The 230,686-nt window shown below is 48.3% G+C and carries 203 protein-coding genes and 2 tRNA genes (1 of these 205 running past the window's edge); 114 read left to right on the top strand and 91 right to left on the bottom strand.

The window, feature by feature from the left end; translation table 11 throughout:
* Nucleotides 1–8 precede the first annotated feature (8 nt).
* From ACY2RR_RS10710 to ACY2RR_RS10690, 5 genes are all read left to right on the top strand, one after another.
* Nucleotides 9–82 (top strand) — tRNA-Cys (locus tag ACY2RR_RS10710).
* A gap of 148 nt (nt 83–230) precedes the next feature.
* Nucleotides 231–1,598: a YjiH family protein gene (locus ACY2RR_RS10705; RefSeq protein WP_490108135.1), complete on the top strand. Its 1,368-nt coding sequence runs from the start codon at nt 231–233 to the stop codon at nt 1,596–1,598.
* 64 nt (nt 1,599–1,662) lie between these two features.
* Nucleotides 1,663–2,598 (top strand): glycerophosphodiester phosphodiesterase, encoded by a 936-nt coding sequence (locus tag ACY2RR_RS10700; RefSeq protein WP_490108134.1) that lies wholly within the window; start codon nt 1,663–1,665, stop codon nt 2,596–2,598.
* 99 nt (nt 2,599–2,697) lie between these two features.
* Nucleotides 2,698–4,848 carry a hypothetical protein gene (locus ACY2RR_RS10695; protein WP_490108133.1) on the top strand — a complete coding sequence of 717 codons (2,151 nt, stop codon included), beginning with the start codon at nt 2,698–2,700 and terminating at the stop codon, nt 4,846–4,848.
* A gap of 69 nt (nt 4,849–4,917) precedes the next feature.
* A complete protein-coding gene (locus ACY2RR_RS10690; protein ID WP_490108396.1) occupies nt 4,918–5,889 on the top strand; it encodes a LysR family transcriptional regulator in 972 nt (323 codons plus the stop codon).
* On the opposite strand, the gene ACY2RR_RS10685 is transcribed toward ACY2RR_RS10690, so the two are convergent.
* From ACY2RR_RS10685 to ACY2RR_RS10675, 3 genes are all read right to left on the bottom strand, one after another.
* Nucleotides 5,870–7,363 carry a M14 family zinc carboxypeptidase gene (locus tag ACY2RR_RS10685; protein ID WP_490108132.1) on the bottom strand — a complete coding sequence of 498 codons (1,494 nt, stop codon included), beginning with the start codon at nt 7,361–7,363 and terminating at the stop codon, nt 5,870–5,872. The two genes, ACY2RR_RS10690 and ACY2RR_RS10685, sit on opposite strands and share 20 nt — an antisense overlap.
* Before the next feature lie 93 nt (nt 7,364–7,456).
* The gene (locus tag ACY2RR_RS10680) at nt 7,457–8,017 is read right to left on the bottom strand and encodes a hypothetical protein (RefSeq protein ID WP_490108131.1); all 561 of its coding nucleotides are present in this window, start codon (nt 8,015–8,017) and stop codon (nt 7,457–7,459) included.
* Nucleotides 8,018–8,200: 183 nt separating this feature from the next.
* Nucleotides 8,201–9,796 (bottom strand): isocitrate lyase, encoded by a 1,596-nt coding sequence (locus tag ACY2RR_RS10675; protein WP_490108130.1) that lies wholly within the window; start codon nt 9,794–9,796, stop codon nt 8,201–8,203.
* Nucleotides 9,797–10,250: 454 nt separating this feature from the next.
* Between ACY2RR_RS10675 and ACY2RR_RS10670 the strand changes: the two genes are divergently transcribed.
* Nucleotides 10,251–12,425, top strand: a complete 2,175-nt coding sequence (locus ACY2RR_RS10670) for a malate synthase G (protein WP_490108129.1) — start codon at nt 10,251–10,253, stop codon at nt 12,423–12,425.
* A gap of 82 nt (nt 12,426–12,507) precedes the next feature.
* Here ACY2RR_RS10670 and ACY2RR_RS10665 read toward each other — a convergent pair whose 3' ends face one another.
* Nucleotides 12,508–14,337, bottom strand: a complete 1,830-nt coding sequence (locus ACY2RR_RS10665; protein ID WP_490108128.1) for a protein-tyrosine phosphatase family protein — start codon at nt 14,335–14,337, stop codon at nt 12,508–12,510.
* A gap of 244 nt (nt 14,338–14,581) precedes the next feature.
* Here ACY2RR_RS10665 and ACY2RR_RS10660 point away from each other — a divergent pair, with 244 nt between their 5' ends.
* Both ACY2RR_RS10660 and cysG read left to right on the top strand, forming a co-directional pair.
* Entirely contained in the window at nt 14,582–16,546 is a 1,965-nt protein-coding gene (locus ACY2RR_RS10660; RefSeq protein ID WP_490108127.1) for a ubiquitin fusion degradation UFD1 family protein, read from the top strand.
* Between the two features lie 50 nt (nt 16,547–16,596).
* On the top strand, nt 16,597–18,003 hold the full coding sequence (cysG, locus tag ACY2RR_RS10655; protein ID WP_490108126.1) for a siroheme synthase CysG: 1,407 nt from the start codon (nt 16,597–16,599) through the stop codon (nt 18,001–18,003).
* Here cysG and ACY2RR_RS10650 read toward each other — a convergent pair.
* The 7 genes from ACY2RR_RS10650 to ACY2RR_RS10620 form a co-directional block, all read right to left on the bottom strand.
* The gene (locus ACY2RR_RS10650; protein ID WP_490108125.1) at nt 18,000–18,650 is read right to left on the bottom strand and encodes a deoxynucleoside kinase; all 651 of its coding nucleotides are present in this window, start codon (nt 18,648–18,650) and stop codon (nt 18,000–18,002) included. The genes cysG and ACY2RR_RS10650 overlap by 4 nt on opposite strands.
* Nucleotides 18,647–19,189, bottom strand: a complete 543-nt coding sequence (locus tag ACY2RR_RS10645; RefSeq protein ID WP_490108124.1) for a thymidine kinase — start codon at nt 19,187–19,189, stop codon at nt 18,647–18,649. The genes ACY2RR_RS10650 and ACY2RR_RS10645 overlap by 4 nt, the downstream gene beginning before the upstream one ends.
* Before the next feature lie 164 nt (nt 19,190–19,353).
* Nucleotides 19,354–19,689, bottom strand: coding sequence for a TusE/DsrC/DsvC family sulfur relay protein (locus ACY2RR_RS10640; protein WP_490108123.1), 336 nt, complete (start codon nt 19,687–19,689; stop codon nt 19,354–19,356).
* 9 nt (nt 19,690–19,698) lie between these two features.
* The gene (gene tusB / locus ACY2RR_RS10635) at nt 19,699–20,001 is read right to left on the bottom strand and encodes a sulfurtransferase complex subunit TusB (RefSeq protein ID WP_490108122.1); all 303 of its coding nucleotides are present in this window, start codon (nt 19,999–20,001) and stop codon (nt 19,699–19,701) included.
* A complete protein-coding gene (gene tusC, locus ACY2RR_RS10630) occupies nt 20,001–20,357 on the bottom strand; it encodes a sulfurtransferase complex subunit TusC (RefSeq protein ID WP_490108121.1) in 357 nt (118 codons plus the stop codon). Before tusC ends, tusB begins: the two co-directional genes overlap by 1 nt.
* 19 nt (nt 20,358–20,376) lie before the next feature.
* Complete coding sequence (gene tusD / locus ACY2RR_RS10625; protein ID WP_490108120.1) at nt 20,377–20,769, bottom strand: sulfurtransferase complex subunit TusD; 393 nt, start codon at nt 20,767–20,769, stop codon at nt 20,377–20,379.
* Between the two features lie 102 nt (nt 20,770–20,871).
* Entirely contained in the window at nt 20,872–21,552 is a 681-nt protein-coding gene (locus ACY2RR_RS10620; protein WP_490108119.1) for a Bax inhibitor-1/YccA family protein, read from the bottom strand.
* 158 nt (nt 21,553–21,710) lie between these two features.
* On the opposite strand from ACY2RR_RS10620, the gene ACY2RR_RS10615 reads away from it, so the two are divergent.
* The 4 genes from ACY2RR_RS10615 to ACY2RR_RS10600 all read left to right on the top strand — a co-directional run bounded on the left by ACY2RR_RS10615 (nt 21,711) and on the right by ACY2RR_RS10600 (nt 23,732).
* A tRNA-Ser gene (locus tag ACY2RR_RS10615) sits at nt 21,711–21,801 on the top strand.
* 342 nt (nt 21,802–22,143) lie between these two features.
* Entirely contained in the window at nt 22,144–22,350 is a 207-nt protein-coding gene (locus tag ACY2RR_RS10610; RefSeq protein ID WP_281648624.1) for a cold-shock protein, read from the top strand.
* A 492-nt stretch (nt 22,351–22,842) separates the two neighbouring features.
* Nucleotides 22,843–23,049, top strand: a complete 207-nt coding sequence (locus ACY2RR_RS10605; RefSeq protein ID WP_490108118.1) for a cold-shock protein — start codon at nt 22,843–22,845, stop codon at nt 23,047–23,049.
* 476 nt (nt 23,050–23,525) lie between these two features.
* Nucleotides 23,526–23,732: a cold-shock protein gene (locus tag ACY2RR_RS10600; protein WP_281648625.1), complete on the top strand. Its 207-nt coding sequence runs from the start codon at nt 23,526–23,528 to the stop codon at nt 23,730–23,732.
* 115 nt (nt 23,733–23,847) lie between these two features.
* On the opposite strand, the gene ACY2RR_RS10595 is transcribed toward ACY2RR_RS10600, so the two are convergent.
* The 6 genes from ACY2RR_RS10595 to ACY2RR_RS10570 all read right to left on the bottom strand — a co-directional run bounded on the left by ACY2RR_RS10595 (nt 23,848) and on the right by ACY2RR_RS10570 (nt 36,712).
* On the bottom strand, nt 23,848–25,236 hold the full coding sequence (locus tag ACY2RR_RS10595; RefSeq protein WP_490108117.1) for a protein kinase domain-containing protein: 1,389 nt from the start codon (nt 25,234–25,236) through the stop codon (nt 23,848–23,850).
* Nucleotides 25,237–25,344: 108 nt separating this feature from the next.
* Nucleotides 25,345–27,195 (bottom strand): exodeoxyribonuclease V subunit alpha, encoded by a 1,851-nt coding sequence (gene recD / locus ACY2RR_RS10590; protein WP_490108116.1) that lies wholly within the window; start codon nt 27,193–27,195, stop codon nt 25,345–25,347.
* Nucleotides 27,189–30,812: an exodeoxyribonuclease V subunit beta gene (gene recB / locus ACY2RR_RS10585; protein WP_490108115.1), complete on the bottom strand. Its 3,624-nt coding sequence runs from the start codon at nt 30,810–30,812 to the stop codon at nt 27,189–27,191. Before recB ends, recD begins: the two co-directional genes overlap by 7 nt.
* Entirely contained in the window at nt 30,809–34,123 is a 3,315-nt protein-coding gene (gene recC, locus ACY2RR_RS10580) for an exodeoxyribonuclease V subunit gamma (RefSeq protein WP_490108114.1), read from the bottom strand. The genes recB and recC overlap by 4 nt, the downstream gene beginning before the upstream one ends.
* 88 nt (nt 34,124–34,211) lie before the next feature.
* Entirely contained in the window at nt 34,212–34,892 is a 681-nt protein-coding gene (locus ACY2RR_RS10575; protein WP_490108113.1) for a hypothetical protein, read from the bottom strand.
* A 302-nt stretch (nt 34,893–35,194) separates the two neighbouring features.
* Nucleotides 35,195–36,712, bottom strand: coding sequence for an FMN-binding glutamate synthase family protein (locus ACY2RR_RS10570; protein ID WP_490108395.1), 1,518 nt, complete (start codon nt 36,710–36,712; stop codon nt 35,195–35,197).
* A 181-nt stretch (nt 36,713–36,893) separates the two neighbouring features.
* On the opposite strand from ACY2RR_RS10570, the gene ACY2RR_RS10565 reads away from it, so the two are divergent.
* A complete protein-coding gene (locus ACY2RR_RS10565; RefSeq protein WP_490108112.1) occupies nt 36,894–39,143 on the top strand; it encodes a hypothetical protein in 2,250 nt (749 codons plus the stop codon).
* Nucleotides 39,144–39,159: 16 nt separating this feature from the next.
* Here the strand turns inward: ACY2RR_RS10565 and queE are convergent, their stop codons facing one another.
* Complete coding sequence (gene queE, locus ACY2RR_RS10560; protein WP_490108111.1) at nt 39,160–39,825, bottom strand: 7-carboxy-7-deazaguanine synthase; 666 nt, start codon at nt 39,823–39,825, stop codon at nt 39,160–39,162.
* Nucleotides 39,825–40,526, bottom strand: a complete 702-nt coding sequence (gene queC / locus ACY2RR_RS10555) for a 7-cyano-7-deazaguanine synthase QueC (protein WP_490108110.1) — start codon at nt 40,524–40,526, stop codon at nt 39,825–39,827. The genes queE and queC overlap by 1 nt, the downstream gene beginning before the upstream one ends.
* Nucleotides 40,527–40,691: 165 nt before the next feature.
* Here queC and ACY2RR_RS10550 point away from each other — a divergent pair, with 165 nt between their 5' ends.
* Nucleotides 40,692–41,375, top strand: coding sequence for a TetR/AcrR family transcriptional regulator (locus ACY2RR_RS10550; RefSeq protein WP_490108109.1), 684 nt, complete (start codon nt 40,692–40,694; stop codon nt 41,373–41,375).
* On the opposite strand, the gene ACY2RR_RS10545 is transcribed toward ACY2RR_RS10550, so the two are convergent.
* The gene (locus ACY2RR_RS10545; RefSeq protein WP_490108108.1) at nt 41,372–41,977 is read right to left on the bottom strand and encodes a nuclear transport factor 2 family protein; all 606 of its coding nucleotides are present in this window, start codon (nt 41,975–41,977) and stop codon (nt 41,372–41,374) included. The genes ACY2RR_RS10550 and ACY2RR_RS10545 overlap by 4 nt on opposite strands.
* A gap of 151 nt (nt 41,978–42,128) precedes the next feature.
* On the opposite strand from ACY2RR_RS10545, the gene ACY2RR_RS10540 reads away from it, so the two are divergent.
* Nucleotides 42,129–44,411 (top strand): ATP-dependent helicase, encoded by a 2,283-nt coding sequence (locus ACY2RR_RS10540; RefSeq protein ID WP_490108107.1) that lies wholly within the window; start codon nt 42,129–42,131, stop codon nt 44,409–44,411.
* A gap of 17 nt (nt 44,412–44,428) precedes the next feature.
* Here the strand turns inward: ACY2RR_RS10540 and ACY2RR_RS10535 are convergent, their stop codons facing one another.
* Genes ACY2RR_RS10535 through ACY2RR_RS10525 form a run of 3 tightly spaced genes read right to left on the bottom strand, consistent with a single transcriptional unit; the run spans nt 44,429 to nt 46,754 of the window.
* Complete coding sequence (locus tag ACY2RR_RS10535) at nt 44,429–44,920, bottom strand: DUF2147 domain-containing protein (protein ID WP_490108106.1); 492 nt, start codon at nt 44,918–44,920, stop codon at nt 44,429–44,431.
* Nucleotides 44,921–44,936: 16 nt separating this feature from the next.
* A complete protein-coding gene (locus tag ACY2RR_RS10530; protein ID WP_490108105.1) occupies nt 44,937–45,740 on the bottom strand; it encodes a hypothetical protein in 804 nt (267 codons plus the stop codon).
* 33 nt (nt 45,741–45,773) lie between these two features.
* Entirely contained in the window at nt 45,774–46,754 is a 981-nt protein-coding gene (locus ACY2RR_RS10525; protein ID WP_490108104.1) for a GlxA family transcriptional regulator, read from the bottom strand.
* Nucleotides 46,755–46,957: 203 nt separating this feature from the next.
* Between ACY2RR_RS10525 and ACY2RR_RS10520 the strand changes: the two genes are divergently transcribed.
* Complete coding sequence (locus ACY2RR_RS10520; RefSeq protein WP_490108103.1) at nt 46,958–48,808, top strand: beta-ketoacyl synthase; 1,851 nt, start codon at nt 46,958–46,960, stop codon at nt 48,806–48,808.
* A gap of 46 nt (nt 48,809–48,854) precedes the next feature.
* Here the strand turns inward: ACY2RR_RS10520 and ACY2RR_RS10515 are convergent, their stop codons facing one another.
* Nucleotides 48,855–49,139 carry a hypothetical protein gene (locus ACY2RR_RS10515; RefSeq protein ID WP_490108102.1) on the bottom strand — a complete coding sequence of 95 codons (285 nt, stop codon included), beginning with the start codon at nt 49,137–49,139 and terminating at the stop codon, nt 48,855–48,857.
* A 182-nt stretch (nt 49,140–49,321) separates the two neighbouring features.
* Here ACY2RR_RS10515 and thrH point away from each other — a divergent pair, with 182 nt between their 5' ends.
* Nucleotides 49,322–49,939 carry a bifunctional phosphoserine phosphatase/homoserine phosphotransferase ThrH gene (gene thrH, locus ACY2RR_RS10510; RefSeq protein ID WP_490108101.1) on the top strand — a complete coding sequence of 206 codons (618 nt, stop codon included), beginning with the start codon at nt 49,322–49,324 and terminating at the stop codon, nt 49,937–49,939.
* A gap of 53 nt (nt 49,940–49,992) precedes the next feature.
* Here thrH and pabB read toward each other — a convergent pair whose 3' ends face one another.
* Complete coding sequence (pabB, locus tag ACY2RR_RS10505; protein ID WP_490108100.1) at nt 49,993–51,405, bottom strand: aminodeoxychorismate synthase component I; 1,413 nt, start codon at nt 51,403–51,405, stop codon at nt 49,993–49,995.
* A 307-nt stretch (nt 51,406–51,712) separates the two neighbouring features.
* On the opposite strand from pabB, the gene ACY2RR_RS10500 reads away from it, so the two are divergent.
* The 13 genes from ACY2RR_RS10500 to prpF all read left to right on the top strand — a co-directional run bounded on the left by ACY2RR_RS10500 (nt 51,713) and on the right by prpF (nt 68,440).
* A complete protein-coding gene (locus ACY2RR_RS10500) occupies nt 51,713–51,850 on the top strand; it encodes a hypothetical protein (RefSeq protein ID WP_490108099.1) in 138 nt (45 codons plus the stop codon).
* 168 nt (nt 51,851–52,018) lie between these two features.
* Nucleotides 52,019–53,215, top strand: a complete 1,197-nt coding sequence (locus tag ACY2RR_RS10495) for a DUF6160 family protein (RefSeq protein WP_490108098.1) — start codon at nt 52,019–52,021, stop codon at nt 53,213–53,215.
* 178 nt (nt 53,216–53,393) lie between these two features.
* Entirely contained in the window at nt 53,394–54,812 is a 1,419-nt protein-coding gene (locus ACY2RR_RS10490; RefSeq protein ID WP_490108097.1) for a DUF6160 family protein, read from the top strand.
* A gap of 62 nt (nt 54,813–54,874) precedes the next feature.
* Nucleotides 54,875–56,353 carry a DUF6160 family protein gene (locus ACY2RR_RS10485; protein ID WP_490108096.1) on the top strand — a complete coding sequence of 493 codons (1,479 nt, stop codon included), beginning with the start codon at nt 54,875–54,877 and terminating at the stop codon, nt 56,351–56,353.
* 74 nt (nt 56,354–56,427) lie between these two features.
* Nucleotides 56,428–57,228, top strand: a complete 801-nt coding sequence (locus ACY2RR_RS10480) for a C39 family peptidase (RefSeq protein WP_490108095.1) — start codon at nt 56,428–56,430, stop codon at nt 57,226–57,228.
* 173 nt (nt 57,229–57,401) lie between these two features.
* On the top strand, nt 57,402–58,475 hold the full coding sequence (locus ACY2RR_RS10475) for a transporter family protein (RefSeq protein WP_490108094.1): 1,074 nt from the start codon (nt 57,402–57,404) through the stop codon (nt 58,473–58,475).
* A gap of 162 nt (nt 58,476–58,637) precedes the next feature.
* Nucleotides 58,638–60,224 (top strand): outer membrane protein transport protein, encoded by a 1,587-nt coding sequence (locus tag ACY2RR_RS10470; RefSeq protein WP_490108093.1) that lies wholly within the window; start codon nt 58,638–58,640, stop codon nt 60,222–60,224.
* Between the two features lie 103 nt (nt 60,225–60,327).
* Nucleotides 60,328–61,569, top strand: coding sequence for a MalM family protein (locus tag ACY2RR_RS10465; protein ID WP_490108092.1), 1,242 nt, complete (start codon nt 60,328–60,330; stop codon nt 61,567–61,569).
* Between the two features lie 97 nt (nt 61,570–61,666).
* Complete coding sequence (locus ACY2RR_RS10460; RefSeq protein WP_490108091.1) at nt 61,667–62,398, top strand: GntR family transcriptional regulator; 732 nt, start codon at nt 61,667–61,669, stop codon at nt 62,396–62,398.
* Entirely contained in the window at nt 62,395–63,282 is an 888-nt protein-coding gene (gene prpB, locus ACY2RR_RS10455; protein WP_490108090.1) for a methylisocitrate lyase, read from the top strand. The genes ACY2RR_RS10460 and prpB overlap by 4 nt, the downstream gene beginning before the upstream one ends.
* 96 nt (nt 63,283–63,378) lie before the next feature.
* Entirely contained in the window at nt 63,379–64,506 is a 1,128-nt protein-coding gene (gene prpC / locus ACY2RR_RS10450; protein WP_490108089.1) for a bifunctional 2-methylcitrate synthase/citrate synthase, read from the top strand.
* Between the two features lie 137 nt (nt 64,507–64,643).
* Nucleotides 64,644–67,265 carry a Fe/S-dependent 2-methylisocitrate dehydratase AcnD gene (gene acnD, locus ACY2RR_RS10445; RefSeq protein ID WP_490108088.1) on the top strand — a complete coding sequence of 874 codons (2,622 nt, stop codon included), beginning with the start codon at nt 64,644–64,646 and terminating at the stop codon, nt 67,263–67,265.
* Nucleotides 67,262–68,440 carry a 2-methylaconitate cis-trans isomerase PrpF gene (gene prpF / locus ACY2RR_RS10440; protein ID WP_490108087.1) on the top strand — a complete coding sequence of 393 codons (1,179 nt, stop codon included), beginning with the start codon at nt 67,262–67,264 and terminating at the stop codon, nt 68,438–68,440. The genes acnD and prpF overlap by 4 nt, the downstream gene beginning before the upstream one ends.
* A 189-nt stretch (nt 68,441–68,629) precedes the next feature.
* Here the strand turns inward: prpF and ACY2RR_RS10435 are convergent, their stop codons facing one another.
* The gene (locus tag ACY2RR_RS10435) at nt 68,630–69,184 is read right to left on the bottom strand and encodes a hypothetical protein (protein ID WP_490108086.1); all 555 of its coding nucleotides are present in this window, start codon (nt 69,182–69,184) and stop codon (nt 68,630–68,632) included.
* 194 nt (nt 69,185–69,378) lie between these two features.
* On the opposite strand from ACY2RR_RS10435, the gene ACY2RR_RS10430 reads away from it, so the two are divergent.
* Nucleotides 69,379–70,875: a CoA-acylating methylmalonate-semialdehyde dehydrogenase gene (locus tag ACY2RR_RS10430; protein WP_490108085.1), complete on the top strand. Its 1,497-nt coding sequence runs from the start codon at nt 69,379–69,381 to the stop codon at nt 70,873–70,875.
* Nucleotides 70,876–70,898: 23 nt separating this feature from the next.
* Complete coding sequence (gene mmsB, locus ACY2RR_RS10425; RefSeq protein WP_490108084.1) at nt 70,899–71,795, top strand: 3-hydroxyisobutyrate dehydrogenase; 897 nt, start codon at nt 70,899–70,901, stop codon at nt 71,793–71,795.
* On the opposite strand, the gene dsdA is transcribed toward mmsB, so the two are convergent.
* The gene (gene dsdA / locus ACY2RR_RS10420) at nt 71,784–73,109 is read right to left on the bottom strand and encodes a D-serine ammonia-lyase (RefSeq protein ID WP_490108083.1); all 1,326 of its coding nucleotides are present in this window, start codon (nt 73,107–73,109) and stop codon (nt 71,784–71,786) included. The two genes, mmsB and dsdA, sit on opposite strands and share 12 nt — an antisense overlap.
* Before the next feature lie 119 nt (nt 73,110–73,228).
* The gene (locus ACY2RR_RS10415) at nt 73,229–73,837 is read right to left on the bottom strand and encodes a hypothetical protein (RefSeq protein ID WP_490108082.1); all 609 of its coding nucleotides are present in this window, start codon (nt 73,835–73,837) and stop codon (nt 73,229–73,231) included.
* An 80-nt stretch (nt 73,838–73,917) separates the two neighbouring features.
* Between ACY2RR_RS10415 and rraA the strand changes: the two genes are divergently transcribed.
* The 3 genes from rraA to ACY2RR_RS10400 all read left to right on the top strand — a co-directional run bounded on the left by rraA (nt 73,918) and on the right by ACY2RR_RS10400 (nt 75,729).
* On the top strand, nt 73,918–74,406 hold the full coding sequence (rraA, locus tag ACY2RR_RS10410) for a ribonuclease E activity regulator RraA (RefSeq protein ID WP_490108081.1): 489 nt from the start codon (nt 73,918–73,920) through the stop codon (nt 74,404–74,406).
* A 169-nt stretch (nt 74,407–74,575) separates the two neighbouring features.
* Entirely contained in the window at nt 74,576–75,163 is a 588-nt protein-coding gene (locus ACY2RR_RS10405) for a hypothetical protein (RefSeq protein WP_490108080.1), read from the top strand.
* An 11-nt stretch (nt 75,164–75,174) separates the two neighbouring features.
* The gene (locus tag ACY2RR_RS10400) at nt 75,175–75,729 is read left to right on the top strand and encodes a hypothetical protein (RefSeq protein ID WP_490108079.1); all 555 of its coding nucleotides are present in this window, start codon (nt 75,175–75,177) and stop codon (nt 75,727–75,729) included.
* 82 nt (nt 75,730–75,811) lie between these two features.
* Here ACY2RR_RS10400 and urtE read toward each other — a convergent pair whose 3' ends face one another.
* From urtE to urtA, 6 genes are all read right to left on the bottom strand, one after another.
* Complete coding sequence (gene urtE / locus ACY2RR_RS10395) at nt 75,812–76,507, bottom strand: urea ABC transporter ATP-binding subunit UrtE (protein WP_490108078.1); 696 nt, start codon at nt 76,505–76,507, stop codon at nt 75,812–75,814.
* A 21-nt stretch (nt 76,508–76,528) separates the two neighbouring features.
* Nucleotides 76,529–76,993, bottom strand: a complete 465-nt coding sequence (locus ACY2RR_RS10390; protein WP_490108077.1) for a GNAT family N-acetyltransferase — start codon at nt 76,991–76,993, stop codon at nt 76,529–76,531.
* Nucleotides 76,993–77,769, bottom strand: a complete 777-nt coding sequence (gene urtD, locus ACY2RR_RS10385) for an urea ABC transporter ATP-binding protein UrtD (RefSeq protein WP_490108076.1) — start codon at nt 77,767–77,769, stop codon at nt 76,993–76,995. Before urtD ends, ACY2RR_RS10390 begins: the two co-directional genes overlap by 1 nt.
* Nucleotides 77,762–78,925: an urea ABC transporter permease subunit UrtC gene (gene urtC, locus ACY2RR_RS10380; protein ID WP_490108075.1), complete on the bottom strand. Its 1,164-nt coding sequence runs from the start codon at nt 78,923–78,925 to the stop codon at nt 77,762–77,764. The genes urtD and urtC overlap by 8 nt, the downstream gene beginning before the upstream one ends.
* 28 nt (nt 78,926–78,953) lie before the next feature.
* Entirely contained in the window at nt 78,954–80,558 is a 1,605-nt protein-coding gene (gene urtB / locus ACY2RR_RS10375; RefSeq protein ID WP_490108074.1) for an urea ABC transporter permease subunit UrtB, read from the bottom strand.
* A 98-nt stretch (nt 80,559–80,656) separates the two neighbouring features.
* Complete coding sequence (gene urtA / locus ACY2RR_RS10370) at nt 80,657–81,970, bottom strand: urea ABC transporter substrate-binding protein (RefSeq protein WP_490108073.1); 1,314 nt, start codon at nt 81,968–81,970, stop codon at nt 80,657–80,659.
* A 400-nt stretch (nt 81,971–82,370) separates the two neighbouring features.
* Here urtA and ACY2RR_RS10365 point away from each other — a divergent pair, with 400 nt between their 5' ends.
* From ACY2RR_RS10365 to ACY2RR_RS10330, 8 genes are all read left to right on the top strand, one after another.
* Nucleotides 82,371–83,234: an urease accessory protein UreD gene (locus tag ACY2RR_RS10365; RefSeq protein ID WP_490108072.1), complete on the top strand. Its 864-nt coding sequence runs from the start codon at nt 82,371–82,373 to the stop codon at nt 83,232–83,234.
* A 298-nt stretch (nt 83,235–83,532) separates the two neighbouring features.
* On the top strand, nt 83,533–83,835 hold the full coding sequence (locus tag ACY2RR_RS10360) for an urease subunit gamma (protein ID WP_490108071.1): 303 nt from the start codon (nt 83,533–83,535) through the stop codon (nt 83,833–83,835).
* Between the two features lie 40 nt (nt 83,836–83,875).
* A complete protein-coding gene (locus ACY2RR_RS10355; RefSeq protein ID WP_490108070.1) occupies nt 83,876–84,223 on the top strand; it encodes an urease subunit beta in 348 nt (115 codons plus the stop codon).
* 3 nt (nt 84,224–84,226) lie between these two features.
* Nucleotides 84,227–85,939 carry an urease subunit alpha gene (gene ureC / locus ACY2RR_RS10350; protein WP_490108069.1) on the top strand — a complete coding sequence of 571 codons (1,713 nt, stop codon included), beginning with the start codon at nt 84,227–84,229 and terminating at the stop codon, nt 85,937–85,939.
* Between the two features lie 23 nt (nt 85,940–85,962).
* The gene (gene ureE / locus ACY2RR_RS10345; RefSeq protein WP_490108068.1) at nt 85,963–86,439 is read left to right on the top strand and encodes an urease accessory protein UreE; all 477 of its coding nucleotides are present in this window, start codon (nt 85,963–85,965) and stop codon (nt 86,437–86,439) included.
* A gap of 3 nt (nt 86,440–86,442) precedes the next feature.
* A complete protein-coding gene (locus ACY2RR_RS10340; protein ID WP_490108067.1) occupies nt 86,443–87,108 on the top strand; it encodes an urease accessory protein UreF in 666 nt (221 codons plus the stop codon).
* 77 nt (nt 87,109–87,185) lie between these two features.
* Nucleotides 87,186–87,914: an urease accessory protein UreG gene (ureG, locus tag ACY2RR_RS10335; protein WP_490108066.1), complete on the top strand. Its 729-nt coding sequence runs from the start codon at nt 87,186–87,188 to the stop codon at nt 87,912–87,914.
* Nucleotides 87,911–88,111 (top strand): hypothetical protein, encoded by a 201-nt coding sequence (locus tag ACY2RR_RS10330; protein ID WP_490108065.1) that lies wholly within the window; start codon nt 87,911–87,913, stop codon nt 88,109–88,111. Before ureG ends, ACY2RR_RS10330 begins: the two co-directional genes overlap by 4 nt.
* A gap of 21 nt (nt 88,112–88,132) precedes the next feature.
* Here the strand turns inward: ACY2RR_RS10330 and ACY2RR_RS10325 are convergent, their stop codons facing one another.
* Entirely contained in the window at nt 88,133–88,939 is an 807-nt protein-coding gene (locus ACY2RR_RS10325; RefSeq protein ID WP_490108064.1) for an RING finger domain-containing protein, read from the bottom strand.
* Between the two features lie 280 nt (nt 88,940–89,219).
* On the opposite strand from ACY2RR_RS10325, the gene ACY2RR_RS10320 reads away from it, so the two are divergent.
* Entirely contained in the window at nt 89,220–89,654 is a 435-nt protein-coding gene (locus ACY2RR_RS10320; RefSeq protein ID WP_490108063.1) for a hypothetical protein, read from the top strand.
* 12 nt (nt 89,655–89,666) lie between these two features.
* On the opposite strand, the gene ACY2RR_RS10315 is transcribed toward ACY2RR_RS10320, so the two are convergent.
* Together ACY2RR_RS10315 and ACY2RR_RS10310 are read right to left on the bottom strand one after the other, a co-directional pair.
* Nucleotides 89,667–89,858 carry a type II toxin-antitoxin system RelB/DinJ family antitoxin gene (locus ACY2RR_RS10315; RefSeq protein WP_281646303.1) on the bottom strand — a complete coding sequence of 64 codons (192 nt, stop codon included), beginning with the start codon at nt 89,856–89,858 and terminating at the stop codon, nt 89,667–89,669.
* Between the two features lie 119 nt (nt 89,859–89,977).
* Nucleotides 89,978–90,307, bottom strand: a complete 330-nt coding sequence (locus ACY2RR_RS10310; protein ID WP_281646304.1) for a MarR family winged helix-turn-helix transcriptional regulator — start codon at nt 90,305–90,307, stop codon at nt 89,978–89,980.
* A 225-nt stretch (nt 90,308–90,532) separates the two neighbouring features.
* Here ACY2RR_RS10310 and ACY2RR_RS10305 point away from each other — a divergent pair, with 225 nt between their 5' ends.
* Both ACY2RR_RS10305 and ACY2RR_RS10300 read left to right on the top strand, forming a co-directional pair.
* Nucleotides 90,533–91,411, top strand: a complete 879-nt coding sequence (locus tag ACY2RR_RS10305; protein ID WP_490108062.1) for a c-type cytochrome — start codon at nt 90,533–90,535, stop codon at nt 91,409–91,411.
* 215 nt (nt 91,412–91,626) lie between these two features.
* The gene (locus tag ACY2RR_RS10300; RefSeq protein ID WP_490108061.1) at nt 91,627–92,274 is read left to right on the top strand and encodes a hypothetical protein; all 648 of its coding nucleotides are present in this window, start codon (nt 91,627–91,629) and stop codon (nt 92,272–92,274) included.
* 2 nt (nt 92,275–92,276) lie between these two features.
* Here ACY2RR_RS10300 and ACY2RR_RS10295 read toward each other — a convergent pair whose 3' ends face one another.
* Complete coding sequence (locus ACY2RR_RS10295; RefSeq protein ID WP_490108060.1) at nt 92,277–92,924, bottom strand: N-acetyltransferase; 648 nt, start codon at nt 92,922–92,924, stop codon at nt 92,277–92,279.
* A gap of 163 nt (nt 92,925–93,087) precedes the next feature.
* On the opposite strand from ACY2RR_RS10295, the gene xthA reads away from it, so the two are divergent.
* From xthA to infA, 11 genes are all read left to right on the top strand, one after another.
* Nucleotides 93,088–93,894, top strand: coding sequence for an exodeoxyribonuclease III (gene xthA, locus ACY2RR_RS10290; protein WP_490108059.1), 807 nt, complete (start codon nt 93,088–93,090; stop codon nt 93,892–93,894).
* Between the two features lie 162 nt (nt 93,895–94,056).
* The gene (locus tag ACY2RR_RS10285) at nt 94,057–94,503 is read left to right on the top strand and encodes a MerR family transcriptional regulator (RefSeq protein ID WP_490108058.1); all 447 of its coding nucleotides are present in this window, start codon (nt 94,057–94,059) and stop codon (nt 94,501–94,503) included.
* A 4-nt stretch (nt 94,504–94,507) separates the two neighbouring features.
* A complete protein-coding gene (locus ACY2RR_RS10280; RefSeq protein WP_490108057.1) occupies nt 94,508–95,671 on the top strand; it encodes an isovaleryl-CoA dehydrogenase in 1,164 nt (387 codons plus the stop codon).
* Between the two features lie 42 nt (nt 95,672–95,713).
* A complete protein-coding gene (locus ACY2RR_RS10275; protein WP_490108056.1) occupies nt 95,714–97,321 on the top strand; it encodes a carboxyl transferase domain-containing protein in 1,608 nt (535 codons plus the stop codon).
* A 16-nt stretch (nt 97,322–97,337) separates the two neighbouring features.
* Complete coding sequence (locus ACY2RR_RS10270) at nt 97,338–98,147, top strand: enoyl-CoA hydratase-related protein (protein WP_490108055.1); 810 nt, start codon at nt 97,338–97,340, stop codon at nt 98,145–98,147.
* On the top strand, nt 98,147–100,153 hold the full coding sequence (locus tag ACY2RR_RS10265; protein WP_490108054.1) for an ATP-binding protein: 2,007 nt from the start codon (nt 98,147–98,149) through the stop codon (nt 100,151–100,153). The genes ACY2RR_RS10270 and ACY2RR_RS10265 overlap by 1 nt, the downstream gene beginning before the upstream one ends.
* Entirely contained in the window at nt 100,150–101,088 is a 939-nt protein-coding gene (locus tag ACY2RR_RS10260; RefSeq protein WP_490108053.1) for a hydroxymethylglutaryl-CoA lyase, read from the top strand. Before ACY2RR_RS10265 ends, ACY2RR_RS10260 begins: the two co-directional genes overlap by 4 nt.
* A gap of 74 nt (nt 101,089–101,162) precedes the next feature.
* Complete coding sequence (locus ACY2RR_RS10255) at nt 101,163–103,112, top strand: acetoacetate--CoA ligase (RefSeq protein ID WP_490108052.1); 1,950 nt, start codon at nt 101,163–101,165, stop codon at nt 103,110–103,112.
* 71 nt (nt 103,113–103,183) lie between these two features.
* Nucleotides 103,184–103,885: a leucyl/phenylalanyl-tRNA--protein transferase gene (aat, locus tag ACY2RR_RS10250; protein WP_490108051.1), complete on the top strand. Its 702-nt coding sequence runs from the start codon at nt 103,184–103,186 to the stop codon at nt 103,883–103,885.
* Nucleotides 103,875–104,585 carry an arginyltransferase gene (locus ACY2RR_RS10245; RefSeq protein WP_490108050.1) on the top strand — a complete coding sequence of 237 codons (711 nt, stop codon included), beginning with the start codon at nt 103,875–103,877 and terminating at the stop codon, nt 104,583–104,585. Before aat ends, ACY2RR_RS10245 begins: the two co-directional genes overlap by 11 nt.
* Before the next feature lie 137 nt (nt 104,586–104,722).
* Nucleotides 104,723–104,941: a translation initiation factor IF-1 gene (gene infA / locus ACY2RR_RS10240; protein WP_281646318.1), complete on the top strand. Its 219-nt coding sequence runs from the start codon at nt 104,723–104,725 to the stop codon at nt 104,939–104,941.
* 118 nt (nt 104,942–105,059) lie between these two features.
* Here infA and clpA read toward each other — a convergent pair whose 3' ends face one another.
* Nucleotides 105,060–107,345 (bottom strand): ATP-dependent Clp protease ATP-binding subunit ClpA, encoded by a 2,286-nt coding sequence (clpA, locus tag ACY2RR_RS10235; RefSeq protein WP_490108049.1) that lies wholly within the window; start codon nt 107,343–107,345, stop codon nt 105,060–105,062.
* A 19-nt stretch (nt 107,346–107,364) separates the two neighbouring features.
* Nucleotides 107,365–107,727 carry an ATP-dependent Clp protease adapter ClpS gene (gene clpS, locus ACY2RR_RS10230; RefSeq protein ID WP_490108048.1) on the bottom strand — a complete coding sequence of 121 codons (363 nt, stop codon included), beginning with the start codon at nt 107,725–107,727 and terminating at the stop codon, nt 107,365–107,367.
* A gap of 186 nt (nt 107,728–107,913) precedes the next feature.
* Here clpS and ACY2RR_RS10225 point away from each other — a divergent pair, with 186 nt between their 5' ends.
* Nucleotides 107,914–108,195 carry a cold-shock protein gene (locus ACY2RR_RS10225; protein WP_490108047.1) on the top strand — a complete coding sequence of 94 codons (282 nt, stop codon included), beginning with the start codon at nt 107,914–107,916 and terminating at the stop codon, nt 108,193–108,195.
* Nucleotides 108,196–108,311: 116 nt separating this feature from the next.
* Here ACY2RR_RS10225 and icd read toward each other — a convergent pair whose 3' ends face one another.
* A complete protein-coding gene (gene icd, locus ACY2RR_RS10220) occupies nt 108,312–109,568 on the bottom strand; it encodes an NADP-dependent isocitrate dehydrogenase (RefSeq protein ID WP_490108046.1) in 1,257 nt (418 codons plus the stop codon).
* 329 nt (nt 109,569–109,897) lie between these two features.
* Between icd and mnmA the strand changes: the two genes are divergently transcribed.
* The 4 genes from mnmA to ACY2RR_RS10200 all read left to right on the top strand — a co-directional run bounded on the left by mnmA (nt 109,898) and on the right by ACY2RR_RS10200 (nt 114,337).
* Nucleotides 109,898–111,004 (top strand): tRNA 2-thiouridine(34) synthase MnmA, encoded by a 1,107-nt coding sequence (mnmA, locus tag ACY2RR_RS10215; protein WP_490108045.1) that lies wholly within the window; start codon nt 109,898–109,900, stop codon nt 111,002–111,004.
* Between the two features lie 85 nt (nt 111,005–111,089).
* Nucleotides 111,090–111,716, top strand: a complete 627-nt coding sequence (hflD, locus tag ACY2RR_RS10210; protein WP_490108044.1) for a high frequency lysogenization protein HflD — start codon at nt 111,090–111,092, stop codon at nt 111,714–111,716.
* Nucleotides 111,717–111,790: 74 nt separating this feature from the next.
* Nucleotides 111,791–113,155 carry an adenylosuccinate lyase gene (gene purB / locus ACY2RR_RS10205; protein WP_490108043.1) on the top strand — a complete coding sequence of 455 codons (1,365 nt, stop codon included), beginning with the start codon at nt 111,791–111,793 and terminating at the stop codon, nt 113,153–113,155.
* 66 nt (nt 113,156–113,221) lie between these two features.
* Nucleotides 113,222–114,337 (top strand): JmjC domain-containing protein, encoded by a 1,116-nt coding sequence (locus tag ACY2RR_RS10200; RefSeq protein ID WP_490108042.1) that lies wholly within the window; start codon nt 113,222–113,224, stop codon nt 114,335–114,337.
* A gap of 13 nt (nt 114,338–114,350) precedes the next feature.
* Here the strand turns inward: ACY2RR_RS10200 and ACY2RR_RS10195 are convergent, their stop codons facing one another.
* Complete coding sequence (locus ACY2RR_RS10195; RefSeq protein WP_490108041.1) at nt 114,351–114,827, bottom strand: pilin; 477 nt, start codon at nt 114,825–114,827, stop codon at nt 114,351–114,353.
* Nucleotides 114,828–114,959: 132 nt separating this feature from the next.
* Here ACY2RR_RS10195 and ACY2RR_RS10190 point away from each other — a divergent pair, with 132 nt between their 5' ends.
* Nucleotides 114,960–115,400 carry a GFA family protein gene (locus ACY2RR_RS10190; RefSeq protein ID WP_490108040.1) on the top strand — a complete coding sequence of 147 codons (441 nt, stop codon included), beginning with the start codon at nt 114,960–114,962 and terminating at the stop codon, nt 115,398–115,400.
* Between the two features lie 119 nt (nt 115,401–115,519).
* On the opposite strand, the gene ACY2RR_RS10185 is transcribed toward ACY2RR_RS10190, so the two are convergent.
* Together ACY2RR_RS10185 and nfuA are read right to left on the bottom strand one after the other, a co-directional pair.
* A complete protein-coding gene (locus ACY2RR_RS10185) occupies nt 115,520–116,701 on the bottom strand; it encodes a hypothetical protein (protein WP_490108039.1) in 1,182 nt (393 codons plus the stop codon).
* Between the two features lie 228 nt (nt 116,702–116,929).
* Nucleotides 116,930–117,529 carry a Fe-S biogenesis protein NfuA gene (nfuA, locus tag ACY2RR_RS10180; RefSeq protein WP_490108038.1) on the bottom strand — a complete coding sequence of 200 codons (600 nt, stop codon included), beginning with the start codon at nt 117,527–117,529 and terminating at the stop codon, nt 116,930–116,932.
* Between the two features lie 228 nt (nt 117,530–117,757).
* Between nfuA and ACY2RR_RS10175 the strand changes: the two genes are divergently transcribed.
* From ACY2RR_RS10175 to ACY2RR_RS10155, 5 genes are all read left to right on the top strand, one after another.
* Nucleotides 117,758–118,111, top strand: a complete 354-nt coding sequence (locus ACY2RR_RS10175) for a hypothetical protein (protein ID WP_490108037.1) — start codon at nt 117,758–117,760, stop codon at nt 118,109–118,111.
* Between the two features lie 146 nt (nt 118,112–118,257).
* Nucleotides 118,258–121,944 carry a methionine synthase gene (gene metH, locus ACY2RR_RS10170; RefSeq protein ID WP_490108036.1) on the top strand — a complete coding sequence of 1,229 codons (3,687 nt, stop codon included), beginning with the start codon at nt 118,258–118,260 and terminating at the stop codon, nt 121,942–121,944.
* Between the two features lie 79 nt (nt 121,945–122,023).
* Nucleotides 122,024–123,382, top strand: a complete 1,359-nt coding sequence (locus tag ACY2RR_RS10165; protein WP_490108035.1) for an MATE family efflux transporter — start codon at nt 122,024–122,026, stop codon at nt 123,380–123,382.
* Nucleotides 123,383–123,483: 101 nt separating this feature from the next.
* Nucleotides 123,484–125,571: an ankyrin repeat domain-containing protein gene (locus tag ACY2RR_RS10160; RefSeq protein WP_490108034.1), complete on the top strand. Its 2,088-nt coding sequence runs from the start codon at nt 123,484–123,486 to the stop codon at nt 125,569–125,571.
* A 205-nt stretch (nt 125,572–125,776) separates the two neighbouring features.
* The gene (locus ACY2RR_RS10155) at nt 125,777–127,828 is read left to right on the top strand and encodes an ankyrin repeat domain-containing protein (RefSeq protein ID WP_490108033.1); all 2,052 of its coding nucleotides are present in this window, start codon (nt 125,777–125,779) and stop codon (nt 127,826–127,828) included.
* Here the strand turns inward: ACY2RR_RS10155 and ACY2RR_RS10150 are convergent.
* The 11 genes from ACY2RR_RS10150 to ACY2RR_RS10100 all read right to left on the bottom strand — a co-directional run bounded on the left by ACY2RR_RS10150 (nt 127,825) and on the right by ACY2RR_RS10100 (nt 139,151).
* A complete protein-coding gene (locus tag ACY2RR_RS10150) occupies nt 127,825–129,171 on the bottom strand; it encodes a sodium-dependent transporter (RefSeq protein WP_490108032.1) in 1,347 nt (448 codons plus the stop codon). The two genes, ACY2RR_RS10155 and ACY2RR_RS10150, sit on opposite strands and share 4 nt — an antisense overlap.
* 117 nt (nt 129,172–129,288) lie before the next feature.
* A complete protein-coding gene (gene sthA, locus ACY2RR_RS10145) occupies nt 129,289–130,683 on the bottom strand; it encodes a Si-specific NAD(P)(+) transhydrogenase (protein ID WP_490108031.1) in 1,395 nt (464 codons plus the stop codon).
* Between the two features lie 72 nt (nt 130,684–130,755).
* On the bottom strand, nt 130,756–130,998 hold the full coding sequence (gene nqrM / locus ACY2RR_RS10140; RefSeq protein ID WP_490108030.1) for a (Na+)-NQR maturation NqrM: 243 nt from the start codon (nt 130,996–130,998) through the stop codon (nt 130,756–130,758).
* Nucleotides 130,999–131,016: 18 nt separating this feature from the next.
* Nucleotides 131,017–132,111 (bottom strand): FAD:protein FMN transferase, encoded by a 1,095-nt coding sequence (locus ACY2RR_RS10135; RefSeq protein WP_490108029.1) that lies wholly within the window; start codon nt 132,109–132,111, stop codon nt 131,017–131,019.
* 136 nt (nt 132,112–132,247) lie between these two features.
* Nucleotides 132,248–133,213 (bottom strand): hypothetical protein, encoded by a 966-nt coding sequence (locus ACY2RR_RS10130; protein ID WP_490108028.1) that lies wholly within the window; start codon nt 133,211–133,213, stop codon nt 132,248–132,250.
* 107 nt (nt 133,214–133,320) lie between these two features.
* Nucleotides 133,321–134,553, bottom strand: a complete 1,233-nt coding sequence (nqrF, locus tag ACY2RR_RS10125) for an NADH:ubiquinone reductase (Na(+)-transporting) subunit F (RefSeq protein WP_490108027.1) — start codon at nt 134,551–134,553, stop codon at nt 133,321–133,323.
* 15 nt (nt 134,554–134,568) lie between these two features.
* The gene (gene nqrE / locus ACY2RR_RS10120) at nt 134,569–135,165 is read right to left on the bottom strand and encodes an NADH:ubiquinone reductase (Na(+)-transporting) subunit E (RefSeq protein ID WP_490108026.1); all 597 of its coding nucleotides are present in this window, start codon (nt 135,163–135,165) and stop codon (nt 134,569–134,571) included.
* Between the two features lies 1 nt (nt 135,166).
* Nucleotides 135,167–135,835: an NADH:ubiquinone reductase (Na(+)-transporting) subunit D gene (locus ACY2RR_RS10115; protein WP_490108025.1), complete on the bottom strand. Its 669-nt coding sequence runs from the start codon at nt 135,833–135,835 to the stop codon at nt 135,167–135,169.
* A 1-nt stretch (nt 135,836) separates the two neighbouring features.
* Nucleotides 135,837–136,628 (bottom strand): Na(+)-translocating NADH-quinone reductase subunit C, encoded by a 792-nt coding sequence (locus tag ACY2RR_RS10110; RefSeq protein WP_490108024.1) that lies wholly within the window; start codon nt 136,626–136,628, stop codon nt 135,837–135,839.
* Nucleotides 136,621–137,814, bottom strand: a complete 1,194-nt coding sequence (locus ACY2RR_RS10105) for an NADH:ubiquinone reductase (Na(+)-transporting) subunit B (RefSeq protein WP_490108023.1) — start codon at nt 137,812–137,814, stop codon at nt 136,621–136,623. The genes ACY2RR_RS10110 and ACY2RR_RS10105 overlap by 8 nt, the downstream gene beginning before the upstream one ends.
* A gap of 5 nt (nt 137,815–137,819) precedes the next feature.
* Complete coding sequence (locus ACY2RR_RS10100; RefSeq protein ID WP_490108022.1) at nt 137,820–139,151, bottom strand: Na(+)-translocating NADH-quinone reductase subunit A; 1,332 nt, start codon at nt 139,149–139,151, stop codon at nt 137,820–137,822.
* 298 nt (nt 139,152–139,449) lie between these two features.
* Between ACY2RR_RS10100 and ACY2RR_RS10095 the strand changes: the two genes are divergently transcribed.
* Nucleotides 139,450–141,312 (top strand): hypothetical protein, encoded by a 1,863-nt coding sequence (locus ACY2RR_RS10095; protein ID WP_490108021.1) that lies wholly within the window; start codon nt 139,450–139,452, stop codon nt 141,310–141,312.
* Here ACY2RR_RS10095 and ACY2RR_RS10090 read toward each other — a convergent pair.
* On the bottom strand, nt 141,289–142,740 hold the full coding sequence (locus ACY2RR_RS10090; protein WP_490108020.1) for a glyceraldehyde-3-phosphate dehydrogenase: 1,452 nt from the start codon (nt 142,738–142,740) through the stop codon (nt 141,289–141,291). The genes ACY2RR_RS10095 and ACY2RR_RS10090 overlap by 24 nt on opposite strands.
* Nucleotides 142,741–143,046: 306 nt before the next feature.
* Between ACY2RR_RS10090 and mfd the strand changes: the two genes are divergently transcribed.
* Both mfd and ACY2RR_RS10080 read left to right on the top strand, forming a co-directional pair.
* Nucleotides 143,047–146,496 (top strand): transcription-repair coupling factor, encoded by a 3,450-nt coding sequence (mfd, locus tag ACY2RR_RS10085; RefSeq protein ID WP_490108019.1) that lies wholly within the window; start codon nt 143,047–143,049, stop codon nt 146,494–146,496.
* Nucleotides 146,497–146,513: 17 nt separating this feature from the next.
* Entirely contained in the window at nt 146,514–147,593 is a 1,080-nt protein-coding gene (locus ACY2RR_RS10080) for a CsiV family protein (RefSeq protein ID WP_490108018.1), read from the top strand.
* On the opposite strand, the gene ACY2RR_RS10075 is transcribed toward ACY2RR_RS10080, so the two are convergent.
* The 7 genes from ACY2RR_RS10075 to ACY2RR_RS10045 all read right to left on the bottom strand — a co-directional run bounded on the left by ACY2RR_RS10075 (nt 147,586) and on the right by ACY2RR_RS10045 (nt 153,200).
* Nucleotides 147,586–148,071 (bottom strand): ATP-binding protein, encoded by a 486-nt coding sequence (locus tag ACY2RR_RS10075; protein WP_490108017.1) that lies wholly within the window; start codon nt 148,069–148,071, stop codon nt 147,586–147,588. The genes ACY2RR_RS10080 and ACY2RR_RS10075 overlap by 8 nt on opposite strands.
* Nucleotides 148,072–148,085: 14 nt before the next feature.
* The gene (locus ACY2RR_RS10070) at nt 148,086–148,427 is read right to left on the bottom strand and encodes an STAS domain-containing protein (protein ID WP_490108016.1); all 342 of its coding nucleotides are present in this window, start codon (nt 148,425–148,427) and stop codon (nt 148,086–148,088) included.
* A gap of 4 nt (nt 148,428–148,431) precedes the next feature.
* On the bottom strand, nt 148,432–149,628 hold the full coding sequence (locus ACY2RR_RS10065) for a PP2C family protein-serine/threonine phosphatase (RefSeq protein ID WP_490108015.1): 1,197 nt from the start codon (nt 149,626–149,628) through the stop codon (nt 148,432–148,434).
* 173 nt (nt 149,629–149,801) lie between these two features.
* The gene (locus ACY2RR_RS10060) at nt 149,802–150,926 is read right to left on the bottom strand and encodes a mechanosensitive ion channel family protein (protein ID WP_490108014.1); all 1,125 of its coding nucleotides are present in this window, start codon (nt 150,924–150,926) and stop codon (nt 149,802–149,804) included.
* 60 nt (nt 150,927–150,986) lie between these two features.
* Nucleotides 150,987–152,030 (bottom strand): beta-N-acetylhexosaminidase, encoded by a 1,044-nt coding sequence (gene nagZ / locus ACY2RR_RS10055; protein WP_490108013.1) that lies wholly within the window; start codon nt 152,028–152,030, stop codon nt 150,987–150,989.
* A 48-nt stretch (nt 152,031–152,078) separates the two neighbouring features.
* Nucleotides 152,079–152,552, bottom strand: a complete 474-nt coding sequence (locus ACY2RR_RS10050; protein WP_490108012.1) for a L,D-transpeptidase family protein — start codon at nt 152,550–152,552, stop codon at nt 152,079–152,081.
* Nucleotides 152,553–153,200 (bottom strand): TetR/AcrR family transcriptional regulator, encoded by a 648-nt coding sequence (locus tag ACY2RR_RS10045; RefSeq protein WP_490108011.1) that lies wholly within the window; start codon nt 153,198–153,200, stop codon nt 152,553–152,555.
* Between the two features lie 175 nt (nt 153,201–153,375).
* On the opposite strand from ACY2RR_RS10045, the gene lexA reads away from it, so the two are divergent.
* Complete coding sequence (gene lexA / locus ACY2RR_RS10040) at nt 153,376–153,999, top strand: transcriptional repressor LexA (RefSeq protein ID WP_490108010.1); 624 nt, start codon at nt 153,376–153,378, stop codon at nt 153,997–153,999.
* A gap of 28 nt (nt 154,000–154,027) precedes the next feature.
* Entirely contained in the window at nt 154,028–154,468 is a 441-nt protein-coding gene (locus tag ACY2RR_RS10035) for a SulA-like leucine-rich domain-containing protein (RefSeq protein ID WP_490108009.1), read from the top strand.
* 14 nt (nt 154,469–154,482) lie between these two features.
* Here ACY2RR_RS10035 and ACY2RR_RS10030 read toward each other — a convergent pair whose 3' ends face one another.
* The 6 genes from ACY2RR_RS10030 to ACY2RR_RS10005 form a co-directional block, all read right to left on the bottom strand.
* A complete protein-coding gene (locus ACY2RR_RS10030) occupies nt 154,483–154,947 on the bottom strand; it encodes a hypothetical protein (protein ID WP_490108008.1) in 465 nt (154 codons plus the stop codon).
* 125 nt (nt 154,948–155,072) lie between these two features.
* Nucleotides 155,073–157,709 carry a type I DNA topoisomerase gene (gene topA, locus ACY2RR_RS10025; RefSeq protein ID WP_490108007.1) on the bottom strand — a complete coding sequence of 879 codons (2,637 nt, stop codon included), beginning with the start codon at nt 157,707–157,709 and terminating at the stop codon, nt 155,073–155,075.
* Nucleotides 157,710–157,978: 269 nt separating this feature from the next.
* Nucleotides 157,979–158,770 carry a hypothetical protein gene (locus tag ACY2RR_RS10020; protein ID WP_490108006.1) on the bottom strand — a complete coding sequence of 264 codons (792 nt, stop codon included), beginning with the start codon at nt 158,768–158,770 and terminating at the stop codon, nt 157,979–157,981.
* A gap of 149 nt (nt 158,771–158,919) precedes the next feature.
* A complete protein-coding gene (fadA, locus tag ACY2RR_RS10015; RefSeq protein ID WP_490108005.1) occupies nt 158,920–160,095 on the bottom strand; it encodes an acetyl-CoA C-acyltransferase FadA in 1,176 nt (391 codons plus the stop codon).
* Nucleotides 160,096–160,124: 29 nt separating this feature from the next.
* Nucleotides 160,125–162,269 (bottom strand): fatty acid oxidation complex subunit alpha FadB, encoded by a 2,145-nt coding sequence (gene fadB, locus ACY2RR_RS10010; protein ID WP_490108004.1) that lies wholly within the window; start codon nt 162,267–162,269, stop codon nt 160,125–160,127.
* A gap of 337 nt (nt 162,270–162,606) precedes the next feature.
* The gene (locus ACY2RR_RS10005) at nt 162,607–163,011 is read right to left on the bottom strand and encodes a hypothetical protein (protein WP_490108003.1); all 405 of its coding nucleotides are present in this window, start codon (nt 163,009–163,011) and stop codon (nt 162,607–162,609) included.
* Nucleotides 163,012–163,220: 209 nt separating this feature from the next.
* Between ACY2RR_RS10005 and ACY2RR_RS10000 the strand changes: the two genes are divergently transcribed.
* The 3 genes from ACY2RR_RS10000 to ACY2RR_RS09990 all read left to right on the top strand — a co-directional run bounded on the left by ACY2RR_RS10000 (nt 163,221) and on the right by ACY2RR_RS09990 (nt 165,625).
* The gene (locus ACY2RR_RS10000) at nt 163,221–163,661 is read left to right on the top strand and encodes a universal stress protein (RefSeq protein ID WP_490108002.1); all 441 of its coding nucleotides are present in this window, start codon (nt 163,221–163,223) and stop codon (nt 163,659–163,661) included.
* A gap of 306 nt (nt 163,662–163,967) precedes the next feature.
* On the top strand, nt 163,968–164,753 hold the full coding sequence (locus ACY2RR_RS09995) for a substrate-binding periplasmic protein (protein WP_490108001.1): 786 nt from the start codon (nt 163,968–163,970) through the stop codon (nt 164,751–164,753).
* A 188-nt stretch (nt 164,754–164,941) separates the two neighbouring features.
* On the top strand, nt 164,942–165,625 hold the full coding sequence (locus tag ACY2RR_RS09990; protein ID WP_490108000.1) for a metal-dependent hydrolase: 684 nt from the start codon (nt 164,942–164,944) through the stop codon (nt 165,623–165,625).
* 10 nt (nt 165,626–165,635) lie between these two features.
* Here ACY2RR_RS09990 and uup read toward each other — a convergent pair whose 3' ends face one another.
* Nucleotides 165,636–167,552 (bottom strand): ATP-binding cassette ATPase Uup, encoded by a 1,917-nt coding sequence (uup, locus tag ACY2RR_RS09985; RefSeq protein ID WP_490107999.1) that lies wholly within the window; start codon nt 167,550–167,552, stop codon nt 165,636–165,638.
* A 150-nt stretch (nt 167,553–167,702) separates the two neighbouring features.
* On the opposite strand from uup, the gene ACY2RR_RS09980 reads away from it, so the two are divergent.
* From ACY2RR_RS09980 to ACY2RR_RS09930, 11 genes are all read left to right on the top strand, one after another.
* Nucleotides 167,703–169,004, top strand: coding sequence for an efflux RND transporter periplasmic adaptor subunit (locus ACY2RR_RS09980; protein ID WP_490107998.1), 1,302 nt, complete (start codon nt 167,703–167,705; stop codon nt 169,002–169,004).
* Complete coding sequence (locus ACY2RR_RS09975) at nt 169,004–172,186, top strand: efflux RND transporter permease subunit (protein WP_490107997.1); 3,183 nt, start codon at nt 169,004–169,006, stop codon at nt 172,184–172,186. The genes ACY2RR_RS09980 and ACY2RR_RS09975 overlap by 1 nt, the downstream gene beginning before the upstream one ends.
* Nucleotides 172,186–172,794 carry a TetR family transcriptional regulator gene (locus tag ACY2RR_RS09970; protein WP_490107996.1) on the top strand — a complete coding sequence of 203 codons (609 nt, stop codon included), beginning with the start codon at nt 172,186–172,188 and terminating at the stop codon, nt 172,792–172,794. Before ACY2RR_RS09975 ends, ACY2RR_RS09970 begins: the two co-directional genes overlap by 1 nt.
* A gap of 187 nt (nt 172,795–172,981) precedes the next feature.
* The gene (locus ACY2RR_RS09965; protein WP_490107995.1) at nt 172,982–173,764 is read left to right on the top strand and encodes a hypothetical protein; all 783 of its coding nucleotides are present in this window, start codon (nt 172,982–172,984) and stop codon (nt 173,762–173,764) included.
* Nucleotides 173,765–173,879: 115 nt separating this feature from the next.
* Nucleotides 173,880–175,013 carry a protein kinase family protein gene (locus ACY2RR_RS09960; RefSeq protein ID WP_490107994.1) on the top strand — a complete coding sequence of 378 codons (1,134 nt, stop codon included), beginning with the start codon at nt 173,880–173,882 and terminating at the stop codon, nt 175,011–175,013.
* A 109-nt stretch (nt 175,014–175,122) separates the two neighbouring features.
* Nucleotides 175,123–175,620 carry a peptidylprolyl isomerase gene (locus ACY2RR_RS09955; protein ID WP_490107993.1) on the top strand — a complete coding sequence of 166 codons (498 nt, stop codon included), beginning with the start codon at nt 175,123–175,125 and terminating at the stop codon, nt 175,618–175,620.
* Nucleotides 175,621–175,627: 7 nt separating this feature from the next.
* On the top strand, nt 175,628–176,344 hold the full coding sequence (locus tag ACY2RR_RS09950; RefSeq protein WP_490107992.1) for a UDP-2,3-diacylglucosamine diphosphatase: 717 nt from the start codon (nt 175,628–175,630) through the stop codon (nt 176,342–176,344).
* 69 nt (nt 176,345–176,413) lie between these two features.
* Nucleotides 176,414–177,304 carry a M23 family metallopeptidase gene (locus ACY2RR_RS09945; RefSeq protein ID WP_490107991.1) on the top strand — a complete coding sequence of 297 codons (891 nt, stop codon included), beginning with the start codon at nt 176,414–176,416 and terminating at the stop codon, nt 177,302–177,304.
* A gap of 147 nt (nt 177,305–177,451) precedes the next feature.
* Nucleotides 177,452–177,556, top strand: coding sequence for a hypothetical protein (locus tag ACY2RR_RS09940; protein ID WP_490108394.1), 105 nt, complete (start codon nt 177,452–177,454; stop codon nt 177,554–177,556).
* A gap of 112 nt (nt 177,557–177,668) precedes the next feature.
* The gene (locus tag ACY2RR_RS09935) at nt 177,669–178,997 is read left to right on the top strand and encodes a short-chain fatty acid transporter (protein ID WP_490107990.1); all 1,329 of its coding nucleotides are present in this window, start codon (nt 177,669–177,671) and stop codon (nt 178,995–178,997) included.
* A 27-nt stretch (nt 178,998–179,024) separates the two neighbouring features.
* Nucleotides 179,025–179,468, top strand: coding sequence for a nucleoside deaminase (locus ACY2RR_RS09930; RefSeq protein WP_490107989.1), 444 nt, complete (start codon nt 179,025–179,027; stop codon nt 179,466–179,468).
* Here the strand turns inward: ACY2RR_RS09930 and ACY2RR_RS09925 are convergent, their stop codons facing one another.
* Entirely contained in the window at nt 179,469–180,086 is a 618-nt protein-coding gene (locus ACY2RR_RS09925; protein ID WP_490107988.1) for a MiaE family protein, read from the bottom strand.
* A 281-nt stretch (nt 180,087–180,367) separates the two neighbouring features.
* On the opposite strand from ACY2RR_RS09925, the gene ACY2RR_RS09920 reads away from it, so the two are divergent.
* The 5 genes from ACY2RR_RS09920 (at nt 180,368) to ACY2RR_RS09900 (ending at nt 187,572) form a co-directional block, all read left to right on the top strand.
* The gene (locus ACY2RR_RS09920) at nt 180,368–181,219 is read left to right on the top strand and encodes a universal stress protein (RefSeq protein WP_490107987.1); all 852 of its coding nucleotides are present in this window, start codon (nt 180,368–180,370) and stop codon (nt 181,217–181,219) included.
* Between the two features lie 231 nt (nt 181,220–181,450).
* Complete coding sequence (locus tag ACY2RR_RS09915) at nt 181,451–182,791, top strand: hypothetical protein (protein ID WP_490107986.1); 1,341 nt, start codon at nt 181,451–181,453, stop codon at nt 182,789–182,791.
* Between the two features lie 326 nt (nt 182,792–183,117).
* Entirely contained in the window at nt 183,118–185,709 is a 2,592-nt protein-coding gene (locus ACY2RR_RS09910; RefSeq protein WP_490107985.1) for a bifunctional aconitate hydratase 2/2-methylisocitrate dehydratase, read from the top strand.
* A gap of 279 nt (nt 185,710–185,988) precedes the next feature.
* Complete coding sequence (locus tag ACY2RR_RS09905) at nt 185,989–186,711, top strand: hypothetical protein (protein WP_490107984.1); 723 nt, start codon at nt 185,989–185,991, stop codon at nt 186,709–186,711.
* A 180-nt stretch (nt 186,712–186,891) separates the two neighbouring features.
* Nucleotides 186,892–187,572 (top strand): hypothetical protein, encoded by a 681-nt coding sequence (locus tag ACY2RR_RS09900; RefSeq protein WP_490107983.1) that lies wholly within the window; start codon nt 186,892–186,894, stop codon nt 187,570–187,572.
* 54 nt (nt 187,573–187,626) lie between these two features.
* On the opposite strand, the gene ACY2RR_RS09895 is transcribed toward ACY2RR_RS09900, so the two are convergent.
* Nucleotides 187,627–188,535, bottom strand: coding sequence for an alpha/beta hydrolase (locus tag ACY2RR_RS09895; RefSeq protein ID WP_490107982.1), 909 nt, complete (start codon nt 188,533–188,535; stop codon nt 187,627–187,629).
* Between the two features lie 126 nt (nt 188,536–188,661).
* A complete protein-coding gene (locus ACY2RR_RS09890) occupies nt 188,662–189,747 on the bottom strand; it encodes a lipin/Ned1/Smp2 family protein (protein ID WP_490107981.1) in 1,086 nt (361 codons plus the stop codon).
* Nucleotides 189,748–189,990: 243 nt separating this feature from the next.
* On the opposite strand from ACY2RR_RS09890, the gene ACY2RR_RS09885 reads away from it, so the two are divergent.
* Complete coding sequence (locus tag ACY2RR_RS09885; protein ID WP_490107980.1) at nt 189,991–190,983, top strand: hypothetical protein; 993 nt, start codon at nt 189,991–189,993, stop codon at nt 190,981–190,983.
* Here ACY2RR_RS09885 and ACY2RR_RS09880 read toward each other — a convergent pair.
* Both ACY2RR_RS09880 and ACY2RR_RS09875 read right to left on the bottom strand, forming a co-directional pair.
* Nucleotides 190,977–192,875, bottom strand: a complete 1,899-nt coding sequence (locus ACY2RR_RS09880) for a M48 family metallopeptidase (protein WP_490107979.1) — start codon at nt 192,873–192,875, stop codon at nt 190,977–190,979. The two genes, ACY2RR_RS09885 and ACY2RR_RS09880, sit on opposite strands and share 7 nt — an antisense overlap.
* 14 nt (nt 192,876–192,889) lie before the next feature.
* Nucleotides 192,890–193,477, bottom strand: a complete 588-nt coding sequence (locus tag ACY2RR_RS09875; protein ID WP_490107978.1) for a LemA family protein — start codon at nt 193,475–193,477, stop codon at nt 192,890–192,892.
* A 364-nt stretch (nt 193,478–193,841) separates the two neighbouring features.
* Here ACY2RR_RS09875 and ACY2RR_RS09870 point away from each other — a divergent pair, with 364 nt between their 5' ends.
* From ACY2RR_RS09870 to ACY2RR_RS09860, 3 genes are all read left to right on the top strand, one after another.
* Nucleotides 193,842–194,621 (top strand): outer membrane protein OmpK, encoded by a 780-nt coding sequence (locus ACY2RR_RS09870; RefSeq protein WP_490107977.1) that lies wholly within the window; start codon nt 193,842–193,844, stop codon nt 194,619–194,621.
* A gap of 257 nt (nt 194,622–194,878) precedes the next feature.
* Nucleotides 194,879–196,042, top strand: a complete 1,164-nt coding sequence (locus ACY2RR_RS09865; protein ID WP_490107976.1) for a Na/Pi symporter — start codon at nt 194,879–194,881, stop codon at nt 196,040–196,042.
* A 32-nt stretch (nt 196,043–196,074) separates the two neighbouring features.
* The gene (locus ACY2RR_RS09860; RefSeq protein WP_490107975.1) at nt 196,075–196,296 is read left to right on the top strand and encodes a hypothetical protein; all 222 of its coding nucleotides are present in this window, start codon (nt 196,075–196,077) and stop codon (nt 196,294–196,296) included.
* 66 nt (nt 196,297–196,362) lie between these two features.
* On the opposite strand, the gene ACY2RR_RS09855 is transcribed toward ACY2RR_RS09860, so the two are convergent.
* On the bottom strand, nt 196,363–197,001 hold the full coding sequence (locus tag ACY2RR_RS09855) for a hypothetical protein (protein ID WP_490107974.1): 639 nt from the start codon (nt 196,999–197,001) through the stop codon (nt 196,363–196,365).
* Nucleotides 197,002–197,482: 481 nt separating this feature from the next.
* Here ACY2RR_RS09855 and ACY2RR_RS09850 point away from each other — a divergent pair, with 481 nt between their 5' ends.
* The 4 genes from ACY2RR_RS09850 to ACY2RR_RS09835 are packed head-to-tail and all read left to right on the top strand — an operon-like array spanning nt 197,483 to nt 202,281.
* The gene (locus tag ACY2RR_RS09850; protein WP_490107973.1) at nt 197,483–199,081 is read left to right on the top strand and encodes an ABC transporter ATP-binding protein; all 1,599 of its coding nucleotides are present in this window, start codon (nt 197,483–197,485) and stop codon (nt 199,079–199,081) included.
* Complete coding sequence (locus ACY2RR_RS09845; protein ID WP_490107972.1) at nt 199,078–200,202, top strand: ABC transporter permease; 1,125 nt, start codon at nt 199,078–199,080, stop codon at nt 200,200–200,202. Before ACY2RR_RS09850 ends, ACY2RR_RS09845 begins: the two co-directional genes overlap by 4 nt.
* A 6-nt stretch (nt 200,203–200,208) precedes the next feature.
* Nucleotides 200,209–201,135: an ABC transporter permease gene (locus ACY2RR_RS09840; protein WP_490107971.1), complete on the top strand. Its 927-nt coding sequence runs from the start codon at nt 200,209–200,211 to the stop codon at nt 201,133–201,135.
* 60 nt (nt 201,136–201,195) lie between these two features.
* The gene (locus ACY2RR_RS09835) at nt 201,196–202,281 is read left to right on the top strand and encodes a BMP family ABC transporter substrate-binding protein (protein WP_490107970.1); all 1,086 of its coding nucleotides are present in this window, start codon (nt 201,196–201,198) and stop codon (nt 202,279–202,281) included.
* Between the two features lie 38 nt (nt 202,282–202,319).
* Here the strand turns inward: ACY2RR_RS09835 and ACY2RR_RS09830 are convergent, their stop codons facing one another.
* Entirely contained in the window at nt 202,320–202,880 is a 561-nt protein-coding gene (locus ACY2RR_RS09830; RefSeq protein WP_490107969.1) for a DUF2780 domain-containing protein, read from the bottom strand.
* A 140-nt stretch (nt 202,881–203,020) separates the two neighbouring features.
* Between ACY2RR_RS09830 and ACY2RR_RS09825 the strand changes: the two genes are divergently transcribed.
* Nucleotides 203,021–203,518 carry a GNAT family N-acetyltransferase gene (locus ACY2RR_RS09825; RefSeq protein ID WP_490107968.1) on the top strand — a complete coding sequence of 166 codons (498 nt, stop codon included), beginning with the start codon at nt 203,021–203,023 and terminating at the stop codon, nt 203,516–203,518.
* Nucleotides 203,519–203,531: 13 nt separating this feature from the next.
* Here the strand turns inward: ACY2RR_RS09825 and ACY2RR_RS09820 are convergent, their stop codons facing one another.
* The 3 genes from ACY2RR_RS09820 to cobT form a co-directional block, all read right to left on the bottom strand.
* A complete protein-coding gene (locus tag ACY2RR_RS09820; protein WP_490107967.1) occupies nt 203,532–204,401 on the bottom strand; it encodes a cation diffusion facilitator family transporter in 870 nt (289 codons plus the stop codon).
* A gap of 102 nt (nt 204,402–204,503) precedes the next feature.
* Nucleotides 204,504–205,343: a cobalamin-binding protein gene (locus tag ACY2RR_RS09815; protein ID WP_490107966.1), complete on the bottom strand. Its 840-nt coding sequence runs from the start codon at nt 205,341–205,343 to the stop codon at nt 204,504–204,506.
* An 82-nt stretch (nt 205,344–205,425) separates the two neighbouring features.
* Complete coding sequence (gene cobT, locus ACY2RR_RS09810) at nt 205,426–206,730, bottom strand: nicotinate-nucleotide--dimethylbenzimidazole phosphoribosyltransferase (protein ID WP_490107965.1); 1,305 nt, start codon at nt 206,728–206,730, stop codon at nt 205,426–205,428.
* 234 nt (nt 206,731–206,964) lie between these two features.
* Between cobT and ACY2RR_RS09805 the strand changes: the two genes are divergently transcribed.
* The 3 genes from ACY2RR_RS09805 to ACY2RR_RS09795 all read left to right on the top strand — a co-directional run bounded on the left by ACY2RR_RS09805 (nt 206,965) and on the right by ACY2RR_RS09795 (nt 210,951).
* On the top strand, nt 206,965–208,941 hold the full coding sequence (locus ACY2RR_RS09805) for a cation:proton antiporter domain-containing protein (protein ID WP_490107964.1): 1,977 nt from the start codon (nt 206,965–206,967) through the stop codon (nt 208,939–208,941).
* A gap of 134 nt (nt 208,942–209,075) precedes the next feature.
* Complete coding sequence (locus ACY2RR_RS09800) at nt 209,076–210,674, top strand: hypothetical protein (RefSeq protein WP_490107963.1); 1,599 nt, start codon at nt 209,076–209,078, stop codon at nt 210,672–210,674.
* Nucleotides 210,675–210,753: 79 nt separating this feature from the next.
* Complete coding sequence (locus ACY2RR_RS09795; protein WP_490107962.1) at nt 210,754–210,951, top strand: DUF2970 domain-containing protein; 198 nt, start codon at nt 210,754–210,756, stop codon at nt 210,949–210,951.
* A gap of 72 nt (nt 210,952–211,023) precedes the next feature.
* On the opposite strand, the gene ACY2RR_RS09790 is transcribed toward ACY2RR_RS09795, so the two are convergent.
* Nucleotides 211,024–211,176, bottom strand: coding sequence for a hypothetical protein (locus tag ACY2RR_RS09790; RefSeq protein WP_490107961.1), 153 nt, complete (start codon nt 211,174–211,176; stop codon nt 211,024–211,026).
* 265 nt (nt 211,177–211,441) lie between these two features.
* On the opposite strand from ACY2RR_RS09790, the gene ACY2RR_RS09785 reads away from it, so the two are divergent.
* The 3 genes from ACY2RR_RS09785 to ACY2RR_RS09775 all read left to right on the top strand — a co-directional run bounded on the left by ACY2RR_RS09785 (nt 211,442) and on the right by ACY2RR_RS09775 (nt 214,749).
* The gene (locus ACY2RR_RS09785; protein WP_490107960.1) at nt 211,442–213,106 is read left to right on the top strand and encodes a nitrite/sulfite reductase; all 1,665 of its coding nucleotides are present in this window, start codon (nt 211,442–211,444) and stop codon (nt 213,104–213,106) included.
* Nucleotides 213,087–213,470, top strand: coding sequence for a DUF934 domain-containing protein (locus tag ACY2RR_RS09780; protein ID WP_490107959.1), 384 nt, complete (start codon nt 213,087–213,089; stop codon nt 213,468–213,470). Before ACY2RR_RS09785 ends, ACY2RR_RS09780 begins: the two co-directional genes overlap by 20 nt.
* 109 nt (nt 213,471–213,579) lie before the next feature.
* A complete protein-coding gene (locus ACY2RR_RS09775; protein ID WP_490107958.1) occupies nt 213,580–214,749 on the top strand; it encodes a cation:proton antiporter domain-containing protein in 1,170 nt (389 codons plus the stop codon).
* Nucleotides 214,750–214,817: 68 nt separating this feature from the next.
* On the opposite strand, the gene sohB is transcribed toward ACY2RR_RS09775, so the two are convergent.
* Nucleotides 214,818–215,864 carry a protease SohB gene (sohB, locus tag ACY2RR_RS09770; protein ID WP_490107957.1) on the bottom strand — a complete coding sequence of 349 codons (1,047 nt, stop codon included), beginning with the start codon at nt 215,862–215,864 and terminating at the stop codon, nt 214,818–214,820.
* A gap of 254 nt (nt 215,865–216,118) precedes the next feature.
* Here sohB and ACY2RR_RS09765 point away from each other — a divergent pair, with 254 nt between their 5' ends.
* On the top strand, nt 216,119–216,433 hold the full coding sequence (locus ACY2RR_RS09765) for an SCP2 sterol-binding domain-containing protein (RefSeq protein ID WP_281647204.1): 315 nt from the start codon (nt 216,119–216,121) through the stop codon (nt 216,431–216,433).
* Nucleotides 216,434–216,488: 55 nt separating this feature from the next.
* Here ACY2RR_RS09765 and ACY2RR_RS09760 read toward each other — a convergent pair whose 3' ends face one another.
* The 6 genes from ACY2RR_RS09760 to ACY2RR_RS09735 all read right to left on the bottom strand — a co-directional run bounded on the left by ACY2RR_RS09760 (nt 216,489) and on the right by ACY2RR_RS09735 (nt 221,841).
* Complete coding sequence (locus tag ACY2RR_RS09760; RefSeq protein ID WP_490107956.1) at nt 216,489–217,130, bottom strand: hypothetical protein; 642 nt, start codon at nt 217,128–217,130, stop codon at nt 216,489–216,491.
* A gap of 48 nt (nt 217,131–217,178) precedes the next feature.
* Entirely contained in the window at nt 217,179–218,006 is an 828-nt protein-coding gene (gene nudC / locus ACY2RR_RS09755; RefSeq protein ID WP_490107955.1) for an NAD(+) diphosphatase, read from the bottom strand.
* Entirely contained in the window at nt 217,975–219,666 is a 1,692-nt protein-coding gene (locus ACY2RR_RS09750; protein ID WP_490107954.1) for a FimL-related protein, read from the bottom strand. Before ACY2RR_RS09750 ends, nudC begins: the two co-directional genes overlap by 32 nt.
* Before the next feature lie 203 nt (nt 219,667–219,869).
* Complete coding sequence (gene dnaQ / locus ACY2RR_RS09745) at nt 219,870–220,595, bottom strand: DNA polymerase III subunit epsilon (RefSeq protein ID WP_490107953.1); 726 nt, start codon at nt 220,593–220,595, stop codon at nt 219,870–219,872.
* Nucleotides 220,596–220,618: 23 nt separating this feature from the next.
* The gene (gene rnhA / locus ACY2RR_RS09740) at nt 220,619–221,062 is read right to left on the bottom strand and encodes a ribonuclease HI (RefSeq protein WP_490107952.1); all 444 of its coding nucleotides are present in this window, start codon (nt 221,060–221,062) and stop codon (nt 220,619–220,621) included.
* Entirely contained in the window at nt 221,059–221,841 is a 783-nt protein-coding gene (locus ACY2RR_RS09735; protein WP_490107951.1) for a class I SAM-dependent methyltransferase, read from the bottom strand. The genes rnhA and ACY2RR_RS09735 overlap by 4 nt, the downstream gene beginning before the upstream one ends.
* A 94-nt stretch (nt 221,842–221,935) precedes the next feature.
* Here ACY2RR_RS09735 and gloB point away from each other — a divergent pair, with 94 nt between their 5' ends.
* Nucleotides 221,936–222,745 carry a hydroxyacylglutathione hydrolase gene (gloB, locus tag ACY2RR_RS09730; protein ID WP_490107950.1) on the top strand — a complete coding sequence of 270 codons (810 nt, stop codon included), beginning with the start codon at nt 221,936–221,938 and terminating at the stop codon, nt 222,743–222,745.
* A 39-nt stretch (nt 222,746–222,784) separates the two neighbouring features.
* Nucleotides 222,785–224,422 (top strand): LysM peptidoglycan-binding domain-containing protein, encoded by a 1,638-nt coding sequence (locus ACY2RR_RS09725; RefSeq protein ID WP_490107949.1) that lies wholly within the window; start codon nt 222,785–222,787, stop codon nt 224,420–224,422.
* A 63-nt stretch (nt 224,423–224,485) separates the two neighbouring features.
* Here the strand turns inward: ACY2RR_RS09725 and ACY2RR_RS09720 are convergent, their stop codons facing one another.
* Nucleotides 224,486–225,598 carry an alkane 1-monooxygenase gene (locus ACY2RR_RS09720; RefSeq protein WP_490107948.1) on the bottom strand — a complete coding sequence of 371 codons (1,113 nt, stop codon included), beginning with the start codon at nt 225,596–225,598 and terminating at the stop codon, nt 224,486–224,488.
* Nucleotides 225,599–225,745: 147 nt separating this feature from the next.
* On the opposite strand from ACY2RR_RS09720, the gene ACY2RR_RS09715 reads away from it, so the two are divergent.
* Nucleotides 225,746–226,423: a GntR family transcriptional regulator gene (locus ACY2RR_RS09715; RefSeq protein ID WP_490107947.1), complete on the top strand. Its 678-nt coding sequence runs from the start codon at nt 225,746–225,748 to the stop codon at nt 226,421–226,423.
* A gap of 112 nt (nt 226,424–226,535) precedes the next feature.
* Here ACY2RR_RS09715 and serS read toward each other — a convergent pair whose 3' ends face one another.
* The gene (gene serS / locus ACY2RR_RS09710) at nt 226,536–227,828 is read right to left on the bottom strand and encodes a serine--tRNA ligase (RefSeq protein ID WP_490107946.1); all 1,293 of its coding nucleotides are present in this window, start codon (nt 227,826–227,828) and stop codon (nt 226,536–226,538) included.
* Nucleotides 227,829–228,107: 279 nt separating this feature from the next.
* On the opposite strand from serS, the gene crcB reads away from it, so the two are divergent.
* From crcB to ACY2RR_RS09695, 3 genes are read left to right on the top strand one after another with little or no spacing between them, the layout of a single operon-like run.
* Nucleotides 228,108–228,500 carry a fluoride efflux transporter CrcB gene (gene crcB, locus ACY2RR_RS09705; RefSeq protein WP_490107945.1) on the top strand — a complete coding sequence of 131 codons (393 nt, stop codon included), beginning with the start codon at nt 228,108–228,110 and terminating at the stop codon, nt 228,498–228,500.
* 48 nt (nt 228,501–228,548) lie between these two features.
* A complete protein-coding gene (locus ACY2RR_RS09700) occupies nt 228,549–228,887 on the top strand; it encodes a DUF190 domain-containing protein (protein ID WP_490107944.1) in 339 nt (112 codons plus the stop codon).
* A 17-nt stretch (nt 228,888–228,904) separates the two neighbouring features.
* Nucleotides 228,905–229,471, top strand: a complete 567-nt coding sequence (locus ACY2RR_RS09695) for a pyridoxamine 5'-phosphate oxidase family protein (protein ID WP_490107943.1) — start codon at nt 228,905–228,907, stop codon at nt 229,469–229,471.
* A 116-nt stretch (nt 229,472–229,587) separates the two neighbouring features.
* Here ACY2RR_RS09695 and ACY2RR_RS09690 read toward each other — a convergent pair whose 3' ends face one another.
* Nucleotides 229,588–230,686, bottom strand: partial view of an ExeM/NucH family extracellular endonuclease gene (locus tag ACY2RR_RS09690; protein ID WP_490107942.1) — the end only. The gene runs 1,532 nt beyond the window's last position; the window shows 1,099 of its 2,631 coding nt (coding positions 1,533–2,631); its start codon lies off the right edge, out of view; the stop codon is at nt 229,588–229,590.

The raw sequence follows: 230,686 nt of genomic DNA, 5'->3' as shown, positions 1-230,686 counted from the left end.
GCGTTCTCGGCGAGTTAGCAAAGCGGTTATGCAGTGGACTGCAACTCCATTTAGACCGGTTCGATTCCGGTACTCGCCTCCAAATTTAAAAAGCCAGCCTAAGTGCTGGCTTTTTTTATGCCCAAAGAAACAGAAAAACACCTAATGGTCCATTAGATAGAAGAAATTGCCAGTCTAGACTCTTTAGCTAGACTGAACAGGCATAACCAACTACTCAAAATGGATGTCCTTTGTCGAATACACCAGCGTCCACTTTCCTGGATCAGTATGGGAAGTTTATGAGGTTTCTTGTGCCGTCGGCACTGGGTGTTTGTCTGTTCCTTATCCCTTTTAACAGTGGAAGGGGGCCAACAGTTCTTATTGGCATTATTGGTTATTCCATACTGGACATTATCAGCCAATGGCTTCCTTTTCTGGTTGTATTTGTGCTCACTGTTTCCGCTGCTGGCTCTTTAATTTCCCGCTATTTTGAGCCTGGTTTTATCCATAACAATAAATTACTGCGGTCTCTCCTCGATACTTCTCTTTTCTGGATGCTTGTGCGTGTTGTCTCTGCCGCTCTGGGAATTATGACATTAGGGCAAATAGGGCCTGAATGGTTATGGGGGATGGAGACGGGCGGCCTGGTATTATTTCAACTATTAAGCGTACTCTTTATATTTTTCCTGCTGGCTGGGCTGTTTCTTCCTTTCTTACTGGATTATGGATTAGTAGAACTTATTGGTGCTTTTCTCCATAAAATCCTCAAGCCGGTTTACCGAATTCCTGGAAGTAGTGGGGTGGACATCATTGCTTCTCTGCTAGGGGATGGAACAGTTGGAACGTTGATTACGGCCAGGCAGTACGAGAATGGTTACTACACCGCCCGTGAAGCTGCGGTGATTGCATCAACTTTTTCCATTGTCTCTATTTCATTTTGCGTTGTGGTGGTGAACTTTGTTGGTTTGTCCCATATGTTTCCCTACTTCTATCTGACAGTAATCTGTACATGCCTGATTATTGCCCTGATCCTCCCCAGGATATGGCCTCTGACCTCTATTCCGGACAGTTATCACCCACAGTCACAGCGTTCAAAAAATACAGAGAAGCATGAATCCTTTCCTGGTGTATCCGGCGCCATCAGGCTTGCTGTTGAAAAAGCCCATGTTGCCCCTGATATGAAAACTCTGCTGAAGAAAGGGCTTAACAATGCGCTGGATATTTGGTTTGTGTTCATGCCCATCATTATGGCCATTGCCACTCTGGGCTTGATCATTGGTCAGGAAACCAGTGTTTTCAGCTGGCTGGGAGCGCCCATGGTGCCGGTGCTGGAGTGGATGGGCATTCCTGAAGCTCAAAAGGCAGCCCCGGCTGTTTTCCTTGGTTTTGCGGATATGTTTTTACCGGCAGCGGTCTGCGCCCAGATTGACAGTGAAATGACTCGCTTTGTGATTACTGCGCTTTCCATTGCTCAGCTTATTTATATGTCTGAAGTGGGTGTATTGATTATGCGCTCATCCATTCCTTTGAACTTCTTCCAGCTATTGTGTCTTTTCCTTATCAGAACGGCGCTGGCTCTGCCTATTATTGTGCTTTTTGCCCGCTATTATTTTCTATGATCTTACATTCTTAACTCGGGTATGATGGGTCTTCGCTCACAATAATTAGAACAGTGTGAAGATCATGAACGGATTCTTTAAAGACAAAACCCGCCCGCTTGTTTTGGGGCACAGAGGTGTTCCTCTTGCTCACCAGGAAAATACCATGGCTGGCTTTCGCAAAGCAGTAGAGCTGGGTTGCGATGGTGTTGAGCTGGACGTGTTTGCCACACGGGATGACAAGGTTGTGGTGTTTCACGATGAAGACCCCGAGCGCCTGACTGGAGCCAGTGGCTCTATCACTGACATGACCTGGGATGAAATCTCTCAACTACGGGTCAAGCGTAGAATTGCACAAGACGAAACCGGGGATGTTTTTCGGACCTATCCTGGAGAAGAGCGCATCCCTCTGCTTGAAGAGGTTCTCGAAGAGTTCTCAGATAAGTTATTGATTAATGTTGAGATGAAAGCCTACAGGCCCATGTGGAGCCGTCGAAGAACCGGCAGACTTGTGGCTGATGTTATACAGAAAACAGAGAGCTCAGACAGAGTTATTTCTACTTCGTTTGATTTCTTTATGTTGCGAGATCTGGAAAAACGCATGCCTGCTATCCATAGCGGTTTTGCCTATGATGATGCCATTGTTGATGCTTTAAAAAAGTGGACATCAAGATTGCCTGAATTTGATAGTGAAATTGCTGATGCTGCTGGCAATCAAAACCATCTTTCTTTTCTGAATATGTTGCTTGAGTTAAATGCTGTAGGCCGGTTTGTTGGATCATCTCTAGTGGGTGCTGAGCATAACTTAATTGACTCTGATACTGTTCAGAAGTTCCATGAGCGTGAGATGTTGGTTGGAGCTTATACCCTCTATCCCCTTGATACGCGTACAGTTTCCGATCCATCTCTGGATCAGGATGAAGAAGCCAGAAGGCTGGCAAATTGTGGTGTTGACTGGATTGAAACCGATGATCCTGAACGGTTGGCTGAATTACTGAACAGTTCTTTGGAAGGGAATTAACGAATAGGGCTGTAACATTTTCTAACGAATCAAAAGTGGAACTTTAATCCTTTCTTTTTACTCATAGGTGGCACTATCAATCCTGGTGAGGTGCTGTCTGTGACTCCTTTCGCGATCATTCGCCTTTGGTTTTGCTGTGTGCTTTCGCTGGTATGTCTGGGTATTGGCCATGCCCGTGCTGATGTTATGTGGAAGGACTGTATCGTCCCTGAAAATATGTATGTCACTAAGAGTGACAGCAAGGCCAATTACGCGAAGATGAAGGGAAGTATGGAGGAGTTGGATCGCCAGATAGAAGAAATGGATATGGATCTTAGCTTCTATGGTGAGGATGCATGGTATTCGGGGCCTGATGCATGGGATTTTGCCAAGCAAAGATTTCTGTACAACCACCCAACGCCACGCATTTCATTCTTTGCTCTTATTGTGGACCCTCATAGCAAGAATATCTCTCTGATGGTGACCAGTGAACACCAGACAAAGGATTATGATTGGGTCACTGATAACCAGGTTTTCGTTGATGGTAAAAATAATCAGTACGCCGACTTTCGATGTAGCGGCTCAGTTATACAGCTTACCTGGAATGGCCGGGACTATGATGGCAGAGATGTTAATCAGAATAGTTTTCTTAACGAATTCTTTGACTCTGCCCAGGGACAACTGACGGCAAAGCTTGAAAGCTATATTAACGGCGAAACAGGGCAAGAGTTTTATCTTCTTCGGGTTGCCCAACTGAAAAATTCTTACCCTTATTCTGGGTATTATGGATCGATGTCCAGATACAACAAAAGAAATCGACAGGGAGTATCACCTTATATTCATAGGTTTAAGTACAAGTACAAACCAGAAGAACCCTCCTGCGATTTTGGTTCGCCCAGTTGCCTGATGCCCATGCTAAAGCCTGGCTACGACCCAATCGACAGAACCAGAACCAGCCATGATGCAGCCAAACTTGATTATGACGAGTATGAAACCTCATCTCAGAACAACCTGAAAGATCATTTGCCTGTCGCCATTCATACTGTCAGAGCGCATTTGAGCAAAATCAGAACAGAGTTGAGATCACTGTCATTAAAGTTTTCCCGGAATGCGTTTCAGGGAAAGGCTCCCCATGAACGAATCAACGAATTAGACCGGGCCCAGCGCATTGTTAATGAAGCCGATATGTCTGTGGCAAGCGGTTTGCGGGAAAAAGGCAGCGACAGGGATGTGCACTTCAAAGCGGCTGGTGATCAGTTGATCGAACTTGAAGCGTTAATTGGCAGCAATGAAGATATTGCTGTTAACACGTCCGGTGGTATTGGTGAGGTCGTTGGGGAGGCGTATGAAGCCAAGGTGAAGATTGCCATTATCAAACGAATGGTAACTACTTTGGAGACGGCCCGTATCAATGCAGTCATGAAGCGACAGCCCGTTAATGAAGCAGAAATAAGAAAATCGAAGATTGATTCCCGGGTTATTGATATCCGCGAGCTAAATACTCTGATGGGCCATAAAGATGAAGAGGGAGAGCAGAAAGAAGAATACGACAATTCGGGGGATCTTCCGTTGGAAGATGATCTGATATTGGAATATGCCCAGCAGGGAGATGATGAACAAGGCTGCCTTATGACCGGCAATCAGATTGCCCAATATGCAGCTAAGAGATCAGATAACCGTTTTGGATTTTACACGGGCGTGGAGGTGCGGGTATCAAATGCTTCCTCCAAACCCATGGTCTTTCTCCAGTCCACAAATACTCCCTGGACCTGGTTCTGGCAGCAGGCGGGTAGGGATTACCAGATTCCTGAATCGGACGTCTGGTGCAGGGGAGCCCTTTTTGGTGTTGATCATGTCAGTCGAGGTCTGGATTCTGGAATTTTAAGAATTACAGTTCGAGGTGTGTACGATAATGTGCGTAAGGAAATTTATGTAGGTAGCATGTGGAGTGTCTGGAATGCAAGCTGGTCAATGGCGTATTTTCAGAGTGCTCTGAGTTTTATTACGCCAATTGGTACTATGGCAGCCAGCGGACTTCTGGCAGCCAGCCTGGGCAGCCCATTGCTGGGGGTGACTCTTGCGGCGGCGAATGTCTTTCTTGCGGGAATGGCACCCTATGCACCTCCTGAGGTCAAGTTCGCTCAGGGACAGGCCGTTGATCATTTCATATCGAAATATATGTTTATGGGAGACCGCTATTACAACGGAAACATGAACATGACCTACTACAGCTCGTTTGGCACACTGGAGTCGAAGGGAAATATTCACTGATAACTGTTTTTTGCTAAAGGGTATGGGATAATTTCTCAGGCTTATGGCGGATACCTGAGAATAATAATGGTGAATGTATCACGGGTTGACCTGAATTTGCTGGTGTATCTTGATGCGCTGCTGCGTGAACGGAATGTGACTCGGGCAGCGGATCAACTGGGCATTACTCAGCCAGCGATGAGTAATGGCCTGCGCCGCCTGCGGGATCTTTTTAATGATCCTCTTCTGGTGCGCACCAGTGATGGCATGACGCCCACTGCTCGCGCCTTAGAACTCCAGCCCCTTATCCGCCATGTTCTTACCGATGTTGAACAGGCTATCCGACCGCAAACGGATTTTGATGCGCTTTCCAGTCGTCGTGTGTTCCGCATTATGGTCAGTGATTATGCTGAATCAACATTGATTCCACTGCTGCTGCGACACCTACGCAAAGATGCCCCCAATATCACTCTTGATATGCTGACTCCCAGCGATGTGGACTTTCACGATGTGGAGCAGGGCAGAGTTGATATGGCTATCAACCGCTTTGATGAAATGCCCCAATCCTTTCATCAAAGTACAGTATGGGAAGATGGTTTTTCCTGCCTGATGAGTAAAAAAAATCTGATTCGCCGGAAGTTTACTCTGGAAAATTATTTGCAGGCCCGTCATATCTGGGTCAGCAAAACCGGTATGGGCGTTGGGGTTGGGGTTAATCCGGAGGATGTTCAGCGACTGGGTTGGGTAGATGATGCTCTGAATCGTCTTGGGCAAAAAAGGCAGATTGCGATTTTTACCCGCCATTATCATGTGGCCATGCAGCTCTCCCGCCAAAATGACCTGATTGCCACTCTGCCAACCCGGGCGGCAAAGCTTATGGCTGATGATGCTGAACTGGTGATCTTGCCACCACCATTCCTTATTCCGCCTATTGAGTTGAAACTGGCCTGGAGCCCACTGCTGCAGCAGGATGCTGGTCATCGCTGGTTGCGACGATTGATTGTTGAGCTGGCCCGTAGGCCAGAGCTTGATCCTCGTAGCACTAGGGCTGAGCTGAGTTAAATGGCCAGGATATAATTTTTAGCGCGCCATCCCCTGTATCGTTATAGGGTTGTAAGTAAAATATATGGGCAGAGTTTTTATTAAAGCTGAGCTCGTCGATATCCAGAAAAAACAGCCGTTGGCCATTTTTCTTCTCTTTCATAAGTGTGAGTTCTAAATCCGGTACGTTTCCAGATTGGGGGGGCGCGTCCACAAAAAGCCTGATACCTTCAACCGTGCTCGCTGAAGGTTTAGGCACTGTTGTTTTATCAATAGGTAGAGCCGCGGGAGTTGTCTGGATGACTACCTCATTCTCATCAACGAATATATCTGCGATATTCCCGACATAAGCAGTCTCAAAAGGCTTTTTGGCTACCTGTACTGCATACTCCAACAGATCCAGCATGTTTGAGTGAGCTTCGCGCTGCAGCTCCTGGCATGTTCGGCCTGTAGCATTCACCAGTGCCATAACCGCGGGAGTATTATTGATGCCAAGCACATACCTGTGAGCACTACCGTAGGATCGCTGGACATGCTGCTGAACAAATTCACTGTAATTTCTGTGGCCTAGACGAGCACCAATTTGTGCAAGCTTTTCGGCAAGTTCATCCCCTTCATGTTCCCTTTCAATTATGGGGAAGAGAATGAAATCTTTTGTTGAATCTGTCAGATGAATAAAAAAGTTAGTAGCTTGTGAAGAGGGGCTGGCATCAGCTTCACCTCTGCCAAACACCTTATCAAAATAGGATTGCAAGGCTTGGGTTTCAGGCTCAGACGCTTCTTTGTTCCCGCCATAACTGCTCATGCAGGGTTGGCTGGGCATTTTTTGATCTTTGTAATAGTACCACCTGAAAAAATACCCGGTTTTCCAGTAAGGCAGCCATTTATAAGAAAAGTTATGGTTTAAGTCGACGCCATGGTGATATTGGATCCTCGATGCAATATGTTCGTTTTCTCCTTCCATATTGCAGTAAGCGAGTCTGTTATCATTCTTATGCCATAGCGGGGATTTTCCTGCTTTGATAAGTTGATCGGTTTTATAGCGGCCGTCGGGATTAGCAAGAAAAATAATATGTATGCGATGATTATCCAGAAGGTAGACCGCTTCCGGATCAGTCTTGTAACGTGTTAGCAGCTCTTCAGCAAACGAAAGTGCCGCAAATGGGGTGTAAAGATCTCTACCGCTCAACCCTGCCATCAAAACCAAATTGGGAATTTCATTATCAGAAGAGGTATCTCCAATCACCAGAGCCTTAATATTAAAGCCGCCTTTGAGAAGTACGCTGGTTTTACGCCAGGATTTTCCAATATTAATCAGCTCGGTTTTAGTGGGAAATTTTTGAGTTAATTCCTGAGCTTGCAGGTAAAGGGATTTAACAGAAGGGCGGCAGACTTCGTTGCTGAGAGAGTCAGGTGATACCGGAGCTCCAACCGCGGTCAATGAAAATAACAACGAGCTTAATAGTACAACGCGAAATGTGAGGAAAGCAGGCACGGTAGAGCTTCTCTGTATAGGAAAGTCTATTCCCTGTATCGGCCTGAGAAAACACAGGAATAGCCCCAGCCTGACGCTGAGGCAAAGCAGAGTTTACTGGGTAACGCTCACAAACTCAGGAGCAATATCACTGTTGCAATAGGCCATACCAAGCTTATTCAGGTATTCCATACGGTCGGCTTTCATTAAATCTATAGCCGGAGCCTGTAAGTTAGCCTTGTCATAGAGTCCGGCAATAAAGGCTAGGTAGCTTTCGCCTTCTTTGACCATTAATAGGCTGGCAGCACCCACATCAGGTTTTACTTTTCTGGCTTCTTCATCAGGCAGTTTTACTGCTAGAACAACGGGTTGTTCCTGGCCTTCAAAGCGTACACTGCGCTGGCGAACAGCCTGCTCAGCCCAATAGCAGGCAATTTCTTTGCTCTGGGTTAGAAATACTGGTTCGAGTGTTTCCACATAACTGTTCCCAATAGTTGCCATTGTCTGTTTGGCAGCCTGGTTCATGGCCTGATCACCTGAGCGCTTGAGCCCATGTTCAAGAATGGAGGGCAGCAGGGCAGAAGAGGTGCCGTGGTACCAGACTTCGCCAGTGGCAAAGCCATCTTCACTTAACAAATCTTTAGAATCTTGCAGGTGGGCTGGAACAGTGCTCATGGTTATCGTTATCTCGCTCTGTACTGTCTGAGGGATCTTTTATAAAAGGCACTTTACCAAATAGGCGAAGAGCAAATAAGGTATTGCCATTCAGTACAAACAAAAAAGGCGACCAACAATGGCCGCCTTTCCGAACTCTAGCTAGCGCTTAAGCTCTTCGTTATTGCACAGGCCATAAGCCTATTAGCTGAACTGGTTAGAAGTGTTCTTCGCACCGCCAGCTTTCAGGGCATTCTCACCAGCAAAGTATTCTTTGTGGTCGTCACCCATGTCGGAACCAGCCATGTTCTGGTGCTTAACGCAGGCGATACCCTGACGGATTTCCTTACGCTGAACGCCTTCAACATAACCCAGCATTGCCTTGTCACCGAAGTACTCTTTCGCCAGGTTGTCTACAGACAGGGCGGTAGTGTGGTAAGTCGGCAGAGTGATCAGGTGATGGAATACGTTCGCTTCACGGGCAGTGTCAGCCTGGAAAGTGTTGATACGGGCGTCGGCAGCAGCGGACAGCTCGGAATCATCGTATTCCGCAGACATCAGGTTAGCGCGATCGTAAGCGGAAACGTCCTTGCCTTCAGCAGCCCATGCATCGTAAGTCTGCTGACGGAAGTTCAGAGTCCAGTTGAAAGATGGGCTGTTGTTGTAAACCAGCTTCGCATCAGGGTGAACCTTGCGAACGTCATCCATCATGCCCTTGATTTCATGGACAGTAGGAACGGCAGTTTCGATCCACAGCAGGTCGGCACCCGCATTGATGGCTTCGATGCAGTCAAATACGCAACGCTCATGACCAGTACCCTGACGGAACTGATACAGACCGGAAGGCAGACGCTTAGGACGAACCAGCTTGCCATCACGGTTAAAGACAACGTCGCCCTGTGCCATGTCGGACACGTCAACTTCTTCAACGTCGAGATAGGAGTTGTAAACGTCACCCTGATCGCCTGGCTCTTTAACTACGGCGATTTCCTTAGTCAGGCCAGCACCTTCAGAGTCAGTACGGGCAACGATAACACCGTCATCCACACCCAGTTCCAGGAAAGCATAACGCAGAGCGCGCAGCTTGTTGTGGAAGTCAGCGTGAGGAACGGTCACTTTACCGTCCTGGTGGCCACACTGCTTCTCATCAGCAACCTGGTTTTCGATCTGCAGGGCACAAGCACCAGCTTCGATCATTTGCTTAGCCATCAGGTAGGTAGCTTCAGCGTTACCAAAACCAGCGTCGATGTCAGCTACGATGGGCACAACGTGAGTTTCGTGGTTGTCGATCTGAGACTGAATCTCTTTCTCTTTCGCAGCATCACCAGCTTCACGAGCGGCATCCAGAGCACGGAACAGGCCACCCAGTTCACGGGCGTCAGCCTGACGCAGGAAGGTGTAGAGTTCTTCTACCAGGCTGGCAACAGCAGTCTTTTCGTGCATGGACTGATCAGGCAGAGGGCCGAAGTCAGAACGCAGGGCGGCAACCATCCAGCCGGATAGGTATAGGTACTTACGTTCGGTAGTGCCAAAGTGCTTCTTGATAGAGATCAGCTTCTGCTGACCAACAAAACCATGCCAGCAGCCCAGAGACTGGGTGTACTTGGTCTTGTCCTTGTCAAACTCGGCCATGTCGCGACGCATGATGCCAGCAGTGTACTTGGCAATGTCCAGACCAGTCTTGAACTTGTTCTGAGCACGCATGCGGGCAACGGATTCAGGATTGATGGCGTCCCAGGGAGACCCTTGGGTTGCTTTCAGGGAAGCAACGGCGTCAATGTCTTGCAGATAGTCTGACATGATCGATCCTTTGGTTTGTTAGTAGCGACCGCTGCACCCTTGGAATTCGTATTATTCGGCAGTGTCTGCACGGTCATCTACGCTGCTGTAATGCACAACTTTAGGTGCGAACGTCCGAATCATTTCGGTTCGGTAGGCGCATTCTAAGTAAATGCCGCAACTCATTACAATCTCCCTTTTTTATATCAGGTATTTATTTTGTGAATATTGGTCGTTAAACCATAAAAAAACCTTCTAATGCTGCTATTTAGGGGCTTTTCTAGGCATTTTGCCGATCATTTTTTCCTGTGGGTGCCTTTTCAGCTCTTGGCTTTACAGTTTTTTTCAGGCATTTTCTGCGGCGTATACTTATGCTCCCAGGGATTGGGTGATAACAAGGAATAACAAAGAACAGCGACAACGGTCGTTTAAAGGCCAGTTAAAGCGGTTCAGGTATCACAAACGGGGTAAGACCATGACAGAGCGTACACAGTTCGGGTCACTGCAAATTGCCAGTGTGCTTTATGATCTGGTAGAGAAAGAGATCGCACCGGGAACAGGTGTAGAACCAAAGGCTTTCTGGACAGCATTCGAAGCGATCGTAAATGATCTTGCGCCCGTGAACCGTCAGTTGCTGGCCAAGCGTGATGACCTGCAGGCCAAGATTGATAGCTGGCACCAGAGCAACCAGCCTCACGATCCTGTTGCTTACAAGAGCTTCCTTCAGGAAATTGGTTACCTGCTGCCAGAAGCCGAAGATTTCACCATTTCTACTGAGAATGTTGATGCTGAAGTAGCCACCATTGCTGGCCCGCAGCTGGTTGTACCGGTAATGAACGCTCGTTACGCATTGAATGCCGCCAATGCGCGCTGGGGCAGCCTGTATGATGCGTTATATGGTACTGACGTTATTGATGAAAACGACGGTGCTGAAAAAGGAAAGGGCTATAACCCTAAGCGTGGTGCCAAAGTTATTGCTTATGCCCGTGGTGTATTGAATGAAGCCGCGCCTTTAGCGGGTGGTGATCATGCGGATGCCGTTTCCTATACAGTTAAAGAAAACCAGCTGGCGGTGAAACTGGCGGACGGTAAAGAAGTTGGTTTAACCCAGCCAGAGAGATTTGCTGGATATCGCGGCGATGCAGAAAATCCTGATGCTATTTTGTTGAAAAACAATGGCTTGCATATCGAAATTCAAATTGATCCTAATACACCAGTTGGTAAAGATGATCCTGCCGGCATTAAAGATCTGCTGACCGAGTCAGCTCTCACCGCAATCATGGACTGCGAAGATTCTATCGCCGCCGTAGACGCAGAAGATAAGACTGTTGTTTACCGCAACTGGCTCGGCCTGATGAAAGGCGATCTGCAGGAAAAAGTAGAGAAGGGCGGCAAGAGTTTTGTTCGTACCCTGAACCCAGATCGCATTTACACCTCTGCCGATGGTTCTGAACTGACCCTGGCTGGTCGTAGCTTGCTGTTCGTCCGTAATGTTGGCCACCTGATGACCAACGAAGCCATTCTTGATGGTGAAGGTCGTGAAGTTCCTGAAGGCATTATGGATGGTATGATCACCTCTCTGATTGCTATTCATGACCTGAACCGCAAGGGCGTGAACAGCAACTCCCGTCAGGGCAGCGTTTATATTGTTAAGCCAAAGATGCACGGTCCGGAAGAAGTTGCTTTTGCCAACACCCTTTTTAACAGTGTAGAAGACGCACTGGGTCTGGCTCGTAATACCCTGAAGATGGGCATTATGGATGAAGAGCGTCGCACGACCGTAAATCTGAAAGCCTGTATCGCTGCAGCTCAGGAACGGGTGGTATTTATTAATACTGGTTTCCTGGATCGTACCGGTGATGAAATCCACACCTCTATGGAGGCCGGCGCGGTGGTTCGTAAAGGACCAATGAAGCAGGCTGCGTGGATTAAGGCTTACGAGGACTGGAACGTAGACACAGGCCTTGCTGCCGGCCTGAAAGGCAAAGCCCAGATTGGTAAAGGCATGTGGCCTGTACCGGACAATATGGCCGATATGATGGAAGCCAAAGTTGGCCATCCGATGGCTGGAGCTAACACTGCATGGGTTCCTTCTCCAACTGCGGCAACTCTGCATGCTCTCCATTACCACAAGATCAGCGTATCCGCCCGTCAGGATGAGCTGGCTTCCCGTGAGCGTGCCAGTCTTGATGACATTCTGACTCTGCCACTGTTGGAAGATGCTTCCACGCTGACAGTGGAAGATATTCAGAATGAACTGGATAACAACGCACAGGGTATTCTCGGTTATGTTGTTCGCTGGGTTGACCAGGGCGTAGGCTGCTCCAAGGTGCCTGACATCAATGATGTTGGCCTGATGGAAGACCGCGCTACACTGCGTATATCCAGCCAACATATTGCTAACTGGTTGCGTCATGGTATCTGTTCAGAAGAACAGGTGGTCGAGACTTTGCAGCGTATGGCTGGTGTTGTAGACCGCCAGAATGCCAATGACCCGCTGTATCGCAATATGGCACCTAACTTTGATGACAGCGTGGCCTTCCAGGCAGCCTGTGATCTGGTGCTGAAGGGTACAGAGCAGCCTAATGGTTATACCGAGCCGGTACTGCATGCCCGTCGCCGTGAGGCGAAAGCCAAGTATGGTGCTTAAGTGCTGGGTTTGTGCTTATTGAGGAGGGGGCAAAATGCCCCCTCTGATTTGTAAGTGCTCTTAATGGAGCTGTAATCGATCATTATCTTTTAACGGTTGAGTAGATGGCAGTTGCTCGCTGATGTTCCTTCAGAGCCAGAGCAAGTGTTTGATACGCCAATTCATACTGCTCCGGTTCCTGAATCCAGGCTGTTCTGATTTCACGGTTGGCAGAAACAGATTCCTGAAGAAATGTTTCTATATCGGCATTTGTCTTGATTGCACCTTTCTCAATAAGGTCATAGCCCTCGTAAGCCGAGTTAAAAACACCTGTTCGCCCCATGCCCGCATTGCAATGGGTTACCATGCTAACAGGGTTTGAGTTTCGAGTGGATCTCACTAAACTCAACAAGTTTTCCTTACTTATCAGCCCGTGATCAGGCCAGCTTTTTTCGTTTTTAACGCTAACAGTCTTTCGTAGCTGTGGAGTTGATACATCCAAGATAGCTCTTGTCCCTTTCATTTTGACCAGAGTAACTGTTGCATTACCTACCTTAATGGAATCTCCTACATTCTGGGGAATGTAAGACATAAGTTTGGTTTCACGGCTCGGGTCAGTAAGGTTGACAACCATATCAACACCTTCCTGTACAAGCAGACCTATAAACTTGGTTGCATCAGCCTCAGTGCGTGGTGCCTGAGTAGCAATCATATTAGTGGCTCCGGCTTGCATATAACTGGCATTGATTTTTCCCAGCCCGGGTAGTTGGACTGCGTATTTAGAGGAGACTGTTGTGCCTTGAACGGTTTTATCTTTGGGAAGTGCTTTGTCTCCCTGTGCCAGATCTTTTGGCAGGTTAATAAACTGCAATACTCTTCTAAATTCGGCGGAGGCCTCTGGCTTCTTTTCTGCTCCCGCAGCATGTAAGGCAGCATCTTTGGCCAATGGCTGGAGATAATCATACATACCTGACTGGCTACCCAGCTGTGAGTGGGATAACGCTCCCGCTTCAAGGGCTTTGCCCATGTGCTGGTAATATGTAGCTTTAAAGATCGGATTATCTTCTAACTCTGGTTTGCCATAGGTGGCCATTTCGAAATCGTTATCCAGATCGCTGGTTTCAGATTTATCGATAATAGCGGTAAGAACCTTGGCAATCTGCTCCTGCGGTATAGAAGACTTTGGTGCATTAGGGCCTGGGTACCTGAAACCTTTCAGTCGATTCTCGGCAGAAGAGAGAAGCTCTGTCAGTGAACCATCAGGGTTTGCACTGATAACGCTATCTGCTCTAGCGTTGGCCCAAAGCTCAACAATGGCTTCTTTAGCTTCCGGAAAGGCATCCAGTTTGTGGCTGTGCCGACCAACCGCCAAGTCTCTTAAAGCATCAGCATTGATTTTATTGGAGAGATCGATTGTTCCTAGGTGTTCAGTAAGCTGCTGTACACCAAATTCTCCCTGTTGCAGATATTGGTTAAGGTTGTTGGCGACTTGAGGACCGGTACTATGTGGAAGATTTCTGACTGCATCCTTGGCCTGTCCCTGGGCGTAAAGCTGTTTTGCCATTTGTGTGGCCAGACCCGCTGCTACTTGAACATGTCTGCTGGTCAGTTTTGTTTTTATCTCTGCTGTTTTGACTTTTAGCTGGTCGGCGTCGATTGTGGCACCGGAGGTACCTTGTTCTGCATACAGCTGAAGCAGGAGAAGGCCTGCTGCGAGGTTATCTGCCTGTTTTTCTTTTACCTGGCCGGAACGTATAAGCCGGCTTCCCCAGTTGCCCTGAGCTCCCTTATCCGCATGAAACTCATATTTTCCGCCACTGCTTTTAACCCGGAAGACGGTATTGTCTGCAGATTTCTCCAGAGTCTTACCAATCTCGGATACCGTCTGTGATGTCAGGGTTAACCCTCCACCGCCACCGCTGACCTGTCCCATAAATACATCCCTGCCTTAAATTGGATTCCTGCCTTTAGCTTAGGTTGTACAGCCTGAGGCGAGAACTTCTTAAGCGGTTGTTTGCGATTTTTTGGTTGATAAGGCAAAGGGGCTCGTTGTTCTCTGCAAAGTGCCAGTGAACCGGCATTTTTAGCAGCGTCAGATTTATGACCTAAACTCTCTTTCCTTATATTGACTGAGAATATTAATTCCCCGTTTTATGGGGTTGGGAAGGGGCTTGTTGGTGAAAAAAAGAGGATGTCTGCTAGTCGCCCTGACTCTCTTTCTTATTGCGTTTTACCGTCCGGGCTGGGGGGAAACTCCAATTTATGACAATACCCCGGAAGGTACCTGGCTCAGAGTGGGAGAACACTCTCTGTTTCTTCAGGGATTCTCACCCTATCCCTTTATTTTCAATATGGCGCTTCTGGGTGGAATCAGGTATCTCAGTGGAATTCCACGGGAAATCTTTAGTGTACTCCCGGGTGGGCGATGGGCGGCTCTGTTTGCTCCGGAATGTCTGGATTGGGCTGGTAAAGCCGCTGGTTTTGGTCTGGGCGTCTGGTATATGTCCACCGTTATTGAACAGCAGGAGTGGTTAGCAGGGCAGGCCAGAACCCGTGTCGCTGAGATTCTTCTTCCTGGAGTTACCCCCCGGTTGGTGCTTATGGTCAGTCATGGTCGGGGGGATACAGTTGTTTCTCTTGTTCGTAACCCTCTTATTGAACCGGTGCCCCTGTCTTTCGCAACGGATGCTGTCAGTCGTGGTTTACTGTCTATTCATAAAGAAATGCATAGCCGCTCAGTAGGGCGCCTTGAGCTTATTCCCTATCAAGACAAGCGAGGGGCGGGGCTGCGAGTTGGCTGGCGGGAAGCCAGCCATGACTGGCGCTGGTTGAACCTCAGTACACGTTTTACCGCAGGTCCAGAATCACGGTGGCTTGAATTAACCCGTGAAAGCCATTTTGAAGTGCCAATAATCAGCATATTCCAATCTGAAGTGCTTGATATTGTTCTTAGGGTATTGAAAACAGGCCGGAGTACTGCGTTATCCAGAGATGTATCACTGGCAGAGCTTATTGTTGACCATGCGGATAATGGTTTCTGGTCTGCCACCATCAATCAAGATGAAGAGCTGGTTGTTCTTGAGGGAGTAGGCAGAAGCGGTTATATCGAAAGACTGAAATTGTTCCGTGCGGGGTATCAGGATGATAACCCAGAAGGGCTTTATCGGGTTTCGCGTAGCTGGACAGCATTTGCCCAGGTGCTGATGAATGTATCCTGGCTGCTCATGAATAACAGGCCTGACCTGGGCATTGAGCGCAGACTATGGTGGGAAAAAGTTGAGGGGCGGTTTGCGGCGCTGAAGTCTGGGAAATTTTGGGGGGCTGGCATGGCAGCTGCTGTCTCAAGGGAAATTAAAGGGAAGACGCGCCCTGATCTTAAGGTGGTACGTGAAACACGTCTTTCAAACCAGAACCGTATAGATGTGTCTAAAAAACTCTATGAAGACTTGAATAATACTGTTGATACGCCATGGGTATTTGAGCTCACAGGCGATGAGGGCAGAACAGCTTATGTCGCTAATTCAGTAGAAGGTTGGCAGGATACGCAGCATGGGGACAATGCTATTTATATGTCTGATCATGTTATGAACCGCCTGCAGGTAGAAGAGGGCGATAAAATCCCACTTCTACCTGTAGCGCTGCAAAAAGTTAAGAAAATTACTCTGGAAGTCTTGGACGGCGAATACCGAAACTTCCACCAACTAAAAGGAATTATGGAAGACGCTATTGATGCTCGCTACCCAACTCTTCACCAGGGTGAAATCATCAGGCTTTCACATAAAAACGACAACTTTTCGTTCAGGGTGAAAGAGCTATCTCCCCCGGGGGCTGTTTATACTGTCTTTACCAAGCCAGATTTTCACGTTGATTACCCGAAAATATGGCCAGCCCATTTGAACTGGGACTCTTTCTTATTTACCGATCAGACTATTAATCTTCATCGAGGCCAGCGTCTGGATGGGCAGAAGAGTAAACCTGTCAGTAAGGCTGATCTGGAAGCAGGTAAAAAGAAACTGGCTGATGTAGAGAAAACTGCAAAACCGGCTGAGAAACTTAAAACCAGAGCGAAAGTTTTTCCAGGGAAGGGAAATGTACTTGGGGGAGCCAAAAAAGATAGTGGGCAAGGTATTCTGGTCAAGTGAAGAGCGCACGGGTAGAGTAGGCGCAATCTTGTTCTCCGGTAGTAAAGAAAATGGATTATTTACCACTGTTTCTTGATTTAAAAGGACAAAATGTACTTGTAGTTGGGGGGCATGATGTTGCCCTGCGTAAAGTCCGGCTGCTGGTTTCGGCTGGAGCAAATGTTCGGGTTGTGGCGCTGGATATTTGTGAAGACCTTATCGATTTCCTGCAGGGTGATTCTCACCAGCTGATTCGCCGGGCTTATACCTCCAGTGACATGGATGACGTTAAACTTGTTATTGCAGCAACGGATCTTGCAGATGTGAATGGCGCTGTCGCCAGTGATGCCAAAGCTCGAAACCTGTTTGTTAACGTTGTTGATGGTGCCGATCAGGGCAATGCCATCATGCCCGCTATTATTGACCGTTCTCCTATTGTTGTTGCTCTTTCCAGTGGTGGTAAAGCTCCGGTTCTTGCTCGCCTGCTACGCACTCGACTGGAAGGTATGGTGCCCCATGGATATGGGCGTCTTGCTGAATTGTCAGGGAAATTCCGGGATAAGGTTAAAGCTCAGTTCAAGAATGTTAACGATCGTCGCTATTTCTGGGAAAAGGTGTTGTCTGGGCCAGCTGCAGAAGCTGCGCTTGGTGGCGACCTTGTCAAAGCAGAACAGTTAATGGCTGAAGAGCTGGATAACCACCAGGAACAAACTCTTGGTGAAGTGTATCTGGTGGGTGGTGGCCCGGGCGATCCGGATTTGCTGACATTTAAGGCTTTACGTCTGATGCAACAGGCTGATGTTGTATTGTACGACCGTTTGGTTTCCCCTGATGTTCTTGCTCTATGCCGTCGCGATGCGGATATGATTTATGTGGGCAAACGCCGTAATCGTCATGCTTTGCCTCAGGTTGATATCAACCAGCTACTGGCTAAGCTGGCAAAAGAAGGGCGTCGTGTACTTCGATTGAAAGGTGGTGATCCCTTTATTTTTGGCCGGGGTGGAGAAGAGATTGAAACCCTTGCCGCCGAACAGATTCCTTTCCAGGTTGTTCCCGGTATTACCGCAGCGTCTGGCTGCGCCAGTTATGCCGGTATTCCATTAACCCATCGTGACCATGCGCAATCTGTCCGCTTTGTCACCGGGCACTTGAAAGATGGTTCCATTGATTTGCACTGGCAGGATATGGCCAGTGGTAACCAGACTCTGGTGTTCTATATGGGCTTGTTAGGGCTGCCAACCATTTGCCAGAAGTTGATTGATCATGGCCGCTTGCCGGATACTCCAGTAGCACTGGTACAGAAAGGAACCACACAAAAGCAGAAGGTTTGGAGTGGAACGCTTGAGACGATCGTAGATGTGATCAAAAACGAAGACGTGAAGCCACCAACATTGATTATTGTTGGCAGTGTAGTTTCTTTGAGAGAGAAGCTGAACTGGTTCCAGCCGCAGCCAGAACCAGTTATTGAGCAATCTTAAGCGGCGTTCCGCTCTTCCTGCTCTGCAATAATATTCAGAATCATCTGGGCAACTTCTGTTTTACAACCGAAGTTGTCCCACTCCAGATTCAGCAGAGGGGTGTTCATTTCGCGACAGATCTGCGGCAGGCAGGCTTCGTGGAAGTTATGAAGATCCTTGATGTAAGCCAGTGGCGTACCATCTTCTGCATCACGTCCCCGTGAAATCAAACGACCATAAGCAACTTCCGGAGTTGTGCGAAGGTACACAACAGCACTAATACGAGGGTAGTCGTGCAGGCGACGCTTGATGTCGTAGTAGTAGTCCATGTACATAGCGTTAGGCTGTTCCATGGACAGGAAATTGGCCTGAGAGAAGATTAGGTCAGAGTACAGGGAGCGTTCAATCAGGTAATTCTTGCTGGTGTCCAGATTTTTGACCAGGTTTGCACGACGCTCGGTAATGTACTTTTGAAAGCAAATACGGCGGTTGGCATCGTGGGGATGCTTGGTGAAATCTTCCAGTAGTTCCGTGAAGCGAGGATCGTCAACCGGCTCTTTCAGGGATTCCCAGCCAAGTTCTTTGGCTAGTTGTGGTAACAGGGTAGATTTGCCTGCCGCAATATTCGCTTCAACCGCTACAAAGTGGTTAGTTTGGTCGTTGATCATTGTTGAGCCTCCAAAAAGCACTCAGTGCAGACAGGGAAATAATGTTCATCGTGGCCAACAATTATAGTTCGGCCATTGCTTTCACCCGTAAACCGAGTGAACTGCGCCGGATTTCCGCAGGTGCAGCGGGCGAAAATCTGATCAAGTTGTTGCGCATAGCGAGTGATGATCTGGGATGCTGAGAAGATAGCGCCCCGATAATCAGTCATCAGTCCATAAAAACGTACACGAACGCCGGTGAGAGAAAGGCGTACCAGTCGCATAATCGTTTCTTCTGACAGGAAGTGAGCCTCATCGACCAGAACATACTCGGGCTTTTTCTCGCTGACGTAATCAGCCATAGCGTCAGCAGAGTCAAAGACAAAGCAGGGGAGTTCCTGACCATTACGACTTTTCACTTTGTCGTCGGGAGACCGGGTATCGATAGCTGATCGAACCACCACTACGGGATGGTCTTCTGACAGTGCATAGAAATCACCGATCAGACGCGCTGTCTTACCGGATTTCATCGGGCCATATATAAAGGTAACTGGGCTCATGAAATAATTTTTGTTCCTGCCGGGGGATGTCTGTTCGCGAAGGCGCGCACTATAGGGGGCTATAGTAAGTCCGGCAATAGGTAGATGAAACGCTTGCAAACTTCTATATAGTGGTTAACGACACATGTCGCCCCTATATACAGTGTTTGAAGCTTGATTTATTTTTAAAAACAGTTGGTTGGTCTGGGTAAGCCTGCGATTCTGGAAATTATTTTCGCAGGGCTTCCAGGAAATAATTTCATAAGGTACATGCTGTTGCCTTTGTCCTGCCCAAGATTTTCTTTCACATACTTCACCAGAGGGCGCTGGCTGGGAGCTAAGTCATAGGTTTTGTAAAACTGGCGAATCAAGTGGATGACTTCCCAATGATCATCATTGAGCTCGATATTTTCAGTGCGAGCAAGTGCTGAGGCTGTATCAGTGTTCCAGTCATTCAGGTTCACCAGATAACCATCGTTATCTAAAGGTATTTCAGTGTCGTTAACTTGCAGGGTGTTCATCTGTCGTAATTAAAACCAGCTCAGTGTTTTGTCATGCTGCTCGGTTAACGCAACAAATTCATCAAAGGATACCGGGGTTACCCATGAAGGCAGGCGGTTGCTGAGTCCCCGTGCATCAGTATCAGTTTTCAAACAATAAATAGAATGGTGTTGTGCAACAGTGGCAAGGTGTTTGGCGCTGAGGCTGCCATCTATCAGGCTGTTCACACCATCTTCTATAAACAGCAGTGCGTCACCTTGGCCTAAAGCAACTTCTGCCAGAGAGCCTGCTGGGTGGCTGGAGCTTTTGTTGACTGTATGAAGTAATGTCATCAGAAATTCAGAATGCGATCCTGCTTCTGGAGCAGTTGTGGAATTTGAGTGCGTTGGATGAGTTTTGGGGAAAGTAACAGATCATCTTCTGTTAGTCCTCTCTCCTCCAGGTCTTCATGGCAGACGTACACCGACTCAATGCCATAGATTTCCAGAGCCTGAAGCATGGCTCCGGTATTCTTCTGGGGCAATGTCTCAGGAGTCTGGTGCTCCAGTAGTTGGAGTACGCCATCTCCCATAGCCAGCAGAGAGGCGTCCATATCATAAGAAGCTGCTATAAGCAGGGTGTCGATACCATCTTTTACCGATGGGCTGCTGTAGGGAGCATGACTGCTGATAATGCAGACTTTGGTCACTGTTTTGCCTCCATCACCATCAGGCGCCAAATGTTATTGTGCGGTCAGCGGAAACTGTACCATCAACAAGCTGTCCTAAACCCGACACTGTAAAGGGGGCCTCTGTGTTATGAGTTTCCTTGTTGTAGCGCTCAGCTTCAGACTCATCCAGAAGGCCCCGCTTCAGCGCTGCAGAGATGCAAATTACTATATCGATATTGTACTGCTGTCCCAGTGCTTTCCATTCTTTGTGCAGATCCGCTTCCCCCTGAGGGGCAACAGTCAGGCTTGAACCTGTGTGAACGGCATCACGCAGGAAAAAGGCTCTGGAAATTGTATGCCCCCGGTTAATAGCTGCCCGGGCGAAGCTTAAGGCTGTCTGGCAGGCCTGGCTGGAAGCCGGCGCACCATGAATCACCAGTGTGTAGTTCATAAGTATGCAGTGTTGAGTGAAGCTGGCATTCTAACACAAGGAATAACCCCATAAAAAAACCTCGCCGGAGCGAGGTTTTTTAGAGTTGCGGCCTACTGCTTATTAGTCGTCACCGCCCAAGGCAGTCAGGAGGTTCAGCAGATGAATAAACAGCATGTAGATGTCGAGGTACAGGCTAACGGTTGCCATGATGTAGTTGGTTTCACCACCGCGGATGATGCGGCTGGTGTCAAACAGGATCAGGGCAGAAGCCAGCAGTACCGCGCCAGCAGAAATCGCCAGGCTCAGACCGGAGATATCTACGAAGAAGCCAAGAATGGACGCGCCGACCAGAACCAGCAGGCCAACGAAGACAAAGCCCCGCAGGAAAGAGAAGTCTTTCTTGGAGACGAAGACATAAGCCGACAATCCCATAAAAATGAAAGCCGTGTAAGCCAGAGCGGACATCAATATGGAAGACAAAGCAGGATTGGAAAGGTAAACACTTAAAACCGGCCCCAGCGTGTAGCCGAAGAAGCCTGTGAAGGTGAAAACCAGCGGCAGTGCCCAGATGCTGTTACGGGCAGCATTCAGTGCGAACAGCAGACCTATGCTGATCACCAGAGAAAGAATGGGGTTAACAAAACCGGCGCCAATGCTCATGGAGAACCAGGCTGTACCAGCACTGAAGAGCAGGGTCATGCTTAGCAGCATATAAGTGTTCTTAATAACTTTGTTAACACTTATACCCAAACTAGGCTGTGCGGCCTGCTCGCGCACATAAGGTGAGGGTGATTGAGCCATTTTATTCTCCCTGTAGGTGTTTTCCGAAGATGGTATGGATATGTCTAAGCATACTGTCCTAAAACTGCAAATCAAGCACAGACCGTTGACTCGTAAGAAAATTTCAGTAATATGCACCTCGTCCTCGGCGCAGCGGCAAACGCTTTTACCGAGAGATAGGTGGGATGACTGAGTGGTTGAAAGTACCGGTCTTGAAAACCGGCGTAGGTTAATAGCCTACCCAGGGTTCGAATCCCTGTCCCACCGCCATATTTTTAAAGCCCCGAAACTTAACAGTTTCGGGGCTTTTTCGTATGTGCATTACATCGCGACGATTAAGACTCACAACCTTCTTTCAAGTTCCCACTTTACCCGCAAGATTTTATAGATCCCTGTAGAGTAATTTTTAGAAAATAGGGGTAGAATATTGATGACCTGAGAGGGTTGATACTATATAGTGGCGGCACGTTAAAAGTGTGTTTGATGTTTATGCAAAGATTTTGTGTTTCGGGTGTAGTAGCTCGTCCAGTTCTTCATAAATAATAGCGTCTCTTTTTGCTAAACCGCCTTGCCTGCAAGGCTCAATTATTTTTGATAGATAAGGATGACATTATGTCTACTACTACCGGTACTGTTAAGTGGTTCAACGACGAGAAAGGTTTTGGCTTCATCGCTCAGGACAACGGTCCTGACGTGTTTGCTCACTTCCGTCAAATCAAGGGTGATGGTTTCAAATCTCTGGCAGAAGGCCAGCAGGTTCGCTTCACCGTGACTCAGGGTCAGAAAGGCCCTCAGGCTGAAGATATCGAAGTTATCTAAAGTCTACTCAGACTTTACAAACTTCCCTCACCTTTGGGTGAGACAAAAGGCAGTACATTTATATGTACTGTCTTTTTTTGTGCTTGAAAAATCTTTTCTGGGTGCAGATTGTCAGACTCCTACCTCTTAGGTGGGTATGATTCCCCAAATTTAAAGAGTTATAGGTTCCAGGCGGTAGTCAATACACGTAAAAGCAATGAAAATTTATGTGTTAATGGCGGTAAAAGAACCTTTACAGAATTTTTTACTCTTCTTCGAGAGCAATTTGCGAAACATACAGGTAAAATACGTCGTCGACCAGCCAAGGTCGATGATTTAAAGTGGCGGCACGTTAAAAGTATGTTTGATGTTTATGCAAAGATTTTGTGTTTCGGGTGTAGTAGCTCGTCCAGTTCTTCATAAATAACAGCGCCTCTCTTTTTGAGAGGATGCTTCTAGCTCAACCGTCTTGCCTGCAAGGCACAACACTATTTTTGAAAGAAGGATGACATTATGTCTACTACTACCGGTACAGTTAAGTGGTTCAACGACGAGAAAGGTTTCGGTTTCATTCAGCAAGAATCCGGCCCTGACGTTTTCGCTCACTTCCGTCAAATCAAGGGTGATGGATTCCGTTCCCTGGCAGAAGGCCAGCAGGTTCGTTTCACCGTGACTCAGGGCCAGAAAGGTCCTCAGGCTGAAGATATCGAAGTTATCTAAAGCCTCAGGCTTTAAGTAACTGTCTCACCTTCGGGTGAGAGCAAAAGGCAGCACCTACAGGTGTTGCCTTTTTTTATGGGAAAACAAAACGAGATAACATCAAGAAAAATGAAGGCGAGGCTGTAACAAAAAGTTTCAGTGGTTGCTGAACCAAGAGTGATTGATACCGGTTACTCATGAAAATCAGTGGCTTGTGACAAAGAAAGTGCATTTCCCGAACAATTTTAATGACATGTAACGGGACTTTCATAAAAATTCAGTTAATATACCCATGATCTGAAAAGATCGATCCTATATAGTGGCGGCACGTTAAAAGTGTGTTTGATGTTTATGCAAAGATTTTGTGTTTCGGGTGTAGTAGCTCGTCCAGTTCTTCATAAATAACAGCTCCTCTTTAGAAATAGAGGGGAAAGCTTCTAGCTCAACCGTCTTGCCTGCAAGGCACAACATTATTTTTGAAAGATAAGGGTGACATTATGTCTACTACTACCGGTACAGTTAAGTGGTTCAACGACGAGAAAGGTTTTGGCTTCATCGCTCAGGACAACGGTCCTGACGTGTTTGCTCATTTCCGTCAAATCAAGGGTGACGGTTTCAAATCTCTGGCTGAAGGCCAGCAGGTTCGCTTCACCGTGACTCAGGGCCAGAAAGGTCCTCAGGCTGAAGAAATCGAAGTTATCTAATCTCTTTTCAGAGATCATAACTTTACCATCTGCCTTTTCGGGGTAGATCAAAGGGCGAAACTTTCGAGTTTCGCCCTTTTTGTTTCCACGGTTCTATCTTCTCTTCCTGAGTGTCTTAGTGCGTGTGAAAGCACCCTAGTAACCGGAGCACATCATTTGGGTGAGCTCTATTTTCTGACTTAGACTGAGCCATTCCAACAAGCGCGGTTTGAAGAAGGAAATCACGATCACTCGCTGTGTCTGGATCATAAACTTTTATTTTGTATCCTCCGTCAGGTGCATTCCAGGTACCATGTCGGTTAGGGGAATCTACCGTTAAAATCATGGCTTTGTAACCTAGGTGTGCTATTGAAATTCCTGCGCTCCACCAGTCTGATCGGGTGGTAGCCGGTTGACCTTGACGAACTTCTGGAGCCATAAAATAGGGCGTTCCTGCCAAGTCGGTTGCGGCTTCTTCATTTAGATTTCTGGCTTCCCCAAAATCAAATAACTTTACCTGGTCGCCATACACGCCAATATTTGCGGGTTTAATATCACGGTGCACAATAGACTTGTTGTGTAGATATTGAAGTGCTTCACACATCTGGGCTGTGTAGCTTATCAGTGTCTCCCTGAATTCATCAGGGTAGGCCGACAGGTGAGCCACTGTCTGCAACGTTGTATGGCTAGCGGCTTCCGTAAATAAAGTCATGACTGTTGCATTTGGGCCAACCAAGTATGCGCAACCATAGCAGGCGGCAATACAGGGATGTTTGAGTGACATATGAATATCAAGTTCTCTGGCAAAATCTACCACTCTGTGAATTTTCTGGGCTGGAGAGCCGCCTATCCCAACGCGATAGCGCTTTACCCATGCGGGAATTGGGGCATCGTCAGAGCAACTGCTGCTTCTCACTACAATTGTGGTAATTAACTCTTCACCATTTTGATGTATCTCATCTTCCTCGTCGGGGTTGTGTTTGTAGAGCAGAGAATCTCCAATAGGGTCGTGCTCAGGCTCTTTGAAAAAGTAATCTCCCAGCATCATATTGAGGTCTTCAAGTGTGACAGGAGGTTGAACATATTTTTGAGGCTTCCTGGATTTTTGCGTTACAGATATATACTCCTGTGGGAGCGTTCGGTCCTTATCCGCAGGGTCTTCAACAAATTTAACGATTTCATCTTCGCCGTTGGCTTCTTGTTCTTTTTTTCCTTTAAGTGAGGTGTCACTGTTATCTGTCCCGTAACCAGAAGACGCCATCCGCAATGTTTGAGGGGGTATAACTTTCAGGCATCGTTTTGAACTGTTTGTGCTTGAACTGGAAACTGAGCTCGCAGATCTGGTGGAATGGGAACTACTGGAATGAGAACTTCCCCAGCTGACATCATCGGGTTCTTCGCAGCTACTCTTCGTAATCGACGGCTGGTTGGTATATTCGGTATCAAAACTATTGTCAGCAAAGGGATCTACTGACATTGAAGAGAACATTAATTCACTGGCATGCTTTCCAAAGAGCGCATTCATAATTGTCCCTTCCCATCCTGGAAGTGATTAAAAAAGGACAATAGAAAAGTCTGGTTTTGGCGTCACTGACACAGAGGTCAGTAGGGCTGACCTTTGTGTCACGACTATTTAAACTAATCTATCAGCTAACCCGGTAATACGCTCTATTGGGCGATCAACCGCAGATACCAGAATATCCGGGCGGGAAAACAGAGATAGTGTGTTCTTGGCTCGGGTTATGCCGGTATACAATAATTCACGGGTGAGCACTGGTGAAGGGGATTCTGGTAAGACCAGCGCAACCTGATCAAACTCTGAGCCCTGGCTTTTATGAACAGTCATGGCAAATACGGTTTCATGTTCCGGCAAACGACTTGGCAGCAGAAAACGAACAGAACCATCAGGTTTGGGAAAGGCAACCCGGTAACGTCCATCCTCACGTTTGAAGGTGATACCAATATCCCCGTTATAAAGCTCCAGCGCCGGATCGTTGCGGGTAATTAATACCGGGCGACCGTGATACCAGACACCTTCGCCGGGAATCAGTTTTGCCTTAGCCAGTGCTGTGCGAATATTGTCATTTAAACCGGTAACACCCCATTTGCCATCCCGCAGGGCACAGAGAATCTGGAATTGATCAAAGGCTTCAATCACCGTCTCGGCCGATGCGTCTTCATGAATCGCTTCCAGATAAGGGCGATAACCATCAACAGCGGATTTCATTAACTGGCTTTGAATATCTCCGGCATGAATTAGCTGCAGGTCATCTAACGTTTCCTGGCAAACAGACTGCACTTCCAGGCGATTACCATTGTTAACAGCTTTAGCCAGACGACCGATGCCGGAGTGGGCATCGAAACGATAACTTTTACGCAGCAGGCACAAGCTATCGCGGATTGATGGACCATGACCTGATACAAACTCCATCAGTTCATAACCGGTTAGCGCCTTTAGTTCTTTGATCTGGTCATGGGAGTAGCCTTTATCAATACTGCTGCAGATATCCCCCAACACACTGCCAGCTTCAACGGAAGCCAGTTGGTCTCTGTCTCCCAGCAGTATCAGTCGTGCCTCTTTGGGAAGTGCTTCTAGCAGGCGAGCCATCAAAGACGCATCAATCATGGAGGCTTCATCAACCACCAGAACATCAAGGTGTAAAGGATTTTCGGCGTTGTGGCGAAACTCTGCCCGCCCCGGAATTACGCCCAGTAAACGGTGCAGGGTGGTGGCCTGATCATTAATGGCGTAACGCACTTCTTTACTGCAGTTGAGCTTCCAACGAGCGGAACCAATGGACTCTGTAAGACGTGCAGCAGCTTTACCGGTTGGCGCGGCAAGATGAATAGCCGGCGGTCGGTCTGGATTTTCGGCCAGCGCCAGTTCAACCAAAAGTGCCAACAGGCGAGTAACCGTTGTTGTTTTTCCTGTGCCTGGACCACCGCTGATAACTGACAATGAATGACTGGCTGCAACAGTTGCAGCGACTTTCTGCCAGTTAATCTGGGCAGAGTATATTTCGCTCTCATTTTGTTCTGGGAACAGGCGATCAAGAATCTGTCGAATCTGTTCATGGCTTAAGGTGCCGCTCAGGGGGATGTGCCTGCTGCTATTAAAACGTTTGGCAATAGCATTCTCGTATTGCCAGTAGCGCATCAGATACAGGCGACCATTATCCAGAACCAGTGGTGTTGATTGCTCACCATTGCCGATAGCAGGTTCATCTTTTAAATATTCCTGCCACTGTTCCAGCGGTGGGCAGGCTTTAATGGTGTCAGCGTAGCGGGCTGCTCCCAATAGTTGGAAAAGGTCCGTTTTATTGAGGTTCAGGCAGGTATGACCGTTACCCAGCTCTCTACTGGTTAAAGCCGCAGCTAGCAGCAGCACAGGGCTTTGGCTGTGCTCTGCCAACAGGCGGGCAAAGTGGTAGTCCAGTGGCCGGATAACGCCGTTATCTGCCAGTTGCCGGAGAGTACTTAGCATGGGCAAAACTCTCCCTGGAAAAGACGATCCATATCTTCAATCAGTTTCTTTTCTGGCCGGTGGTGATAAATACCAGTGTCTGAATTTTCTGCATTAGCACCCTGAATTCCCCGGAGAAAAACATAAATAGCTCCGCCTATATGGGTTTCGTAGTCATAATCGGGAATACGGCTTTTCAAAAGCCGATGCAGGGCCAGAGTGTAGATCAGGTATTGCAGGTCATAACGATGATCAATCATCGCATCGGCCATTGCTTCTCTGGTGTAAGCACTGGTGGAATCACCGAGCCAGTTGGACTTCCAGTCCAGCACATACCATTGACCATTATGTTGGAAGGTTAAATCGATAAACCCTTTCAACAACCCCTGAACTTTTTGGAATGTCAGGTTTCCAGCTTTAGGCGCCAGAGGATCGTTGGATGCTTGCAGTAATTGATTTAACTGGTCAGCCTGAAGCACTCCTAAGGAGAGGTTGAACTCCAATTCGGCTTTATAGCTACCGGTATCTAATTCATTCAACTGAAAGCTTTGGCAGTGGTTATTTATTGGGACACTAAGCGTGTTATTGACCATATCCTGCAATACGGGTAGCCACTCTTCTTCCAGACCATTGACCAGCAGCTGTTCACGAATCATAGCTTCGATAGCTTCTGACTCAGGGTTATCAAAAGCAATTCGCTCAAAGATTTCATGGAGGAAGGTGCCGGGGCGGGCTCCTCGGGGGAAATCAAACAATGATGAAAACGGCGGGCGTTCCCTCAGGTTGCTATCAGCTTGTTGTCCCTGTACTTCCAGATCAAGCCCCGGCTGTTCGTGAGTAGCATCCGGGGTATCGGATGCAGTGTTGTGACGATGTTCCGCGTTGCGGGAAAGAGCCGAGTAACTGGTCATCCACCAGTCATTGGCTATCGAACCGTGAAATGTTTGTGCTGATAGTTCCGGTACTGGCTGTTCTGGCGGAGTGTAAGGTTCACCACAGGGCTCTGTCAGAGGTGAAATGGTGATGGACGGACAGTTGTCTTCCAGTGTTTTCAGTGACTCTGTTAATGCCGCCGGAGAAATGGCCAGCCCATTAAACAACAGGTGCCCAAGCGCAGTTAAATTAAGATCAGTAGTTTCCGTATCTTTTCTGGCCCGCAGTTTTACCGGTGCAACACCCAGATAGCAGGCATGAACCGAACGGGTGAGGGCAACATAAAGAAGACGAAGATCTTCGGCCAGTCGTTCTTTATCAGCTTTTTCAATGGTTTCTGGCCGGGCGCTAAGGTCGGCAATCACTTTCTGATTGTCATCGTGGTAAATACCCTGTTCCTGAGGTCGCCATGTGCAGGCAAAGGGAAGAAATACGACGCCGTATTCCAGACCTTTAGATTTGTGGATAGTTACTACACGTACTAAGTGCTGCTCACTTTCCAGATGCAGCTGCTGGTCTTTGGCATTTTGGTTTGGGCTGATGATCTGTTCCTGCAACCAGTGCAACAGTGCGTGGGGGGTATCTTTCTCCCGTGCCGCAGCAGCCAACAGCTCGCCAAGATGAAGTACATCTGTAAGTCGTCGCTCACCATTTACTTCAGTCAACAGGTTTTCAGCCAGATTCCGTTTAGCAATGAGTGTGCGCAGCATGGGCAAAACACCACGACGCAGCCATTGTTCATGATAACCGGTGAACTCATCGACAGCCGACTCCCAGTGAAGCTCATTATTATTCAGTTCATCAAGTGTTGTGGCCTGAAGGGCAAGCAATGGTGTGGCCATCGCTGCCCGAAGGTTACGCTCATTGGCCGGTTCCAGACAGGCGGCAAGAATACGGGTTAAATCACGGGCCACGGGAGCATCAAATACTGAGCTGCGATCACTGAGATAAACACTGGCAATATTTTGTTCTGCCAATGCCTGGCGGATTTTCTCTGCCTGAGTTCCTGTGCGCACCAGAATGGCAATATCACCTGGCACTAGATGTTTCTTCCCCTTACTGCTACCGGTATGACATCGCCCTTCTTTAGCAAGAGTCAGCAGACGGTTAATTTCGTTAGCTGTTGACTGGGTCATAGCCTCTTCATAATCACCCTTGCCGACGGCATAAGCGCCATTATCCAGATGCCAGAGCTGCATGGCGGATTGAGGATGGCTATCAACAAACAGCCCTCGGCTGCCAGCATCAGGTGAAGCATCGACAGGAAGGAATGGAATATCGCTGTCGTAAATAAACGGAGAGTCCGCCTGCTCAAACAGATGGTTGGTGGCGTTGATCATGGATGCTGAAGAACGCCAGTTCCGGGGCAGGGTGTAGCGCTGGCTGATCTGTCTGCGAGCCTGAATATAAGTGAAAATATCCGCGCCACGGAAGGCATAAATTGCCTGCTTAGGGTCACCAATCAGAAACAGGCCGTGGGTTTTGTCTTCTGTATCATCAATCGGGTATAGGTTATTGAAAATACGGTACTGGATACTGTCGGTATCCTGAAATTCATCAATCAGGGCTACCTTAAATGCTGCGTGTATATGTTCGGCCAGTTGTGAACCACCGGAGCCTTCGAGGGCATCATCCAGTCTGGTAAGCAGATCATCAAAAGACATTTTCCGCAGTTCAGTACGGCGCTGAATCATACGGCTCTGAACATTTTTTAATGCGTCCCGAAGCATCATTGTGCGGAAGGCGGAGACCAGCTCGATATTGTTTTCGTCGATGGACTCAATTCGACGGAAAACATCCAGATCAGGAATGTCCTTACCTTTATTACAGGCTTTTGCCAGCGCGGATGGCGTGTAATGCTGCCAGTTGGCCTCTTTCTGGAAGAAGGGTGATAAAGACGCACTGCGGGCAAAGCTGGCCATACCAGCAAGACGCTTCCAGGGTTTACTGTTCTTTTTCAGGACCTTGCCCAGTTCAAACTCAATCAAGTCCTGCTGTTCACACCACAGTTGTTTTACCGCACGAATTTCATCAATTAATGGCTGGAGCGCATCAAGAGATTTGGGGATATGACGTTCATCAACCTGCAAGCCATGCTGACTGAGCCATTGATGGAGTTCGCTTTCCAGTGCTGCGGGTGTTTTCCAGCAACTGCGAGCCAGTTCCGCCAGTTCCTTATTAAGCGGGTACATGGTTCTGCGCCAGAAATCGGCAACAGTATCCGCCATCAGTTCTGACTGATCTTCCATCAATTCACTGGTAAACAGTGTCCCGCTTTCAAAGGCATGCTGTTTGAGCATACGCTGGCAGAAACCGTGAATGGTGAAGATCGCCGCTTCATCCATCTGTCTTTCAGCAGCGAGTAAGCGTTCAGCCTGCTGAGGATGATCGCTGAGATCATTGAGCAGTTCTTTCAGCAACGGATCACTCGTTTCACCGGAAATAAAAGCTTGTCGGGCTTCATGAATCCTTGCACGAACCCTGTCCCTGAGTTCTTCGGTGGCGGCTTCGGTAAAGGTCACTACCAGAATCTGGTCGACTGTTAACGGTTCCGAAGTTTCATTACGTCCGTGACCGAGTAACAGTCGCAGATACAGCGCAGCAATGGTCCAGGTTTTCCCGGTTCCAGCACTGGCTTCGATCAGGCAATGACCATGAAGGGGAAGGGTGAGCGGATCAAGCGTCAGAGTTTGAGAATTGCTCATGGCTGCTCCCCCTTTTCCAGTGGTTTTAAATGGGTAAAGAGCGGCAGCAAAAGAGAGTGAGCCAGGCTGATCATTTCAGGATATACCGGTTCAAGTTCCGGCCAGCAGCGTTGTATATAGGGATCGGTGCCTTCACCAGCTGCGCCAAAGCCTGTGCCATAAAAGGCGTCGGTGGCTTTCTTCAGGGCTTTTTCCAAATCATCTTCAGATTCTGATATGGCAATATCGTCAGCAGCTTCATTAATCCATGCCCAGGCTGTTCTCTGGAAAAAGGGCAGGGGGCGGGTTAACCCTTCACGCAGCAATCGTTCAAGATAGGAAAGATGTGATAGAGCGATTTCCGGATCAACAGGTGTCAGTCGGAACTGGGTTGCTGCTGTAAGATAAATGCTGTGCCCCGGCAGGCCTGATGCACAGTAGCTGAGATGTTGTATCCAGGCACTGAAGCGGTGTTTATCGTGGAGTTTCCCAGTACGCCAGAATACCTGACCATGGGGGTAAATCGTATCAAGCCAGCCAGTTAAGCGACTGTCATTGAGAAACTGATTAACTTCAATATCTCTTGGGCTTCCTGCTATCCAGGGAGATACCAGTTCTGCCAGGCTGGTAGCATCCTCACACAGATCATCAATCGCCAGCTCGCCAAAACTGCCGTGAGGCAGTGTGCCAGCGGCACGGGCATGGTGGCGGAACTCCTGCTCGCTGGCACCAGTCAGATATTTATGAACCAGGGAATCTTTTAATTGCCACCCAGTTAGACCACTGAGAGCAAAGGGCTCGCGGGTTTCCGCAGGGTCGTCATTATCGTCAAAGAATACTTTTAACCGTTGCTGACAAAACGCCTGACACGGGTTATTCCAGAAGGCAATAAGCTGAGCCATAGGCAAGTCGAGAGTGTCTTTGTTATCCGGTAGAGGCAGCGGTTCCAGTGGTTGCTGATAAAATGGCTGGGGTGCCTCCCCACTTCCTTGAGCAGCTGGTAACCACTCTTTAGCAAAACTGCGATTGGGGTTATCTTTCAAAAAGTTTGAAGCGCTGAAAGCCTGCAGACTGTGCTGGTAGCTCAAAGTTTCAATAAGTGATTTGTTGCTATCAGATTCGGGAATAAAACTCTCTGTAATCAGATTTTGCAGCTCAGATACCAGCACTGAGGGAAACTTCTCACTGTTGTCACGGATATTTCTGCTGACATAACTGATATAAAGCTTTTCCTTGGCCGACAACAAAGCTTCAAGAAACAGGTAACGGTCATCTTCTCTGCGGGAACGGTCGCCTTTGCGAGGCTGGCGACTCATCAGATCAAAACCCATAGGCGGCAATGTTCGTGGATAAGCACTGTCGTTCATTCCCAGCAGGCAAACTACCCGGAAAGGAATAGAGCGCATAGGCATCAGGGTGCAGATATTCACCTGGCCAGCCAGAAAACGCTGGCTATTACGGGTATTGCCGAGATGTTCCTGCAGCCAGTCCACCATCACCGCACGTGGCAATGTTTCATCAAACCGGGCATCACTGAGCTGCTGACGGAAGTTTTCCAGAGCTGAGCGGATACTCTGCAATGCCTGTTCATCATCTTCATCAGGTGTGAAAAAACGCTCAAGCAATTGGTTCAGGAAAATAGTCCAGCCATCGGCGGAGCGAGATTGTTCAAGCTCTGACAGCAGCCATTCACAGCTTTCAATAAAGTCGGCCAGATGGCCGGCAAGCTCGGCTTCCATGCCCTGAGCAAGGTCCGTAGGCAGAATCTCGTTATAAAGCCCCATACTCTGAGGCATGGCATAACCCAGCAGCATACGACGCAGGCCAAACAGCCAGGTATTCTCCTGCCGTGAAGGGATATCAAAGTGGGACTGATGGGATTGATTCAAACCCCAACGAATACCGACGTCTTCAATCCACTGGCTGAGAGTGGCCAGGTTGTTGGCATCAAGACTATAGCGAGACTGAAGAGCTTTAACCTCAAGTAACTCTATAAGTTCTGGGCCGCTGGCGCGGGTTTGATCTAGGGTCAACAACTTATGAAAAGCCGCGAGCACTGGATGTTCGTGGCTGGCACTACGATCAGAAAGGGCAAAGGGAATATAACGTTCATCAGGGGCACTACCGAAGACCGCCTGCAGGAAAGGCGAATAACTGTCGATATCCGGCACCATGACAATAATATCCCGCGGTGTCAGTGTCGGATCATCATTAAATAGTTGCAGCAAATGATCGTGGAGAACTTCCACTTCCCTGAGCGGGCTATGACAGCCGTGGAATGTTAGGGATGTGTCGTTTGGCTTCATAACAGTATTGCTGCCAGAACGATCTTTCAGCTCAAGAATATCGTGCTGAATACAGTGCAGCAGGGAGTCCTGCTCAATACCTTCAAAAGAGTCGATCTCATTAATAGGGTTATCGCCACTGGCCAGTTCCTGCAGCTGGTAAAGATAATCCCGCCCCAGTTTTCCCATAGAGGCCAACAGGGGGTTGCCGGTGTCGTCCAATGATTCAGGTGTATCCGGGTTCATGCCTTCACGGAAGCGCTCGGCTTTAATCTTTGCCAGATAGCGGGCATCGCGAATATCCCCCCAATAATAACGACAGGGGTTAGTTATCATTAAATGCACATCGCATTGTTGTCCCAAGGCGTGCAAGGCATCGACATAACCCGGCGGCAGGGCGGAAATTCCAAATACAAACAGACGGTTAGGAAGGCTTTTAGAAGGATTGCTTTGATTTAGTATTTTGGCAAAGGCCGTATGCATATTGGCCCTGTGCCAGTGGGATTGCCCAAGCTCTTGTGTCCGTTCCACTAGAGCGCGCCATAACACGGGTTGCCATTCCTGGCCTTCCGTCAGCTCGGGCAAATCGTTGCCGACTTCCCATTCTGAAATCCATTCCGGGCGATAAACCAGATATTGATCGTATATGTCGGCAATTTTCCCAGCCAGCTGGTAACGTCTTACACAGTCAGCGTCGTTTTCAGTATAGCGCTGTAATGTGGCAAAGCGGGGATCGTTGAGCCATTGGGGAAGCAGGCTCATCAACTTCCAGGTCATGCTCTCTTTGGCAAAGGCAGAGCGTTCCGGAACATCATCCAGAACATTGACGAACATATTCCACAAAAAGGTGGCCGGGAGAGGGAAATCTATACTGGCGGCTATGCCAAAAGCTTCAGCAATTTCCAGTTGCAGCCAGCGTGCCATTCCGGGGCTTTGAACAAGAATCTGCTCGGCTTCAAGAGGGTTACTGAGAGGTTCAAGGCTGATCAGTTTGACCAGCATCTCTTTCAGATCATACAGACTGTTGGAATGATAAAGGGTGAGCAACGGATTCTCCGATATCCGGTAGCAGGGAGATGCTCACCCATTGTCAGCAATAGAGGGGAATGTGACAAGTTATTCAGGCAGTCAGTTCCTATTGATTCAGGCTGCGGCGAATCAGGTAACAGGATTCTGAAATTTTCAACTGTTCCAGACAGTATTCCCGACTTTCCTGTTTGTCATAGGTATTGGTAAAAGGATCTGTCTCAATGGCTACAGGTTCGAACTCGCAGTTATCTTCGTTAAAGCGGCTGGCATAGAAAGGAATTCTTTCTATTTCTTCACCAGGCTCGTAACGGTTGATGTCCCGGTAAAGGATGAAAAACTGAGTCTCATTATTGCGCACCCGGTAAGGTTTGTCGTGATAACGAAAGTAGGAGAGGGCTGCAACCAGCGGGCGCTTGAACTCCGGGTAGATATCGAACTGGCCTTCCAGAAAGGAACGAATAATACGGTCTATGGAATGAATGCCCAGATATTCGGCATCAACCGTGTAATTCTCATCGTTAAGCTGTTCTTTTTTCAGCTTCTGGGTGGTGTCAGCCAAAGATATGATGCCTTTGTATTCAAACAACAAATCTTCCCAATCATCTTTGCAACGGTTACGCATTGAGTAGACCTGTCGATACAACTGTTCAGATCGATCTCTCAGTTCCCGCTCATTTTCCGAAAGGTGTTTTACAAGCTGGTAGTATTGAATTTGTGCATAGCCTCTACTGAATATGTAAAAACTGAACCCAAGGCTGGCAATAACAAGTGCAACGGCTTCTATCATCAGGAAAATCCATTTTTTAGGTACTTTTCCTTTTGGAGAATAGGGAAAGGATTGTAAATAGGTATTAGGCTCGCTAATGACTTATTTGCAAGGTTTTATTGCGTTGACTCACTCTTTATTCATTTTGATTTAATTTTAATAAAAACGTTACCTGTTGTATTGGCTTTGTTCGTAAGAAAACAGATTGCGGAAATAACTTTCCGCATTATTTAAATTTTGAATATGCTACATCCTATCAACAATGAATTATTCTTTTAATAAGCGATCCAATTGATTGAACTGGATCGCATTAACTCTGAACCTTATTTAGCGTTGCTTATTTCCGGATAAGGATAAAGCTCATCCAAAGAAACGGACAAACCATTCTCCATCACCTGACGGGCATGGTAGCGCCTAAGCCTGCGAGGTTCTTTCACACCGCAGGAATGGCTGATCAGTTCCACATCATGAACAAGGTTATCGTGATAACTAGCTACCCGTTTGGCTTTATCTTTTGGCACAAGTCCACGCTGAAGCTTTTTGTTGTGGGTAGTAATACCCGTCGGGCAGGTATTCTTGTTGCACTGAAGCGCTTGAATGCAACCCAGCGCCAGCATAAATCCGCGGGCTGATACAGCAAAATCAGCTCCCATACACATCGCCCAGGCCACATCGGTTGGGTTAATCATTTTGCCGGAACAGATAATACGAATACGATCCCTGAGCCCATTCTGTAAAAACAGGTCATGGACATAAGGCAGGCTTTCTCGCAGGGGAAGGCCAACATCATCCATAAGTGCCATTGGTGCGGCTCCGGTTCCGCCGTCACAACTATCGATGGTCACAAAGTCCGGCGCTGATTCTATGCCACGTTTATGAATTTCCCGGCACAGGTCATCCAGCCAGTTGGTGGCACCCAGCACAAATTTAATGCCGCACGGTTTGCCCGTAGTGGTACGCACACGGTCGATCATATCCAGCAAATCGCCAGTACAGTTAATCTCCGGATGACGGTTTGGACTGATGGAATCTTTGCCAACCGGTATCAAACGGATACGACTGATTTCTTCCGTCACCTTATTTCCAGGAAGAATGCCGCCTTTACCCGGTTTGGCTCCCTGGCTGAGTTTGATTTCAAACATTCGAACCTGTGGGTGGCTGGCCACTTCTTTTAGGCGGTCATCGGACAGGTTTCCTTCCTGATCACGCACGCCATATTTGGCTGTGCCAATCTGAAAAACAATATCGCAGCCACCCTTCAGGTGATGATCGGAAAGCCCGCCTTCACCAGTGTTGTACCAGCAGTTAGCCGCTTTGGCTCCCTTGGAGAGAGCCTGTATAGCCGGGCCGGAAAGAGCGCCATAACTCATCCCGGAAATATTAAACAGGGAACCGGGGCGATAAGGAGTACTGCTGGTAGGGCCTATAACAACACTGTCTATATCCAGAGCATCTTCAGCCAGAGTAGGGTAAGGGCAGTTCAAAAACAGGATAGAACCACGCTCCTTAATCGGTTTGGTAGAACCAAATGCTACAGTGCTGTCTACCCCTTTGGCCGCCCGGTAAACCCATGAACGCTGAGCCCGGTTGAAAGGAAGTTCTTCCCGGTCGCTGGCAAAGAAGTACTGGCGGAAGAACTCGCCAATATGTTCAAAGAAATACCGGAACCGGCCAATTACCGGATAGTTGCGTCGAATTGTTTGCTGGGTCTGGTTTTTGTCGACCACATACATAACCAGAACGGCAGCCAGGCCAACACCCATGACGAAAATAAACAGAGAGGCCAGTATTTGCAGGGCAGCGGTTATAAAACGAACAAAGTCCTGATTAAGAAATTCCATTCCCATAGGGGTAAGCTCCAACTGAAATGATTTATCAGATTTACGTTGCCTGCTGAAGCTTGGATGCAGGGCATTTTTAGCAGTGTAGTCAGCTTCTGGTAACAAGGGTGTTACCCGGCCTGTAACCCTTTTGGAGACTTTAGGTCAAAAAATCATTGTTAACTTCAGGTTTGCTATCACTATGGCCCAAAGACGAAGCCTTAGAGGCAGTTACTCGACTCCTTATCAGCCTGCTTCACCAGATCTTAAAGGTGGCTTATCCAGTGGTAGCCCAATACCTCATCAGCACAAAGCTAAAATTGTCAGCAGTGCCAGTCGTAAATCGAAGCTAGTTCATGATTTCAGGAGAGTAGAACCCACGAGGCCTCGTGTCACTTACAATGAGAAACTTGAAGCGCTGGGAAGTGCGACTGAAAAAGCAGTGAATGATATTTTCTCCCGAGAGTGTCAAAAACTGAAAGGTAAAGGAAAAAGAAAGGCTAACCAGAACGGACCGTCAACAAAGAAACTGAAGCTCTCTTCTGGAGAGGCTTCTACTAGCGATGTTTCAGATGCAGTGGAGGAAAGGGAGATGTTTCAAAAACTTTCCCAATTCCTGAAAAAGAAATATCCCCCTCTTTATACGCAGATTATTCGAGGCGTCTGGGATTCCCACATTCAAGAGGCGTTACTTCATGATCTTGATCCTCCCGCGCCGCAAGTGCCAGTTATTATTCCGCTTGGTATGACGCTGGAAGATGTTCGTAGACAGATGGATTATGTGAAATCTGATTTCGAACAAAGAATGGTGGATATCGAAAACGATATTGAAACCATAAGAAAAGAGATTACAGAACAGTTCAGAAAGCTTGATTACAACTACGAGAAAAAACTGCAAAAGGCAGTCAGGATATTTAACAAAGGTATGCCTGAACGGACATTAAAATACCGACCCGCCCTGGCGTTCAAACCGATGCTGGCCATTACTGATGGATCCTCAAGCTCAAGTGTTGCAGCAGATTCCACAACAGGTTCTGGAAAGTCCAGGAAAAAAGGACGCGGCAGCACCAAGTTTGAATGGCGGGAAAGAAAAGGAGATACCGAAAAACTCTCCAAACGTTACAAAATTTCCAAAAAAACGAAAAGGAAAGTTGATAAAGCCCTTGGCCCTTCATTCCCTAAAAGAAACGCAGTTTGGGCATACGTGGAGCGTCGCCTTGGCGAGCTGAAAGCTGAAGGGGTCGTATTTGATGAAGCGCGCATTGAGAAGGCTAGAAAAGATGATTTCGCAAATGTTGTGTTAGATATGATCAATGAGGAATCGGCGAAGAGAAGAGAGGCTTATGAGCTGGAAGCCTTGGAAGAGGCGGAAAGGCTTAAGGCAATCACTGATGGTAACAGTGCTGCAGATATGCCACCTCTAGAACAAGAAGGTTCTGGCGGTCAATCATCAAAACAACAGGCGGCAAGCAGCCTGGCTTTGATGAAAAGGGAACTCGGAAGTGGGGCTGTTACCAGATGGCGCCGTCCTGAAAGGGTTTTCTTCTCGGAAGCTCTTGGAGGTTATTCCCGTGGAAACCGAACACTTTTTGAGAGCATTCATGATTTTACCGCCATGGACACTGATCTGGCCTTAAACTGCCTGAAACTCCACAGTAAGTTGATGAGTGCAGTCTGGGCATATCAGAGAGGTGTTGTAAGGGCATCTGATGGTATTAAATTAGGTCTCCCCGAAAGACTCCAACTGAGCAAAGAAGATCAGGAAATCAAAGATAAAATCTACGAAATTTTTGAAGAATATGTAGACGATAGAAGTGTCAGTGAACGATCAAAGGCCATGACGGAAACTATTACCACGTTCCGTGAAACAGGCAGTGAGGACATAAAGCGCCTGTCTACATTGGTCAGGGATAAGTTCGGCTCTAACACAAAGAAAATGTTTGACAGTATGATCAGTTATTTGCTGTTTGAACGGGTTCACTCCGATGAAAATGAAGGGAAAACAACGGAAGGTGAAGAGCTTGAGAAGCTAGGGCAGGAAGCCGCTGAAGCACTGGGCGTGAATGTTGGTGTATCCGTAGAGGCTATTAACAGAGCCTTCAGGAAAAAGGTCAAGGCCATGAAAATTGATGAAACAAAGTGGCTGCCAGGGCATGAAGAAGATGAAGAAGGGCTGAGAAACAAAAAAATATTGCAGGAGTATCAAAATTACAAAGATGTCCTGCTCAAATTAAAAGAACAAGAGCGGGAGCCTGTGCCAACAACGACGGACAGTGACGACGAAGGCAGTGAAATGTTCTCTGATACGCCAGATAATGAATCTTCTGATGATGAGGGTTCTGACGTCGATAATGCATCTGTTGGCGAATGCTGGATTGGTGAGGAAGGCGATGATATTGGCGATAGTGGGCCGTCTGTCACATTGTATGATATCTACGGTGACACAGACTAAAGCCCAAACACATGGTTCAGGCGATATTCACAATTTTGTGGGTTTGCAGATTTAGCCGCCAGCGTGGATGGCTCAGACAATAATCAATCACTTCCCGAGTCAGTTTATCCCTGTAAAGAGAATCTTCACTCTCCCTGTGAGGATCAGCCATCGGGCTCAGGTAATAATGGCTGGCCTTAATATGTTCAAACTTATCTGGCATTGCCTCGGATTGAGGATAAACCAGCTTGAGCTCATCGCACTCTGTGACCACAACTTCAGCCGTACCCTTTGGGCTGACCACTGACCAGTCAATACCTTCCGGAATGGGCTGTGTGCCGTTGGTTTCAATGGCAATTTCCAACCCACATTCATGCAAGGCTTTTATTGCGGCTTCGTCCAGTTGTAACAGCGGTTCTCCGCCAGTACAAACAACTAAAGGGCGGCTGGCAGGGTCTTTATAATCAGCTGGCCATTTATCCCAAACTGCGGCAGCAAGCTCTTCAGCGGTTTTAAACTTGCCACCGCCTTCACCATCGGTACCGCGGAAATCGGTATCGCAGAAATTGCAGATGGATGAAGCCCGATCCCGTTCCAGCCCGCTCCAGAGGTTACAACCACTGAAACGGCAGAAGACTGCGGGGCGGCCAACATTAGCGCCTTCTCCCTGCAGGGTGTAAAACATTTCCTTCACACTGTACATCAGGCGGTTACCGCTGCTTCATACTCAAGAGGGTCAACAGAGTTGTTGTACTCAAAGGCTTCCAGCCTTTCTACACAGGAACCACATTTGCCACAGGCTTTTTCCCGACCGTTGTAGCAAGTCCAGGTTTTGCCATAATCCAGCCCCATGGCCAAGCCGTCTTTCAATATTTCAATCTTACTGGAATGGAGATAGGGGGCTTCGATAGTGACTGGTTGCCAGTCGCAGATTTTTGTCACTTCATTCACTGCATCTACAAACTCAGGGCGGCAGTCAGGGTAAATAGTATGGTCACCGGAATGTGCACCATAAAAAACTTTACCTGCATCTAGTGAGAGGGCATACCCGGTGGCCAGAGATAACAGAATCATATTCCGGTTTGGGACAACCGTTGCCTTCATATTGTCCTCTTCGTAGTGGCCTTCTGGCACATCAATCTCACTGGAGGTGAGTGCTGAACCGCCTACCAGATCATTAATGGCAGTGATATCAACCACCTTATGGGGAATATCCAGCTCTTCACAAACCCTGGCGGCATATTCCAGCTCTTTGCTGTGGCGCTGACCATAGTTAAAAGAGAGGGCATGGAGGTTATAACCTTGCTGGCGTGCTTTGTGCAAAACGGTAAAGGAGTCCATACCGCCGGAATAGATGACAACCGCTGTTTCGGGGGAATCGGATTGACTGGACTTCATGGTCATAAAACGGGCACGCCTGATTGAATACAAAAGCAGACGGATAGTATAAGAGCCTTTCGGGAAAAGCTATTGAGATAGTGGAAAACCCGGGGCGCTCCCCTTACTATGAACTCCCAGCCAGAATCTGTTACGGATTCTTACAGCCTTTAAAAGAATCGGATGACAAGAATGACAAAGGCAACTGCGTCCAGGGCAGGCCAGATTCGCGTAAATAACCAGCGGAAAATTCTGCAGTCAGCAGAATGTGAGTTTGCCCGTAATGGTTACAAAGGGACTTCTGTACAGGCTGTGGCTGAGCGGTCTGAACTGCCAAAAGCCAATATTCTTTATTACTATCCCAGCAAACTCGCGCTTTACGAAGCTGTGCTCGACAATATTGTCATAGGCTGGAATGCCAGTTTTGATCATATCAGTGCCGAGGACGATCCTGCTGAAGCATTGGCCGGATATATCCGGGACAAAGTGGTGTTTTCCAGTCAAAACCCAGATGCAGCCCGGGTGTTTACTGGCGAAATCCTTCATGGCGCCAATATTCTCAGTGACCGGTTTAAAGGTGAGGCTCGCCAATGGTTTGAGGGCAGGGTTGCAGTGATTCAGGGCTGGATTGACCAGGGACGTATGAATCCCATTGATCCCCGGCACTTGTTGTTTATGATCTGGAGTATGACCCAGCACTATGTGGATTATGAAGCCCAGGTTCTTTACATGCTGAAGCGCAATGCCTTATCCCAAAAAGAGCTGAATAAGGCAACGGATACAATAGTGAAACTAGTGTTGGGTGGTTGTGGTTTAGATATTCCTGAACCAAAACGTTCTATCGCAAAGCCTGAGACTATAAGCGAATCAGGCTAATGAGTAGCAGCCTCTGACACCTTCTTTTTAGTTTTATCATTTTCTGCAGCCTTAGCCTTTGTGACTTTTGGGCATACAGGGCAGGGCGGACATGTTTTTTCGGCTGGAAGGGGCAGGGACAGATTTGCACTGCGAATCAACCAGACTCCATGGATATTAACCACAAACAAACTTACACGCAGCGGACCTTTCAGAGCCAAAGGGCTTTTCTCGGCACTTGTTCCCTTAAGAATCAAATCGGCAGAAACTATTCCGGAGTCATTATCTAGCCCGGCAATCACTACGGTATCTTTTACGGTTACCCCAACGGGCTCGGGATTACTTATGGCTTTCAGCCACTTATCGTAAAGACCTTCAGCATCTTTCAGGTTTGTTGCTCGTTCTTCTGCCTGCGGGCCGGCAAGTAATACTGGCGGCTCACGAACATGCAGACTCATCAGGCATCTCAGGTCGTTGGTATGCCAGCAGGTCACATAATCTTTCATCAGATCGGTGAGTTTTTTGCTGGCTTCAGTTCCTTGTGAGGCGGGGCTGGCGCTGACGTTTATAGAGAGTGAAGCCAGCAGTACGAATACAAAGTAATAATCTGTTAGACGACGCATTGTTAGAGCATTTTGTGATTAAAGAGAGGGGAAACATAGACCTGTAAAAAGGCACGAGCAAAGAAAGAAGGGAAACTACGTGCTGGAAACCAAGGGCGTGTGTCGTTAGTCTACCGGGTTTTCTTCTTTGTACTGTTTTGTGGTTTGCCTTTTGAACGCTTCTGAAAAAAACTGGACTGATGAACAGCTGTCTGTCATCGAACACTGTGGAAGTCACGCTATTGTGACCGCAGTCGCCGGCAGCGGTAAAACCAGTACTCTGGTGGCTCATGTTCTCAGACAGCTGGAGCGAGGGCAGGACCCAGCCCGAATGCTGGTTCTTATGTTTAACCGTAGCGCCCGGGAAGATTTTCAGCGTAAACTTGCCCGCACGGCACATCCTGATCTGACTATGCCGGATATCCGCACCTATCACTCTATGGGATTGCGGCTGTACCAGTTTTTCGCCAAAGATGGCTTTTTGCCTCGCTGGACAGGTGATCCTTTGTCTGGCCCACGAATGGACTTTGAGTGCTGGAAAATACTGCAGCGGGTTGCACCCAGTAGTATGCAGGATTCTCTAAAGGCTAATAAAAGCAGCTGGGTCAGTGAGTTAACCGGGTTTATTGATCTGGTGAAGAGCACCACCCGTTCGCCAGAACTGGTATTTGAAGAGTACGAGTACGACAACCGTAAGAAGCTTTTGCTGGAAGGTTATCATGCCTTTGAATCCTGGCGTCTGGAACAATGTCTGATTACCTATGCGGATATGCTATATCAACCGGTGATGTTGATGTTGCGCCAGCCCGAGCTGGTGCAGCGTATTACCAATAAAATGGACCTGATGCTGGTGGATGAGTATCAGGATACCAATGAGGTGCAGCATACTCTGCTGAAGATGATTGCCGGGCGTCGTGCACAGGTAATGGTAGTTGGAGATCCAGATCAGACTATTTATGAATTCCGTGGTGCACGCCCAGAATATATTCTTAAAACCTTTGCCGAAGATTTCCCCGAACCAGTTCACTACTCACTGAGTTTTACCTTCCGCTATGGCCACAGGTTGGCTTTAGTCGCCGATCACTTGATTACCCGCAATCAGGGCAGGGGTGACACATTGTGTATCGCCCATGAGTCCACACCACCAACACAGGTTGAGCGGATTGAGAAGAATGATCATGCCCGCTGGTTATCCGACCACCTGACCACGCTTGTGGCAGGTGGTCGTCCACTGACCGATATTACCGTTCTGGTACGGTTATGGAGTCAGGCTGTTACCCTGGAACTTGCGTTATTAGAAGCTGGAATTCCTTTTATCAGCGAAGCAGAAAAAGGAGCCTTTGACCGTCAGGAAATTCAGTTTCTTCTGTATCTGTTGGAATTAGCTGCCGGACGTTATCAGGCAATGCCTACAGAAGCCCGATATCAACGATTCTGGCAATTACTTCGTTTTCCCCATGTTGGTATTCGGGATGACTGGTTGAAATCCTTTTGTCGATTGCTGTCTGAACAGGAGCAGAGTTACGGTCGCTGGATGATGAAACAGGCCGAAGGTTATTTACCGGATATCAGTGACTTTCAAAAAAACCGCCTGTTGGAACGTGGACGGATGTTGCTGCGAATAGAGCAGGGAAAGTTGTCGGCCGCAAAACTTTTGGAACGATATATTCTGGGCGTGGAGTTAAAGCCTTGGATATTAGAGTCGGCTCTGGATCGGGATCGTGCAGAAGAGCAGTTACTGGCCATAGACAGTTTTATTCGTTATCTGGCCTCAACACAGCATGATGCCAAGGCCGCCTGTGAGTTTTTTGATGACCTCCGGGAAAAACGACAGCAGAACACCAACAAAAAGAAGCGTACTCGGGAAAATGCCCTGTTGCTAACCAGTATGCATAAAGCCAAAGGTCTGGAGTGGCCAGTGGTTATTCTTCCTGGACTGATTGACCGGCAACTGCCATGCAGTATTGGCGATGAACCTTTAGGTGAAAGTGGTATTGAAGGGGAGCGTCGGCTTTTTTATGTGGCCATGACCCGGGCCAAAGAAGAACTTTATCTTGTCACCACTCCCAGTCCGGGCAGCCAGCCCACACAGACTGCTGATAAAATGCCAAGCCGTTTTATTGGGGAGCTGCGGGATAAACTTTCCTGTCAGGTGGGAGAATACCTTCATCAGAATTCTGAGGAGAGCCCCGAAGTATCTTTGGATTTTCCGAGATCAGATGTTGCTGAAAGTTATGTCGCGTCTGTTCGCCCGGGTTTGAAATTTACCTGGAGTGATAAGGCGAGAGCTATTCACTCTGAATTATCCCTACCCTGGCAGAAAACTGAGGTCAGTCACTCGATATTTGGGCAGGGAAAAGTTCTGTCGGAAACCGGTACCGATTTTAAAGTACGTTTTGATGATGGCAGTGAGTATGACTTCAGTAAGAAGAGCGCTCACTTATACTTTATTTAAAGGCTTAGTTTAAAGCCTCATGACTTGGCAGGAAGACGTTTCCATACCTGGGAGCGTCCAATCAGGGAAAAACCGATATAGCCGCGCACCTCTAGCTTTTCTCCCTGATCAAGGAGCTTCATACTGGCGGAATAAACCTTGCCGTTGGCGGGATCAAGGATCTTGCCTTTGTCATAGTCCTCATCAACTTTTTTCATTCCCCAGAGAATCTGCATACCTTCTATAGGCAGATTCTTTTTATCTCCGGAGCACTCGGTACATAAAGCGGTACGCTCCCGTTCATCCAGAATACGGATGATCCGGCCATTCCAGGTGCCATTGTCTTCCCAGATTTCTACATGGCTGGCTGGGGATTTGGTTTTATCATCAATAGTTATCCATATACCGGCAGGTGTCTGGCTATTTTTAACCACGCCTTGTTCCGCCAAACTTTTCTGGTGGATGCAAATCGTAGCTGCCAGCATTGCGTAAATGGTAAATGTGCTTAAGAGCCGTTTGTGGTTCCGCATACTCATAGCCCTGGGGTTAATGCTGCACTGAAGAGGCTTCAAGAGATTGATACTGCCTGTTCAATGAATGGAGCTTTAACTTAAGTTGGTGGTAGGTGTATCCCCGCTGGAAACGGGTGTAAACAAGATTGTAGGCCGCCAGCATAGCTGAGCCGAGAAAAATACTTATGGGCATACCTACCTGTGAATTCAATACTGCAGGCACTCGTGCGGGTAGCCCCCCGTTTGTCAGGTAGGTATACAAAAGAGAGAGTGCGGATGGAGCAACCATAAATGCTTCTTCAGCCATAAAAACACGACCAAACTCATGGCTATGAATAATAGGCAGGCGCCCAGAGCGGGCAATTAATGCGTTAACTCCGCCGGATACGGTAGCTGGCAATATGTAGGTTACTATCCCGCTGACAACCGCCCTTATATATGCAGAGTTTGATCTTCCCCAGGGGATGATTCCGGGCCAGCCCACATTATGGGGATAAAAGTGGGCCAGAAACAGGTTGTTAGCCACGCCAACGGCAATCACTCCAAGAGCGGTATAAACCCCCAAAGCCACTGTCTGGCTGATTTCGCCCTGACTCTCGAGCTCAGCCAGTTCGTCGGAGATTATTTCGACTTCCCTGAAAATGGATTCCTTAGTAACGGGGGGAAAGTAAGCCTTATATTTATCAATCAGCTTTATTTCAGGCAGGTTTTCGATAAGGCGAAGTTCGGCTGTGGGGTTGGTTTCTTCATCATAGGTTGATGATGCCATTCCCCCGCAAGGAACAAAGATTAAGGCTGCTATTCCGAACCCGGCCGCCTGAAAAGCTGTTTTAACCATAGAACCCCCAGCACTAAAGGGGCGGCAGTATAGTCAGGGGCTGAATAACTTGCCTCGCACACTGGCGCGATATTGCCCGGGAGTTGTTTCCATTTGTTTCCGGAATACCCGGTTAAAGTAACCGGCATCAGTAAATCCGCACCGTAAAGCAATATCACCAATTTCCAGATTGGTACTGTTGAGCAGGTCACGGGCACTTTCTACCCGTAACCGGGTCAGCCATTCTGTAGGCGTCATACCTGTTGCTTCCCGAAAACGACGGTTCAGGGTGCGCTGGCTCATTGAAAACTGCGAGGCTAACTCAACCATGGAAATATTGTGCTGGTGATGCTCATGCAGCCACTGCTGTACCAGAACAATGGTCTCATCAGGGTGCGGAGCGCTGGATTCAAAAGAGTAGAAAAGATCGCTATAACGCCGGCGGATTTCCGGAGAAAACTGTTGTTCAACCCGGGCAGAAATGCCCTGACCGAAAAGAGATTCAATAAGGTGGATGGTCAGGTCAGCAATGGAGTTCACACTGCCCGCACAATAGACCCGCCCGGCCTGGGTAATCAGATGGTGGCGTTTAAGCAATGTTTCAGGAAACATTTTGTTGAGAAGGTTGAGGTAAAACCAGTGGGTTGTTGCAGGTTTGCCATCCAATAAGCCAGTTCCTGCCAGGAGAAACACACCGGTACCGGTGGCACAAAGCCGGGCACCACCAGCGTGCTGCGCTTTAAGCCAGGTTGAAATTTCTGGCCATTGTTCCGGAAGGGGGGCCGGGTTTCTCCAGAACGACGGAATAAAAATAATGTCGGCCTGGGGAAGATCCTGGTATTCACAGCCAGGAATCAGTTTTAGCCCGCCGGTAGTTGTCACCGGCTCCAGGTTTTCTCCAACGATATGAAGTTTTGGCGCTTTACCTTTCTGCCGAGTAGCTCTGTGCATATGCCGGGCGGCATTCAACATCTCCAGCGGCAGGGTCAGGCTGGTAGCAATCATGCCATTCAGAGCCAGCAGATAAACAGACATAACCGGGTTCCATACACCGTCATAAGCCACAGTGCACCACGCTGAAGCATGAAATATGTGGGCACGATTACGGAAAAAAGTTACAAAAAGTAGTAATTGGCCATTATGTCTAATTATATGGCTAAAATATTCAGTCATGCAAAATGATCAAGGAATACACTTCTTGTCATATTTCTGAAACTTATTACTGGTCGAGGTTGTGCATGTCCCGACTCCCGCTACGTTTGCCATTAATCGTTGCCCAAGGTGGTATTGGCCCCGCTGGCCGTACGTCCGGCTTCCACGCTTATCGCCGTATGGTTATTGATACCCTGGAGAGTAGGGAAGCGATGGCTACCCTGAACAGCCTGTCCCGATTAACGGGTATTTCTGTGGAAGATCGTGAGGCATTATTGAATGCCACATTAATTCGTAAGTTGGACGGCACACTGTTTGATGCGGATGCGGTGACCCGCCACAAAGCCATGACCACCAAAGGCAGCAGTGAAATGTTGCTGTCTCGCAAGCAGCTGCCAACCCCTGTGCCTGCCAGCTGGCAGGTTACTGATACTGAAGACAAAGCTTTGGTCAAGGTGGTTATTCCTGAAGGCCAGCCTTTGTTGGTTCCTGAATCTTTTAGCCTACCTGTTCATGCTGCAGGTCAACTGCCAACCGGGTTCCACCCTGAAAAGCTTTACGCTTCCCGTAACCACCCTCGCGGACTGGCGATGACTGTTTATGGTGCCTCCGATGCCCTCAGCTCCATGGGGGTTGACTGGAATGTTCTGGATAAATTGGTTTCTCCAGAACAGGTGTCTGTCTATGCCGGCAGCAGCATGAGTCAGCTGGACCAGAATGGTAACGGTGGCTTGATGCAGGCTCGCCTGAAAGGGAAGCGTGTTACCTCCAAGCAGTTGCCCTTGGGCTTTGCGGAAATGCCAGCAGACTTTATTAATGCTTATGTGTTGGGCAGCCTGGGTACAACCGGTACCAGCATGGGGGCCTGCGCCACCTTCCTTTATAACCTGCGCCATGCCGCTGAAGATATTCAGAGTGGCCGTACCCGTGTTGCTCTGGTAGGAAACAGTGAAGCGCCTATTACTTCTGAAGTAATTGAAGGTTACGCCACTATGGGCGCGCTGGCTTCCGATAAAGCTTTACGAGCCCTGGAGGGCTTGGCGGAAAGTCAGGAACCGGATTATCGCCGTGCCTGCCGCCCATTTGGTGAAAACTGTGGCTTTACTCTGGCAGAATCTGCCCAGTTCTTTGTACTGATGGATGATGAGCTGGCTTTAGAAGTTGGTGCTGAAATTCTGGGTTCTGTTGCAGGCGTATTCATCAATGCCGATGGACCTAAGAAATCTATTTCCAGCCCCGGTGCCGGTAATTATCTGACTGTGGCACGGGCCGCAGCGCTAGGGCGTAATATTCTCGGTGATGAAGCCTTGCAGCGACGTTCTTTTGTTCAGGCTCACGGAACAGGTACTGCTCAAAACCGGGTAACCGAATCCGCCATCCTTAATGATGTAGCAGAAGCCTTTGGTATTGATAACTGGGCTGTCTCTGCAGTGAAGAGTTATGTCGGTCACTCTCTGGCAACAGCGGCAGCGGATCAGATGGTTTCAACCCTGGGGGTATGGAAGTACGGCGTTGTTCCCGGTATTAAGAGCATAGGTGGCGTACTGGCCGATGATGTTCATAACCAGAACCTGAATTTGCTTACTGATCATCTTCAGACTGGCACTGAATCAATGGATCTGGCACTGCTGAACGCCAAAGGTTTTGGCGGAAACAATGCTACGGCAACAGTTATCGCTCCTCATAAAACCCGCGAAATGCTAATTCGCCGTTATGGTAAAGATGCTCTGGCTGCATGGGAACGCAGAAATGAAAGTGTTTCTGCCCAGCAGGAAAAAGCTGAAGCCGTTAAACAGGCAGGCAATGATGAGCCAATCTATAACTTTGGCGAGGGTGTGATTGCACCGGAAGACATCAGTATCAGCAAAGAGAAGGTTATTTTGAATGGAAAGGAAGTAGAGCTTTCTACAAATAACCCGTTTGAGAGTTATTGTTAAGCATTATCTTCAAGGATGCCACTCGGCATCCTTGTCATTTACTGTATTAAGCTTCCAGAACTTCTTTTACCAGCTTGAAGTAGATTGTAAATACTTCTGGCTGCTGGCCTTCTCGCTCCACTACAAAAAAAGGCGCTTTATCTACGCCGAGTAGAGAAGAGAGCTGCATGCCTTCGCTGCCAGGATCATCTTCCCGGGCTTCAATAATACGGTCGATACTTTTGATATGACCTGAACTTTCCAGCTTTTCCATAACCTGGCCGCATTTGGCGCAGGGGCTGCCGTCCGCCAATATTTTTTTGACCATGGTAATTTTAGCGGGAGATGTCATAACAAAGGCCTGCACTGTTTTTATAGGTTAGAAGAGCATTGTACCCGTGTACTGGCTGCTCAGGGTAATAACAAAGAAGCATAAAAATATAATTGCTCCAATTGCATCAATTCGACTGCAACGATAGAGTGGCGCCGTATAAATACCTATAAAAATGAAAGCAAAAGCAGCGGGGAGTGACAGTGGAAATTGCATGTCTTGATCTGGAAGGGGTACTGATTCCGGAAATCTGGATTCGTTTTGCCGAGCAGACCGGTATTGAAGAGCTGAAAGCTACTACCAGGGATATTCCTGATTACGATGAACTGATGAAAATGCGGTTGTCGATTCTCGAACAGCATGGCTTGGGCATTCGTGAAATTCAGTCTGTTATCGCAGAAATGTCTCCCATGCCTGGTGCCAGAACATTTATGGACTGGTTGCGGGAAAACTTTCAGGTGGTGATCCTGTCCGACACGTTTTATGAATTTGCCCAACCATTTATGCGTCAACTGGGTTTCCCAACACTGCTTTGCCATAAGCTGGAAATAGGTGAGGGTGGCAAGGTGGAAGATTATAAGATTCGCCAACCTGATCCTAAGCGTTGTTCAGTAAAAGCTTTTCATAGTTTGAATTATCGGGTGATTGCGGCTGGAGATTCTTACAACGATACTTCCATGCTCTCAGAAGCCGAAGCAGGGATTCTGTTTAAGGCGCCAGATAATGTGATTGAAGAGTTCCCTCAGTTTCCGGCTGTGCATACCTATGAAGATTTAAAGCTGGAGTTTTGTAAGGCCAGTGTTCGGGATATACAACCTTAATTTTGAGGTGTTGGGTTACGCTGCTTTGCAGCTAACCCAACGTGTATAGCAAATTATAAGAATGCGTCCTGCAGCCCGTTAATCAAATTCCTGACCTTAGTCAAAGATTCCTCATACTCACTGTCACACTCTGAATCTGCAACAATCGCCCCACCACCCCAACAGCTGATTTTCTCACCATCAGCTACCAGTGTACGAATTGGAATATTGGTATCCATGCGGCCATTGCAGCTTATGTAGCCAATAGCGCCGCAATATACCGAGCGGGCATCGGGTTCCAACTCCCGAATAATTTCCATAGAACGAATCTTTGGTGCACCGGTAACTGAGCCGCCGGGGAAAGCATCCCGCAAAAGATCAATATTGCTCCGGCCTGCTGCCAGCTCGCCAGTTATTGTACTGACCATATGATGAACATTGGCGTAACTTTCCAAGCCAAACAGTGTCGGTACACGAATACTACCGTGGGTGCAGTTGCGGCCAAGATCATTGCGAAGCAAATCAACAATCATCAGGTTTTCTGCACGATCCTTAGTGCTGGATAAAAGTTCTGCGGCATAGGCTTTATCCTGGGCCGGAGTTTCACCCCTTGGTCGGGTGCCTTTAATGGGCTTGGTTTCAATCTGGCCATTCTCAGAAAGCAACAGCCTTTCTGGAGAGTGGCTGAGGATTCTCATCTCCGGAAAATCCAGATAAGCAGAAAAAGGGGTAGGGCTGACTTTTCGAAGATTCTTATAGGCCTGCCAAGGATCTCCTTTGTAAGGCGCGGAAAACTTTTGGGTCAGGTTAACCTGATAACAGTCACCAGAGGAAATCCAATCCTGAATGCGGTGAAAGGAATCATTGTACCGTTCACGGCTAATAGCTGGTTGAAAGCCGCTGGTGAGGTGGAAATCCTCATGCTGTTCAGGCTCATCAACCTCAGCCACTTCCATAAGGTGATCGAGGATGAGGTTCTTCTTCTCTTCAGTCAGTGAAGGATGAAAAAACACTTCACTGCTTTTTTTATGGTGGTCGGTAATCACTGCCCATAAATAAAGCCCGACGATCATATCCGGAGAGTCATGAGTGCGGGGAGGAATACGTGATGGTTCAAGCAAATGATTCAGTTCATATCCCCAGAATCCCACCAACCCGCCAGTAAAAGGGAGGTGGTTATGAGTCTGGCTTTCCAGCTTGTTTAATTGCTCTGCAAGGGTGTCAAAAGCGGACTGGTCACTTTGTACGGACGTTCTGTCACTTGGGTCATAGACGACAACGGCTTCACCATTGACGATAGTAACCAACTCCGGTGCTGCAGTAATGATGTCGTAACGGCTGGCACTGGAGGTTTGAGAACCGTAGGTTGGAGAGGTTCTTCTCTGGTTCTCAGTAGTATCGGAACTATCCAGCAACAGTGCGTGCCCCAGTGAACGTAGGGGTTCAAACCAGTCACCGGGGTTGGAGCGATAGGGTAAATGAGGCACAGAATGAAACGCCTTATAGTAACTTCTGAAGGCATTGTACTGATGACACCGGAGCAGGAAAAGTAAAGCCTGCAAAGATTGACTGAAATGACATTGGCTTTGCGTCTTCTTGGGGAATTGACAGGTAGTGCACAAACTTTGCACTATTGGACGCAAGAAACGTAAAGAAAAGTATGAGATTGTCGGTTTGCATTTTTGATCAATGCAGTTAGCATAAAACGACAAAAGAAAAATAAGAGTCTGACAGAGCAACCTACAAAAGCACTGCAAAGACCGAATAAAAAATAATAACAAGAACGCATACTTTATGAATCACTACACCTCCTGCTACGCCTCCGAAGGGGCGAGCGATCTTAAAGATAGTCTCAAGGGCAATATCTCCAGCCTGTTAAATCCATTATTGGCCGTTGTTCTGGTCGGCCTGTTTACCTGGACTCTGATGTAGCACCTGTTTTCATGTCAGTGATCTCAGTGCCTTTGGGTTTGTTGTTTGAGAATGCTGACTGGAAGTCACAGAGCACTGCACGTGCGTGCTTTGTAGTACACAGCCGCTTGCGGCAAACAACCTTATGGGAAGGCGTCGACGCCCGAACACAATGGAGAAAATAATAAAATGAAAAACTTCAAGATGCTGCCACTGGCGGTTGCGATGACAGCTATCTCGGCTGGTGCAAGCGCTATGCAGGAGCTCGACGAAGAGTTTATGTCTGAAGCAACTGGTCAGTCTGGTATTACCATTACGACCTCTATGCAGGCGGACATCGATAAAGCTTCTTATCGTGATGATGCAAACTCTGTGACTGCTGAAGGTATCAAACTGCGTGGTAACGGCGGTGGTAGCCTGAACCAGACTATCACTGTTGACGTGTTTGAAAATTCTCAGTTAGCTGCTGAAAAAGCTGGTCTGGAGACACGTGCAGCTGGTGACGCTATCAAGATTGGTGTAACTGCTCTTAATGCTGATGTTGATATCGCCGCAGTTCGTATGGGTGCTGCCGATGCTCAGGGGCATGCTGGTGGTAACTCAATCGGTCGTATCGAAATCGACAATCTGAGTGCGGCAGGTACTGATACTTACGTTTATGCACTGGACGGTCAGACTGGTATCGGTATTGATACTGTTGTTAACCAGAATATTACGCGTGTTGTTTATCAGGATATCGGTTATGACAGTGCGACTGGTAACACTGTAGCTGACGACAATGGTACCATTCAGTTACACGGCATCAACCTGTCTTCTATCGACATGACTGGTACTGAGATCCATATTCTTGATGGAACAAATGGTGAGGCTATCAATGGTAACGATACCATTAAGATTAACCAGCCTGCGATCACCAACGGCAGCATGAGTGTTGGCGCTATCCAGATTGGTGCCTCTGACATCGCTACTGCAGCAGGTCAGGACGAAGTAATCGGTTCTGCGGATATTAAGGGCATCACTACTGTGGCATCCCCTGTATATATCTACACTGAAGATGGCAACGAAGGCCTTCGTATTCGCCAGACAACTAACGTTTCTGCTTCAGAAGTTAGTTACATTTCTGGCGGCTTGAGCGGTTATGGTGTTAACGCTGCTGCTCGTGATAACGATGGCAAGGGCTCCGTTACTCTGGCGGGTGTTAACTTCCAGAGTGCTGCATCTGATATCAAGATTGATGTTGTTGCTGGTGGTGTAACCATCGATTCTCCGCTGACAAATGCTAGCCTGACTGTGGCTGATATGCAGCTGGGTGGTAACAGCATGGGTGGTCTGGCCGTTACTGGTCTGAACATCACTCAAAACGCAGTAACTATTACTGCTCACTAAGTTGTAAACATTGCCGGCCCGCTTGTTGGGTCGGCAATGCTATTTCGTCAGGGTATTTTGGAAAGATGGTCAATTAAATCTAGAGATCATTTTCCTAAAATGCCTTCTGATTAGATCTTGTTATATAGGTTAAGTTCTATAAATCAATAATTATATGGATCGTACAGGGATTAAGGGATTGAATAATTTTATAAAACTGCCATTGGCTATTTTTGTTTGCATGGGAAGCCTTTCGGTAGAAGCTGATCTTGTTGCTCTGGCTGATGATGATATGGGAGCTATGACTGGTCAGTCTGGCATCAGTATTACATCGACCGTTAATGCGACAATTGAAAGTGCGGCTTATATTGATGATGGGCAAAGCTTGCGTCTGGAAGGTATTAAGCTTCATAACGATGATGCTGGTTTTACCCAGCAAATCGATATTGATGTTGTCAGTGGTGGTGATGTTTTGGCGCGTGAGGTTAGTGCTGCAGATGCCTTGGCGCAAACAGCTGTCGATAATGCTGTAGCAGCTCGTGATCTGGATGCGGAAGCAGCAAGAACTGCAGCGGTCAATCAGTATGTAGTTGATAATGGCGGCCTGCCTACAGATGCTGGAGCCGTTGCTGCCGGTAATGCAGCATATAACCAATATCAAACTGACAATCCGGTTGATTCGACAACGATTTTCAATAATCAGAAGTCTGTTTATCTGGCCGGGAGTTCAGATTATCAGCGCTTTCAGCGGGCCAGTGGGGATGCGATTCAGTTAACTGTCGGTGATGTAACTGTTGATGCTGATGTTGCTGCTATTAGGGCGGGAGCTAATACCAGCTCTTTTGGTAGTGTCGAGATTGATGACTTGTCTCTCCAAGGATCAAAAACTTATATCTATGCTCTTAAAGGTGAAACTGGTATTGGTCTTGATGCTGTTGTTAATCAGAGTATCGGACGTGTTGTTTACCGAGATGTTGGTTATGACGGTACCGACGAAGTTTCTGATGACAACGGTACCATCCAGATTCATGGAATCAATATGTCATCTATCGATATGACAGGTACTGAGATTCATATCTTGGATGGTACGGATGCAGAAGCGATTAATAGTAACGATACTATCAAGATTAGTCAGCCTGCTATCAGTGGTGGAAGTGTGAGTGTGTCCGCCATTCAAATTGGTGCATCTGATATTGCGACAGCTGCTGGTCAGGATGAAGTGATTGGCTCAGCGGATATTAAAGGAATAACAACTCAGGCCAGCCCGCTTTATATCTATACAGAAGATGGTAATGAGGGCATACGTATCCGTCAGACAATCAATGTGTCTGCGTCAGAAGTTAGTTATATCTCTGGTGGCTTGACTGGTTATGGTGCTACTTCTGCTGACCGCGATAATGATGGCAAAGGTTCTATAACTCTGGCGGGTGTTAATTTTCAGAGTGCAGAGTCAGATGTAAAGATTGATGTTGTTGCAGGTGGTTTGTCTATCGACTCCCCGCTGACTAATGCCAGCCTGGCTGTGAATGATATACAGCTAGGTGGTAACAGTATGGGTGGTCTGGCTATTACAGGTCTCAACATTACGCAAAATGCAGTGACTATTGCAGCTCATTAAGTGGTATATGCCAGCTTGCTTAACCAGGCTGGCATTCTTTTGTTGACGTTTTGGGAATGTTAATGATGCAAGGAAAAACTTTACAAAAGCTTGGCTTGGCCATTTATTTAGCCAGTTTTTCTAAAGTTCTTTCAGCGGAGCTGGTGAGCCTTTCAGAAGAAGAAGCGCGCTCAGCGACGGCTCAGGCCTCCATAGAGGTTGAGGCTTCCCTGTATGTCAATGCCAATGTTGTAACTTTCGAAGATGAAGCAAATAGCACCACTCCTAATGATATAGGGGGTGGTAAACTGCGGTTTGAAGAGTTTGAGCTTGGTCACAACTTTATTGATGGCCAGGTTGACACGGTTAATAACCCGAATGGGCAGCTCGACCTTAAATTGCTTATTGAAGTGATGCCGGTTGCAGAGCTCGCGCCTGGCACGCCAGCTATTGATTTGGCTGAGGGTGATGTGCTCAAACAGCAAATGAGTGAGCTGACGGCTGACGTCAAGATAGGGGCCATTCGTTCTGGCGAGGACAATAGCGCCCCAAGTTTTGGTCAGTTGTTTATTGATGAGCTGCAGATTGATGAATCTGTCACCTATCTCTATTCCATTCAGGATTCCACATCCATTGGTATTGATACCGTTATTAACCAGACAATTGGTCGAATTGAATACAGTGATGTCGAAACAAATGGTTCTCCAAACCCTGAGGGTGGCGGTTCCATTGCCTTAAACGATGTCAAAATGTCGGAGTTGAATCTTTACGGAACCCGGCTTGATGCTATATCCAGTGAGGATAACCCTTTCAATAACTCTGCCGCTGTTCAGGTGACCTTACCATCCATTACTAATGGTTTTGTCAGCATTGGGGGGGTTCAGATTGGTGGTGAGCGAGACCGCAACAGTGCTACCTATTACGATGAGCAAGTGATGGCTGTAACAATGTCTGGGTTGCAGACTGATTCAAGCACTCTCTCAATTTATACCCCAACTTTAGGTGATGGAATACGTCTTGCGCAGTCTATGAATCTGAGGGTAGATAATCTTGCTGTCGTGGATGGAACACTCGATGTGGCAACAGCTGTGCGCCGCTCTCTGGCTTATAGTGCTGAGACCGTTAGGCAGGATCTTTCCCAGCTTCGGGTGTCGAAAGGGTACGATGTTACTGGCAACCCGGCTTCAGGTGTGGACTCTGAGTATGATGATCTCTTTGGCAGCTTAACTGCTCTTGAAGGGCAGCTTGCCACTCTTGATAGTGTCGATACTGCCGCCTTGGAGGCTCAGGCAGGACAGCTTAACGCTGGTTATTATCAGGAAGGAAGTGAAGATAATGATGGTGTGGGGTCTGTTACCTTCAAAGGTATGACTATTCAGAGTGATCAAAGCATAGTCTCCATTGATATTGATACCGATAATGCTTTGGTTATATCGGCACCCATTACTAATGGCCGTATTGGTATCGAGGATATCTATGTCGGCAGCAACAGTATTGGTGGTTTTGTTGTCGATGGGTTAAATATGCCAGTCAATGAATACCGAATAACTGGGAAACAGTGATACCGATAAAGCTTGACCTGGTTCACGTTTTGGCATCCAATGTCGCTTAATGATGGATAAAAAGAAAAAACATCATGATTGAAGTTTTAGTTGGCAGTCTAATGACCGTGTTCGGTGTAACTACCGCTCTTGAGGTGAAGCCCAAGGATCAAGGCACGGTTTACTACGAGCAGCAAGCGGGTATGACTGTGATGGATCAGACAAATGTAGATCCGCTAAGCCAGCTTAAGTTCAAGAATATCGTTCGCCAGGCTTACGACTACAGCTGTGGCGCTGCGGCTCTTACTACTCTTCTCGATTATTACCTTGGCCGAAACCTGACGGAGCGTCAGGTGATGGAAGGTCTTCTAAAATTCGGCGAAGCGGAAAAAATTGTTTCCCGTCGAGCATTCTCCCTGTTGGATATGAAGCGGTTTGTGCGAGCTATCGGTCACCGTTCTGGTGGTTACAAAGCCTCCATTGATGATTTGATCGATCTCGACCACCCGGCCATCGTTCCTATTGAATATGCAGGCTTCAAACACTTTGTTGTTGTGCGGGATGTTTATGAGGGTCATGTGTATGTGGCCGATCCGGCTGTAGGAAATATTAGTTTTACTCTTGCACGATTTCAGGAAGTCTGGGACAGGAACGTATTGTTTATTGTGTTTCCTAATGGTCACGCACCTCTACCGAACCTGGAGCTAAGGCCAGAAGATATGCGGGTTGTGGAAGATGAAACCATTACTTATCTCGCCTTTAATGAGCTGCCGCAGTTTAACCAGCCCATGGAGCGGCGGGCTGATGATGCAGCGGCTGCTGTGCGCGCTATTCAAGCAGTGGAGACGCAAACTAATGGTTCCACGACGGGTGGCTGGAGCTATAAAAGACAGTAAAGCTGTATTGACAGAAAATGCCAGGCTGGTGACATTTATGACAAAAGCGTCATGTTAGCCCGGTCAGTCTTTACCTAACCACTGACCGTTATACTAAATAAAACACCAAATAAGCGCACTGCGTCACATATTCTGGGGTGCAGGCAAAATAACAACAATAAGGGCGTTTCAGAATGAAGTTCAACAGACTGTTTTCCTGTCTGATTATGAGCGGGCTGATGGCATCCAGCCAGTTGTATGCAGCTTCTGACGATAAAGCGCGCGCTGCACTCGGCCAGCAAGATAGTGATACCTCTCAAGAGAAACAGCTTGAAGAGGTATTCCAGGCTGCAGAGAAGAGTTACTCACTTTTGAAATCTGGTGATACCCGTCTCACTTACTCTTTTGACTATTCTAACTTCCGGGACAGTCGTATTGACTATGTTGCTGCCGCTGCAAATAATGCTGGTCCTGTCAGTTATGTAGAAAATTCTTCTGAAAACACTTTTACCAATACTTTCAGTTTTGACTACGGTATTTGGAATAACCTGACGCTCTCTGTACGTATTCCTCTGGTGGCCAAATACTCTGATATTAAGTCTTTGGATGGACGAGCGTACCGAAACCAAGAGAAAGAGGCCTATGGTCTTGGCGACGTTTCATTCAGCCTGCGTTGGCAGCCATTTGAAGTGAAGCCGGGTCGACCATCTTTGACCTTGTACAGCAGTCTTTCTACCAAAACTGGTGACAGCCCTTACGATATTAACCTTGCTAAAGATATTCCTACCGGATCGGGTTATTACTCTCTTGGTTTTGGTGCCAATATGAGTCATGTACTTGACCCTGTGGTGCTGTTCGGTTCAGCAGGTTATACCTTTAACCTGAAGGAAACTGGTATAGATCAGTTCCGTGGGCCACAAGATCAGCCTGTTGCAAGCATTCAGGATCAGTTTGTGCTCGACGAAGTTAACCCTGGTAATAGCTATAATTTGAGCATGGGCTTTGCTTATTCCCTTTCCTATGATGTTTCCATGAGTGCTTCCTATCAGATGTCTTACTCGGAAGCTTCTGAGTTCAAGTTTAAAGACGGACGAACGGTGGAATCTGCAACCAGTACCAGTGGTGTTGTTAACTTGTCACTTGGGTTGCGGGCATCACCAAGTTATATCGTTAATGTGAATGCTGGCTTTGGTCTTACAGAAGACTCTCCAGATATTCTGCTGGGTTTTTCTCTGCCGCTTGATCTGGATGGTTTAAAAGCAGAGTAGATGTTATTGCAAAGAATAAAACTATAAAGCTGTCGCGGTTTTAGCGATGCAATATCAATAAAAGAATAATAAGAAGAACTCTGTTGTATGCAGAATTATAAATTCGATACATCTCCGTTTTTTAGACGATCAGTACTGCTTTGTTTGGGCGCTGTTCTTTTTGTGACAGCTTCCACAGTACGGGCTCAGCTAGCGCAGAACCTGACCATTGGTAACCCAAAGGCTATGGCTCTGGCTAATGCTGTGACTGCTGATTTTGTCGGGATGGATAATGTTCACTTTAACCCCGCTGGTTTAACAAAACTAAAAGGCCGCCAGATAGAGACCAAGCTGTTTGGTGGCTATATGGATATTCGTGCAAAATTTGAAGCGCCACCTGATTATGGTTTCTTCGGCTTCGATGCAGATGAAGATCCAGTCGTAGGGAAGACCAGTAAAGCTAATACGCCAGTTATGTTTATCCCAGGCTTCGGGATGGTTGATGTACCTGTGCTGTTTGCGCCGTTAAATGGTATTTCTTTCTCGCCACCGGGCTCCAAGTTTACTTTCGCGAATAATCTTTATGCGCCAATGGCCTTGGGCTTTAAAAGGGATGGAGATGATCCTGGTCGATTCCAGGGTGAGCAAATGGCTCTTCAGCGCATTACTTATCTTTCCCCGACAATTGCTTATCAGGTTAATGATCGTCTTTCTTTCGGCTTATCTGTTGGCTTTTCCCATCAGGCCATGGGAATTCAGCAGGATATGCGAACACCGAACGACCTTGTAGCGCTTACAGCAAACCCTGCCATCCAATCTTTAGCCTGTGATATTGCTGGTCTGAATATTTTTGTAGGTATCTTCCTGAATATTTGTGGCGGCCGTCAACCAGATGGCTCAGCTGGTATCCATCCTTTCAAGCCTATTGGTGAGTTGACTATTGAAATGGAGGAGCGGCTTTCGCCCACATACAATATTGGTGTTCAGTGGGAACCTTATGATTGGCTACGCCTTGGTGCTGTTTACCAAAGTGGTGCCGAGATGTCCCTTTCTGGTGATTACACCATGAAGTATGATGAAGGCTTCTTCCAGTTTTTAGAAGGGTTTGCCGGGTATCAGGGCTTGCCATCTATTTTCGGACAGGCTCTGGTTGGAGGTACATCCCGTAAAGCAACTGAGACTGGTAAAGCATATCTTGATATGGAGTATCCAGCTCACTTTGCCATCGGTGCAAGTATCGATCTTACTCCCAAGCTAACAGTTAATCTTGATGCCAAATGGACTGACTGGGCTGTATGGGATGAATTTAAAATAGAGTTCGATCGTGAATTGGCTGCAGCGCAGTTTGCCCGGATTCTGGCACCAGGCGATGCATCTTCAGCACCTACTTATATCACTATGCCTCGTGGTTACAAGAGTGTTTGGAGCTGGGCTGTTGGAATGGAATACGACTACACCAGTCGTTTAAGTCTGCGTGCTGGTTATGAAAACCGCCCATCAGCCATCCCTAAAGACAAAGCGGATGTTATGGCTCCTCTGGGGGATGCTCACTTGATTGGCTTGGGTTTCGGCTATCAGTGGGATAAGGAATCTGTTGTTGACTTTGGTTTTCAGTATATGTGGTCTCGTCAAAAAATCCCTGCAGGAACCAGTTGTAATGCCAACTGTGATGGTTTGACCGATGTTATTTATAACCCTTACGCGGGTCTGGATATAGAAACAAGCGTTGATGCTTACATCTTCTCTCTGACCTATAGAACACGCTTCTAAAGCACAATCTCACTAGGTGCCCACTCTGGGCACCATAAAAGCTTGCAAGAAAGCCTTTTTCTCCGCACCATGCCCCTAGATGTGATGCAGGACTCCAATAATAATGAAATCTCTTGCGACCTCCCTTTCTGCTATTAGTTTTTCGCTACTTGTCTGTTCTTACTCTGTGCAGGCCGAAGAGCGCTGGTTCACCTACATCGACGAAAAAGGCAAAGTCCAGAACCTGTTTCTGGATGATGAGTTTAAAGATCAGCAAAACAACGCCAACAGTCGAATCTCTCTTTCTGGTTACACCAATACTGCTGACTCTCCCGAAAGTATCGCCTGGCAGGGTGCGACTGGTGGTGTAAAAGAAAGCCGCCGTCGTTATTTCTCTTATGTTGATGGTGAAGGGAACCTTCAGAGCAGCTTCTTTGCCAATACGCCTTCATCAACCAGCAAAAAGGATTACGTGCTGGGTTCTGGTGAGCGCGTCTCTGGTTACATTGATGCTGACAAGCTTCAGGCGCGAGGATTTGTCAGGGAAGGGGATGGCCTGCCTTTTTTTACCTGGATGGATGAAAATGGGCAGATGCAAACTGGCTCAATAAGTCCTGAGCAGCGAGGTTTGGCTTTTGTCAGTCCAAGTAATCGTTTGCCTGGCCTTGGAGGAGGGTATTCTGCTCCCAGTGACGGATATGAGATCATGATTCGTGCTCCGCAGGCTTTGCCTGCTCCAGCAGCAGGGCAAGAGCTGACTTCAGAATTGTCGACAATTCTGGATGCTGACCGCGAAAAGCGTAAGTCCCGCCCACGAACACGGGATCAGCAACTGGTTGAAGATATGCGCCGGGGTTGCTGTCGCACAATCAATATTACTAATTTTATTCCCCTTGATCGGGGTGATAGCCACTTCGAAACATTTAATTATTTATCGCCAACCTTCTCGTTCCCGTCTGGAATCAGCCCTTATGTCGGTATTGTTTTACCAGATACTGCAGGAAAAATGTCGGTGAGAGTTCGCAGTTTTGCTGATGAAGACAAGTCCTCTTTTATCTACCCAACCCTGCTGTTCCTTGATTCACGCCGCGAGCCAACCCGAATGGTGACCGATGCCGTGTATCGCCTGAAGCCAGAGAGTTGGGGCAGTTACGCCAGTATTGAAGGTATTGTTCAGGTGAAACCCTGGCTGGGTGAGAAGTATGTTGTTGTGATGACCACTGACCGAGACCTTGAACAGCAGACCCTTGATAACCGGCCTTACGACCGCCCGCTGGATAATGAAACTCCAGATCCTGAGCAGGGACTGCTGGCTCGTCAGCATACAGTTGACGGTAGTTTTGAGGTTTCACTTCTTAAACGATAGCTGTTCAATTTCATAGATTGTCAACAATTCAGGCTTGACTGTAGGTGTTTTCCGCAATAGGCTCACAGTCATCTTATGAATTGTTGACAATTTTTCTATGAATGATGTTTCTCCACGCACTTTGTCTGACCAGTTATTTAAACAACTGCAGCAGGCTATTGTCCGTGGTGAGATTCCTGCAAACTCCCGCCTGAGTGAAGCCAGCCTTGCCAGCCAATATGGCGTGAGCCGTGGTCCATTGCGTGAAGCAATTCATCGTCTTGAAGGCCGCAGGCTTGTTGTGCGCACTCCCCATAGTGGCACTCGTGTTGTTTCTTTAAGCCATGAAGAGCTGATTGAGATTTATCAGGTGCGGGAAGTCCTGGAAGGTTTAGCCTGTCGTTTAGCCGCTGAGAATATGAGTGCTGAACAGGTTGAGCATATGTACAGCCTGCTGGATGAACACAGTCAACAATCCGAGTTTCAGGAGGGGCGGGCCTATTTCCAGCAGGAAGGTGACCTGGATTTCCATTACCGCATTGTTATGGCTTCCGGTAACCGTCGTTTAATTGATAGTTTGTGTGGTGAGCTTTATCACCTGTTGCGAATGTATCGCTATCAGGCCAGTACTGGCCCCAAGCGTCCTGAGAAAGCTTTTACTGAACACCGCCAGATAGTCGATGCGCTGGCTGATAAAGATGCCGAAATGGCCGAGCTTCTTATGCGCAGACATATTCGTACCGCACGTCTGCGCCTTGAAACCCTTCATCGTGATTCCTGCTCTGATAAAGACAGGAACACTCCAAACAAGAACAAGAAAACCAGAATAGAGAAGGATGCAGTGATATGAGTCAGTCTTCTGCAGGGCGTCGTTTTCGTGATGCCGTAGCGAATAACAATCCATTGCAGGTTGTGGGAACTATTAATGCCTACGCTGCCATGATGGCTGAGAAGGTAGGACACCAGGCTATCTACCTATCTGGCGGCGGTGTTGCCAATGCTTCCTACGGTTTGCCTGATCTGGGTATGACATCTTTGAATGATGTGTTGGAAGATGTACGTCGTATTACTTCTGCCTCAAGCCTACCGCTTCTGGTTGATATTGATACTGGCTGGGGTGGAGCCTTCAATATCGCCAAAACCATTAAAGATATGGAAAAGGCAGGCGCTGCTGCGGTTCATATTGAAGATCAGGTGGCGCAAAAACGCTGTGGACATCGCCCGAATAAGGCCATTGTTTCCAAAGAAGAGATGGTTGATCGGGTAAAAGCTGCGGTAGATGCCCGCACCGATGATGATTTTGTCATTATGGCCCGTACCGATGCTTTGCAGGTTGAAGGTGTTGAGGCGGCTATTGAACGTGCCTGCCTGTGTGTGGAAGCCGGTGCCGATATGATTTTCCCGGAAGCCATGCATACTCTGGAAGAGTATCAGCGCTTTGTTGATGCTGTGAAAGTTCCAACTCTTGCCAATATTACTGAGTTTGGTGCCACTCCACTGTTTAACTGCGAGCAGCTGGCCAGTGCCGGTATTGATCTGGTGCTCTATCCTCTCAGTGCTTTCCGTGCCATGAACAAAGCAGCATTAAATGTTTACCAGACGTTGCTGCGGGATGGCACTCAGGAAGGTGCGCTGGATTCCATGCAGACGCGTATGGAACTGTATGATTTCCTTGGCTACCACGATTACGAGCAGACTTTGGATCGTTTGTTTGCAGAAGACAAGAACAAATAGAGAGCCATAAAAGGTTCAAAAATAATAAAAAGAAACTCCGACCGGAAATAAAAACACAACAAGGTTCGTAAGTTATAACGAACGGGAGGAATACAAATGGCTGAGAAAAAGCTGAGTGGGGCAGGGTTACGTGGTCAGTCCGCAGGTGAAACAGCGCTGTGTACTGTTGGCAAAACCGGTGCTGGCCTGACTTACCGTGGTTACGATATCAAAGTTCTGGCAGACAACGCCCAGTTTGAAGAAGTGGCTTATCTGCTTCTTTATGGAAAGCTACCCAACCAGACTGAGCTGGATGCTTATAAAGCTCGCCTGAAAGGTATGCGTGCTCTGCCAGATGCCCTGAAAACAGTACTTGAGCAGATTCCTGCATCTACGCACCCAATGGATGTGATGCGTACTGGCTGTTCCATGCTGGGTAACCTGGAAACCGAGCAGGGTTTTAATGAACAGCTGGATCATATTGATCGTATGCTGGCGACTTTCCCGGGCATGATCAACTACTGGTACAACTTCAGCCATAACGGTATTCGTGTTGAAACAGAAACTGAAGCCGACTCCATTGCTGAACAATTCCTCTGGACTCTCCATAACAAGAAGCCAGAGCCTCTTCATGTAAAGGTGATGCATGCTTCGCTGATTCTGTATGCTGAGCATGAATTTAACGCCTCAACATTCACTGCTCGTGTATGTGCTTCCACTCTTTCCGATGTTCACAGTTGTGTCACCGGTGCCATTGGCTCTCTCCGTGGTCCTCTTCATGGCGGCGCTAATGAAGCAGCTATGGATATGATCGAGCAGTGGAATTCTGCTGATGAAGCAGAAGAAGCCATCATGGGGATGCTGGCCCGTAAAGATAAGATTATGGGTTTTGGACATGCGATTTATCGTGAATCCGATCCTCGTAATGCCATTATCAAAGAGTGGTCCAAGAAGCTCTCTGAGGAAGTGGGCGATAAGTGCCTGTATGCCGTGTCTGAACGGGTTGAGTCAGTGATGTGGCGCGAGAAGAAACTGTTCTGTAATGCTGACTTCTTCCACGCTTCTGCTTACAACTTTATGGATATTCCCACCAAGCTGTTTACCCCCATCTTTGTTTGCTCTCGTGTAGCAGGCTGGACTGCCCATGTGATGGAGCAGCGCAGCAACAACCGGATTATTCGTCCATCTGCCGACTACACCGGGCCAGATAGTGCCGAGTGGGTTGATATTCAGGATCGCGCCTGATTTTTTGGCCGGCAAGTTTCTACTTGTCGGCCAGAATTCAGATAGTTCTTGCCTTGGGTAAACTGTAAGAGCTATCCGAATTCTGGCCTGAATCATTATAAAAGTTACAGACATTTGCCAATTGGATTGCTGTCATCATGGCTGAACAAGTAAACACTTTATATCGCAAACAACTTTCCGGAACGGACCTGGATTACTTTGATACCCGTGAAGCGGTCGAAGCTATCCAGCCTGGATCCTACGAAAAACTTCCCTACACTTCCCGTGTACTGGCCGAACAACTGGTTCGCCGCTGTTCGCCGGAAACTCTAACGGATTCTCTGAAGCAAATTATTGAACGCAAACGGGATCTTGATTTCCCCTGGTATCCTGCCCGTGTTGTTTGTCACGATATTTTGGGACAGACGGCGCTGGTTGATCTTGCCGGCCTTAGAGATGCTATTGCAGAGCAGGGCGGTGACCCTTCAAAAGTGAATCCTGTAGTTCCCACGCAATTGATTGTTGACCATTCTCTGGCAGTTGAAGCGGCTGGTTTTGATCCTGAAGCCTTTGAAAAGAACCGGGCTATTGAAGAGCGTCGTAATGAAGACCGTTTCCACTTTATTGAGTGGACCAAAACTGCCTTTAAAAACGTTGATGTGATTCCTGCCGGTAACGGCATTATGCACCAGATTAATCTGGAGAAAATGTCACCGGTTATTCAGGCCCGTGAAGGCGTGGCTTTTCCTGATACCTGCGTAGGTACCGACAGCCATACTCCTCATGTTGATGCACTGGGTGTTATCGCTATTGGTGTTGGTGGCCTTGAAGCAGAAACAGTTATGCTGGGTCGTCCATCCATGATGCGCCTGCCAGATATCGTTGGTGTAGAGCTGGTTGGGAAACGTCAGCCCGGTATTACCGCCACCGATATTGTTCTGGCGATTACCGAGTTCCTGCGCAAAGAGCGCGTTGTTTCCTCTTATCTGGAATTCTTTGGTGAAGGCGCTTCCACTCTGACTATTGGTGACAGGGCAACCATCTCCAATATGACACCAGAGTATGGTGCTTCTGCAGGTATGTTCTATATCGATGAGCAAACCATTGATTACCTGAAACTGACTGGCCGTGATGCCGAACAGGTAGAACTGGTTGAGAACTACGCCAAAGTAACAGGACTGTGGGCAGATAGCTTGAAAACTGCCGAATACGAACGTGTTCTGACATTTGATCTGTCTACTGTTGGTCGTAATATGGCTGGCCCTTCAAACCCTCATCGCCGTTTGCCAACATCTGATCTTAATGAGCGTGGTATTGCCGTTGATCTTGATAAAGCGCAGGCAGAAGAATCTGAAGGTTTGATGCCTGATGGTGCGGTGATTATTGCTGCGATTACCAGTTGTACCAATACTTCCAACCCGCGCAATGTTGTCGCCGCCGGTTTGGTAGCCCGTAAAGCTAATGAATTGGGATTGATCCGTAAGCCTTGGGTGAAGTCTTCTTTTGCGCCGGGTTCCAAGGTCGCCAAGTTATACCTTGAAGAGGCCGGGCTTTTGCCTGAGCTTGAAAAGCTTGGCTTTGGTATTGTCGCTTATGCCTGCACCACCTGTAACGGTATGAGTGGTGCTCTTGATCCAGATATCCAGAAAGAAGTGATTGATCGGGATCTCTACGCCACAGCCGTACTTTCTGGTAATCGTAACTTTGATGGACGTATCCACCCTTACGCCAAACAGGCCTTTCTCGCCTCACCACCTTTGGTTGTGGCTTATGCCATTGCCGGTACGGTGCGCTTTGATATCGAGAAAGATGTACTGGGAACGGATGCACAAGGCAATCCTATTACCTTGAAAGATATCTGGCCCAGTGATGAAGAGATTGATGCCATTGTTGCCGAGCATGTGAAACCTGAGCAGTTCAACCAGGTTTATATTCCCATGTTCGATCTTGGCAAAATTGAAGAAGCCGAAAGTCCTCTGTACGACTGGCGCCCAATGAGTACTTATATTCGCCGCCCTCCATATTGGGAAGGCGCGCTGGCTGGTGAACGTACTCTGAAAAGTATGCGTCCGCTGGCAGTATTAGGTGACAATATCACTACCGATCATTTGTCGCCTTCCAACGCGATTCTTATGGCCAGTGCTGCCGGTGAATATCTGGATAAGATGGGGCTGCCAGAAGAAGACTTTAACTCCTACGCCACTCACCGTGGTGATCACCTGACTGCCCAGCGTGCCACCTTTGCCAATCCAAAACTGCTTAACGAAATGTGTCTGGATGATAACGGTGAGGTGAAGCAGGGTTCTTTGGCGCGTATTGAGCCGGAAGGCAAAGAAACCCGGATGTGGGAAGCCATTGAAACTTATATGGATCGTAAGCAGCCGCTGATTATTGTGGCGGGTGCCGATTATGGTCAGGGTTCTTCCCGTGACTGGGCGGCCAAGGGTGTTCGCCTTGCTGGTGTTGAAGCCATCGTTGCTGAAGGTTTTGAGCGTATCCACCGGACCAATCTGGTGGGTATGGGGGTTCTGCCTCTGCAATTCCAGTCGGGCACAACCCGTAAGACTCTTGGGCTGGATGGCACTGAAACTTACGATGTTCTGGGTGATCGTACACCGGGCGCAACCTTGACTCTGCTTGTTCATCGTAAAAACGGTGAAACTATTGAGGTGCCGGTAACTTGTCGTCTGGATACTGCTGAAGAAGTGTCTGTATATGATGCTGGCGGTGTTCTACAGCGGTTTGCCAAAGACTTTCTGGCTCAGGAAGCGGTCGCATGAGTTATGTCCCTCAAATAAAAATCCCCGCAACTTATATGCGGGGAGGCACCAGTAAAGGTGTGTTTTTCAAGCTCACGGATCTTCCTGAAGTCGCTCAAAAACCGGGAGCCGTTCGCGATGCTTTGTTGTTGCGGGTTATAGGTAGCCCTGACCCTTATGCCAAGCAGATTGATGGTATGGGTGGTGCGACATCCAGTACCAGCAAGACGGTTATTCTTTCGAAGAGTACTCAGCCTGACCACGATGTGGATTATCTGTTCGGCCAAGTGTCCATCGATAAACCTTTTGTGGATTGGAGTGGCAACTGCGGCAACTTAACGGCAGCTGTTGGTGCTTTTGCTATCAGCAATGGTTTGGTAGATCAAAATCGTATTCCTGAGAATGGCCTGGCAGTTGTTCGTATCTGGCAGGCGAATATCAAAAAAACCATAGTCGCTCATATTCCCATGACCAATGGTGAGGTGCAGGAAACCGGCGACTTTGAACTGGATGGCGTGACGTTCCCGGCGGCCGAGGTTCAGGTTGAATTTATGGATCCTGCCGATGGCGAGGGTTCAATGTTCCCCACAGGGAATCTTGTTGATGATCTGGAAGTGCCCGGCATAGGAACATTCAAGGCTACGATGATAAATGCCGGTATTCCTACGGTGTTTGTTAATGCAGAAGATATTGGTTACACCGGTACTGAGCTTCAGGATGCCGTTAATAATGATGAGCAGGCTTTGGCACGCTTTGAAACTATTCGAGCTTATGGTGCGTTGAAGATGGGGCTAATCTCTTCTGTTGAAGAGGCTGCTCAGCGTCAGCATACCCCGAAGATTGCTTTTGTCGCCAAGCCAGCAAGCTATGTTTCATCCAGTGGCAAGAATGTTGAAACTGGAGAAATTGATCTGTTGGTGCGAGCACTGTCTATGGGGAAGTTGCATCATGCCATGATGGGAACCGCTGCGGTTGCTATTGGAACTGCAGCTGCAATCCCTAGAACATTGGTTAATCTGGCCGCTGGAGGCGGTGAACGTCAGGCCGTACGTTTTGGTCATCCATCCGGTACGTTAAAGGTTGGTGCTGAAGCTAGGCTGGTTGGTGATCAATGGCAGGCCACCAAAGCTATTATGAGCCGTAGTGCCCGGGTGTTGATGGAAGGCTGGGTACGCGTTCCTGGAGACAGTTTTTAGTTCGTATTCCTGATGCTGTAACAATCAGCCTATACCATAGGCAAGTCTTGTGAATGATGTTACAGGGGGGCTGTTATTTAATGGGTTTGCTGGCTTTCACCAGCCCCATTGTTGTTATAGGTGTTAGAGACAGATTGTTTGTCGCACTTGCTTGGGCCCGGCCGTGTGGCCGGGCTTTTTTATTTCCGCTTACTCTTCTTTCACCGGAGTAAGTGTGACATTTACGGTACTGTTTTTATTGAATGGAATCTTATGACAGATAACAAACCCGCCTTTCCAGTTAGTGGTTGGGTTGGTGGTGACAGAGCAACTGTGCTTGCCGTCGACTGTCATGCTGAGGGTGTATTTGCTTTCTTTGGGGTAATAAAACTTACCACCTGCAAAGATTGTGAAGCTATAGGTTGGGTTTGAAATGGAACCACCATCAAAAGACCAGCCAATGCTGCCCGCAGGGTAGTTGCCGTCTGTAGGAACGGTATCGTTATTTACGTTCTGTAAGCTGAGGTTGGTGGTGAAAGGGATATCCTGGTCAGTGTTTTCAATGTTAAAGCTATGACCATTGACCTTGGCGAAATAGGTAAGGCCATCAACACCTGTGCCCTTGGCACTGAAACCGTAACTTGAAGAGGACGTCTGGTCATCGAAATGAATAGAAGCAGCCTGTGCAGAAACAATAGGCAACAGGCTGGATAAGGCGGCAGCCATGACACAATCTTTCAAGGTCATGCGGGTCGTGAATTTCATAAGGAACAATGTTGCTGTCGTTTGTAAGGTTGCGACAGCATAGACAAAGTTTTGCGCGACTGTACGTCAAAGTGCTTGTATTAAAACAATAAAGAGTCACAGGGATATTTTCCTAAAGAACGTCTATAAAGTTCTGCGGGAATATCTTTTATTAAGTCACTGAAAAACAAGAATAAACAGTCGGAGGCTAGACCATGACCAAGCGTGTTCCGTTGTTCCTCAACAACCAGGCAGTGGAATCGGCTGCTTCAGAAACCATTCCTGTTACTAACCCGGCAACGGGTGAAGTCATTTCTGAAGCGCCCCTGACAACTCCTGCAGAGATGCAACAGGCTATTGCCGATGCCAAACAGGCATTTAAGACCTGGCGCAATGTGGCCGTACCTGAACGTTCCCGGCTGATGTTACGTTATCAGGCTCTGCTGAAAGAACACCACGATGAGCTGGCAGAAATTCTTAGCCAGGAAACCGGTAAGGTTTTTGAAGATGCCAAAGGTGATGTCTGGCGCGGGATTGAAGTGGTTGAACAGGCTGCCAATATCGCCCCTCAGCTGATGGGTGAGTCGGTAGAAAATGTCGCGCCTGGTATTGATACGGTCAGCTATATCCAGCCGCTGGGCGTTTGTGCCGGTATCACGCCTTTTAACTTCCCTGCAATGATTCCTCTGTGGATGTTCCCAATGGCAATTGCCTGCGGAAATACCTTTATCCTGAAACCTTCCGAGCAGGATCCTCATACGCCCATGCGTCTTGCAGAGCTGTTCCGCGAGGCTGGTGCTCCGAATGGTGTTCTTCAGGTTGTTCATGGTAGCAAAGAGCAGGTGGACACGCTGCTGACTCACGATGATATCAAGGCGGTATCTTTTGTGGGCTCAGTGAATGTTGGTCAGCATGTGTACCGTACGGCCACTGACCATCTTAAGCGGGCACAGTGTTTTGCTGGCGCAAAAAACCATATGGTTGTTATGCCTGATGCCAGTAAACAACAGGTTATTAATAATATTGTTGGTGCTTCTGTCGGCGCAGCTGGTCAGCGTTGTATGGCGATTAGCGTCGCTGTATTGGTAGGTGAAGCCCGCGAGTGGCTGCCCGATATTAAAGAAGCGCTGGCCGATGTTCGCCCGGGCGCTTGGAATGATCCTCAGGCTGCTTTTGGCCCGGTTATCAGCCCCCAGGCCCGCGAACGGGTTCTCTCTTTGATTGCCAAAGGTAAGGAAGAGGGCGCTACCTGTTTGATTGATGGTTCAGACTGCAAGGTTGATGGCCTTCCTCATGGTAACTGGATCGGCCCGACTGTATTCTCTGGTGTAACGCCAGATATGTCTATCTACAAAGAAGAAATCTTTGGCCCGGTTCTCTGCTGTATGGAAGCTGAAAATCTGGATGAAGCTTTGGAACTGGTGAATAACAGCCCATACGGTAACGGTACGTCTATCTTTACCGACAGTGGCGCTGTTGCACGACGTTATCGCCATGAAGTAGAAGTCGGTCAGGTAGGTATCAATGTGCCAATTCCGGTACCTCTGCCATTCTTCTCCTTCACTGGGTGGAAGGGTTCCTTCTATGGCGACCAGCACGCCTATGGCAAGCAGGCAGTCAGGTTCTATACAGAAACCAAAACAGTGACCAGTCGCTGGTTTGAAGATGCAGCCAAACCATCTGGCCCTAATATGACCATTAACCTCAAATAATAAAAACGACTGAGGAAAGGCTTATGAATATTGCGTTTATCGGTCTTGGAAATATGGGCGGCCCAATGGCTGCCAACCTGGTGAAAGCTGGACACACCGTGACCGGTTTTGATTTGTCAGCGGCTTCTTTAGACGCTCTGGAAAAGGCAGGCGGCAAAGTCGCGTCTACACCAGTTGCGGCAGTGGAAGGTGTTGATGTTGTTGTTTCCATGTTGCCCAACGGCAAGATTGTTCGGGATTTGTATACCGGGAAGGACAACCTTTTTGCTGCACTGTTGCCTCAAACTCTGGTGATCGATTCCAGTACTATCGACCTGCAAACTGCGCGGGATATGGCGGCGGTTGCTAAAGAGCAGGGGGTTCAGTTTATTGATGCGCCTGTATCTGGTGGTACCGCTGGGGCTGCTGCTGGCACCTTGGCCTTTATGGCTGGCGGTGAAGATGAGGCTTTCGAACGTGCGAAACCTATTCTCGAAAAAATGGGCGCTAATATTTTTCACGTAGGGGCAGCCGGTAACGGTCAGCTGGTGAAAATGTGCAACAACATGCTGTTGGCGATTCATATGACGGGTACTTCAGAAGCGCTGGCTTTGGGGGCTGCTAACGGCCTTGACCCAAAGGTTCTGTCAGAAGTGATGCTGCAAAGCTCTGGCTGTAATTGGTCTCTGCAGAAGTACAATCCGGCTCCAGGTGTTATGGAAAATGTTCCGGCAGCTAACAGCTATCAGGGAGGCTTTATGGTCAATCTGATGTTGAAAGATCTGGGGTTGGCTATGGATATTGCCTCTGGCAGCAGCCAGCCAACACCTATGGGAGAGCTGGCCCAAGCCTTGTTCCAGAAACATGGAAATCAAGGGATGGGCGATAAGGATTTTTCCAGTATTTACCAGATGTACCGACAGGGTGATCTATTCGCTTAACTCGTGAGCGCGTGTCAGGTAGTGATTCATTTCACTGTCTGGCACCATGCCTCCACCAGTCGCCCAGACGATATGGGTTGATTGGGACAGTTTGTCTGCAAGCCCCATTCGCTGAATGTATTCACTATTCTCCAAAACCTTCGTCACTCCTGGCATACCTGCAAGAGCTGATGGCTCCAAGGCTATTCCTTCACTCTGATGCAGTTGCCCCAGTTTCTGGAACAACTCATCATCACTGACAGTGTAATAACCATCTATCATCCTCTCCATGGCTTTGCCAACAAACCCAGAAGCGCGGCCGACGGCCAAACCATCTGCCACAGTGCTGTTATCTAAGCCGATATCCTGCACGGAAATCTCTTCGTGCAGGCCGGTATATACACCAAGCATCATGCAAGGGGAGTGGGTGGGTTCTGCAAAGATACAACGTACTGCATCACCAAAAGCCAGCTTTAACCCAAAAGCGACTCCACCGGGGCCACCACCAACGCCGCACGGCAGGTAAACAAAGAGAGGATGGCTTTGATCAATAGTAATTCCTTGATCATCAAGCTGCTGCTTCAAACGTTGACCCGCGACTGCATAACCAAGAAACAGAGTTGTGGAATTCTCATCATCAACAAAATGGCAATGAGGATCCGCTTCAGCCTGTTTACGGCCTTGCTCAACGGCCAGACTGTAATCAGATTCATATTCTTTAACAGTAACACCGTGCTCGCGCAGCTTATCTTTCTTCCATTGGCGGGCATCGGCAGACATATGAACCGTAACCTGAAAACCGAGTTTGGCGCTGATAATGCCAATCGAGAGTCCGAGATTACCGGTTGAACCTACAGCAATAGAATAATTTTTGAAGAACTCAGAAAATTTGCTGGAATCAAGTTGGTTGTAGTCTTGGTTCATATCAATAAGACCAGCCTTTAGAGCTAGTTGCTCTGCATGAAACAACACTTCATAGATTCCACCACGAGCTTTGATAGAACCAGATACCGGCAAATGAGAATCCAGCTTGATCATCAGCTGACCGGGAATGCTACTTTCTTTCCCAAGAGCTTCCTGCATGTGAGGAATAGCCTGCAGAGGAGACTCTAACAATCCTTGAGTAGTGCGAGTTTCAGGGAAAGCACTTTCAAAATAGGGTGCGAAACGCTGTAATCTGTCAGCCGCGTCTTCTACATCCTTATGGGTAAGAGCGGTATAAGGCAGAGCTGTTTCAACATCAGTGATGGCATTATTAAACCAGCTGGTTGGCTGATAGTTCTGCAGCTGACTGATAAGTTGATCGTCACTATATGTGTTTTTTATTTCTTGCATAAACGGCCGAGGCTTCACAGGTGGGGCAATACATGACTCGAGCCACTATGCAAGTTCTTAAGAGAAAAGAACAGTAGAGGGAAGTAAGTTTTTGTGATTTTGAATGTTAGCTTTAAAAGTTACCCTCCAGCGGCGGCAGACAACTGATTCTTCAACCATTGCTCTCTGAGAGCGTTGGCCTTGTTGATCTCTTCCAAAGCTTTTACCCGCTTTGCCTCTTCCAGCTGGCGGCGCTCGTTATAGATTTTCTGGTCTTGCCGTTCTTGATCATGCTCTTCCTGTTTGCGCTCAGCTTCTCTTTCCCTACTCTTTTCGATTTCCTTTAACAGAATCGTGATAAGGGTATTTATTGCACTGACAGCCTTTATATATTCAACCTGATCCGAGTAATCCTCAGGCTTCATTTTGTCTCCGATTCTTGCCAGCTCTAAAACGACGGTAAATGGGTCGCCATAGTCTTTCCGCATTTCCGCTTTGGCAGCCTTTACAGCTTCAGCTTTGGCGGCTTTCTCAGCCCGTGCTTCCGCTTGCTTTAGCAAACGTTTAGCTCTGCGGCGCTCTTTTCGTTCTGCCGGGGTAAGTTTGGGCATTTTATAACCCATACGATTACCCATATAGGCACGAACCACCTTTCTGCGCCGATAGCTGCCAACGGCAATCCGGCGGTGATTCCTTCCTGGTTGCGGCTCACCGGCTGGTGTTGGGCCGTCTATAGGTGAAACTGACATGGCATCTTTCCCTGAAACCTCAGTTCCAGTATAAAATACCCTCCACCTTCGGCTCAGAATGATAACCAAGAGAAAACGCCATGAAGTATGTAACGCCAGATCTTTGTGATACTTACCCTGAACAGGTATCAGCAGCAGCGCCAGGTTTCCGTAATTTTGGCGGTGAATCCTCATTTGCCGGTGAAGTGGTCACTGTTAAGTGTTTTGAAGATAACTCCCGCGTAAAAGAACTGGTTGACGAAAATGGCTCCGGCAAGGTGATGGTTGTGGATGCCGGCGGTTCTATGCGTCGCGCCTGTCTGGGCGATATGCTGGCAGAGAAGGCCGTTAAGAATGGCTGGTCAGGCATTATCATGTACGGTTGCGTGCGGGATGTGGATGTTCTGGCAACCCTGCCTCTGGGAGTGCAAGCCCTGGGTTCTCATCCTATGAAAACGGATAAAAAGGGCATTGGTGAAGTGAATATTCCAGTCACTTTCCACGGCGTGACTTTTGAGCCGGGTTCTTATGTATATGCGGATAATAACGGCATTATTTCTTCGCCTGTACCGCTCTCCATGCCGGAATAAAACTTAAAGCTTTCAGTTTCTATAGTGGGGGCGTCCAGAAATAAGCTGGGCGCTCTTTTAACAATGTAGCAATAAATACTACAAAATATACGACTCTAGACGTACTATTCGCCGTTCTGAATTGCCTCAATTCATTAAAAATATAAAGAAGTGCTAAGAACGGAAAATTATGAATCCAATTGTAAAATTGCTCTCACTGGTCACTTGTATTGCCATATTGGGTGGTTGTGCACATGACATTCAGCTCACTCCGAAAATGAATGAAATTCGTGGCGTAGAAGTATCCAGGCAACTTGATAAAAATGTTGGCTACTACATTTCTGATGTGGATAGAAACAAAGAGGTCATTACCCCTGGTGGTGGCGGAGACAAGGTAAAATACAAACCTTATCAGCAAACAGAAGGCGCATTGAATGCAGTGCTTAGCAAAGTGTTCAATAAGGTATATGCCGTCAAAAATCTGGAAGACCAAGAGTACATATCCGAGAAAAATATCTCCTATATTTTTCAGCCATCTATTTCCACGAACTCTTCCTCAAGCAGTGCATTCACATGGCCACCAACTCAATTTGATTTTGAGCTGACTTGTACAGCAATTGATGCGAGTGGTAATGAAGTCTGGAGCAAGACAGTCAAAGCCTCGGGAAATGCTGAGTTTGAAGAATTTAAACATGACTTCTCTTTATCTGCCCGCCGTGCTTCCAGTGAAGCATTCAAAAAAATGATGGCTGAAATATCTGCTGCTGAAATCTTTTAACGGAAGAACAAATGAAACTAATTAAGCTCATTCTTGGAAGCTTATTCCTAACAATGGCTGTTGGCTGCTCCATGGTTGCGCCTAACTACCAGCCTGATTTCACGAACATCAATGAAATGAAAGACCTTGAATTGCCTAAAATGCAATCTGGTGATTTCACAGCCTCTGATAAAGCACTCAAAAGTATCTCTATAAGAGGGTCATCATTGGTATCACCTTACGGTAATTACTCTGAATACCTGAAAAAGGCACTTGAAGAAGAACTGGTTCAAGCGGATCTCTGGCTCGATAGTAGTGATATAACCATAGGTGGTGAGTTACTTGGTCATGATATTGATGCAACAGGCTTTAGTCTCGGTATGACTGATATATCGGCTCGATTCACTGTTAATATCTCTGAGAAAGAGGTGTACAACAAAGTACACACGATACAGCACTCGTGGGAATCCTCTTTTGTTGGGGCTGTTGCGATTCCTAACGCAGTAAATAGTTATCCTATCGCGGTTCAGAAATTAATGGCTGAGCTGTTTAGTGATGCTGAGTTTCTTGCTGTGATAAAGCAGTGATAGAGAAAAAAGAGTAATCTGACCAAGTTTGGGAGTGTTCCTTTTGTCCTTTGGAGGACACTCCCAAACCTAACATTTGTTATCAAACCATCATATGTCCACGGACCTCTTCAATATCAACTTGTTCAGCTTCACCCGCTAACACCACTTCACCACGATCCAGCACGGTATAATAATCTGCCAGCTCACGGGCAAAATCAAAGAACTGTTCCACCAACACAATGGCCATATCTCCACGGTCACGGAGCATAGCTATTACTGATTGAATATCTTTGATAATGGACGGCTGAATACCTTCGGTTGGTTCATCAAGAATAAGCAACTCTGGTCGGGTAATCAGCGCCCGGGCAATCGCCAGTTGCTGTTGCTGCCCACCAGACAGGTCGCCACCACGACGCTTGCGCATATCATGAAGTACCGGAAACAGATCGAAGATTTCCGGGTCAATAGTACGATGGCCTCGGGGCACACAGGCATAACCGGTTTCCAGATTTTCCTGCACGGTAAGCAATGGAAATATCTGTCGCCCCTGGGGCACATACGCAATACCGGAACGAGCCCGGGTATGGGCCGGCTGACTGGTAATATTCTTACCCTGCCAGGTAATGGCGCCGGATGTTGGCGACACATGCCCGGCAATACTCTGCATCAGGGTGGTTTTGCCCACACCATTACGGCCTAGCACCGCAGTAATCTTTCCGGGCTCGGCTTTTGAGGAGACAGACTTCAGTGCCTGACTGGCTCCGTAATACACATCCAGGTTTTCAATTTCCAACATAATTTCAATGCTCCCTCATGTTTAATGCTCAGTCAGTTCGCGAGTCATAAACACGCTGTTGGGATCTGGGCGGTAATCGGCAAAAGGTTCGCAGGTTTTGAAGCCATATTTGCTGTACAGACGGCGAGCCGGCTCAAAGAATTCCATAGAACCGGTTTCCAGGCTTAAACGATTAAGTCCGCTACTTTTGGCCTGATGAAGCACATGTTCAAGAATCTTCGAAGCCACACCTTGCCCGCAAAACCCGGAAGAGGTACGCATTGACTTAATTTCTCCATGGTTTTTGGACAGGCGCTTGAGAGCGCCACAACCGGCCAGCTGATCATCCTTCCACAGACTCCAGAAGGTGATGGCTGGATCGCGCAGCTTGTTAAGATCCAGGGCATGCACACTCTCCGGGGGAGAGGTGCGATGCATATCATCCAGATGTTCCTGCAGCAGTGCGACGATTTCCGGACCTTTCAGGTCGTCTACGATGATTTTCATTAGCGCCCCAGATACACGTCAATCACCCGCTGATCCTGCTGTACATGATCCAGCGAACCTTCTGCCAGCACATGGCCTTCATGAAGAACGGTGACCCGGCAATCCAGTGCCCGGATAAATTCCATATCATGTTCAACCACCACCACAGAGCGTTTCTTGGCAATATCCCTGAGCAGATCAGCGGTGCGGAAGGTTTCTTCATCGGTCATACCTGCTGCAGGTTCGTCCACCAGCAGTAATTCCGGCTCTTGCAGCAACAGCATGCCGATCTCTAGCCACTGTTTCTGGCCATGGGAGAGGTTTTCTCCAAGGTCATCACGGCGGTCAGCAAGGTGAATCAGCATTAAGGTGTCGGCAATTTTCACTTCCCCGGCATCATCCAGAGGATGAAACAGCGAAGCAAAGGGGGAACGACGGCCGACCAGTGCCATTTCAAGGTTCTCCCAGACTGTCAGGCTTTCAATCACTGAGGGCTTCTGGAATTTGCGGCCAATGCCCATATTGGCAACGGCGGCCTCGTCGTATTTAGTCAGGTCGGTACTGGCTTCTGCCTGTGTGGATTGCCGGTACAGTACCCGGCCATCATCCGGGCGGGTTTTGCCGGTAATCACATCCATCATGGTGCTTTTGCCAGCACCGTTAGGGCCGATCATGGCTCGCAGCTCACCCTTGCGTACTAACAGAGACAGATCATTTAGTGCTTTGAAACCATCAAAGCTGACATTCACGCTGTCCAGATAGAGCAGGGTGTCATCAGGTATATGCTTATCAACCATGATCGACAGCCTCCTGCAGCATGGGTTTCGGTTTTTTCTTCTTAAACTTATTCATCAACGGCTCAACAACACCCACGATACCTTTAGGCAACCAGAGGGTGCTGACAACAAAAAGGGCACCAAGGGCAAACAACCACACTTCCGGGAAAGCGCCGGTAAACCAGGTTTTTGCATAGTTCACCAGCAGGGCGCCAATCACTGCACCATAGAGAGAACCACGGCCACCAATCGCCACCCAGATCACCAGCTCAATAGAGTTTATGGGTGAGAACTCGCCAGGATTGATAATGCCCACCTGTGGCACATACAGCGCGCCAGCAATACCCGCCAGCACAGCAGAAGTGACAAAAGCAACCAGCTTGAAATGTTCAACCCGGTAGCCGAGGAAGCGGGCACGGCTTTCGGCATCACGCACTGCCACCAGAACCCGGCCATAACGACTGCTGACCAGCCCACGGCAGAGTAGATAACCGGCAATCAAGGCGAGTGACGATAACAGGAACAGCACGGCTCGTGTGCCATCGGCCTGCAGGTCATAACCAAGGATATCTTTAAAGTCAGTCAGGCCGTTGTTACCACCAAAACCAAAGTCATTCTGGAAGAACAGCAGCATAAGGGCATAAGTCAGTGCCTGGGTAATAATGGAGAGATAAACGCCAGTTACCCGGGAGCGGAACGCCAGCCAGCCAAACAGGAATGCCAGCAGGCCGGGAGCCAGCATGATCATTAGTGCGGCAAACCAGAATTGGTCAAACCCTTGCCAGTACCAAGGCAACTCCTGCCAGTTAAGGAACACCATAAAGTCTGGCAGCTCAGGGTTACCGTATACGCCTCGATCACCGATCTGGCGCATCAGATACATGCCCATGGCATAACCGCCCAGAGCAAAGAAAGCACCATGCCCAAGACTAAGGATGCCGCAGTAACCCCACACCAAATCCAGTGCCAGCGCCAGCAGACCGTAGCAAAGGTATTTGCCCAGCAAAGTCACCATATAAGTGCTGACATGCAGGGGCGACGAGGCGGGCACTAACAGGTTCAACGCCAGAACCAACAGTGTTCCGACAGCGAGGCAGCTCAGGAACCAGCGCCCGCCCCGATCATTCAGCAGCAACCGAGTTACCGGGCCGCCTTTTATTGTTTGAGTAGAATTCATCAATAAACTCTTATTTTAAGGGTACGGCTTACGATTCGACTGCTCGGCCCTTCAGGGCAAACAGGCCACGAGGACGTTTCTGGATAAACAGAATGATAAACACCAGTACCAGAATCTTGGCGATCACCGCACCCGCCCAGGGCTCGATAAACTTGTTGGCAATACCCAGTCCCATAGCGGCAACAAAGGTGCCCCAGAGATTTCCGACGCCACCAAATACCACCACCATAAAGGAGTCAATGATGTAATTCTGACCAAGGTTTGGCCCTACATTTGTGAGCTGAGAAAGAGCTACACCGGCGATACCGGCAATACCGGAACCCAGGCCAAAGGTTAGAGCATCCACATGACCGGTACGAATACCCATAGAACTGGCCATGGCACGGTTCTGGGTCACGGCACGCATGGTCAAACCAGCGCGGGTATAACGCAGAATAAATAGCAGACCAAGGAATACCGCGAGACTGAAACCAATTACCACTACGCGGTTCACCGTCAGGGACAGCATCTCATTGATAACAATGGAACCACTCATCCACTCCGGTGTAATTACGCTTTGGTTTAATGGAGAGAAAATGGTGCGCACCGCCTGCTGCAGGATAAGGCTGACACCGAAGGTGGCCAGCAGGGTTTCCAACGGGCGACCATAGAGATGGCGAATCACCGTTCTCTCAATCAGTACGCCAGTTGCGCCAGCCACAAGGAAGGCCAGGGGCAGGGAGATAAACAGCGAGGCACCGATATGATCCGGCAACAGGCTTTGCACCACATAGGTGGTGTATGCGCCCAGCATAATCATCTCGCCATGGGCCATATTGATAACGCCCATCACTCCGAAGGTTATGGCAAGGCCGATTGCTGATAGCAGCAGCACAGAGCCGAGACTCAAACCAAAGAAAGTATTCTCCACTGCGCCATAGAACTTACGACGCTGCTCAATATCTGAGATGGACTTATTAATGGCGGCCAGTACATCTTTATTCTGCTCAGTGGCTTTTTGGGCCTGCAGTTTTGTATAAACGACGGAACTGTTGACTTCGCCCAGAGTTTGCGCAGCGACAAGGCGTTGTTCTTCATTGCCATTCTTCAGATCAAATAAGGCAAGGCCAGAATCGATCAGCTCTTTAAGTTCACGTTTCTGTTCGGTCTTGCTGGCCGCTTTCAAAAGCTCATGGCTTTCGGGGCTTTCATTGCCCAGCAGGTTGGTAATCGCTGTGCGACGCAATTCGGTATCGGTGGATTGCAGATCTCGTAAAGAGAGCGCACTACGCAGGATTTTGCGCAGTTTGTTATTGAGCGGCACTTTCTTTACCGCACGTTTTTTATGGAGACCAAGCTCTTCGCCTGTTGCGAGGTCGGTCAGCAGGTATTTGCGCCCATCCTTTTGGGCCAGCACAAATGTTTGATTCGATTTCAGGACAAACAACTGTCCATCCAGCCAGAGTTCTGCCAGCTGAACGGATGAAGATTCTTCAGAAGTGGCCAACTGCTGGGCGAGGGTTTCCCGCTCAGACCAGGAACCTTTTAATAATGTTTTACTTAAGAGGGGGTCGCTTAAACCTTCGAATGATGCCGTTGCTGTCATAGACAGACACAGCAAAACCAGTGCGGCCAAGCGCTGAATAACATTCATAGAACGCCTTAATTCATAGTGAACGCGTAAGAGGCAGTAGGTTGGGTTAGCCACAAAGTGGCGTAACCCAACAGCAAAGATTTAAATCAGGAATTAAATTACTCGTACTTCTGACCAGAACACACAGAGGTGCTCAGGTTGTAGTTGCCGCACTTAACAGGAGAGGTCCAGTCAGCAATAATCTTGGCACTCTCTGGCAGATAATCCGTCCAGGCATCACCGATAACACCACCGCTGGTCTGCCATACGATCTCAAATTGACCATCGTCCTGAATCTCACCAATCAGTACTGGCTTGGTCAGGTGGTGGTTAGTGTTCATCACTGCGTAGCCGCCAGTCAGGTTCGGCACAGTTACGCCATAGATCGCGTCACGTACAGAATCAACCTCAGTGGTGCCAGCTTTCTCAACAGCCTTGGCCCACATATTGAAGCCGATGTAGGTGGCTTCCATTGGGTCGTTAGTCACACGCTCTTCATCTTTGATAAACGCCTGCCAGGTTTCGATAAACTCATCGTTTACCTCACTCTCAGCGCTCATAAAGTAGTTCCAGGCGGCGAGGTGGCCTACCAGCGGGCCAGTGTCGATACCAGACAGCTCTTCTTCACCTACGGAGAAGGCAATAACAGGAATATCTTCTGCGGAAAGGCCCTGGTTACCCAGTTCCTTATAGAAAGGTACGTTAGCGTCGCCGTTTACTGTAGAGATCACGGCTGTCTTCTTGCCTGCGGAACCAAACTTCTTGATATCAGAAACAATGGTCTGCCAGTCAGAGTGACCAAATGGCGTGTAGTTCACCATAATGTCGGACTCAGCCACGCCTTTGCTTTGCAGGTAAGACTCAAGAATCTTGTTAGTGGTACGTGGGTAAACGTAGTCAGTACCGGCCAGTACAAAACGCTCAACACCACCGCCAGCTTCACTCATCAGATAATCAACCGCAGGAATGGCCTGCTGGTTGGGCGCTGCACCGGTGTAGAAGACGTTCTTGGAAGATTCTTCACCTTCGTACTGAACCGGGTAGAACATCAGACCGTTCAGCTCTTCCAGAACCGGCAGAGCAGACTTACGTGATACGGATGTCCAGGAACCGAAGATTACGTCCACTTCTTCCTTAACCAGCAGTTCACGGGCTTTCTCAGCAAACAGAGGCCAGTTGGAAGCAGGATCAACCACAACAGGCTCCAGCTTCTTGCCCAGCAAACCACCTTCTTCGTTCTGCTGTTCAATCAGCATCAGAACAGTGTCTTTCAGCGTGGTTTCACTGATGGCCATGGTGCCGGACAGGGAGTGCAACACACCTACTTTGATGGTGTCGTCTGCAGCCTGAGCCACAGTTGCGGCCGTGGCCAGTGATGTGGCAAAAGCCAGTCCTTTCAGTGTTGCTTTTAAGCTCTTGTTATTAGCTTTCATTATCTGCTCCCCGGCAGTCTGGTGAATGATTTGTTTATTCTTCTATTTGTGTGTCGGTTTGTTATTTGGCTTTTCCGTCAGCCAACGCGTTCTCTGCGCGATTCGATATTGGCAATAGCAAAGGGGATGCCATAGTCAGAAAAACTGCGTGATACCGGGGTTTTCAAGAGGATTAACTAGTAAGTGATTGCTATGCAGAAAAACAGCCCGCACAAAGCTGGGGCAATCAAAGGAGGTGTAATTTGGCTGCGTGCACCAATCAGGATCAGGCAATGACTGATGCAAACTTATCGGGCATAACGTGCTGTATTTCAGGTTTATGATCACACCGTGCCCTGAGATCGGCACAGGCTTTGCTGTAATCTGGGCAGATAATATGAATAGATAGAGTAGGGCGGGCATGCAGTATCAACAAGTGGGTAACCAGCATTGGAAAGCAGGAATAGACCTTCAGTTAAAATATTTTAATGGTGCAACCCGCTTAACGCGTACCCGGCACTATGGACCTCTCCGTATTCAGCGCCCGTTCTTCCCGGAGGGGAAAGATCTTGCTCACCTTTATATCCTGCATCCCCCCGGCGGTCTGGTCGCAGGCGATGAGCTTTATCAAAAGGTTGAAGCGTTGCCGGAAAGTCAGGCGCTGGTAACAACGCCGGCGGCAGGGAAGGTGTATCTCAACGCTTATGACGATCAAAGCCGCCCGCAAAAGCAGATTGTCGATATTACTGTAACGGATCGTTCCTCTGTTGAATGGCTTCCCCAGGAAACCATTCTCTATAACGGCTGTTCTGCAGCGATGGAAACCCGGGTGCACCTGAAGGGTTCAGCACGTTATATAGGCTGGGAGATTATTTGTCTGGGACGCACAGCTTCGGGTGAAAGCTTTGATCAGGGTAGTCTGCTGCAAACAGTACGGCTTGAACGTGATGGCAAACCACTATTTCAGGAGCGAATGTTGCTGGAAGCCGGTGAATCTAAGCAAACCGGGCTGCTGGGTTTTCACGGCCGTTCCGTGTTCGGCACGATGATGGCCACTCTTGATGGTCAGGGTAATCAAGAGCCCGATATCGAAGAGTGGCATAACCAGCTCAATCAAGAATCAGAACATCCAGTGGCTTTAACCTGTCGCAATGGTGTGCTGTTGGTGCGTTATCTGGGCAATTCATCCGCTAAAGCGAGGGCTTTGTTCGAAGAGGCCTGGCAGTTATGCCGGCCTTTAGTGCTTGAGCGGGAAGCCTGCCGGCCACGTATCTGGAATACCTGAAAAATCTTAACCTTGTGCCCTGTCACCGAAAATAGCCAATATGCCAGCATGCTTCTTTCTGGTGCGCTTTTCGTGCACCAGAGCTGCGCTTCGTATGGTTCTGGTGCATAAGTCCTCAGGGCAAATTTGAATGCGCCGGTGCTGGTAGCGGATTCAAAGATTGGCGCAGTGATTGCTATAGAGCTTTAGCAATACATACAAGAAGCCTTAGTTTCCAGGCGCAAAGATAAAACCGTGGCACTAATAAAACAGACAAATGTCACCTGAATAATAATGAATCGCTCCGGGTGCTGTAGATATGGAACTGACTCCACGCGAGAAAGACAAACTTCTTCTTTATACCGCTGCACTGGTGGCTGAGCGTCGTTTAGCCCGTGGCGTAAAACTCAATTACCCAGAATCTGTCGCGTTAATCTCCATGCATATTATGGAAGGTGCACGTGACGGCAAAACTGTGGCTGACCTGATGAATGAAGGCCGTGACATTCTCTCCCGAGAGCAGGTGATGGATGGTATCTCCGAAATGGTGCACGAGGTACAGGTGGAAGCAACATTCCCTGACGGCACCAAACTGGTAACGGTTCATAACCCGATTGCCTGATACCAACATAACCAACAATTTTAAAACGAAGGGGCAGGGAATGATTCCTGGAGAATTGATTGCGGCTGAAGGTGAACTACCTATTAACGAAGGCCGGGAAACCTGCAAGGTAACTGTCGCTAATGCCGGCGACCGCCCGGTACAGGTTGGTTCCCATTATCACTTTTATGAAACCAATCTGGCGCTGTCGTTTGACCGTGAGCTTACCCGTGGCTTTCGCCTGAATATTCCTGCGGGCACAGCCGTACGCTTTGAGCCTGGGCAAGATCGGGAAGTTGAGTTGGTGGCGTTTGCCGGCAGTCGTACCGTGTACGGCTTCCGTGGAGAGGTAATGGGAGCATTAGAGCTGGCGTCAGCAACAAAGCAGCCTGAAGATGAGGAGGTATAGGTTATGGTTAATCACACAACCATGGATCGCCAGACTTATGCCGAAATGTTTGGCCCAACCGTTGGCGATAAGGTGCGGCTGGGGGATACCAGCCTGTTTATTAGCCCGGAAAAGGATTACACCGTTTACGGCGATGAAGTGAAGTTCGGTGGCGGCAAGGTTATTCGCGATGGCATGGGGCAAAGCCAGTTGGGTGATGCGAATGTTGCCGACACTGTAATTACCAATGCCCTGATTCTTGATCACTGGGGAGTTGTGAAAGCAGATATTGCCATTAAAAGCGGTCGTATCCAGGCCATCGGCAAAGCTGGTAACCCGGATGTACAGGCTGGGGTGGATATTATTATTGGCCCAGGTACGGAAGTGATTGCCGGTGAAGGACAGATTGTCACTGCCGGTGGTATCGATGCCCATATTCACTTTATCTGCCCGCAACAGGTAGAAGAGGCTTTAACCTCTGGCGTCACCACCATGATTGGTGGTGGTACCGGACCTGCGACTGGAACCAATGCCACAACCTGTACACCGGGTATCTGGCATATGAGCACCATGCTGCAGGCTGTAGATAGCCTGCCCATGAATATCGGTTTCCTGGGCAAAGGTAATGCCAGCCTGCCGGGGGCTTTGGTAGAGCAGGTAGCTGCTGGAGCGATGGGCCTGAAACTTCATGAAGACTGGGGTACCACACCAGCGTCTATCGACTGCTGCCTTTCTGTGGCGGAAGACTATGACATTCAGGTAGCGATCCATACTGATACCCTGAATGAGTCCGGTTTTGTCGAAGATACCATTGCCGCCTTTAAAGAACGTGTGATTCATACCTATCACACCGAAGGTGCCGGTGGTGGACATGCGCCGGATATTATCAAGGCCTGTGGGCTGGCCAATGTGCTGCCATCGTCCACCAACCCAACTCGTCCCTACACCATTAATACCGTGGATGAGCATCTGGATATGTTGATGGTTTGCCACCATCTTGATCCTAATATTCCGGAAGATGTTGCTTTTGCTGACTCCCGTATACGACGGGAAACCATAGCTGCCGAAGATATTCTTCACGATATGGGGGCGTTCAGTATGATTGCCTCAGACTCTCAAGCCATGGGGCGCGTCGGTGAAGTGGTGACCCGTACCTGGCAGACCGCCCACAAGATGAAAGAGCAACGAGGTCCTTTGTCAGAAGATTCTGGTGATAACGATAACTTTCGCGCTCGCCGTTATGTGGCCAAGTACACCATCAACCCTGCGCTGGCCCATGGTATTGCCCATGAAGTGGGTTCTGTAGAAGTGGGTAAGCTGGCTGACCTGGTGCTGTGGAAGCCGGCTTTCTTCGCTACCAAGCCTTCACTGATTTTGAAAGGTGGTGCCATTGCCGCTGCGCCCATGGGCGATCCCAATGCTTCTATTCCTACGCCACAGCCAGTGCACTACCGGCCAATGTTTGGCGCAATGGGCAAGGCGGTAGAGAAAACTTCACTGACCTTTGTCTCTCAAGCCGCTTTTGAAAACGATATTGGTCGTACGCTGGGGCTGGGTAAAACCCTAAGTGCTGTGAAAGGCTGCCGTACAGTACGCAAGAAAGACATGATTCTGAACAGCTGGCAGCCTCATATGGAAGTGCATCCGGAAACCTATGAGGTACGGGCCAATGGTGAGCTGCTGACCTGTGAACCCGCAACTGTCGTGCCTTTGGCGCAACGTTACTTCCTCTTTTAATGCTGCCTGATTGGAGTTATTGAATGTTGCAGTTAACCGAACGTTTAAGCGGCCACCATCATCCGGTAGATAGTTTGCGGCTGCCATTTGATGAGCGAAAACGTGGTCGTTTAAAGGCGGTCACCGAGAAGGGCATTGATGTTGGCATTTTTATTGAGCGAGGCGAAGTACTTCGCCATGGTACCTGTCTGAAAGCCGAATCAGGAGAAATTATTGAAGTTCAGGCGGCCAGTGAGCAGGTAACAGTGGCCCGTTGCCGTGACCCACATCTGTTTGCCCGTGCCTGTTATCACCTAGGCAATCGCCATGTGCCCTTGCAAATTGGTGAGCCCACCGATGGTGAACATTGGTTACGGTTCCAGTGTGATCATGTACTGGATGAAATGCTGGTCTTATTGGGGCTTGAGGTTGGTCATGAATCTGCACCTTTTGAACCGGAGAACGGTGCCTACGCACCGGGAACTGGCCACGGTCATGGCCACCATCATCATGAGCATTGATCGATGAAGGCTGAGTCTTTACTGGGTTTGCTGCATATTTCTAGCCCATCGTTGCCGGTTGGTGCTTTTGCTTACTCTCAAGGTTTAGAGACGGCCATTGATCGTGGCTGGTGCACTGATGAGCAAAGCACCGGCCGCTGGATTCTGGAATTGCTTGAACAGGGCATGGCAACGCTGGATTTACCAGTGTTCCTGCGTTTATACCGAGCTTGGACCGCTCAGGATAAAGCGGCTGTAGAACAATGGAATGCGGAGTTGTTGGCTTTCCGGGAAACCAAGGAACTGTACGACGAAGACTGTCAAGTCGGACGAGCCTTTGCGACCTGGCATCGCAGCCTTTACGACGATGAACGTATCGATTGGTTACCTCAGCCAACGGTGGCGGCGATGTATGCCTTGGCGGCTATTCATAACCACCTAGGTGAAGAGGCAGCAGCACTCGGGTTTCTATGGAGTTGGTGTGAAAACCAGGTGGCGTCTGCCGCCAAGGCTGTGCCTTTGGGGCAAACGGCAGCACAACGTATTTTACAAAAGCTGATTGCAGCTATAGAGCCAGCGATACGACGCAGCTTTGCACTTCAGGATCATGAGATTGGTAACAGTCTGCATCATTATGCGATGGCCAGTGCATGGCATGAGCAGCAATATTCGCGGCTGTTTCGTTCATGAGTTGTTATTGGGTGAAAACAGGAATCCCTTTTCCACGCAACAGGGCTGTCCTGCCCTGATGCGCTATCAGGCCATCCATGGTCTTTGAAAAAGTGCACCTGTTCTCACCCTGTCAGCATCGGTACAGCCGCGAGATATTTAGAAGAGTAGGGGGGAGAATGAAACAACAAACATTAAGAGTGGGAGTCGGTGGGCCGGTTGGTTCTGGCAAAACGGCACTGTTAACCGCCATCTGCCGTTCATTGCGGGATATCTACAATATTGCCGTGGTAACCAATGATATTTATACCAAGGAAGACGCCAAGTTCCTGATGCGTCATGAGGCGCTGGATGAGGATCGAATTCTAGGTGTGGAAACCGGTGGTTGCCCGCATACTGCGATTCGGGAAGATGCTTCTATGAATCTGGCCGCTGTTGATGAACTGTGCCAGCGCCATGAAGGTTTGGAAATGGTTCTGGTGGAATCCGGTGGTGATAACCTGAGTGCGACATTTAGTCCGGAGTTATCTGACCTCACTATCTATGTGATTGATGTGTCTGCTGGTGACAAGATTCCCCGTAAAGGTGGGCCTGGTATTACCCGTTCCGATCTGCTGATTATTAATAAGACCGATATTGCTCAATATGTGGGCGCTTCTCTGGAAGTGATGGATCGTGACACCCGCAAGATGCGTGGTGATCGTCCGTTTGTTTTCGCCAATATGAAAACCGGGGAAGGGCTGCGGGACATCCTCGACTTTATTATTGAACAGGGCATGTTGCCCAAGCGTTTAACAGAAAAACAAGAACTGGGAGTGGCAGTATGAAGTTTCTGAAAGCAGCTGTTGGTGTGATGGCGACTATGGCTGCCAGTAATGTTCTGGCTCACGCTGGTGACCACAGTCTCTCAGGTCTGATTCACTTCCTGACTGAACCAGATCATATGGCGATGATGGTGGTGGCAGCAGTTGTGGTGGGCGGACTGATTGCCCGACGCAAGGCCGGGCAGCAGCAGAGCAAATAACCCTAAACGTCTTTCAGCACATTAGAAAACAAAGACCGGCTGGAACAGGCTTGGTTCTACAAAGCCGAACCGAGGTCGATCGAATGGGGACAGATAAGAGCGGCAGCTGGTAAAAGGCTGTCGCTCTTGTTGCAGGCTGGTCAAAGCCATCAAACCGAACAAGGTCATAAAGGGATTGGCCTGTACCGGAGGCTGGTAAGCCGGTTCCACAATATGGAAAATGACCTCAGGTTCAGACTCTTGCTCCTGATATGGGTTAAACAATCGGTGCATAGCGAAGGAGTGATCTTCATGCTGTGCTTCTTCCCGGCGCGTTCTGCGTTCGGCTCGTTGTGCCCGAATTTCTTCTGCATGTTCTACATCAAACAATTCACCAAAAAGGAAGCGCAGGAACGGCGATACATCGGCATGCTGGAAACCATAGTTGCGCGACCGTTGCATACGGCGCTGAGCTCTTATCTCTCTTGCAACCTCATGGTCACAGTTCCATAGCATACGATCATCTCGCTCTTGAGGAGTTAACCCTTCATTGTCTTGCGTGTTTCGCTCAAGCCGGTCGAGGTTAGTCTGTTCCTGATGGCGGCTTCCCAGAATATTGTTAATTTCGGAGAGTTCATCCCGTTTAATCTTGCGGCGGCATATTGGGCAGTCAGACATATGGTCCAGAAAGCCTGTGCAGTCTTTGTGGTAGGCATGACCACAGGCCAGGCGAATGTGGTTTTCACCATGGGTAACCTTGCCAGCAAGGCTTTCATCATTATCTGGTACATCCAGATGATCCATGCAGATCGTGCATTTGTGTGTGCTTGTAACGCTGGTACCGGCCATGATGCTCTCCTGCATGTCTGATAGTTCAATACCGGATTTGACCTGCCTAACGGAAGAAAGCTCGCAGGAAACTGTAAATTGTTAGCCACCCTGGCAGCGATGTTAATTTTTTTTGGCGGGTGAGGATTCATATACAACTGATGTCTAACTAGAGCTAAGTCATTGATATTTAACGCCTTGAACATCGTTTAGGACTTATGTTGGATAGCTGAATAGGGAACTTTTACATAGTCTGAGGGCATGAAAGCCACTAATAAAGGCTCATACAAGGAGAGTAGTTATGATCAGATTAGGAAAAGCCGTTGTCGCTGGTTTAAAGTCAGATAATATTGAAAATCTTATAAAGGATGCAGGAAATAGCCCAACAAGCAGAAAGGAGCGATTTGCCCATTGGGGGGTGGAAAAATTAAATAGCGCGAAAAAAACTTTAGGTTTGGAAAGCTCTGAAGAAACAACAGAAAGAGAAGAGAGAGAAGAAATAGGGCGTGCAAGTAAGAAATTGCAGCAGTTCTTTCTTGCTATAACAGTACCATTTATCTCAATTAAATTTCAGTATCGCGTAGCTAAAAATAGAGAAACAACAGGTGGTAGTTTTAAGCAAGCAGCCAAGAGGGTTTTCAACTCCTTTGAAAATAAAACTGGAATTGGGAGTGTGAGAACCTACAGAGGTGGTTTAAGTGATTTTGATCGCTACGTTTTGAGGCTTTATGTATAAAGTACCAAGGGATCAGTAAGACTGATCCCTTTTTTCTTCTTCCGGTATAACCACATCAAACGGTAAACCTTTTCGCAGCACAATCTGGCTGAAATAAAGATTAATCGCCTGGGATGTATTCAAGCCAAGTTGCTTAAGAACTTTTTCAGCATCCTGCTTCAATTCTTCACTGATACGTGCGCGAACAGTTGTTTCCTTAGCCATAGCGATTCCCGTACTTTAGGAGCAATATCTAATCTATTTTGCCATAACAGGTAAGAAAATCTATCACGGTTTTAGAAGGTGAGTTCTGAACCCCCGTAGAGAGGGTTCAGGAGGGAAAACTACTTAACGTTCTTAATCTGCTGCTTGAGTTTATCAACCAGCTTTTTGCCTTTAGGGCTAAGACTCAGGCGGAAATATCTACCATCATCCTCATGCTGCTGCTTCTTGAGCAGGCCAAGACCGGGACGGTCATGACGACCTTCTCCCAATCTCTTTACACTAACGGCGATATCACTGGGAGTACCACAAATAAGCTTTCCGTCATTAACAAGGTCGGTAATGGTTTCACCAGGGTTCTCCGCTACAACCAAAAGAATCTGCCATTGAATAATGGTCAGCGGCTGAGCCTGAAGAATACCGGTGAGTTTAATTAATCCTTTGAGTGTCATTTTTGAACCCTCTTTTGTTATTTCGTCTTCCTATGACTTTTTTACGGGTATGAGACAGCCAAAAACGACGAGGCTATTACCTGTTCTCTTTATAACCTGACGAAATCAAAACCAACTCCAATATCGCCATGGTTAAATATTAGACAGAAGCTGATCCAATATGCAAACAACTTGAATGAAAAAATGTGATTTATGTCGTACGACCATTTACTCGTGCTCATTTCTATGAATGAAATTTGGGGGTATCTATTGTTTTTAACTACATTATCGGGGGAATTATTGAAAATACTGATAATGAAGAAAGCGATAAAAAGACTAATAGGGGTGGTTACTTTTGTGCTTTGTTCTTTTGAAATCCAAGCACAAGAGACTCTGATATTCCGGGAACAAGGCTTTCAGCATAGTCTCAGCCTCGCAGATATACGCTCAAAGCTTACAAGTCATATTATTTCTATCTATGACCCATATTATCTAAAAGACAAAAAGTACAAAGCCTTTCGTTTAGATGAGATCTTGCGCTTTGGGTTTCAAAAACGGCCAAAGTCGTTAGAAAGTAATGATTCTGTCATATTCCACACACTAGACGGCTACAACCCGGCAATGGCGCTTAAACCGGTAAATATAAAAGGAGGCTGGGTAGCCATTGAAGATTTGAGCTGGCCCCAAGGATGGGAGCCAAGAGGTGGTACCACAGATCTTGGGCCATTTTATATTGTGTGGGAAGGAAAGGAACAGCGGCTGGAGGCTGGTTATCCATGGCCGGCCAAAACAACAGTTATTGAATTAGCCAGATTCGACAAGTCATACAGCAATCTTTGGCCTCGTGGAGTTGCTAGAGATTCCGGTATATATAAAGGATATGAATTGTTTCGTAGCCGATGCCTGGTTTGCCATGCACTGGATCGTCAAGGTGGTGATAAGGGGCCAGATTTGTTAGCTCCCAGGGCAATTGTTTCGTATAGATCCAAAGAGTTCCTCAAAGCTTATATAAAGAAGCCATCTGAGTACCGTTATACGAAAATGCCTGACAACCCAGATTTAAGTTATTTAGAAATTGAACACATAGTAGATTACCTGGAGCATCAGGCTGGCGTGCTCAGATAGCAGTTAAATGAGGACACTGATAGCAATACAATTAAGTGCGCATAATCTATATTATGTTAAATACAATAATTGTCGATAATAACCCTACGTATTCATCGCCCACTCTAACCCAGGCCTAAACAGCGAAAAGCTGCCCCCCGTCAGTCTTTTCAAGAACTTAAGTCTGTAGAATCACCTACATACCGTATCTCTCTAAGTGTGGAGTTCTCCATTCAATGAATTTGGCTGTATTCATTGGTGTTGCTGTTGTTTGCATTACCGCATTACTCGTTTTTTTCCTGAACAAGAAGAAACGAGACAAATCTTCCCAGGATAATGATCAGGCTTCCAGGCAATCACCCCAGGATATTGCGAAGCAAGCCTTGCACGCTGAAGCTATTGCTATAGAAACCGAAGCCAAAAACTGTGTAAGAGCGGTTTATTCTGGACAATCTCGTTCTCAGGAAGAATGGAGCAACCTGATCTTTTCCATAAAAGACCTGCAGTCGAAGATATCTAGTAGCCAGCTGATGATTACCGGGTATGGCCTGCACAGCCTGGATGTTCTGGCCAAACAGGCTCGGCACAGTGAAATGGTGAATAATTCCCTGCAATTCGTAGGGCGATTTATGGATGCCCCCCGAAACTTGGACTGGTATATCTCTGCCGTTCCCCAGCAGGAACTGAGTGATGAAAACGTCTCCAGATACGTAAAAAGAATTTCTCTCAGCGAATCACCCGATATCGAAAGCATGGAACGGGTCCAGTCGCCTTCCCTCGCTCTTTCAGGAAAAGATAAGAGTCGGGTGAGTGTGACCTGTTACCAAAGTCGACTTTTTAATGGTAAATATCTGATCGCCCAAAAGCTGAACTTTCGCCGATAACTCTATTCTTTTATGGCGGGGCGTGGGCGAAGCAATAATGTCTGCTGGTAATCGCCCTGCTCCACCTCTCCTGATATCTGGTACCCCATACCTTTAAAGAAAGGTAGCAATTCTTTGTTGCTCAAACTTAATACGCTTCCCGATGACTCCTGATCCAGATCACAGAGATCATGAACAGCGTTTAGCAATTTGCGGCCGAAGCCCAGATCACGGAATTCCGGATGAATACCAATAAGAGGCAACAGGTAGGAACGAGTCTCTGGCAAGGTATCGCGCAGACTTTGCTGGTATTCAAGATAATTCTCTGTACAGCTATATCCGATAGAAAGCATCATCCTGACACGCCACAACAACCGGTTGGTGACTTCTTCTGCTTTGTCACTGCTGGCAACAAAAGCCACACCAGTCAGGCGGTCACCAACCAGAAGGCCGATAATTGGCATGTTTTCAGTAAAATAGCTTGCAGCAAGTTCTCGGGTGCAGGCCCGGATTCGTTGAAGATACCCTTTCCTGTCAGATTCTAAGATACACTGAAACATCGGATCATCCCGATAGGCATGGTACAGGAGAGAGCGAATCTGGCGGCTCCATGATGAGTCTAAATATCGGGTAGAAAGGGTGCTATCTGCTTCAACGGTTGCAGTGGTCATTCAGATCTCCAGCCATTATTTGTTCTTTTTATTGTGGTACGGCTGACAGGAAAGCGCCTCTTCCCTGCTCTTCATCCAAGTTATCACGGTCTTTTGTTCTTGCCTACAGATGTCCTGTCCTGTTCAATCAGCCTGTTCATGACAGGTATCAGGTAAAAAGAAAATGAAGATTATCTCTTTTAACGCCAACAGTATCCGCATGCGGCTTCATCAACTTGAAGCCATGATAGAAAAACATCACCCCGATGTAATTGGTATCCAAGAAACCAAGGCGACTGACGCAGACTTTCCGGTTCAGGCTATAGAAGAACTTGGTTACCACGCCACATTTCATGGCCAGAAGACTCACTATGGTGTGGCAACTCTGACCAAAGAGAAGCCTGTCTCTGTGCAAAAAGGTTTTGAGGGGGAGCCGGAAGATGCTCAACGGCGAATGGTTATGGTTGATTTACCCTGGAACGGACAAACAGTAAAAGTCATCAACGGTTATTTCCCCCAGGGAGAAAATCGTGAGCATCCCGAAAAATTCCCGAACAAGGTTCGATTCTACGAGAACCTGCAAAGCTTTCTGGAGAAGAGCTGTTCCCCTGATCAACCGGTTATTGTGCTGGGTGATTTCAATATTTCTCCCGAAGACACTGATATTGGTATCGGGCCAGATAATGCCAAGCGTTGGATCAAAACAGGAAAATGCAGCTTTTTGCCAGAAGAGCGCGAGTGGTACCAAAAACTTCTAGGTTGGGGTTTAACTGACAGTTACCGTCATTTATATCCTGACGCTAATGACCTATTTAGCTGGTTTGATTATCGCTCCCGTGGTTTTGAACGTGAACCCAAACGAGGCCTGCGCATAGACCATATTCTGGTGACCAAGCCTTTATTGGAAAACTGTTCCGGTGCCGGTGTTGATTACGATATTCGCGGAATGGAAAAACCTTCGGATCACGCCCCGATCTGGGCGCAACTCTAAGCTTTCAAGCTTGATTATGCAGGCACATGGAGTTTTCTGTGTGCCTATAACTCTTTTCTTCCCTTTTTTTTCTTTTTAGGTTTACGTTTACGTAAAGGTAATTAGTGCATACAATGCCCTCATAAAAATTAATAACATCGTATTTCTTACAGGATTCGTCTTATGAGTTCTGATAAAAACCAGACTTACTCCATCTCAGATCTTGCCCGGGAGTTTGATGTCACCCCGCGCACCATTCGTTTTTACGAAGAGCAGGGTTTGCTTGCACCGACCCGCCGTGGACAGGTTCGCATCTACAGCCCCGGCGACAGGGTTAGACTGAAACTCATTCTTCGTGGAAAGCGCTTGGGCTTTACCCTGGAAGAGTCAAAAGCCCTGTTCGACCTTTATGACCCGGCCAGTGGTAATCGCCGGCAATTGAAGACCATGCTGGAAACCATCGAATCTCACAGAACCAATCTTGCTCAACAGCTCCATGATATTCAGGTCATGATGATTGAGCTGGATGAATCTGAAGCCCGCTGTAAACAGGCTTTAGAAGAGTTTTCTGAAACAACCTCAAGTACGACTGCCCCTATTAATAATAAAAACACGATCACAGAGGAATAAGTCCATGATTGCCATGAATGATCTGAACTTTGGGCTGGGTGAAACCATCGACATGTTCCGCGAGCAGGTTCGCCAGTTTGCGGAAGCCGAAATTGCTCCACGGGCTGCGGAAATCGATAAGGAAAACCGTTTCCCAATGGATCTCTGGAAAAAGTTTGGTGATATGGGCTTGCTCGGTATCACCGTGCCGGAAGAGTTTGGTGGTCTTGGCTTGGGTTACTTGGCACACGCTGTTGTTATGGAAGAGATCAGCCGGGCATCAGCCTCTGTCGCTCTGAGCTACGGTGCCCATTCAAACCTCTGTGTTAACCAGATTCGCCTTAACGGTACGGAAGAACAGAAGAAAAAATATCTTCCCGGCTTGGTAAGCGGTGATCAGGTTGGCGCTCTCGCAATGAGTGAACACAATGCCGGTTCTGATGTAGTCAGTATGGGGCTGCGTGCGGAAGATAAAGGCAATCACTTTGTGCTGAACGGCAGCAAAATGTGGATTACCAATGGTCCAGACGCTGATACTTATGTGATCTATGCCAAAACCTCCCCGGAAAAGAAAGCTCACGGTATTACTGCATTTATTGTTGAGCGTGATTTCCCCGGTTTCTCTCGCTCTCCTCATCTGGACAAACTAGGCATGCGAGGCTCCAACACCTGTGAGTTGGTGTTCGAAAATACTCCTGTGCCACGGGAAAATATTCTCGGAACTGAAGATGCGGGCGTAAAGGTTTTGATGAGCGGTCTGGACTACGAGCGAGTTGTTCTTTCCGCTGGCCCAACCGGCATTATGCTGGCCTGCATGGATGCAGTTCTTCCTTATATTCACGAACGCAAACAGTTCGGCCTGCCTATCGGTGAATTCCAGCTGGTACAGGGAAAGGTTGCTGATATGTACAGCAACATGAATGCCTGCCGCGCTTATCTGTACACCGTTGCCCGTGCCTGTGACCGTGGTGAAACCACCCGTAAAGATGCAGCGGGTGTCATTCTTTACTGTGCAGAAAAAGCCACGCAAATGGCGCTGGATGCTATCCAGCTGCTGGGCGGCAATGGCTACACCAACGAATATCCCACCGGCCGTTTACTGCGTGATGCCAAGCTTTATGAGATCGGCGCGGGTACCTCCGAAATTCGTCGCATGTTGATTGGTCGTGAGCTTTTCTCCGGAAAATAATCCGGAGTCAAATATAAGAAAATAACAGGAAAACAATAAGCTATGCCCGTTATTTCAAGAAAAATCAGCACGGCGTCGCCTGAATATATCAGTAACCGCGACGTTATGCTGGAGCAGATTGAAACCATCAATCAGCTTTCCAAAGTTATTACTGCCGGTGGCCCAAAAGCTTCTCGTGATCGTCATGAGTCCCGTGGCAAGTTGTTGCCTCGGGAACGTATCAGTGCCCTGCTGGACACTGGTTCACCTTTTCTCGAGCTGGGACGTTTTGCGGCGTACGACGTGTATGGGGAAGATGTTCCTGCCGCTGGTGTAGTGGCAGGTATTGGGCAAGTTTCTGGGCGCACCTGCATGATTGTGGCTAACGATGCCACGGTGAAAGGTGGAAGCTACTACCCTCTCACTGTAAAAAAACATTTGCGTGCACAGACTATTGCTGCAGAAAATCGTCTTCCCTGCATCTATCTGGTGGACTCCGGTGGTGCCAACCTGCCTCGGCAGGACGAGGTATTCCCGGATCGGGAACACTTTGGCCGGATTTTCTTTAATCAGGCCAACATGTCTTCTCGAGGTATTGCCCAGATAGCAGTGGTTATGGGTTCCTGTACAGCCGGTGGCGCTTATGTTCCAGCGATGGCGGATGAAAGTATTATTGTTCGCAATCAGGGCACTATTTTCCTCGCTGGTCCACCGCTGGTAAAAGCGGCAACAGGTGAAGAAGTGTCTGCTGAAGACCTGGGTGGCGCAGAGGTTCACGGTAAGGTATCTGGTGTTGTTGATTATATTGCTGAGAATGATCACCACGCTCTGCAGTTGGCTCGCCAGTCTGTTGCCCGGTTAAATACCGCCCCGCCTGCTCTGCCAGATAAGATCGAATCCCGTCCTCCCAAGTTGGATCCAGCTGAGCTCTGCGGTGTGGTTCCTGCCAGTCTTAAGACGCCTTACGACGTAAGGGAGGTGATCGGGCGTATTGTCGATAACTCAGAGCTGGATGAATTCAAAGCTAATTTCGGTACCACTTTGGTCACAGGTTTTGCCCGTATTCACGGCTATCCTGTGGGCATTATTGCCAACAACGGTATCCTGTTTTCTGAATCTGCACAGAAAGGTGCTCACTTTGTTGAGCTGTGCTGCCAACGCAAGATTCCTCTGATTTTCCTGCAAAATATTACCGGGTTTATGGTCGGTGCCCGCTACGAAGCCGGTGGTATTGCCAAACATGGTGCCAAGCTGGTGAATGCTGTGTCCTGCGCCAAGGTTCCGAAGTTAACAGTGATTATTGGTGGCAGCTTTGGCGCCGGTAACTATGGCATGTGTGGTCGTGCCTATGACCCTCGTTTCTTGTGGAGCTGGCCGAATGCTCGTATCTCTGTGATGGGTGGTGAGCAGGCCGCAGGTGTTATGACCATGGTGAAAAGCGCCTCTGCCATCAAGAAAGGTCAGGAGTGGACGGACGAACAAGATCAGCAGTGTCGCCAGGAAGTGATTGATGATTACGATCGTATGGGCAATCCACTGTACGCCAGTGCGCGGCTCTGGGACGACGGAATTATTGATCCCAGGGATACCCGGGAAGTTCTGGGTCTGAGTCTTGCAGCCGCACTGAATGCTCCAATTGAAGACACTCAGTTCGGTGTATTCCGAATGTAAGGGGCAGGAAACGATTATGACTTCTGAAACGAATACACTAGCTGTCCAGACTTCCATCAATCAAGGTGTTGCCAGACTGGTTTTGAACCGTGTTGAAAAGCGCAATGCCTTTGATGACAGCATGATTGCCACGATCTCTACAACCCTGAAACAGTGGCATAACGACAGCAGCATCCGTGCCCTGATGATTTCTGCCGCTGGCGACACTTTTTGTGCCGGAGCGGATCTTGGCTGGATGAAGCGCACTGCCAAGCTGAATTATGAAGCCAACCAGGCCGATGCCCAGGCTTTGGCAGAGATGATGCAACTGCTTGATACCTTCCCTGCTCCTGTTATCACCCTGGTTCAGGGTTCTGCCTTTGGTGGTGCTCTGGGCATTATCTGTACCAGCGATATTGTGCTGGCAACAACCGATGCCCGCTTCTGCCTGAGCGAAGTTAAGCTCGGGATTATTCCGGCAGTGATCAGCCCTTATGTAGTACGGGCTATGGGAGAGCGTAATGCTCGCCGCTATATGCTTACAGCTGAGTTGATCTCTTCAGAATCAGCATTGGCGATGAATATCGTGCACCAGCTGTTTGAAGAGCGCACTGATGCGGCGACAAAAGCAGAAAAAATCATTACCGCCATCAAGAACAATGGACCTGCTGCAACCAGAGCCTGCAAGCAGCTGATCAGTGATATTGCCGGGAAAGATATTGATTCGTCCCTGATGCAAATGACCAGTCATGCCATTGCCGAAATCCGCAATACCCTGGAAGGACAAGAAGGTTTGGGAGCTTTTCTGGAGAAACGTGCTCCCAACTGGCAGGAGACCAGCAACTGATGTCTACTCAAGCCTCAACTCAAACAAAAAAAATTAAAAAGCTGCTGATCGCCAACCGTGGCGAAATTGCCTGCCGGGTCATTCAAACAGCAAAAAAACTGGGTATAGAAACGGCAGTTGTCTGCTCTGAGCCAGATATGACGAGTCTGGCCGCCAATATGGCCGACCACAGCTTTTGTGTTGGCCCGGCAGAATCCAGCGCCAGCTATTTGAATCAACAGAAAATTATCCAGGTTGCCCAAGACTGGGGAGCTGATGCTATCCATCCAGGTTACGGGTTTCTTTCCGAGAATGCTGAGTTTTCCCAAAAGCTTGAGCAAAGCAATATTCTGTTTATTGGCCCACCTGCCAGCGCGATGGAAAGCATGGCTTCCAAAAGTGAAGCTAAGCGTTTGATGGAGCAGGCAAATGTTCCTCTTCTTTCCGGCTATCATGGGGAAGATCAGAATGATGAAACTCTAAGGAAAGCTGCGGAACATATCGGCTACCCGGTTATGCTGAAAGCTGCCGCCGGTGGCGGTGGTAAAGGTATGCGTATCGTTTCCACTCCCTCAGATTTCCAGGAAACTTTGGATGGTGCCCGTAGAGAAGCCGAGAAAGCTTTTGGCGATACCACCATGCTGGTTGAGAAATACCTTGCAGCACCAAGACATATCGAGGTGCAGATATTTTTCGATCAGCAAGGCCAGGGTGTTTACCTGTTTGACCGTGACTGCTCAATTCAGCGCCGTCATCAGAAAGTCGTTGAAGAAGCTCCTGCCCCAGGATTATCCGATGAACTTCGTAAGGCCATGGGAGAGGCCGCTGTTGCAGCCGGACAATCTATTGGTTACGTAGGCGCTGGTACCGTTGAGTTTCTGATGGATACTGACGGCAGTTTCTATTTTATGGAAATGAACACCCGCCTGCAGGTTGAGCACCCGGTGACTGAAATGGTGACTGGTCAGGACCTGGTTGAGTGGCAGATTCGGGTGGCAGAAGGTACTCCCCTGCCCTTATCTCAAGATGAACTGACTGTTGAAGGACACTCTCTTGAAGTTCGCCTTTATGCAGAAGAACCTGAACGGGAATTTTTGCCAGCAACTGGAACAATCGGCACGTTGAACTGGCCCGTTGCCCAGCCATGGCTGCGAGTAGAAACCGGTGTCAGGGCTGGTGATGAGATTACCACCTGGTATGACCCTATGGTCGCCAAGCTTGTAACCTGGGGTCATGATCGCCAACAGGCTACAGATCGCTTGATCTCAGCTTTGGAAAATACCCATCTGACAGGTTTAACCAGTAATCGTGACTTCCTGCTGCGAACCCTGAAACAGCCAGCTTTTTCTGAAACGCCGGATACTGGCTTTATTCCACGTCACCAATCCCAGCTGCTTTCTATTGATGAAGAAGAGCGTTCTCTGGCTATGGCGGCTGCAACACTGGCTGCAGATTCTTCAGAAGAATCTCAATCGCTTTGGCAACAAACCAGTGGTTGGAGATTGCTTGGTCAGAAACAGTGGTATCAATGTTGGTCTTGTGATGGTGAGCATTCCACCGTAACCGTGAGTTCACAAAGCGATAACTGGGAGTTAAAGGCTAACGGGCATCAGTTAGCTATTGAAAGCATTGAAATTTCAGATCAATGCGTAACTGTAACTTATCAGGGTAAAACCACGTCATTTGCAGTTTACCGAAGCTTTGATAATGCAGTTACTGTTATCGGCCCATCACTGACACTTCCTCTTTCTGAGCCCGATTACTCTGTAACAGAGGCCGATGAACATGATCTCACTGCGCCCATGAATGGCAGAGTGGTTACAGTGATGGTGTCCGATGGCCAGAGTGTTGAAGAAGGGGAAGCGTTAGTTGTTCTGGAAGCCATGAAAATGGAACAGACCATCCGGGCACCTCATAGTGGCATTATCGACCAGATTCTTCATCAAGCTGGCAGCCTTGTTGAAGAAGGCGCGGCTTTGCTGACTTTCTGCGATTCTGAAGAAGAATCACTGGAGCAAACAGCATGAGTGGCGCCGTCACTTTTTCCGCAGGCTCACACTTGCCTGAAAAGGTTACCCTTGTTGAGGTTGGTCCAAGAGATGGCCTGCAAGGGCAAAAGAAAGCTCTTTCCGTAGAACAGAGGGTTGAGCTGATTTCCGGGCTGGCAGACAGTGGCTTGACCCGTATTGAAGCTGGCAGTTTTGTAAACCCTGAACGTATCCCACCTATGCGGGATACCGACCAGGTTCTTAAGCAGCTGCCAGACAGTGACTCTGTAAGATATTGTGTTTTAACCCCCAACATGCGGGGGCTTGAAGATGCTCTTAAGGCCGGTGTTCAAGAAGTTGCTGTATTCACCGGAGCTTCGGAAACATTTACCCAGAAAAACATCCAGTGCTCTATTTCGGAGAGCATGGCGCGTTTCCAGCCTGTTGTTGAGAAGGCTTGTGCGGAAGGCGTTCTCGTAAGGGGCTATCTTTCCTGCACCATGGGTTGCCCTTATGAAGGCGAAATTGCTCTTGAATCAGTGGCATCTCTTACACGAGACCTTCATCAGATGGGCTGCTACGAAGTGTCTCTTGGAGACACGATTGGCGTTGGTAATCCAATCCGGGTTCGTAAACTGATTGAGAAAATTTCCAATCACTTGCCCGTTGAAGCTCTGGCGGCACATTTTCATGATACTTATGGTCAGGCTATGGCAAATCTTTATGCTGCAATGGAGTCTGGCATTACGGTCATCGACAGTGCTATTGCTGGCTTGGGTGGCTGCCCTTATGCCAAAGGTGCATCGGGTAATGTTGCAACGGAAGATGTTTTATTTATGCTGAATGGCCTTGGCATTGAATCAGGTGTTGAAATGGAGAAACTTCTTGATGTAAACAGCCGCATTTGCAACCAGAATAACTTCCCCAACTTCTCTCGTACTGCCCGCGCACTGTTAGCAGCCCGTGAGAAATAAAATCGCTTTTCGGTTTAAGTATTAAAATAAAAAGATCGTCCAGTTTGTTGATAAATAAAACAAAAGAGTCGTATATGTCAGAGCAACCTTTATGGACACCAACGCCTGAGCACATTGAGCAAACGCAAATCTGGCAATTTCTGCAATCAGTTAATCAAAAGTTTGGGTATCAATTTTCAAGCTATGACGATCTGTATGCATGGAGCTGTGAGCAGCGGGAAGAGTTCTGGCCTTATCTGGCTGAGTTTCTGGATCTTCCTATCAATAGCTATGAAGCAGTTGTAGATGAAGTTCAAGGCATGTTTGCGGCCAAATGGTTCCCTGGCACAACTCTTAATTACGCCGAACAGTTATTACGACATAAAGGTTCAGAGGCTGCGATCATCTTTCGTTGTGAGAATGGTCTTCGCCGTGAAATCAGCCGGGATCAGTTAAGAGATACCGTTGGACGAGCAGCTAACGCTCTTCGTAGTGCCGGCATTAAACAAGATGATCGGGTTGCGGGCTTTATGCCTAATATGCCGGAAACCATTATTATGATGCTGGCTGCAACCAGTCTGGGCGCTATCTGGTCTTCGTGTTCCCCGGATTTTGGTAGTCAGGGTGTACTGGACAGATTTGGTCAAATTGAACCCAAGCTTCTGATTGCTGCTAATGGTTATGCCTACAATGGCAAAACCATTGATTGTATGCCTCGCATTGCAGAACTCGTTGATCAGATACCCTCTATTGAAACTGTGGTTGTAGTGCCATTCTTTGAGGAAGAGCTTTCAGGCCTGGAAAATATTCGTGGCGGGCTTTCTTTTGCTGACTTTCTGGATGAAGAACCTACCCTGACATTTGCTCAGGTTCCTTTTGACCACCCGCTCTGCATTCTGTATTCGTCAGGCACAACCGGTGTTCCTAAATGTATTGTTCATGGCCATGGCGGTACACTCCTGCAGCACGGCAAAGAGCTTGTTCTTCATACTGATCTGCGCGCTGGAGAGAAGTTTTTCTACTTCACCACCTGCGGCTGGATGATGTGGAACTGGCTGGTATCTGGCCTTATGACTGGTGCAACTCTTGTTCTGTTTGATGGTTCACCCTTTTACCCTTCTTCAGGTGTGCTCTGGGAAATTGCTGAACAGGAAAATGTTTCTGTATTTGGCACCAGTGCGCGATATATTGGTGCACTGCAGAAATCCGGCTTTGAACCAGCCAAAGAATGTTCTTTACCCAAATTACGCTCTGTTCTCTCTACCGGGTCTCCCCTGCCCCACGAAGGCTTTGAATTTGTTTATAGCGGTATAGGCTCAGATCTGGTGTTGTCTTCTATTTCTGGCGGTACAGATATTGTTTCCTGCTTTGCTTTAGGTAATCCCATAAAGCCTGTGTATCGCGGACAGCTACAGTGTCGCGGCCTTGGCATGGATGTGCGGTTTTATAATGATGCGGGCCAGTCAGTAACCGGCGAACGCGGGGAGTTGGTTTGCCAAAAGAGTTTCCCAAGCCGTCCGGTCATGTTCTGGGGTGATAGAGATGGCAACCGTTATCGAAAGGCTTATTACGCCAGTTACGACAATATCTGGGCTCACGGTGATTATGGTGAGTTGACTCCTCAAAAAGGTGTAATAATCCATGGCCGTTCCGATGCAGTGCTGAATCCCGGCGGTGTGCGTATAGGCACGGCAGAAATCTACCGTCAGGTTGAAAAGGTTGAGGAAGTTCTGGAGTCTCTGGCTGTGGGTCAGAAGGTTGATGGTGATGAGCGTGTGGTCTTGTTTGTACGCCTGAGAGATAACCTGACTCTGGATGAGCAACTTCAGGATCGTATACGGAAAACCATTCGCAAGAATGCTACCCCCCGCCATGTGCCAGCGGTTATTGTTCAGGCTCCAGACCTCCCAAGAACTGTCAGTGGCAAACTCACTGAGCTGGCGGTCAGGGCTCTGATTCATGAAGAAGAAGTGAAAAACACCGATGCATTGGCAAACCCAGACTCATTGGCCTTTTTCAAAAACCTGCCACAACTTCAAGTATAAAAGGCTGGCTTTTTAGTTAGCCCTTATCATAAGTTTGTTGGGTAGATTTTTGATTTGGAAACCATTGCTACGTGATTCCGTGGATTGATGAGCAACACCCGATATTTCCTCCCGTAGAACAGGCTCTTAAAGACCCTGACGGTCTGCTCTGCGCTGGAGGCAATCTTCTTCCTGAAACCCTTGTTTCCGCCTACAGTCAGGGGGTCTTTCCCTGGTACAGTGATGGGCAACCATTGCTGTGGTGGTCTCCCGATCCTCGAATGCTTTTGACTCCGCAAACCCTGCATATTTCCCGGAGTATGCAGCGGTTCATGAAAAAGATGAGTTGGAAGGTCACAGCTGATCAGTGTTTTTCTCAAGTGATTCATGCCTGCTCAATTGCTCCCAGAGAGGATCAGGATGGTACCTGGATTACGGAAGAGATGCAGGAGGCTTATATACGGCTTCATAAGCATGGTTTTGCTCACTCTATAGAAGTTCATAATGAAAGCGGCGAGCTGGTCGGTGGTTTGTATGGTGTCGCTCTGGGACGGGTATTTTTTGGAGAATCCATGTTTTCCAGAACCAGTAATGCTTCGAAAGTTGCGCTGATTAGTCTTATGCAATCTGGAAGCTTTGATCTTGTTGATTGCCAGATGCATACCCCTCATTTGCAAACGATGGGTGCTGAGTGTCGGCCTCGTTCGCTGTTTTTAAAAGCTGTACAAACATTAAGCCAGCAGCCTGCAACGCCTCTTATAGTGGGTAATGGAGATACTCATAATGGCGAATGAACAGCAGATTGGTTTATATGAAACCGGGATTCATCCCTGCAGCTACATTCCCGGGAAAGACGCGGCCACCCAGTTTCTTGATCCCAAGCTAAGAATTGGAGCTGATGTTGCGGAGCAGCTGGCTCAACTGGGCTTTCGGCGCAGTGGTGAGCACACTTACCGCCCAAATTGTCCGGGGTGCAGTGCCTGCATTCCTCTCAGGGTAAGAGTTCAGGGCTTTCAGCCCAGCAGAACCCAAAGAAAAATTCTCAATCGTAATCAGGATATTGAGCTTGTGATTACCAAGCCTGCAGTTACCCTTGAGTACTATCGCTTGTACCGGCGCTATATTAACCAGCGGCATCAGGATGGAGATATGTTTCCTCCTACTGCCAGGCAATATGCTGATTTTTTAGCCGTAGACAGTGGTTACACCGAGTTCTGGGAATTCAGGGAAGCGGGGAAATTACTTGGTGTGGCTGTGACTGATCATTTTCAGGAGGCATTCTCCGCTGTTTACAGTTACTACGTACCCGACCATGCCTATAACAGGAGAAGTCTGGGTGTTTACTTTGTTCTGCGGCAGATAATGGCAGCAAAAGAAGCAGGTTACCCCTATCTCTATCTGGGTTACTTGATTCGGGAGTGTCGTAAAATGCGTTATAAAACAGACTTTCCGCCTCTCGAGCGGTTGGTTGGTCATCAGTGGCAAAACCTTTAAAATCAAGGTTATTTGACGGCATGCTTTGCCTATTTTGCTGATTTCGGGCAGAATGCACGCCAAATTTTACTTGTAGCGCTGAGATAATAAATCTACCAGAGCTGCAATACAGTTTGTTCTAACGAGGTATATGCCGAATGGCAAAAGAAGAATCCATTGAAATGGAAGGTGTTGTAGTAGACACCCTTCCTAACACCATGTTCCGTGTAGAGCTTGAGAATGGCCACATCGTGACCGCTCATATCTCCGGAAAGATGCGCAAAAACTACATCCGTATCCTGACTGGTGACAAGGTACGTGTAGAGCTGACTCCTTACGACCTGAACAAGGCTCGTATCGTTTACCGCGCTCGCTAATAACTGACATAAAAAAACCTGCTGATTGCTCAACAGGTTTTGTCAGTATCAATCTTTCTTTCCTGAAAGATTTGACCGGGTAAAACTCAAACAGAGGTTTACCCGGTTACCTTCCCAACTATTCTGTTTCTGACTCTGATGCTGTCTCTTTAGCTGGCTCGATCTTGAAAGAAAGGTCTCCTGCTTTCACACCGATCTTAACCAATCCACCAGCAATCAGCTTGCCAAACAGAATGTCTTCAGCAAGAGACTTCTTAATCTTGTCCTGAACCAGACGCGCCATTGGGCGTGCGCCCATCAACTTGTCATAGCCCTTCTCAGCCAGCCATTCCCGTGCTGCCTTATTGACTTCAATCTGAACCTTACGCTCATCCAGTTGCGCCTGAAGCTCTGTCAGCTGCTTATCAACAACGCTGGCAATAACTTCTTCGGAGAGCGGATTAAATTGAATCACAGAATCAAGGCGGTTCCGGAACTCAGGAGTAAAGGTCTTCTTGATTGCTTCCGTACCATCTGTTTGATGATCCTGTTCAACAAAGCCAATGGATGCCCGGTTCATCTTCTCAGCACCAGCATTGGTGGTCATGACCAGGATAACGTTACGGAAATCCGCTTTACGGCCATTGTTGTCGGTCAAGGTTCCGTGATCCATTACCTGCAGCAGCAGGTTGAATACATCTGGGTGGCCTTTCTCGATCTCATCAAGCAACAGCACGCAATGAGGGGTCTTGTTAATAGCTTCCGTCAGCAATCCGCCCTGGTCAAAGCCCACATAACCTGGAGGCGCACCAATCAAGCGAGAGACTGTGTGGCGCTCCATATATTCGGACATATCAAAGCGAACCAGCTCAATACCCATAGATTTAGCCAACTGCTTACAAACTTCTGTTTTACCTACACCGGTAGGACCAGCAAATAAGAAGCAACCTACGGGCTTCTCGGTTGGTTTCAGTCCCGCACGAGACAATCGGATATTGGTAGACAGTGCAGTAATGGCTTCGTCCTGGCCGAAAATAGTCATCTTCAGGTTACGAGGCAGTTTCTCAAGCAGATCTTTATCGGAGGCAGAAACAGACTTCGGCGGGATGCGGGCCATCTTCGAAACAATGGCTTCTACTTCTGGCACACCGATGTTGGTCTTACGATCCTCTTTAGTCTGAAGACGTTGGTAAGCTCCAGCTTCATCAATAACATCAATAGCCTTGTCTGGCATGTGGCGGTCATTGATGTAGCGATCCGCAAGCTCAGCAGCAGCTCTCATGGCATCACGGTCGTAAGTGATATCGTGATGTTCTTCAAACTTAGGCTTAAGACCCATCAAGATTTCAAATGTGTCATCTACATTTGGCTCTTGCACGTCTACCTTCTGGAAGCGGCGAGCCAGCGCGCGATCTTTTTCGAAGATGCCACGGAATTCCTGGAACGTTGTTGAACCAATGCAGCGCAATTCGCCAGAGGTCAGCAAAGGTTTTAGAAGGTTTGAGGCATCCATAACACCACCGGAAGCTGCACCAGCACCAATAATGGTATGAATCTCATCAATAAAGAGGATTGCACCCTCTTTACGACGCAACTCAGAAAGAAGTTGCTTAAAACGCTTCTCAAAGTCACCACGATATTTGGTACCAGCCAGCAACGCACCGAGATCTAGGGAATAAACAATACAATCCTGCAGAATCTCAGGAACCTCACCATCGACAATGCGCTTGGCAAGCCCTTCGGCAATAGCTGTCTTACCTACGCCAGCTTCACCAACCAGCAAAGGATTGTTCTTGCGGCGGCGGGTCAGAATCTGGGAAACACGCTCAACTTCCTGATCACGGCCAACAAGAGGGTCAATCTTACCGAGCTTAGCCTGTTCATTCAGGTTGAGGGTGTAAGAGTCTAATGGGCGCGCGCCCTGCCCTTCAGGATCAGCAGATTCTTCCACCAGCTCCTGACCAATGGTTTCAGCGCCCTGATGACCGGGAACCTTGGAAATACCGTGAGCGATGTAGTTCACAACATCTATACGGGCAATTTCCTGCTGCTTGAGGAAATAAACAGCCTGGCTTTCCTGCTCACTGAAGATGGCGACCAGAACATTGGCACCATTTACTTCTTTCTTACCGGAACTTTGAACATGGAAAACCGCCCGCTGAAGCACACGTTGGAACCCCAAAGTTGGCTGGGTTTCACGCTCGTCATCTCCGGCAGGGATATGTGGGGTAGTTGAATCGATGAATTTAGTGAGTTCGTCACGCAGTTGCTGAATATCAGCGCCGCAGGCTTCCAGTACATCAGCGGCTGAAGCATTATCCAGCAGAGCTAATAACAGGTGTTCTACGGTCATGAACTCGTGACGTTTGTCGCGTGCCTCACGGAAAGCACTGTTGAGCGTCTGTTCGAGATCTTTATTAAGCATTTTCGTACCCGATGGAGCCTTAGTCAGTGGCTTTTTGAACTTTGCACATCAGGGGGTGCTGATGTTCCCGCGAGTATCGGTTGACCTGTTCTGCACGCGTTTCTGCAACGTCCCGCGTGTAGACACCACATACAGCCGATCCCTGGGTATGTACTGTCAGCATGACCTGTGTTGCCCGTTCCCTGGACATCCTGAAAAACTGCTCGAGAATCTCGACTACGAAATCCATAGGGGTGTAATCATCATTCATCAGTATAACTTTATATTTCGGTGGCTGTTTCAGCTTTGGCTTAGCCGTTGCAACTGCAACTGCACCGTCTTCGTCATACTCATTTTGATGATCCTTATCTAAGGATAGTCGAATCCGCTCGATGAAACTCATCTTCTCTCTTGTCAGTGTATTGTCACAAAAATCGAGTTTATTAATATTACCAAGGGATAACCTTGACATATGCTTGACACTCGTTGTTACATATCTAAAACTAGTTCTGACCCATGGATATGGGACTCGACAAGAATAATAACACTAAAAAAAAGAAAGCATCAGGAGTACAAGAGGGATATAACGATGCCAACAGGAAAAGTTAAGTGGTTTAATAACGCCAAAGGTTATGGTTTCATCCTCCCAGGTGAAGAAGATAATGGCGAAGATCTCTTCGTTCACTACTCCTCTATCACTATGGATGGCTACAAAACCCTCAAGGCGGGTCAGCAAGTCAGCTATGACATCATCCAGGGGCCTAAAGGTCTTCATGCCGTAAACATCGGCATCCTTCCAGAAGACGGCTCAGAACCAGCACAGGCAACCACCCCCGCCACAGCCCAGCCGGAAGAATTCTCAGAGACATAACTGTATTTTATTTTGGTCGTTTATCTATGGTCCAAAAAACCTGATAAATCACCAAGATCAAATACAAAAAAGGGAGCAGCTCTCACTGCTCCCTTTTTGTTTGGCTCTTAATTCGCTTACATGTGCTTCACGATAGCATCGCCAAACTCAGAGCACTTCAGCAAAGTCGCATCATCCATCAGGCGTTCGAAGTCATAAGTTACGGTCTTCGCTTCGATAGCACCTTCCATACCTTTAATGATCAGGTCGGCAGCTTCAGTCCAGCCCAGGTGGCGCAGCATCATTTCTGCAGAAAGAATCAGAGAACCAGGGTTTACCTTGTCCTGACCGGCATACTTAGGCGCAGTACCGTGAGTCGCTTCAAAGATAGCAACCTTACCACCAATGTTTGCACCAGGAGCAATACCGATACCGCCAACTTCTGCAGCCAGAGCGTCGGAGATGTAGTCGCCATTCAGGTTCAGAGTAGCGATAACAGAGTATTCTGCAGGACGCATCAGAATCTGTTGCAGGAATGCATCAGCAATCACGTCTTTGATAATAATTTCATTACCGGTTTTAGGGTTCTTCAGGGTATGCCATGGACCACCATCCAGAGGCTCGGCGCCAAACTGCTCAGCAGCCAGCTCATAACCCCAGTCCTTAAAGGAACCTTCGGTGAACTTCATAATGTTGCCCTTGTGAACCAGGGTCACGGAAGGCAGGTCATTATCAATGGCGTGCTGAATAGCTTTACGAACAAGACGCTCGGTACCCTGCTTGGAAACTGGTTTGATACCAATACCGCAGCCTTCATCGAAGCGAATCTTGGTTACGCCCATTTCTTCTTTCAGGAAGGTAATCAGCTTTTTGGCTTCAGCGCTGTCGGCCTGCCACTCAATACCAGCGTAAATATCTTCTGAGTTCTCCCGGAAAATCACCATATCGGTTTTTTCAGGGTTGGTGACTGGGCTTGGCACACCTTTGAACCAGCGTACTGGACGGATGCAGGCGTACAGATCAAGCTCCTGACGCAAAGCTACGTTCAGGGAGCGAATGCCACCGCCAACTGGTGTGGTCAGGGGGCCTTTAATGCTAACGCTGTACTCTTTCAGTGCTTCCAGAGTTTCAGCAGGCATCCATTCATCAGGACCATAAACGGTGGTTGCTTTTTCACCGGTATAAACTTCCATCCAGACAATAGAACGATCGCTTCCATAGGCTTTTTCTACGGCGGCGTCTACAACCTTAAGCATCGCAGGTGTTACATCAGCACCGATGCCATCTCCCTCGATGAAAGGTATGACTGGATTATTGGGAACATTCAGTGAGAGGTCATCATTGACAGTGATTTTGTCACCGCTGGCAGGAACCTGGATCTTCTGGTATCCCATTATCAACTCCGTTATTTGGAATGTGTGGTATCGGCTATGTGATGCTTGCCGACATTTAGAGTGTTTTTGTAGTTTTGCTACATTCCAGCTCGACTTTGCTGGTGTGTTAGCGAAGTCAGCCTGACTTTGATATACAAAGATACCGTAATAATCAGTAATAATAAATGCGGTTTGTTGCAAAACTACATTTGGATACACTCCAGAACCTAACCGCATACCGATAGCCTGAACCTCTATCGGCTATCGCGGTTTATTCTTGTGGACGTTCCTATGGCATTGCTTAAAATAGAGCAACTTCTAATACGATATACCCGTTTTTTTGAGATTTTATGACCGATAACTCCCAGATCCGAGTCATCGTCGGCATGTCCGGCGGCGTAGATTCTTCCGTTTCTGCCTTGTTACTGCAGCAGCAGGGCTACCAGGTGGAAGGACTGTTTATGAAAAACTGGGAGGAAGATGACGGCACGGAATACTGTACAGCCCGGGAAGACCTGGCGGACGCCCAGAAAGTATGTGGCAAGCTAGGCATTCATCTACACCAGGCCAACTTTGCCGCAGAGTACTGGGATAATGTCTTTGAGCACTTCCTTGAAGAGTACAAAGCAGGCCGTACCCCTAACCCGGATATCCTCTGCAACCGGGAAATCAAATTCAAAGCCTTCCTTGATTACGCACTGACTCTGGGCGCAGATATGATCGCCACCGGCCACTATGTTCGCCGCGATGACTCTGTCGAAAAAGTTGTTATGCGCAAAGGCCTGGATAACAACAAAGACCAGAGTTACTTCCTCCATGCTGTTGGTGAAGAACAGATTGCCAAAACACTGTTCCCGGTTGGTGAGCTGGAGAAAAGTGAAGTGCGGGCTATTGCCGAAAAGCACGATCTGATCACGTTCAATAAAAAAGACAGTACCGGCATTTGCTTTATTGGCGAACGTCGTTTCCGGGATTTCCTTAAACAATACATCCCAGCACAACCCGGTGTTATTGAAACAGAAGCTGGCGAAGTGATTGGTGAGCACCATGGATTGATGTACCACACCATTGGCCAGCGTCAGGGGCTCGGTATCGGTGGTTTGAAAAATGCCAGTGATGAACCGTGGTATGTTCTGGAGAAGGACCTGGAACGTAATGTTCTTATTGTTGGCCAGGGGAACGACAACCCTCTACTGTTCTCCAAAGCCCTGTCAGCTGATACCATTTACTGGGTCAATGGTGAACCGTCACTGCCCGCCAAGCTGACTGCCAAAGTTCGCTATCGCCAGGAAGATCAACCCTGCCAGCTGCAGCGTGATGCTTCGGGACGCTATCTGGTTGTTTTTGATGACCCCCAGCGTGCTGTAACTCCCGGCCAGTCAGTAGTTTTTTATGATGGTGATATCTGCCTTGGTGGTGGCGTTATTGAGCAACGACACAGTCAACTGCCCCAATAAGCTTTGACTGAAAAATACGTTAAAGACAGTTTCAGGCCGGCTTGATGAGTCGGCCATTTAGCAGACATCAGGATATGTACTCGCTGTGACGCACAATGAATCCGATCGCGTGCTTGCCCTTGCCGGCCTTTTTCAGGCCTGCAGCCTGGTAGAAAAGGTTGCCAGAACTGGTCAGGCGCCGACCGACACTATGGAAACCGCCATTAAAAGTATTTTCGTAACGGACCCAAGAAACGTTCAGGAAGTTTATGGTGATGTTTTCAGCGTACATAATGGTTTAAGACTTGTACGCGGCCTGCTGGAGCGGGATCCGGAAGTTGTACGCTCTGACACTATTCGTTACGCACTGACTCTTATTCATCTGGAACGCAAAGTTCGCAGCAATAGCTCCATGATGAACAGCATCGCAGACGGCATCAATCGTGCCCGAGGTCAGCTGAATCATTTTGACCACCTGCATGAAAACCTTCTGGCCAGTCTGGCCGGAGTTTATCTCGACAATGTCAGCACCTTCAAAACCCGTGTGCAGGTCACCGGCGATCTTCGTAATTTGCAGAATGCCGCCAGCGCCAACAAAATTCGCGCCTGTCTTCTGGCCGGATTGCGCTCTGCCATTCTCTGGAGACAGGTCGGCGGACGCCGCTGGCATCTGGTATTTTCCCGCAAATCCATGCTGGGCGAGGCATCAAACCTGCTCAAAGGGCAGATTTGATCCGGATTTTGTTGTAGGATGCGCGCGCTCGCACCACTTTCAAAAGATAAGTAGCAACTGACAAGGGTCACCCAATGGAACTGTCATCGCTGACTGCGATTTCCCCCGTCGACGGCCGTTACGGCAGCAAGACCAGCGCCCTGAGAGGCATTTTCAGCGAATACGGACTGATCCGTGCCCGGGTTGAAGTTGAGGTTCGCTGGCTCCAGCGTCTTGGCCAACACAACCAAATTCCGGAGCTTCCTGCTTTCAGTGGCGAAGCCAACAGCCTTCTCAATACCATTGTTGAGGCTTTCTCTGCCGAGGATGCTACAGAGATTAAAGCTATTGAACGCACCACTAACCACGATGTAAAAGCGGTTGAGTATTTCCTGAAAGGAAAAATGAAAGAGAATGCTGAACTCAGCAAAGCTTTAGAATTTGTTCACTTTGCCTGTACTTCCGAAGACATCAACAACCTGTCCCACGGCTTGATGCTGAAACAGGGGCGTGAAACAGTTACCGCCACCATGACCAAGGTTATGGAAGCCATTCGTGCCCTGGCCCACGAACATGCAGCCACACCTATGCTGAGCCGCACCCATGGCCAGACAGCTTCGCCTACCACTCTCGGTAAGGAAATGGCAAACGTTGCGTACCGCCTGCAACGCCAGCTGGAACAGCTCCAGCAGGTTCCCCTGCTTGGCAAAATTAACGGTGCAGTTGGCAACTACAATGCTCATCTGGCGACTTATCCAGAGATTGACTGGGAAGCTAACGCCAAGGAATTTATTGAATCCCTTGGGCTGACCTTTAATCCCTACACTATTCAGATTGAGCCTCACGATTACATTGCAGAACTGTTTGATGTGATTCGCCGGTTCAATACTATCCTGATCGATTTCGACCGGGATATCTGGTCTTACATTTCCGTTGGCTATTTCAAGCAGCGTACCATTGCCGGTGAAGTTGGCTCTTCCACGATGCCTCACAAAGTTAACCCCATCGACTTTGAAAACTCTGAAGGCAACTTGGGGCTGGCAAACGCCATTATGGAACATATGGCGGTAAAACTGCCGATCTCCCGCTGGCAGCGGGATCTGACTGATTCCACCGTACTTCGCAATATGGGTGTTGGCATGGCCTACAGCCTCATCGCTTATGAAGCCAGCCTTAAAGGAATCAGCAAGCTGGAAGCTAACGCTGCTCGCCTGGCTGAAGACCTAGACAACGCCTGGGAAGTATTGGCAGAGCCTGTTCAGACAGTGATGCGTCGGTATGGCATTGAAGAACCTTATGAAAAACTGAAAGCATTTACTCGCGGCAAAGTAATTACCCGTGAAGCCATGTTGGAGTTTGTTGATCAGCTGGATATGCCAGAAGAGGCCAAAGAGTCTTTAAAGGCGATGACGCCAGCTTCTTATATTGGCAATGCTGAAGAACAAGCACTAAAGGTCTGAATCGTTTAGTGATTTGTCTGGAAAGGAGAGCCCATGCTCTCCTTTCTTTTATCTGGAATAAAAACAATGACACCTGAAGTAAACTGGCCCCTTGGCGATTTATCTGCTGAAGAATTTTTGCAGAACTACTGGCAAAAGCATCCCCTTCTTATTCGAGATGCGCTTCCCGGATTTGTTTCACCAGTATCCGGCGATGAGCTGGCCGGGCTTGCCTGCGAAGAAGAGATCGAATCCCGCATTGTGATTGGTCAGGGGAAAGACTGGCAATTAAAACAAGGTCCTTTCTCTGAAGACGAGTTCGCCTCACTGCCTCCTTCACACTGGACTTTGCTGGTTCAGGCTGTTGATCATTGGATACCAGAAATCAGAGATTTACTGAATCAGTTTCGTTTTATTCCAGACTGGCGACTGGATGATATTATGATCAGCTATGCCACCCATGGCGGTGGCGTTGGCCCACATTACGATAACTACGATGTTTTTCTTATACAGGGAGCTGGACAGCGCCGCTGGCAGACCGGTCAGCTGTGCGATGAAAGCTCTACCCTGATGGACAACCAGCAGTTAAGACTTCTGGATGAGTTTTCATCTGAAAATGACTGGGTACTTAACCCCGGTGATATGCTTTATCTACCTCCATGTGTTGCCCATCTTGGTGAAGCCGTGGATGATGAATGCATAACTATCTCAGTTGGTTTCCGCGCTCCTTCTCACAGTGAAATTATCAGTGAGTTCAGTGAGTTCTGCTCTAACCTTCTACCCGAAAGTAAACGGTATTCTGATCCTAGGCTGAAAATACAAAATTCATCGGCTGAAATAGCATCGTCAGCCGTTACCAATATCCAAAATCTTTTGCATGAAGTGATTGAGCGGCCTGAACTTATCGCCCAGTGGCTTGGACAGCATATGACCCTTCCGAAATATCAAGAACATCTGGAAGACACTGCGCAGGAAAGTGATCTGGTTCTTACTGCCGGATCACGACTCGCCTGGCACCAGCTCAACGAAAATGAAATTCTGTTTTTTGTAAATGGTGACTCTCGCAGGCTTGCCAGCAAAACCAGGCAGGCCGTGCAATCACTGTGTGATACGCGAACATTGACGGACGAGCTATGTGAAGAACTGGGTGAAGAGATTGTTTTCTGGCTTGAAGATATGCAGGCATTTTTACCTGATGATTAAAGCTGTGTAGTAATCAGCTCCAGGGGGTTCCGTTTCTGTCCCGGCAGGTTTCTGGGAGAAAAGCTGTCGGGATAATTTTCCGCCACCAGTCACGCATGCCGCATGTCCATTCAACGGTCCCATCCGGTTGAATTATGCCCTGCAATTGGAAGTGAGGGTCTTCAACAGAATCCGGGATTTGATCCTTATCAAGGTGGATTAGAATAGTGACTTTATTTGGGTTGCTTCCCGGTTTTAATACAGCCGCCCACAACATTAAATCCGGATTAATTCTGGGAATACTATACGTATCAGGGAACGCGCCATTGCTGTAATAAAATTCCTGAATTTCGCGCTTATGGTGGAGGGCATAGGTTACAACTTCCATCACCTTTGTCTTGGCAACATAACGTTGATAGGCATAACTGGCCACTGCAGCAAGGATAGAGATAATGCCGACAACAATAATCAGCTCGATAAGAGTAAACCCTTTGTTGTTCCTGCTGTCCATGGCGGCACTCCTGTAGCCACATCTCATCCTTGATAAATACCTGTAAATGATAGACCAGACAGTAAAAGCCCCTTGATTCAACAGGTTTTCAGTCAGAAGATAGGCCGACCTGCCCATACAAAGAGAATAAAGATGGCGGAAATCAAAGGAAGTTGTCGATGCGGACAACTCAAGTATCAGATCACAGGTTCACCGGTTTTATCCGGGTTTTGCCACTGTCATGCCTGCCAGAGAAGAGTCAATGCTCCCTGTGCAGCTTTTTCAATGGTTAAAGAATCTGATTTCAGATCATCAGGCAACAGTCTGATCTTCAAGGATAAAGGCGGTTCCGGGGCACCAATGTTGGAACATCGGTGTTCAGATTGTGGGACCGTTGTTTATACAGAGCTTAAAGTGCTGGATGGTATCTATGCAGTAAGTCCAGCAACCCTTGAAGATGCTTCACAGTTTAAACCTGAAATTCATGTCTGGGTCAGCAGTCAGAATAAGCACTTTCAGATCAATGATGATCTGCCCAGAGAGCTTGGCCCGCCGAAGGCCCTGTTTAAATTTGCTGTAAAAGCGAAAGTGTGAAACTCAGAGGTAGGTATTTAATGCTTTGAGTGTGGGGTAGATGATATTTACTTCCACCCCACACTTAAATTAGAAAAGTCAGCGTTTCATACTTGAAGATGCCCCTTTACCTTTGAGTGCTATCTTTCCTTTACTTGAAACGTTCCCGCCATCTGAATACCTTCCAAGCGAGCTTCCAACCTTATCACCTGCTCAGTAAGTTTGCGGTTTTCAGCTTCAGCCTCTACTGATTTGCTGCTTTGTACGGCCAATTCTTCAACCTTCTGCTCAAAAGCTTTGCACTCCTTTTCCTTTTCCTTCAGTTGAACACTATCATTAATTAGCTGCCTTGCAGCCACTTCCGGCTTATCTCCAAGTACGAGCTGAAGCTTGTGTAGCATTTCCTGCGCCTGACGGAGAGTGGTTTCTTTCTGTTGCAGCTCTTTAACCTCTGCAAGAGTGTTGGCATGAGCGCTCTTTTCCGCTACCAGCAGAGACTCAGATTGACTGCGCTCTTTCTCGCTCTTACCTAATTCTGCCGCATTCTTTTCTAGCACCTTGCTGAGTCGCGCCTTTTCCCGGCGCTCTTCATCAATCACCTTCATCCAGTGATCAATAATCTTTGTATGCGCTTCATCCAGTCGACGCTCCTGCTCTACCAGTGCTTTTTCGGAACGCTCAACCTCCTGAGTTATCTTTTCTTCCAAGCTTGCCAGTTGTTCAACCTGGTGCTCAAGGCGCTCGGCGAGGCTTGCACACTTCTGCTCCGCACTCTGCTTCTCCTTAGTAAGGGCTTCAAGTTTTTCTTCAAGATCACCCCTGACCTTGGATTCTTGCTCGAAAGAGGATTTAGCCTCATCCAGCTGCTGACGCCACACTTCAGACTGTGCCGCATAGTGATCACGCTCTTCATCAAGTTGATCCTGTATCTCGCGGACCTGCTCCCCTTGACGAAACTTCTCTTTACCTATTTCCCTTTTCAGAACTCGAATTAAATCAGCAGACAGCTCAACACCATCATCCTCTCCAAGAATTTCCAACTCCTGCCACTCCCGGTAATACGGCAGAACCGTCTGCTTCCCCATTTTTGCCTGAGTAGCCAGCTTTTGAGCTGTGATCTTCTCTCCTTCGCTCTTCATATCATCCAGAACGCTGAATATCAGGGTGCGGCGCTGAGAATCTTGCATAAGTCCGTTAAAACCAATCAATTTAGAACTATAAATACTGGTTTTATAATACCAGTATTTATAGTTTCGTTCATTAGCTAAAAACATCATTTTAGTACCGGTAATATTAATTACCGGCACTAAAATGATATTCACGAAAAAAACCAGAGCCGTCTATAGCACAGCAAAGCATGGAGAGAGCTGGAGAGTGCAAGAACGCCTGAAAAGGCAGAAAAACGAGCTTAATGAGGAAGGGGTAAAACGGAGAAGGGCAAAACTCTTCAAAGCCCATCAGAAAATACAAAGCATCCGGAGTTATAAGACTGCAAACTCCAGACATAAAAAAACGGGCAAGAAGCCCGTTTTTCTCATTCGACAGCGATATTACTTGTAGTAAGCATTTTCGCGATTGGAATGGTCTGTTACATCCTTTACCCCTTTCAGTTCGGGGATACGGGTAACTAGGGTACGCTCAACCCCATCCTTCAGGGTCAGGTCAACACTGGCGCAACCCTGGCAGCCACCACCAAACTGCAGGATGGCATAGCCTTCTTCGTCGATTTCCACCAGCTGAACCTGACCACCGTGGGAAGCCAGGCCTGGGTTTATTTCAGTCTGAAGGTAATAATTAATTTTCTGATCCAGTGGGCTGTCATCAGTAACCTGGGGCATTTTTGCGCTAGGTGCCTTAATCGTCAGCTGCCCACCCATTTTGTCTGCTGCATAGTCAACAGTCGCATCTTCCAGGAAAGGAACACTATCGTTTTCGATAAACGCGTTGAAGTAGGTGAGAGTCATGCAAACATCACCTTCCTTCTCCTCCCCCGGCTTACAGTAGGCCAAGCAGGTTTCTGCATGGGGAGTACCCGGGCTGGAGACAAACATTCGTACACCGATACCGTCAACACCCTGCTTTTCCAGCAGCTCTTTCAAATAGTTCTGGGCGCCTTCAGTAAAATCGATTGCAGGTTCCGGAGTGCTCAAGAGTGGTCTTCCTCTGTTAATTACCCTGCCGATTCTACGCTTATATAAGCGCCGGGAAAAGTCCAACCTTTCTACTCAGGTATAGGGGCAATTCCGTACTTCTCTTAGGTGCCGTATTACAGAGAGCAGCCTCTACGACTTTGGTATCAAGTCCGACTCAAGTCTTACATCCACCCTCACCTAACTGACTTATTCTGAAATTAATCAGAATAAGTGGAGAGTCAGATTATGAAAACAGATTACGGACGCTGCAGTACAGATATCAGCGTTAACGCCTTCCCTCTGAGGAAGTCGAAGCGCGTGACTGATGGTGAAAAGGGTTATGCCTTCTTTAGAACATGCCGTCAGTATAAAAAGCAGGATCAGCCTAAGCACAGGCCATTGAGCCGACAGAACAGCGGTATGTCTTCCTGCTCAACCTCTTCTACCCAGAGCTCTATCGAAGGTGGCCAGAAGGTTATGAAAGAGCGGCGCGATGTAAAGAAAATGTCTTCTGCAGAGCTGACAACCTATACGCGAGCCCGTTTCCGCCTCACAGACACTGAAGTAGCCAGAACCACAGGCAGAAATGTCTGGAGGTAATAACCTCAGAGTTTATGGTTCTTTTCTTTCACAACCAGCAATCTGTTACACTGCGGCCACATAGAAGTGGCCGCTTTCACTTGCACCCTGAATGAATATAAAGCGGACCTATAACGAAAGCAGAACAGAGCAGGACCCGCCCCCGAATGAATCGCGAGCAGCGCCTTACAGATATTACTTCCGCACTGAAGCAAAGAGTCCTTATTCTTGATGGCGCCATGGGCACCATGATTCAGTCCCACAAACTGGAAGAAGCGGACTACCGTGGTGAACGCTTTCAGGACTGGCCATCAGATCTGAAAGGCAATAATGACCTGCTGGTACTTACCCAGCCAGAAATCATTGCCGGCATTCACAAGGCTTACTTTGAAGCAGGCGCTGATATCGTTGAAACCAATACCTTCAACGCTACCCGTATTTCTATGGCTGACTACGGCATGGAAGATCTGGTACCGGAAATTAACCGGGAAGCGGCCCGCCTTGCTGTCAAAGCTGCCAACGAAGTGGCCGACGCTACCGGCGTTCCCCGTTATGTTGCTGGCGTAGTAGGTCCTACCAGCCGTACCGCTTCTATCTCTCCTGATGTGAATGACCCCGGCTTTCGTAATGTCACTTTCGATGAGTTGGCTGAGAACTACAGAGAAGCCACTCTCGCCCTGATTGACGGCGGTGTTGACTTTATTCTGGTTGAAACGATTTTCGATACCCTGAATGCCAAAGCCGCTGTTTATGGTGTTCAGAGTGCTTTCGAAGAACTGGGCTTTGAACTGCCCATTATGATTTCCGGAACTATTACTGATGCTTCAGGACGAACCCTTTCCGGCCAGACCACAGAGGCATTCTACAACTCCCTGAATCATGCCAAACCTTTAAGCTTCGGCTTGAACTGTGCTTTAGGTGCCGATGAGCTGCGCCCTTATGTGGAAGAACTATCTCGCATCTCCACCAGCTTTGTTACCGCCCACCCTAACGCGGGTCTTCCCAATGAATTTGGTGAGTATGACGAGACGCCAGAACAGATGGCCGAAGTTGTTGGTGAGTTTGCCCGATCCGGATTGGTCAATATCATTGGTGGTTGCTGCGGAACTTCTCCAGACCATATCCGCGCTATCGCAAAAGCCATAGAGGGCCTGACGCCACGTAAACCTGCAGAACCTGAGACTGCCTGCCGGTTAAGTGGCCTTGAACCTTTCACTATTGCCGCAGATTCCCTGTTCGTGAATGTCGGCGAACGCTGCAACGTCACAGGTTCTGCCCGCTTTAAACGCCTGATCAAAGAAGATGATTACGATACCGCCCTCGATGTCGCTAGAGAACAGGTTGAAAACGGTGCGCAGGTTATCGATATCAATATGGATGAAGGCATGCTGGACGCAATGTCCGCCATGCCTCGGTTCCTTAACCTGATTGCCTCGGAGCCGGATATTTCCCGTGTTCCGGTAATGATCGACTCTTCCAAGTGGGATGTCATCGAAGCCGGCCTGAAATGCATTCAGGGCAAGGGCATTGTTAACTCCATCAGCCTGAAAGAAGGTGAAGACGCTTTCCGTCATCAGGCTCATCTGTGTCATCGCTATGGTGCCGCAGTTGTGGTGATGGCCTTTGATGAAACCGGCCAGGCCGACACCTTTGAGCGCAAGATTGAAATCTGTAAGCGCTCTTATGACATCCTTGTTGATGAGATTGGTTTCCTGCCACAGGATATTATTTTCGACCCCAATATCTTTGCCATCGCTACTGGTATTGAAGAACACAACAACTATGCGGTGGACTTTATTGAGGCCTGCGCATGGATTAAGGAAAACCTGCCCCATGCCATGATTTCCGGTGGTGTCAGTAACGTTTCCTTCTCCTTCCGCGGTAATAACCCGGTGCGGGAAGCGATTCACGCTGTATTCCTGTACCACGCCATTAAAGCTGGCCTGTCCATGGGCATTGTGAATGCCGGGCAGTTAGCGATTTATGAAGATATTCCCACAGAACTACGTGATGCTGTAGAAGATGTAGTTCTGAACAGAAACCCGGATGCCACTGAAAACCTGCTGGCCATTGCTGAAAAGTACCGTGGAGATGGTCAGGCACAGGATCAGAAAGAAGATCAGGCCTGGCGGGAACTCCCTGTTGCCAAGCGTATTGAACATGCGTTGGTTAAAGGCATCACCAACTTTATTGTCGAAGATACCGAAGAAGCCCGGCTTGGGTCTGAGCGCCCCATCGATGTCATTGAAGGCCCATTGATGGATGGTATGAACGTGGTTGGTGACCTGTTCGGTGCCGGCAAGATGTTCCTGCCCCAGGTAGTAAAAAGCGCCCGGGTTATGAAGCAGGCAGTTGCCCATCTTGTTCCTTTTATAGAAGCAGCAAAACAGGGAAAGGTTCAGGCCAAGGGCAAGATCCTTATGGCCACAGTGAAAGGTGATGTTCACGATATCGGCAAGAATATTGTTGGCGTGGTGCTGCAATGTAACAACTACGAAGTGATTGATCTTGGTGTGATGGTGCCTGCCGAGAAAATCCTGCAAACGGCCAGTGAAGAGAAAGTTGATATTATCGGACTCTCCGGTCTGATTACTCCATCACTGGACGAAATGGTTCATGTTGCCCGTGAGATGCAGCGACAGGATTTCCATATCCCACTGATGATTGGTGGCGCAACAACTTCCAAGGCTCATACTGCAGTAAAAATTGAGCAACAGTACCAGAATGATCAGGTTGTTTATGTCACTGATGCTTCACGAAGTGTCAGTGTTGCCACCACTTTGATCAGTGAAGAACTGAAACCAGCCTTTGTTGCCGACGTTCAGGCCGAATATCAAAAGGTTCGTGATCGCCACAAGAACCGTCGCCCCAATGCCCAACGGGTGAAGTTTACTGAACTGGATCAGATGGTTGCGCCTATTAACTGGGAAGGTTATCAACCACCAAAACCTGCATTTACCGGTAAGAAAGTTTTCCATGAGATTAACCTCGCCGATCTTCGGGACTTTATTGACTGGACGCCGTTCTTTATTTCCTGGGATCTGCACGGTAAATACCCCAAGATCCTGGACGACAAAGTGGTTGGTGAAGAAGCAAGAAAACTGTTTGATGATGCCCAGAATATGCTGGATCGGTTTATCGAAAAGAATGAGATTACCGCCAAAGCCGTAATTGGTTTCTGGCCAGCATCTCAGGTGAATCGGGATGATATTTGCCTGATGGATGGTGATAGCGAAGTTAACCTCCACCACCTGCGCCAACAAACCAAGAAAGTTGATGGCAAACCTAACTTCTGCCTTGCTGATTACATTGCTCCGAACGATTCAGGAATTGAAGATTATATTGGCGGCTTTGTTGTCACGGCGGGGTTGGGAGCAGACGAACTGGCGAAAAGCTTTGAAGACGCTCACGATGATTATCAAAGCATTATGGTAAAAGCTTTAGCTGATCGCCTGGCGGAAGCTCTTGCTGAATATATGCACCATAAAGTCCGGACAGAACTCTGGGGGTACGACTCTCAGGAGCAGCTGACCAACGAAGAATTGATCAAAGAGCGCTACAGAGGTATCCGCCCTGCTCCCGGCTACCCAGCCTGCCCAGATCACACTGAGAAGGAACAACTGTTTCGTCTTCTTGATGCTGAAAAGGAAATTGGTGTATCCCTGACAGAACACTATGCCATGTTGCCTACCGCAGCTGTCAGTGGCTGGTATTTCTCTCACCCTGAATCACGGTACTTCTCCGTTGGTAAAATCCAAAAAGATCAGGTAGAAAGTTATGCCGAACGAAAAGGCTGGAGCGTTGACAAGGCAGAGCGTTGGCTGATGCCGGTTCTGGATTATAATCCAGAGTAATCGTTCATTCTTTGCAGATATGCCAACAGTTTCCGGCTGTTGGCATTAAGGTTTTTGATTTAAGGTGCGTCCTTCACGAGTGACTGTTTCGCAATCCACAGATGGAGATGCCCCTCTCAACCGTCTGCGTACAATTCTGCTGCTGAGTTTTCCTATTATTGGCGGCATGCTTTCTCAGAGCCTGTTGAATCTTGTTGATACTGCCATGGTGGGTCATTTAGGCAGTGACGCTCTGGCTGCTATTGGTACTGCCAATTATGCCATCTTTGTCTGTTTTGCCCTGATCAGCGGTTTATCTGTAGCTGTTCAGTCGCGGGTTGCCAGACTACATGGTCAAGGCCGACTGTCTCGACTGTTGGAACCCCTGGAAAGCGGTGTTCGCATCACCCTGTTGGGTGGAATTCCTCTTACCGCCCTGTTGTTTTTCTGCGCCCCGCTGATTATTGGAAGTTTCCGACTTGATAGTGTGATTGCCATACAGGCTGAAAGCTATTTTAAGATACGCATACTCAGCCTTCCTGCCGGCATGTTGATGCTGTGCTTCCGAGGTTTCTGGAATGGCTGCCACACTCCCTGGTCTTATCTGAAAATTCTGGTGGTAACCCATATTGTTAATGCCAGCCTTAGCTTTATTCTTATCTTTGGCAAATTGGGGCTGCCAGCATTAGAGTTATCAGGTGCTGCTATTGGTACTTTATTTGCCATGTATTGCGGAGCGCTAATTAATTCCTTTGTCGCTCTGCGGTATGCACGCAAACAGAAACTGCCCTCACCGAAATCCAGACCAGAAAAAACCATACAGTTTTACCAGCAGGCCTGGCCCGACTCTGCTCAGCAAACACTGTTCGCCTTGGGAATGGCGGTATTCTTCTGGCTTATTGCCAGTCTGGGATCGAATGCCATGGCCGTCAGCCATGTTCTGGTAAATATTTCCCTGTTACTGATACTGCCAGGGATTGGGATTGGGATGGCTTCGACAACTCTTATTAATCATGCCATTGGCGCCGGAAACCTCCACCGGGCATGGCGCTGGGGCATGGATGTTTCTTTCGCAGCCCTTGCTGTGATGACATTACTGAGTCTGCCTTTACTGCTGGCACCTGAACAAGTTCTTAAAATATTTTTAGCTGGTAATCTGCCTCTGGTAGAAACGGGAGTCATTCCTCTGCAATTACTGGCTATCAGCATTATTGCCGACTCGGCTTCCCTGGTACTGACTCAATCATTGCTGGGTACAGGGAGTAACCGGGCAGTTATGAAAATCCGCTTTTCCACCCTCTGGCTAATCAACCTTCCATTAACGGCTTTGGCTATCAACCTTAATCTTGGATTGTCTACGGTATGGGCCATTCAGATTATTCCCAGATTGTTAGCTTCGCTGTGCTGCCTCTATACCTGGCATCAATGCACCTGGTGTAAATCAACACGGCCTGTATAAACAGCCTTGTCAGCTTGACTGTTGGCATTGTCAGAAACTTTTCCCAGAACCGATGTTCATTTGTGTATTCAGATATTATCGAGCTGGGGAGATTTTCAACCGTGTTTACCTATACCGATTATGCACCTTTCCGAGTGCCGCCAATTGTTGACGACAACACTGGGCTCGACGCCGCTACAGAACACCGTAAAGATGCCAAGCAGCTCTCAAAAGACAAGAAAACAAACGACAAAAAGCAGCAAGCGGATAATCAAAAGAAAGAAGCTCATGCCCAGAGGTTTGATGGTCGCCGGAATATTCCCGAGGAATCACAGCCGACAGAAGCTCGGCCCATTTCATCCATGGGTATTACACCTGCCGAGATTAAAACACTCTACTGCAGGATGACAGAGGAAGAAGTGTCCTGCCCCGGTGGAATTATACAGAAGCAGGTTTTTGGCAATCAGGCACCACTGACCGAACAAGAACAATACAGTGTTAAAGCAAAACAGTGGGAGGATATCCACTGCATTGAACATTTTGCTGGATTTGGCCTCAGGTTGGTTGACCTTGGGAACATAGAGCCCCGAGCTATCAAAGATCTGAAAACTGCCCACAATTGCCGCGACATTCATGGCTGCATCGGTAAAGGGAAATACGATGGTTACCAGTCTGATCAGGAATTCCTGGTGCACTGGGCTATTGCCCACAATCAACCTCATGTACTGAAGCACCTGCTCAGCATTGATAAAAGCCTGGCGAACGCATGGGCTTACGATTGCAATATGGATGAGAGCGGTCTAGTACAAAGCGCTCTTATGCGTGCAACCAAAATGAATAATTTTGATTGCGTAACCCTGCTGATAAATGCTGGCGTAGATATTGATGCGAAGTGCCATTATGAGAAACATGGAAATATTATCAGCCAGTCAAGCCTTCATCTTGCCAGTACCCCCGAAATGGTTGAAATGCTCTGTGAGGGTGGTGCGAATATCAATATCACAGATGGAGTCGATGGCGGAGGAACAATCCTTCACTCGATGGCTGGTGATCATTCCCGCGGGGCAGAGGCTGGGACATCAGTTGTCGACTGGGGCTGGCTAAACGGAGCATGGTTGCCCGCATTAAGACGCAGCGGAGATTTAACAATAACGACCCCTAATGGTGACACCCCTCTGCATATTGCGGCTTATCAAGGTAAGCCTGAAATGGTATTGGGCATGCTTTACCCCGCATCCAGAAAAAAGCCTGATGAGGTCACCGAAGATCAGCTTGCTACTCCGGGCGAGTTCGCTGAAGGGTTAACCCACATGACTAACCTGAACGGCGACACACCTGCTCATATGGCTGCATATAACGGGAACCTGGAAGCGCTGAAACTCATATACTCCGCAGGGGGAGACTTAACCAAACGCAACAAGGCAGGCTATACCCCTCTGCAGGTAGCTATATGCAAACTTATTAATTATCCAATCCGGGTGCCTGGCCAGAAAGAATCCATTGAGTGGTTGATGAAACAGTATTTTGATACAACGAAATCACCAGTGGCATTGATGGATCAGGTGTATGAGGTACTCTCTGACTATTCCACAATTCCTGAAGGCTATGAAGAGCTGACTCTGGATGAGTTAGGCATTGATGAATGCTTTACAGAACTTGCCGAGATCATTAACGATATTATTGGCAGAAAAGGTGACCTTACAGGTATCGAATTCAGGAAAAAAGGCCTGCTTCCATTTTGGGCAATCAGCACACATATAAAACAGGCTCTCTATGATACCTGCTCCTTATCAGATGTTTTTGACAGAGACAGGCAAATCCAGAAAATTGGCAAGCTTTTGAAAGATATTGCCTATTACGGTACCCAGCCGGGAATTGAGCGAATAAAGAGTGGGGAGTTTGACATGTCATTACCGTTACCCGTGGCTCTGACAGTCAGTCTGTTTCAGCTTCCAGGTATGGAGCGTGTTATACCACCAACCGCGGAACTACTGAAAGGCTCCAGACGGCCACATATCATTGATATAGTGAATGTTCCGGATACCGGCCTGCTCGGTTCTCTCTTATGCCCGGAAGATCCTAAATCCCCCCATGAACATCTGGTCAAAAACCTGAAAACTTATCCTTCTGCCACTCTATGCAAATGGGCAAACCATTACCAGAGCGTGCAGTCACACAAAGCGGCTCAGGCTCAGCAACAAACCGTTTAAATCTTATCTATTCGATGAGAGCGCGTCTATTGGCGCGCTCTATTCCTTCCACTACTGCTTTCCAATAATAAATCTTCTGTTTAATCCGGCAAGCACAGACATAACTTTGATTGTCAGATTCACTGCTTCAGCTGTCAGAAACTTTTCTTTAACCCAGTACTCATTTGTGTGTCTGGAATATTTTATTGTTTAAAGGTGAACAACAATGCTGACGTATACTGACTACACTCCCTTTCGCGCTCCTGCGGTTGTCATTGAATCAGAGGAACAAGAACCGGTGGAACACCGGCAGGATGTTAAAACCGCTACAAGAGAGAAATCCCAAAAAGAAAAAGCTGACAGGAACCAGAAACTTGCATTCCAGCAAAGACGAGCATGCCGTCAGAATCAGTTCAATAAAAAACGCGATCTTGCGGATGTTCCAACGGAACCAGCCTCAAAATTCAAGCCTCTCCAAGTCACATCGTCAGATATTAAAGATATCTATTTAGTGTGCCCTTTAAGCTATAAAGAACCTCCAACAAGCTGTTGCATTGAACAGGTTTTCGAAAACTCCCATAGACGGGATTCGCAGAAAAACAGTGATACCTACTATGCTGCCGCTGCTTTCTTTTCCAAGGCTGGCCTAAGAGCTGAGGATCTTGAAAAGCCAGGTCTTGAAGATGTGTCGGTAGTGAAGGCTCAAGAAGATCTTATTGCTGCACACAATGCCTGTGATGTTACCGGTTGTATTTGCAAGGGAGAATTCAGCGGTTTCCAGTCTGCGCAAGAGTTTCTGGTACATTGGGCAATCGCCCATAATCAAGTGAAAGTACTGCAACACCTGCTCGCCCATAATAAAGAGCTTGCCAATACATGGTCTTATGACCACAACATGGATGAGAATGGCCAGGTTGAGAACGCTCTTATGAAAGCGGCAAGGCTAAATAACATTGAGTGTGTAAAAGTACTTTTAAAGTCTGGTGCAGAGGTTAACTGCAAGACTAACTATATCCGTTATGGAAACCCCTGCGCTGATCATTGCCTCCATTTTGCCCAGTCACCGGCCATTGTTGAACTACTTTGCCAGGCTGGCGCTGATCCCCATACACCAGATAAAAGTGGAAGAACATGCGTTCACCGTATGGCTGGGGACAAACACAAGAGTACGTTCGCAACTAACAGCTATCTGGGTTATATGAATGGTGCCTGGCTGCCAGCCCTGACAGACCATGGTTTGACATCCGCAACACCCAAAAGTCAGAACACTCCTCTTCACCTGGCAGCCGAGAATGGCCGCACCGGTATGATCCTAACCATACTGTATCCGAATTGCCGGAACCTAGTAGGGAAATCTATCGAAGATGTCGAAAAATCTGAGCTGCCTCTTACTGAAAACATTCAAAGTGAACTCACCAACATAGAGAATAGCGCAGGGAACACACCTGCCCATTCAGCGGCAATCTCGGCAAATTATGATTCACTGAAACTCATCATTGCGGCTGGCGGCGATATTCAGAAGAGAAATAAAGACGGTTATACACCCCTACAAGCGGCAATCTTTGAACTCATGGGTGCAGTTAACCTCTGCTATCCCTGGGAGAAAATCATAAAATTGCTTATGTCTCTCTATCCTGAAGACGTATTGAGAAAAGAAGTGTATGAACTCTTCACTGACCCACAGTTCTGCGAACTTATTCAGTTTGAAGGTGGGGTTATACCCGCTCGCCATAACACGTTTGTCGATATACTATGCAACGCGCTTCAAATTAAAGACCAGCACTTAAAAGATAAGGAATATCTTGAGCTCTGGTCAATGATTGAAATAACCAAAGAGCTCCAAAAATCCCGGACAGGAATAAAGTGCATGTCCTCCATGGAAGATAAAGTTGAGCAGGAGAAAAAACTCACCCGATTTATAGATGGAGCAAGCTTCCTGACCTCAGATGCTGGTGTACAAGCACTCAAGGAAGGAGTGTTTGATACAAGCTACCCCTTACCTGTTGCATTGGTTCTCAGTGCATTCCAAGTTCCAGGGCTCAGGCACAAAGTTCCACCGGTGGGTAAAATTCTGTCAGGAGATCCGATGCTACATGTTTCTGATATTTATGGTTTGCGTCAGAGCTACAACCCTCTTGAAGTTGTTTGCCCGAAGCCGGCCGATGCATTTACCGGCGAATTAAAGCGCGAATACACAAGTGAAACGATCTGCAAATGGGCCAAGCACTATGTAGCACTGCATAATCTGCGTCTGCAAAGCCTGCGAAATAAGAGCTAGCCTGCAAATAAACCGGCCACACCAACAAGCAGAACCATTCCCGGAGCAATATACCGGAACAGGCTCATCCAGTAGAGGGTACTTCCTTTACTGGTTAAGCCTAACTGCTTCATAACCACCGTATGGGGTAAAACCCAGCCGACAAAAACCAACACCAGGAATCCTGTGGCTGGCAGCAAAATATTGGTTGCCAGACCAGTCCAAAGATCAAACACCCCCTGCCCTCCCAGAGATATATCTTTCAGAAGGTTGAAGGATAGAGCCGGAATCATTCCGAGAGTCCAGACTACACCGCCAACTATCCACGAGGCCTTTGCCCTGGATGTTGAGAGAAAGCGAGCCACGGAAGCAACCAATGGTTCCGCAAGATTAATTGAGGACGTCCAGGTCGCGATAATGAACAGGGTAAAAAAGATCGGCAGGACATATCCTCCCATTGGCATCGCGTCCAGTGCCCTTGGCAAGGTAACAAACATCAATCCGGGACCACTGGAAGGATCAAGGCCGTCACTAAAAACAACAGAAAAGGTCGCCACACCAGTGAGTATCGATACCAGCAGATCCAAAACAATGACTATGGAAACCGCCCCCAGAATAGACTGACCTTTCGGCATATAAGCGCCATAAGCCATTAGACAGCAAGCCCCAACAGCCAGAGTAAAGAAAGCATGACCCATAGCCTCTACCAGAACTTGAGGAGTTATATTCTCCCAGGAAGGTGAAAACAGATAATCCAGCGCTTGTCCAAAGCCGGATAATCCGGCTGCATAAATGACCAGAAAAATCAGTAATACGTACAACAGAGGCATAAGCAAGTAATTCAATCGCTCTAGCCCACGAGCTACCGGTCGGCCATTCACAGTCAGAGTCATAACCAGAAAACAGGTGTTAAAAACTATTAACAACACCGGATTACTTAAGAAACTATCAAAGAACTGTCCTAACCCTTGGCTATTAAGCCCAGATAATTCTCCCTGAATAGATTTGATAAGGTAATACCCACCCCAGCCGGAAACAACGGAATAAAATGAAAGCACCATAAGAGCGGCCAGCATGCCAATAATGGCCACAACAGACCAGCGCCGAGAACGACCATGAGCTACGGCCAGTTGCCTGAGGCTGGTTGCCGGTGTTGCCCGACCCGCCCGCCCTATCAGGATTTCTGCGGCCATAGCGGGGACACCAAGAAGAAAGACAAATAGCAGATAAAACAACAGGAAAACACTGCCACCGTTTTCGCCGGCCATATAAGGGAAGCGCCAGATATTGCCCAGACCAACAGCCGCCCCGGCTACGGCAAGGATAAAGCCAAGGCGAGTTACCATCTGTTGATTGGCCGACATACACTTCCCCCAAAATGTTTCCTGTCAGATTAGACATCATAGGAAAATTTACCTGCTCCATATTTCATCAGGCATAAAAAAAGCGCCACTAAGGCGCTTTTCAACTGGAAGAAAAACTCATGCGAGACGATTAATACCGTCCAGTGCGGCCACACGATAAGCCTCGGCCATGGTGGGATAGTTAAACGTAGTATTCAGGAAATAGTTCAGGGTATTTTTCTCACCAGGCTGTTCCATAATGGCCTGGCCGATATGAACGATCTCAGAAGACTGGTCACCAAAACAGTGAATTCCAAGAATCTCCAGAGTTTCCCGGTGGAACAGGATCTTCAACATGCCCGCAGTTTCACCGGTAATCTGAGCTCTTGCCAAGCGGGAGAAAAACGCCTTACCCACTTCATAAGGCACAGATTCAGCGGTGAGCTCTTCCTCGGTCTTACCCAATGAGCTGATTTCTGGAATTGTATAAATGCCGGTGGGCACAGAACTCAACTGGTTAACCGGGCTGTCATTACGGATATTGGTCACCGCGAAGCGTCCCTGATCGTAAGAAGCACTGGCCAGACTTGGCCACCCGATAACATCACCAGCCGCATAAACATTATCAACGGAAGTCTGGTACATCTCATTAACCTTCAGTTGGCCGCGGCCATCAGCTTCAAGACCAATGTTTTCCAGACCAAGACCTGCGGTATTACCGGTACGGCCATTCGCCCACAACAGTGCGTTTGCCTTGATAACCTTGCCGGATTTCAGATGCAGGATGACACCGTCATCTGTGCCCTCGATACGCTGATATTCTTCGTTGTTACGAATAATCACGTTGTTGTTGCGCAGGTGATAGCTGAGTGCATCGGACACTTCTTTATCTAGGAACGACAGCAGACGATCACGGGTATCAACCAGATCAACCAACACCCCAAGACTGGAGAAAATGGATGCATATTCGCTACCGATAACTCCAGCGCCGTAAATAATGATCCGGCGGGGGGTATGGGTCAGTTCGAGGATAGTGTCACTGTCATAGATACGAGGGTGGCTGAAGTCCACATCTGCCGGACGATAAGGTCGGGAGCCTGTGGCAATCAGAATCTGGCGCGCGGCAATTCGCTCAACATTGCCATTGTGCTCAACAATCTCAATAGTGTTTTCGTCAACAAAGCTACCGGTGCCGAAATACATAGAGATACGGTTACGGGAATAATATTGAGTCCGCGAACGTACCTGCTGGTTGATAACGTCGTAAGCGTTTTTCAACACATTCGGGAAGCTGAACCAGCGCGGCTCACCAATTTCCCGGAACATGGGATTATTATTAAAGGTATAAATCTGCTTAACAGAGTGACGCAGCGCTTTCGAAGGAATGGTTCCAAGATGGGTGCAGTTACCACCCACCACTCGCTTCTGCTCAACAACCGCCACGCGCTTGCCAAGCTTTACCGCATTCATGGCAGCCCCTTCCCCCGCGGGCCCACTGCCAAGAATAATCAGGTCATAGTTTGTTATTCCCATGAAAACTCCCTTTAAACCGGGATCGCCGGCTTATATTTTTATTGTCATCCTGTGGTACAGCAGACGACGTTATTACATAGCTCGAGTATTTTTCTCGGGTTGTGGTGATGCTGCATCGTAAAACAGATCTTCCGGCGCTTCAGCCAAAGCATCTTTATCATCACCACCGCCGCAAATCGGGCAGCTCTCTTTCAAACCAAGATTGCCAAGGCCACCACATGAACCTTTGATAGGTTTGTTGGCGAAAATAACCCCTACTGCCATGCCGGCAATAATGAGCAGCAACAAACCGAATGTCATAATCATAACTGTCATAATAAAAACCTGATCTACTTATTTATCAAGGACATAGCTGTCAAAGTTACCAGTGGAACGAGAAGTAAAGCCCTTGTCCGTATGATAGATAAAATAGGCATCAATACCTTTTTCCTGAGCCAGCTCAATACCGGCCTTCTCACCCAGGATCATAAACATAGTGGCATAAGCATCAGCCAGACCGGTATCGTCATTCACCACAGCTACAGAGGCCAAACGATGTTTTTCAGGATACCCCGTCCGAGCATCCATCAGATGGGAGAAGTGCACACCATCCACTTCGTAATAATTCAGGTAATCACCTGACGTTGCAATCCCCTTATTGTCCAGAGACACAACTGTACGAATCTGGTTGTCGAGCACGGGTTCCCGAACAGCAATTTTCCATGGCTGGCCATCGGGCTTTTTACCCCGCAGGCGAACTTCACCACCGACCTCCACCATATAACTGGTTATGCCAAAACCTTCGAGAGCATGGGCAACCTGATCAACTCCATAGCCTTTCGCGATAGAAGAAAGATCTACAAAAACAGGTGTTGATTTGGTTATTGTACGGCTTTTGCTATTGAGAATCAGCGATTTATAACCCGTTTCTGACAGGGCACGATCAATGGCAGCTTTGTCCGGAACGGATGAAACACGCCCTTTTTCAAGCCATTTGGCAAAAGCAGGCTCAGACTTACCATCAATCTGTTCTGGAAGTTCACCAGAAAAACTCTTACCGCTGCCAAAACCCCACAGGTTTACCAGTGCGCCAACGGTGACATCATAAGCACCACCAGAAATCTCCGAGATATGGACCGCCTGCTCTACCAGCCGGAAAAGAGCCGGACTGGCATTAAATGCTTCGCCAACAGGAGCTTTGTTCAGGCGCATCAGTTCTGAATCAGGGATATAGGTGGACATGCCCTGATTCACTTGCTCGAGAGAAGTTTCTATTTGGGAAAGAATTACATCGTTTTTATCTTTGGAGGAAACATACTTTACCGACCAGGTTGTACCCATCGTTCGGCCAGCGTTTTCGAAAACTCGCTCCTGGCTTGAACGAAAAATAAAAATGGCTACAACAAGACAGAGGCTTACTCCCGCAAGCAGAAAAAAACGTTTAGACACTGGTTATCCAACATACTGCGATCAAAATTCCAGCGCAGATTGTACAACCTTGTGGGGGGAACGCATAACATTTGCAAATGGAACTGCAAGCAGGGAGGTGAAGGCTACCACTTTGAAGAAGCAGCCTTCATAATCATTAACTGCCGTGTTTCTCTTCAAGAGCCTTATACAGGTTGCTCAATGGCTGGAAGGGCTCAGATTTGGCAAGATCCATATCTTTATAAGCCGCATTAGACAGAGCCTGCTTAACCCACTTCACAGCTTCAGCATTAACGGTAACATCATAGGCAATAACTTTGTCTACCAGCTTTTCGGAAAAAGCATCCACCAGTTTTTTTTCATTGGTAAACAGGTACTTCACCTCATCACTGAACCGGTCTTCATCCCCTTGATATTCAAGATAAAGCTGGTCTAAAAGATCCATTGCCAGCTGATTGTAGGGGGATAGTCTCAGTGCATTTTCGCTGGCTGTTTCAAGCAACGGTCCCAACTGATCGTTAATCTTATCAGATGCGCCCAACTGATCCAGAACGTCTTTTACCTGAGCCGCATCGAGTCTGTTATCCCATATATAAGTACCAAAAGTCTGGGCAATCATCTCATCCGTCATCGTTTCGCTTTCAGATAACGCAAGCACAAAGTCAATCAGGACAGATGGGTTAAATTTCTCCAGAACATAATCATCCACCTCCGGTTCATAGGGAGCCAGGCGGTCGGAACCAGAACCTTCTGCTTTAACCCCAAATCCAACCTGTTGGTCAGCATGAGGTTCATCATGATTCACCTTATAGTGTACGGAGCCAGGGCTAAGCATGTCTTTAGGAAGATCATCCACATCTGATGGGCTGACATTGACATAGGATGAATCGAGGGAGGAATCCTGTGAAACCTGTCTGCTGGTAAGAGGCTCATTTCTGCGAGACTCATACGCCAAATCATTTTCGTCACCTTTTTGAGGGGTGTATCTAACAGGCTCTTCTCCCGATGGAGCCACTTTAAATCCTACAAAGAACGCTTTCACGGTCTCAATAATGGTTTGTTTGACTCCCCACTCATTGACTTTGCGGCTCGCAAAGGCCTGCCTTGCTGCTTCTAGACTCATGATAATCCTCCCTGATTACCCTTTTAGCTTAATAGCCTGAAAACGGTCGTCCATAAAAAAGGGTCGGCAAAGCCGACCCTTTCTGAATACCTGTTTACTAAAGCGAATTAGCCGCCAAAGTCATCAAGCAGGATATTCTCTTTTTCTACGCCCAGATCTTCCAGCATCTTGATAACTGCCGCGTTCATCATGGGTGGTCCACACATGTAGAACTCGCAGTCTTCAGGAGCGGCGTGATCCTTGAGGTAGTTCTCCAGAAGAACATTATGGATAAAGCCGGTCTTGCCTTCCCAGTTATCTTCAGGCTGTGGATCAGACAGAGCCAGATGCCATTCGAAGTTCGGGTTCTCTTCAGCCAACTTGTCGTATTCTTCGGAATAGAAGGCTTCACGCAGGGAGCGCGCGCCATACCAGAAGGAAATCTTACGCTTGGAGCTCAAACGCTTAAGCTGGTCGAAGATGTGGGAACGCATAGGAGCCATACCAGCACCACCACCGACAAAGACCATCTCAGCATCAGTATCTTTAGCAAAGAACTCACCAAAAGGACCGTAAACGCCAATCTTGTCGCCAGGCTTAAGGCTGAATACAAATGATGACATCTGACCAGGAGGTACATCCATACCCGGAGGTGGAGAAGCAATCCGGATGTTGAACTTCAGGATGCCTTTCTCTTCTGGGTAGTTAGCCATGGAGTAAGCACGGATAACCGGCTCAGTCACCTTGGACTTGTACTGCCACAGATTAAACTTGTCCCAGTCGCCACGGTACTCTTCGTCAATATCGAAGTCTTTGTAATCGACTTCGTGAACCGGAGTTTCCAGCTGAACGTAACCACCGGCACGGAAGTTAACATCTTCGCCTTCTGGCAGTTTCAGAACCAGTTCCTTGATGAAAGTGGCAACGTTGTTGTTAGAAACAACTTCACATTCCCACTTCTTCACGCCAAACAGTTCTTCTTCAACTTCTACCTGCATGTCCTGTTTAACAGCAACCTGGCAGGACAAACGCCAGCCTTCACGCAGCTCACCACGGGTAAAGTGTGGTTCTTCAGTAGGCAATGGAGAGCCACCACCATCAAGAACCTTACACTTACACTGGGCACAGGTACCACCGCCACCACAGGCAGATGGCAGGAATACGCCGTTTCCTGCAAGAGTCTGGAGCAGTTTGCCGCCAGCCGGAACCGTAACACTCTTCTCTGGGTCATCATTGATGCCAATGATGACATCGCCTGTGCTAACCAGCTTGGAGCGGGCTGCCAGTATAACCAGTACCAGAGCGAGTACGATCACGGTAAAGAGGGCAACGCCCAACATTATGATCTGTTCACTTCCCATATTTCTGCTCTCCCCTTACAGCTGGACACCAGAGAAGGACATGAAGCCAAGAGACATCAGTCCAACTGTGATAAAGGTAATGCCCAGCCCGCGCAGGCCCGGAGGCACGTCGCTGTACTTAAGCTTTTCACGAATACCAGCCAGTGCCACGATTGCGAGCATCCAGCCAACACCAGCACCTGCGCCGTATACAACACTGTCACCAAAGGTGTAGTCACGCTGCACCATGAACAGGGAAGCACCGAGAATTGCGCAGTTTACAGTGATCAGAGGCAGAAATACCCCCAGAGCGTTGTAAAGTGCTGGTACATATTTATCCAGAATCATTTCCAGAATCTGTACGCTCGCGGCAATAACACCGATGTAGGTGATGTAACCGAGGAAGGTCAGGTCAACACCTTCGATCAGTGCACCTTCCTTAAGGATATGCACATAGATCAGCTGGTTCAGAGGAACTGTCAGCAGCAGTACGAAGATAACCGCAACACCCAGACCAAAAGCAGTCTGGATCTTTTTGGATACCGCCAGGAAAGTACACATGCCCAAGAAGAAAGCCAGGGCCATGTTTTCTACAAAGACAGCCTTAACGAACAGGCTCAGATAATGTTCCATATCAGTGAGCCTCCTTCGCTATGGTGTGAGGAGCCATTTTTAATTCCTCGGATTCAACCTGGTCAGTTTTCCAGGTACGTAGAGCCCAGATAAACAGGCCAATCAGGAAAAAGGCACTGGGAGCCAGAAGCATCAGGCCATTAGGGTTGTACCAGCCACCGTTATTCACAGTTTCCAAAACAACCACACCAAACAGTTTGCCGGCACCCAACAGTTCACGGAAGAAGGCAACAACCAGCAGGATTACGCCGTAACCCAGACCGTTACCAACACCATCTATGAAAGATGCCATCGGTGGGTTCTTCATGGCGTAGGCTTCAGCACGGCCCATAACGATACAGTTGGTAATAATCAGACCAACAAATACCGAGAGCTGCTTGCTGGTCTCATAGGCGTAAGCCTTGAGCACCTGATCTACCACGATTACCAGAGAGGCAATAATGGTCATCTGTACGATAATCCGGATGCTGCCCGGAATATGGTTACGGATGACAGATACAAACAGGTTGGAGAATGCCGTTACGAAGGTTACCGCAATGGTCATCACCAACGCTGTCTGCATGCCGGTGGTTACCGCCAGAGCAGAACAGATACCCAGGATTTGCAGAGCAATCGGGTTGTTGTTGAAGATTGGAGAGATCAGGATCTCTTTGGTATTAATAACACTCATATCAAGCCTCTCCTTTCTTCAGGTTATCGAGGAAAGGACCAAAGCCGTCTTTACCCAGCCAGAACTTCACCAGATTGTCGACGCCACGGGTGGTCAGGGTAGCACCGGAAAGACCATCAACTTCATGGTCAGCCTTTGGAGATGCAGGGTTAACAGCGCCTTTCAGCACGGCGATATCAAGCTTGCCATTGCCGTCAAACACTTCTTTGCCAATCCAGCTGGCCTTCCACTTGGGGTTATCTACCTCACCACCAAGTCCGGGAGTTTCTGCATGCTCATAAAAACCGAAGCCAACAACAGTAGTCAGATCTGAATCCAGGGCAATATAGCCATAGAGAGTGGACCACAAACCATAACCATGAATAGGAAGAACGACTGTCTTAAGCTTGCCGTTTTCCTGCACTTCATAAATCTTGGCCAGGTTTGCCTGACGCTTGATCTGGGCAACATCTTCAGCTGCAGTTAAAGCTCGGAACTCACCGGGAGTTTTGGCTGCAGTACGCTGATCATAAGTAACAGGATTAACGCCGGAAGTATCAAATTTGCCGGTTTCCATGTTAACCAGCTTGGGAGTGACTTCTTTGAACTTGTCAGCAACTTCCGCACGGCTCAGAGCCTTGGGGTCCTTAACCAGACCGGAAATCGCCAGAATATTCTGCTGAATATCCAGCAGTGCATTCTCTTCCTGACGAGGCTTGAGGAACACGGCAGCAGCAGACACCAGTACGGAACAGACCAGAGACAGGCCAACCGTAACAATCAGTGTCTTTTTAATCGTATCGTTATTAGCCATTGAGACGGGCCTCCCGACGCTTGATATTGGCCTGGATGACAAAGTGGTCAATCAATGGTGCAAACAGGTTTGCAAACAGAATGGCAAGCATCATACCTTCTGGATACGCAGGGTTAATCACACGAATCAGCGTCACCATCACACCAATCAGGATACCGAAGAACCAGCGACCGGTATGGGTCATGGAAGCGGATACCGGATCGGTCGTCATAAAGATCAGACCGAAGGCGAAACCACCCAGAACAAAGTGCCAGTACCAAGGCAGGCTGAACAGTGGGTTGGTGTCAGAACCGATGGCATTGAAGACCAGGGTCATGGCAACCATACCAAGAATGGTACCGGCAACAATACGCCAGGAAGCAATACCCATGGCGATCATAACTACACCACCCAGCAGGATAGCCAGAGTGGATGTTTCACCAATAGAACCTTGAATGGAGCCGTAGAAGGCATCGAACCAGGTAATACCATTTGCCATAACGGCTTCAACACCACCCTGTGCAGCCAGACTCAGAGCTGTTGCGCCGGAGAAGCCATCAACAGCAGTCCAGACAGCATCGCCAGAAAGCTGTGCAGGGTAAGCGAAGAACAGGAATGCACGGCCAGTCAGAGCCGGGTTCAGGAAGTTCTTGCCGGTACCACCGAATACTTCTTTACCAATCACCACACCAAAGGTGATACCCAGAGCCACCTGCCACAGAGGGACAGAAGGTGGAACAATCAGGGCAAATAGAATAGAAGTAACAAAGAAGCCTTCGTTGATCTCGTGTTTACGAATAGTGGCAAACAGGACTTCCCAGAAGCCACCCACCGCAAAGGTTACAGCATAAACTGGCAGGAAATAAGCCGCACCATAGACCAGGTTGTGGAGAATATTGGAAGGGTCATGGCCAATAAAGAACCAGCTGTGCCAGTCAGTAGGCGCAGCCAGACCACTGGCAATAGCCATATTCGCCTGGTAACCAACGTTCCACATACCGAAGAACATGGCTGGGAAAGCACAGGCCCAAACGGTAATCATGATCCGCTTAAGGTCAATACCGTCACGAACATGGGAGCTGGTATGAGTCACATTCGGCGGACTGTAAAGCCCGGTGTCTACTGCCTCATAGAGAGGGTAGAACTTTTCATATTTGCCGCCCTTCTCAAAATGAGGGGCCAGGCTGTCTAAAAGTTTTCTCAGCACGTGGGTTATCCCTCTTGCTCAATTCGGGTCAGATTCTCCCGGAGAATAGGACCATACTCATATTTACCTGGACACACATAGGTGCACAGCGCCAGATCTTCTTCATCCAGCTCCAGCGCTCCCAGCTGACCGGCCACTTCGATATCACCAACAATCAGGCTGCGCAGCAGCTGAGTGGGCAGAATATCCAGAGGCATGATCTTTTCATAGGAACCTACCGGTACCATGGCACGTTCACTGCCGTTGGTGGAGGTGGTGAATGGGAACAGCTTCTTCATGAGCCCGGAGAGATAAATAGGCATTACCGAATGACGGTTTACGCCTGGGCTGAAGTAATGAAGAAGTGGACGGTCACGGCCTTCTTCCAGAACAGAAATCTGGTTGTGATAGCGTCCCAGATAAGCAAAAGCGCCATGAGCTGTGCGACCACCAAGAATAGAACCGGATACAACACGGTTCTCACCACTCTTCAAGCCACCGGCAATCATCTCATCGAGGTTTGCACCCAGACGGGTACGAACAATACGAGGCTTTTCAACCTGAGGGCCGGCGATAGATACAACGCGAGCGGAATCAATCTGACCGGTAGTAAAGAGTTTACCGATAGCGATCACGTCCTGATAACCAACACTCCATACAATTCGTTCAGCACCAGCTGGCTCAAGGAAGTGGATATGTGTGCCTGCAAGACCTGCCGGGTGAGGGCCAGCAAACTCTTCTACCTTAGCAGGACCTGCAGGGATATCTGCTCCTGGAGCCTTACAAAGATAGACAGCACCATCAGTCAGTTGCTTAAGAACAGTCAGACCGTTTTCGAAGGCCTCTTTCTGCTCAGAGATCACCAACACGGGGTCAACCGCCAGTGGGTTGGTATCCATAGCGGTTACGAAAATAGCGCGGGGGGCAGAACCTGGTACGGGAACTTTGCTGAATGGCCGGGTACGGAATGCCGTCCACAGCCCTGATTCTACCAGCTGGTCGGCAACCTGCTTGCGTTCGAGAGAACCGAGTTGATCGACAGTAAAGCTGCTGAAGGTCACGGCGTCATCGCCTTCAACATCTATTACCACGGACTGAAGAACACGCTTCTCACCACGGTTCACGGCAGAAACCACACCACTCGCAGGCGCTGTGTATCTGACACCCTCTGTCTTCTTGTCGGTAAATAACAGGTCTCCAACCCGGACCCGATCTCCAACTGACACCGCCATTGTTGGCTTCATGCCAACATAGTCAGGACCGATAACAGCGACAGAGCGAGTCTGCACACCGTCCTCGATAACCTGCTGCGGCGACCCGGAAATCGGCAAATCCAGGCCCTGTTTAATTTTGATCATACGTAATACCCAACCTGGTATATGCAGGAGTTTCACAAAAACTGGTGATAACTGGCAAACACTGAACTGTTGTTCTATTTTTCCGCCCGCCTCGGTCTACCAAGTTCTCGTGGGAGTTTCGGCAGAAGTCTGGGAACGGTGTTCAGTGAAAGGGTGACAGATATACGGATAAACCAAGTATCCCAACACCAAGTTTCACCCCCCCATGTATTCCAGCGGCGATTATAATGACCGTAGCGTCAATATTCCATATGGAATTAAGGGTTTAGAGCTGCAATGACAGGATTCAACAAAATAAATGACAGCAAAATTCCAACCTTGCGCGAAAGAATGGTTCGGACGATCCAAATGGCTGGCATGTACGACAGCCACAATCACTCTTTGCCTGTGCGCGATCAACACCTCAGCGGAAATCTCTGGATCACCAATTGAGGTAGGTATAACACCTATAGAACAACCAGTTGACAAAGAATCTTCTGCTATAACAACTGAGCAATCCATCCCCGATGAGCAAAACAGGGAAATAGAGCAGGAGGAAATGGAAGAAAGCCTGCCGTTAAGGTATGAAGAAAACCCTGCCAACGTTTCTCTTCATGAATCGATGGGATACCAAATTATCGAAACAGAAGATGGCCCCAGATTCATTTACAACCAGTCAATGGATCAAACCCTGCAAGGGCGCCTGAAGCTTAATCCACTAACAGCCACTTATGCGGAACTGGAAATGCAGCATGTACAGAGGGTGTTTCACGAGTTCCTCTCTACACAATTAACGCCAGCCCAGAGAAAACTGCTGCAGCTTCATTTAATTGATGAACTGACTCAGTCGCCCTTAACAGCGGCGGCCAATATGGCTAACGAGTTAAACAACGACGATTTATCACCAGAAAGTACAGCCTTCCTGGCAAAGCTCGCTATCACTCTCTATTACTATCACTCTTACATTTACACTCCGCTTGTGGAGTTCTCCAACCATTCACTCGACACGGGTCAGGAAGGTGTGATCATTCTTCAGATCATCACCATGACTCAGCACATTTTGAACCAGTTCCCACAAGCAAAGCCTTTCCTTAATGCTTTGCTTATTGCCCCAATTGTCGGCAACCTTGCCTATTACAGTCTGGCGAAAAATAATAAGACCATGGCGCTGGCATCAAGCAGTTATGCGGCCATGCTGGGACTCTCCGCCCAGATTTCAGCTGGCATTCTCAGCAGACATACATCCTTTAACAGTTATGCTGCCGGCATGTTTGCCGGCACCTATAGAAACTGGCAACAGGGCAAATACTGGCCGGTACTCATGGACGGTCTGTTCACCCTACATTATGTAAAAAACAAACGCCCCCTGATTTGGACGACAATGGGGGCCATGTTCCTGTATGCGTTAAATATAAAGCCGGGCTCCACCTCTGCCGCTCAGCTGCTTAATCCCAATTTCATGATGCCCATTATTCTTTCCGTTTGCTTGACTGAAGACTGGGGATCACGTTTCTTAAGCGGAATTACCTTACTATTCAATCAATACGCGCTCTATGGAACACGGGATTACTTCCTGCTGGAAGGGAAAATCACCACCAGAAATCAGCCTTATTGGGGTGGTTTAATGGGTGCAACAACAGCGCTGGCATTAACCACTTATATGTACTGGAATGAATTCCCAACCAAAAAACAAATGGCAAGAGGCTTTTCATCAATTACCACCGAACTTGCGGAATGGGTTGGCTACCTGACCTTTATGAAGGGCGTTATGAGACCTGACTGGGAGCGAAGTGGCGTTATCCATGCCCTATCCAGAACTTACGCAAGATATTCTCCATTCCAGTCTCTTTACCACGGAGAACAGAACGTTGAGTCTCAGCATAATTTCAGTAGTCAGGCTGAAGCCATTGAAGGTAACCGCCGCTCAATTACAGCAACCTTGACGGAGTGGATGAGCACCCTTCTGGGTGTCAGTCGAGCTGATGAATCGGCACCACAAGTACCTGCAGCTGTTGAGCTGGAAGCTCTCAACCAAGAGTTTACAGATTTGATAAGAGAGGTTGAAAGTAATACCGAAGCTGAAGAGTTATCAACACGGGAAGATGACGCTGACCCGGAAGGGTCAGCGTCAAATAACAACTTATTTCAGGATACAGAATTATCCCCTGGGGAAGACTCTTGAGCTGACACCTGCCATCTCATGGATGATGCGGTTAACCTGACAGCTGTAACCGAATTCATTGTCGTACCAGACATAGAGGACAGCGCGTTTGCCATCAACAATGGTGGCTTCGCCATCCACAATGCCGGTGTAGCGGGAGCCAACAAAGTCACTGGAAACAACTTCCGCAGAGTTCACATAATCAATCTGCTTTTGCAGGTTAGAATGGAGGGAGCTCCAGCGCAGGTAGTCATTCAATGATTCAACATCTGTTTCTGTTTTCAGATTCAGATTCAGAATTGCCATGGAAACATTTGGAGTTGGTACCCGAATAGCATTACCGGTCAGCTTACCTTTCAATTCTGGCAGAGCTTTGGCTACCGCCTTGGCCGCGCCAGTTTCAGTGATAACCATGTTCAGTGCAGCACTACGACCTCGACGGCTGCCTTTGTGGTAGTTATCAATCAGGTTCTGGTCGTTGGTATAAGCGTGAACCGTTTCCACATGACCATTTTCAATGCCGTACTTATCCATCAACGCTTTCAACACAGGAGTAATGGCATTGGTGGTGCAGGACGCTGCAGAAAGGATACGGTCATCGGTGCTGACCATATCGCTGTTCACACCATAAACAATGTTCTTGATATCACCCTTGCCTGGTGCAGTCAGCAGAACACGGGAAGCGCCTGGAGATTTCAGGTGCAGACCCAGACCTTCTTCATCACGCCACATACCGGTGTTATCAACAATAATGGCGTTTTTAATTCCATAGGCGGTGTAATCAACACTGTCTGGAGAAGAAGCGTAGATCACCTGAATACGTACGCCGTTGGCAACGATGCAGTTGTTCTCTTCATCAATGGTCAGGGTTCCCTTAAAGGAACCGTGTACAGAGTCACGGCGCAACAGGCTGGCACGCTTTTGCAGATCATTGGCAGCACCACCTTTGCGGACAACGATAGCGCGCAGGTTCAAACCTTCACCACCGCCGGAACGTTCAATCAGCAGGCGGGCCATCAAACGACCGATTCGACCAAAACCATACAGAACAACATCCTGCCCTTCCCCACGCTCTTCAGAGCGACCGCCAATCACTTCCTTCAGCTCTTCTTTCAGGAAATCATCCAGCTCGGCAATTTTGTCCTGACGACGGAACTTCATGGCCAGCTTACCGATATCAATACGGCAACCTGCCAGGTTCAGCCCGACAAGCTGTTCCAAAACGGCATGGGTATCGCGGATAGCAAGTTCACTTCCTTCCATCTGCCGAACAAATCGATGGGCTTTAATAATGTCAATCACGGAACGATTGATCAGTGGGCGACCATAAACCGAAGTCACCACATGATTTTCGCGATAAAGCTGACCAACCATGGGAATCATGGCTTCGGTCAGAGCTTCACGCTCGATCCATTCATTACGGGTTTCTCTGGTGGTATCGGAAGTCACGACGGGTTCACCTGCCTTTGGTTTGCTGCTTCACTCTTTCGTTATCCCGGTGGCGGCAGTTTTTATCTCCATGACGTCCATGAAACCTGCACTAACCCCACCGGTTTTGTGTGCGGCCATTATCCAGATCGGTTCGGTATTCCGCAAGCCAAAACGTTCATTGGTGTTTGTTTTTGTTGGATTTATGTTTGCTTTTATACTACCGCCCCATTCTTAACAGAGCCCCTTAGTCGTTAAGCTGGAGTAATCCTCCGACACACCTTAGAATTCCAGCCTTTCACCTCATGACCAGAAAACAGGAAGTTCATGACCCTGACTGACTTCGCGTTACCAGAACGACCAGCGGACAGGCGTTACTGGGGTCAGGCTATCGGCGCTGCCGGTGCCTGTGCAATCTCCGACATTACTCGCCAGAATCAGGGACTAACCCTGATCATCACTTCAAATACTGAAAATGCTGATCGCCTGCAGAGGGAGTTAGGGTTCTTTCTGGACACTGAAGGTCATGGCAAAGATATTGAACTTCTGCACTTCCCTGACTGGGAAACCCTGCCTTACGATACGTTCTCCCCTCACAGGGATATTATTTCCAGACGGCTGAAAACACTTTTCCGCCTGCCAGCCGTCGAACAGTCGGTGCTGATCGTACCTGTCACTACCCTGCTCCACCGGCTTCCACCACGCCAATGGCTGCAGGGCAACAGTCTGATGATCGGCAAAGGGGATATTTTTAACCGGGAGCAGTACCGTCTCGATCTTGAAGCGGCTGGCTACAACCACGTTGATACCGTGCTCACCCATGGGGAATACGCTTTAAGAGGTTCAATTCTCGATATATTTCCAATGGGCAGCGAGCAGCCTTACCGCATTGACCTGTTTGATGATGAAGTCGATACACTGAAAACCTTTGATCCTGAAACCCAGCGTTCTCTGGAAGATATCAATAGCATTCAGCTGTTGCCGGCCCACGAATTCCCTCTGAACAAAAGCGCACAGGACCAGTTTCGTGCCGCTTACCGTGATGCTTTTGATGTCGATTATCGCGCCTGCCCGATGTATACCGATATGGGTGAAGGCATCCCCTCTCCAGGCATTGAGTATTTTCTTGATCTTTTCTTTGAGCAAACCGAGTCGCTGTTTGATCATCTACCCAGAAAAACCCTAGTGGTGACGGATGACAATATCCAGAATGCCGTCCAGCAGTTTATTGCTGAAGCCGACGGTCGCTATGAGAACCACAGAGTAAACCCGGAACGCCCCCTGCTCGCTCCGACAAAAGTTTTCCTGAACGAGAATGAGCTGTTTGGCCATCTGCTGGAATACCCGCGCATAATCCTGACTGAAGAGACTCAACCGCAGAAGGCAGGGAAAGAGAATATCGCTGTCCGCCCTGTTCCAGAACTGTCAGCAGAGCCACGCAAAGAGCAGCCGTTGCAAAATCTTCTGAATTTTTTGGAAGGCAACAGTCGGGTGCTGTTTACTGCCGAATCGGCCGGCCGCCGAGAAAACCTGCTGGACCTTCTCGCCAAGGCAGGCATTAAACCTGAGCAGGTCGATAACTGGCAGAGCTTTGTTCAAGGTTCAGCCCCCATCGCCATTACCACCGCACCACTGGATAACCCACTGTGGTTTGTTGACCCAGACATTGCCCTGATCAGTGAAAGCCAGCTGCTGGGCGGACAGGTGATGCAGCGCCGCCTGCGTAAAGGTTCGGCAGACCAAACCGACCAGCTTGTTCGCAACCTCAGTGAACTACGGGAAGGCGCTCCGGTTGTTCACATTGATCATGGTATTGGCCGGTATAAAGGCTTAATGACTCTTGAAGTCGATGGTCAAACTCAAGAGTTTCTGCAGCTGGAATACGCTGACGAAGCCAAGCTTTATGTGCCGGTTGCCTCATTACACCTGATTGCCCGCTACACAGGCACAGATGATGAGCTGGCTCCCATGAGCCGACTGGGCAGCGAACAATGGACCAAAGCCCGCCGCAAGGCAGCAGAAAAGGCCCGGGATAGCGCAGCTGAATTGCTGGATATTTATGCTCGCCGTGAAGCCCGTGCAGGTTTTGCTTTCAGCTCTCCAGAATCCGACTACGACACTTTCTGCGCAACCTTTCCCTTTGAAGCTACACCGGATCAGCAAACAGCTATTAACTCTGTAATTGCGGATATGACCGCACCACAGCCGATGGATCGTCTGGTATGTGGTGATGTTGGCTTTGGTAAAACCGAAGTCGCTATGCGAGCAGCTTTCCTGGCTGTGCACAGTGGCAAACAGGTTGCCATTCTTGTGCCTACGACACTACTTGCCCAGCAGCATTATGAAAGCTTCCGTGATCGTTTTGCCGACTGGCCGGTGACAACTGAGGTTATTTCCCGCTTCAAGTCGGCCAAGCAAATTACTGAAATGAAAGACAAACTGGCAACGGGGCAGATCGATATTATTATCGGTACCCACAAACTGTTGCAGCCAGATATTCATTTCAAAAACCTTGGCCTGTTGATTATCGATGAAGAACACCGCTTTGGTGTGCGCCATAAGGATCGCCTGAAATCCCTGCGTTCCGAAGTGGATATTCTGACCCTGACAGCCACGCCGATTCCCCGAACCCTGAATATGTCCATGTCTGGCATCCGGGATCTTTCGATTATCGCCACCCCACCCGCTCAGCGGTTGTCGGTGAAAACATTCGTTCGCCAGTCTGATGAACTGCTGATCAAAGAAGCAGTTCTACGTGAATTGATGCGTGGCGGGCAGGTGTACTACCTGCACAATGAAGTGAAAACCATTGAAAAGGTAGCTAACGACTTAGCAGAGATGATTCCGGAAGCCCGAATCGGTATTGGCCATGGCCAGATGCGTGAACGGGAGCTGGAATCGGTAATGCAGGATTTTTATCACAAACGCCACAATGTTCTGGTGTGTACCACCATCATTGAAACTGGTATCGATATCCCCAGCGCCAACACCATTATTATTGATCGTGCTGATAAATTTGGCCTGGCACAACTTCATCAGCTGCGTGGACGGGTTGGCCGATCCCACCACCAGGCCTATGCCTATCTGCTGACACCTTCACCAAGAAGCATTACCAAAGATGCTCAAAAGAGGCTGGAAGCTATTGAGCAGGCTCATGATCTTGGGGCCGGATTTACTCTGGCAACCCACGATCTGGAAATCCGTGGTGCTGGCGAGCTGTTGGGGGAAGGACAATCCGGCCAGATTCAGAGCGTTGGCTTTACCCTGTTTATGGAAATGCTGGAGCGGGCTGTTGAATCCATCAAATCTGGTAAAACACCGGATATTGATCGCCCTCTTGCCCACGGCACAGAGATCAATCTGAGAGCACCGGCACTGATTCCGGATGACTATATGCCGGATGTCCATACCCGACTGGTTATGTACAAGCGTATAGCCTCTGCACCTAACGAAGATGCCTTGAGAGATTTGCAAATAGAATTGATTGACCGGTTTGGTCTGCTGCCAGAGCCCGTTAAACAACTGTTCCGTCAAACCAGCCTGCGCCATCGTGCCGAGGCCTTTGGCATTGAGCGTATTGATATAGGTGCTCGCGGCGGACGGGTTGATTTCAACTCTGCCCCCAATATTGACCCGATGAAAATTGTTTTACTGGTTCAGCAACAGTCTCACCTGTGGAGGCTGGAAGGTTCTTCCACCTTAAGATTGCTTGAAGGGTCGGAAAAGGTTGAGGAGCGCTTCAAGATCACTCAGAATCTTCTGGACAGACTGGCCTGATGCAAGGTGTAACTTCATTGAAGAGTAATAAATTCAGGAAATCATGGCTGCTTTGCGGGCTTGTAGCGGCACTATCTCCGTTGCTACAGGCTCAAGAAGAGGCGGACGCGATCGAAGCTGAAGTACAAGAAAAACCATCCTGGTATCAGTTTGATGTGCTTGTGTTTCGCCAGAAAAGCCAGCAGGATCAGGAAAAACTTCCACCTGCGGCACCCCATAACCTGCCGTTGAACAGCGTTGTTCTTTACACTGAAAAGCAGCTTACGATTCCGGCCGCTTTTCTTCCGCAGCCAACACCTCCAGAGTTGCCAGCCCCAGAACCTGTTGTTACAGGTTTGACTGAAGATGATGCAACACTGGCTGTTCCCGCAGACTATCTGGGTCAGCCCACTCCAGCTGCAGCACCTGCTCTACAACCAGATAATTTACCTATAACACCAGCAGCCCCAGTTGAACCTGTTACTGACAGGAAGCCTGATTTAAACCAGGATGCTTTTGTACTCTTGCCCAAAGCTCAGTCTCAACTGGGTAAAGCTGCAGGAATACTGCGTCGCTCCAGAGACTACCGGCCACTGTGGCAAAGCAGCTGGCGCATGCCTCTGATTAAGGAAGGTGAACCTGTCTCCATTTATATCTCAGCAGGCCAGCAGTCTGGAAACAGTCGAGAGATTGAAGGTGTATTGCAACTCTCCCTGAAACGCTTTCTTCATGCGAATACTGAACTATGGGTTAATGAATTGAATCCGGTGCGTCCAATGGAGCAGATTCTTGCCGGAGCACCGTTCTTGATTACCCCAATCCAGAAACCCAGTCTGGCAAACAAAGTTTTACCTGGCCCTGTTCAAGAAAAGATCGAACTTAAACCTCGACAACCACTCTGGTCCGATAACATTCTGGACTATTCAGCAAGTATGCCTTTGAAAGCCAGCAAGCGGCTGACACCTGGCAAGTTAATTTACATAGACAGCCCACAGGCAGGTTTATTGATAAGAGTCACGCCATGGGAAAAGCCGGAGCCAGAGGAAGTGATTACAGCGGAAATCGAAGAACTTTCTGGGAGTGAAGAAACAGCACCTTCAGCCGCAACAGTTAACTAAGCTGCCTGACCATGTGAAAAGCATTACAGCCATCACTTGACTCGTAGCGAATCGCATCCATTAACTGATCGACAATTGGCAAGCCTCTTCCGGATACCGCCCAGGTATCCGGATCAGTGGGATCGGGAACCTGCACGCCCTGTACATCGCCCAACTCAGGCATTGCCTTACCCTGATCCTTTACAACGATTTCAAGAGCGTTGCCCGGCTCAACAAACACATCGACATTCACCCGACTACCGCTGCAGCCATCGTAAGCATGCTCAATGGCGTTATTAACAACTTCAACCACACACAGCTCAATACGGTTAATATCTTCCGCTGAAAGCCCGGTCATGGCACACACGCCCCGGATTGCCATAGCAACCAGCACTGTGTCTTCCATCTGGCTATTGATGCTGAGGGAAAGACATTGCCCTTTGGCATCAGCCTTTGGTGAATTGCCCTTCCGGGGCTGCTTATCTGTAGATGTTGTCACCCCGGCCTCCTTTATCAGTGCTTGGTGCTATTAGAAAGTGCATCATCGACCGAGCCATGTATCTTAAAAATTTTATCCATACAGGTCAGATCAAACAGGTCATGGACAGACTTTTGCGGGCCAGCCAGTTGAATAGCGCCATCTCCGCCAACCTGCTTGAGTGCGGCAACGATCGCACCCAAGCCGCTACTGTCCATAAAGTCCACTTTGGACAAATCAACAATCAGATTTTTTTGCCCTTGTCCGATCAAGTCAAAAATATAATCCCGAAACGGCGTAGCGAGGCTGGCATCAAGCCGCGACTCATCCACTTCCACAACGGTTTTATCTGCCTCCTGGCGATTACTGAACCCCATAGTGCTAACCTCCCTGGTACTCCAGCACAAGATATGTCACATCATCATCAAACGTTTTACAGTCCCGCCATTCGCTGAGTTCTGACCAGACTTTGTCTATCATCTCTTTCATCGGCATCTGTCGACCACTGTGGAGTGCATCACGCAGGCGCTGATCGCCATACTGCTCTCCTGCCGGGTTCTCGCATTCGGTAATACCATCGGAATACATAAACAGCCGATCCCCCTTCTTCAGGGTCAGCTCAGAAAAATTCCAACTCATTCCAGGCATCATTCCCACCGGCAAACCAGTGTCTTTTATCGGATGCAACTCACCATCAACAGGTCTTAGCCAGAGAGTTTCCGGATGACCGGCATGAGTCATCCTCACCTTGCCAGTCGGTGTATGGATAACGCCATAAATCATGGTGAAGTAAAGCATGGTTTCCGCGGTTGTCTGGAAACGCTGATTCAGACTGGCAACAACATCTTCCGATGTACGTACTTTGTAATAAGGAGGATTGGAGATTTGCTCCCGCAGCATGGTGGTATGTGCATCCATATCCATCAGCAGGTTATTCAGGGTAAAAGAGAACAATGCAGATGGAATACCATGCCCGGCAACATCCAGCTGATAAAACATCACATGCTCATCATCAAGCGCATGGTAACCAAACATATCGCCACCAAGAATCTGGCTGGGCTGGAAGTGCCAGTCGAACCCTACTCCCTGGATTACTGCCGGAGGTGCCAGAAGGCTTTCTTGGGTTTTAGCTGCAGACTCAAGGTCACTTTTCACCGAAGCCAGGGTTTTCCCGAGCTGCTCATTCTTCTGTTCTAGGCTCTGTTCAAGAGAAATCACTCGTGCACCAGACTTTAGCCGTGCCTCAAGCTCCTGGTAATCCACTGGTTTACGGAGAAAATCATCCGCCCCCACCGAAAGGCCTTTAACCGTGGCATCACGATCGGTTTTTCCTGTGAGGAGAATAAAATAGATGTAACGCTGAAAACGGCCGTCGCGAATAGCCTCACACAGACTGATACCATCCATATTGGGCATCATCCAGTCACTGATCACTATGCTGATTTCTTTGCGTTCAGTAAGAACTGATAAGGCTTCAACACCATCTTCCGCCTGATGAACAGTATGACCAAGGCGGCGTATAACGGCAGACAATAATTTCCGTTGATCTCGGGCATCTTCAACAATCAGTACATCCATGTACAACCGACTTTTCTGACTGAGTAATGTTGAAGTTATAGCAGTGCGGGGGTGTCAGGCAGGCGTCACCACAGCATAAGAGCGCAGGAAACCAATGACTAGAAGATTGCTTTATGAATAGCCGCCAATTTTATGGCGGCTCATGGGGTATTTAACGCTAAACAGAGCGTGATTTACTGGACAGCACTGTTGGCCATTGAACTCTGAGACGGAATAGTACCAGCCAGATTGGCCGTTGAGATATCCAGGGTTCGTGTTGGGAAGGCTACATCAGCATTATGACGATGAATAATATCGAGAATATCAATCATCACCTGCTCTTTGACCTGATGGAAGCGTGCCCAGTCACAGGTTTTGGTAAAGCAGTAGATAAAGAAATCCAGCGAAGAAGGTCCAAAACTATTGAAATGCACCATAAGAATCTTGCTGGTATCAATCTCTTCATGGCTCTCAAGATAGCTGCGTACCTCTTCAAGCACAGCTGGCATAGCACGGGCATCACTGTAGCGCAGACCAATCGTTTCCTTAATCCGCCGATTCTCCATACGGGAAGGGTTTTCTACGGAGATATTGCTGAACGTGGCATTGGGTACATAAAGGGGACGCTTATCAAAAGTGCGGATGCGGGTCTGCCGCCAACCGATATACTCAACCGTGCCTTCAATGTTTTTGTCCGGGGAGCGAATCCAGTCTCCCACTTTAAAGGGGCGATCCAGATAGATCATCATGCCACCAAAAAAGTTAGCCAACAGATCCTTGGCCGCAAAACCTATAGCGATACCACCGATACCACCAAAAGCCAGGATCCCGGAAATGCTATACCCCATAGTCTGAAGAACAACCAGAGCCGAGGTAATAATCACCACCGCACGCAACAGCTTGCTGATGGCCATTGCCGTGGTTTCATCTACCTTCGCAGGATCAGTCGAGCCAACATATTTGGCTTCTACTTCACGAATAAAGCGAATCGCAGCCCAGGAAACAATAACAACAATAGCAAGATCGTAGAGAGCACCAAGACCTTTGAGAATGGATACCTGAGACTCCTGACGGGCGATATCCGCAGCCCACATAAGCCCAACTACCCATACAAGGGCGATAGCGGGTTTTCTGGTGGCATGAAGCAGTGCATCATCCCAAACGTTAGAGGTTTTCTTAAGGCCTCGCGCCAACCGCCCAATCGCAATGCGCGCGACTAAGTGCGCCGCTGCCGTTAGCAACAGAACAAGAAACACCTGAAACACCCAGCTGCCCTGAGCTGCAAACCATGCCTGAACGGTTTCGAATAAACTTGTCATGCTGCTTATCACAGTCTCTTAATTTATTGCCTTAGGAAAAGTAAGCAAAACCGCCACTTATCACAACTTTAAAGCTTGCAAACTATTAATAATTTCGGTTCTGCGGGTGCTGGATTCCAGCTCCTGCCAGGAGATAGAGGAAGCACCTCTCATCCTCTCAAGCCGTTTTTTCCTTTGAGGATTTTCTGGCAGCTGAATCCTGCCCTGCTCTAGAGCTGAGATTACCTGATCAACACTTTCAGGGTTATTACACAGTAGTATCGCATCGCATCCTGCCAGCAATGCTTTCTCTGATCGCTGGACAATATCTCCGGCAACACTGGCTCCGGCCATGTTCAAACAATCACTGAACACCGCACCTTCAAAGTTAATATCTTCGCGCAAAACTTTCTGCAACCAGTATTCAGAAAAACCTGCAGCCTGATCATCAACAGTGGAAAAGCACACATGTGCTGGCATCACTGCATCCAGCCCTTTTGGAACCAACTTACGGTAAGGCAAAAGATCTTCTTCAATCTCAGCAAATGATCGGCAATCAACGGGAAGTGCAATATGAGAATCAACACCGATCCCACCATGGCCAGGGAAATGTTTGCCTACAGCAGCCATTCCTGCTTCATGCAGCCCAGAGATAAAAGCAGCCGCCAGCTTGGAAACAATCTCAGGATCTGCAGAAAAACCACGATCACCAATGACCCGGCTGATGCCTCGATCAAGGTCCAACACAGGAGAGAGGCCAAGATCTATTCCAGAAGCACGAAGCTCACTGGCCAACAGCCATCCTGTTTCATGGGCAAGAGAGATAGCCTGGTCAGAATCTTTTCTCCATTGTTTACCGATCACTCCCATCGCAGGAACCTGGGTAAACCCATCAGTACGAAAACGCTGAACCCTACCGCCTTCCTGGTCTGTCATTACCAGAATGTCTGAATTTATCGAACGTATTTCTTCAATAAGATCAATAATTTGATTCCTGCGTTGAAAGTTTCGGGCAAAGAGGATAACCCCAACTATGGCGGGGTGAGTTAAAAGATGTCTTTCCCTGTCCGTCAGCTTTTGACCTTCCAGATCAAATACCAGCATCCCTTCAAGACAATCAGACATGTAAGACCTCTGCACAGACATTGGATAGGAGTTCAGGTTTATCGCATTCTACTGGTGGATGTTGACAATCATCCCGGGGCAGGTCAATGGATACAGCTCAAGAAGATCATCACAATTCATGCGAATGCAGCCGTGGGAAAGAGGAACTCCCATCGGCTCGGAATCAGGTGTTCCATGGATATAGATATACCGGCGCTGGGTATCGACATCACCCAGACGATTAAATCCGGGTTCTTTGCCGCAAAGCCAGAGAATCCGACCCAGCACCCAGTCCCTGCCCGGCTGTTCGCTGTGAAGTTCGGGGGTCCATATTTCTCCGGTAAAACGACGCCCTTTCAGAACCGCATGCGAAGGCAGATCATCACCAATTCTTGCCCGGATATAATGCTTGCCCAAAGGAGTTTGCAGACTGCCACTTAACTGCCCTGCCCCATTTCGACCGGTAGACACAGACCATTGCCGAACAACTTCATCCGTTTTGAAAGTCAGTAGTTGTTTGCCAATATCGACTGTGATCGACATTTACTTCTCCAGTTCAGCGGGTTGCGGAGCACGCATCCCGGATACCAGGAATGGAGCTAAACGCTTCAGGGTATCTTCAATAGTGGCTGTTGTACCATTTTCAGCTTCACTGATGGCATTGAGGGTGTCGAAGTCCGACATGGTGAAAATAACAGAACCCATCATAAAGTTAATACGCCAGTACAGTTCATTTTCTGGCAGGTCTGGTGCAACCTTAACCAGCAGGCGGAAATAACGGGTAAACACGTGACCGTAAATAGCCTGAAGATGTTTGCGCAAATGCCCCTGTGCCTGAGCATAGGCTAAAGCCAGCAGCCTCATAAAGACTTTCAGGTCATTCTGCCCTCTGGGTTTTACCCGCAGAACCTCGGTAAAGAGCATACTGATAAGCTCTTCCAGACCGGGCTCCTCACCTGCACTCTCAATTTGATCCAGGCGTTTCCCCAACCCTTCAGCAAATGGATCAAGAAAACGGGTGAAGACAGCTTGAATAAGTACGTTTTTCGAGCCAAAGTGGTAGTTCACTGCTGCCAGATTCACTTTTGCACGACTCGTGATGGTTCGAAGAGATGTTTCTGAAAACCCCTTTTCGGCAAACAGAGACTCTGCTGCATCCAGAATCCGTTCTACTGTGTCTGCTTGTGCCATTGGTTGAAACCCCACTCGAACAAAACAAATGTTTTAAACACATGTTTTATTCAAACACCGTTCCTGTCAAGCACAACCCGTTTATTCCTGCCTAATTTCATACACGGTTTGTTGCAGAAACAAAAAAGCTGTATATAATCACAGGTACTGTATAAAAACACAGATTGATAAAATTATGATCAAGTTGACCAAAAGACAATCCGAGATTCTGGATGTCATCAAGAGTCACATTGATGAAACAGGCTTTCCTCCCACCCGTGCGGAAATTGCCCGTCAATTGGGTTTCCGGTCTGCCAATGCGGCAGAAGATCATTTAAAAGCCCTTGCCCGCAAAGGCGCTATTGAAATTATTCCCGGAACATCCCGCGGCATTCGCATTCCAGCTGACGCTGCCAATGAGTCGCAGGAACAACCTGCGGAATCCGGCCTTCCAATCGTCGGACAAGTTGCCGCAGGTTCACCCATCCTTGCTCAGGAACATATCGAAAACCACTGCACCCTCTCCCCCGATTTCTTCCACCCAAAGGCTGATTATCTGCTCAGAGTAAAAGGCATGAGCATGAAAGATATTGGCATTATGGATGGTGATCTGCTGGCCGTGCACAAGACCACAGACATTCATAATGGCCAGATTGTTGTTGCCCGCCTGGGAGAAGAAGTGACAGTCAAACGTTTTGAGCGCAAGAAAAACATTGTCTGGCTCCACCCGGAAAACAGCGACTTTGAACCTATCAAAGTTGATCTGTCTCATGAGCATCTGGAAATTGAAGGCTTGAGCGTCGGCGTCATTCGTCACTGACACCAACCCAGCACGGCAGGATTACACCATGCAGACTCAAAATACTCTTTTTGAAAACTGGTCCAATACCACAGAACAATCTTCCTCAACTGCTATGGAAGAGCGTATCAGTGAAGTTATCCTTCCGTCACTGGGATTTAGCATGGCGGCACTGGTTGCGCCCATGCTGACACAGTTAAGCAGAAGTCATGACCATCGCTGGCTCACTCTGGTTTGTACGAACCTGCAAGCCAAGGACATAGCCCAATGGCTGAAAACTACCGGAGTTGTTATTAATAACCTTCTTTTGCTCACCGCAGATAATAATGAAGGCTGCCTGAAACTCAGCAACAAAGTCCTTGCTGCAGGTAACAGCCACACAGTTATCAGCTGGACTCACGGTATTGATCAAGATGCCATGGCACAACTTGAGCAGTCAGCCTCTGCCGGGGATTGTGCCGGTATTATTATCAGACAACGCAAAGGTTAAAACTAAAGGAGTTATTACCACTCCTGCAGCTGCCCTCGTACATCCTGCACCAATTGGCGTACAGAATTGATAGTCTCAGCTTCATTCCCACGAGAACCAGCTCCGGAAGAGCTGGCAATCACATTAACAGCCTGTGCTTCAGGCAATTCTACCGTTAACTGAGCCAGTTTGAAGTCCTCAAAAACAGGGCCCAGCCACCCATGCTCAACAAGGTTTCTTATCTGCTGAATACCGCCGGAAAGAACATTGCGCTCTCTCAATAAGCGTTCTGCTTCAGCAAGCTCCACAGGTTTACCGACCTGCACTAAGCTGGCTTCCAGGATTTCTCCTGCAAGACCACTCACCACACCATGAATATGAAAAAGAAAAGCCTGTCGAAAACTCTCCCGACTGATTCCCTGCTCGGATTTCATGGCATTCAGCGCTGATTGCGCCATCACCAGTTTGCTATTAGTAAAACTCTGCAACTTCTCGTTCATGCCATACCCCTCTCCAAGTGCATGCAGAGTATCGTTATCAGGTACAAATTTCAGCCTTTATAACGATACAAAAAAAGATGGCCATGCAGAAATGCATGGCCATCTTTTCAATCAAGAGAGATCAGTTATTTCTTCTTACGCTTATCCCTGATATCCCACTTTCCATCAACGTAAAAGGCTTGCCAGCCGCTGGCCTTACCATCCACCTCAGTCATAACGTACTGCTGCTTGGTTTTACGGCTGTAGCGCACCATTGTTGGGTTACCATCAGGATCTGCAACAGGTGCAGACATCAGGAAGTGATACTTCTTATCGATAGCATCCTTGTGGGGCAGAAGCTCCTTAATCAGTGGCGCTCGGGTTTCCCGGTTCTTCGGGAACTTACTGGCGGCCAGGAACAGTCCGGAAGCGCCATCACGGAGGATGTAATGATCCTCAACTTTCACGCACTGAAGTTCCGGCATAGGTACCGGATCCATCTTTGGTGGTGCAGCTTCACCACTCTTGAGCAGCTTGCGGGTGTTCTTACACTCTTCAGCAGTACAACCAAAGTACTTACCAAAGCGGCCAGATTTCAGCTGCATATCCGCGCCGCACTTGTCACATTCAATAACCGGGCCTTCATAGCCCTTAATCTTGAACTGACCTTTCTCAATCTCATATCCTGAACAATCAGGATTGTTACCACAAATATGGATCTTCCTCTGCTCATCCAGAAGATAATTTTCCATAGCTGTAGAACAGACCGGGCAACGGTGCATGGCGCGCAGCGCGTTTACTTCGGCGTTTTCATCATCCGCATTAATGGCTTCATCGCCATGAACAAGGTTCATAGTTTTCTTGCAACGTTCTTTGGGAGGCAACGCATAACCGGAACAACCCAGGAATACGCCTGTGCTTGCAGTACGGATCTGCATAGGACGCGCACAGTCAGTGCACTCAATATCTGTCATTACAGGCTCATTAGCCCGCATACCGCCTTCTTTCTGCTCAGCCTGTTCCAGCTTGCTACTGAAATTCTTATAAAAACCGTTTAACAGATTTTTCCAGTCAGATTCCCCATTCGCCACATGGTCGAGATCCTCTTCCATATTGGCGGTGAAGTTGTAGTCCAGAAGGTCATGGAAGTTTTCCACCAACCGGTCGGTAACAATATCCCCCATCTTTTCGGCATAGAATCGACGATTTTTCAGGGTGACATAACCCCGATCCTGAATGGTGGAGATAATGGAAGCATAAGTTGATGGACGACCAATCCCTTTCTTTTCAAGCTCACGCACAAGGGCAGCTTCGGAAAAACGAGCAGGAGGCTTGGTAAACAGCTGACGCGGGTCGAGCTTCTGCAGATCAAGAATATCGCCCTTTTTCATCTCCGGCAGAATCACATCTTCCGCTTTTCCGGACACTGGTGGCAATACCTTGGTAAAGCCATCAAACTTCAGCGTACGGCCACGGGTTTTCAACTCAAAGTCTCCAGCCTTAACAATAACACTGGTACTCAGATAACGAGCCGCTGGCATCTGACAGGCAACAAACTGGCGCCAGATCAATTCATACAAGCGTTCAGCATCACGCTCAAGGCCTTTTACCTTCTTAGGTTCCGCAGCCACATCGGAAGGACGAATGGCCTCGTGAGCTTCCTGCGCGCCATCTTTGCTGGAGTAAACCAGTGGACTATCCGGCAGATAGTCTTTACCAAAATGGTCATCAATATAATCACGCACCGCACCAACGGCTTCTGCACTGAGGTTGGTAGAGTCAGTACGCATATAGGTAATGTGGCCGGCTTCATAGAGACGCTGAGCCAGAGTCATGGTTTTCTTAACCGAGAAACCTAGACGGGTACTGGCGGCCTGCTGCAGGGTTGAGGTAATAAAAGGTGCAGGTGGCTTCGTGGTTGTCGGGCGATCATCACGGCTGGCAACATCGAAGCTGGCAGATTTGAGCGCGGCAACTGCGGCATTCGTCTGTTCTTCATTGCCTGGGCGGAACTTCTCACCTTTCTGCTTTTCAACCTGAAAGCGTACACTGCTACCACCAGTGGCATTCAGATCCGCATAAACTTCCCAGAATTCCTCAGGAATAAACTTACGAATTTCCCGTTCACGCTCAACAATCAAACGAACAGCAACGGACTGAACACGCCCTGCAGACAATCCCCGGGCAATTTTTGCCCAGAGCAGCGGCGAAACCATGTAGCCCACAACCCGGTCGAGAAAGCGACGGGCTTGCTGAGCATTCACACGATCAATATTCAGTTCACCAGGCTCTTTAAAAGCCTCTGTAATTGCCGCCTTGGTAATTTCGTTAAAGGTGACCCGGCGATAGTCAGCAACGCCTTCACCGATGGTCTGCTGCAAATGCCAGGCAATGGCCTCCCCTTCGCGGTCCAAATCCGTTGCGAGGTAGACAGTGTCTGCATTAGCGGCCAGACGGCGAAGCTCATCAACGACTTTCTCTTTGCCCGGAAGAACTTCGTATTTCGCTTTCCAGTTATGCTCAGGGTCTACGCCCATGCGCTCAATGAGTTGCTGGCGGGCTTTTTCCTTTTTGCGAATTTCTTTTTGTTCCGGGGACAATTTACGAGTCTCAGCCGCAGCCTTGGCCCTGGCTTTGGCATCAACGGGCTTGCGCTGGCCACCGCTGACCGGAAGATCGCGGATATGCCCAACACTGGACTTGACCACAAAATCCTTGCCCAGATACTTATTGATGGTTTTCGCCTTGGCAGGCGACTCCACAATAACCAGAGATTTACCCATAAACGATCAACTCACATCCTGTATTGTCACCCGTTCGGGCAAATGTCCGAGAGGGAGAATCAAAAAAATTTGCACAACTATATATTTTTTACCGTGCCTGTGGTCAAGGTTCTTTTGCAAGAAACATCTAAAAATAATGCATAACCCGCTCTACAAGCACCTATAAATTCACGAATATCATCTACCGAACACTGCTGACTACAGAAAGGTTTGCCTATAGATTACACAGCTCTTTTCAAATCAGACAAGATTTCTGGGAGTATTTTGTTTTATTGCGCTCGCTGTTGAATATTTGAAAAATATTCTCTGGCATCCCCACCGCTCACAAATTCAGAAAGGCGATTCTTAAACTCCTGTCGATAGAGTTCATTCTGGAAACCCTCACCCAGAACCTCATCCACCGAACCCTCATCAAGGGCCAGACCACCAACTTCCAGGGCAAAGTTCTCAACATCACCACCACAGCTTTCATACTTTTCCTCGCAGAGGTGATTAAGCCTGTCCCTGATATGCCCTGTCCGCTCCCCTACCTCAAGTATCTCAACGAGCTGCACAAAATCCTCAATGTGAGCCCCACGGTATCTAGCCTTCAGCTCTTCAGTAACTTTTTCTTTAACCTCAAGCATTTGCTCACGCCCGAAGCCGCTTTTCCACACCACATTACTGGCTTCGTTTTTCATATCTGCATCATGATCTAAAAAGTCGTCATCTTCCCGATTCAAAGTATCAAGGCAGTAAGCACTCATTTCATCAACGGTTGCAGGCACCTTTACCGCAGGGTTTGCGCCACCTTTAACTGAATGAAGGGAAACCTGATCACTTACATTGCTCGCCGATCGCTTATAGATTGCCGTATCAGGTGCACGATTACCCGAAGGGCCATCAGCACGATACATGTGAAGCTTTCCATCAGGCTCATGCTTTACAACAACCCAGGAAAGAAAAAGGCTGGAAAGGGATTTCAGCCGGGCAAGATGTTTGTTTTCATTCAACTCAATGCGTTGATTGTACTGATCTTCGACCGCCTTAAACCGGTCCGCCACTCCTGAAAGAAAATCCATACACCTGCACCCTTGATCAATCCCTGACACTCACAGTTAAGAATGCAATCAGTTCCTTGGCAAAGAAAACAGGCAGACACACAAAAGCCCGCTGCTGAAACAGCGGGCTGATTTTCCTAGAGGAAATTAAGAGGGATAAACCTGCTCAATCACACTCTTTCGATCACAGTCGCAATACCCTGACCCAGACCGATACACATGGTAGCCAGACCCAGAGTCGCACCCTGACCTTCCATAACGTTCAGCAGAGTACCGGTGATACGAGCGCCGGAACAACCCAGAGGGTGACCCAGAGCGATCGCGCCGCCGTTCAGGTTGATCTTGTCTTCCATACGGTCGAGGATCTTAAGTTCCTTCATAACCGCCAGCCCCTGAGCAGCGAAAGCTTCGTTCAGTTCGAAGATATCAATATCGTTGATATCCAGACCGGCACGCTTCAGCGCTTTCTGGGTAGCAGGAACAGGACCACGACCCATCACTGCAGCTTCACAGCCTGCAACAGCCATGCTGCGTACTTTCGCACGGATGTTCAGACCGAGAGCCTGAGCACGCTCGGCAGACATAACCAGTAGTGCAGAGGCACCATCAGACAGTGCAGAAGACGTACCAGCAGTTACGGTGCCGTTCTTGGGATCGAATACCGGACGCAAGCCCTGCAGACCTTCCAGAGTGGTCTCTGGACGAATCACTTCGTCAACAGAGCACTTCACCTTGAAACCGTTGGCATCGTGACCTTCGATCGCAATGATCTCGTTGTCCCAACGACCTTCCTGGGTGGCTTCCCAGGCTTTCTGGTGAGAACGCACACCGAACTCATCCTGCATCTGACGGCTGATGCCGTTCATCTGGCCCAGCATTTCCGCAGTCAGGCCCATCATGTTGGAAGCCTTGGCGTAGTGCTTGGAACCTTCTGGGTTCAGGTCGATACCATGGTCCATTTTTACGTGGCCCATGTGCTCAACACCACCCACGATGAATACATCACCGTTACCGGTCATGATACCCTGGGCAGCTGTGTGCAATGCCTGCATGGAAGAACCACACAGACGGTTCACAGTCTGGGCAGCCACTGTGCGGGGAACACCCGCCAGCATGGCCGCGTTACGGGCAATGTTCATGCCCTGCTCTTTGGTCTGGTTAACACAACCCCAGATCACGTCTTCGATTTCAGCCGGATTCAGGGCGTCATTACGCTGCATCAGCGCAACCATCAGTTCGGCAGAGAGCTTCTCTGAACGAACATTGCGGAACATACCGTTTTTAGAGCGACCCATCGGGGTACGCACTGCATCAACAATGACCGCGTCTCTTGGATTCAGACTCATTTTTATTGCTCCTAAATTCTTCAAGACTGTTAATAGAAAGTCTTGCCTTCAGCGGCCATCTTGCGCAGGTTCTCGGTCGGCGCGTACAGCGCTCCGAGATCAGCGTACTTGTCACACAGGTCAACGAAGTTCTGCAGACCCATTTCCTCGATGTAACGGATCGCACCACCACGGAATGGAGGGAAGCCAACACCGAAGATCAGGCCCATATCCGCATCAGCTGGAGTCTCAACAATGTTGTCTTCCAGGCAGCGAACAACTTCCAGACACATAGGAATCATCATGCGGGCAATAATATCGTCCACTTCAAAGTCCTTGCTCTCGGCACAAACAGGAGCAATCAGTTCATAGGTAGACTGATCAACAACTTTCTTGGGTTTGCCGCGCTTGTCGGTTTCGTACTTGTAGAAGCCCAGGTTGTTCTTCTGACCGTAACGGTTATTTTCGAACATCACGTCTACGGCACTCTTGAAGTCACGCCCCATACGCTCTGGGAAGCCTTCAGCCATAACGCCTTCAGCGTGAACACCGGTGTCGATGCCAACAACGTCCATCAGGTAGGCAGGACCCATAGGCCAGCCGAACTTCTCCATTACCTTGTCAACTTTCTGGAAGTCAGCACCGTCACGGAGCAGACCAGCAAAACCGCCGAAGTATGGGAACAGTACACGGTTTACCAGAAATCCTGGGCAGTCGTTGACAACAACTGGAGTCTTACCCATCTGCTTGGCGTACTTAACAGTGGTCGCGATAGCTTCTTCGCTGGACTTCTCACCACGGATAACTTCTACCAGAGGCATCATGTGCACTGGGTTGAAGAAGTGCATACCACAGAAATCTTCTGGGCGCTCAAGGGCTTCCGCCAGCTTGGTAATGGAGATTGTGGAAGTGTTGGAGGTCAAAACAGTGCCTGGCTTCACCTGCTTCTCAACATCTGCCAGAACCGCGTGCTTCACCTTCACGTTTTCAACAACAGCTTCAACTACAACGTCAACAGTGTCGAAATCACCGTAGGACAGAGTTGGCTTGATGGCGTTCAGAACATCGCCCATCTTGCCAGCGTCCATCTTCTTACGATCAACACGCTTGGTCAGCAGCTTCTTCGCTTCATTCAGACCCAGATCAATACCGGCCTGATTGATGTCCTTCATAACGATAGGCGTGCCTTTCAGGGCAGACTGGTAGGCAATACCACCACCCATGATGCCAGCACCCAGTACCGCAGCCTGCTCAACTTTGCCAGCCTTCTTCTCGAAGTCTTTGGCGGTCTTCTTCAGGGCCTGATCATTCAGGAACAGACCAACCAGGTTCTGCGCCACGCTGGTCTTGGCCATCTTGGCAAAACCTTTGGCTTCAATGCGGATCGCATCATCACGCTTCTTGCCAGCATGCTTCTGGATGGTTTTGATAGCAGTTACTGGTGCCGGATAGTGAGGACCAGCCTTACCAGCTACGAAACCAATGGCAGAGTTGAACGCCATCATCTGCTCCATCATAGGCAGCTTGATAGGGTCCAGCTTCTCCTGACGCTTAGCTTTGTAGTCAAGCTCGCCAGCACCGGCGCGCTTAACCACGTCGATAGCGGCCTCGAGCAGTTTCTCTGGCTCAACAACGGCATCTACAGCGCCAACTTTCAGGGCAGCGTCGGCACGGTTTTCAGCACCACCGGCAATCCATTCGATAGCATTGTCGCAACCGACCAGACGACTCAGACGGACAGTACCACCGAAGCCTGGGAAGATACCCAGTTTCACTTCTGGCAGACCAACCTTGGCCTTGGTGGACATAACCCGGTAGTCCGCAGACAGACACATTTCGAAACCACCACCCAGCGCGATGCCGTTGATGGCAACTGCGGTAGGAACAGGCAGATCTTCGAACGCGCTGAAGATAGCGTTAGTGGCCACAGTGCCCTCTACCAGTTCTTCTTCAGGCAATGCGAACATTTCAGTGAATTCGGTAATATCGGCGCCAACGATGAATACATCCTTGGAACTAGTGACTACAACACCTTTAACGTCGCCATTGCCTTGCAGCGATTCAGTGGCTTCTTTCAGCTCCTGAAGTGTGGTTCGGTTAAATTTGTTGACTGACTCCCCCTGCAGGTTGAAGTCGAGCTGAGCGATACCATCGTCCAGTAATTTTACTGTGATGGCCTGACCGTCATAGATCATCAACTTTTCTCCACGCTTTTTGGATACTGGGCCTTTTATAGAAGTCGTCGTCAGAGGCAACCCTCAAGCGACAACATGAAATTCTTATTCACCCGGCCGACAACTCCAGCCTTCCTTGTGTTTCGTGCTTCCTGTCAATCCAAACCGATTCATACAAACGTTTGAATCAGGCTGCGTCACCTTCGTGTAATTCCGAACCAAAGTCAAGACTTGTACGCACTCAACAGCACGAAAAGAGCGTACAAATACCTACAAGATCGAAATGATACGCCTCCGGTATAAGACAGGAACAAGGCATAGCAGAAAAATCTTTTCTGATGAAATTGCTGTTAAAAATCTATGGATTAGCAAGCCGCTTTAAAGCCGCACAAATCAGATCAACATCCTCTTCGCTCCCCTGCTCATTCCACAAAGCTGCAACACTGTTTGAGCGGATACTGATGCGAACAACGGAGTGAGGAAGCTCATGAGGAAAGCCGCTGGAATGCGTTTCTCTTTCGAGTTTTTGTGGTTCAAGCGTGTGCTCTTCGGGAAGGGCGATGGAATACTCCAGCCAAGGAACACCCTGACCAGCACAAACGTCAGGAAGGCTATCTATACCCCTGATTTCTTTTATTTTCATCCCAAGGGAAAGAGCATGCTGGCGAAGCTTCATCCGTCTTCGTTCTTCTTTGGAAGGAAGCAACCAGATGATATTCCCTGCGACTATAAGTAATACCAGTAAAATTATGAGCCAAGTCATACACTGTTCTTCGTTTTGTTTTAGACTGGAGGCAGATTCGGCATGGTACACCCGAGAGGGCTGCTCGGACAGGAGCAGGAATGGAGCAGTCGAGAGCCAGCCTTCAAAGGCAGATCAGTGAACAGGCCGAGGAACAAGCCCCTGCAGCGCAAGCCGCTAAAGGGTTCTTGGGAAGAACTTGACAATAACGAGCCCTAAGGAATCCAAACATGAGCCTTTATCAACATATTCTGGTTGCCATTGACCTGACCGAAGAAGCTGATGCGGTTCTGGAAAAGGCGCGTAGCATCGCCGAAGCCAACAACGCCAAGCTCACCCTCGTTCACGTCGTCGAACCTCTAAGTGTTGCTTATGGCAGCGATATCCCTCTGGATCTCACGACTCTGCAGGATGAAATCACCCAACAGGCTCGCGAACGCATTGCCAAACTGGCTGACAAAATCCATATCGAAAAAGGTGAGCAGCATGTGGTTTACGGGCGCCCTGAGCGGGAAGTTCACCGTATTGCTGAAGAATCAGATATTGATCTTGTTGTTGTCGGCAGTCACGGTCGTCATGGCCTTGCCCTGATCCTCGGATCAACCTCTACCAGCATTCTTCATGGGGCATCCTGTGATGTCCTCGCCGTCCGCGTTGGCAAACACAGCTAACCCCAGACTGTCAGCGATGGGCTCTGCCCATCGCTATACCCCTATTCAACTTATCACTTAATCTTTCCCTTCTTCTTTTCTGTATTACCAGAACTACCGCTGGATCGAAGCCTGTTTGGGAAAGGTCACCCTACAGACAGCCTTACTCATTAAATTAAAGTCAGCCTGTGCTCTATTTCATACTTCGTAACATGGTTTGTTTTGCAGGCCACTGTTATTTCCCGCAAAATGGCGACCCCAGAATATCTGGGCAAATATCAAACAAATACAACAAAAAACATTAATAATAATTTAAGCGCTATTTCTATGTCGTTCTTCAGATTTATAGCAGTCGCCTTCTGCCTCTACACCCTGAATATTCAAGCCGCCCAAGCAGCCCCAAGAGAGCGGGTTGTTCTTTGTGGCGATAATGCTTTCTGGTTTCCCTTTACCCTTAACGAGAACAGGCGAGCCAAAGGAATATTCATTGATATGATCCGCCTGGCCGGGGAACGTACCGACAAGCGTGTTGTGATTCAACAAACCAAGTGGAGCCGCTGTATGAGACTGGCCAAGAGCGGTAAGGTCGACGGCATTATTGCTGCCAACTTTACTCCGGAAAGAACGGCCTTTTTTCACTACCCACCCACGGCAGAAATACAGAGCCAACCATCTCCTTATAGCCTGGGACTGGTTGGCTACTCTATAGCCACACCCAGTACCAGCTCCTATGTTTACAAGGGTGATCCATCAACCCTTCCCGGCCCGGTGCGTGTACCTAAAGGTTACTCTATCGCCAAAAACCTGCAGGGGGCCGAGCTGGAAACACGCTATAACAGTGAGCGTGCGGCCCTGGCCATTTTGGCCAACTCCGGTACAGGCTCTGCCGCAGTACTAGGGTCTGTTGCAGAATATCTGGCCAAGGAACCTTTCTTTCAGGGTAAATACAAACTTCAGGAAGTGCCTATTACCGAAAAAGATCACTATCTGGCCTTTTCTAAAAAAAGTGAACTACCACAGCAGTCCCGCACAGAGCTATGGGAAGCCCTGAAAAGCATCTACTCGGATAAAGAGACCATGGCTCATCTTTATGAGCAGTACCTTAAGGAGTAGATTCCTAACGTATCCCAGCCTATCAATTGCGGCACCGACACATTCAGTGCCGCCACACACTACTCTCTTCTAACAAAATCAAAGCATTAGCTCTGTTTTTTCACTATCCGCATCAACATTAAACGACTACAATCAACTAATTCTCTACCTTACAATTTCCAGACCAAAGATATTACAGCCTTCAGTTTATGGCCCAATTCCAAACCCATCTGGTCGGCGCATCAGTCGTTGCAGGTACATTATCAGTGACTGCTCTTTATGCCGGGCTTGTTTCACCCGAATTTGCAGGACTCCTTTGGCTCGCAGGAACATTAGCCGGCTTGCTTCCCGATATCGACTCTGAGAGCTCACTCTCCCTGCAGATTTTCTCCCTGCTGCTTCTCGCGTTTATTGGTGGATTGATGGCCAATTCCCTGTTTAACAAGGTTCCTCTACTCTGGAACCTGGGCGCCGTAACCGGTTCACTCTTATTATTACGCTTACTGGTTATTCCTTTCTTAAACCGCATACTGATTCATCGAGGCAACTGCCACTCACTTCTGGCCACACTGTTCTGTGCTTTAACTACAACTGTCGCCAGCATAGAGGTGTTAGGCCTGCCAACTCTTTCAGCGTACATGCTCGGGCTTGCAGTAGGCACAGGTTACCTGAGCCACCTGCTACTGGATGAGCTCAATGCTCTCTGCCTGAAAAAAGGAAGGGTGAAAAAATCATTTGGTACGGCAATGAAGCCTTTTTCACGCAAGGCACCAGTATCATCGGTACTGATGACCGCCACCTGCATCGGGGAACTCTGGTGGCTGCCAGAGCCTCAGTCACTGCAGGTCGTACTGCAGCGACTGGCCCAGACATCCATGAAAGTCCTGGGTTAAGAGTTCTCCCTCAGCCGTTACTCATATCTTCAAGTTCAGCCCAGCGATCCATCTTGACTTCGAGCAATTCATTCAGTTCAGTTAAACGGTTCAGTGTTGACTGAACTGTACCCTGATCCTGACTGTAGAAATCATTAGAGCTGGTCAACTGCTCCAGCTCTGCAATTTCCTGCTCCAATGCTTCCAGCTCGCCTGGTAGCGCATCCAGCTCACGTTGAAGCTTATAACTGAGCTTTTTCTTTTTCGCCGGAGCTTCTGGTTTAGCAGCAGGCGCAGGCTTTACAGTTTCCTTGTCTTCGGAAACTTTTCCACCATCACCGGTAGCAGCCAGTCGTTCAATACTGCCACCCTGCCGCAGCCAGTCTTCAAAGCCACCGACGTATTCACGAACCATTCCGTCACCTTCAAAGACCAGTGAGCCGCTGACAACATTATCCAGGAAATCCCGGTCGTGACTCACCAGCAGCACGGTACCTGGGAACTCCACCAGAATACTTTCCAACAGCTCCAGAGTTTCTACATCCAGGTCGTTGGTCGGTTCGTCGAGCACAAGAACGTTGGCAGGTTTGCTGAACAAACGGGCCAGAAGCAGACGATTACGTTCACCACCAGACAGCGCCTTAACTGGAACACGGGTACGCTGAGGAGGAAAAAGAAAGTCTTCCAAGTAGCTGATGATATGGCGTTCACGACCATTGATGGAGATTTTCTCCCGGCCTTCGGCAACGTTATCAATTACCGTTTTTTCAAGATCCAGCTGGCCACGCATCTGATCGAAGTAAGCCACTTCCATCTTGGTGCCACGCTTGACCTTGCCGTTCTGGGGCTCAAGATCACCCAGCAAAATTTTCAGCAAAGTGGATTTACCAACACCATTGGCACCGATCAGGCCGATCTTGTCACCACGCATCAGGGTGAAATCAAGATCTTTCATCAGCAGGCCATCTTTGTAGCCATGGGTCAGACCTGTAGCTTCCACCACCAGCTTGCCGGAGCGATCAGCGGATTCGACTTTGAAGTCAGCTTTTCCTTGCAGGTTGCGGCGTTCCTTACGTTCTTCCCGCAATTTTTCAAGTGCCCTTACCCGGCCTTCATTACGGGTACGACGGGCTTTAATACCCTGGCGAATCCAGACCTCTTCCTGTGCCAGTTTCTTATCGAACAGAGCATTCTGGGTTTGCTCAACTTCCAGAGCATGAGCTTTACGCGCCAGATACTCTTCGTAGTTACATTCCCAATTAGAAAGAGTTCCGCGATCCAGCTCAATAATGCGGGTTGCGAGAGATTTTAGGAAAGCCCGGTCGTGGGTAATAAACAGCAGCGCCCCACGGAAATCCTTCATCTGCTTTTCCAGCCAGGCGATGGTGATAATATCCAGGTGGTTGGTAGGCTCGTCCAGCAGTAGAACATCTGGATTACTGACCAGCGCACGGGCCAGTTCAACTCGACGGCGCCAACCACCGGACAGTTCACCCATGGTTTTGTCTGCCGGCAACTGAAGACGCTCAAGCGTCTGCTCAACTCTCTGCTGTAGTTTCCAGCCATCCTGGGCTTCAAGCTGATCCTGCACCCGCTCGAAGCGGCGCATATCTTCATCGGTTGCGATGTTATGGGACAGCGTATGCCATTCTGCTATCAGTTGACCCACTTTATCCAGACCACCAGCAACAACATCATAAACCGTCTGATCATCGGCCAGTGGCAGATCCTGATTAAGCATGCCGACTTTCATGCCACCATCAAGACGGACAGCACCGTCGTCTGGCTGGATTTCACCGGATGCCAGACGCATCAAAGTTGATTTGCCCGCACCATTGCGACCAATCAGGCACACCCGTTCCCCGGGAGCTATCTGGAAGCTGGCATGATCGAGCAGAGGCTTGTCTCCGTAAGCGACGGAGACGTTATCAAAACGTAACAAAGACATGATTTGTATTAGTCAGGAGAAAAACCGGTGAAGCATACCGCTTTGCCGGAGAAAGGTCTTTTTTTTCAAAATACATTTACATACAATCGTGTACGTATGTAAATAACAGACCAATAATCAACCTATCCGGTGCATGGTCACGAGATAATAATGATGAATAGAAATAAAGTAATTCTTGCCGGGGTGGCTCTGGCTCTTACCAGCCTCACAGCATTTCGGCTTCATTCTTACCTTCAGCCGCCTGCCACCGACCTGGAAGAAAGAGTCATCAGCGTTAATGCCATTACCGTTGCACCAACTCCCCTCACCGCCTGGGTATTTGCTGAGGGAACGGCTGAAGCCCAACGCAAAGCATTCCTGAATTTTGAACGTGCAGGAAAAGTGGTGGCAATCGGCTCCGACGAAAACAACCTGACACTGCGTGAAGGTTCTCGTGTTGCCGGCCCGGAAACAAAAGGTGATAAAGGCCAGCGCCTGGCCAGCATCGATTCCCGCACCACCAGCGCCACCGTTGATAGTCTCACTGCCCGGCTCCAGTCGGCCCGCCAGCGCAGTGAAGAGGCTCGCGCCAATATTCTTCGTGCACAAAATGATTTTGAGTTAGCGCAGATTGCGTTTAAACGGACGGAGAAACTTCACAATGATGGACTGATTTCCCGTGACACTTTGGACAGGGATCGTACGGCACTTTTAAATGCTGAAGCTGCCGTTTCCGCAGCCAGCAGTGCTCAGGCCTCTGTTAAAGCCGATATTGAAAGCATTTCTGCCGAACGTGAAGGCGCTCTGGCCACCCTCAGTAAAGACAGCCTGTTCGCACCTTTTGATGGATTGTTGACCGTAATGAATCTGCGGGAAGGCAACTATTACTATCCTCCTCAGGGTGTAACCCGCAGCAGTGACCGGGAAGCAACCTCTGCGATTGTTGTGGTAGACGACAGCCGTTTTGAAATCACCCTGCAAATTCCCGAGCAATCCGCACGAATGATTGAAGAGGGTGAAACTGTCTGGATCAGTGCTGACAGTTCTGCCCTCTACAAAAGCGCCCGCACAGGTAAGCTTTCCAATCAGGTGATGACTGGTAAAGTCTGGTCGGTCAGCCCAGCCATCAGTCTGCAGAATCGTTCCCGAACCATAAAGGTTCGTACCGACCTTGGGCAGCAGGTTTCCATACAGGACGGCCTTTTTGTTCAGGCCTGGATTGCCGCACGGCATAAACCTGATGCTCTCACACTTCCTATTGAATCCCTGTCATTCCGGGATCGCCTGCCCTTTATCTATGTGATTGGCAATGACAAGCGGGTTGAACGCCGCATCGTGGCAACTGGCCTTCAGGGCTTGAGCAGTATTGAAATTGCGTCAGGACTTGATGCCGATGAACGTGTCGTTGTTCGGGGGCAACACCTACTTGATCAAAACAGTCTGGTACGTGTTGTTGATGGCGGGGTGAACTGATGAGTTGGTTAAAACCCGAAGGCCCGGCCAGGCGCCTGTTTCTGGAAACCCTGCTGGCCAAACTGTTGCTGGTGATGTTTGTTGTTATCGGCCTGACGGCCTGGCAAACCCTGGTGCGGGAAAACTACCCGGATCTTGAAATCCCTATGGCGCTGGTGATTACCAAATGGGAAGGAGCCTCGCCGGAGCAAGTTGAAAAAGAAATCACCAAATACCTTGAGGAAGAGATTCGCGGCCTTAAAGGGCTAAAGCGCTTCGATAGCGGTTCCTACAACTCCTATTCGATGGTATCGGTAGAATTTGATGCCGATATGCCGGTGTCCGATGCCATGCAGCGTCTTCGGGCAGCCGTTGATAAAGCCGAGAGTGAGTTCCCGGCAGGCGGCAACGTTGAAAAGCCGGAAATTGAAGAGATGTCCATGTCCAACACTCCGGTTGTAACCTGGGTGCTTCATGGTGATACCAGCGATATTCAGTTAACAGATACAGCCGAGCGTCTCAGCGATGCTCTGGAACGTATCAGTGATGTAAAAAAGGTTGATATCAGTGGCCAGCGTGAAAAGAGCCTGCATGTACGGCTTTACCCTGAAAAACTGCGAATGCTGAAACTTTCTCCGGTTACGGTGAAAAACCTTCTTCTCTCCGCCAACCGGGATATGGGCTGGGGTGAGTTTGAAGGTGACAGCAACACTTTCTCACTGTATCTGGAAGGACGTTTCGACCAAGTTGAGCGTATCCGTCAGCTGCCCGTTATGCGCTTGAATGACCGCACAATTCGTTTGGGTGATATCGCCACTGTTGATCTGCGGCCGGATCGTGTGGAAATGCAGACAGGCTTCAGTCTCGAAGGGGCTCCTGCTACACCCGGCGTAATCCTTGATGTTAAGAAGCGCCCTGGTGCAGATACCTTGGGCGTTATTGAAGAAAGCGCGAGGGTTATTGAAGAACTCACTTCCCAGAATGATTGGCCGGTTTCTTTAACAGTGACCCGGGTCAGCGATGATGCCGAACTGATTGAAACTGCTTTTAATGATATATCCGGCTCAATGATGCAGGCGGTTTTTATTGTTTTTGCCATTCTGTTGTTGCTGCTGACCTGGCGTGAAGCTCTTATCGCAGGACTTGCTATTCCCGTTACTCTGCTGGCCGTGCTCGGCCTGATGATTCCCATGGGTTACTCATTCAACAGCATGGTGATGATCGGCATGGTGTTGGCTCTGGGTCTGCTGGTTGATGTGTTTATTCTGGTCATGGAAGGCATGCATGAAGGCTTGTATGTAAGGAAAGAGAGTTTTCCTGAAGCAGCCCTGAAAACTGTCCGTACTTTTGCCATGCCAGCCATTGCTGGCCAGCTCACCACGATTCTGGCTCTGGTACCGATGATGATGGTGGGTGGTATCGACGGGAAATTTATCCGCATTCTTCCAATCACCATCACTCTTGCCCTGATTATCAGCCTGATTGTGGCTTTTCTGATCTGTATTCCGCTATCGCGCATATTGCTTGAAAGCAGCCAGCCACCTAATGAGCTGACGGTGGATCGTTATGCGCGGATATGGGGTAATAAGCTGGAAACCTTCCTGCTGCACGGACCTTTATCACGGAAAAGAAAAACCGTGCTCTGGACTGTCAGTGCCTTCAGCCTGTTCGTAGTCAGTATTATGGCTTCCAGCTTGTTGCCTTCCATGATGTACCCGGAAGCCGATGACCGGAAAATTGGGATTTCCATTGAACTGGCTCCCGACGCCACTTTGGAGCAGACCAGACAGGTCACCGACAAATCCGCAGAGTGGTTACGTCAGCAACCGTGGATAGAGAAGTTTGTTATCTATACAGGTGCCAGAAGTCCGGTAACCACCGGTAACCTGAAAGATGCACTGCTTCCCAATGAAAATGCTCATCTAGCTGGTTTTACAGTGATTCTCCGCCCTAAAGAGATGCGGGAGATGCTGTCTTTTGATTACCTGCCAATTATGCGTAACGGTCTTGAAAAGGTACTGAGTGATGAGCCCGGCCTGCGTATCCAGATGACCCATATTGGTGGCAATCCTGATACATCCGCTCCCGTTGCAATTTCGCTCACCGGGCCGGATTATCAGGTTTTAACCCAACTGTCCCAACAGATACAGACAAGGCTTAGACAACAACCGGGCGCCGTTGATATCCGCGATAACCTTGGCCCTCCCCTTCCTGAAGCCCGCTTCACCTTTGACCGGGAAATGTTGAATTTCTTTGGTCTTGATGAGAATAACGCCGCGGAACAGATTCGTATCGGTATGAGCGATGATGAACAGGGCCGGTTCAAAGTGGAAGGCACCAGCGATGATCCAAAACTGCGCCTTGGCTATATCTGGCCCAGCCAGGATGGCGGTATTGGTAATCCCCGTCATGTTGCGGAAGTACAGCTGATGAAAGTGATAACTCCGCAGGGAGAATCCGTTCCATTGGAAACCGTCAGCAGTTATATCGTTGATAGTGTCCCCCGGGTTTATATCCATAAAAACGGTTATCGCGCTGTGACAGTTCAGGCCCGAGCTGAAGGAGAAACAGCTTCCGATATCATGCTTTCCATGCAAGCGGATCTGGATAAGATGAAAGCCGACTGGCCCGCTGGCTACGACTACCAGCTGGGAGGAGAACTGACTAAAGCCGATGACAGCTACTCCGATATGGGTATGGCCTTTATTGCAGCGGTTCTGCTGATCTTGATTCTGCTGGCACTGCTCTATAATTCCATCCGCCAACCGATTATTATCCTGCTGATTATTCCCCTGGGTTTGACCGGCACATTCAGTGGCTTTTTCCTGGCCAATATTCCCCTGTCATTCTCCGGGCTTATTGGTGTTGTGGCGCTTGTCGGTATAGCCGTAAACAATGCAATCGTATTGATAGATACAGCTAACCGTCATTTCCGCAATGGTATGAATACAATGTCCGCAGCTGCCCGCGCCTCGGCTGAGCGACTGCGGCCAATCGTCAGTACTACCCTGACCACTGTACTGGGCCTGATGCCTCTGGCGTTCAGCGACCCACAGTGGTATCCGCTCTGTATGGCGATAGTGTTTGGTCTGATAGCTTCAACGGTGATTGCCCTGGTGATTATTCCCTGCCTCTATGTTTTGTTCGTGAAAGACCATGCGGAAACTGAAGAGAGTTACTCTCCCGCTATGGAGTTGAACTGATGGCACGCAGAACCAAAGAAGATGCAGAAAAGACCCGTCTGCAACTTCTGGAATCAGCTCTCAAGCTGTTCAGTGAAAAAGGTCCGGCTCAGGTGACTCTGGCAGAAATTGCCAGAGATGCCGGAGCCACCCGAGGCGCTATTTACTGGCATTTCAAAGATAAAAATGAATTGCTGACCTGCTTGTGGGACGAAGCCATAGCGCCTCTGGAAAAATCCTTTGATGATCTGGTGGAGTTTGGCTCAGAGGAACCTCTGGAAAGCCTCGAAAACCTGATCTGCCAGTTTCTTATGCAACTGGCTACGGACACCCACACCCGGCAGGTTTTTCGTGTGCTCGAACAGTCATTCAATATGCAGGAGCTGAATGAAGAACATGGCCTTGTCCAATTGCGCTGCCAGTGGTCCGAAAGCCTGACTGAGTTTTTCCAACCGGTAGAAAAAATGGGTCTTCTGCGTGAGGGTATAACAGCAAAAATGGCCGCTTTTCTCATAATGAGTTCTGTTGATGGATTGATCAGTTACCATCTGGCCGATGATAGCTGTATAGATCTTGAGAAAAACGTCCAGTTATTTGCCCGAATTTATATGGGAATGGTTCGTAAATAATAAAAAGCCTGGTGAGCCGGTTTAACAACCGGCTTCAACTCTATGAAAAAGAACAAATACTTGTATTTATGGTCAGTGACCACCTATCCTCCCCTCTTTACAATTAAACGACACTCAGCCAATGAGTTGCGTTTTTAAGGCAGTATCCAGAAAAAATAAAAAGTAATAACAACAAAGGGAAATTGCAGTGTCTCAGCCCTGGCTCAATATTCGCTTTCTGGTTGCACTCATCGTAACTGGACTCATCACTTTACAACCGGCGAAAGCCGCAGAATCTGACAGTGTTGAAACCTGGCAGGTCAGATACCTACAACAACTCCTGTATCGTGCTGGTAGTCAGCTGGTTGCCTATAAGTCTCAACACGATGATCAGGAAATTCTTCAAAATCTGATGAATGACCTTAACGCTGGAGATAAATTTTTAAGCGAACATCCTGTACTGGAAAACTCCTCCAAAGCCCGTGTGGCCTGGAATCACCTGAAGACAGGCGTGCAGGCAGAGATTGCCAACTCCGACTTTGAACAGGATCTGGGCTGGAACTTTTCAGTTCGTTTGAATCAACTGATGCGAGAAGCAAACCAGAAGATCGAATCATTGATTCCACCTGAGCAACACCTCACTCTTACCAAGGCCGGTGCTCCTGCTGATACCGCGGTGATTCTGCAATATATGCTCGTTCGTTACTCTGCCCGCTCCTATATAACCTCTCTCAGGGTTGATAAAAGCCGTGGAGCACTGGAAGAAGACCTGGATGTACTGGCCAACACGGTTACGACTCATATCAGCACCGCACTAGAAAACAGTTCCGGGGCAGAGCTTGAGGCAACAAAGAAAATCAATAAGTTATGGCGCTTTATTGAGCCAAGACTCTCAGATTTTAATAACAACCTCTCGCCTTTCATTGTGAACCGGGTTGGAAAACAGATTATTGATGGTTTGAACGACATTGATGCTTCCAATCGCTCATAGAAATTGCCTGACCAGGAAAAGACGAAGTAAGCAACACGACTAAGGTGTAACAGACCTAGCTCCCCCGGCTTGTTAAATTCAGGTGTTCAAGGCAATGCGAGGGGAATGCTGGGTTATGTATGTTAATTCGTTTTGGGGTTACAGAGCACTTCCACAAACAGAACACCCGGTGACAGATAATCTCGCCGAGATGGACTCTCTTTCTCCCTACAACAGTGCATCTCCCAGTCCAATGGAGACGGATGCCTTAGTCGATCAACCAAAGCTTCCCGATACAACATTTGCCGGGCATTCCGTGACTTGTCAGCCACAGCCTATCTCAGACAATCAGGACTCGGATTCAGGCTCAAGTGGTTATAACAGTCTCTCCCCCGTTCACAACCAAGGCACAGTTGTGGATTTCATAGAACTTCACCCGGGCAAACATCTGGGTAAAGGTGCTTACGGCAGCATCACCAGATATACAGTCACAGACACTCAGGGTACCAATATCGATGTAGCGGTTAAACGCCCGAAAAATGCCAGTAGCCAGCTTGCCGGAGCATTGAATGATGAAATCCGTATTCTGCAAGGAGTGAAACATCCTAACGTCATTGAAGTTCTGGTGGGCGTTGAAGCCAAACACAATCCGGCAATGGTTATGTACCTGCAATCCGGGGATCTTTACAACTGGCTGAAAGAAGGTGGAAAGCCCGATTTGGCAAGTGCCAAACAGATTCTTGGAACATTTCTGGCAGGTATGGAGCACCTTCACACCGTAGCAAAAATACACCATAACGATCTCCATACTCCCAATATCCTTTTAAGGCGGGATGGCCAAACCATAGAGTCAGTGATTACAGATTTCGGCCTGGCAACCCGTAAGGGAGACTCCTCCCAGAGGTTTCAACCCGACTCCCGCCACGATCCTTGGAGCCGTAACAGTGGGACAGCCAGCCGGGATATCTATTCGGTGGGCTATATCACCTGTTGCGTACTATCCGGAAAGTCATATCTGGATACCTGGAAGAAAAGCTATGGAAACCGAGTGGCTCCCACCCTTGCCAACAAACCAGCTGGCCAGCTGGTTTCCAAAACGCTTCAGGGGATCGACCGGCAGGTGGCTGAGAGTGTTTTAGTGGGAGTTGCCTTTCCCTCAATGGATGAGCATGTACGTTATCGTCGCCCTGTAGATCAGCTGAAAACCCACTTTGATAATATATTTACCCTGCACGAACTTTCGACCAGAGCTGAAACCGAAGCGAGCTAAGATTTCCAGCAGAAATACACTCCAGAACTGCACAAATATCGTAAAGCGGTTATGATATACCCTTTGCCGCCAGTGGCGGCTCCCTCCTAACACTTCGGACTGCAATCTAATGGCTGTTATTCTTCACACCAACTATGGCGACATCACTCTGGAACTGGATGCAGAGAAAGCGCCCAAGACTGTTGCAAACTTTCTGGAATACGTTAAGTCCGGACACTACTCAAACACCATTTTCCACCGTGTTATCAATGGTTTCATGATTCAGGGCGGCGGCATGGCTCCCGGCATGGAAGAGAAGACTACTGGTCAGCCCATCAAGAACGAAGCTGACAATGGTCTGAAAAACACCACCGGTTCCATCGCTATGGCCCGCACCATGGACCCACACTCTGCTTCTGCCCAGTTCTTTATTAACGTTGCAGATAACGACTTCCTGAACCACAGCTCCAAGACTGAACAGGGCTGGGGTTACGCGGTATTCGGTAAAGTGACCGAAGGCATGGACGTGGTTAACAAGATCAAGAATGTGAAAACCGGCAGCTACGGTTTCCATCAGGACGTTCCTACTGAGGAAGTGCTGGTAGAATCTGCCGAAATCGTGGAGTAACTCTGTCTTGCGGTCGCTGTTTATCTCCGACCTGCACCTGACACCAGGACGCCCGGACATCACCCGGGCGTTTCTGCGTTTTCTGGAGCAGGATGCCCTTTCCGCCCAATCCCTGTACATTCTCGGTGACTTTTTTGAATACTGGATTGGCGATGATGTGATGGATGATTTTCACCATCAGATTGCCACAGCACTGAAAACTCTTGCCGATAAGGGCGTCAGTATTTTCATTATGCATGGCAACCGTGATTTCCTGATTGGCAAAACCTTTTGTCGCATAGCTGGCTGTACATGGCTGAAAGATCCAACGGTTATCACCCTTGGCGACAAGCCTGTTCTGTTAATGCACGGCGATAGCCTCTGTACCAGTGATGCTGGCTATATCCGCTTTCGGAAAATCATTCAGAACCCGATCACCAAGTTTATTCTTTTGGCTCTTCCCAGCAGTTACCGGCGCAATATTGCCCGCAAGCTCAGGGAAAATAGCATGGCCAATGCGGGTAAAAAAGCGCCCACAATTCTTGACGTGACTCAGGATGCGGTCAACAGTGAAATGGCGAAACACAAGGTGAAAACCCTGATTCATGGCCATACTCACCGTGCGGCGGTTCACCCTCTGGACAACAATGCTCAGCGTATTGTGCTGGGTGACTGGGACAAACTCGGTTGGTCTCTTTGCCACGACGAAAACGGCTTTGATCTTTCCAGCTTTCCTATAAGCTAACTTTCGGCCTGACATTCGCGTCATCACAGCTACTCTTCCCGGCGAACTTCTATGCTTGGATAAGTACCTATGACCTGGACAGGCCGACTGCTGATGACCCTGCTTTCTTTGCCAACCACTTGCTTTTCCGACGGAGAGTCCGTCGACAATCCATCCAGCAATCCGATTACCAATCAGCAGTTGAAAAGCGGGGAAGCACTGTTACTGTCACTTCCCTGCCCCAGCAATAAATGCACTGTCTCTTTTGATGGTGAGGATATTGCCGTTTATACGCACCCCAAGCTCCCGGGCCAAAGCCTGGTCGTGATAGCCACACCTCTGGATGCAACAGCCGGTGCCGAAAGAAAGCTTGTTTCCATGACTATGCCTGATGGCGGCAACTTTCCCTCTATCGAACTGGAAACTGTGGAACCGGATTACTCGGTGGAACCACTTTCGGTCAATCCAGACCTTGTCACTCCCCCAGAATATGCCCTTGAACGCATAAAAAAAGAACGCACTGAAATTGCCAATGCCTTGAAGACCAAAAACGCGCACCAACCTCTCACCAGTGGTTTTATTGAACCGGTTCCGCTTAAAAAAGTAACCAGCCCTTTCGGTATCCGCAGGCTTTATAACGAACAGTTGAAAGGCCGTCATACCGGGGTTGATCTGCGAGCTGCAGAAGGAACACCAGTACAGGCACCTCATGACGGCAAAGTGAAAATGGCGCAATCCAACTGGTATACCGGGGGACATATTGTGCTGGAACATGGCTGGGGAGTATCCAGTAGTTATTTCCATTTGTCCGAGATACAGGTGAAGGTTGGAGAGACTGTCAGTCAAGGGCAGCAAATCGCTTTAACCGGAGCGACAGGCCGGGTTACTGGCCCCCACCTGCATTGGGGAGTGCATGTGAATGGTACGCCGGTTAACCCACTGCAGTTTATGACTGACTCAACGCAGCTCTTTTCGCCTTGAAAAAGTTTGGGCACAGGTGCGCCACTGGCGCTACCTGAAAACATTTAACAAGCCACCTTAAAATTCAAGTGCTTCACCATCCGCAGGTATCAGCACCTTATCAGCCAGCCCCTGCTGCACCAGTGATTTTCGAAGCGTTACTCTGAGATTGCAGAGCTGGCGGGGTTCGGTTCAGAGAGAGTGTTTCACAAGCATTTCAAAACGGCTTTTCGCGTATCTCCCACACAGTGGCGAACATCCTTTAAACAATAGACTGGTTTTCCTAACAGCTCTGTCCCTGCATCTGACAATAAACATAAGTAAAACCCTCGCCAATGCCATCTAACCTGTAAGCCCATACAGAAAAAGGCATAAGGGGGAATCTATGCAGCGACTGACCATTTTCTTTGACCGGCTGATGCAGCGCTACCTGCCTGATCCATTTGTGCTCAGCCTGTTGCTGACAATGCTCTCATTCCTTTTGGGTTTCACCCTAACCGACAGCTCTGCATTGCAAATCGTGCAGTACTGGGGCGACTCGTTCTGGAAGCTGATACCGTTCACCATGCAAATGGTATTGATACTGGTGACCGGCTATATTCTTGCCCTTTCCCCACCGGTTCATAGTCTTCTGCAACGTACAGCCAGTCTGGCCAGAACATCTGGACAGGGAATTGTGCTGGTTACCCTATTTTCCATTGCTGCCTGCTGGATAAACTGGGGCTTTGGTCTGGTAACAGGTTCTTTATTCGCCCGACATATGGCCAGACAGCAACCGGATATTGATTACCGGCTGGTTATTGCCAGTGCCTATAGTGGTTTCCTGGTTTGGCATGGCGGATTGTCCGGCTCTATTCCTCTCAGCATTGCAACGGAGAATCATTTCCTGTCATCCATGATGGGAGTGATTCCAGTTTCAAAAACCTTAATGGCACCTTATAACCTGATCATTCTTGCCGCCTTACTGGTTGTATTACCACTGATTAACTGGTTGATGATGCCACCTGCCAAAGATCGGGTAACGGTGGATTCCAGCAAACTGGATAATGGTCACGCAGACTGGGTTCACTCCGTACCTGAAGATCAACCAATGACTCCAGCCCAAAATCTGGAACACAGTCGTCTTCTTCCTATTTTACCAGTAGTCATGGGACTGACTTATGCAGTCATTTACTTTCAAAAGCCCGGAAGTGGTTTAACTCTTGATATCGTGAATTTTCTATTTTTGATTCTAGGGATTCTCTGTCACGGCGATGCCAAACGTTTCCTGCACGCGGTCACGGAAAGTGTCAAAGGCGCTGGCGGTATTATTATTCAGTTCCCTTTTTATGCAGGAATTATGGGCATTGTGATGTCGTCGGGTCTTGGAGATCTGATTAGCCGACAATTCATAGCCCTGTCCACCACTGAAACACTGCCTCTTTACACTTTTCTCAGTGCGGGTCTGGTCAACCTTTTTGTGCCTTCCGGCGGTGGTCAATGGGCGGTGCAGGCTCCGGTACTGATTCCCGCTGCTCTTGAGTTGAATGTTGATACGGCAAAAATTGCCATGGCTATTGCCTGGGGTGATGCCTGGACTAATATGATCCAGCCGTTCTGGGCACTTCCTGCATTGGCCGTCGCCGGACTTAAGGCGCGAGATATCATGGGTTTCTGTCTTGTGCACCTATTGGTGAGCGGTGCCATTATTGGAGCTGTCTTTTATCTTATCTAAAAGCCGTACGTTTCTGAGGAGTATTCTGTGAGCGACTATATGGAACTGGCTATAGAACTGGCTGAAAAATCTCTCTGTGAAGGAGGCGTACCCATAGGTTCAGTACTGGTATGCAATGGGGAGGTTCTTGGAAAGGGCCATAACCAGCGAGTACAAAAAGGCAGCTCTATTCTTCACGGAGAAATGGATGCTCTGGAAAATGCCGGAAGACTTACATCGGACATTTACAAAAAGAGCACCCTTTATACAACTCTCTCCCCCTGCGACATGTGCTCAGGAGCGATTCTGCTATTTGGTATTCCCCATGTGGTGATTGGAGAAAACCAGAACTATACCGGTACCGAGGAGCTGCTTAAATCTCGAGGTGTAAACATTGAGGTGTTGCAAAATAGCAGATGTATTGAACTCATGCAGTCGTTTATCTGCAAGCACCCCGATCTCTGGTTTGAAGATATTTCCTCAGCCGTCTAATCAGTTGATAACACCGGAATGAAAACGGAACTCTTCATCTATTCCTTCTACAGCTTGTCGATCCGCTTCGGCAAAAACAGCGATACGATCGGCCAGATCATAACCAGCAGCATCCATAGCCAGAGTCAGGTAATCCTGAAAATGACGCGCTTCGGATTTCAGCAGTGAGAGATAAAACTTCTTCAGCTCATCATCCAGCAGCGGTGCCAGAACTTCAAAACGCTCACAGCTGCGCGCTTCAATAAAGGCCCCCACAACAAGAGTATCAATCATTCGCTCCGGTTCATGAGTGCACACATGGGCACGCATTTTCCCTGCATAGCCGGATGCACTCAGAGGTCGGTAAGGAATATTCCTTTTTTGTAGTAGTGCCAGCACCTGCTCAAAGTGTCGCAACTCTTCCCTGGCAAGCCGGGACATACGGTTCTGAAGATCGGTATGCTCGGTATAACGAAACATCAGATTAATAGCTGTTGCCGCTGCTTTCTTTTCGCAGTTGGCATGATCTATCAAGAGAACATCTTGCTGTAAAACAGCCTGTTGCAGCCATTTTTCCGGTGTTGGGCATAGTAGAAACTCATCCCGCTCAGGTAACAGCCAACGACGCTGACCGGTCATATTATTCTTCCTCTGTGGTCATTATTTTTCAGCGTATTATACCAGCCGCAATCATACGACAGTCATTATTTACCCGTTTTCAGGTCGGTTTATTTTTTAAACAAAAAAAACATACGTTCGTGCAACATATACCGAAGCAAAATTGATTTAGATCAATAGTTTGACCCCAAGCCCCAGCTACCATAAATTCAAAACGAACCGATGAGAAGCTGCTAAGGTCTGTTGTCGAAGCTTCGGCTGGCTCTCGCTTAAGAACAAATGGACATAATCAGGAGATCAGCATGCGCACTCTAACCAAAATGCTGGTGGTTGTAGATACCCGCAAATCTTCGAGTATCGCCCTTAACCGGGCCGTTATGATTGCCAAGGCAACCGACACTCCCATCGTGGTTCTGGCTCCAAACCCCCGAGCCAATGCAGAGTCCCAGGCTTGCCTGGATGCAATGATCCAACCCTTTGCCGAAGACGGCGTGGCTATTAGCGGTAGTGAACAATGGCATAACAGTGCCGTTGAAACCATTATTCACGTCCGCCAGCTTGAGCGCTGCAGTCTGGTGGTAAAAGCGACCAAACAGGAAAAAGGTATTGCCAGCATAGTTTCAACTCCTGAAGACTGGAGCCTTCTCAGACAATGCCGCGTTCCTGTTCTGCTCGTTAAAAACACTGAGAGCTGGAATGGCAAGAAAATCCTTGCGGCCATTGATGCCTGCCCTGGCGACAGCAGCCACGAAATTCTGAACAATGTCATAATGGAATATGCAGGAGCTATTTCCGGTGTGGCAGAAGCTGAGCTTCATATGGGTACAGCGCACCCCGGCCTGATGCTGAGCGGAGAAGACACTGAGCAGGATGCCCATGATCGTTACCAAAACAACTGTATTCCACTGGCCAAGCAATACGGCATCAGTGATGAGAATGTTCATGTTGAAGAAGGCCCTGCGGAAGTCTTTATCCCTGAACTCTCTAAGCGACTGGATACTCCACTTATTGTAATGGGTACTGTTGCCAATACCAGTTTGAAAGGTGCACTGCTGGGCAATACTGCAGAACAGATTCTGCATCATGTAGAGTGTGATGTATTAACTCTCAAGCCAAGAGATATCATGGACCCTCTTGAGAACGTTCTCAGCTGATCTTCATTCCTTATGCCCGGAAACTTTCTATTTCCGGGCAGTATTTTCTGAATTTCCACCCCTCCACAGGAACTTTCACCAATACCCTTCTAAACTCGTTCTTCCGGCACTCCTGCCGCCAAAGGATGAGGCTCCCTTTCAATGCCCCAAAAATGGCTTCCGTGTCGTTTAAAATTTTGCATGCTGCTCTTTTTAAGTTGCTGGACATCTGCAGACGACAACTTTCAGGGCATGGCCGACTGGGCCGAAGATGTAAAAATTCATCTGGAAAAAAAACAAGAAAGTGACAAAGGCCTGCTGGCCATACCTTCATGGATTCCCGGATACCTATTTCGCAATATGGACATACCAGAACCTCCTGTTCAAAGAGGCATACTGGATAAACTGGAATATGAGGGGGAAACTGCCCTTAAAGTCGCGGCAGCCTCTTTTGTAGCATTAGCAGCAAGGCCATTTCTGAAATACATTCTTGCCGGTGAAGATTATCCAACAAGTCGTTTCTGGAAGCCCAGCCTGTCTGCCACCATGTGGCATTTGCTCTCCGCTCGAACATTAACGCAGGTTATCAGTTCAGAGTCACTACTGTCGGGCCTTTACCGTGCCGGAGTACTCACAAATTTTTCCCCCTGGATGCGCAGCACCCTGATCCAAAGCAATATGTCAGCACCTGTTGCAACATTCATGTCGCAACTCCCTGCCCACCTGCCAGTTATGAGCAAACTCATTGCCAATGTGTTGATGTTGAATTCACCAGTAAAGCTTGAGCAACAGCAGATTGTATTCGAAGACAGCGAACTCAACTCTCTGGCTAAGGTTTTTCTGCAAAGCCCGTTACTGGACGGAAACTTTGAGCCTGTCATCGACATTATTCCAACTCCTGGAGCTGAGCTTCAAACACACCAACCCGCACAACCGGACAACTTTGCGTGGAAAAACCTGTTCCAGAAGTGTAACACTCTTGGTATCTCCTATCTTCGCCTCTACCCCGTTGTTGAAGGCGGTGGTAACCGCTTATATATGAGAGCGTGGCGTGACAATGAACCTGGGCAACGGGTTCTGGTTGCCCAGTTTATGGCACCCAGCCCGGTTTACTGGTGGACAGATCAGGTGATGTATAACGATCCTCTTATTCACTTCACCATTAACCCACTGTCACGACAAATTATCCATAGTCTTCCTGACTATCTGGCTTCCAGCACTCATGGAGAAGGGCTACCACAAAACACTCCCGAAACATTGCAACCAGCAAAAATTACCACGACAGCTCAGGGCAAGCTCACCACAATCATGAATGATCAGCACGGCATGGTTTTCCTGGACTGGAATACCCAATCAGAAAATAGTCACCTGCCACTGATCACACTGTTAACAGAAGATATTGAACAACCGGTAACCGAGCATCAGCTTTCTGCGATTAATCATACGCAGGCTCAGCAGTTAACTCCCTATGAGCAGCTAGCGGCCCGTGCTATGCACGATATGCTCTGGTTATTTGTTGCTTTGCAGGCCGACAGGGTCACTGGATATGGGGGGGATAAGATCTATAACTTCTTTTCCAGAATTGCTCCTTGATAAACGGGGACATTCACGGAAAATATACCCATCATTTCGGCATTTACTTAACTTGTGGTAGTGGCTTCGGTTATACTCTCGGCGCCGAGAACAAGACAAATTCAGTAACGAGGCACTGCCACGGACTGGATTGCCAGACAGGCACCACTCTTACCATAAACAAGAGTGCCACAAGCAGGGTTCACAAAAACCTCAGCTGTGGCCTGTCTTATTTACCCTGGGCCAGCCCGGCCCACCTCTCTACAGTGAGGGTCTATGGATGACATAGCTCACTCGGACAGAGTCAGGCAGTCCCGTCCCGCAGGTCACTTGATGAGGGTAAAATAATGCTAGAAGCGTATCGCAAACACGTCGAAGAACGTGCGGCGGAAGGTGTGCCGCCTAAACCTCTTAGCGCTGAGCAGGTCACTGGCCTGGTTGAGCTTCTGAAAAACCCTCCCGCAGGTGAAGAAGAGTACCTGCTTGATCTTCTGGAAAACCGTATTCCTCCTGGTGTTGATGAAGCCGCTTACGTGAAAGCTGGTTTTCTGGCTGCCGTTGTTTCTGGGGAAACAACATCACCACTGGTTGATAAAGAAAAAGCTGTTGTCCTGCTGGGTAACATGCACGGTGGTTACAACATCACCACTCTGGTTGAGCTGCTGGACGACGCCCAGCTGGGTGAACTGGCCGCAGCCGAATTGAAAGACACTTTGCTGATGTTTGATGCCTTCCACGATGTGGAAGAAAAAGCCAAAGCCGGTAACGCTAATGCTTCTGCAGTACTAAAGTCCTGGGCTGATGCTGAGTGGTTCACCAAGCGTGACAAGGTTGCTGAAAGCATCAAGATGACCGTGTTCAAGGTGACTGGCGAAACCAACACCGACGACCTGTCCCCTGCTCCTGATGCCTGGTCTCGTCCAGACATTCCTCTGCACGCCCGCGCTGCTTACAAGATGACCCGTGATGGTCTGACCCCTGAAGAGCATGGCGTAACCGGCCCTATGGCTCAGATCGAAGAGATCAAAGCCAAAGGCCTGCCTGTTGCTTTTGTTGGTGATGTTGTTGGTACCGGTTCTTCCCGTAAATCTGCGACCAACTCCGTACTGTGGTTCTTCGGTGACGACATGCCCGGCGTTCCTAACAAGCGCGGTGGTGGTGTGTGCATCGGTGGCAAGGTTGCTCCTATCTTCTTCAACACGATGGAAGATGCTGGCGCCCTGGTGTTCGAAGCCCCTGTAGACAAGATGAACATGGGTGACGTGATCGATATCCGCCCATACGAAGGTAAGGTACTGAACGAAGCTGGTGAAACCATCTCCGAATTCAGCTACAAGTCCGACGTGATTCTGGATGAAGTCCAGGCTGGCGGTCGTATCAACCTGATCATTGGTCGTGGCCTGACTGAAAAGGCGCGTGAATCTTTGGGTCTGGGCACGACTGACGTATTCCGTCGCCCGGTTGCTCCTAACGATTCTGGCAAAGGTTACACCCTGGCTCAGAAGATGGTGGGTAAGGCCTGCGGCGTTGAAGGTGTACGTGCCGGTCAATACTGCGAGCCTAAGATGACCACTGTCGGCTCTCAGGACACCACTGGCCCAATGACCCGTGACGAACTGAAAGACCTGGCTTGCCTGGGCTTCTCTTCTGACCTGGTTATGCAGTCTTTCTGTCACACTGCCGCTTATCCCAAGCCTGTTGACGTAGAAATGCAGCACACCCTGCCAGATTTCATCATGAACCGTGGCGGTGTTGCCCTGCGCCCTGGTGACGGTATCATCCACAGCTGGCTGAACCGTATGCTGCTGCCTGACACCGTAGGTACCGGTGGTGACTCTCACACCCGTTTCCCTCTGGGTATTTCTTTCCCTGCGGGTTCCGGACTGGTGGCTTTCGCAGCCGCAACCGGCGTTATGCCTCTGGATATGCCTGAATCCATTCTGGTCCGTTTCAAGGGTGAAATGCAGCCTGGTATCACCCTCCGTGACCTGGTTCATGCCATTCCTCTGTACGGTATCAAACAGGGTCTGCTGACGGTAGAGAAAGCGGGTAAGAAGAACGCATTCTCTGGTCGCGTTCTGGAGATCGAAGGTCTCGAATCCCTGACTGCCGAGCAGGCGTTTGAACTGTCTGATGCCTCTGCCGAGCGTTCCGCAGCCGGCTGTACCATCACGCTGTCTGATGAATCTGTTGCCGAATACCTGACCTCCAACGTAACCATGCTGCGCTGGATGATCAGCGAAGGTTATGGTGACCCTCGGACTCTGGAGCGTCGTGCCCAGAAGATGGAAGAGTGGCTGGCCAACCCTCAGCAGCTGCGTGCTGATCCAGATGCAGAGTACGCCGAGATCATTGAGATTGATCTGGCCGATATCAAAGAGCCAATTCTGTGTGCGCCTAACGATCCAGACGACGCCCGCACCTTGTCTGATGTCGCTGGCGACAAGGTTGACGAAGTGTTCCTGGGTTCCTGCATGACCAACATCGGTCACTTCCGTGCTGCCGGTAAGCTGCTGGAGCAGAACAAAGAGCCTCTGAAGACCCGCTTCTGGATGAGTCCTCCGACCAAGATGGACAAAGACCAGCTGATGGAAGAAGGCTACTACAACATTTACGGCAAGGCCGGTGTACGTACAGAAGTTCCAGGCTGCTCCCTGTGCATGGGTAACCAGGCACGGGTAAATGCTGGTGCAACAGTACTGTCTACCTCCACCCGTAACTTCCCGAACCGTTTAGGCGATGGTGCCAACGTGTATCTCTGCTCCGCAGAGCTGGCCGCTGTTGGTGCAATAATTGGTAAGATTCCTACGGCTGCAGAGTACATGGAATATGCCCAGAACCTCGACAGCATGTCTGCCGATGTTTACCGTTACCTGAACTTCGATAAGGTAGAGAGCTACCAGAAAGCGGCTGACGCGATTATCGCTAAAGCCAGCTGATCTATAGCTCTGCTCCTAACGAAAAAGGCCGGTTTCCCCAAAGGAACCGGCCTTTTTTTCAAGCCCTGAATTTAACGCCATCCTAATATTCTGGATCCTTAACACCTCCGTTATCTCTCCCTCACCCAAGAAATTCAATTTATTTTCAAAAACTTACAACAACAATTAGAATAACTAATTATTTATTATAATAATTTAGAGAAACTTATAGCGCTCCCTTTCCTCTAAATCTCGCTGCCACTTTGCAGCACAACACCAATTAATAAGGGAGTAAACACAATGAATAAACTACAACAAGCAGCCATCCCGGCAATAGCGGCATTTCTAAGCCTTAATCTCGAAGTTGCCGAGGCCGCTACAGCAAACACGATAACCATTGAGAACACCACGCCTTACAGCATGGTATTTGAAGGTCATCAAGTGCAGTCACCAAACACCGGCTTCACTTTCGATGAAACCTTTAAAGGCACTCAGGCTACAATCCCCGCTGGCAGCACTCTGACCGTGGGGGCCAGCTACTCCTCAGTGGAAACCAGTAAGAAAGGCCAACTGACTTTTGGCATAGGCACCACTGGAGAGTCTATCGCTCTCGTCTATCAGGTTTCACCGACAATCGAAGGTGGCAGTCAGGTTGACGTGTTTGAACCATCAACAGGTCTTCCTACTTATGCTGTACAAACTGTCAGTTCTTTCACAGGACCAGCAGCCAGCGGCGATTTAACAGTTGTTTTCAGCATGTCTGAAAGAGTCGCACAAGACCTGAGCAATTCAACTGTACTGGAACAGCTGAAACAGGGTCGCGCTCTATACAAGCAGCTTGCCCCGAAAATTCAAATGATGAGTATGCAACCCTCTGAAGAAGAGCTTGACGCTATGGCCAAAGATAAATCCACGGCCAAGCAGGCTAAAGCCATCATTGATTCCATTGGTACAGAGCATGACCAACCGACTGTGGAAGATGTGCTTGAGAAAGGAATGGAGATCATCAAGAAAATCAAGTAAACCTTTTGCAGGCCTTACTCAAGGCCTGCTTTTTCAATTATTTATTTCATCTGGAAATAAGGAGGCCACTTCGATAGACCCAGCAAAAACGTTACAAATGAACTTTACAACAATCGAAATATCTAAGAAGGGATCAACTATAAGTCATAGTCTCAACAAACAACAAGGGGAACAAAGATAATGAAAATCATATCGGGATCATTCTCCTGGCTCGCACTGGCACTGCTTAGTTCGATCAGTTTCACAGTTAACGCCGGACACCTGAGTTATTTTGAAGGCGATGTTGTTATCGTCAACAAAACCCCTTTCGCGTTGCAGTACAAAAAATTTACGCCCGTGATTCACAAAAAAGATCAGGTGGAAATGGGAGATTTTTCAACCAACCCTGATTTTGATAACCAAAACCACCTTATCCCTTCGAATGAAACAGTCTTTATTGGCCGTGGATCATCACTTGAGAAAAAATCAGAAGGTCGCTTACGCTTCAATTTTGTCAGCACTGACAGAGACTTTGATCTTCACTACCGTTTTGGCAAGAATAAGAACGATAACACCTGGGTAAGCATCAAGAGTGTTGATTCTGACGACAATTATCCTTTTGCCCAAGTACAAGTGACCCGAAACTGTATAGAAGGGTTGGTTCGCCCTGTACGGAGATATATGTGCACTGCCACTCTAACAATGGTGGAAGAACAGGCAGACTGTTTTTATGACAAATCCTGCACACCAACACCAACACCCGCCATTGAAACATCAACCTTGAAATGGGACGACGTCTGGTACAAGCAACAGGAAGACGACTGGGACAAAATAACAGCGCGCTATAAACTCACTCGAGAAAAACATGGTTGGCGGTTTTAAGTTCAAGTAAACCAAGAGGTATTAACGATTTATTCGTTAATACCTAGCGTGAATTCAGTGACCTAACAAGCCTTGATTAAAGAAATCAGAAATCAGTCTTGCTGACTTTTCCTTATCCGCCTGATAGCTACGGGTATGGCGTCCCTCAGGAATCTCCCAATAAAACTTCGGTTCGGCAGCAGCCTTATACAACGCCTGACCATGATTTACAGTGACAACTTTATCAGCCGTTCCATGAACGATCATCACCGGCCTGGGTGAAATGCTGGCTATAACATTGAGCGGAGTTCTGGTCTCAGTATCCAAACTTCCCCTTTTTTCATAAAACCAGCGAACAAGTTGTGAGAACTGCTCTACGGCAGGCAGCCCATAATCACTCCTGCCCCGCTCCTGGATAATGGTATCCAGATCCTGAAAACCAGAGTCAAACCAGCCAGCATCAATATCTGGATTTTCGGCCATCGCTAGAATTGATGTGGAAGCCCCCATGGAATATCCCACTACACCAATCTTATCGATACCCTTCTCTTTCATAAAAGAGACCGCAGCATGAACATCTTTGGCCTCATGGAAACCCATGGAATTAAAACTTCGTTCACTCTCACCAGAATTGCGGAGGTCAATCAGCACCATCGGATAACCCTGCTCACTGAGAGCAATAGCATCCCTAAGCCCCTCATGACGAGTGGCACCGCGACCATGAATTAGAACAATACCTGCGTTTTCCAAACGACCAGGAATAAACCAGCCACTCAGCCTCACACCATCTTCAGCTTCAAGCCCAATATCCTCATATTTAAGTCCTATCTGAGCAGGAGATTCGCAAAAAATGTAGTGCTCGGCATTGCAGGGGTAATCATTGGGATACAGCAATTGGCCGGAAAAATACCAGGCCCCAATCAATACTGCGGAAACAAAGAATACAGATACAGCTATGACAGCACGGCTTATTATTTTTAACATTACAACCGATCGTTTATGACGGACTTTAATAAACGACAAGTGTTACGTCAGTAGCGGGCAAAGGCAAGAGAGGAAAGAGTGTTGTGAGTCTTATACATAAGACTCACAACATATCAGACAAACGATTTAACGACGGCAGGCGGCTTCCTGTGTTTTTTCAACCACATCAAAGAAGTGGCCGCTATAGTCACCATGAATGGCCTGTGTTCCCTGGTTACCGGCATTAGAACCAATAATCCAAGTTTCACTCTTTGGAATACCGGAGTCAGCATAGGAAGTGATATCTGTGCTGGCATTGCCATAGGCACGAACAATTTTCAGACCTTTCTCCTGCTGAAGGTAGGTCAGATATTCGCGCTTATAGGTTTCGGTCTCATAACTTAACGGGCTGCCACCGTCATTATTGGTTCTCAGGTGCCACTGGGGAAGATCAACAACTTTGGTGAACCACTCTCTGGTATCACGGGCATTCCAGTAAGGTCGCCCTGTGACGTAAATCACCCGATAGCCCTTATCGATATAAGCCTGAACGGTTTCTTTGGCATAACCCCATGTCTGGGCCGTAGATGTGCCGAGGTAGTCACCTACCTGCTCAAAATCTGTCAGAGTCAGGGTGCCATCAATATCAAAGAGAACTGTCTCCTGACCTTTGGGCACTACAGAAACAAAGCCGTCAGCCTGAGTCAGATCACCTTCAACAACCATTCTGACGATATATTCACCCGCAGGCTTTTTGCCAAGGGATACACTGATCTTGCCATCGTCATTGGTCTTGAACTTGCCAAGGTAATCCCAGTTACTCATACCTGAACCATATACATAGGCATGGACGTATTCTTGCTCCAGATCCTTATGAAACGTACGACTGTAGTCGAACTTCCCTACAATCGTGATTTCCTCTTCCGGATTCACAACCTCGTCGTGCACCATGTGGTAAGGAGAGTGCGTACCGCTCCAATAACGACTGGACCAGCGGCGGAAACGCTTTTTCTCTGGCCCCTGAAACTCGGGCAAATTCAGTGCACCTTTGTAATCCGGGCATGTTCCAACGGTTTCAGGAACACTGGGGGATGGATTCGGGTCAGGGTTTGGAGCATCAAGCGCTGAAGCGGAAGCAGCACCCAAAGCCAGTGCCAGCACTGTAGCTTTGATGCCATGAGCCAGAAGATTATTTTGCATCAGTGACGTACCAGAGTGTCTGTGTAAAGTCATGAAATCGCCGTTCTTATTTTTATGGTCGGAAACTTTAGTGCAGGATCACAGTGCGTCCACAATTATTCATCCTGCCCGGAACTTTCCCTTTGCGAACAAGACGTATAAATATCAGCCTATTATTACAATTTCATTTACCATAAATGTTAGTTTTTATGTCACCACTGTCAGTCATAGATGTAATCAAAAATAGAATGCCATGGTCAAAGCTTTCTCCTGAAAAACATTGCCATGGTCATAGGAATGAACAGATACTCAGACGAGACCGCTACCAGCATACAGCAGGCAGGTTTTACCATCCTGCCACCATGCATTCCTGAGCATACACCGCCGCCCGCAGGTGAAGGGCTTGGCGCAACTGTCACATCCATCACTCCCGATCCTACTGTATCTATGCGCGAAGAACCTGAAATTCAGATTCAATCGTCATCGATCCATATTTCATTTCAAAGCCTCAGGAAAGGAATGTGTACAGACGATAAGGCCATTGCACCAGTCCACAAACAATTTGTCCTGCAAGGCGTGACAGGAAAATTCAGGCTATCAATAGATGAGAATATAGAACCTGTCCCAACTTTGATTACAGAGTTCTCATACCCCTATATTGGCCACAAACAAGAAATAGCTGTTGCCGCAGACATCTCCTGTTTTGAAACCTATGACACGACAGCTTACACATCAGGAAGGCAGGATGAACCTTTCCAATGCTCCATCTATCACGCCATGAATGATCCACTGCCAGATACACCGGCTCACTTTCGAATGGGCTTTGTCGAGGTCAGCCAGTGCAACCTGAACAGTGAACTGACAGCTCCTGCAGCAATCTGGAAGGCGTGTGATAAAGGGCAGATATATACTCGTTTGGAAGCCACTATCGTACCCAATATGCATCTCAGAAAGCTGGTGTTTGGCTCATTAAAACAGAGCTCAAACGGTGCTGAGGATAAGGCTTTTATCGTTAGCTTGTATCCTGTCGTCCATGAGTTCACCCTGAAAACCCTCCATGTGACAGGTACCGCTGGTGTAAAAGCCCTCAATAAAGAAGAATTGAGAAGTACCAGATTCTGCCTGCCAGTCGATATCACTGCCTGCTATGAAGTCAGAAAGCCTGAATCGGAAAGTCAGGCAGGAGTTATTGAAACTGCCACGAAATGGCTGGGATCACTATCACCCTCAAGCTGGATATGGGGAGAGCAACAGCAAACCACCTCCCCACTTGAGAAAAAGAATCAGTGAACCGAGTTTAATATTGGCGGCATAGGACATTCCATCACCAATGCCATAGCCCTTAAGGCTTGAGCTTCTGAAGGAACAACCTGTCCATCAAATTCTACACAAGTACAACAGGCCACCAGAAGATCCTCCTTGGCCTCAGGACACAAACGATTTAACCGTTTTAACGCCTGCTGCAAATGCTTGTAATTCATGCTCCGGAGTATGCTGACACCAAGAAAGTTTAAACTTGTCATCACCTGCTCAAAGCATTGGTTACGCTGGTCGGCTTTCATTTTTGACATGGCCAATAATGCACTGATAACCAGTACAACATCATCCCTGACCGGCTGCAAACTATGGAATGTTCGTGCTACCGAAATCGTTTCAGAAGCCTTCTCACAATAGTGGCTGATAATGGTGATTAATGCCCATTCCAGGGGGCTGGTTTTACCATCTGCACGACTGAGGGAGTACAAAACACTCATCAAAGTATTACGCTCGCTCAGCGTCATTTCCGCCACTCTGGAAAGACACAGTTCAAGAACAGGCAGGCGGTCTTCAATACCACACTTTTCCATATCTTCCAGGCATTCCAATGCCCGATTCAAAATATCCTGATCGTAACGTTTGCGGATAATATCCAGCTGTCGGGCTAGAACCTCTTGGTCGTCAGATAAGATCAGCGCCATAGCAATCGCAGAAAAGCGCTCAACCTGACGACAGGCACTCACCAGTCGCACAGGCAACTTATCCATAAAGGATGATACATTCTGAGTATGAGCTTTGGTGGGCTGACCAATAGCTTGTAATGAGGCACCCACCACTCCAACAGCACTTGCAAGCCCGGCAACTTGAGCAGGATTTATCTGGGAGCGTTTTTGCTCCTTCTTTTCAGTGGTGATATCCGGTTTTACCGGCTCCGGAGCAACAAAGCTTCCATCCCAACGAGGGTCAAGTTTACGGATTCTTTGTTCAAGGGGGGGATGGGTAGAAAACATGCCCGAGAGAGAACTGGATACAGCCTGTCCAAACATCATATGACTGGATTCCTGAGCCCGCGGCGATTCCAGCAAAGAACCGTAGGCAAAACCACCCACTTTTTGCAAAGCCGTTGCCAACCCTTCACGATTACGGGTGTATTGCACTGCTGATGCATCAGCCAGAAATTCACGGGTACGGCTGATTGACGCCTTAATCATATTGCCGAAAAAAGCACCGCTATAACCAATCACCATCAACCCAATGCCGCCAATCATTACCGGACCCGACTCTTTAGATCGGGAATGCCCGGCAGAACGCAGCATAAAATAACCCAACTCTGCCAGCATGGTGATGCCAAAAACAATGCCCACCAGTCGCATATTCAGGCGCATATCGCCGTGAACGATATGGCTCATTTCATGGGCTATTACACCTTCCAGCTCTTCCCTGCTCAGCAGCTCCATCGTGCCTTTGGTTACACCAATGACTGCATCGTTAAAGCTATAGCCAGCAGCAAAAGCATTAATACCCATCTCACCATGAAGAATATATACAGCAGGAACGGGCATTCCTGAAGCCAGCGCCATTTCTTCCACAACATTGAGCAGCCGCCGTTCAAAAAACTTATCAGCTCCTGGTGCAACGGGGTGCCCACCTAAGGAACGGGCAACGGCTCTGCCCCCACCGCCTGCCATAGCGATGGTTTTAATGACGCTGGCAACCAAAACCACTGAGCCAATAACAGCCAGAGAGATTAAAAAAGTACCAAGATTTAAAAACTCCGCCCAGGATGACTCCGGGTTCTTATAAATCTGAAGCCCGGCATACAAGAGGTTGCTCATGACTACCAGGCTCAGAACAGCCAGAGTCATCAATACAACCAGCAAGCCAGTTTTCCTGCGGGCATCAGACTGCCACTGAAAAAAACTCATACAACAGGTTCCGATCAGAAGCTGATTTTAGGAGCAGCCTGTATCTGTTGGCTGTCCTCAAATTCCAGCAATTTGGCATCTTGAGTATGACCAAATGTACCGGCAAAGATCACCGCAGGAAGGGATTGGCGATAAGTGTTGTAGTCAGTTACGGAGTCGTTATAGAACTGACGAGCGCGTGAAACCTTATTTTCTGTACTGGTTAACTCTTCCGTCAGCTGTTGCATATTGGCACTGGCTTTCAGGTCCGGGTAGTTTTCCATTACAACATTCAGCTGCCCCAAGGCACCGGCCAGAGCTTTTTCTGCACCACTGATGCCTGAAATATCGCCTTTACCACCAGCAACAGCTTTCAAAACTTGTGAAGCCTGGTTACGTGCAGCGATAACATTTTCCAGGGTTTCTTTCTCATGTTTTAGATAACCTTTGACGGTTTCTACCAAATTGGGAATCAGGTCATAGCGGCGTTTAAGCTGAACCTCAATTTGAGAAAAGGCGTTCTGCCAGCCATTTCTCTTGCTTACCAGGTTGTTATAGATGCTGACGACCATCACTACGATGGCAACCAGAAAGCCTAAAAAAATCAGAGATGAGATATCCATTTTTTATCATTCTCATAATTATTATTTAATCTTGCAGGGATTCTATCAGCTTCAGTAAGGATTCAAATACTGTTGAGTTATCAATAAAAGTAATGTGTTTAACCGTTCTCGTTTTTGCAGAACTAGGCATTTGCCCTCCCCTGAAATTCCAGCGGCATAGCATGTTTTTCAGTGACAGTGATCTTCTAGCATTTCGGCCACTTGCTGGTGATTCTGCTGAATAACAGTACGCTTTGATGCTGTTTCATAAAGATCTCACCTCAAAGTCTCCAGATAACGTTTGCGTAAATGCATGGCTCGCAGGGGGCGAGTTATTTACGCAAACGTTGCCGACATAAACACATAACCAACACAAGGCAGTACAATGAAACTAAAGTACGTACTTGCAGGTACCCTTGCTGCAATGACCATTGCCGCACCGGTTTCAGCCAAACAGTTGTGGAGTGATTTCAGCCTGACCCTTCTCGAGTCTAAAGACTTGGAAATGGTTGGAGGAGGTAACGATCGAACCAGTGATGCCAAAGTCGTTACCTTTGAGCATTCTTCCGGCCACAACTGGGGAGACACTTTCTTCTTCGTTGATCGTGTCAATCCTGACAAGAAAGACGTCAGTTCCAGTACTTACTTCGAATTCAGTCCAAGGTTGAGCCTCAGCTATTTAACCGGTAATAAATTAACCTGGGGACCTATTCAGGATGTGTTTGTTGCCACAACTTGGGAAAGCAGTTCAGGTGAGAGCGACTTTGATAACTACATGGCTGGCTTTGGTGTAAACCTTGATGTACCAGGCTTCAAATATTTCAAACTGAATGTTTATAAAGTAAATAACGGTGAGATAAACAGCCAGTTTGAGAAAGACAACGATGAAATGCTGTCCGTTTCATGGGCGTACCCTTTCTCTTTGGGTAACGAAGATTTCTTAATCGACGGTTTCCTGGATTGGTCAAGCGCGGCAGACAACCATGCTGCAGAGATGAACTTTACCCCACAAATCAAATGGAATGTCGGTAAACACTTTGATACATCGAAGCCAGTGTATTTAGGTGTTGAATACTCATATTGGAAAAACAAATATGGTTTCAAAGATGAAGCATTTGAAACTGACCAGAAGAGTTTGAGTTTAATCGCCAAGATTCACTTCTAATATTGAAGTGAAAAATACAAAGGGCTGAGTTTCAGCCCTTTGTTTAAAAACACAAAATTAAATTTATACGCCAAACACCTACCAACACAACAGACATTGCTAACACAACGCATCCAAACAAATCATCTGCGAAACAACATACAAATCTCCAACGGTTGACCGCATTTATCTACGCACTCTCCAGATTGCGTACTTTTTAAATGTTTATAAAGTGCACAGCGCACCCGATAGGGGTTATTTTTCTTCTGGAATGACAAATGCAAGCGACACAAACGGTCCAGACCACCCGGATCAATCTCAGTGATATCCGTCAGTGGGTAACCGTTATTGGGATGATTTACCTGCTGCTGCTGGCAGTGGGCATGATTGGCACCGGCTTTAAATGGGCTGCCGGTGGCGCTGAAGGTGCTCGAGAATTATTTGCCTTTGCCACCAACCCGTTTATGGGACTTATTATCGGCACCATGGCCACAGCACTGGTGCAATCCTCCAGTACAGTCACATCTATTATTGTTGGTCTTGTGGGTGGCGGCCTGCCAGTCTCTATTGCCATCCCCATGATTCTTGGTGTGAATATTGGCACAACCATGACTGCTACTCTCGTGAGTCTGGGCAGCCTGGGTGGAGCACGTAAAACCTTCCGCCGTTCTTTTGCTGCTGCAACCGTGCATGGTTTCTTTAATCTGATGGCTGTCTTTATCTTTATGCCGTTAGAAATGTCTACAGGGTTCCTCGGAAAGCTTTCCAGCTCTATGGCGCATTTCTTCTATGGCGACGGCAATGCTTCCGGTATGGATATGGGCGGCTTTGATTTTGTAAAACCGATCACCAAGCCTGTTGTACACCAGATTGGCGATATGCTGTCGTTTCTTCCTGGAAACTACGGTGGTGTAGCGCTGGCTCTGCTGGGTCTGGTATTTGTATTTTTCTCTATCGGTGTGCTCGGTAGCACCCTGAAAGTATTGATGGTTGGCCGCTCCAAAGACCTACTTCACAGAGCTATCGGTAACGGCCCGGTGAAAAGTATTGCTTCCGGCGCCCTGATCACTGTTGCGGTACAATCTTCTTCAACAACCACCAGCCTTATTGTTCCTCTGGCAGGTAGTGGTGTATTCCGATTGAAAGATGTTTACCCCTTCACTCTGGGTGCAAATATCGGAACCTGTATTACCGCCCTTCTGGCAGCCACAACAGTGACTGGTGCCATGGCTATGCAGGGGTTGCAAATTGCCTTTGTACACCTGTTGTTTAACGTAAGTGCAGTACTGCTGATTTATTGCATTCCTCAGTTGCGTGCCATTCCTTTCCGGACTGCACGAGTATTTGCGCAGAAGGCGAGCCGCAATAAGGGTATTGTATTTGCTTACATAATTGGTGTGTTCTTTGTGCTGCCAGGTCTGTTAATCTTCGTAACCGGCTGAATGCCAATCAAGTAAATAGATTAGGAAGTGAAATGCACCAATTAAAGGCATTCAAAAAACAGCGTAAAGATATCAAAATTCGCCTTAAAGCAGCAAAGCGTGAAGTGAAAGCGCTAGAGCAAGAGCTAAAGACTCTGCGTATGCAGGAACAGCATAAGGCTGCTGACAACCTGGAATACTGGCTTGACAAAGGCCAGAATGATCGCATCAGCCTGCTGGCTCGCTTAGGCAATCTGCTGAAAGCACAAAGCTAAACGGCATTTGTAATGCACGTAAAAATAAAGCCAGCGGCTCAATAATGACCGCTGGCTTTATTTTTTCTATTTACTTGTATCAACTGGCTCGCCATTGATATTAATGATTCGACAGGGTGGTGTTTCACCTTCTTCAAAGTTCCAGTGACAACGTTTTAAAGCTTCGCTGACAGCCTCTTCTACGGAAATGGCGTTATCAACACTGGCACAGTGCCCACTCTCTGAAAAAGCAAAAGCTTTGGGTCTTTTTCCATTGATGTAGTCAACATAGATCTCTTTAATCAGCTTCTTGTTGTATTTCGCGTTATTGAGAATCTCTGGGAGAACAGCGCTGGAAGCCAGCCGATGTCTATCATCATCGATTGGTTTGATTGTCTTATTGCCTACCTTTACCAGGTAGCAGGGCTCCCCACCGGGCATCGCATACTTGGCACACTCTTTCAGGGCTTTCGCTGATGCCTGTTCCTGTGAGTTCACCTCATACCACATTCCCCAGGCACCATCTGCTGAGCAGGCATAGGCTTTATAGCCAGCCTTCTTTTCATAGGTATTCAACCGCTCCACCTCATCTTTATGATGAACACAAAATGGTAAGGCTTGCCCTTGTTCCGATTCTTTGCTGATAGAACTGCAACCCGACAAGACTGCCGTGGCGATAAATACAAGAACAAAGAATCCGTTTGATAGACGCTGACACATTGTCATAGATATTTCCCTCTCACTTTATTGATACAAGGTTAGACAGAGTATTTATGCAGAGGGTGATGAGAGTTAGGGAAAAGTCAGTACCACGAACCGAAGTGTTAAAAGCGCCTCAAATATCCTTGCAAAGTGGAACCAGCGTAAAGAGAGGATAAAAATGTAATTTGAGGGACAAACACCAAACCAGCCGATTGCGTCGTGTAATGCATCTTGGTTGGGATGCATAGAGAACGTGAGGAACAAAAATTGCTTATCCGAAATAGGGATCAATAAACCAAAGCTGGATATTTATTTAAAGAACAGACAATGTAGACAGGATGACTCTGGTTTTTCGTGTGCAGTTATGTCATAACGCACACCCTGAAAAAGCATAAAAAGCGCACATTTTTTAAGCGCCGTTTTATACAACAATAACGACAAGTCTCAGCCGCAATTTTCATTAAAACAAAAGGTTATGAGACTTAATTCAGATAGCGAGAGAAATATGGCATCACCCGAGCCATCACGCATACGCTGTCAGGGGATTACCAAAACATATCCGGCGGTTGTCGCTAATGACGATATCTGTCTGGATATAAAGGCTGGCGAAATTCACGCTCTTCTTGGAGAGAATGGCGCCGGTAAAAGCACCCTGATGAAAATCCTTTACGGTGTGACCCGCCCCGACAGTGGCCAGATCTGGTGGAACGGTCAACCGGTGACGATTTCCTCTCCTGCCAAAGCCAGAGAACTGGGTATTGGCATGGTGTTTCAACACTTCTCTCTGTTTGAAACCCTCACCGTCACCGAAAACATTGCTTTGGGATTACCGGCCAAAGAAGCCCGCAACCTCAAACAGTTAGCCAGCCGTATACAACAGGTGTCTGAACATTACGGCATGCCGGTTGATCCGGATCGTCATGTTCATTCTCTCTCAACCGGTGAACGACAGCGGGTAGAAATTATCCGTTGCCTGCTACAGAACATCAGTTTGCTGATACTGGATGAACCAACATCGGTACTGACTCCCCAGGAAGTAGAAAGACTGTTTCATTCCCTGCGCCAGCTGGCAGAAGAAGGCTGCAGCATCCTGTTTATCAGCCACAAGCTCCATGAAGTTCAGAGCTTATGTCATCAGGCCACGGTTTTACGCCATGGTACGGTGTCCGGCGACTGTGATCCCCGCACTACCAGCACTCAGGATATGGCTTCGATGATGGTGGGCAGCCAAACCACGCTGGGGCAGGCCTATCCCAAAGTCCAGAGTTCTGAACCAGTACTGACTTTGCAAAACCTGATGGCTCAGCGGGAAGATCCATTCGGTACCGACCTGAAAGATATTTCCCTCACCGTAAATAAAGGTGAAATTCTCGGTATTGCCGGTGTCGCTGGTAATGGTCAGCAGGAATTGCTTAAGCTGCTGAGTGGTGAACGTCTCAGCACCGGTGAGATGATTCATTACCAGGACAAGAGCCAGGACAAGAACCAGAATAAAAAGCTGGATCGGTTAAACCCATCGGCCCGTCGCAAGCTAGGTATGGCGGTTGTTCCCGAAGAACGTTTAGGTCGTGGTGCGGTGCCAGAGATGGGCCTGAATGAAAACGGTTTGCTCACCGGCTTTCTGGAAGGCCTGTTAAACCGGGGCATGTTGCGTCGCAAAGCCATAGATAATTTTGCTGAGCGGGTTATTGATGACTTTACCGTGAAAACCCCATCGGTAAATGCCCAGGCTCGCTCTTTATCGGGCGGGAATCTGCAAAAGTTTATTATTGGCCGGGAAATCCTGCAGAACCCTAAATTACTTGTCTGTGCCAGCCCGACCTGGGGCGTTGACGTGGGTGCAGCCAATACCATCCATAAAGCGCTTATCGCTCTGCGTGACAGTGGCGCCGCCATTATTGTGATTTCTGAAGATCTGGATGAACTGTTCCAGATCAGTGACCGCATTGGGGCCCTCTGTGATGGAGAATTGTCCCCAATCAAGCCTGTAACTGAGTTAAATCTGGAGCAAGTGGGCAGCTGGATGGCTGGCGTGTTTGATGAGCAGGAAAGCCAACCCAGCACAAAAGAACAACACCAACAACAGGAGCTGGCATTGTCATGAGTTTACTATCTCAAGTATTGCCGAGCGTCTCCTTAGAGCCCCGGCCGCAGGAATCTCAGCTGCTGCGTTACCTCTCACCCGTGCTGGCTATTGTGCTAACGCTGTTATCGGGCGCGTTGATCTTTCTCTGGCAAGGGCAGGATCCGTTGGTTGGCCTGCATACTTTCTTTATCTCTCCAATAAGCGACAGCTATGGCTTGGCAGAATTAGGCGTGAAAGCCACTCCAATGTTGCTGTGCGCAATAGGCCTGGCCATCTGCTATCGCGCCAATATCTGGAATATTGGTGCCGAAGGCCAACTGTTGATGGGGGCTCTGGTTGGAGCATGGGCCGCGCTGCAGGTAATGGACAGTAGTTCCAGTTTTTCTCTGGCCTTTGCCCTTCTCGCTGGCAGCTTTGCTGGTCTGTTATGGGCACTGATTCCAGCGGTGTTACGCAACCATTTCAACACCAATGAAATCCTCACCACCATTATGCTCAACTATATCGCCCTGAACCTGCTGTTATGGGCGGTACATGGACCGTTGAAAGATCCAAACGGTTTTAACTTCCCGGAATCAGCACTGTTCAGCGACAGCGTTACCCTTCCTATTATTCTGGAAGGCACCCGACTGCATCTTGGTCTTGGCTTTGGCTTGCTGGCTATGGTCGCTGCCTGGGTACTGTTGAGCCGTACCTTTATTGGTTTCCAGTTGAAAGTGATCGGCATGGATGCCAGCGCCGGTCGTTTTGCCGGTTATAAAGAGAAGCATCTGGTGTACTTTGCCCTGCTGATCTGTGGTGCACTGGCAGGACTCGCCGGAGTCAGCGAAGTGACCGGCCCCATTGGCCAGCTGGTACCCGGTGTTTCTCCCGGTTATGGCTACGCCGCCATTATTGTTGCCTTCCTTGGCCGTCTCCATCCTGTCGGCATCACTCTTGCCAGCTTACTGATGGCACTGGTGTATATGGGTGGTGAAATGGGTCAGATTGATCTTGGTTTACCGCTGGCTATTGGAAGCCTGTTCCAGGGCATGCTGCTGTTTTACCTGCTGGCCTGCGATGTGCTTATTGGTTATCGCGTCCGCATCAAGAAACCGGTGGTTGCGACACCGGCCATGCCTGCCAGTGAAGGAGCATAAGAAATCATGGATATTGAACTGATAACCAATGTTCTGTTCGCCATGGTCCGCAGTGGCACACCTCTGCTACTGGTGGCACTGGGTGAAGTGGTTTGCGAAAAGTCAGGTGTTCTTAACCTTGGCCAGGAAGGCATGATGCTGATGGGCGCAGTCACTGGCTTTATTGTCTCCTTCTCCACCGGCAATCTGGCTCTAGGCGTGATTGCAGGTATGGCGGCAGGTATGGCTATGTCGATGCTGTTTGGCACTCTGGCACTTGGCTTGCGCGCCAATCAGGTTGCCAGCGGGCTGGCCCTGACCATTTTCGGTGCAGGATTAAGTGCCTTTGTTGGTACCGCATATGTCGGTAAGCCACTGACCGGTATCGAAGCTCTACATATTCCGCTGCTGGCAGATATTCCAGTGCTTGGACCTGTACTCTTCCAGCAAGACCCATTGGTCTACATCGCTCTGATGATACTGGCTGCAGTCTGGCTGTTCTTCCGCTTTAGCCGCCCGGGCCTGATGGTGAAAGCCATTGGTGAGAATCCGGAATCTGCCACCGCTTTAGGCCTGCCAGTGCTTACGGTACGCTGGTTAGCGGTGATGTTTGGCGGTGCGATGGCTGGTTTAGGCGGAGCTTATCTATCTCTGGCTTACACCCCACTCTGGGCGGAAGGTATGACTGCCGGTCGTGGCTGGATTGCCCTGTCACTGGTGGTGTTTGCCAGCTGGCGGGTAGGAAGAGTTCTATTGGGAGCCTGGCTGTTTGGTCTGGCCAGTATTATGCATCTGGTTCTGCAAGGTATGGGTTGGTCCATCTCTTCGAACCTGTTAGCCACTCTGCCCTATCTGGCGACCATTGTGGTGCTGGTGATTTTATCCAGCAACGCGTCCCGGATTCGGATGATGGCACCGGTGTCTTTGGGTAAGCCGTTCCACCCAAGCACTTAAAGACACAGAAAAAATAAATAAAAACATAACAACACAACCACAACAAAGAGCAGGTATTGCATGAAAACACTGATCAAAAAGGTTGCGACAGCCGCCCTGTCGGCTGCTCTGGCCGCTTCGGTCTCGATGACCGCCCAGGCGGAAGAGAAAATCAAAGTGGGTTTCGTCTACGTTGGCCCGGTGGGTGACGCAGGCTGGACCTACGGCCACGATGAAGGTCGGAAAGAGATGCTGCACAAGCTGGGCGACAAGGTTGAATCCACCTATGTAGAAAGCGTTCCTGAAGGTGCTGACGCTGAGCGTGTTATCCGCAAGCTGGCCCAGCAGGGCCATGACCTGATCTTCACCACTTCTTTTGGTTACATGAACCCTACCCTGAAAGTGGCCAAGCAGTTCCCGAAAGTGAAGTTCAACCACGCCACCGGCTACAAGCGCAGCAAGAACGTAGGCACCTATGCCGCACGTTTTTATGAAGGTCGCTATGTGACCGGCTTGATTGCCGGTGAAATGACCAAGTCCAATGTGATTGGTTATGTTGGCTCTTTCCCTATTCCTGAAGTCGTTCAGGGCATTAACGCCTTTACTCTAGGCCTGCGGGAAACTAACCCTGATGCCGTGGTAAAAGTTGTCTGGATCAACAGCTGGTATGACCCTGCCAAAGAGCGTGAAGCCGCTGAAGCTTTGATCGCCCAGGGTGCTGACATTATCAACCAGCACACTGACTCCCCTGCTCCGGTTCAGGCCGCTCAGGACAAAGGCGTTCTGGCCTTTGGTTACGACACTGATATGAGCCGTTTTGGCCCGGATGCACACCTGTCCGGCAGTCTGGTTCACTGGGGTGATTACTACACCGAAGTGGCTGAGTCTGTACTGAATGATTCCTGGACTGCGAAAGATGTCTGGGGTGGTATCGACAGTGGTATGGTGAAGATGGCGCCTTACAACAAGAAGATTCCTGCTGATGTTGTTGCCGCTGCTGAGAAAGCCCGCGCAGGTATTTCCGATGGTTCACTGACTATCTTTGAAGGCCCGATCAAGGCGCAGGATGGTTCTATCAAAGTGGCTGATGGTGTGAAGCTGACAGATGGCGAAGTTCTGTCCATGAACTGGTATGTTCAGGGCGTTGAAGGCGAGCTGCCTCAGTAGACTGTATTGCCTGACCAGAAACCAGCAATGGTTTCTGGTCATAAAAAGGCATCAGTTATTTCCAGAAGCAGTTTTGCCACCTCCCACATCAAAGATTTCCATTCCCACTTCTCTACATCTGTTGTCTCAAACAACTGTGCTGGTAATGAGTTACGAAACTCTCCACTTAACTTCAAACCATCAATCGAATGGATATGAGCAAGCATGATCATGGCAAACTGTGAGCTCATGGTTTGAGGCAGTTTGAGCACTTTGAACTGACTAGTAAGAGTTTCCAGAATGCCTTTATCAGAGTTCTCATCAATGCCTTCTTTCAAATTCATTGGCGGCATCCTTTCGATCAGCCAGGATTCATCCAGGATCAACTCCTGCAGTTGCTCATAACTCTCTGCAGGCATTTTCTTTTTTGATGCGGCCAGAATGGCTCCAATTCCCCCCTGAGCCTGCTCAACTGTTACGGAAAGCTCATTCACAACAGCACCAACAATATCGACGACATCCTCAGCTGCCGCATTCGGAATAAAGATGCTTACCTGAACGGTAAGAAACATCATAAATCCGGCCAAAACACCCTGCATCTCCATCGCCTTATTCTTCACAAGGGCTTCAAAAGTAGCTCAACAAAGTCATAGCAGAGTTAAAAATATTCTATGCATGCCCTGTAGTGCACAGGTCAACCGTGGTTAATTGAAAGAACAACAACAAATCGAAAACGCTCAAAAAAGGAAAATAAAGCCATATGATCACATTGAAAGAACTGGATCTTACTGACAGCGCCGCCCTTGCCCAAGCCATAAATAACCCTAACGTGGTTTATTATCTGACTGACCGAATACCTTCCCCTTATACGGAACACGATGCGGAGTGGTGGATTACATCCGGAAGCCGGGACAGTATGTTTACCCGGGCTATCTGGTTTGAAGACAACCTGGTCGGTAATATTTCAGTCACCCCGGGAACAGCAGAACACAGATTTACATCAGAGATTGGCTACTGGTTGGCAGAACCTTATTGGGGAAAAGGTATCATGCCTCAGGCCGTGAGTGAGATGACCAGCTATGCCTTTGAAAATCTGGACACTCAAAAGATTTTTGCCCGGGTTTATCACCCCAATAGAGCGTCCATGAGGGTTCTTGAAAAGTGTGGTTATCAGGAGGAAGGCATTCTTCACAAGCATGCATTCAGAAACAATGAGTTCTACGACGAACATTATTTCGGAATTACTGTTGTTGAATAGCTGCCTCCATATCTTAATTCGGATCCAGATGAATGGTTATATCAGCATCCGGCATATGCTCCAGCAGTCGCTTCTGAACGGCCTTGCCAATCCCGTGAGCCTCTTCCAGTGACAAATTGCCATCCAAATCCAGATCTAGCTGAATAACCGGTGTGACTCCGGACATTCTGGTGCGCAGGTTGTGAAGATCAAGTACTCGATCCACAGCCAGCACCTGCTCCCGAATCAGCTGTTCCTTTTCCTGATCCAGCGCCTGATCCATCAACATTTGAATAGCCTGCCAAGCCACTTTGCCAACACTGAAAATCATATAAACGGCAATCAACATACCGATAACAGGATCAGCCACCGGGAAGCCAGCAGCCACCATAATCAGGGCAACAACAACACCGAGGTTGGTTAACAGATCCATTCGGTAATGCATGGAGTCCGTTTGAATCGCAAGTGATCCGGTCAGTTTCACCACATGGTTCTGATAAACCACCAGAGCCATAGTCAACGCCATAGAAAGCGCCATAACCGCCAGAGCAACCTGATTATTTTCTATACCGCTGCCATGTCGAATACCATCAACCGCATGAAGAATCAGGAACAGGCCGGAACCAGCGATAAAGGCAGACTGCGCAAGCGCCGCAAGCTGTTCAGCTTTGCCATGACCGTAATTGTGATCATCATCGGCAGGCTTTAAAGCGATAGAAATGGCAACAAGGTTAATCACCGAGGCAAAAGCATCCAGCAGGGAATCCATAAAGGTGGCCAGAATACTAACCGAACCAGTCATCCCCCAGGCCACCAGCTTGGTTATCAGCAAAACGGTGGCCGTGGCGACTGATGCCCTGGATGCCCGCTTGAGCAAAATAGCTTTCTGTTGCTCGTTCAGCACCTGTATGTCTCCCAATATTTTTGTTATTTCTATTCTTTGGAAAACTATCTCATGCCTGCCAGCAGATGCCAATTGGCATCCACGACCGCGTATAATTAAATATTATGGAGACGGCATAAGCGAACGGGCATGCTCAGCATATTCACAAAACAGTTGGGTACCCTTAATGATTCGAGGTGTGGGTCTTAGAAACAGGCTACCATCAATGGTGTACACATCCCGGTTTTTTACCGCCGGAATCATCGAATATTTCTTCCACTCGTTATAAAGAGCATCAGTACCAATCCGGTTGGTATGATCACCCTCCACAATCAGGTAAGGAGTCCGGGCGATCACATCTTCACGGGAAATTCTTGGTACAAGTACAGGAGCGTCGGCAAAAATATTCTCGGCACCGCAAACATCAAGCACTGAAGACACCATATGATCACCATTGAGGGTCAACAGAGGGTTATGCCAGACCTCCAGAAAGGTCGGCACAGTCTTTCGGTTCTGGTAAATGCTGGCCAGTGCTTGCCACTCTTCCAGAAGCTTTTCTGCTTTATGAATTCCTATCTTTTCTCCGGACAGGGCACTGAATGAGCGCAGGTCACCTGCTATTGCCTGAATACTGCGGGGCTCAGAGTTATAAACGGGGATTTTCAGGTTATCGAGCTGCTTTAATACCTCTGGAGGATTACCACTTGGCCATGCCAACACCAAGTCTGGCTGATATGTCAGGATGGCTTCCAGAGCAACGGAATTATACGGCCCAAGGTTAGGCAACTTGGTAGCAGCTTCAGGGAAATCACTATTACTGGTTACTGCGACAAGCCTGTCGCCACCTCCAGCATCAAACAAAAGCTCCGTTGCATGAGGAGCAAGACTGATAATGCGCTTTGGAAGCGTAGAAACAACAACTTCCTTTCCGGTGGAGTCTTCAACCACAACGCTTGCCTGCACAACGCTTGCCTGCACAAGGCTGGCAAACAAACAGCTCAACAAAACACTAAAAAAAGCAGGCTTTCGAAAAAAACGGGACAATTTACTCTCCACCGGTTGCAACCCCAGCCTCAGCAAAAGTGTGCATCTGGCTGTGAAGTGCACAGGCCATCCGCAATAAAGGTAAAACAACAGCTGCTCCGCTGGCTTCCCCAAGGCGCATACCAAAATCACACAGAGACTCGGCCTCCAGGTATTCCATAATCAGTTGGTGCCCCGGTTCTGCAGATTTGTGAGCAAACAACAGCCACTCTCTGACTGCAGGTTGAATACGACAGGCCACCAGCACAGCAGCTGTAACAATAAAACCATCCACCAAAACAGGAATACCGTTCTGGGAGCAACGGATAACAGCGCCGACAATAGCAGCTATTTCGAAGCCACCCAGACATCGGAGCACATCTAATGGTTGCTTCAGGTTTCCACTGTGTTTATCAAGGGCTTTATTAATGATGTTCTGTTTATGAATCAAGCCAATATCATCAAGTCCTGTTCCCCGTCCTGTGAGATATTCTGCAGGAAGTCCGGTTAAGGCACAGCAAATAGCGGAGGCGGCCGTGGTATTGCCAATCCCCATTTCACCAGCAATAAACAGGTCAGGTTTTGCATCCAAAAGGCTGTCGATATGAGCTGCGCCTGCAGCCAGGCACCAGGCAAGCTGTTTTTCGGTAAGTGCTGGCTGTTCAGCCATGTCTGCAGTTCCCTGCCCGGCAGATAAATCATTAACACCGGGCCACCCAAGTGGTGACTGGCTGGTTCCCATATCAAGAATATTGAGATGACAGTTTTGCTCTTTGGCCAGAACAGAAATAGCTGCGCCACCATTCACAAAATTGCCAATCATCTGCATGGTGACTTCCTGAGGGTAAGCCGATACCCCCTGATGAATAATGCCATGGTCACCAGCAAAGATTGTTATAGCAACATTATCCAGTGATGGTTTTTCCCGCCCCTGCTGACTTGCCAACACTTCCACCAGCGGCTCCAACATACCAAGAGAACCTGCAGGTTTGGTTAACTGTTGCTGGCGGTCATGGGCCTGCTCACGAGCCTTTCTGTTAATTACCTGACAGGGTTGAGTGAACCAGTCCGAAGCCAGGCCACCGGGCATACCCTCAAAAAACACTCGAAGATCCGCTAAAGAAAAGGGCCAACACAGTTCTTCCTGACTTTCTTCCCCCAGCATTACTGGAATTTTTTCGCCATACTTTTCAACCAATGAATCGTCATCGGCGATATCAACAATTTCAATTTCAACAGGAGACTGCAGTGGCAAACGCTCAATCAGAGCCCAGGCCTGATCGCAAAGGTGACAGCCGGATGTAGTAAGAAAGAGGACTTTGCCCATAGATAACTTCCTGTTTGGTTCATACTGCTATGCTATAAGCGTGCAGGTTTTCATTCTTAAAGAAACTCTTGTACAGAGTGTGAAAACAACGACGGCAGTGCCGATAAAGAAAAAACAGTGTCGTGCAAAGCAGCAGCTGCAAGAGTAAAATGTTTTTGAAATCATACAGCTGCACAATTATTTCAAGATAATAACTTTCAGACCATAACAAAAAAGGTTCAGGGGACACAGAACATGGATTTCGGCTTTTTCAACCAGCTGCTGATTATATTTTCTGTCTCTGTGTTTGCAATTGCCCTCTGCCATCGCCTGCATATACCAGACACACTGGCTTACCTGATGGTTGGCCTGGCTCTTGGGCCTACCGCTACCGGCATTATTGACTCCAGCTTTGATATCACCTTGCTTGCCGAATTTGGCGTAGTATTCCTGCTGTTTTCCCTCGGTTTGGAATTCTCTCTAGCCAATGTGCTCGCCATGCGTCGCATTGTATTTGGCCTGGGTGGATTGCAGGTGATGATCTGCACCCTTTTAATTGGCTTCTGCGGGTTACTTCTTGGTTTCTCCCCTGCCGGCACTCTGGTAATGGCAGCAGGTCTGTCTTTATCATCCACCGCCATCGTTTCCAAAGAGCTCACCCGTCGTAACGAGCTTCGCTCCCGTCACGGTCAGTTGGCTATTGGTACCCTAATCTTTCAGGACATTGCAGCTGTTTTATTCCTGATTCTTATACCTGCCTTGGCAGGGATAGGTGGAGCTAGTCTGACTGAAACATTGCTGCTCAGCCTTGGCAAAGGCATTGGCTTTGTCGCCTTTATGGTGCTGGTTGGCCGGTGGATTCTGCCACGCATGTTCCACGAAATTGCCCGCACCAAATCTGAAGAACTGTTTGTGCTCAGTGCCATTGTTGTTTGTTTAATGGCAGCCTGGCTGACTCACCTGCTCGACCTGTCTATGGCACTGGGGGGCTTTGTTGCCGGTATGATGCTGGGTGAGAGTCATTACCGTCACCAGATAGAAACCGATATTCGCCCGTTCCGGGATATTCTGCTCGGCCTGTTCTTTGTGTCTGTTGGCCTGATGCTCAACCTGGATCTGTTCATTTCCAACTGGTACATGATTCTGCTGGCAGCAGCTGGCTTGATACTGTTTAAAGCATCGATGATCACCATGCTGGCCTGGTTTATTCACAACGGTCAGAAAGCGGCTATTCGTACTGGTATATCCTTGGCCCAGAGTGGTGAGTTCTGTTTTGCTCTGGTGGCCATGGCCAATCAGCATGAACTGCTTCGCCCCAGCACCAGCTCCTTTATATTGTCTGTCACCATTGTTTCCATGGCAGCCACCCCTCTTCTGATTCGTTATAGTGGCCTGATTGCTGATCTTGTTGCCGGTCGCAAACAGGAGAAGGAACCCCGAAACGAAACAGAAGTGATCAGCCAGCAGACTGGCGATGTAAACCAGCATATCCTGATTCTTGGTTATGGTCGTGTTGGACAAGCCATTAGCCACTTCCTTCGTGAAGACAACCTTCCTTTTGTTGCGATAGATGATGACCCGATCCATGTAAGAGAAGCCAACAAAGCTGGTGAACCGGTCTTCTTTGGTGATTGTCGCCGAACAGAACTACTGCACGCCGCCGGGCTCGACAGAGCACGAATGGTCGTCATCTGTATTGATAGTTCGCAAGCTGCGCAAAACACATTGAAAGGCATTCGCTCCGTCAACAGTCACGTTCCGGTTCTGATCAGAACCCGGGATGACAGCAAGATGCAGCAGTTGAAAGAAGATGGGGCAACCCAGGTTGTTCCAGAAGTATTGGAATCCAGCCTTGTTATCGTCAGCCATGTACTGACTATGCTCGGCCAGCCCGAACACTCTATTGCCAAGCGTATCCAATCTGTTCGTCGTGAGCATTACGATATTCTGCATGGGTTCTTCTTTGGCCAGTCAGAAACACTGCATACCGCAGAAGGTGACCCCTGCGAACTCCTTCACGGTGTTACCCTCCCTGATGGTGCCTGGGCCGTTGGCAAAGCTGTCGGCGACATCCCGTTAAAAGAAGGCCTGGGTATTAAGCGTATAAGCCGTGATGACACTCCCCTAACTCTGGGAGATGCGCTGGTTCTTGAACCTGGTGACGCACTGTTACTGAAAGGCACACAGCAACAGGTTGAGCAGGGAGAAAACCTTCTCTTAAGAGGGAAGTAAGCCAAAAACCGGGGATCTCCCCGGTTACTCTGTAACTTTTCTGTTTTTTCTGTATCTGAAATAGCCTTTCTCTTGCAGGCACTCTAACCACGTCTACGCTTTATCCTCCGCCGTTCTTGTTGAGGATGCCGCCAATGTCGGGATTTTTGAAAAAAACCTTCTGTTATCCGTTACTCCTGCTTTTAACTACTCTATGGGTTTCTTCAGCAAGAGCAGAGGAGCCAGCTCCCACTCTGGTTGTTTTATATAAGGACAAGTCTGGAAGCGTCCGCACCCAAACTGACAGCTCAGGCACAACCAAACTCAACATCCGCAATGATCTGATAAAAAACATTGCCCATATTCACCTGGATACCAGTGAGTTGGGGACAAAAGCCGGAAACTTTGATTTTGATAGAAGAACACAATCCTCCGACCTGTCACTTCCTCTCTCATTAGGCGAAGAGAATGCCGACAGTGAAATGGACTTTGACTGGAAAATTGTTAATGAGCGTCCACGCAGATCCAAACTTGAAAGCTGGGGCCGGGTTCTCATCCCGCTGGCCGGTGCTATCGCAGCTTTTGGTGGTATTGATCCAACGTCAGAAAGAATAACAAGAGTCCAAAGTGATCCGAACAGGGATTATCACCGCCTGAAAGGCCTTGATTACACCGGCACCCATTTCAGGACCAACATGGGCCACTATCTGGTTATGGCGACAGTCAATAATCTTGTGGATGAAGTTGAAGACACTCTCGTCGATTTGCTTGAAGACCCGAATCACCATTTAGGTGGTGTTATCCCCGCAAAATGGGCAGCAAAAGGAGCCATTGCTGTTTTGGTTTTTGGTGGCGGCGGCCTGAAATCTGTGGGAGACAAAAAGAATTTATCTCTGGGAAGGTCAGCAAGATTCTTCACTCAGTCCCAGACTGTGAAAGCCTCCAACCTTTTCCTGGGCGAAGTGCCCGGATTAATGATCGACAAAGTTGCCGATCTCTCACCTGAAGTTCGAAAAATTGCTACATCGGCACTGGGTGGTGCCATGACGGGCGGCTTATACGCTTTGTTATCAGAGCGCATTGAAAATTATGTAGGGGGAAGCACATCTGACCTGCACAGCAAAATCAGTAATGCCACAATTGTCGGCGTAAGTTCTGCCACTACCCCTTTCATCAGGGACTTTGTTGGCTCATACACTGATAGCAAATCCCTGGAGAATATAGGAACCCACACCTTTATTTCATCTATCGCCCTCCCTATTGCTGGGGGTATTTACTATGCGCTCTATAAACTCGACCAACTCAATCCTGCCGATCCACTCAAAACCAAAAATAGTGCCGGACATTTAACCAAACTGGCAGCAGGAAGTTTTGCCAAAATGGCTGGTTTATCCCTTGGTAACCTGCTTGGCAGAGATACCATCAAACCCTATTTCGGGGAAGCCAAAGCGACACCTTTAGCTATGCTTGGTAGCTACGCGGTTGTCAGCCTTGCCGCTAATGCAGCTTTGCGTTATTACGATTCCACTGGACTCGTAGACAGTAAAGTCTGGGGACCACTTGCCCGCGAGTTCATGTATAAGATTCGCGACGGTGTATATATTGCGGCTATCGCTAACGGCACGACTGCAATCATTGAAGATGTCACCCGCCGACTGGATCCTCAGGAACAGAGAATTCGCCTGAACCTTAAGGTGAAACCGGCACGAGCCTATACCAGCACTACGGCATCAGTTGAACACGAAGAACTCTAAGGCTGGATATTTTTTCATCAGCAGGACATAGTAATGAATCAGCAGGTCACGGATGACCAGAAATCACTGAGGAATTACTATGAGTCACGAACACAAACGCCCTGGGTTGCTGTCAGTTGTTCAGAGTACACTGGCTGCAGCTTTTGGAGTGCAAAGTGATGAAAAGCGGAAAAAGGATTTTACAGAAGGAAAACCAGAACAGTTTATTATTGCCGGCATTGTTTTCACCGTGCTTTTTGTGGTCGCTTTACTGGTGATAGTCAATCTGGTGATTTAACGTTTCGAAAGACTCAAACAAATAAGCCGGACTTAAAAGCCCGGCTTATTTGTATATAAATCTGATATCTTTCTACTGCCCTGATACCCAGTACACTGCAACAACAACTGCTAATAAAATCAGAGCCACCGCAGAAAGTGCATCTACCTTACTGTCTACAGTCCTGTTCTCCTGGTTACTACGTTCACTGCTGTCGTCATTTTGAGACACGCTTTGATGAGCCATAAGCCTAACCTCGGAAACCGTTTTCATTATTATTGTTCAACCAAGTTATCGTGCTCATAAAAAACCTGCAACTTTTCATCAATTCATGACAAAACCATGAATAAAGAAATATGTAGCAGGTGCTGAAATCCCATCACTATATAATTAGACGTCATTGCTATATGACTAAATATTACTTTTAAGAATATAAGGGTACTGATACTTTACGCTCGCCAGACAAAGATAATTCAAAAGCCTGACTCAACCGTCCACACAAGAACAATATATGTACGTTTATAACGAAGTCGACCAGCGCATTGTTGATGAGCGTGTCGAACAATACCGCGATCAGACCCGACGGTATCTGGCGGGCGAACTTGCGGAAGACGCCTTTCTGCCGCTACGGCTTCAGAATGGGCTCTATGTACAACGCTTTGCCCCCATGCTTCGGGTTGCCGTGCCTTACGGCCTGATGAACTCCACCCAGTTTCGCAAACTGGCTTATATAGCCCGTTTCTACGACAAGGGTTATGTCCATTTCACCACGCGCCAGAATGTTCAGTTCAACTGGCCTGAGCTTGAGACTGTACCCGACATCCTGGCGGAACTCGCCAGTGTTCAGATGCATGCTATTCAAACCAGCGGCAACTGTATTCGTAACACCACGACTGATCCGTTTGCAGGTGTTATCCGGGAAGAAGCCGCAGACCCACGCCCCTGGTGTGAAATCATTCGCCAGTGGTCAACTCTGCATCCAGAGTTTGCCTTCCTGCCACGGAAATTCAAGATTGCTGTCACCAGCAACCCTGACATTGATCGGGCAGCCGTGCAGCTCCATGATATTGGCCTGCATGTTCGGGTTAACGAAGCTGGCGAAACCGGTTTCCGGGTCATTGTTGGCGGTGGTCTTGGTCGTACCCCGGTTATTGGTACAACCATCTGCGAATTCCTGCCGTGGCAACACTTGCTGACTTATCTCGATGCCATTCTGCGCGTTTATAACCGCTATGGCCGCCGAGATAATAAGTACAAGGCACGTATCAAGATCCTGGTAAAAGCCATGGGTATTGATGCCTTCCGGGAAAAGGTTGAGCAGGAGTGGGCATTTATCAAAGATGGCCCCGCTACGTTGACCGAAAAAGAAGTTCAGCGAGTGTCGGAACATTTTGTTGACCCGGTTCGGGAAACTTTGTCCGACAACCCACAAGAACTGACTGCAGCCCTTGCCAGTGACAGTAACTTTAACAATTGGTATCAGCGCAATGTGCAACAGCATAAAGCTTCTGGTTATGCTGCCGTCACTATTACGCTGAAGAATACCGGTGCGGCCCCTGGCGATATCAGTGCAACCCAGATGGATCAGGTCTCTGTGCTTGCAGATGAATACAGCTTCGGTGAACTGCGTTCTACTCATGAACAGAATCTGGTGCTGTCAGATGTACGACAGGACAAACTGTTCGAGCTCTGGAAGCAGTTGACTGAATACCGTTTGGCAGCACCTACCGCCGGCTTGTTACCAGATATGATTGTCTGCCCTGGCGGTGATTTCTGTGCACTGGCAAATGCCAAGTCTCTTCCTGTAGCCGATGCTATTCAGCGCAGATTTGATGATCTGGATTACCTCCATGATCTTGGTGATCTGAGCCTGAATATTTCCGGTTGCATGAACGCCTGCGCCCATCACCATATTGGCAATATCGGCATCCTCGGTGTTGATAAGAAAGGTGAAGAGTTCTATCAGGTTATGCTCGGTGGCTCCGCCGGACACGATGCCTCTCTGGGTAAAATTATCGGCCCATCTTTCAGTCAGGATGATATTCCTGGTGTAATCGAAAAAATCCTGAATGTTTATCTGGAACAGAGACTGGATGGTGAAAGCTTCCTGAGCGCTTATCGCCGCCTTGGCCTGAGCACATTTAAAGAGGTGGTTTATGCACGCCCAGCAGCATGAGATTCTGGTCGATCAAGTAATAGATGAAAGCCTGCTGGTTCTGGAAGCAGACAGCGAACTGGAAGACGTTGAAAGCCAGCTCGTTGAAAAAGATGACGTGGCCATTCGCTTCCAGGCATTTGCTGACGGCAGAGGATTCTCCCTGGCTCGCCTGCTAAGAGAGCGGCTTGGTTATACCGGTAAGCTCCGTGCTATCGGTGACTTTCTACCAGACCAGATGCACTATCTGGCACGTTGCGGCTTTGACAGTTTTTCCCTGCCCGAGGGAGCCAAAGCAGAAACAGCCGAGCAGTGCTTAAAGGCTTTTACTGAGGCTTACCAGATTTCCTGGGATCGCAAAGAGCCCCTTTTCAGGCGCCTCTGACAACCAGCCCTGCGGAAAACTTACCTTTTCTGCAGGGTTATTTTTCTCCTCCGCTTCCACCACACGTATAAACCGATATACTGACCGAAGTTACTTTACGGTTTACCCCATGGATTCCGGATCCCTTTTTTATTCTTTTTTTCTGATATTTACCGGCGCTGCCATTCTGGCCACTGTTGCTCTGGCAACCCGACAGCCGTTAATTGTCGCCTATATTGTTTTAGGGGGAATCTTCGGCCCATCAGGGTTGGAGATGGTGACTGACACCAGCCTGTTATCCGATATCTCTCACGCAGGAATTATTTTCCTGCTTTTCCTGCTGGGGTTGGATATGCAGCCCAGCCACCTGATGCATATGTTGCGCAAAACAGCCACCGTTGGATTATTCAGCTCACTGGTTTTTGCTCTGATGGGCTATGGCTGTGCCAAAGCTTTTGGGTTTACCGACACCGAGAGCCTGGTCATCGGTGGCACCATGATGTTTTCCAGCACCATTATCGGCATCAAATTGCTACCAACAACAGTACTGCATCATAAACACACCGGCGAACTTCTGGTCAGCCTTTTGCTGCTTCAGGATTTACTGGCCATTATGATGCTGCTTTTGCTGTACAACACCAAGAACCTCGATAGCGGCTACCTACCCTTGCTAACCACACTGGCCACCCTCCCCTTACTGGTTTTGGGAGCCTGGTTAACAGTTCGCTATGTACTACTGCCATTAATGGCTCGATACGACCGCTTCCACGAATATATGTTCTTATTGGCTATCGGCTGGTGCCTGGGACTTGCCGAATTGGCACACAGTCTTGGACTTTCAGCAGAAATTGGCGCATTTATCGCTGGTATTACCATCGCTACCAGCCCTATCGCCCAATACATTGCCATTAACCTGAAACCGTTAAGAGACTTCTTCCTGATCCTGTTTTTCTTCTCAGTGGGAGCCAGCTTTAATCTTGATTTACTTCCGGAAGTGATCCTGCCCGGTCTGGCATTAACCGTTGTCTGCCTTGCTTTGAAACCGCCAGTATTCTGGTTCTTTCTTCGGGGAGTTAGTGAAAAACGGAAAACCGCCTGGGAAGTCGGTGTTCGCCTGGGACAAAACAGTGAGTTTGGTTTGTTGATTGCCAGTGTCGCGGCAACTCAGGGACTGATTGACAATGTGGCTTCTCACACCATTCAGGCAGCTGCCATTCTTACTCTGCTGTTCTCGTCCTACCTTGTGGTATTCAATTACGAATCACCTATTGCAGTGTCGGACCGTTTACGCAGGGATTAATTGCATCCAATAAAAAAGGAGCTTTCAAAACGAAAGCTCCCTTCCAACATTCCCAAAACTAGTTCATATCAACCGGGAAAACGGGAACTTACCAGTTTTTCCCAAACTGTATTGATAGCACCACCAAGTGCATGCTGAGCACTTAAGCCAAGCTTCTGTGGCAGGGATTTCTTTTCAGACCAGCTGATATGATAAACATCGGACTTTCTGTCATAGCACTCACACAGATAAGCATCACTGGTCTTCAGTTCATCGATCATCTGCTTGCCAATAGCCTGTGTTCCATACCAGATTTCTCCAGTGGAAATCTGCTCAACATCTACTGATGGGCGGGCACGAAGTACAAAGTCCTTGAACAGCTTATGAGTGCTTTCGAGGTCTTCGATAAACTTCTCACGGCCTTTGTCAGTGTTTTCGCCCATTACAGTCAAAGTACGCTTAAATTCACCAGCAGTATGCAGCTCAACATCAATATCGTGCTTCTTCAAAAGCTTATTGATATTGGGAATCTGGGCCATAACCCCAACAGAACCAATAATAGAGAAAGGTGCGGCAATCACTTTATCCGCCAGGCAGGCCATCATATAACCACCACTGGCTGCAACCTTGTCGACAGAAATAGTTAGCGGAATGCCTTTATCGCGAATTCGCTGCAACTGTGAGGATGCAAGGCCATAGGAATGAACCATTCCGCCCTGGCTTTCCAAACGTACAAAAACCTCATCTTCCTGACGTGCCTGCCCAAGCACAGCTGTAATCTCTTCGCGCAGTTTGCTGACAGCCGATGCTCGAATATCACCATGAAAATCGAGGACGAAAACCCGGGGTTTTACTACCTCAACATCATCCCCTTTCTTGGCCTTCTTCTTTTCCTTGGCTTCTTTTTTTTCGGCCTTGCGTTTCTTTTTCAGTTCATCGCTCTCAAGAAGTTCACCCTCAAGAGTTTTCTGAATATCTGAGTGCTCATTAGACAGATTGCGAACCTTGATATGCCCGGCAGACTCTCCCTTCCCTTTACTTCCGGCAGCAGCCACACCGGCCACAATCGCCAGAATGCCCCCCACAATAATCACGACCTTGGTCAGAAAAAGACCAATCTCCATCAAAAATTCCAACGCTTATCTCCTTGTTCCTGCCCGGAGTTTGTTTTCAGGTGAACTGGATAGAATAAACCAGAAGTCCAGAGTGGATAATAAATGTTTTACAGGATAAAAACACAAAGGGTTTCGGTTGACACTTATAGGGGTGTCAAATATTCTGACGCTGTTCGTGCGACTCCGTATCTGCGAGCAGTGCTTACAACCCGGTTGCAGCATAATAAAAACAAGCTAAACCGATTGCATAGTTAATACAGAAAGGGACATGACAAATGGCAAACCTCCTTGAAGTCTTTGAAGACATGAAGGGTAAGTTCAACTCCGACGCGGCCGCTGGCCTTGACCTGATTTTTCAGTTCGATATCGAAGACGGCGACACTTACCACTTGATCGTCAAAGACGGAGCCTGCGAGATCGTTGAAGGTGCCAATGATGATCCTAACGTGACTCTGATCATGGACACCGAAACAATGAGCGGCGTTATGAGTGGGGAGATGGACGGAATGCAGGCCTTTATGATGGGCAAGCTGCGTGCTGAAGGCGACATGATGCTGGCTACCAAGCTTGGCGAACTGTTCCCAGCCTGATCCAGTAAAGAAAGCTTCCTGCGGGAAGCTTTCTTGCTTTATAGATTCACTGCTTTTATTCGATCCTGCTTAAAGCCTGTCTGGCAACTTCATTCACTGCACCAACTTCAATCTCACCCTGCTTCAACCAGACTTCGTAGATTGCCCCATCCTGCATGGGAAAATAATCAGACGACACGATCCCTGACTCAATCTTCTTTAACTGCCCAAGCTTTTGAACCAGTGGCCAGCTATCCACTGTAATCGGGTATTCACTCTTGTTAGTCAGTTGACTTTGATAAGAACGTTGTTGCTCAAGGGACAAATAGCGACCATCAAGATTTTCAAGCCGTGCCAACTCCCCGGAAAAATCGTTGATATTCCAGGCAATATGTTCCGCCGACATTCTCCAGAGATCACCATTGATCGGAGCCATGAAAGATTGCCCTGTATGGGATACTATATGTGCCATCCATTTATCAGAAGAAGACTGGCTAAAACTGATAACGACCAAGGGTCTTGATGAATCCGTTCCTGCAAACGTTCTCATGTCATAGGTAAGTAAACCGGCCGTCACAGCCAGTACAACCATCAGCATACCTGCCGTCCCCCTTAGCCAGCCAAGTATCCATTGGCTGTTCAGCAACAGTCGCAGGGATAGCCACAGCAGAAGCAGTGTTACCAGAACAGGCAGCAACATAAACAGTGCTGTTTTCATAAAGTCAATCCGTTTCTATTTTACTTATTGTTACTGTTAACAACCGATCTATGAGGTACCAAAACTCCGCTGATACTTATCGATTAACTGCCAGGCAATTGTCTGGGGTGGAGGAAGCAGTGGAAGATTGGAGAGGGAGTACCAGCCTGCCTCTTCAAGCTCTTCTGTATCTATTTTTATATCCCCGCTTTTATAGCGAGCATGAAACCCCATCATCAAATTATGGGGAAACGGCCAGGGCTGGCTATGCTGGTAACAGACATTATCGACTTCAAGTCCAACCTCTTCCATCACTTCTCTGGCTACAGTTTGCTCCAGAGATTCTCCCGGCTCAACAAAGCCGGCAATCAGTGAACGGAAACCTGGAGGGTGACGCAACCCGCGGGCCAGCAGAATCTGATCGTCTTTATGGATAAGAACAATGACACAGGGGCTGACTGCCGGATAAACACGAAAATCACAGGAACTACAGCTACGACCACGATCATAAATGGAATCAGACACATTCAAAGGTGACTGGCAGCTGGGGCAAAAACGATAGTGTCGCCCCCAGTTCAACAAACTGGCGGCCTGATGTAAAAGAAAATCACTGCCATTTTCACTCTCGAGAATGGCACTACGCAATGAAGCTGTGTCAGGGAGTGTCTCTTGTTCGGCTACTTCTACTGCAGCAACTGTTCGCCCAGTTACTGTTCCAAGATTATAACTTTGCAACATACTGGATTGGGGAACAGGCAGGCTCTCCCAGAGAAACCCACCAGCTGGTGCCGGTACAAGGCGATTACCAACAAAAACCAGCCATGTGTCGCATGACTGGTTTTCAGCAGTTGAGGAGTTTGTTACATCAGGCTGCAGCAATGTTATATCCAAGTTCACTCAAACTGGCTTCCGCCAGTTCCAGAGCCTGGCTGGTACGAACACCATCTGCCGCACCAGACTCGATAAAATATTCTAGGCTGGATAGCACATCGGCAAATGTTTCCAGCACACTGTTCGCAGGGCGTTCTTCACTTTGCAGTACAGCATCACGAATGAAGTCTGCGCAACACTGCATCAGTTTAGCCCCGCGTTCCTCTCCGGAGAACTGCAAACCACCACGAATAGCCTGAAGAGTTTTAGGCAGGTTATCCAAATGGATCTTGTCGTAATCAGATTCCAGATAAGCATTAATAGCGCGCTTGGTCAGGGTCAGGCCAGATATGGCTTCATCCCAGACAACCATTTTTGCTTCACCCAGCTGCCCTTCCAGAACCGACATTTCTGGCGGTTTCTCTTCTGTAACCGTGACAATGCCAGAGAGCTGTTTCAGAGATGACACCATCGCTTCCACATAAAGGACTGACTCAGCGACCTCATGCAGTCGTTCGATTGTCGCCCCCTGCTCCTGCCACTGTTGCACCTGACTCTGTTGCTTCTGCAAAGTACTGGCAGCAGAGTGCAAGCCAACCATGCCAAGGGTCTTGGAAAGAGTCGACATGGACGATGCAAGACCGGCGTAATCAAGATCTGTACTATTAGCGCCACGCTCCGCCAGATCCAGCATGTCTTTCACAGCACCCAACTCTTCTTTTAAAGCATTGGCCAGCGATACCAACACTTCAGAAGCTGGTCCAGCCATGGCATCACGGGCTTCCTGCAGAGATTTTTCTGTAAACGGCAGTGGCAGTAGAGAAAACTGTTCAAGAGCCTTACCGGACTGGACACCACAACTTCCAGAAACAGCTATAAGATAGAGCATCTCTTTTAAAAACTGCTCCGGCACATCAAGACTTTCCAACCCGGCGGGCAGCTGCAACTTTCGAAGTAACTGATCAAGGCGGCTGAATAGAATCCTGCGGGGACGGGTTAAATCCATCTCCATATCTACGAACGCTTCCAGGCAAGCTGCGGCAACCTGGCAGAACTGGGAGAAAGGCAGATGGCTATGTAATACCGAGAGATGGCTACAGGCTCGCTGCATTAATCGCATACCTGCATAGGGGCGCTTATGCCCCAGCATGCCCAGCAGACCAACCTGATACATCTGTCGCAACCGGCGTGTAGTATGCCGCGTTCGTTCAGGATCAGAGCACAGCGGCTCTCCAGCCATACTGTTTGGGGATTCGGTATTAAAATTACCAAGATGAGGAACAGCAAAAAACTGGCTTTCCGGAAGAGCAACAACCCCTCGGAGCTTGCGAAGGTTATTAATCGTTGGGAGCAGGATTTCCGGCAGTTCATCATTTCGGGTCAGTATAAAATCAACATACCGCTGAAATATAAACAGCCCTTTGCCAAGAGTTTCCAGGCTTTCATCGCCGTTTTCACCCTGCAAAATATCCTGAGACAAATGCATAAGTTCATTAACAAGCAACTCAGCCCCGCTCAGCTCTATAACACGAACAATGCCCAGTATCTGTTCGATTTCACGGGAAGACTCCTGCAGCAACGTGGTTTTGCTACGATCTTCAGAGAAAGTTTCAAGACGATGCACTATGGTTTCCACAGTGCTATCCAGTTCTTCCCGAAGCGGCGACAGGGATGAAACACCAGCCATCGTTAACGCTCCTTATTATTTGTCTTATCTAACGATTATTCATAACCCTGCAAACAACAGGCTCTGCTCCGACAGACACTTCGAGAGCGGCTTCCCTCATGCCATGAGGGCCGGGAAGATACATCTACAGATACGGAGAAAACTTACAATATTTACACAACTATATCAGTAGCTCTTCTGCCAATACAGCACCACATCTCTGATCAGTGAACCTCATCAGGAAAACTGGTTTTCCAGAGACATTGACCTGCTTTTTTTTCTATGACTGCAAGTTTTTCCCGATGAGCTTCTAACTCTTCAGCTGACGGCGTTATGACTTTTAAAGGAGGCCTGTCAGCAGACAGCTTCTGTACCGAACCGCCAGTTGCAGCCCCTCCTCCGGAAAGACTTCCTAAAGAGAGCGAAGTCTGACCACCTGTCATAAACAGATACACATCCGCCAGTATCTCGGAGTCAAGCAGTGCGCCGTGAAGTGTACGACTCGAGTTGTCTACACCGTAACGCTTACAGAGTGCATCCAAACTGTTACGCTGGCCGGGATGCTTCTTTCGCGCCAAGGCAAGACTGTCGGTAATTTTGCAATAGTTTTCGATATCCCCAGGAGGGTTGGCCAACATCCGGAATTCATGGTTAATAAAGCCCACATCAAACGGCGCGTTATGAATAACCAGTTCGGCACCATTAACAAAGGCCAGAAACTCTTCTGCTATCTGTGAGAAAACCGGTTTATCGGCAAGAAATTCATTGGTGATACCGTGAACTTCAATAGCACTGGCTTCAACCTCTCGCTGTGGGTTGATGTAAACATGGTAATGATTACCGGTCAGTTTACGGTTAATCATTTCCACACAACCAATCTCGATTACTCTGTGCCCCTGGCTGGGCTCAAGACCGGTTGTTTCAGTATCCAGTACAATAATTCGGGACATTTCAAATACTCTTAACGACTCGCCTATCGACCTGCTGCTTCCTGAGCACCACGACGGGCCAGCTCATCAGCCATTTCATTATCCGGATGACCACTGTGTCCCTTGACCCAGTGCCAGTCGACCTCATGCTTGGCAGACTCCTCTTCAAGACGCTTCCACAGATCCACATTCTTCACCGGTTTTTTACTGGCAGTCATCCAGTTTTTACGCTTCCAGCTGGCCAGCCATTCAGTAATACCCTTACGAACATATTGAGAATCCGTGGTGAGTTTTACCTTACAGGGCCGGTTCAAATGTGCCAGCCCCTCTATGGCAGCCATAAGCTCCATACGGTTATTGGTAGTGTCAGCTTCACCACCATAGATATGCTTTTCCTTGTCGCCATACCTGAGCACAGCTCCCCAGCCGCCAGGGCCAGGATTGCCACTGCAGGCACCATCCGTGAAAATCTCAACAATCGTACTCAACGCTCATCCTTCATTAAATTGCCGGCTGTACAGGCGGTACTGCCAAAAAGGCGATTACCGGAACTGCGCCAGCGGCGGTCATAGGGAATCAACCCGGAGCGTTCCTTAATAGCCACCAGAACATAGAAACTTCCCATACCCAAAGGGCTGTCTGCAATAAATTCTTCCACCTTCCGCCGTCTTGCCGGTGGTAAACGACAGGTTAAGGGAAACAATCCACCACCAAAGTGAACATGACAGGTTCGGAAATTCAGCAGGGTCAGCCAATCTTTAATACGCTTTGGCTGGTAGAACTTTGCCCGCCGAATTGCACGATCGTGGCCTAACCCTAACATACGTACCGGATTCCATAAGCTGCGAGGGTTGAAACCAACAACCACCAGCCTTCCGCCCGGCATTATCGCCCTACAGGATTCCCGTAACATTCTATGAGGCCGCTCTGCAAACTCAAGGGAGTGATGCAACAGCACAACATTCATACTTCGGGGCTGGATCGGCCACTCAGTGACAGACAAACGCACAGTTTCCTTTCCCGCAACTTCATCCAGAGGAGTGAGAAAAGTTTTGTGCACTATCTGGGTTTCATCCAGCAGGGAAGCGTCTGGAAGTATACCAAGGGTGCAGGCATGATGTCCGAACATTCTTGGCAGCAGCGTGCCTAGTAAACGCTGCTCAGTTTCCAAAAGGAATTGTCCGCGCTCAGATGCAAACCAATCCCTTACAGCGGGAAGAGCTTCAGCAAATGAGCAGTAGTCCGGGCTGTTCTTTCTTGCAAACATTCAGTATCCATGACTATTGGCATGAAACCGGTTAACCAGTACGATCACGTTTATCCTCTATATTATTCACCAGATAAACGAATCAGGCTGAACTATGCTTTCTATCCATGGCCTGCAGGCATTCAACGACAATTACATCTGGATGCTTGCTGATTCTGAAAGCCACACCTGCTACGTTGTTGACCCTGGTGACGCCAGCGTTGTTCGTACCGCCTGCCAAAAAGCCGGTTATACACTCGCCGGTATACTGATTACCCATCATCATGCAGACCATACCGGTGGAATTCACCAGCTGGCAAGTTTTACGGCTGGAGAAAACAATAACATTGCCACATCGCAACCTTTACCGGTTTACGGCCCAGTTTCAGAAAATATCAAAGGCATTACACACCCGCTTTCAGAAGGCGACACTCTGACCATAGTCGGTGAAACATTAACTGTTATCGAAACTCCCGGACATACTTCCGGACATATCAGTTACTTTGGAAACTGGGCTGGCCATCCCGCACTGTTCTGTGGTGACACTCTTTTTGCCGGAGGTTGCGGACGCCTGTTTGAAGGCACACCAGAACAGATGCTTAACTCTCTGAACAAGCTGGCTGCACTACCTCCGGAAACACATGTTTACTGCGCCCACGAGTACACCCAGAGCAATTTGAAATTTGCTTATGCAGTAGAGCCCAACAACAGCTCACTAAACCAGCGCATCTCGAAAGTTAATGGCCTAAGAAATCAGGGACAGCCTACCGTGCCCTCTTCCCTGAAAGATGAGCTGGATACCAACCCATTTCTCCGTGCGACCTGCAACAGCGTGCAACGGGCTGCGAGCCTGCACAGCGGGCGCCCCATGACATCTGCAGAAGACACCTTCACAGTTATCCGTCAATGGAAGGATAATTTTTGAAGGATGTCGTACACTGTAAAGAAAAACGTTTGGACTCCAATGCAAGATAAGACGCCCAATCAGGACGCAGACTCCCAGGGATTGCTTTCCGGCAACCCTCTTAAAGTGCTGAAACCCCTAGCTTTGGCTGTTGTCCTCAGTGGCTGTCAGACTCTGACCAATAACACTGGTACAGATGCCAGCCTGAACAACACCGATACATCATCAGCTGACACACTGGTGAGCAGCGATGCAAATCCTTCAGTTAAGCCTGTAGAGCCAGAAGCCGAAAAAGTCATTACCCCTCCACCACCGCCAGAGGATCTGGTTACGATTATTCGTGGTGGCTTAGCTCTGGATCTTGATGCCGACAATGCCCGCATCCGTGCGGAGCTACGCTGGTACAGCCGTAACCAGGCTTACTTCAACCGGGTGATGAACCGCGCTGAGCCATATCTCTATTACATCGTTACTGAAACCCAGCGTCGCGGTATTCCCATGGAAATCGCCCTGCTACCGGTCGTAGAAAGTGCTTTTGATCCGTTCGCCTACTCCTTTGCCCGTGCTTCCGGGTTGTGGCAGTTTATTCCATCAACCGGCCGCCATTACGGACTGGATCAAAACTGGTGGTATGACGGCCGCAGAGATGTTGTGGCCGCAACAGATGCCGCCCTCACCTATCTGGAAGAACTGAACAAACAGTTTGATGACTGGGAGCTGGCACTTGCAGCTTATAACTCTGGTCGTGGCACTGTTGCTAACTCCATTAAGCGCAACAAGAAAAAAGGCAAGCCCACTGACTTCTGGTCCCTCTCCCTGCCACGGGAAACGTCAGCCTATGTTCCAAAACTTCTGGCCATTGGCAAAATCATTCGTGATCCGGAAGCCTACAACCTGAAAATATCTTCTGTTGCCAACAAGCCTTATTTTGAGCAGGTAGATATTGGCCAGCAGATAGACCTTGCCCGTGCTGCCGCATTGGCAGATATGGAAATGGATGCCCTCTACCGGTTAAACCCAGCCTTTAACCGCTGGGCCACCAATCCAGACGGCCCTCACCGACTGCTTATCCCTGTTGAGAAAGCCGATACGTTTAAGCAGGCTTTGGCAGAACTGGCACCGGAACATCGTTTGAAATGGCAGCGTTATACCATCGCTTCTGGCGACAGCCTTATTCGTATTGCCAAGCGTTTCGGTACATCTGTTGAACTTGTTCGTGAGATTAACCAGATCTCTGGTTCCCGTATTGTTGCAGGAAAAACTTTATTAATCCCTGTTCCCTCCAAGGACAGTGATAACTACAGCCTGACAGCGGAACAACGTCGTCTGGCTAAATCCCGCCGTCCTGTTAAAGGCCGAAACAAGATCGACTATGTCGTGAAAAGTGGCGACAGTTTCTGGGATATTGCCAGAAGTTACGATGTCACCGTTTCCAAGTTGGCTTCCTGGAACAGCATGGCTCCAAAAGATACCTTGCGAGCTGGTCAGAAGCTGGTGATCTGGACCACGGCTGCCAAACAGGATTCAAAAGGCGTGGTTCGAAAAGTCACTTACAAGGTTCGCAATGGTGATAACCTTTCAGTAATCGCTAGCCGCTACGGAATCAAAGTAAAGGATATTCGCAGCTGGAATACCCTTGATGAAAAGTATTTGCAACCCGGCGATAGCCTTACATTGTTTGTTGATGTCACTCGCTGATAAAAGCTCTGCAATAAAAAACGGGAAGTCAAACACTTCCCGTTTTTTATTTTTCATCCTCAATCAGACCAATTGATGCTCTTCACCCTGATAATAAGCCTCAACCCGAGGGTTCATAACCTTGAACCAAAGTGGTGGAAATAACGCAAGCACGACCATGGTTGCATAACCACTGGGCAGCTGAGGGCTTTCCTCATGATGACGCAATACCTGATAGCGACGACGCGGATAAGCATGATGATCGGAATGCCGCTGCAGCTGAAAAAGGAAAAGATTGGTTAACAAGTAATTGCTGTTCCAGGAGTGATGGATGTTGGGGCGCTCGTAGCGACCGTTTTCCAGCTTCCGGCGATGCAATCCATAGTGCTCGATATAATTAATAATTTCCAGCAGGGTAAATGCAAAAAAGCTTTGGACCAGGAAAAACAGCACGCCCATCCAACCAGAAAAAACAAAAAACGAAACAGCAATAGCAACACTGCATCCATACCACCAGAACAATTCGTTATGCCAGCTGTAGAACGACCAGCCTTTTGACTTCAGTCGTTTCTGTTCAAGCTTCCAGGCATTTATAAAATTATGCAGATAAGCATGGGGTAAGAACCGATAAAGTGATTGGCCGAACCGCGACGAAGAAGCATCCTCTGGCGTTGAGACATTCACATGGTGTCCACGCACATGTTCAATTTTAAAGCCCCCATAGAACACCATACTGAGCAATAACCCCCCGGCATTCTGTTCCAGTCGGTTATCTTTATGAATCAGCTCATGGGCAACGTTTATCGCAATAATTCCACCAACAGTTCCTACAGATATCAGCCAGCCCAACTTCCCAATCATCGAAAATTCTTCGGTAAGAAAAATATGCCCGCCATAAACCAAAACCCCGGCGTAGACTGGAACACAGAAAAGATTCAGCCATCTGTAGTACTTCTGCTCTGATAACGCTGGGACATCAGCCTCATCCGGATTTACCGGATCCTGTCCTAGCAATTGATCAACAAAGGGGATTACTCCAAAAACCACAACAGGAGTAAGAAAGGCGAACAGATTTTTCCACTCGTACTTCAGCCACATCTGCTCAGATATCAGCAACAAAGCTGGCGGCAAGAGAAATATCAGGTATGCGAACTTTTTCAGTGTAATAACAGCTGACAGTGGCAGTCGGTCGATCATAGTCTTACCTTTCTTATTTTATAAATTGTAGGACAATCCTACATAAATATTTTCAACCTGCAAAGCCATCGTAAAAAAGCTGGCACTGAAAATAAGGGAGCTTGTGATAGGATTTGCAGCAAACAAAACGAGCATGGACTAACAACTATGAGCTTCACTGCTCCAGAAAGCCTGACAGAAAAAATAGCCAGTTATCTTTCTACGCAGATTGTGGAAGGCAAGCTTGTGTCAGGTGAGCGAATTCAGGAAGCCCGTGTTGTTAATGACCTTCAGGTAAGCCGGGGGCCAGTCAGAGAAGCGCTTCTTCTGCTCGAAGCCCGCTATCTCATAACAATCCTTCCCCGCCGTGGCGCTTTTGTAACCGAGCTGACAGCCGAAAACGTTGAAGACCTCTATGACACCTATGTGCACCTACTGATACTGCTGACCCGCCGTGTCGCGCAGAAATGGACAGACACCACTATTGCTCCACTACTCAAGCAAATTGAAACCATCAAATCCCTGCCTGAAGGCCAACCGCAGGCGTTTATTGACGGGGGATTCACACTGATGCGCATGGCCTATAGTCTCTCAGGCAATATTTACCTCTGCGATACCCTGACCAAACTACAACCTGCCCTGCATAGAACTTATACCGTTGCTATGAAACATAATGCCTGGGAAACGCAGCGGGGAATGGTGTTTTTTTCAGACTTGCTTACAACGGTTATTGAACGGAAAACAGAACATCTCCCGGAACTTATTAATGATTATGGAGATTACCAACGCCAACTGGTTATCTCCGCGCTGAAGAAGCAGGCGCAGAAAGAAGCCGTTCCAGTATAAACAGCTGTATCGCTCTATTTATCTCCGCACAAAAAACAAAACCCACATTGGAGTGGGTTTTGTCAGAGTCCGCCCCTGCCATTGCAGGGGCTTTTCATTCTTACGGTCTTAATTACTCAATAATTTCCAGACCACCCATATAAGGTTTCAGTACCTCAGGGATATGGATACAGCCTTGCTCATCCTGATAGTTTTCCATCACGGCAACCATCGCACGACCTACCGCCAGACCAGAACCATTCAAAGTATGAACCAGTTCAGGTTTACCGGTTTCCGGGTTACGGAAACGAGCCTGCATACGACGCGCCTGGAAATCCAGACAGTTGGATACAGAAGAAATCTCACGATATTTCTGCTGACCTGGCAGCCACACTTCCAGATCGAAAGTCTTGGTCGCGCCAAAGCCCAGATCCCCGCCACACAGCTGGACAACACGGTAAGGCAGGTTCAACTTCTGCAGGATTGCTTCTGCGTTAGCAGTCATTTCATCCAGAGCCTCAAACGACTTCTCTGGGTGAACAATACGAACCATTTCAACCTTGTCAAACTGGTGCTGGCGAATCATACCGCGAGTGTCACGACCTGAGCTGCCCGCTTCACTACGGAAGCAAGGCGTATGACCGGTCAGCTTGATAGGCAGCTGATCAGCTTCAAGAATAGATTCCCGCACCAGGTTAGTGAGAGTCACTTCAGAAGTAGGAATCAGGTAGTGAGGCTTATCCTGCTCTTCTGCAGTGGTCTTGAACAGGTCTTCCTCGAACTTGGGCAGCTGGCCAGTACCATGCAATACATGGGCATGAACCAGATAAGGAGTAGAGCATTCCTCATAACCATGCTCGCCAGTCTGAACATCCAGCATAAACTGGGCCAGCGCACGGTGCAGACGAGCAATCCTGTTGCGCATAACAACAAAACGGGAACCAGACAGTTTGGCGCCCGCATCAAAGTCCAGACCACAACCCTCACCAAGAGCCACGTGATCCTGAGGCTCGAAATCAAATTCCTTTGGCGTACCCCAGCGACGGATTTCAGCGTTATCTTCGTCGGAATCACCCTCTGGCACAGATGCATCAGGAAGGTTAGGCAGTACCTGCATAATGGCATCCAGTTCAGAAAGGATGCTCTGTTCGCGGCTTTCTGCCTCTACCAGTCTGGTATCGATATCGGAAAGCAGTTCGGCAACCTGAGCCTTCGCTTCATCGACCGACATGCCCTGCCCAATCAACTGGCCGACCTTCTTGGAGGTCTGCTTTTTCTCAGCACGCAGATTCTGGGCCGCAGACTGTGCAGTTTTACGCTCCGACTCCAGAGACCTGATCTGTTCAACATTGAGTTCAAACTTCTTCTTGCGAAGCAGTTCGGCTACATGTTCAGGATTATCACGAACGAATCTAGGGTCCAGCATTGGAATCCATTAACCTTAAAAAGTGAAAATCAAAAGCCGTTTCGAGAGAAGCGGCTGTCAGCCTGACTCAGGCCGAAGGAAGCATTCTTAAAAAAACGAGAATATTCCCAGTAGGCTCATAATAAAAGATACAGAAGTATTGGCAATATCTTGGAAGGTATCTTTCTGCTTATTTATTGACCTGACCCCATAAGTTGAACCTATCAGGGCGCAGGAGTATCGTTCTATGCAATATTTAGATTCACAACAGACCTGTAAAAGGCCTGACAGGAATTATTCATGTTTTCATCTGTTCTTGCCATCAGCCTTGGCGCCGCTCTTGGTGCCAATGCCCGATGGCTGCTTGGCATGACTCTCAATCCCGTTTTTGCCGGACTCCCGTTTGGAACCCTGACCGCCAACTGGATAGGCAGCTATCTGATTGGTATCGCACTATCTGGATTTAATGCTCTGTCCATAGTTTCTCCAGAACTACGATTGTTTGTTGTTACCGGTTTTTTGGGTGCTCTGACAACATTCTCTTCTTTCTCTGCTGAAATGGTTACCCTGATGCAGGAAGGCCGCTTTGGCTGGGCCAGTGCCGGCATACTGCTTCATGTGGTTGGCTCTTTAATTATGACTATTCTCGGCATGCTCACTATTCACCTGCTCCGACAGATGGGCGCGCATTAACAACCTGGTTTTGTTGAATAATTGTCTTAAGTTACGAGGTATTGGACGATGAAAGGATATCAAGTCAGCTTTTATACCCGGGAGAGTGAACGTCATGGCCACAAACCTATGGGTGACTGGCTGATCGAGCAGGCCAAAAAGTGTGAACTGCGTGGCGCAACCCTCATCAAAGCCAATGAAGGCTTTGGCAAAGATCACAAAATCCACTCTGCCCGTTTTTTTGATTTATCGGATGAACCAGTGGTAGTGACCATGATCCTTTCGGAGCAGGAAAAGATGTCCTTCTTCAGCCTGCTCGCCAACAAGAATGTAGAAGTGTTTTACACCCTGCAGCACCTGGAGTTCGGCACAACCGGAAACAGAAACATAGCTTGCAGCCAGAAATAAAACCAAAAGGCAATAACATGGCCAAACGATTTCCCGAACTGAGTGATGACCACATCACCTTTATCAAGGACCAAAAGATCTTCTTTGTCGCGACTGCGGCAGAATCTGGAACCATTAATCTTTCTCCCAAAGGAATGGATTCACTTCGGGTTGTCAATGAAAACCGGGTTATCTGGTTAAACCTGACGGGGAGTGGTAATGAAACCGCTACTCATGTTCAGCAGCTACCACGTATGACTATGATGTTCTGCGCTTTTGAGGGAAAGCCCGACATTATCCGCCTCTATGGAAACGCTCAAGTTCTCCACTCAGGAGATGAACACTGGGAAAAACACCTGGAGATGTTTCCCCCTGCCACAGGAGCCAGGCAGATATTTATTCTGGATATCGATCTGGTTCAGTCATCCTGTGGTTTTTCCGTTCCTCTCTTTCAGTATGAGGGAGAGCGGGATATTTTAAAAAACTGGGCCGATAAAAAAGGGCAAGACGGAATAGAGGAGTACTGGCAAGAGAAGAATCTGGTTAGCCTCGATGGACACAAAACAAATATTGAAAGCTTGTCTACAAAAGACAACAGCAGATGATCGGAGTTACCCCTCCCCTTTCCTGGCTGGCATTGTTTGATTTGGATATTTCTATAAAGAAGCGCTGCTTACAATGGTTGTAAGCAGCGCAGTTGAGAGCAGTTAACTCATGAAAATTAACCGTGAATCAGCGCACGACGAGCATCGCGCACTGCAGGCTGCATCTCAGATTTTATAGCTCGCACCTGCTCCCGCAGGGCACGGCGATCATAGTCCAGCCCCATAATGTTAATCAGCACTTTCTGGTGTGAAGCTCTTGGGTTATCCAAAACAGCTTCTACCAGAGTCGCACTATCCAGACCTAGTTCTTGTGATAGCTCTACGGCAATGGCTGCACGTGTTACATCTGAGCGTTTTACATCCAGCTTAGCCCTCACCAGTTCACGTTGAGACAAGTTAAACAACTCATCCTTGGTGAACTCACGCAACAGGGTAGCCGCCCATGCAGTGGTTACACTGTTCATGGACAGGCTGACCTCTTCCCCCAGAGTCTCAGCTGCTATCAGAGTCAGCAAGCCGCTCTTGGCGCTGAAAAGGGCAGAGAAACCTTCCAGGTTAACAGTATATTCAGGCTTGGCCTGACCCTGACGGGCAAAGCTGTCGCTCTTGAGACCTGTGGTCTCCAAGATCACACGAGCTTCAGGCAGTGCACCAATAACCACTGGTTGGATAACGGACTGGCTGTAATCCAAAGATAGAATCACTGGGTCGTGGTCGGAAGAGCTGAAGCTGTTATCCGCTTTCTGAAGGTCACCGGAATACTTGCGGCTGTATTCAAACAGATTGTTTTCCAGAGAGTTGATATGCCAATCGGTCACATCAGCAGCCTTGGGTGTAATGGAACCAGAACCAAGAATATGATCAAGACTGCCCAGCTCGCCGTCGTAGCTGTAGGAGAAAGCTTCTGTACCGTGTGCCATCTCAGCCAGATTGATATAGCCGTAACCCTCAGTAAGCTCACGCCCCTGTTCACCGTCGTAAGCCTGATCACCGATGAAGGTGTAAGGCGCGGTAATCAGAGCGCGATCACTATTGGCAGCGCTATAGTCAGTTAGCAAACGAACCGGGTCTTCTTTGCCGTAAGCATTCAGATCACCCATAACCAGCACGTCGCCAGCGGTGTGCTCGCGCATGTAGTCACCCAGCACTTCTGCGGCACTCAGACGGAACTCGTTACAGCTTCCCTGCAGGTCATCTTCATAACCGGCAACACGC

The sequence above is a fragment of the Parendozoicomonas sp. 2304DJ65-17 genome, from assembly GCF_058148445.1.
This window is presented reverse-complemented; position numbering and strand designations above follow the sequence as displayed.

Bases quoted from the DNA above. Each gene is read 5' to 3' on its own strand.
- ACY2RR_RS10700 (WP_490108134.1), top strand. From the start codon at position 1,663: ATGAACGGATTCTTTAAAGACAAAACCCGCCCGCTTGTTTTGGGGCAC.
- ACY2RR_RS10680 (WP_490108131.1), bottom strand. From the start codon at position 8,017: ATGAGCACTGTTCCAGCCCACCTGCAAGATTCTAAAGATTTGTTAAGT.
- ACY2RR_RS10675 (WP_490108130.1), bottom strand. From the start codon at position 9,796: ATGTCAGACTATCTGCAAGACATTGACGCCGTTGCTTCCCTGAAAGCA.
- ACY2RR_RS10670 (WP_490108129.1), top strand. From the start codon at position 10,251: ATGACAGAGCGTACACAGTTCGGGTCACTGCAAATTGCCAGTGTGCTT.
- ACY2RR_RS10665 (WP_490108128.1), bottom strand. From the start codon at position 14,337: ATGGGACAGGTCAGCGGTGGCGGTGGAGGGTTAACCCTGACATCACAG.
- cysG (WP_490108126.1), top strand. From the start codon at position 16,597: ATGGATTATTTACCACTGTTTCTTGATTTAAAAGGACAAAATGTACTT.
- ACY2RR_RS10650 (WP_490108125.1), bottom strand. From the start codon at position 18,650: ATGATCAACGACCAAACTAACCACTTTGTAGCGGTTGAAGCGAATATT.
- ACY2RR_RS10645 (WP_490108124.1), bottom strand. From the start codon at position 19,189: ATGAGCCCAGTTACCTTTATATATGGCCCGATGAAATCCGGTAAGACA.
- ACY2RR_RS10640 (WP_490108123.1), bottom strand. From the start codon at position 19,689: ATGAACACCCTGCAAGTTAACGACACTGAAATACCTTTAGATAACGAT.
- tusB (WP_490108122.1), bottom strand. From the start codon at position 20,001: ATGACATTACTTCATACAGTCAACAAAAGCTCCAGCCACCCAGCAGGC.
- tusD (WP_490108120.1), bottom strand. From the start codon at position 20,769: ATGAACTACACACTGGTGATTCATGGTGCGCCGGCTTCCAGCCAGGCC.
- ACY2RR_RS10620 (WP_490108119.1), bottom strand. From the start codon at position 21,552: ATGGCTCAATCACCCTCACCTTATGTGCGCGAGCAGGCCGCACAGCCT.
- ACY2RR_RS10610 (WP_281648624.1), top strand. From the start codon at position 22,144: ATGTCTACTACTACCGGTACTGTTAAGTGGTTCAACGACGAGAAAGGT.
- ACY2RR_RS10605 (WP_490108118.1), top strand. From the start codon at position 22,843: ATGTCTACTACTACCGGTACAGTTAAGTGGTTCAACGACGAGAAAGGT.
- ACY2RR_RS10600 (WP_281648625.1), top strand. From the start codon at position 23,526: ATGTCTACTACTACCGGTACAGTTAAGTGGTTCAACGACGAGAAAGGT.
- ACY2RR_RS10595 (WP_490108117.1), bottom strand. From the start codon at position 25,236: ATGAATGCGCTCTTTGGAAAGCATGCCAGTGAATTAATGTTCTCTTCA.
- recD (WP_490108116.1), bottom strand. From the start codon at position 27,195: ATGCTAAGTACTCTCCGGCAACTGGCAGATAACGGCGTTATCCGGCCA.
- recB (WP_490108115.1), bottom strand. From the start codon at position 30,812: ATGAGCAATTCTCAAACTCTGACGCTTGATCCGCTCACCCTTCCCCTT.
- ACY2RR_RS10575 (WP_490108113.1), bottom strand. From the start codon at position 34,892: ATGATAGAAGCCGTTGCACTTGTTATTGCCAGCCTTGGGTTCAGTTTT.
- ACY2RR_RS10570 (WP_490108395.1), bottom strand. From the start codon at position 36,712: ATGGAATTTCTTAATCAGGACTTTGTTCGTTTTATAACCGCTGCCCTG.
- ACY2RR_RS10565 (WP_490108112.1), top strand. From the start codon at position 36,894: ATGGCCCAAAGACGAAGCCTTAGAGGCAGTTACTCGACTCCTTATCAG.
- queE (WP_490108111.1), bottom strand. From the start codon at position 39,825: ATGTACAGTGTGAAGGAAATGTTTTACACCCTGCAGGGAGAAGGCGCT.
- queC (WP_490108110.1), bottom strand. From the start codon at position 40,526: ATGACCATGAAGTCCAGTCAATCCGATTCCCCCGAAACAGCGGTTGTC.
- ACY2RR_RS10550 (WP_490108109.1), top strand. From the start codon at position 40,692: ATGACAAAGGCAACTGCGTCCAGGGCAGGCCAGATTCGCGTAAATAAC.
- ACY2RR_RS10545 (WP_490108108.1), bottom strand. From the start codon at position 41,977: ATGCGTCGTCTAACAGATTATTACTTTGTATTCGTACTGCTGGCTTCA.
- ACY2RR_RS10535 (WP_490108106.1), bottom strand. From the start codon at position 44,920: ATGCGGAACCACAAACGGCTCTTAAGCACATTTACCATTTACGCAATG.
- ACY2RR_RS10530 (WP_490108105.1), bottom strand. From the start codon at position 45,740: ATGGTTAAAACAGCTTTTCAGGCGGCCGGGTTCGGAATAGCAGCCTTA.
- ACY2RR_RS10525 (WP_490108104.1), bottom strand. From the start codon at position 46,754: ATGTCTGTTTATCTGCTGGCTCTGAATGGCATGATTGCTACCAGCCTG.
- ACY2RR_RS10520 (WP_490108103.1), top strand. From the start codon at position 46,958: ATGTCCCGACTCCCGCTACGTTTGCCATTAATCGTTGCCCAAGGTGGT.
- ACY2RR_RS10515 (WP_490108102.1), bottom strand. From the start codon at position 49,139: ATGACATCTCCCGCTAAAATTACCATGGTCAAAAAAATATTGGCGGAC.
- ACY2RR_RS10500 (WP_490108099.1), top strand. From the start codon at position 51,713: ATGAATCACTACACCTCCTGCTACGCCTCCGAAGGGGCGAGCGATCTT.
- ACY2RR_RS10495 (WP_490108098.1), top strand. From the start codon at position 52,019: ATGAAAAACTTCAAGATGCTGCCACTGGCGGTTGCGATGACAGCTATC.
- ACY2RR_RS10485 (WP_490108096.1), top strand. From the start codon at position 54,875: ATGATGCAAGGAAAAACTTTACAAAAGCTTGGCTTGGCCATTTATTTA.
- ACY2RR_RS10480 (WP_490108095.1), top strand. From the start codon at position 56,428: ATGATTGAAGTTTTAGTTGGCAGTCTAATGACCGTGTTCGGTGTAACT.
- ACY2RR_RS10475 (WP_490108094.1), top strand. From the start codon at position 57,402: ATGAAGTTCAACAGACTGTTTTCCTGTCTGATTATGAGCGGGCTGATG.
- ACY2RR_RS10465 (WP_490108092.1), top strand. From the start codon at position 60,328: ATGAAATCTCTTGCGACCTCCCTTTCTGCTATTAGTTTTTCGCTACTT.
- ACY2RR_RS10460 (WP_490108091.1), top strand. From the start codon at position 61,667: ATGAATGATGTTTCTCCACGCACTTTGTCTGACCAGTTATTTAAACAA.
- prpB (WP_490108090.1), top strand. From the start codon at position 62,395: ATGAGTCAGTCTTCTGCAGGGCGTCGTTTTCGTGATGCCGTAGCGAAT.
- prpC (WP_490108089.1), top strand. From the start codon at position 63,379: ATGGCTGAGAAAAAGCTGAGTGGGGCAGGGTTACGTGGTCAGTCCGCA.
- acnD (WP_490108088.1), top strand. From the start codon at position 64,644: ATGGCTGAACAAGTAAACACTTTATATCGCAAACAACTTTCCGGAACG.
- prpF (WP_490108087.1), top strand. From the start codon at position 67,262: ATGAGTTATGTCCCTCAAATAAAAATCCCCGCAACTTATATGCGGGGA.
- ACY2RR_RS10435 (WP_490108086.1), bottom strand. From the start codon at position 69,184: ATGAAATTCACGACCCGCATGACCTTGAAAGATTGTGTCATGGCTGCC.
- ACY2RR_RS10430 (WP_490108085.1), top strand. From the start codon at position 69,379: ATGACCAAGCGTGTTCCGTTGTTCCTCAACAACCAGGCAGTGGAATCG.
- mmsB (WP_490108084.1), top strand. From the start codon at position 70,899: ATGAATATTGCGTTTATCGGTCTTGGAAATATGGGCGGCCCAATGGCT.
- dsdA (WP_490108083.1), bottom strand. From the start codon at position 73,109: ATGCAAGAAATAAAAAACACATATAGTGACGATCAACTTATCAGTCAG.
- ACY2RR_RS10415 (WP_490108082.1), bottom strand. From the start codon at position 73,837: ATGTCAGTTTCACCTATAGACGGCCCAACACCAGCCGGTGAGCCGCAA.
- rraA (WP_490108081.1), top strand. From the start codon at position 73,918: ATGAAGTATGTAACGCCAGATCTTTGTGATACTTACCCTGAACAGGTA.
- ACY2RR_RS10405 (WP_490108080.1), top strand. From the start codon at position 74,576: ATGAATCCAATTGTAAAATTGCTCTCACTGGTCACTTGTATTGCCATA.
- ACY2RR_RS10400 (WP_490108079.1), top strand. From the start codon at position 75,175: ATGAAACTAATTAAGCTCATTCTTGGAAGCTTATTCCTAACAATGGCT.
- urtE (WP_490108078.1), bottom strand. From the start codon at position 76,507: ATGTTGGAAATTGAAAACCTGGATGTGTATTACGGAGCCAGTCAGGCA.
- ACY2RR_RS10390 (WP_490108077.1), bottom strand. From the start codon at position 76,993: ATGAAAATCATCGTAGACGACCTGAAAGGTCCGGAAATCGTCGCACTG.
- urtD (WP_490108076.1), bottom strand. From the start codon at position 77,769: ATGGTTGATAAGCATATACCTGATGACACCCTGCTCTATCTGGACAGC.
- urtC (WP_490108075.1), bottom strand. From the start codon at position 78,925: ATGAATTCTACTCAAACAATAAAAGGCGGCCCGGTAACTCGGTTGCTG.
- urtB (WP_490108074.1), bottom strand. From the start codon at position 80,558: ATGAATGTTATTCAGCGCTTGGCCGCACTGGTTTTGCTGTGTCTGTCT.
- urtA (WP_490108073.1), bottom strand. From the start codon at position 81,970: ATGAAAGCTAATAACAAGAGCTTAAAAGCAACACTGAAAGGACTGGCT.
- ACY2RR_RS10365 (WP_490108072.1), top strand. From the start codon at position 82,371: ATGCAGTATCAACAAGTGGGTAACCAGCATTGGAAAGCAGGAATAGAC.
- ACY2RR_RS10360 (WP_490108071.1), top strand. From the start codon at position 83,533: ATGGAACTGACTCCACGCGAGAAAGACAAACTTCTTCTTTATACCGCT.
- ACY2RR_RS10355 (WP_490108070.1), top strand. From the start codon at position 83,876: ATGATTCCTGGAGAATTGATTGCGGCTGAAGGTGAACTACCTATTAAC.
- ureC (WP_490108069.1), top strand. From the start codon at position 84,227: ATGGTTAATCACACAACCATGGATCGCCAGACTTATGCCGAAATGTTT.
- ureE (WP_490108068.1), top strand. From the start codon at position 85,963: ATGTTGCAGTTAACCGAACGTTTAAGCGGCCACCATCATCCGGTAGAT.
- ACY2RR_RS10340 (WP_490108067.1), top strand. From the start codon at position 86,443: ATGAAGGCTGAGTCTTTACTGGGTTTGCTGCATATTTCTAGCCCATCG.
- ureG (WP_490108066.1), top strand. From the start codon at position 87,186: ATGGTCTTTGAAAAAGTGCACCTGTTCTCACCCTGTCAGCATCGGTAC.
- ACY2RR_RS10330 (WP_490108065.1), top strand. From the start codon at position 87,911: ATGAAGTTTCTGAAAGCAGCTGTTGGTGTGATGGCGACTATGGCTGCC.
- ACY2RR_RS10325 (WP_490108064.1), bottom strand. From the start codon at position 88,939: ATGGCCGGTACCAGCGTTACAAGCACACACAAATGCACGATCTGCATG.
- ACY2RR_RS10320 (WP_490108063.1), top strand. From the start codon at position 89,220: ATGATCAGATTAGGAAAAGCCGTTGTCGCTGGTTTAAAGTCAGATAAT.
- ACY2RR_RS10315 (WP_281646303.1), bottom strand. From the start codon at position 89,858: ATGGCTAAGGAAACAACTGTTCGCGCACGTATCAGTGAAGAATTGAAG.
- ACY2RR_RS10310 (WP_281646304.1), bottom strand. From the start codon at position 90,307: ATGACACTCAAAGGATTAATTAAACTCACCGGTATTCTTCAGGCTCAG.
- ACY2RR_RS10305 (WP_490108062.1), top strand. From the start codon at position 90,533: ATGAATGAAATTTGGGGGTATCTATTGTTTTTAACTACATTATCGGGG.
- ACY2RR_RS10300 (WP_490108061.1), top strand. From the start codon at position 91,627: ATGAATTTGGCTGTATTCATTGGTGTTGCTGTTGTTTGCATTACCGCA.
- ACY2RR_RS10295 (WP_490108060.1), bottom strand. From the start codon at position 92,924: ATGACCACTGCAACCGTTGAAGCAGATAGCACCCTTTCTACCCGATAT.
- xthA (WP_490108059.1), top strand. From the start codon at position 93,088: ATGAAGATTATCTCTTTTAACGCCAACAGTATCCGCATGCGGCTTCAT.
- ACY2RR_RS10285 (WP_490108058.1), top strand. From the start codon at position 94,057: ATGAGTTCTGATAAAAACCAGACTTACTCCATCTCAGATCTTGCCCGG.
- ACY2RR_RS10280 (WP_490108057.1), top strand. From the start codon at position 94,508: ATGATTGCCATGAATGATCTGAACTTTGGGCTGGGTGAAACCATCGAC.
- ACY2RR_RS10275 (WP_490108056.1), top strand. From the start codon at position 95,714: ATGCCCGTTATTTCAAGAAAAATCAGCACGGCGTCGCCTGAATATATC.
- ACY2RR_RS10270 (WP_490108055.1), top strand. From the start codon at position 97,338: ATGACTTCTGAAACGAATACACTAGCTGTCCAGACTTCCATCAATCAA.
- ACY2RR_RS10265 (WP_490108054.1), top strand. From the start codon at position 98,147: ATGTCTACTCAAGCCTCAACTCAAACAAAAAAAATTAAAAAGCTGCTG.
- ACY2RR_RS10260 (WP_490108053.1), top strand. From the start codon at position 100,150: ATGAGTGGCGCCGTCACTTTTTCCGCAGGCTCACACTTGCCTGAAAAG.
- ACY2RR_RS10255 (WP_490108052.1), top strand. From the start codon at position 101,163: ATGTCAGAGCAACCTTTATGGACACCAACGCCTGAGCACATTGAGCAA.
- ACY2RR_RS10245 (WP_490108050.1), top strand. From the start codon at position 103,875: ATGGCGAATGAACAGCAGATTGGTTTATATGAAACCGGGATTCATCCC.
- infA (WP_281646318.1), top strand. From the start codon at position 104,723: ATGGCAAAAGAAGAATCCATTGAAATGGAAGGTGTTGTAGTAGACACC.
- clpA (WP_490108049.1), bottom strand. From the start codon at position 107,345: ATGCTTAATAAAGATCTCGAACAGACGCTCAACAGTGCTTTCCGTGAG.
- clpS (WP_490108048.1), bottom strand. From the start codon at position 107,727: ATGAGTTTCATCGAGCGGATTCGACTATCCTTAGATAAGGATCATCAA.
- ACY2RR_RS10225 (WP_490108047.1), top strand. From the start codon at position 107,914: ATGCCAACAGGAAAAGTTAAGTGGTTTAATAACGCCAAAGGTTATGGT.
- icd (WP_490108046.1), bottom strand. From the start codon at position 109,568: ATGGGATACCAGAAGATCCAGGTTCCTGCCAGCGGTGACAAAATCACT.
- mnmA (WP_490108045.1), top strand. From the start codon at position 109,898: ATGACCGATAACTCCCAGATCCGAGTCATCGTCGGCATGTCCGGCGGC.
- purB (WP_490108043.1), top strand. From the start codon at position 111,791: ATGGAACTGTCATCGCTGACTGCGATTTCCCCCGTCGACGGCCGTTAC.
- ACY2RR_RS10200 (WP_490108042.1), top strand. From the start codon at position 113,222: ATGACACCTGAAGTAAACTGGCCCCTTGGCGATTTATCTGCTGAAGAA.
- ACY2RR_RS10195 (WP_490108041.1), bottom strand. From the start codon at position 114,827: ATGGACAGCAGGAACAACAAAGGGTTTACTCTTATCGAGCTGATTATT.
- ACY2RR_RS10190 (WP_490108040.1), top strand. From the start codon at position 114,960: ATGGCGGAAATCAAAGGAAGTTGTCGATGCGGACAACTCAAGTATCAG.
- ACY2RR_RS10175 (WP_490108037.1), top strand. From the start codon at position 117,758: ATGAAAACAGATTACGGACGCTGCAGTACAGATATCAGCGTTAACGCC.
- metH (WP_490108036.1), top strand. From the start codon at position 118,258: ATGAATCGCGAGCAGCGCCTTACAGATATTACTTCCGCACTGAAGCAA.
- ACY2RR_RS10155 (WP_490108033.1), top strand. From the start codon at position 125,777: ATGCTGACGTATACTGACTACACTCCCTTTCGCGCTCCTGCGGTTGTC.
- ACY2RR_RS10150 (WP_490108032.1), bottom strand. From the start codon at position 129,171: ATGTCGGCCAATCAACAGATGGTAACTCGCCTTGGCTTTATCCTTGCC.
- sthA (WP_490108031.1), bottom strand. From the start codon at position 130,683: ATGGGAATAACAAACTATGACCTGATTATTCTTGGCAGTGGGCCCGCG.
- nqrM (WP_490108030.1), bottom strand. From the start codon at position 130,998: ATGACAGTTATGATTATGACATTCGGTTTGTTGCTGCTCATTATTGCC.
- ACY2RR_RS10130 (WP_490108028.1), bottom strand. From the start codon at position 133,213: ATGAGTCTAGAAGCAGCAAGGCAGGCCTTTGCGAGCCGCAAAGTCAAT.
- nqrF (WP_490108027.1), bottom strand. From the start codon at position 134,553: ATGGGAAGTGAACAGATCATAATGTTGGGCGTTGCCCTCTTTACCGTG.
- nqrE (WP_490108026.1), bottom strand. From the start codon at position 135,165: ATGGAACATTATCTGAGCCTGTTCGTTAAGGCTGTCTTTGTAGAAAAC.
- ACY2RR_RS10115 (WP_490108025.1), bottom strand. From the start codon at position 135,835: ATGAGTGTTATTAATACCAAAGAGATCCTGATCTCTCCAATCTTCAAC.
- ACY2RR_RS10110 (WP_490108024.1), bottom strand. From the start codon at position 136,628: ATGGCTAATAACGATACGATTAAAAAGACACTGATTGTTACGGTTGGC.
- ACY2RR_RS10100 (WP_490108022.1), bottom strand. From the start codon at position 139,151: ATGATCAAAATTAAACAGGGCCTGGATTTGCCGATTTCCGGGTCGCCG.
- ACY2RR_RS10095 (WP_490108021.1), top strand. From the start codon at position 139,450: ATGACAGCAAAATTCCAACCTTGCGCGAAAGAATGGTTCGGACGATCC.
- mfd (WP_490108019.1), top strand. From the start codon at position 143,047: ATGACCCTGACTGACTTCGCGTTACCAGAACGACCAGCGGACAGGCGT.
- ACY2RR_RS10070 (WP_490108016.1), bottom strand. From the start codon at position 148,427: ATGGGGTTCAGTAATCGCCAGGAGGCAGATAAAACCGTTGTGGAAGTG.
- ACY2RR_RS10065 (WP_490108015.1), bottom strand. From the start codon at position 149,628: ATGGATGTACTGATTGTTGAAGATGCCCGAGATCAACGGAAATTATTG.
- ACY2RR_RS10060 (WP_490108014.1), bottom strand. From the start codon at position 150,926: ATGACAAGTTTATTCGAAACCGTTCAGGCATGGTTTGCAGCTCAGGGC.
- nagZ (WP_490108013.1), bottom strand. From the start codon at position 152,030: ATGTCTGATTGTCTTGAAGGGATGCTGGTATTTGATCTGGAAGGTCAA.
- ACY2RR_RS10050 (WP_490108012.1), bottom strand. From the start codon at position 152,552: ATGTCGATCACAGTCGATATTGGCAAACAACTACTGACTTTCAAAACG.
- ACY2RR_RS10045 (WP_490108011.1), bottom strand. From the start codon at position 153,200: ATGGCACAAGCAGACACAGTAGAACGGATTCTGGATGCAGCAGAGTCT.
- lexA (WP_490108010.1), top strand. From the start codon at position 153,376: ATGATCAAGTTGACCAAAAGACAATCCGAGATTCTGGATGTCATCAAG.
- ACY2RR_RS10035 (WP_490108009.1), top strand. From the start codon at position 154,028: ATGCAGACTCAAAATACTCTTTTTGAAAACTGGTCCAATACCACAGAA.
- ACY2RR_RS10030 (WP_490108008.1), bottom strand. From the start codon at position 154,947: ATGAACGAGAAGTTGCAGAGTTTTACTAATAGCAAACTGGTGATGGCG.
- topA (WP_490108007.1), bottom strand. From the start codon at position 157,709: ATGGGTAAATCTCTGGTTATTGTGGAGTCGCCTGCCAAGGCGAAAACC.
- ACY2RR_RS10020 (WP_490108006.1), bottom strand. From the start codon at position 158,770: ATGGATTTTCTTTCAGGAGTGGCGGACCGGTTTAAGGCGGTCGAAGAT.
- fadA (WP_490108005.1), bottom strand. From the start codon at position 160,095: ATGAGTCTGAATCCAAGAGACGCGGTCATTGTTGATGCAGTGCGTACC.
- fadB (WP_490108004.1), bottom strand. From the start codon at position 162,269: ATGATCTATGACGGTCAGGCCATCACAGTAAAATTACTGGACGATGGT.
- ACY2RR_RS10005 (WP_490108003.1), bottom strand. From the start codon at position 163,011: ATGACTTGGCTCATAATTTTACTGGTATTACTTATAGTCGCAGGGAAT.
- ACY2RR_RS10000 (WP_490108002.1), top strand. From the start codon at position 163,221: ATGAGCCTTTATCAACATATTCTGGTTGCCATTGACCTGACCGAAGAA.
- ACY2RR_RS09995 (WP_490108001.1), top strand. From the start codon at position 163,968: ATGTCGTTCTTCAGATTTATAGCAGTCGCCTTCTGCCTCTACACCCTG.
- ACY2RR_RS09990 (WP_490108000.1), top strand. From the start codon at position 164,942: ATGGCCCAATTCCAAACCCATCTGGTCGGCGCATCAGTCGTTGCAGGT.
- uup (WP_490107999.1), bottom strand. From the start codon at position 167,552: ATGTCTTTGTTACGTTTTGATAACGTCTCCGTCGCTTACGGAGACAAG.
- ACY2RR_RS09980 (WP_490107998.1), top strand. From the start codon at position 167,703: ATGATGAATAGAAATAAAGTAATTCTTGCCGGGGTGGCTCTGGCTCTT.
- ACY2RR_RS09975 (WP_490107997.1), top strand. From the start codon at position 169,004: ATGAGTTGGTTAAAACCCGAAGGCCCGGCCAGGCGCCTGTTTCTGGAA.
- ACY2RR_RS09970 (WP_490107996.1), top strand. From the start codon at position 172,186: ATGGCACGCAGAACCAAAGAAGATGCAGAAAAGACCCGTCTGCAACTT.
- ACY2RR_RS09960 (WP_490107994.1), top strand. From the start codon at position 173,880: ATGTATGTTAATTCGTTTTGGGGTTACAGAGCACTTCCACAAACAGAA.
- ACY2RR_RS09955 (WP_490107993.1), top strand. From the start codon at position 175,123: ATGGCTGTTATTCTTCACACCAACTATGGCGACATCACTCTGGAACTG.
- ACY2RR_RS09945 (WP_490107991.1), top strand. From the start codon at position 176,414: ATGACCTGGACAGGCCGACTGCTGATGACCCTGCTTTCTTTGCCAACC.
- ACY2RR_RS09935 (WP_490107990.1), top strand. From the start codon at position 177,669: ATGCAGCGACTGACCATTTTCTTTGACCGGCTGATGCAGCGCTACCTG.
- ACY2RR_RS09925 (WP_490107988.1), bottom strand. From the start codon at position 180,086: ATGACCGGTCAGCGTCGTTGGCTGTTACCTGAGCGGGATGAGTTTCTA.
- ACY2RR_RS09920 (WP_490107987.1), top strand. From the start codon at position 180,368: ATGCGCACTCTAACCAAAATGCTGGTGGTTGTAGATACCCGCAAATCT.
- ACY2RR_RS09915 (WP_490107986.1), top strand. From the start codon at position 181,451: ATGGCCGACTGGGCCGAAGATGTAAAAATTCATCTGGAAAAAAAACAA.
- ACY2RR_RS09910 (WP_490107985.1), top strand. From the start codon at position 183,118: ATGCTAGAAGCGTATCGCAAACACGTCGAAGAACGTGCGGCGGAAGGT.
- ACY2RR_RS09905 (WP_490107984.1), top strand. From the start codon at position 185,989: ATGAATAAACTACAACAAGCAGCCATCCCGGCAATAGCGGCATTTCTA.
- ACY2RR_RS09900 (WP_490107983.1), top strand. From the start codon at position 186,892: ATGAAAATCATATCGGGATCATTCTCCTGGCTCGCACTGGCACTGCTT.
- ACY2RR_RS09895 (WP_490107982.1), bottom strand. From the start codon at position 188,535: ATGTTAAAAATAATAAGCCGTGCTGTCATAGCTGTATCTGTATTCTTT.
- ACY2RR_RS09890 (WP_490107981.1), bottom strand. From the start codon at position 189,747: ATGACTTTACACAGACACTCTGGTACGTCACTGATGCAAAATAATCTT.
- ACY2RR_RS09885 (WP_490107980.1), top strand. From the start codon at position 189,991: ATGAACAGATACTCAGACGAGACCGCTACCAGCATACAGCAGGCAGGT.
- ACY2RR_RS09880 (WP_490107979.1), bottom strand. From the start codon at position 192,875: ATGAGTTTTTTTCAGTGGCAGTCTGATGCCCGCAGGAAAACTGGCTTG.
- ACY2RR_RS09875 (WP_490107978.1), bottom strand. From the start codon at position 193,477: ATGGATATCTCATCTCTGATTTTTTTAGGCTTTCTGGTTGCCATCGTA.
- ACY2RR_RS09870 (WP_490107977.1), top strand. From the start codon at position 193,842: ATGAAACTAAAGTACGTACTTGCAGGTACCCTTGCTGCAATGACCATT.
- ACY2RR_RS09865 (WP_490107976.1), top strand. From the start codon at position 194,879: ATGCAAGCGACACAAACGGTCCAGACCACCCGGATCAATCTCAGTGAT.
- ACY2RR_RS09860 (WP_490107975.1), top strand. From the start codon at position 196,075: ATGCACCAATTAAAGGCATTCAAAAAACAGCGTAAAGATATCAAAATT.
- ACY2RR_RS09855 (WP_490107974.1), bottom strand. From the start codon at position 197,001: ATGACAATGTGTCAGCGTCTATCAAACGGATTCTTTGTTCTTGTATTT.
- ACY2RR_RS09850 (WP_490107973.1), top strand. From the start codon at position 197,483: ATGGCATCACCCGAGCCATCACGCATACGCTGTCAGGGGATTACCAAA.
- ACY2RR_RS09845 (WP_490107972.1), top strand. From the start codon at position 199,078: ATGAGTTTACTATCTCAAGTATTGCCGAGCGTCTCCTTAGAGCCCCGG.
- ACY2RR_RS09840 (WP_490107971.1), top strand. From the start codon at position 200,209: ATGGATATTGAACTGATAACCAATGTTCTGTTCGCCATGGTCCGCAGT.
- ACY2RR_RS09835 (WP_490107970.1), top strand. From the start codon at position 201,196: ATGAAAACACTGATCAAAAAGGTTGCGACAGCCGCCCTGTCGGCTGCT.
- ACY2RR_RS09825 (WP_490107968.1), top strand. From the start codon at position 203,021: ATGATCACATTGAAAGAACTGGATCTTACTGACAGCGCCGCCCTTGCC.
- cobT (WP_490107965.1), bottom strand. From the start codon at position 206,730: ATGGGCAAAGTCCTCTTTCTTACTACATCCGGCTGTCACCTTTGCGAT.
- ACY2RR_RS09805 (WP_490107964.1), top strand. From the start codon at position 206,965: ATGGATTTCGGCTTTTTCAACCAGCTGCTGATTATATTTTCTGTCTCT.
- ACY2RR_RS09800 (WP_490107963.1), top strand. From the start codon at position 209,076: ATGTCGGGATTTTTGAAAAAAACCTTCTGTTATCCGTTACTCCTGCTT.
- ACY2RR_RS09795 (WP_490107962.1), top strand. From the start codon at position 210,754: ATGAGTCACGAACACAAACGCCCTGGGTTGCTGTCAGTTGTTCAGAGT.
- ACY2RR_RS09790 (WP_490107961.1), bottom strand. From the start codon at position 211,176: ATGGCTCATCAAAGCGTGTCTCAAAATGACGACAGCAGTGAACGTAGT.
- ACY2RR_RS09785 (WP_490107960.1), top strand. From the start codon at position 211,442: ATGTACGTTTATAACGAAGTCGACCAGCGCATTGTTGATGAGCGTGTC.
- ACY2RR_RS09780 (WP_490107959.1), top strand. From the start codon at position 213,087: ATGCACGCCCAGCAGCATGAGATTCTGGTCGATCAAGTAATAGATGAA.
- ACY2RR_RS09775 (WP_490107958.1), top strand. From the start codon at position 213,580: ATGGATTCCGGATCCCTTTTTTATTCTTTTTTTCTGATATTTACCGGC.
- ACY2RR_RS09765 (WP_281647204.1), top strand. From the start codon at position 216,119: ATGGCAAACCTCCTTGAAGTCTTTGAAGACATGAAGGGTAAGTTCAAC.
- ACY2RR_RS09760 (WP_490107956.1), bottom strand. From the start codon at position 217,130: ATGAAAACAGCACTGTTTATGTTGCTGCCTGTTCTGGTAACACTGCTT.
- ACY2RR_RS09750 (WP_490107954.1), bottom strand. From the start codon at position 219,666: ATGGCTGGTGTTTCATCCCTGTCGCCGCTTCGGGAAGAACTGGATAGC.
- dnaQ (WP_490107953.1), bottom strand. From the start codon at position 220,595: ATGTCCCGAATTATTGTACTGGATACTGAAACAACCGGTCTTGAGCCC.
- ACY2RR_RS09735 (WP_490107951.1), bottom strand. From the start codon at position 221,841: ATGTTTGCAAGAAAGAACAGCCCGGACTACTGCTCATTTGCTGAAGCT.
- gloB (WP_490107950.1), top strand. From the start codon at position 221,936: ATGCTTTCTATCCATGGCCTGCAGGCATTCAACGACAATTACATCTGG.
- ACY2RR_RS09725 (WP_490107949.1), top strand. From the start codon at position 222,785: ATGCAAGATAAGACGCCCAATCAGGACGCAGACTCCCAGGGATTGCTT.
- ACY2RR_RS09720 (WP_490107948.1), bottom strand. From the start codon at position 225,598: ATGATCGACCGACTGCCACTGTCAGCTGTTATTACACTGAAAAAGTTC.
- ACY2RR_RS09715 (WP_490107947.1), top strand. From the start codon at position 225,746: ATGAGCTTCACTGCTCCAGAAAGCCTGACAGAAAAAATAGCCAGTTAT.
- serS (WP_490107946.1), bottom strand. From the start codon at position 227,828: ATGCTGGACCCTAGATTCGTTCGTGATAATCCTGAACATGTAGCCGAA.
- crcB (WP_490107945.1), top strand. From the start codon at position 228,108: ATGTTTTCATCTGTTCTTGCCATCAGCCTTGGCGCCGCTCTTGGTGCC.
- ACY2RR_RS09700 (WP_490107944.1), top strand. From the start codon at position 228,549: ATGAAAGGATATCAAGTCAGCTTTTATACCCGGGAGAGTGAACGTCAT.
- ACY2RR_RS09695 (WP_490107943.1), top strand. From the start codon at position 228,905: ATGGCCAAACGATTTCCCGAACTGAGTGATGACCACATCACCTTTATC.